Genomic DNA, 226722 nt, shown 5'->3' with positions numbered 1-226722 from the left:
GACGTGGAAGTAGTGGACGCGGTGGTCGCCGTACTCCGGGTGGCCGACCCGGCGCTCCGACTCGTAGTTCGCGGGGTCGGTGAGCGCGTCGACCGAGAGCACCGCCACCTCCGCGACCTCCGACTCGTCCGGAACGTACTCGCGGTCGGGCGCGACGCCGACGAAGGGCCGGACCGCGTACTGCGACGAGGTTCGGGTGTCGTCGAGCCGGCCGAGCACGTCGACCTCCGCCGCCCGCATGCCGACCTCCTCGTCGGCCTCGCGCAGCGCGGTGTCCGTCAGCGTCCGGTCTATCGGCTCGCGACCGCCGCCGGGGAAGCTCATCTGTCCGGGGTGTTCGCCGAGGTGCGCGGCGCGCTTGGTGAAGAGGAGGTGCGCGTCGCCGTCGCGCGCTATCACCGGCGCCAGCACCGCGGCCTCTCGCCGCCCGGCGAGCGACTGCGGCGCGTGTCGACGCAGCCCCGACAGGTCCATGGGCGTGGTAGGCGACGCGAAGCGGTTAACGTTTCCGTGGATTCCATCCGTGCGGGACGTGAGCGCCCGGCAAGAACACACGGACGGGGTCGGCCCGCCGGACGGGCCGCGCCGGTTCGGTCACACCGCCGCCTGCTGGATGACCGTCGCCGCGAGCGCCGACAGGGCGACGATCGCGGCCGCGAGCAGCAGAGTCCGCGCGATCTGAGACATCGACGTGTGCGACGGCGGGAACGGAAAAGTATCCCGGCGACCGTGGCCTCGAATTCGGGCCATTTTAGCCCGTTTCGAGCGAGAAATCGGTCGTTACCGCCCGACCGGCGGGGGGTCCCGCCTCCCGGCCGCGTTCGACGGACCGGCGGCGGGGCGGTCGGGTTCGGACCTTTTAAGCCCGCGACACCCGCTTTCGAGGATAATGAGCGACGACGATCAGGAGCTCGGGATCACCGAGTCCAAGACGCACAACACCGGCGAGTGGTACGCCGAGGTCGTACGGAAGGCCGGGCTGGCCGACTACGGTCCGGAGGGGATGAGCGGCTTCATCGTCACCCGGCCGCGGGCGTACGCGGTCTGGGAGCGGCTCCAGGGCTTCCTCGACGCGAAGTTCAAGGACACCGGGGTCCAGAACGCGTACTTCCCCCTCTTTATCCCCGAGTCGTACCTCGAGCGCGAGAAGGAGATCGTCGAGGGGTTCGACCCCGAGGTGGCGTGGGTCGACGAGGCGGGCAACAAGGAGCTCGAAGAGCGGCTCGCGGTCCGGCCGACCTCCGAGTCGATCATCACCCCGTACATCTCGCAGTGGGTCCGCAGCCACCGCGACCTCCCGCTGCGCGTGAACCAGTGGTGTTCCGTCGTCCGGTGGGAGGCGACCGAGACGAAGCCGTTCTTCCGCACGAAGGAGTTCCTCTGGCAGGAGGGCCACACCGCACACGCCACGAGCGAGGACGCGTGGGCGGAGACGATGACGCGGCTCGACCAGTACGAGTCCGTCTACGAGGACCTGCTGGCGCTCCCCGTTCTGAAGGGGCAGAAACCGGACCACGACAAGTTCCCCGGCGCGGACACGACGACGACCGTCGAGGCGCTGATGCCCGACGGGAAGTCGGTCCAGGCGGGCACCTCTCACCACCTCGGCCAGTCGTTCGCGGAGGCGTTCGACATCACCTACTCCGACGAGGACGAGGAGGAGCGCGTCGCCCACACCACCTCGTGGGGGCTCTCGTGGCGCGCGCTGGGCGCGCTGATCATGACGCACTCCGACGAGCAGGGCCTCGTCCTTCCCCACACGGTCGCGCCGACGCAGGTCGTCGTCGTCCCCATCTGGCAGGAGGACACGAAGGAGGACGTGCTGGAGTACGCCGAGGGCGTGGCCGACGACCTCGACGACGCCGGGATCCGGGTCGAACTCGACGACCGCGACGAGCGCAACCCCGGGTTCAAGTTCAACGAACACGAGCTGAACGGGATTCCGCTCCGGATCGAGATCGGTCCCCACGAGGTCGACGACGAGGAACTCACCCTCGTCCACCGCCCCGACGGCGAGAGCGTCGAGGTCGACCGCGACGGCGTCCCGGAGACCGTCCGCGAGCAGTTCGACGAGATATACGCCAAGCTGTACGCGACCGCCGAGGAGACCCTCGACGACGGCGTGCGCGAGGCCGACGACCGGGCCGACATCCTCGGCACGCTCGGCCAGCACGGCGGCTACGTGAAGGCGCCGTGGTGCGGCGACGAGGCCTGCGAGGAGCCGATCAAGGAGCCGCTGGCCGCCGAGATCGTGATGGTCCCGTTCGAGGACGACGACCCCCTCGCCGGCGGGGAACACGACGAGACGTGCGCGATGTGCGACGAGGCCGCCGAGCGGACCGCCTACTTCGCGAAGACGTACTGAGCCGCGACGAGGTCCCCGCCCGCCGACGCGGGAACGACGGGCGCTCTCGGTCGATCGATTCGTCCCCGTCGGGTCCGGCGATTAATCCGCGTTGATCCGGCTTAACGGAGTTCCGGATATATACGGAGGGAGCGCGTACGACACGGTAATGAACCGATGGATCGCGAGTCTCCTCGTCGCGGCCGTCGCCGCGGCGGTGATCGCCGGCGCCGCGGCGGCGGCGCCGGCGGGAGTGGCGACCGCACAGACCGACCCGACCACGAACGGGAGCGGCGCGGGCCCCGGGGGCGCCGACAACGCGAGCGGCGGGAACGCGACCGACCTCAGTCCCGGTGAGCGCCTCGCCGGGGTCGTCGGCGTTCAGGGCGCCGAGATAGAAGGAGAGGTCGAGTCGAGGGCGTTCGAGGTCGGGCTTCGGGAGGCCGAGACGAACGAGAGCCGCGCCGCCGTGGTCGCGGAGCGGCTGAACCGGACCGAGAAGCGCCTCGCGGAGTTAGAGCGGCGGCAGGAGGAACTCCGCGAGCGCCGCGCCGACGGGGAGTTGAGTCAGGGGGCGTACGCCGCGCGGATGGCGACGACGAGCGCACGGATCGAGTCGCTCGCCCGCGGACTGAACCGGAGCGCGAACGCGTCCGCCTCGCTCCCCGCCGCCGTCCGCGAGGACCGCGGGGTCGACGACGAGCGGCTGGCGACCCTCCGAGAGCGCGCGAACGACCTCCGCGGTCCCGAGGTCGCCGCCATTGCCCGCGGCGTGGCCGGCCCGGGCGTCGGCGGCCCGGTCGGTCCGGAGCGGCGCGGTCCGCCCGGGAACGGGACCGAGCGCGGTCCGCCGGCCGACGCCGGCCCCCCCGAGAACGGGTCCGCCGGAGCGCCGGGCGACGTCGGGCCGCCGGGAAACGGGTCCGCCGGGAGTCCCGGAAACGGGAGCGCGGGACCGCCGGAAGCGGGTCCCGGAAACGGGAGCGCGGGACCGTCAGAAGGAGGTCCCGAAAACGGCTCGACCGACGGTCCTGGAGCGGGCGGTGCCTCCGGAGCGGGGGGAGTGAACGGCTCGGAGACCGGCGCCGCGAACGGGTCGACCGCTTCCGGTCCGCCGGAGGGCGGGAACGCGACGGACGGTGACTCGGGTAGCGGGTCGACCGGCGACTCTGGTAACGGATCGGCCGGCACGCCGGCCGGCCCCGGAGACGGGTCCGGGGACGGAGGCGGTTCGAGCGGCGGCGACGCCGCGGGCGACGGCGGCGACCGCCCGTCCGTCGAACGCGCGGTCGCCGCGCTGACCGCGCGCGTCGGCGGTCTACTGGGCCTCGGTGCGTGAGCGGCGGCGAACAATGACCGCCGAGACGGATCCGCTCCGACTCGCAGCGGAGGACCGGGACGACCGCGGATGAGAAGGAACTTTACCGTCCCTCCTGTGAACTCCGCCGTGCAGCGAGCGTCGCTTCTCCTCGTCGTCGTCGCCCTCGTCGGAGCCGTCGGGCTCGCGTTCGGCGCCGGCGGCGCGGGCGCCGTCCCGTTCGAGGGCGGGTTCGCGCAGATGGACGTCGAGCCGGACGACGTCTCGATAGCGGTCGACGTCCGGCCGGACGGCGACGCGGAGTGGACAGTCGAGTACCGGATCCGGCTCGGCACCGACGAGGAGGAGCGGGCGTTCGAACAGCTCCGCGGGGACGTGGAGAACGACACCGAGGCGTACACGAGCCGGTTCCGCGAGCGGATGGTCTCGACCGCGGCGACCGCGGAGGAGACGACCGGCCGCGACATGACCGTCTCGAACGCGACGGTGACCGCCGAGCGGCGCGAGCTCCCGCAGTCGTACGGCGTGTTGACCTACCGGTTCGAGTGGACGAACTTCGCCGCCGTCGACGGCGACCGGCTGCGCGCCGGCGACGCGGTCGACGGGCTGTTCTTGGACGACTCCTCCTCGCTCATCGTCTCGTGGCCGGAGGGGTACCGCCTCGGGGAGACGGCGCCGGAGCCGAGCGAGGTCCGCGAGCGGTCGGTCGTCTGGAACGGCCCGGTCGACTTCTCGGCCGGCCAGCCGCGGGTCACGGCCGCTCCCGCGGGGCCGCTCTCCGGAGTCCCGGCCGCCGGGCTGGTCGCGCTCGTCGCCCTCCTCGTCGTCGCCGGGGGCGCCGTCGCCTATCGCCGCCGGGGCGTCGACGAGGGCGCGGGAGCCGTCACCGGAGGGGACGCCGCGGCGGCCGACGCGACGGCGGCAGCGGCCGGCGCGGGTGCGGACGACCCCGAGGCGGCGTCCACCGACACCGCCGCGGAGGGGTCCGAAACGGACGACGGGCGCGGCGAGTCGGCGGACGGGTCGGCGTCCGGCGCGGGCGGCGCGCCGGCCGTCGACGGCGACCTGCTGAGCAACGAAGAACAGGTCCTCCGGCTCGTCGAGTCGGAGGGCGGGCGGATGAAACAGAAGCGGGTGGCCGAGGAGCTGGACTGGACCGCCGCGAAGACGAGCCAAGTTGTGACCGGACTGCGCGACGAGGGCGACCTGGACGGTTTCCGACTGGGCCGCGAGAACGTCCTCTCGCTGCCCGACTACGATCCGGAGGGGGATTCAAACGGGGATGGCGGGGATGGCGAAGGCGACCCCGACGACGAGCGCGACGCTACCGGGGGCGACTGACCCGACCGACAGCGGTCCGGGACGGGCTCGACTCGGTCCCGGTCACAGGTCCCGCGAGCGCCCGATGTGTCGCAGTTCGCCGCCGCAGTCGCACTCGCCGGGCGAGTCGGTCCGTCGCCCGCATTCGAAACACTCGTACACTTCCTCGCCGTCGCAGTCGTACTTTGGTCGCATATACGCCGATACGCTCCCGTGGTAGATAATCACACACCTAATATTGTTTGAATAGTATAAATAAACCCGCGGAGAAGGGTGACCGAACGATCGAAATCCCGAAATCGGCGGGTCTCAGAGCGAGGGAGTCCCGGTGAGCGCCTACGCGTCCGGCGTGAGCTCTTCTAACACCAGTTCGAGGTTGCGCGTGTTGGCCTTCCAGATGACGTCGAAGAGGTCGCCGACGACCGGGACCGCTCCCGCGGCCACGTCCAGAGAGACGTTCGCGATCATTCTGAGCAGCGTCGTGTAGGACACGCCGAGACGGGCCGCTTCGACCACGATGTACAGTGAGATTCCGCCGGTGAGTACGTCTCCCGCCCCCGGGAGGATACCGAGCAGCGGATCGATGCCGACGCGATACCCGATTCCCGGAACGCGGACCCCTTCGTCGAGCACGTACGCGACGTACCGTATGCGCTTGACCGCCGCTCGGTCGACAGTGTTCGGGAGGCGGTCTATCCGCTCGTCGAACTCGTCCAGAAACTCGCTCTGCTGTGCTCTCGTCATAGACCGCGTACGGTCCCCCGCTGGATAACCCTGCTGCCGGTAATTCGTCGTTACAAGCCGTGAGAAATCGGTATGCGACACTTACGGCATACAGAGTCGTCGAAGACGGACCCAAAAGCACGCCGGCTGCGGCGCTGTGGCTACGCTTTGGGCCCGGAGGAGTGAGCCGGAGGAGGGGATCGTGAACCGCGGTTACAGCAGACTGCTCTTTGATTCAAATCCTCCGTGGCTTTCGCTGCTCGCGTTGTTCACAGCAGAAAGCCGGAGGAGGGATTTGAACCCTCGACCTATTCCTTACGAAGGAATCGCTCTGCCAGCTGAGCTACCCCGGCACGCATGCTTCAATTCCCGGACGGAAAAATAAGGGTTCCGAAACGGGGACGGGGCAGCGATCGGAGACGTGGTGTCCCGTCCCGAAACCGGCCAAATTCACCTATTATAAGCAGACGTTCGTCGTATTTCGTGTCGAACGACATCTTGATACACAAGGAGAATCGGGATACAATACAAGTGTATAAGGAAAAGGACTAAATACGTGTTCGGACTTCCAACTGAGTGTGATAACACCGCCCGCGTGCCGAGACGGCGGGGATCGACTCCCCCGGCGGTGCGTGCCCGGTCGAAGCCCGTACCGGGCGGCGATAGCCCCGTCGGTCGCCACCCCCACGGCGACTCGGCGCGGCCGTCATCCCCAGCAGCGTTCCGTCGCGGCGACCGTGTGAAACACGTCTCAGACGTGCCAAGCGCAGAATCGCCTCTGGTCCGACGACCGCAGCCGCGACCGCTTGTCATGTGACGGGCCCCCAGCCGCGCCGCCCCGGTCCCCCTCGGGGCGGCGCGGCGTTTTCGCTGTCTCGACGCGATCCGCGAGCGTCGCCGCCGATTCTCTCGCCGTAGCCCAGCGCTAAACGAACAGCCGCCGCGCTCGGCGGACCGCCGCGGAGAGGCCGCCGTAGCCGGCGCCGGCGACCCCCGCGAGCCGCAGTTCGGCCGGAGCGACGCCGAGGCGGTGCGAGAGTGGACCGGGGCGCGCGTCGGCTCCCGCGACCGCGACCGTTCGCCCGCGGACTCTGACCTCGGCGGTGAGACCCGCGCGGACCAACTCCGCGACTGCGCGGTTCGAGACGGACTCGTCCGGGAGGCGGCGGGCGACGCGGAGGGCGTCGCTGACCCGCTCGACCTCGACGAACAGCCGCCGGTCCGTCGCGTGGACCGCGGCGTCGACGCCGTCGACCGATAGCGTCAGATCCTCCGTCTCGACCGAGAGCCGCCGCCCGACTCACTCGGACTCACTCGTCGTGACCCGAACCCCGCCGTCGACGCGCCACTCGGCGTGCTCGGCGTCGTCGCCCGTGCCGCTCGGCACCTCGACGGTCAGGTCGTCGAACTGGTAGTGGATCTCGGCGTTCCGGCCGGTCAGTCGGTCGTACAGTCCGATCGCCAGATCCGGCCAGGTGGTCGTCTCGTCGATGCGCTCTTCGGGATCTGCGGCGTCGCTCATACGCCGTCGTGTTAGGTATCGACACACATAAGTGAACTCCCTAACACGTCCTCGCGGTCGGGGGGCTCAACTCCGTCTCGGCGGACTCAGCCGTCGGTTCGCGTCAGGCAAACGTCGAGGCAGACGTTGTACTCGTGGGGGGCGTACGACCGGACGACGCGCTCGGTCTCGACCGCGACCTCGTAGGCGTCGCCCGCGGCGGCCTCGACCGCGCGGCGACCCGGGCCGAACGGGTCGTCCTCGTGTTGGATGTCGTAGTAGTGGATCACGCACTCGTCGCCGGCGAGCGCGACGGCAGTCTCTAGGAACTCCTCGGCCGAGTGCGGGAGGTTCATCACCAGTCGGTCCGCGGTGTCCGCGTGCGAGTCCGCGAGGTCCCGAACGTCGCCGGATATCGCCGTCACGCGGTCCGTGACACCGTTGCGCTCGGCGTTCTCGCGGAGGTACTCGACCGCGCGCTCGTTGAGGTCGCAGGCGACCACGTCGGCGCCGCGGGAGGCCGATGGCACCGCGTACGGTCCCACGCCGGCGAACATGTCGACCGCCGACTCCCCGGATTCGACCTGCTCGACGACGCGGTGCCGCTCGGTCGCGAGCCGCGGCGAGAAGTACACCGCGGCGACGTCGAGCGCGAACTCGTGGCCGTACTCGCGGTGGACCGTTTCGGTGCCGTTCCCGGCCAGCACGTCCCACTTCCGGACCCGGAGTTCGCCCTCGATTGGCGACGCGCGGTTGAGGACGGTCTCGCAGGGGAGGTCGGCCGCCATCACGGCGTCGGCTATCTCGCGGGCGCGCTCGTCGTCGTCCTCGTCGACGATGACGATGTCGCCCAGCCGCTCCAGCGAGGGCTCGTAGCCGAGGATCTCCGCGGGCGTCGTGGGGCGGTCCCGGGCCGCGGCGTCGCGCTCGACGACCCGGTCCGCGAGGTCGGCGGGCACCCGGCCGCGGTCCGCGACGGGGATGTATATCGTGCCGTCCTCGACCGCGATCTGGTGGTCGCCGTCGAGGGCGTCGGCCGCGGCGAGCCGGCTCCGGACGGTCTCGCCGCGCTCGCGGGCGACGGCGACGCAGGGAACGCTCATCGTCGGGTGGAGGCGACCGACCGAATAAACGGTGACGCTTCGCGGGCCGGGCGGAGTGCGGGATCACTCCCGCTCGGCGGCGTCCGCGACCGCGTCGAGCAGTTCCGCGTCGCTCGCGTCGGAGGCGACCGGAACGACGCGGTCCGCGGCCGCGGCCACCTGGGCGTTCGGACCGTCGGCGGTCGCGGGGGCGCCCTCGGCGCTCCCGACCGCGAGCGTCGCGTCCGCGTCCGCGGCGAGGTCCCGCGCCGCCGCGAGCGCCTCCGGGGACGGGTCCTCGAAGGGGGGAACCGTCACGGCGATCGCGCCCGCGTCCGCAGCGGCGCCGGCGGCCGCGTCGCCCTCGGGGACCACGCCGACCGACGGCTCGTGGCCCGCGGCCGCCAACCGAGCGACGGCGCGCGCAGCCGGCCGCCCCGTCCCGATCACGTGAACCCGACGGGGTTCGGCGTCGCTGTGCGGGAACGCCGTCACCGCGGGCGTCCCGGTCGCCGGGTTGCGGCCGACGAACGCCTCCGCGTCGAAGGCGGCGCCGACGGCGGACGCGGACAGCACCGACTCCGGCGGGCCGGCGGCCCGAACCCCGCCGTTCGCGAGGACGACCACCTCGTCGCAGTACCGGGCGGCCGCGTCGAGGTCGTGGATCGCGGCGATCGCCCCGCGGTCGCCGTCGTCGACGAACGCGCGGACCAGTTCGAGCGTCTCGACCGCGTGGTTCACGTCGAGGCTGGCGGTCGGCTCGTCCAAGAGGAGGAGGGGAGCCGCCTGCGCGAGCGCCCGGGCGAGCAGCACGCGCTGGCGCTCGCCGCCCGAGACCTCAGTGATCGACCGGTCCGCGAAGCGCTCGACGTCCGCGGCCGCCATCGCCGCGTCGACCGCCTCGTCGTCCTCGACGCCGTGGGCGTCGAACCGGCCGAGGTGCGGCGTCCGCCCCATCTCGACGACGTGGCGCACGCGGAAGTCGAACGCGAGGTTCGTCGCCTGCGGGACGCTCGCGACGCGGCGCCCCACCTCCTTGACCGACAGCGACGCCGCCGGGTCGCCGCCGATTTCGACGGTCCCCGCGTCCGGTTCGACGGCGCCGGTCACCGCGCGCAACACGGTGGTCTTGCCCGCGCCGTTCGGCCCGACGAGGCCGACGAGCGAGCCGGGTTCGACCCGGAGGTCGACGCCGGAGACCACGTCGACGTCGCCGAAGGAGACGGCCACGTCCGAGGCCGACAGGAGCGACGCGTCGCCAAAGGAGAGCGCCGTGTCGGGAAGCGATTCGGGGTCGGGCGCGGACGCAGGAGCGCTGCCGTCGTCGGGACGGTCCGCGCTCAAAGCTCCGTCACCTCCCGGGTCACGAGCAGGTAGACGAAGAAGGGCGCGCCGACCGCGGCGGTGATGATCCCGACCGGGTACTCCGCGGCCGCGGAGCGGGCGACCGTGTCGGCCGCGACGAGGAACGTGCCGCCCGCGAGCGCGGCGGTCGGGAGCAGCACCCGGTGGTCGGGACCGACGACGAGCCGGAGCATGTGCGGGACGATCAGGCCGACGAACCCGATCACGCCGGCGAACGCGACGCCGGCGGCCGTGACGAGCGCCGAGGCCGCGAGCAGCACCCGCTTGGTGCGCTCGACCGCGATGCCCAGCCCGCGGGCCTCCTCCTCGCCCAGCAGGAGGACGTTGAGGTCGCGGGCGTACGCGAGCAGCACGGCGAAAAGCGGCGGGACGACGACGGCGGTGGCGGCGACCTCGCTCCACGCGGCGCCGGAGAGGTGGCCCATAAGCCACGCGACGACCTGCCGGAGCGACTCCCCGGCCTGTAGCTGGAGGTACGAGACGACCGCGCCGAGGAACGTCTGGACCGCGACGCCCGCGAGGAGGAGAGTGGCGACCGGCGTCCGACCGCTCGGGTCGCGATGGCGTACACGCCGAACGCGGCGACGAGCGCACCGACGAACGCGAAGAGGCTGGTGCCCGCGCCGCGCGAGAGCGCGACCTCGACGGGGCCGACGAACGGGAGGGCGACGGTCGTCGAGAGCGCGGCGGGGTAGACGATGAACGCGACCGCGCCGACCGCCGCCCCCGAGGAGACGCCGATGATCGACGGGTCCGCCATCGGGTTGCGGAAGAACCCCTGCATCACCGTGCCGGCGGCCGCGAGCGCGAAGCCGACGAGCGCGGCGAGCAGGATCCGCGGGAGCCGCACGCCCACGACGATCTGCTGGTGAACGGAGTCGACGGGGAACGCGAACGGCGAGGCGAACGCGAGGTCGACGCCCGGGAGCGTGAGCGGGCCGACGCCGGGTATCGCCAGCGGCCCGACGCCGCTCGCGCTCGTCTCGATCCCCGCCGGCACCGAGAGCGCGTTCAACACCGACTTGACGACGGTCTCGGGCGGAATCCTGACGGGACCGATCGCGGCGCTGACGACGACGACGACGGCTAAAAGCGCCGCTACCGCCGCCGACCAGACCGCCGACCGGACCCACGGTCGCATACGTTCCCCAACACAACTTGTAGTAGGTAAATACTTATTGGACGAAGCCGGTCGTCGATCCGATGCGAGACAGCTTCGCGATCGCGATGGCCGTGCTGGTGACGACCGCCCTGCTCGGCGGCGTCGCCGGGACCGCCGCGGGCGCACAGCCGACGATATCGACCGACGGCCCGACCGCGGGGGCGCACCCGGCGGTCGGGGCCGCGGGCGCGTCGGGGACCGCCCCGGCGCAGACCGACGACGCCTGCGGGTTCCCGGTCAACGCCACGGACGCCACCGGCGAGACGGTGACGCTGGAGGAGCGTCCGGAGCGGATCACGACGCTGAACCCGTCGGCCGCGCAGACGCTGTGGGAGCTGGGCGTACAGGACCGCGTCGTCGGCGTGAGCCAGTTCGCGTTCTACCTCGACGGCGCCGAGGAGCGCGCGAACGTCTCCGCCGAGTTCGGCGCGAGCGTCGAGCGCGTCGTCGACACCGACCCCGACCTCGTCCTCGCGCCGAACTCCTCGGCCGCCGACGTCGAGCCGCTCCGCGAGCAGGGGCTGACCGTCTACCACTTCGAGGCGGCGACCTCGGTCGAGGACATCGCGGAGAAGACGGAGACCATCGGCCGGCTCGTCGGCGCGTGCGACGCCGCCGCGGAGGCCAACGCGGAGATGAACGACGCGGTCGCGGCCGCGGAGGAGCGGACCGCTGACGTCGACCGCCCGGCGGCGCTGTACCCGCTCGGCGGCGGCTACGTCGCGGCGAACGACACGTTCATCGACGCGATCATGAACGCCGGCGGCACCGCCAACGTCGCCTCGGAGTACGAGGCGTACCCGCAGCTCTCCGACGAGGTCATCCTCGAAACGGACCCCGAACTACTCTTAGTCACCGACGCCGAGGCCGCCATCCTCGACTCGGAGCCGTACGCCAGCACGACCGCGGGCACCGAGGACAGCTACGTCGTGATGAACGAGAACTACCTCAACCAGCCGGCGCCGCGCAGCGTGATCGAGTCGACGACGACGCTGTCGAACGCGGTGGTCGAGATTCAGGCCGACGGGAGCGAGTCGACCGACGGCAACTCGACGGACGGTTCGGCTGACGGCGACTCCTCGGACGGCGATTCGTCGGGCGACGACGACTCGGCCGACGACTCGTCGACCGACGGCGAGGACGGGAACGAAAGCGACGAGGACGGGAACGAAAGCGACGAAGACGAAAGCGCCGGGGACACGGGCGCGGAGTCGCCCGGATTCGGCGTCGTCGCGGCCGCCCTCGCGCTGCTCGCGACCGGGCTGCTCGCGCGGCGCGACTGACGCGGAGCGGTTTCGGACCGGCGCTTCTTTTTAAATTCCCTGACCCATCAGGTGGCTGCGGAGGACGTCTGGCGTCTTCAAGCCGGCGTCGCTGTTGAGCAGTACGACGGTCTCGTCGCCGTCGAAGAAGCCGTCCTCCGCGAGCGCCCACGCGCCGGCGGGGGCCGCGCCGCCCGTGGCGCCCATCTCGACGACCTCGTTTTGCGCCACGGCGACCGCGCTCGCGAGGATGTCGTCGTCGTCGACGCCGACCGCGGTCCCGCCGCTTTCGGTGACCGCCTCGACCGCCGCGGCGCCGCCGGCGGGGTCCGGGATCTCAAGCTCGCCGCAGATGGTGTCCGGCGTGCCCCACGGCTCCGGCTCGTCGAGGCCGCGCTCGACGGCGGCCGCGATCGGGGCGCAGCCGGCGGCCTGCGCGGCGACGACCTTCGGAGTCCCGTCGATCGCGCCGACCCGGTCGAGCTCGTCGAACCCCTTATAAACGCCGGCGACGACCTCGCCGGAGCCGGTCGGGACGACGACGACGTCGGGGCGTCCCCGAGGTCCGCGACGAGTTCGAAGGCGACCGTCTTCGCGCCCTCGTGGCGGTACGGCGTGGCGAACTCCGCGAGGTCGGCGTACTCGGTCTCCAGCTGCTCGTCGACCGCCGCGGCGGCGTCCGGGAAGCGCCCGCCGACCACGCGCATCTCGCCGCCGTGGACGTTCGTCATCGACTTGTTCGAGAACGCGCACCGCGAGGGGACGAAGGAGTACGAGCGCAGGTCCGCCCGCCCCGCGTACGCCGCCATCGACTGCCCGGCGTTGCCGGGGCTGGCGCAGACGAGCGGCTCGACGTCCGCCCCCTCGGCCGCCCGTTTCGCCACCGCGGTCACGGCGAGCGAGAGGCCGCGGTCGAGGACGGTCCCCGTGGGGTTCCGCCCCTCGTCTTTGACGTACATGGCGTCGACGTCCAGCTCCTCCGCGAGCCGGTCGGTGGCGACGAGCGGCGTGCCGCCCTCGCCCGCGGTGAGCGCGTCCGCGGCCGGGAAGGGGAGGAGCGCGTCGAACCGCCAGTGGCCTCGTGCGGTCGCTGGCGCGGTCCGCGCGTCGCCGCTCGCGCCGCGGGCCGCGGGGTCGAACAGGTCGTCCGGGTCGACCGCGTCGTAGTCGTAGGCGGGGTCGAGTCCGCGCGCCCGCTCGTCGCCGTCGATTTCCGCCGCGTCGGCGGTCTCGTGAACGCGTCCCGACGCCCGGCTCTTTAACCCGCGAAACGCCGGCGTGGTCTCGAAGTCAGCCATACCGAACCTTGCGGCGGCGGCGACTAATCGCTTCGCACTCGGGACTGGACCGCCGGCAGACTGACACCACAACAACGCGGTGGCGCGCGCCTGCGAGCGGCCGCCCCTGGCGGCCGCGAGTAGCACGCGCGAGGGACGCGGTGAGTGAGGGGCGACCGCAGGGAGCCCCGAACGAGCCGCGAGGCTGGGGAGGCGTGAGGTGCAGTTGCGGTGCTGTGCGGGGCGGGACTCAAAGGGGCAGCCGCGAGGGCGAAGCCTGACGACGCAAGCACCACAGGGAGCGAACGGAGTGAGCGACCGAGGAGCGCAGCGAGTCACGCGAGTCCTCGCGGCTGGGGCTTTGGAATTGGTCACCGCGGAATTATCGATCACGTACTGACGAGCGGCTGGGGCTTTGGAAGTGGTCACCGCGGAATTATCGATCACGTACTGACGAGCGGCTGGGGCTTTGGAAGTGGTCACCGCGGAATTATCGATCACGTACTGACGAGCGGCTGGGGCTTTGTGGGTGTTCACCGTTGATCCGTCGTCGATTATTTATAAACTAGCGGCTGGGGCTTCGAGGGCGTTCGTGTTCGATCGGACTTATAAGTGACAATCCGATCCCGCGACACAATCGAATCCGAACCGTTCGCCCGCTCAAGAAACTCCCCACCGCGAGGAGGGTGGCAGTCGGAAGAGCGCGATCAGCCGACCGGTCGCGTACACGGCGGCGTACAGGAACGCCTACGAGGGCGCCGCGACGAGGAGCGCGAGGTGCGTCCCGAACGTGGCGGCGCCGCCGACCGCTCGGAACCAGATCGTCTGACTCACGGCGCGGAGCCGACCCCATCGGTACGTGAGAACCGACATTCCGCCGCCGAGAAACGCCCCGGCGACGACGGCGACGAGGGCGGGCGGTCCCGGAGACCGGATGGAAGCGATGACGACCGAGGCGGACTCGGACCGGCCCGAGGCGACGGTGAGAAGCCCGAAGACGAGGAGCGACGCGCCGAGTTGAACGAGGTCCGCGGCCCGCGCGTCGACGCCACCCTCCGACGAGGCGGCGTCCGGGTCGAACACTCGGTCCGACAGCCCGAATCCGGTCAGTCCGAGCAGGACGACCGGCACGCCGAGCGCGGCGCTCGCGGTCGGACCGCCGACGAACAGCCAGACGCCGAGCGGGACGAGGGCGAGGGAGAGCCACCGGCCGAGTTCGACCCGATCCACAGACCGAATGCGCCCGGTCCGAACAAAAGCGTGGTCACCGCGACGGACTCGTCCCGCAGGCGCTTATAAACCCGCGACCCGAAACGACGCGTATGAACGGAGACGCCACGGTCGTCGGCGGCGGACTGGCGGGGCTGGTCGCGGCGACGCGGCTGGCCGAGGCGGGCGCGGACGTGACGCTGTACGAGCGACGCCCCGAGGTCGGCGGCCGCGTGCGGACGGAGACGGTCGACGGCTTCACCCTCGACCGCGGCTTTCAGGTCCTCTTCTCCAGCTACCCCGCCGTCGAGCGCGAACTCGGCGCCGAGGGACTCGCGGCCCTCGACCTCCGGACGTTCGCCCCGGGCGCGACGATCTGTCGACCGGGATCGCGCTCGACGCTCGGTGACCCGCTCCGCGACCCGCTGTCCGCGCTCCCGTCGCTGTTGAACGACGAGGTCTCGTTCTCCGATAAGCTCCGGACGCTGGCGCTCCGGTATGACCTCGCGAACCGCGACGAGTCGGACTTTTTCGCCGGCCCCGACGCCTCGATCCGCGAGTACCTCCGCGACTGGGGGTTCGCGGACGACTACGTCGAAAACTTCGTGGAGCCGTTCTACGGGGGGATCACCTTGGACCGCACCCTCTCGACCTCGAAACAGGTGTTCGAGTACACGTTCCGCGCGATGGGCCGCGGGTCGATCGGGGTCCCCGCCGAGGGGATGGCCGCGCTCCCCGCCGCGCTCGCGGACCGCGCGCGCGAGGCGGGCGTCGAGATACGGACCGGCGAGGACGTGGAGGCGGTCCGCGTCGCCGGACAGGGTCGGATCCCCTTCCGAACCGGAAAGGCCGACGCCGAGGGCGCCACCGTCGAACTCGCGGACGGCTCGACCCGCGAGACCGACGCGGTCGTCGTCGCGGCCTCGCCGCCGGAGGCGCGCCGGCTCACCGGCGTCGAGTCGGTCCCGACCGAGGGCGTGCCGAACGTCACCGGCTGGTTCGCGCTCCCCGCGGGCGAGTCCTTCGAGACGGGCGGGCGCATCCTGCTCAACGCGGCCGACGAGTCCCCCAACGCCGTGGTGCCGATGTCGGAGGTCGCGCCCGAGTACGCCCCGGGCGACCGCGCGCTGCTCGCGGCGACGTTCCTCGGCGAAGACTCCTTGGACCGCGACGCCGAGGACCTCCGCGACGACGTCCGCGACGCGCTGGAGGCGTGGTTCCCCGAGCGCGGCTTCGGCGGGCTGGAGACCCTCGACGTCCACCGGATCCGCTTCGCGCAGTTCGCGCAGCCCCCGGGCGTCCACGCCGACCTCCCGGATCCCGACGACCCGGAGGGACCGGTCGTCCTCGCCGGCGACTACACGGAGTGGTCGTCGATTCAGGGCGCCTTGGAGAGCGGGCGGAACGCGGCCGAGACGGCGACAGAGTACGATAAATAGGTCGCACGCCCCCGCCGCCGCGACTCCTCGCGCTCCTACTCCTCCCGCAGGAACGCGTCCTCGCCGTGCTCCTCGACGGCCGCGAGCAGTTCGTCGCGCTGGCGCCGGATCTCCGGCGGGAGTTCGGCGTACGCGTCCCCGAACATGTCGCTCGGGCCGGCCTCGACGGACTCCGCGAAATCGATCGCGTCCGCGACGACGTCGTCCGCCTCCTCGCGGATCGCCGCGACCCCCTCGTCGTCGATCCGCCCCGTCTCGCGGAGGAACGCCTCCATCCGGTCGAGCGGGTCGAGCGCGCGCCACGGGTCCACGTCGTCGGGGTCGCGGTAGGCGGTCGGGTCGTCCGCGGTCGTGTGCGCGCCGAACCGGTACTCGACGAACTCGATGAGCGCGGGACGCGGTCCCTCTCCCTCGGTGCCGGCAGTATCGCCCCGCGCGCGCTCGGCCGCCTCCCGCGTGACCGCGTAGCTGGCGAGCGGGTCGGTCCCGTCGACGCGGACGCCGTCGAAGCCGTAGGCGGTCGCCTTCTGCGCGAAGGTGTCGCTCGCGGTCTGTCGCGACTCGGGGATCGAGATGGCCCAGCCGTTGTTGTGACAGCAGAATATCGTCGGCGTGTCGAACACGCCCGCGAAGTTCATCGCCTCGTGGAAGTCGCCCTCGCTCGTCGCGCCGTCCCCGAAGTGGCAGGCGACGACCCGGTCCTCGTCGCGGTAGTCGAACGCCCACGCGGCGCCGACCGCGTGCGGGAGATGCGCCGCGATACCGATGTTGAGAGGGAAGACGTTGCCGTCCTCGATCGCCTCGGTCCCCGACTCGTGACCCATCCAGTAGGGGAGGTACTCGGCCAGCAGGTCGCGGACGACGACCGCGCCGTGCTCGCGGTACTGGTAGCTGATCAGGTCCCGGTCCGCGAGCGCGTGCGTCGACCCGACCGCCGACCCTTCCTGACCCGCGCAGGGCGCGTACGTCCCGATCCGACCCTGTCGCTGGAGGCTCACGGCCCGCTCGTCGAACCGGCGCGTCACCACGAGGTCGCGGTAGATGGCGCGGAACTGCTCGTCCGACAGGTCCGGAACGGTTGCGCCCGGCAGCGGGCTTCCGTCCGGGCCGAGCACGCGGTAGAGGTCCTCGTCGGCAAGGGGGTCGGCCGCGGGGGCGGCGGGGTCAGCGGCGGGGTCAGCGTCGGGGTCGGCGCCGTCGGCGCCGTTCTCGTTCATGCGCGACTGGTGTGCGCCGAGATCACAAGGAACTAGCGGTCGCGGCCGTCCCTCACCGCCCCGCGTACCGCCGGCGGGCGAAGAGCATCGGGGGACCGATCAGCGCCCCGGCAGCCGCCGTCAGCGCCAGCACGAGGCCGACGAGGAGCGGGGTCGGACCGGCGGCGAGCAGGTCGACGCTCCAGACGACGAGGAACCACGCGGTCCAGACGAGGCCGGTCCCCAGCGCCGTGAACGCGCCGTACGCGACCGCGGCCGGGTAGGTGTACGCCGCTCGGCGTTCGACGACCGCCCACCAGAGCCCGCCGCCGACGAGCAGCGCCGGCGCGGCGAGGAGCGGCACCGGGAACGACTCGGAGAGGCCGATCACCTCGGTGAAGACGCGCAGGACGTCCGACAGCAGGCCGGCGGTGACCGCGCCGCAGCCGAGGGCGTGGACGCCGGCGAGGATGGACCACCGGCGCGAGAGCGCGGAGCCGGACGAGACGGAGCGTTCCATGCGGGGTGATCGCGGGGATGGTAGGAGAGCCTGTCCGTGAGTGAAGCGCCGGTTTTAGCCTCCGGCTCAGGGCGTGATGACCGCGCGCCCGTCGATCTCGCGGCGTTCGAGCTTCTCCGCGACGGCGTTGATCTCACCGAGGTCGTACCGGCTGGTGTGGAGGTCGACGTCGCCCTGCTCGACGAGCGCGACGAGCTCCTGCAGCTCGGCGTACCGCCCGACGATGTTGCCGACGAAGGAGAACTCGCCGTTCACCAGCGCCTGCGACGGCTCGTGGACGTGCCCGCCGTAGCCGATGATGTGGTGGTCGCCGCCCGCCGCGGTGATCTCCGGGGCGTACGAGGTCGTCACGTCCTCGCCCACGAAGTCGAGCACCTGCGCCGCGCCCGTCCCGTCCGTGATCCCCTCTATCTCGGCGGGCACGTCCGCCTCGCTCGGATTTATCAGGTGGTCCGCGCCGTAGCTGTCCGCCAGGTTCAGCGCCGACTCCTTCAGGTCGACCGCGGTGATCCGCGCCGCGCTCATCGCGTCGAGACACTGGAGACCGATGTGACCCAGGCCGCCGACGCCGACGACGACCGCGTGGTCGCCGGGGTTCAGCTCCGCGGCCGCCTTCTTGACGGCGTGGTACGCGGTGATGCCGGCGTCGGCGTGGGGAGCGATGTCGATCGGGTCGACCCCGCTCGGCAGCGGGATCACCGAGCGCTCGCTCGTGTGGAGGTACTCCGCGAAGCCGCCGTCCGTGGTGAGGCCGTTGAACGCGTCGTTCTCGCAGTGCATCGTCTCGCCCAGCCGACACGGGCGACACGTCCCGCAGGTCTGGACCGGGTGGCAGATGACCGGGTCGCCCGGCGAGACCAGATCGACGTTATCCCCCGTCTCAACGACGGTCCCGGCGTTCTCGTGGCCTAAGGTCAATGGGAGCTCCTGCGGGACGTACTCGGCCCACATCCCCTCGATGATGTGGTTGTCCGTCTGGCACCAGCCCGCCCCCTCGACCTCGACGATCACGTCGTCCGGGCCGGTCGCCTCGGGGCGGTCGACCTCGTCGATGGCGAGCCCCTCGCTCATGTCGTCCGTGTACTCGTGGAGTCTGGCTGCTTCCATGGGTGACACCGTCTCGGGGAGTTCACATAAACGTTCGTCGAGTACTCCGCGGGGGCGCTCGGCGGTCCGGCGGGACGCCGGCGGTCGCCTCCGGCCGCGGGTTCACAGCAGCCGGTCGAACTCCCCGAGCGGCGGGAACCGGAGCGGCTCCTCGCTGCCCGGATCGTACACCGTCGGGGCGAACGCCGCCGCGTCCTCGACGAGCGGCGAGTCCAGCCCCTCCCTCGCCGCGTCGTTGACCGGGACGCCGGCGGCGAGGCGGGTGAACGCGGGGAGGAGTAGCACGTCGGCGCCCCGGAAGGCCCCCTCGCCGCGGAGGACGCAGGGGCGGCGGTCGCCCTCGATCTCGATCGTCGGGTGGACGTGGCCGATCACGTACCGGTCCGCCGCCGCGGACGGCGCCTCGTGGCCGTGACAGACGACGGTTCGGGGTCCGTCACTCGCGGCGCGGTCCCCGGACCCACCGAGGACCAACTCCTCGCGGACCGGGCCCTCCCACGCCTCCGCGAGCGCGGCGTCGTGATTCCCCGCGACGAGTTCGAAGGCGGCACCGCGCGCCTCGCAGGTGTCGCGGAGCGCGCGGAGCGTCTCGGCCGCGCGGTCGCTCACCCGGTCGAAGGTGTGGACGACGTCGCCGGCGACGACGACCGTTTCGGGGTCGAACCGGTCAAGGAGGCTGCCGAGCCGGTCGACGAGGTCCGCCCGCTCGCCGAGCGGGAGCGAGACGGCGGAGGCCTCGCCGCGGCCGGCGTGGAGGTCGGAAACGACGAGCGCGTCGGATCCGGAGAGGTAGACGGCGCGCTCCGCGAACGCGACGTCGGAGAAGGGGGTCGCGGTCCCGATTTCGTCTCCGGCCCCGGCCTCGGCGTCCGTATCGCCCCCGATGTCGGCCTCGCCGTCTGCTTCCGTCACCGGCCGTACCCGGTCTGACGCTCGCGGCGGCGGTCCGCGTCGCGGTCGGCCGGACCGCCGTCGACGTGGTTGCGGGCGGTCGCGTACGCCTCGCGGACGCGCCGGAACGACTCCTCGTCGCCGCCCTGGTCGGGGTGCGTCTCCTTGACGCGCTCTCGGTAGGCGCCCTTCACCGCGTCGAGGTCCGCGTCTCGGGAGACGCCCAGCTCGTCGAAGGCGTCGCCCACGGGGTCGGCGCGGCCGGCGGAGCCGCGGGGCCGCGACGGGCCGGTGGCGGAGCGGCCGGTACCGAAGCGGTCGCCGCCGAAGCGTCCCGACCGCGCGGCCTCCGAACCCGCCGACTCGTCGGTCGCCCAGTCGGGCTCGTCGACGTCGAACGGGAGCCGACGGCCGAGCCCGCGGCCCGGCATCTCGTGCTCACAGAGGACGGTGTAGACGCCCTCGCCCTCTAGCCGGAAGTAGTCGTGCGCGTCGAAGGTGATGGCGACGCCGCGCTCGGGGAGGTAGAAGGGGACCGACACGTCGTCGAACGCGTGGTCCTCGTCGAAGCGCTCGCCGGCCGCGCTCAGGTACGTCCGGATCTCGCGGCGGCGGCGCTCGTCGCCGGCGGCGCCGCGGCGACCGGCCGCCGCGGCGGGGGCCGGAGCGAACCGGCCCCCGAGGTAAAAGGCGACCGCGACGAAGGCGGTGGCGACGGCCCCAAGGCCGATCCCCCAGAGGACCCACCGCGGCAGCAGCGTCGTGAGCTCGGCGAACACACCCGCCGTAGCGGCTCCCCGGTAATCAACCTCCCGCCGGCCCGCGGGCTACGTGGCCGAGGGCCCCGCGGGTCGTCGGACTGCGAATCAAGGGCAGAAAGTTCTCTTCGGACCGGGCGACTCAGTCTCCGCGGACCGACCGGCTCAGATCATCCCCTTCGCTTCCAGCCCGTCGAGGATGTCGTCGACGAGCGCCTCGGGGGTGTCGTAGGGGAACTCCTGTTCGCTGCCGAGCTTCGCCGCCATCTCCATGGCGGTGAAGCTCACGTCGCCGGCCTCGAACTTCGTGCCGGGGCCGTCCGGCAGCGCCGGAACGAGGTCCATCTGGTTCTCGACGGGGAAGTCTGCGCCGCCGAACGCGTCTAAGAACTGTTCGCGGAGTTCCGCTCTCACGTCGCTCATACACACTTCATCCCGCGAGCGCCCGCAAAAGGGTTGCGGAACAACGGTGAACTCATTTAGGGTTGAGAAGCGCGCGGCGAACCCCGACCCCCGTGCCGGATCCTGCGGAACTTTGTCGCTGGCGCGGACAGTTCCCGGTATGTCACGCGAGTTCGACTTCGAGTTCGACCTGCTCCGAGAGCTGACCGAGGCCCGCGGCGTCCCCGGCTACGAGGACGACGTCCGCGAGGTCGTCCGCCGCGAGTTCGCGGACAGCGTCGACCGCGTCCGGAGCGACGCGATGGGCAACGTCGTCGGGACGATCGGGGGCGACGCGGACTACTCGGTCGCCGTCGCGGCCCACATGGACGAGATCGGGTTCATGGTCCGCCACGTCACCGACGAGGGGTTCGTCCAGGTCGACCCGCTCGGCGGGTTCGACGCGCGGGTGCTGCGCGCGCAGCGCGTCACCGTCCACGGCGACGAGGACCTGACGGGCGTCATCGGCTCCGTCCCGCCGCACACGCTGACTGAGGAACAACAGGAGAAGGACGACGAGGTGAAAGACGTCTTCATCGACCTCGGCCGCGACGCGGAGGCGGTCGACGGGCTGGTGAGCGTGGGCGACCTCGTCACCCTCGACCAGACCACGACCCGGATGGGCGACCGGATCACGGGGAAGGCGCTCGACGACCGGATCTGCCTGTTCGCGATGCTCGAAGCCGCCCGCCGGATCGAGAATCCCGACGTCACGATCCACTTCGCGGCGACGGTCCAAGAGGAGGTCGGCCTCCGGGGCGCGCAGGCGCTCGGTGTGGACGTCGACCCCGACCTCGCCGTCGCCCTCGACGTCACCGTGGCCAACGACGTGCCGCAGATCGGCGACCCGGCCGACGCCGTCACCGAACTCGGCGAGGGAACGGCGGTGAAGCTGAAGGACTCCTCGGTGATCACCAGCCCGAAGGTCCACGGCCGGCTGACTGAGGTAGCCGAGGAGGAGGAAATCGCCCACCAGCACGAGGTGTTGCCCGCGGGCGGCACCGACACCGCGGGGTTCCAGAACGCGGCGGGCGCGAAGCCGGTCGGCGCCATCTCGGTCCCGACGCGGTACCTCCACACCGTCACCGAGACCGCGGACGGCGGCGACGTCGAGGCGACGATTGACCTGCTGACGGCCTTCCTAGAGTCGGAGACGGGCGAGCACGACTACACCCTTTAAAATGACTTCCCGCTGACCGCTATCAGTCGTCGCTCGGGACCGCCGCTCCCGGCTCCCGACCCGCGCGGTGGGCGCCCCGCGCCTGCCACGCGAAGCCGGTCGTCGCGAACGCGATGAACCCGGCCGCGAGCAGGAACCCCGTCTCCGTGGTCGTCCAGTCCATCGTCGTCCCGACCAGCACGGGACCGACGACCTGCCCGACCTTCCACGAGACGGAGCGCAGGCTCATCGCGCTCGCGACGGAGTCGTACGCCTCCCCCTCGTTAACGAACAGCGACATGCTCGCCGGGAGCCGGATCGAGTCGGCGATCCCCAGGAGCGAGTAGGCGGCGAACAGCGCGAAGAAGGCCCCGCCGAGCGTCTGGGAGTCCCCGAGGTACGAGACGGTGACCGGCGCGAGTGTCCCCTCGAAGTACGCCGCGAGCGGGACCATCGCGGTGCCGACGCCGTACAGGAGCGCGCCGACCGCGACGAACAGGTAGGTGCGCTCGTAGCGGTCGGTGAGGTCGCCCACGAACCCCTGCGTGAGCGCCTTCGTCAGCTTCCCGCCGGCCATGATCCAGCCGATGGCGAACGCGGAGATGCCGAACGTCGTCCGCGCGTAGATGGGGAGGAAGATGATCACCGCCATCTTCCCGACGCTGAAGGTGAACCGGAAGAAGACCAGCGCGCGCAACATCGGGAGGCCGAGCAGCGAGCGGAACGTCTCGATCCCGCCCGCGTCCTCGGGGTCCTTCCGCCCGCCCGGGTTGTCGCGGAGGAAGGCGAAGACGAGGGCGAACGCGGCGAGCGTGACGACGGTCAAGACGAGGTACGTCTCGGAGAACCCGTAGGCGTACAGGAGGTAGCCGCCGACGAGGTCGCCCGCGAGCGACGAGAAGGAGGCGAACTGGTTGTACGAGCCGAGCCACCGTCCCTGCTCGTCGTCCGGGCTGATCTCCCCGATCACAGTCGCGCCCGTGATCCAGAGGACGCTCGCGCCGAGCCCCTGGACCATCCGCACGAGGATGATGTGGACGGAGCTGTCGACCAAGGCGAAGCCGACGAAGACGGCGACGTTGATCAGGAAGCCGCCGAGCAGCCACCGCTTCGCGTTACCGGTGTCGACCTTTCGCCCCAGCGGCAGGACGATGACCAGTTGGACGATCGCGAACGCGGTGCCGAACAGGCCCTCGATGAATCCGGTGGTGCCGAAGAGGTCCGCGTACAGCGCGAGGGCGATGAGGATCGTCGAGTACGCCTGACTGCGCGCGAACGCGGTCCCGGCGAGCGCCGCGAACTCGCGGTCCCCGAGCAGCCGTACCGAGTTGCCGAACTTCGCCACGGTCGTCTCTGATCGGTGGCAACGACGCCCCGAGAAAAAAGGGCCTCAGATCCGGCGGTCCGGGTGGGGTTATCGTTTCAGTTGGTCGATGTTCGGCCGGGCGGCCACGTTGAGATCAGCAGGTATCGCGGGGAGCCGCCCGGCCGAGTGCGGCGATCGTACTCGGCGTACCGGCGGAGACGCATCAGTAACGGAGAACGTCCGAAACGCCGCGTAGACCTATTTAAATGATTCCGTCCAGTAATTTTATCTCGTTTGTCTCTAATCGTTGAAACATGAGTTCAGCAGGTCCCCAGGGGCTCCAAGCCGTTCCCGAAGAGCTACACGATCGCGAGGCGTGGCTCGACCCGTTCGACTGGTACGAGCGGATGCGTGAGGAGGCGCCGGTCCGCTACGACCCCGAGCGTCGCACGTGGGACGTCTTCCGGTACGAGGACGTGAAACGCGTCCTGGACGACGACGACGTGTTCTCGGCGGACCCGGAGGCGGCGGACGACTTCGTCGAACCCGAAGGGCCGGGAGAGGGGCTGATCCTCGATACGATGCTGTTCGAGGACCCGCCCCGTCACGACGAGCTGCGGAACGTCGTAGACGAGTGGTTCCAGCCCCGAACGCTCGCCGACCGCGAGCCTCACTTCCGAGACCTGGCGGGGGAGTTGCTCGACGACGCCGTCGGGACAGGCGGGCAGATGGACGTCGTCGAGGACCTCGCGTACCCGTTCCCGGTGGCGGTCATCGCCGAACTGCTCGGCGTCCCGGCGTCGGACCGCGACCGGTTCAAGACGTGGTCGAACACGCTCGTGGAGGCCGCGAGCGACGACGAGAGCGCGGACGCGTTCGCGGAGCGCCAGCAGCAGATCCAGATGGAGATGGCCCAGTACTTCCTGGAGATGATAGAAGACCGCCGCGAGAACCCCCAGGATGACCTCCTCTCCGTCATCGTCACCGCCGAGTCCGACGCGGGCGAGACGCTCTCTCGCGAGGAGGCGCTCGGGATGTGTATCCTGCTGCTCGTCGCGGGGAACATCACGACGACCAACCTCATCGCGAACGCGGTCCGGTGTTTCGCCGAGGCGGACGGGGACCTGTTCGACGAGCTACGCGGGGACGACCGCGCGCTCACGGGCGCCGTCGAGGAGGTGCTGCGATACCGGTCGCCGGTACAGGCCATGAGCCGGGTCGCCACCGAAGACGTGACGATGCGCGGCGAGACCATCGAAGCGGGCGACCGCGTCATCGTCTGGCTCGGCTCCGCGAACCGCGACGAGCGCCAGTTCGAAGCGGCGGACACGTTCCGACCGGAGCGATCGCCCACCCAGCATCTCGGATTCGGTCACGGGACGCACTACTGTCTTGGTGCGCCGCTCGCCCGACTCGAAGCCAAGGTCGGGCTGTCTGAGCTACTCGACCGCGTCGAGAACGTGCGGCTCGCGGAGACGTCCCTCCAGCCGACCCGAAGCTCGTTCATCTACGGCGTCGAGTCGCTCCCGATCCGATACGACGAGCGACAGTAGGATTACGGCGAAACCGCCCTGTGAGAGTTCGATTCTTTAGGCACGAAACGGAATGAAACGGCGGTTAGCTGAAAGGTGCGCCTCGATCGGTCGCGAGAGCAGATGGATCGGATCGGCGGAGAGGTCGTTTATAAGTCGAATTTGGGTGTCGGCCACGCATTTATAAATGACCGACGACGCAGAGGAGATCCGAGCCCCGCCCTGCTCCGCACCGCCGCCCACCGCACGCCTCCCCCAGCCTCGTCGCGGCCGCTTCGAGGCGACCGCGACGCCAGCGAGAATCGAAGATTCCCTGGCAGCCGGCGCTACGCGCCGGCGACGCCACCGCCCACGTTTATAAGTGATTGCCGCCGCTCACGACTTTTACATATCCTATCGCTACCGCCGATCTGACGCTCCGCTTTCGCTATCGGCCGCCGCTGGCCCTACTCGAGTGATTGAGGGAGCGCGGCAACGGAGCCGACCGAGCCTAGTCGTGCCGGAAGCAGCGCGACCCGGTGAACGCCATCGCCATGTCGCGCTCGTCGGCCGCGGCGATCACGTCCTCGTCGTTGACGGAGCCGCCGGGCTGGATTATCGCCTCGATGCCCGCGTCGGCCGCCTCCTCGACCGCGTCCGGGAACGGGAAGAAGGCGTCCGAGGCCATCACGGCGCCCTCGGCGGACTTCCCCTCGGCGTCCTTCTCGGCTTTCATCGCCGCGAGCGTCACGGCGTCGACGCGGGACACCTGCCCCATCCCGACGCCGACCGTCTCGGTGCCGGTCGCGAAGAGGATGCCGTTGGATTTCACGTGTTTCAGCGTCTGCCACGCGAACAGCATCGTCTCGACCTGCTCGTCGGTCGGCTCGCGCTCGGTGACGAACTCCAGGTCCTCCGCACTCGGGGACTGGCGGTCGCGCTCCTGAACGAGGCGGCCGCCGACCACCGGCTTCTCGGTGAACCGCTCGGAGAAGCGCTCGTCGCCCTCGCCCAGCGGGCCGACGTCGAGCACGCGGAGGTTCTTCTTCTCCGTGAGCACGTCGAGCGCGCTGTCGGTGTAGCCGGGGGCGACGACGACCTCCTTGAACGAGTCCGCCACCGCGGTCGCGGTGTCGGCGTCGCACTCGCGGTTCAGGGCGACGATGCCGCCGAACGCCGACTTCGCGTCCGTGCGCAGCGCGCGGTCGTACGCGTCCGCGAGGTCCGAGCCGACGGCGCAGCCAGCGGGGTTGGTGTGTTTGATCACCGCGGCCGCGGGGTCGTCGAACTCCTTGACTAACTCGAGGGCCGCGTCGGCGTCGTTGTAGTTGTTGTACCCCATCCCCTTCGCGCCGGGGTTCAGCTGGGCGGCGTCGACGACGCTCGCCTCCTCGGAGCCGTCGTCGACGTACAGCGCGGCGTCCTGGTGCGGGTTCTCGCCGTAGCGCAGCGAGGCGGCGCGCTCCTCGGAGACGAAGCGTCGCTCCGGGAAGTCGCCGCCCACGTCGCCCTCGACCGCGACCTCGACGGGGGCGCCGTCGGCGTCGCGCTCGACGGTCACGCGCCCCTCAGCGAACCAGCGGACGGCCCGCGGGTACGCCGTGAACTCGGCCTCGCGGAGGACGCGCGCCTTCAGCGAGTCGGCGTCGTCGTCCTCGTACACCGGGATCGGCTCCTGGGTGACGACCGGGCCGGCGTCGACCTCCTCGGTGACGACGTGGACCGTACAGCCGGTCGTGCGGACGCCGGCCTCTAACACCTGCTCGTAGGCGTCCGTGCCGGGGAACGACGGGAGCAACGAGGGGTGGACGTTCAGCGTCGTCGGGACGGCGGCGAGGAACGCGTCCGTCAGCACGCGCATGTAGCCGTCCAGACAGACGAGGTCGACGTCGTAGTCCGACAGCCGCTCGACGATCCGGCGCTCGTGTGCCTCCCGCGACTCCCCCTCGTCCCGCTCGACGACCTCGGTCGGCACGCGGCGCTCCGTCGCGGCCTCCAACACGGGCGCCTGCTCGCGGTTCGTCAGGACGACCGACAGCTCCGCCCCCCCGGGCGCGGCGTCGGCGATGTGTCTGAGGTTCCGTCCTCGGTTGCTCGCGAGTCCCGCGATCTTCATGTGTGAGCCTCCGACCGATCGGGTATATCGATTGCGGTCTGTTGCGCGGGTGTGTCCACGAACGCGGATCGTATCGCGCTCTCGAAGCGCGGAGAGCGCGTGACGGATCCACGTCCGTGCGTCGCCTCATCGACACGCTTTTGCCGGCTCCGGGGGCAGTCGCGGGCATGACCGACGACTCCGACCCGACGGCCGACAACGACGGATCGGCGGCCGACAACGACGGATCGGCGGCCGACAACGACGGATCGGCGGCCGACGACGCCATCGCCGGACTGTCGCGCTCGGACCCGCTCGCGGCGGTCTCGCCGCTCGACGGCCGCTACGCCGGCCGGACCGCGCCGCTGTCGCCGTACGCGAGCGAGGCCGCGCTGATGCGCGCCCGGACCCGCGTCGAGGTCGAGTACCTGCTCGCGCTGGGGGGACTCGACGTGACGCCGATAGAGTTCGACGAGGCGACCGAGGCGGCGCTCCGCGGGATCTACGAGGGGTTCTCGGCCGAGGACGCGCGACTGATAAAGGAGTTAGAGACCGAGGGGGCCGCGGGGTACGACGCGACCAACCACGACGTGAAGGCGGTCGAGTACTTCCTCCGCGTCCGGCTGTCGGAACTGGCCGAGGGCGGGACCGGCGGGGAGACCGACGCCGCGCTCGACGACGCCGAGTCGCTGTACCCGTGGATCCACTTCGGGCTGACGAGCGAGGACGTGAACAACCTCGCGCAGCGGCTCCTCGTCAAGCCCGCGGTGAGCGAGGTGATCGTCCCCGCGGTCCGCGAGGTGCGCGACGCCTTGGTCGAGTTGGCGCACGACTACCGCGACACGCCGATGCTGGCGCGCACGCACGGCCAGCCCGCGACGCCGACCACGTTCGGCAAGGAGATGGCGGTGTACGCCGCGCGGCTCGGCCGCGCGCTGGGGCGGGTCGTCGTCGCGAACGAGGACCTCTCCGGCAAGCTCGCGGGCGCCTCGGGCACCTTCGCCGCCCACCGCGTCGCCTACCCCGACGTCGACTGGCGGGGGTTCTCCGAGTCGTTCGTGCGCGGCCTCGATCTCGAACACACCGCGCTCGCGACGCAGGTGAACCCCTGCGACGACCTCGCCGCGCTGTTCGACGCGCTCCGGGGCGTCAACAACGTCCTGCTCGATCTGGACCTGGACGCGTGGCTGTACGTCTCCGACCGCTACCTCGGGCAGGAGGCCGTCGAGGGCGAGACGGGGTCGTCGACGATGCCCCACAAGGTGAACCCGATCGACTTCGAGAACAGCGAGGGGAACCTCTCGAAGGCGAACTCGGATCTCACCTTCCTCGCGGACTACGTGACGACCTCGCGGCTCCAGCGCGACCTCTCCGACTCCACCGTCAAGCGCAACGTCGGCGCCGCCCTCGCGCACTGCCTCATCGGCTACTCGAAGGCCGCCGACGGGATCGGCAAGGTCGTCCCGAACGAGGCGGTGATGCGCGAGGAGCTGGACGCGACCCCCGAGGTGATAGGCGAAGCGGTCCAGACGATCCTGCGCCGAGAGGGCGACACCGAGGCCTACGAGCGCGTGAAGGCGCTCTCGCGCGGCCGGTCGGTGACGCTGGACGACTTCCGCGAGCTGTTCGACGAACTCGACGTCGACGAGTCGGTCCGCGAGGAGCTGAAGGCGCTGACGCCGGCGGGCTACACCGGGTTCGCCGACGAGCTGGTAGACGAACCGGGCGAAGCGGACGGGTAACGTCCGCTCAGCGCTGTCGGAGGTCGAGTTCCCGCGTGGAGACGCCGGGGCGGTCGACGAGGCGGCGGTACTCCGCGGCGACGTCGTCGGCGTCGATCGCCGTCGGTCCGGCGTCGGGGCGGACGGCGGAGCCGATCCGGACGTACGTCACCGACACGTCGTCGAGGGCCGCGTCCAGCGAGACCGCGAGCCCCCGCGCGGCCGGCGCGACCGCGCCTCACTCGACCTGCGCCGTCACCGGCGGCTCCGCGTACGTCGTCCCGCTGAAAAGCACCGTCCCCTCGGTCTCGCGGAGGTCCGGCAGCGCGGCGCGGACGCACGCCATCGATCCGGCGACGCGCACGTCGAACAGCTCGCGGAGCCGGTCGGCGGTCGCGTCGTCGACCGGGTTACCCCCGCCGGCCGCCGCGTTCGACACGAGTACCTCGACCGGACCGAGCTCGTCGCGAACGCGCTCGACCGCCGAACGGACCGCCGCCTCGTCGGTCACGTCGGTCGGGATCGCGACGGCGTCGTCCCCGAGGTCGTCGGCGAGCGTCCGCACGCGCTCCTCGGTGCGCGCCAGCAGCGCGACCGCGAACCCGTCGTCGTGGAAGCGCCGCGCGACGGCGGTCCCGATCGTCGGGCCGACGCCGGCGATCACCGCGACTCGCGTCATGGACGATCGAGGCGCTCGGCGATCATATACGTTTGGCACCGGCGGGGCGCCCGCCGCCCCTCCGACCGTAACGCTCAATTCCGAGGGGGACGAGGCGCCGACGATGCCCTCCGACGACAGCGAGACGGAGTACTCCGTCTTTGACGACGAACCGGCCGAAAACGAGACCGACGACCGCGGTACCCCCGACGCACGGGCCGACGAGCGCCCCGCCTCCCTCGGCGGTGACGGCGGGGACGGCTGTCCGAAGTGCGGCGGCACCGAGACGGAGACCGACGAGATAGCCACCAGCGGGACGGGACTCACCAAGATGTTCGACGTCCAGAACCGGAAGTTCCTCGTCGTCTCCTGCGCGGACTGCGGCTACTCGGAGCTGTACAAGGGCCAGTCGTCCGGGAACGCGATCGACTTCTTCCTCGGCTGAGTCGGGGCGGGGGAGCGACCGGTCCCCGCTCCGCGAGCGACCGATTTTTGTCGGACGAGGAACCAGTCGCGGTATGGTCTCCCTCCGACCGCTCGCCGCTCTCCCAGTCGTCGGCGTGCTAGCCGACGGCCGCACGTATCGCCACCTGCTGTACCTGCTGATCGCGGTGCCGCTGGGATCCCTCTACTCGGGAATCGGATCGTTCGCTCTCGTGTTCGGGCTCCTCCTCTCGGTCGTCCTCGTCGGAGTTGGCCTCCTGATCGCGGCCGTCGTCGGCTCGCGGCTGGTCGCCGGGCTCGAACGGTGGCTCGCGAACCGACTGCTCGGCACCGATCTGGTCGCGGTGGACGACCTCCCGGCCGCCGCGGCCGACGGCGACGCGGGCGCGGTCGCGACGGTCCGGGCCTACCTGTCGGCGCCGTCGACGTGGCGCGGGCTCGGCTTCGTCTCGCTGAAGTTCTGGGTCACGGTGGCGGCGTTCGTGCCGCTCGCCGTCCTCGCGAGCGCGCTCCCGCTCGTGGCCGCGCCGGTCCGGTACCCGTACGAGACGACGCTCGGCGAGGTGAACGGCGAGCCCGCGGTGTGGGCAATCGATACGGCGCCCGAGGCCGCGCTCGCGGTCGGGGCGGGGGTCGTCGGCCTGCTCGTCGGACTCCACCTCACGAACCTGATCGCGGGCGGCGCCCGGCTGATGGCCGTCGCGCTGCTCGGTGACGAGGCCGGCTCGGAGGCGTGCGAAAAGCCTGACGGCCGCGGCTCTGACGACGCCGGATCGGCCCACAGCGACGGGGTCGACGGCGACAGCCGCGCCGATGACGACGCTCGCGGCGACCGCGACTGAGCCGCCCGGAGCGCTTATTCGCCTCCGAGCGTCAGGACCGGTATGGCACCGACGCTCGTGAGCGCCGCCGTGGGGGCGCTGCTCGCGGCCGCGCTGCTGGGGTTCGCGTTCGACCGGCGCGCGGTGGCGGTCGTCGTCGCGGCCGCGCTCGTCCCCTCGCTCGACGCGGCCGCGAGCCTCGTCGTCCCGGGCGCGACGAACGCTCTCCTCCACGCGGTCTGGGCGCCCCTCCTCGTCGGCGGGCTGCTGTACTGGGACACGGCGCTGCGCGCGTCGTCGACGCTGCGCGACCGGTACGGTCTCCGCGGGGTCCGGGTCGCGTGGGTCGCGCTCGCGTCGTTCGCCGTCGCCGGGGTCGGGTCGGCGCTGTTCGCCGGCGAGGGCGCTGCGCTCCTCTACCCGCTTGAAGACGCGCGCTACGTCGTCCGCGGACGACTCGTGTTCTCGACGCAGGAAGGGGTCGTCCAGACGTTCCTCTCGCTGGGCGGCGACGGGTCTGGCGCGCTGCCGCTCAGGCGCGCCGGCGGGGCGGTCGCGGACCCGGTCGCCTCGTGGATCAATCCGGACGGCCGGCCGGGGGTCGACCCGGGCGCCGACCGCGAGTTCCGGTTCGTCGACGGGGGGTGGCAGGCGGTCGTCGTCGCCGCCGCGGCCGCGACGCTCGCGGTCCGGTCCCGGCGGGACGGGGGCGCGACGGACGGCGACGGGGTGAGCCGCTGAATGCCCTCGACGGTCGTTCACGCCGGGTTCGCGCTGCTGCTCGCGGCGGGGCTGCTCGGGGCGTACTACGACCGGCGGGCGCTCGCGGTCCTGCTCGTCGTCCTCGTGCTCCCGGAGGCCGACAGCTTCCTCGGGGTGATCATGGAGGGCGCGCACCGCACGGTGGGACACAACTTCGTCCTCCCCGCGGCCGCCGCGCTGGCGCTGTACTACGACACCCGCGTCCGGGAGGAGTCGTGGATCCGCGAGCGGCTCTCCCCCCGGTGGATCGCGGTCGCGTGGGTCGCGCTCTTCGTCCACGTCTTCGCGCACGTCGCGCTGGACTGGACGCACCTCGACGGCGTGAACGCGTTCTGGCCCCTCCGCGACCGCTTTTTCGCCCTCGACGGAGAGGTACTGTACTCGACGGCCGACGGGTTCGTCCAGACGTTCGTCGACGTGCGGGTCGACCCGGAGACGGGGTCGCGGGCGGTCGACGCGGGCGCGGGCGGGACCAGCGAGTCGGTCCACGTCGACAACCCGGTCCAGCCGCGCGACCCCGACCTCAACGTCGAGGAGCCGGTCGACCGGCGGTTCCCGGTCGCGAACACCGGCTGGCGGCTCTACCTGATCGGCTTGGGGCTGTTCGCGCTCGGCGCGCGGCGGCTTCAGGGGGACGGCGTCGGGGAGGACGCCTGACGGCCGCGAGGGGATCGCACGACGGCGACGCGCCTGAAATCACACGACTGCGACGCCCCTAACATGGTATGACCGCAGGGTAAACCTCGGCGGACGCGTAGTCGGACGTAATGCCTACCAAACCGGACGCGGACCTGTCGGACGAGCCGCTCGCCGGGGAGTCGATCGCGGTCGTCGGCGCCGGCTTCGGCGGGCTCTCCGCGGCCAGTTACCTGGCCGACGCCGGAGCGGACGTGACGGTGTTCGAGCGGAACGAACACCCGGGCGGGTACGCCGGACGGATCGAGCGCGACGGGTTCCGGATCGACACCGGCCCGTCGTGGTACCTCATGCCGGAGGTGTTCGACCGCTTCTTCGAGACGTTCGGGCGCTCGACCGACGACTACTACGACCTGATCGAATTAGACCCGCTGTACGACGTGGTCTGGAAGGACGGCGACCGCGCGTCGATGCCGGCCGACCGCGCGGGGCAGAAGGCGCTGTTCGAGTCGTACGAGTCGGGCGCCGGCGACGTGCTCGACGAGTACCTCGCTGACGCGGCGGAGGCGTACGAACTCGGCATGGACCGGTTCGTCTACCCGAGCCGCTCGCGGCTGCGGGACATGGTCGACGCCGACGTGCTCCGGTCGGGCCGCGCGCTCCCGAAGCTCCGGGAGATGGACGACTACGTGAGCGACTACTTCGACAGCGAGAAGCTCCGCCAGATCGCGGAGTACAAACTCGTCTTCCTCGGCGGCTCGCCGTACAACACGCCCGCCATCTACACGCTGATGAGCCACGTCGACATGAACCTCGGCGTCTACCACCCGACCGGCGGGATCGCGAGCGTCGTCGACGCGATGGCCGACCTCGCGCGGGAGCTCGGAGTCTCGATCCGGACGAGCGAGCCGGTGACCGCGATCGAGCCGTCGGTGCCGGCCGCGACTCCGAAGTTCACCGTCGAGACGGAGCGGCGGGGGGGCGATGGCGACCCGGCCGCGACGGCGGGGTCGAGCACGCGCTTCGACCGCGTCGTGGCGAACGCGCCGCCGCCGCACGTCGAGCGCGACCTCCTCCCCGCGGGGACGGTCGACCGCGAGTCGTACTGGGAGTCCCGGACGTACGCGCCCTCGGCGTACCTCTCGTACATCGGCGTCGAGGGCGACGTCGACTTGGAGCACCACACGCTGGTGTTCCCGACGGACTGGCGGCCCCACTTCGACGACATCTTCGACGAGCCGGGGTGGCCGGACGACCCCGCCTACTACGTCCACGTCCCCTCGAAGACTGACCCCGAGGCGGCGCCCGACGGCCACGAGGCGGTCTTCCTGCTCGTCCCGCTCGCGGCCGGGTTGGAGGACGACCCGGAGACCCGCGAGCGGTTCCGCGAACTGGTGTTCGACGACCTGGCCGAACACGCCGGCGTCGACTTCCGCGACCGGATCGTCTTCGAGGAGACCGCCTGCGTCGACGACTTCCGGCAGCAGTTCAACGCGCCCCGGGGTACCGCGCTGGCGCTGTCGCACACGCTCGAACAGACGGGGCCGCTCCGCCCCGCGCACCGCGCGCCCGGCGTCGACGGGCTCTACTACGTCGGGGCGTACACCAACCCCGGCATCGGGATGCCGATGTGCCTGCTCAGCGGCGAGCACGTCGCGGAGGCCGTCGTCGAGGACGCGACCGGGAGCGGCGTGCTCCCGTCCGTCGTGCCGACGTCGACGCTGCGGTGAGCGGCGGTTCGTCGTTCGCCGCTCGGCTCGCGGGCCGTCACTCCACGGCCGTCACTCCACAGGGGTCCCGTCCTCGACTCCCGCCCGCGCGTCGATCGGTCTCGGCTCCTGCGCGGCGATCCAGTGCGTGATCGTCCCCGCGTCCCCGGACAGCGGTCGCAGCGAGACCCGGTTCGCGAACGGCGTCCCGTCCCGGCGCCGGTTGCGGAGTTCGACGGTGACCTCGGACCAGGTCGACAGGGCCTCACGGAAGTCCGCGCGGGCCGCCTCGCCGGCGGCGGGCCCCTGAAACAGTCTGGGGTTCCGGCCTCGCAGTTCGTCGAGCGCGTAGCCGGTCCGCTCGCGGAACCAGCGGTTGACGTAGACGATCGGGGTGTCGCGGTACGCCGGTCCGGTGAGGGTGAGCCCGATCGGGAGGTCGTCGAGCGCCCGGACGCGGTCGACGAGGAGCGCCTCGCGCTCCGATCGGTCGGCGGGGTGGTCGACCGGCGTCGGCGGTCGCCCGACCGCGAGGCCGTGGTCGTCGAGCAGCGCCGAGACGGCGGTCCGGAACGAGCCGCGGCCGGCGTCGACCGCCGCGAGGGCGTCGCGTCGAAGCGTCACGTGCGGATCGAGGGGGCGGAGCGCAAAGCCGGTGTCGTTCCGACGGACGCGGACGGCCGGGCGGGCGGGCGCAATCCGCGGCGCGCTCGGCGCGCGACGTTGTCGCTGACTGAAACGAAGGTTATGTGCGTCCGTCCCCGAGGTCCGGACGACAGATGCGAGACGTCACCGCCGCCGTGGCCGTCGCCCTGCTCGTCGCGCTCGCCGGCTGCGGCGGACTGGGAGGAGCGGGACCGCCCGGAGCGCCGCCACCGTCGATCGAGTCCGTCTCCGCGCCCGACTCGCTCGGCCACGACGAGCGGGCGACGGTCGAGGCCACGGTGCGGTGGGAGGGACTCGCCGGCGACGCGGACGGCTCGGCGGACGGCGACGGCGGCTCGGCTGACGAGGCGGGTGCGAACGCGACGCTCGACCCGGTCCGAGTCGGGGTCCGGGTCGGTAATCGGACGCTGCTCGCGGAGAACCGGTCCGTGCCGGCGAACGGATCGATGGCGGTGACGGCCGAGGTCGACGCCGCGGCGCTCGATCCGGGGGAACACGAGCTTTCGGTGACGGTCGGTGAGGCGGCCGCGACGCGGACGGTCATCGTCGAGGAGGCGCGGGCGGCGACGTTCGCCGTCTCCGAGGTCGACGCGCCGGAGCGCGTGGCGTACGGCGAGGACCTGTCGGTCGCCGCGACCGTGAGGAACGCCGGCGACCTGGCGGGCAACCAGACCGTCGCGGTCCGGTACGGTACCGGGGCGACAGCGAACCGAACGGTCGCGCTCGACGGCGGGGCGGAGGCGCGCGTGTCCGTCTCGCTGGCGGACGTACAGCTCGACGGCGGCGACCACCCGCTCGTCGTCGCGACCGCGAACCGGACGCGGGAGCGGACCGTGACCCTGGTCCACCCGAGCCCGTACGAGAAGACGACGCTCCGGCTCCACGTCGACGACGGCGCGGTCGACCGGAACGTCTCCGGCGTCGTCGCGGCCGCGACGGGCTACTGGGAGCGGACCGACGAGCGTTACCTCGGCTACCCGGTCGAATACGAGCGGACGGCGGACGCGGACCGGGCGGACGTCGTCCTGCGGTTCGACCGCGTGGAGCGGTGCGGCGTGGAGGAGACCAACGAGACGCGGTACTTCGGCTGCGCGGACCTCCTCGTCGACGAGCCGCGGACGCCGATGACCGCGACCGTCGACCCCCGAATCTCCGACGCGGAGATGAACGCGACGATCGTCCACGAACTCGGTCACGTTCAGGGACTCGAACACGGCGAGGAGCCCGTCGGGCTCATGAGCGCGACGAGCACGGTCGCGACGCACCGACCGGTGACGGTCCACCTGCGCGCCGACGACGGGAGCGTCCCGAGACGCGTCGAAGAGGAGGTGGCCGCCGCGCTCGACCACTTCGCGACGCGCGACGACCTCGCCGGGAGCGACGGGTTCGCGTGGGAGTTCGTCGACAGCGCGCGGGAGGCGCACGTCCAGATCACCTACGACGACCGCGGCGAGGTGTGCTTCGCGGACGGCGGCGGGTCCTGTACGGTCGACGGCGAGTACTACGGCCAGCAGGACGTGCGGCTGGAGAGGGTGGACGACGAGGTGGTCGCGTGGCACGTCGGCGCCTCGTTCGCGCCGGTACTGTTGGAAGAGGTGCCGCTGGAACTCACGCGCGAGACGGACCGGCGGGAGCGCGAGGCGTGGCCGGAGTGAGCGGCGGGCGTCGCGTCCGGCGGAGCCTCGCTGATCGTATCGGGTTAGACAATTACACCGCCCCAGTTATCGCTGCGTACAGGAGCACAGCCACCGAAACGACAACCACGATCTCTGTCAAGTTCTCCTTAACTAGCATTTTCACGCCAGCTAGTCTCGGCGTATCGGTGTCTTTCCGCTTCCCGCGGCGCCTGACTGCTTTCTCTGCCCCGACCGCAGCACCACCGACAGCTGCTCCAACATAGGAGATAGCGATCAGTTCCCAGAGAACCGAGATGATCGCGGCGCTACCTGCTATCAGAATGAATCCAAGCGCGAAGATGGTCCCAACTGACGCGACGCCGATGATCGGGATGCCACGAGTGAAGCTACCGAAGAACGATGAGCCCAGCCAAGCCGCACCTGCGATTAGGGCCCCAATAAGTAGCAACGAGGAGAGTTCTGGTTGGATATCGGTAAGAACGATTGCCAGTAGCGCAATCAGAAAGTACGCAGATCCCGCTGTAAGAGCGTTCGAGGTTGCGTTTTTGATGCCACGAGAGGATCCCTTATGACTCGTGTACACACCAGCAACGGCCGTTGCGACGACCGGAATAGCTCTAACAAAGCTGGGTTCTTCAGTCGCCAAGAGTGGACTCGAAACCTCAATTGAAGACTGTGTGTTGTACGCAGTTGAAAGCGGGATCCCGTGGTTAGTGAGGAAATACCAGAGAGTCGATTTCCATTGTGGCACGCTATTGATCGAACCTTCCTCGATGAGAATTATCGAGATCGCCCAACCAGCCGCAAACACAACTCCTGCCGAAAATAGGGCGTAGTATTCTGTTTTCGGACCTGTGTTCTGAACGCGCATTAGACTATTAACGGACTGTTACTTTCTGACCTGTGAAAAAGTCTGTTAAACAACACGTTCCGCAGGTGCCGGATCTGTCGAATGAACTTCAAAGATAGACGTTGTTCTGGCGTCAGACGAGATAGAACCGTTTCTGCGGGGTATTTGGAAACACCAGTTGGAATTGGGTTATCGGAGGGACTCGCGGGGGTCCCGCGAGCGACCGTAGGGAGCGAGTGGGACCACGCGAGGGAACGACTAAGCGAACAAAGTGAGCGCAGGAGTGGACTCGCGGGGATTTGAACCCCGGGCCTTCCCCGTGCCAGGGGGATGATCTACCACTGATCTACGAGCCCGCGAACGCATTCGTTCGTTCCCCGCTGGATATATTAAGGCCTTCGACTCGGGGACGGGACCGCGCGACGCCGCCGCGGGGCGTCAGATCCGGTCGGAGTCCACGTACACGTCGAGGTCGACGTCCCGCGTCGAGCCTTCGAGGTCGCGCACGGCGCGCTCGACGACGCGCTCGGCCTCGTCTTTGATCAGCGGGATCGCCTTCTTCAACACCCAGTCGAACGACACCAAGCGCGGGAGATCGAGGGCGTCGGAGCTGGCGGAGCCGGGGTCGAACTCGACTTCGAGCGCGACCTCGCAGGGGGCGTCGTCGGGCCGGTCGGATTCCGGAGGCGTCACCCGCCAGCAGCCGCCCGCGTCGATGTCCTTCGTGATCGCCCAGTCGATCCGCTCGGGCGGCTCGACGCCCGTCACCTCCGAGCGAGCGGTGTAGGATATCTTCCACCACGCGAACGTGAGCGCGTACTTGGTCCCGGGACCGCCGTCGCCGGTGACGGTCCGGACCTCCCGGAGGTACTCCGAGTAGTTCGCGTACCGCGGGAAATCGAGCAGGAACGTGTACACCTCCTCGGCGCCGGCGTACACCTTCGTGCTTACGACGAGTTCGTCCACGTGCTGAGGTTCGGGCGGCGCTTATTAAACGGACCGGCGCGATACGTGATCTGTGTTTCTGCGGTGATCGCTGTCGAATCCCCAGTCGTTCGTTTATAAATAGTCGATTGCGGATCGACGGCGAACACCTCCAAAGCCCCAGCCGCTCGCTTATAAATTGCTGCCAGCGGTCCCGCGACGAACACCTCCAAAGCCCCAGCCGCTCGCTTATAAATTGCTGCCAGCGGTCCCGCGACGAACACCTCCAAAGCCCCAGCCGCTCGCTTATAAATTGCTGCCAGCGGTCCCGCGACGAACACCTCCAAAGCCCCAGCCGCTCGCTTATAAATTGCTGCCAGCGGTCCCGCGACGAACACCTCCAAAGCCCCAGCCGCTCGCTTATAAATTGCTGCCAGCGGTCCCGCGACGAACACCTCCAAAGCCCCAGCCGCGAGGTCGCCGCACACTCGCTGCGCTCCTCGTTCGTTCGCTTCGCTCACTTACTGCGGTGCTTGCGTCGTCTGCGGCGACCTCGCGGCTGCCCCTTTGAGTCCCGCCCCGCACAGCACCACAGCCTCACGCCTCCCCAGCCTCGTCGGCCGGCCTCCGCGTTGCTCCGGCCGCCCGACTCCCTCGCGCGTGCTCCTCGCGGCCGCCGATGGCGGCCGCTCGTAGGCACGCGCCACCGCTCTTGTCTGGTTATTTATAACGGATCAACGGGTCGAGAACCGTGATCGTCGGAACCCGGAACGGGCCGCCGAAGCCGCCGGATACATGGGAGTCGCCGCGTTTCTACGCCCATGGCCGCCGACGACCGCAACGCCTTCGAAGTGTACCGCGACCGGGTCAACCGACCCCTGAGTCGGCTGTTCCGCGAGTACGGCGCGTCCGAAGCGCACTGGCTCGTGATCGGGATGGCCGCCAACGTGGTCGCCCGAGTCTCGGGGCTGATCCCGCCGGTGGTCCTCGGCGTCGCCATCGACGCCGTCTTCACCGGCACCGGCCCGTACACGCTCCCGATCGTGCCGGACGCGTGGCTCCCGGGCGCGGAAGACGCGCAGTTCCGGCTCTCGGTGCTGCTCATCTTCGGCTCGTTCATCGTGACGGGCGTGTTCACGTACGTCTACGGCATCGCCGCGAACAACTTCGCCCACCGCGTGATGCACGCGGTGCGCACCGACTCCTTCGACCGGATGCAGCGGCTCGACATGACCTTCTTCGACGACAAACAGACCGGCGAGGTCATGTCCGTCCTCAACAACGACGCCTCGAACCTGGAGGTGTTCCTCGATAACGCCCTCCAGAACTCCGCGCGTCTCGGCGTGATGCTCGTGGGTATCGCAGGCGTCCTCGTCTACTACAACTACGAGCTGGCGGTCGTCACCCTCGCCGCGATCCCGCTGATGGTCCTCTTCACGCTCTGGTTCATGCGCGCGGTCGAGCCGCGGTACGTCGCGCAGCGCTCGGTCGTCGGGGACCTCAACACCGCCCTCGAGAACGCGCTCTCCGGCGTCGAACTCGTGAAGACCTCCAACACGGAGGCCCACGAGAGCGAGCGCGTCGAGGACGCCTCCTTCTCGTACTTCCAGCGCACGATGTCGATCCTCCGGCTCAACTACGTCTACCGGCCCGGGATGGAGCTGCTCGCCGGGCTGGCGTTCGCCGCCACCTTCGCGGTCGGCGGCTACTGGCTGGAGAACGGCGCCCCGGGCCCGTTCACGACGGAGCTGACGGTGGGGACGTTCGTCACCTTCGTCCTCCTCACCCAGCAGTTCGTCGCCCCCCTCGCGGAGGTGTCGAACATCATCGACCAGTACGAGAACGCGAAGGCCTCCTGCGAGCGCGTGTTCGGCCTGCGCGACATCCCGGTCCGCATCGAGGACGCCGACGACGCGGTCGAACTCGGCGGCGAGACCCGGGGGGACGGCGGGAGCCGGGACGACAGCGGCCAGGGCGACCGCGGAACCGACGTGGACGACCGCGGAGCGGGCGGGGCCGGCGGCCACGGCGGCGTCGCGGGCGCCGTCGAATACGACGACGTCTCCTTCGCGTACCCCGAGAACGCCTTACAGGACCCCGCGGACGCCGACGAAGAGGTCCTCCGCGGCGTCTCCTTTTCGGCCGACCCGGGCGACACCGTCGCCCTCGTCGGCCCGACCGGCGCCGGTAAGTCGACGCTGCTCAAACTGCTCCTCCGGCTGTACGACGTCACCGACGGTGCCATCTACGTCGACGGCCACGACGTGCGCGACGTGACCGTCGAGAGCCTGCGCTCGTCGGTCGGCTACGTGGCCCAGGACACCACGCTGTTCGACGGCACCATCGCGGAGAACATCCGCTACGGGCGCTTTACCCGGATCGACGAGGGTGAGGACGGTGCCGGGGGAAGCGACGCGGGAGCCGGCAAGGAGGGCGACGACGCGGAGGCGATCCGCGAGCGCGTGGTCGAGGCCGCGAAGGCCGCGGAGGCCCACGAGTTCATCGACTCGCTGCCGAACGGCTACGAGACGCGGATCGGCGAGCGCGGCGTGAAGCTCTCCGGCGGCCAGCGACAGCGGCTCGCCATCGCCCGGGTCGTCCTCCAGGACCCCGCAATCTTAATCTTGGACGAGGCGACCTCGGCAGTCGACACCGAGACGGAGATGCTTATCCAGCGCTCGCTCGACCGCCTCGCGGCCGACCGCACCACCTTCGTCATCGCGCACCGCCTCTCGACGGTGACCGACGCCGACACCGCGCTCGTGTTGGAGGACGGCGCGGTCGTCGAGCGCGGGAGCCACGAGGAGCTGCTGGCCGAGGACGGGCTATACGCGAAGCTCTGGGGCGTTCAGGCCGGCGAAATCGACGAGCTCCCTGAGGAGTTCGTCGAGCGCGCCCGCGAGCGCCACGTCGACCGCGCGGTCGAGCGAGCGACCGCCGAGAGCGAGGTCGAGTCCGAGACGCTCGAATAAGGCGTTTCTCCGGGGTTCCCGCGACTCAGTCGTCGCCCGATACCTGTCCGGCCGCGTCGGCGCCGGCGTCCGGCACCGCGGCGGCGGGCGCGGGCGGTTCGTCGCGCACGTCGTCACCGATGCCCTCGGCGATGACGTCGGCGTACGCGTCGGGGAAGACGCGGACGAAGTCGTCGAGCGCGGCCTCCCAGTCGTCGAGTAAGTCGGCCGCGCGCTCGCTTTCGGTGTACGCGCGGTGGTTCTCGACGAGCCGCCGGAGCATCCGCTCGTCGGACTCCTCCAGCGTCTCGGAGACGGACACCATCCCGCGGTTCACGCGCTCGTCGAACCGGTCGTCAGGGTCGTACACGTACGCGATACCGCCCGACATCCCGGCCGCGAAGTTGCGGCCCGTGTCCCCGAGGACGGCGACGACGCCGCCGGTCATGTACTCGCAGCCGTGGTCGCCGACGCCCTCGACGACCGCGCTGACGCCCGAGTTGCGGACGCCGAACCGCTCGCCCGCGACGCCGTTGACGTACATCTCGCCCGCGGTGGCGCCGTACAGACAGACGTTGCCGGCGACGACGTTCTCGGTCGGGTCGTACGACGCCTCGGCGGGCGTGTCGATCACGAGCCGACCGCCGGAGAGGCCCTTACCCACGTAGTCGTTGGCGGCGCCCGACAGCTCCATCGTGATCCCGGACGCGAGGAACGCGCCGAAGCTCTGGCCCGCCTCGCCGTCGAACCGGCAGGAGACGGTGTCGTCCGGGAGCCCGTCGCCGCCGTGTTCGGAGACGACCCGGTTCGAGAGGGTCGCGCCGACCGCGCGGTCGACGTTGCGCACGTCGCGGGTGAGCGCGACCGGCGCGCCGTCCTCGATGGCCGGCGCGGCCTCGTCGATGAGGTCCCAGTCGAGCAGGTCGTCGACGCCGCCGTGCGCCTGCTCGCGGACCTTCGTGCGGGCTTCGCCCGCGGGCTCGGCGATGACCGCCGACAGGTCGAGGTGCTTCGCCTTCTCGTGGTCCGTGTCGCGCTGGGCGAGCAGTTCGGGGCGGCCGATGAACTCCTCCAGTTCGGTGTACCCCTGCTCGGCCATGATCTCCCGAAGCTCCTGCGCGATGAACGTCATGTAGTTGACCACGTGGTCCGGCTGGCCCGGGAAGCGCTGCCGGAGGTCCTCGCGCTGGGTGGCGACGCCGACCGGACAGGTGTTCTCGTGGCACTGGCGGGCCATCACGCAGCCAGAGGTGACGAGCGACGCGGTCCCGAAGATGTACTCCTCGGCGCCCAAGGCGGCCGCGACCGCGACGTCGCGGCCGGTCCGCAGCCCGCCGTCGGCCGAGACGCGGATGCGGTCGCGCAGGCCGGTGGCGCGGAGCATCTGGTTCGCCTCCGCGAGCCCCAGCTCCCATGGCAGGCCGGCGTTCTTGATCGAGGTCTTCGGTGAGGCGCCCGTGCCGCCGTCGTGGCCCGAGACGTGGACCACGTCGGCGTTCGCCTTCGCGACGCCGGCCGCGATGGTGCCGATGCCGGCCTCCGAGACCAGCTTCACGTTGACGTCGGCCTCGGGGCTCGCTGCCTTCAGGTCGAAGATCAGCTGTTTGAGGTCCTCGATCGAGTAGATGTCGTGTTGGGGCGGCGGCGAGATGAGGCCGACGCCGGGCGTGGAACACCGGACGTGCGCGATCATCTCGTTGACCTTCTCGCCGGGGAGGTGACCGCCCTCGCCCGGCTTCGACCCCTGCGCCATCTTGATCTGGAGCTCCTCCGCGTTCGCGAGGTACTCCGAGGTGACGCCGAAGCGACCCGAGGCGACCTGCTTGACGGTGCACTCCTTCTCCGTGTCGAACCGCTCCGGCGGCTCGCCGCCCTCGCCGGTGTTCGACTTCGCGCCCAGCCGGTTCATCGCGATGGCGTTGTTCTCGTGGGCCTCGGGGGAGATGCTCCCGAGGCTCATCGCGGCCGTCGAGAAGCGCTCGACGATCGACTCGACCGGCTCGACCTGCTCGACCGGGACCGGGTCGCGGTCGGAGTCGAACTCCAGGAGGCCACGAAGCGACTGCAGCTCCTCCGTCTGGTCGTTCACCAGCTCGGCGAACTCGCGGTACTGCCCGTAGTCGCCGCCGCGGACCGCCTGCTGGAGCGTGCCGACGGTCTGGGGGTTCCACCCGTGTTTCACGCCCGACGAGCGGTGCTCGTACTCGCCGGTGGTCTCCAGTTCGGGGTCGGCGCCGAACGCCATCGCGTGACGGGTGCGGAGGTCGTCTTCGATCTGCTCGATCCCGATCCCCTCGGTGCGGATCTCCGTCCCCTCGAAGTACTCGGCGACGAACTCGGAGTCGAGTCCGACCGCCTCGAAGATCTGGGCGCCCTGGTACGACTCCATCGTGGAGATGCCCATCTTCGCCATCGTCTTGAGGAGGCCGTCCTCCAGCGCGTGCCGGTACGCCGCGAGCGCCTCGTCCTCGTCGGCGCCGTCCGGGCCGGCGACCACGTCAGCGATGGAGGCGTACGCGAGGTACGGGTCGACCGCGTCGGCGCCGTAGCCGACGAGCGTCGCGAGGTGGTGGACCTCGTGTGGCTCGCCCGACTCGACGACGACGCCCGCGCGGTTGCGGAGCCCCTTGCGGACGAGGTGGTGGTGGACCGCACCGGTCGCGAGCAGGCTCGGCACCGCGAGGCGGTCCGGGCCGACGGCGCGGTCCGAGAGTACGACGACGTCGGCGCCGTCCTCGATGGCGGCCGCCGCGTCCTCGCGGACCCGGTTGACGGCGTCGACGAGCGACCCGTCGCGGTCGTAGGCGACGTCGACGGCCACGGAGGTGAACGAGGGGTCGTCGGCCGCGTCCGCGTCGCTGTCGCCGGGCGTCCGTTCGCCCGGCCCCGGGAGGTCGCGGAGGGCGGCCGTCTCGGCGTCGGTCAGGACCGGCGTGTCCGCGACGATCTGCTCGGCGTGTTCCGGCGTCTCGTCGAGGAGGTTGCGCTGGTTCCCGATCCGGGTCTCGAGGGAAGTGACCAGCTCCTCGCGGATGTAGTCGATCGGCGGGTTCGACACCTGCGCGAACAGCTGCTTGAAGTAGGTGAAGAGGGGGCGGTCGATGTCCGCGAGGACCGACAGCGGCGTGTCGTCGCCCATCGATCCGACCGGGTCCTTCCCCCCCTTCGCCATCGGCTCGACGAGGTGGTTCAGCGAGTCGGTCGTGTAGCCGAACGCGGCCTGATGGGCGCGGACGGCCGGTTCGGTCTCGTCGGGGTCGGTCGCCTCGGAATCGGTCGAGTCCGAATCGGTCGCTTCCGAGTCGACCGCGTCCGTCGCGTCGTCACCGGAGGCGTCGATTCCAGCCGCGACGCCGTCCTCGTCGGTGAGCTCGTCGAGGTCGACCTGTCCGCGGTCGACCCACTCGCCGTACTTCTCGTCGGTGAGGTCCTCGAACACCTCGTCGTCGGGGACGATACGGCCCGCCTCGGGGTCCGCGACGAATATCTCGCCGGGCTGGAGCCGGCCGCGACGCCGCACGTCTGCGGGGTCAGTCGGGAGCGCGCCGACCTCGCTGCCGACGACGAGGCGGTCGTCGGTCGTCACCTCGTAGCGGCACGGGCGGAGGCCGTTGCGGTCGAGGACGCCGGCGACGCGCTCGCCGTCGAAGCCGATGACGAGGGCGGGACCGTCCCACGGCTCGACGAGCGAGGCGTGGTAGTCGTAGAACTCCGCGCGGTCGTCGTCCATCAGGTCGTCGCCGCGGAACGCCTCGGGGATCAGCATCCGAAGCGCGTGCGGGAGGTCGCGGTCGGTCTGGAGCAGGAGTTCGAGCGCGTTGTCGACGCTCGCGGTGTCCGACTGGTTCGGGTCGTCGATCACCGGCTTGATCGTGTCGAGTTCGGCCCCGAACGCCGGGTGTTCGAGGTCGTTCTCGCGGGCGCGCATCCAGTTGACGTTCCCCCGGATCGTGTTGAACTCGCCGTTGTGGACGATGTTGCGGTACGGGTGCGCGAGGTGCCACGCGCCGAGCGTGTTCGTCGAGAAGCGCGCGTGGACCAGGGCGACGTGGCTCGCGAACCGCTCGTCGGTCAGGTCCGAGTAGTAGTCCGCGAGCTGCGACCCCTTCAGCAGGCCCTTGTAGACGACGCGCTGGCGGTCGAGCGAACAGACGTAGAAGCGACCGGCGCCGTCGACCTCGGACACCGCGTTCTCGATCTCGCGGCGGGCCGCGTACAGCGCGCGGTCGAACCCGAGCAGGTCGGGGTCGGCGTCGTCCGGCCGGTTCTCTTCGCTGGTGAACCGCCGGGCGAGCCCCGCGCCCTCGACGGGCGCGACGAACACCTGCGATACCTCCGGCTCGGAGTCGAGCGCGGTGGCGCCGAGGTCGGCGTTGTCGGTCGGGACCGAGCGCCACGCCAGCACCTCCAGCCCGTAAACCGAACACACCTCAGCGATGACGTCGTGGATCTCCGCCTGAACGCCCGGTTCCGGCGGCATGAACACGGAGCCGACCGCGTACTCTTCCGGCAGGTCGGCGTCGACGACTTCTCGAAAGAACCCGTCGGGGCGGGCCACCATGATCCCCGCGCCGTCTCCGGTGTTCTCCTCCGCGCCGGTCGTCCCTCGGTGTTCGAGGTTTTCGAGCAGCGTGATCGCGTCCGTGACGGCCTCGTGGGTCGGTTCGCCGTCGAGGTCGACGACGCCGCCGATACCGCAGTTCGACCGGTCGTCCGTCGGCGCCGCGAGTCCCCCCTCCCGGCCCGAGGAATCCGAGCCGCGTACGCCCCGGGTGGTACTACGTGACTTGGTCATATGCCTTCTCATGAACGAATAGTTAAAGATATGACCCTGATAGGGGTAGGATCCATCGTACACACATTAGGGAATATAAGGTAATTATTCATCACGGGTGGTGAACAAATCACACACCTTAGGTACGATCAGTAATTCGCGTTTTCAGGCGATTTTCCAACGGATATCTCGATGTGGATCTGAGAACGTTTCACGCATTCCGAAACGAGTGGCGAAACGTCCAGTAGAAACTCACTCGTCGAGGGGAACGAACGTCCCGTTGATGTCCCACTCGTGGATACAGTAGACGTTCCCGGGGTCGTCAGCGATCCGCCACCCGTCGGCCTCGCCGTCCCACCGCTCTCGGCGCCCGCACAGCTCACAGGTCCGGTTCTTCGGCGGTGTAATTGTCACGCCCATACGCTATCGAACCGTCGACGCCGAAAAAAGATATCGGCGTTCGGCGGCAGCGGGCGGAGCACAACGGTCCCTCCGGTGTCGTTTGGCCGGCCAAGATGCTCCGGCGGTGTCGGTCCGGCGCTCGGGACGCCCCGACGACTCACCGCAACCCTCTCACGTACGACGACGGACGAGCAGCAACACGCACGCGACCGCCGCGAGGGACCCGACGGGACCGAACCCGGGGAGGTCGTACGCGGTCGACCGGATCGGCGCGTCGTCGTACCCGAGGTCCCTCGCGGCGGCCTCGTCGGAGACGGAGTCGCCCGTCTCGGACGCGTCGCCCGACCCGGCCGGCCCGGTCGCCGGTTCGCCGTCGGTTCCGGACGCCCGGTCGCCGTTCGGTCGCCCGTCGCTCGGGCGGGACCCCGGAGTCGAGGTCCCGTCCGCGCCGCCGCCCGTTCGCTCGGTTGCGAAGGGTCTCGGGGGGCCCGCGGGCGGCGGAACCTCGGACGCGCCGGGATCGGCGGCGCCTCCGGCCCCCGGACGAGTCGTTCCGGGGTCGTCGCCCGAGCCGCGTGACCCGCCGGCCGCACCCCCACCACCCCCGCCCGGGGGATCGCCGCCGGCGGCCGAATCGCCCGAGCCGGGAGAGCGCCCGGCGCCGGGAGCGACGTCGGTCGCGGCCGACCCGCCGGAGCCGGTCGTACCACCGGAGCCGCCGGAACCGGCCGAGGCGCCGGCACCGCCCGACCCGCCCGACCCGGCGGTGGTTCCGGTCCCAGACGGTGCGCTCGTCCCCGTTGGTTCGGGTCCGGCGGACGGCGTCGCGGCGGACTCGCCTCCTCCCCCGGTTTGCGTCCGTTCGCCGGTCGGGTCGGGAGCGACGTGGGTCAGCCGCGTCGTCACCCGGTTCGCGTCTTCCCCGCGCCTGCGCAGTCGGTCGTCGTCGACCCTGAAGGCAGCCTCGAACGTCTCGCCGTCCGCGGGCGGCGACTCGGTGCCGAACGCCGTCTCGCCGTCCGCGACGAGGAACAGGCCGTCTCGGTCGAGGTGGACCGCGGACTCGTTCGGGACCGAGCCGAGCGCCCCGCCCCCGTCGGAGCCGTTGGCGCCGTCCGCGGTCGTTCGCGTCACGCCGAACGAGAGGCCGTCGAGGCGACCGAGGTCCGCGCCGCGGTCCAGCGACGCGTTCGCGGCCGCCGGGAGTCCCGTCAGTCCGGTCGCGTTCACGGCGTACGCGACCGTGTCGTTCGCGGTGGCGGTCGTCGCTTCCGTGAGCGTCCCGTCGGCGATCGCGCTCCGAATCGCGGACGCGTTCTCGAACTCCCCCGGAGCGGTCTCGGTGGTAGTGTACGCGGTCAGGTCGGCCGTCGACCGAGGCGCTATCGTGACCGAGACGGTTTCGTTCGCGACCGCGGTGCCGTGTTCGGACCGCAGCGTGAGGTTGTACGTCCCGGGCGAGATCGGGTCGGTGGTCCCGCTGATCGAATCGACGCTGACGCCGGACCCGGTCGTGATGAAGTCCGACGGAGAATCTGGAGAGGCGTACGTGTTGATCGTGATGGGTGTCGGGCCTGTTCCTGTGGTTGAGAGATTAACTGTGGTAGTACTATTAGATACATTGTTCAGATTTAGGCTTAAATATGGAACTCTATGAGATATTAAGATTCGAGTACTATCACCATTAGTGAATTTGTTCGGAACTTCCACTAGATTAATATTCTTATCGCCATCTCCGATAATTTTGAAACGTTCCGAATTTCCACCATTAGAGTGTATATAATATGTTCCAGATGAAAGATTAGACGTGTTGTATCCAATTTTGGAAGAATTGTTCAGCCTGGTTCCCACAGAGACAATACGCGAGTTATTGTTGCTCACTTTGTGTAGCTCAACATAGTGTTTATTCAGATTAGATTCAAAGTACAACTTTTGTCCAGAGTAAACGGGTCTATTTAATGATTTATCACGACTAATCAGAATTCCAGTATCTGAATTATTTTCATATACGTTGACAGAACTGTTTATAGAAACCACCCCAGAGTCCGCGACACCGTCTGTAACAAACTGATTATTCAGGTCTGAATTTCGCAGTAAGTCGGACTTCTCTGGGGATATTATTTCACCAGTCTGGGATCCATATGACAGTTGAATAACCGCTGCGTAACGGTTACTGCGGAAGATGCCTGATCCGTGAGCCGTGGTATTGAAATATAGACTTATATTGTCGCTCCATCCCGTTAATACTCTTGAGCTAGCTATCGGTTTATCTTGTAACAGATGTCCAGTGGAGTTGACGGGGTGTAATGAGATTATGTACGGCGTCTCATCATCAATTGTATCCGTGACTTTAGCATTAGGTATTTTTATCCGATCTGTTTGCGGGGAGTCATACGACATATTGGTCAAGTTTACATTAGCAGTAAGCATCCGGCCTTCACTTGTTGCGAGAGCAGAATTGGTTATATTGGACGGTAGTGTTCTTTTTATTTGATAACTGGCAGATCCGAGTGTAGAGTTAGCAATGAGAAACCCATTTACATCGCCTCCGAGGAGGCGCGTGCCGACAGAGACTGTCTGTTTTGTCCTGAGAACATTTTTAGATATATTTCGAACCCCGATGATTTTGTTTTCTTTTCCTTTAGTAATAAACAATGTTGAATTTGTGTTCCCACTAAGATTATTGACTGTTATTCCCGCAGTTGTATATCTATCTCGGTGTAATTGTGGTGAGAGTGTAGCTTGATCAGGAATGTGAACACTTCCGTTGATAATTTTAAACGGATCAGTTTTTGTGTATCTCACAGATTTAGCAGAGAACGACTGATTTCCACCGATAATACTAATATTATAGTGTATATCTCCCGATCGATGGGCGTTACCGGTGTTAATACCAGATATTTGAACCGAGCCTATTTGTACTGGATGATTTGATCCATCTACGCGAATCGTAGCCTTCAGTAGTGTGTTATTCCGTGATTCCAGTCGTTGAGTATCAATAACTCGGCCATTCTTAAGATCATTAACTGCTATGGAGGCTGAAGAGGTATTGGCCCCTTTCGATTCAATACTACCCAGATCAATATACAATTTGACTTCTTTATTTTTATCTGTTTTATTTGAAAATAATATTTCAATATCGGAGATATTCTGCTCAGATTGGCCGACACGAATCGGGTCTGGATTTCCAGTTTTATTTAAATACGGTGTGCTATCTGAACTTTGGCCAACAGCTGTGTTTGCCCCTAGTAGTAGCACAGCAGTACTAATCACAAGACAAACGACGATGCTGACCGACAGCCATCGAAGGGATCGCCTTCGGATCATAGCTAACGGGCCACGGGTGTCAGAGCGACCGCTCCCGGGGCAGCACGGCGTCGAAGATCGACCGCAACACCCACGAGGCGCCTCTCGTCACACCACGCGAGATATCACTCGGAGCGAATAGTTATAAATGGGTTCCGAATCTGAAAGCTTCCGATCGGGGAAATAACCGCAAGACTACGGCGGGGTAGCGGAATTCTGAGCGGAAGGATCGAGTCGTCTTGAAGTTCTGAGAGGTGGGAGGTAGCGACGGGGGCGCGAGAGTAGTCGACGCCGGTTAGTGCTCGACCGATCCCATCATCGAGAGCAACTGGTCGGACTGGTCGAGGTCCTCCGGGTGGATGCCGACCAGCATGACGACGTCTCCGTCGTGTCGGACGGTCGCGATGTAGACGAGGACGGGAACGTCTTCGACGGAACCCTCCTGGCCGTTCGGGCCCTCGACGTCCGCGTCGACCGTCGTCTTGAGCTTCGAGACGGTGACGTCGTCTTGACCGAGGATCGTCTGCGTCTCCTCGCCCGCCTCCTCGATGTCGTCCGTTTGGATTTCGGTCCCGTTACCGCCGATCCCCTGCTGGTCGATCTGGTCGAGGAGCCGCCGGATGAGGTCCGCGCCGCTGGCTCTGACGAGCGGGTTGACGGACTGTCCGGCGACCGACTCGTCCGGAGTGCTCACCACGAACAGCGCCGAGCCGATGGTCTCGTTGGTGTACCGGGCGACCCACGTCGTTGCCGACACCTCCACGTTCACGCCCGTGGCGTTGAACGCCTGGTCGATGGAGAACGACTGCGGGTCCTGACCGGAGTACCCTTCGGCGTAGGCGCTCTCCGGGACCCGCGCGGGATCCGCGTCGAGGTCGAAGCTCTGGTTTTCGCCGGTACACCCGGCGACGGCCACGGAAGTCGACGCGGCGAGTGCCACGAGCAGCCCACGTCGTTTCATACCATCACGTAGGCCAGTTCGCTTCTTTAAGCCTATCGGCGCGGATATCGGTCGCGAGAACGCCGCAGCCGAAGGCACAAAGTTCACGTCGGGGCGCGCGCGACGTGAGGCAAATGGAACGCCGAGGACAAACCGGGCTGGTGGAAGCGCTCTTCTTAGACGTGATTCGCCTCCACGAGACGTGGATGGAGGTCGTCTTCCCGCGACAGCTCGACCCGAGCGCCGTCTTGGGGAAATGGAAGCCCGAGACGACCGTCCAGTCGGTCGGGTACTACCTCTGGGCGGTGCTGGGCGCGCCGCTCGTCGCGGTCGCGTACCCGCTCTTGCTCGTCGGGTTCGCCACGCGCTACTACGCGGCGAAGCTCGACTCGGCGGTCACCCGTATCGGCGTCGCCGGGGCCGTGGTCGTCGCCGCCGTCGTCTGGGGGACGCTGACGGTGATCACGCACCTCCAACTCCCGTTCGACGCGGTGATCGCGGTCGGCGCCGCCAGCGCGGTGGCGGTCGTCTCGGCCGCGCTCGCGGCCGGCTTCTCGAAGCTCGGCGGGCGGTTCGTCAGCGTGCTGCTCGCGTACCCGTTCGCGATGAGCGCGCTGTTTTTACCCCCGGTCGTCGCCGCGCTCGTCACGCCGACGCTAGAGGAGCTGATCTTACCGCCGAGCTACGAGCTGGCGCGGTGGATCCTCGACACGTTCCTCTCGGTGGGCGGGATCAACGAGACGCTCCGCGGCGCGTTCGACTTAGAGACCTTCGGCGAGCAGTGGGGGCTGCCGGGACTGGGATACGTGCTGATGTGGATCGGTATCTCGGTGCCGCTCGGGTGGTTCCTCGGGCTGCTCGTCGCGCTGGCGAACCTGATCCGGCCGGCGCCCGACGCCTGACTCCGCCGACCTACTTCTCGGCGTCGTACTTCTCGCCCGCCGTTTCGAACGCCGACGCCGAGCGCTGCGCCTCGCGCCGTCGCTCGCGTTCCGCGGTCGCCTCGGGGTCCGGACTCGCGTCGTCGTCGATCCGGGCGATCGACTCGTGGACCTTGGCGTGACACCAGCGACACAGGCCGACCGTGATCTCGTGTGAGTCGTCGCCGCCGTACGAGAGGTGGTGTTCCTCCACGAGCGGCCGGGAGTCGTCGTGGGCCAGTCGAACGTCATCCAGTCCGCATCTGACGCAGGTCTTCGCGTCGGTCGTCGACCGGTAGTGCGGACACGCGCGCCACTCGCCGTCGGCGCCGACGTGACAGTCGTAGCCGTCGGCCCGCCGGCCGGCCGCGAACTCGGGGTCGTCACCCGCGCGGGTCAGCGCGAAGCGACACCGACCGTCGTCGGTGAGGTGGTCGCAGACGCCGGCGGCCGCGTACGGGTCGTCGACGCCGACGGGGGTCCCGTCGGGGGTACGCTCCATACCGGTCGGTGGCGACGGACGCACTTCAATTCGGTCGGCCGGAGCGGGGGTGCGGGAGGCGCGAGGGGCTCAGACGAGGCTGGCGCCGTCGAAGTCGGTGCGGCCGTAGTCGACGTCGAGCAGGCGGAGGAGGGTGGGCGTGACGTCGAGGAGGTCGGCGTCGTCGACCGTCGCGTCCGGGTGGTCGACGAACAGCGCGGCGTCGTCGAAGGCGTGCATCCCGGTCCGCGGTCCGTCGGCGTCGAACACGCCGTCGTGCGGGCGGAACCCGGACTTGAGGTCGAAGCCGTCGTTCGGGACGACGACGAGGTCGGGCGCGATGGCGGCGTGGTCGCCGCGGAACACGGTCTCGCTGTCGACGACGCGGTCCGCGACGAGGTTCCCGTCGGGGCCGGTCCACGACTCCAGCGCCTCGCGCAGCTCCGCGCGCGTCTCCTCGTACTCGGACTCGGGGACGACGCCGTCCGGCTCGCGGCCCTCGACGTTGAGGTAGAAGCGGCCGGGGACGAGCGAGTACGCGCGGGCGTCGTCGTCGATGTCGGACAGCGAGTCGTGGTCGTCGCCCTCGTAGGAGAGCCAGCCCTCGCGTTCGAGCCACTCGTTACAGTAGACGTCGTAGCGGAGGCGTCTGAACCCGTGCGTGGAGCCGACGACGAGCGTCACGTCGTCCGGGAGCGCCTCGCGGATCGATCCGATGTGCTCGTCGAGGGCGGCGTGGAAGGACAGCAGTTCGTCGCGGTACTCCCCGCCGTCCTCGTAGTCGCCCCACAGGAAGTGGTCGACGCGGTCGGGGGCGGTGAAGACGCCGACGAAGAGGTCCCAGTCGTCGCGCTCGACGTACCGCTCGAACGCCGCGGCGCGGGCGTCGACGGTTTCGCGGGCGTGCTCTAAGAACGCCGTCTTGTCCGCCTTGTGGCCGAGCTTCGCGTTGACCGACAGGCGGTAGTCGCCGTCGGTGAGGTACTCGCGCAGCTCCTCGGGGTGGGCGGCCGCGTCGAGGTCGGGCGAGAGGTAGCCCGAGACCATCCGCTGGACGGTGCGCTGCGGCGGGAAGGTGACGGGGACGTTCATCACCGTCGCGTCGAGCCCCGCGTCGGTCGCGCGGTCCCACACCCGGGGGACCTGGACGTCCCGCCCCATCGGCACGTACGTGTCGTAGGTGCCGACCTCGCGGTCCTGGAACCCGTACACGCCCGTCTCTCCGGGGTTCTTGCCCGTCGTGAGGCTCGGCCAGCACGCGCTCGACTCCGGCGGCACGATGCTGTCGATCCGTCCGCCCTCGCCGTCGGCCGCGATCGCCGACAGCGTCGGGAACGTCTCCGGGTTGTCGGCGACCAGCCGATACGAGAGGCCGTCGATCCCGATGAACGCCACGCGGGGGGTGTCGCTCCCTCGCAGCCGGTCGAAGAGACCCATACACACCCATCCGCGGTCGGAGGCAAAAGGATTGACATCGGCGCGCGCCGGGACCGGGAAGCCCCCGGTCCGACCGCGGTCGGACCGGCGATCCGTGCGGGCGACGGCCGTAGACGGCGGCGGCGCGGCCCGTCGAACGCGGTCCGACCCCGCCGGCCCGCTCGGGAGGCTTTTTGTCCGTGACCCGTCGAGGGGTTCGACATGGAGACCCGACGCGCGCTGCTCGTCGACGCGTTCGCCGCGGAGCCGCTGGCCGGGAACGCCGCCGGCGTCGTCCCCGACGCGGAGGGACTGAGCGACGACCAGATGGCCGCCGTGGCCGCCGAACTCGGCGCCTCGGAGACGGCGTTCCTGACCGCGGGCGACGGCGCGGCCGACGACCGGCTCCGCTACTTCTCGCCGGCCACGGAGGTCGACCTCTGCGGGCACGCCACGATAGCGACCTACGCCGCCCTGTCCGCCGAGGGGGCGCTCGACGGGGGCGAGCGCACGCTCCGCACGAACGTCGGGGACGTCACGGTCGCGGTCGACGACGACGGCACCGTCTGGATGCGCCAGCAGGCGCCGAGCGTCGAGGTCGTCGACGTCGACCTCGGCCGGGTCGCGACCGCGCTCGGAATCGACCCGGCGGCGCTGCGCGACGTGGGCGCGGACCTCCCCGTCGCGGTCGCGTCGACCGGGCTGCCGTTCCTCGTCGTCCCCGTGAACTTCCTCGAGCGACTCGGGGAGGCCGACCCGGACGACGAGGCGGTCGAGCGCCTCTCCGAGGAGTTCGACGCCGCGGGCGTGTACGCGTTCACATTCGACGCGCTCGACGCCGACTCGACGCTCCACGGCCGGGCGTTCGTCCCGTCGCTCGGCATCTCGGAGGACCCCGTGACCGGGACCGCGAGCGGAGCCGTCGGCGGGTACCTCCGGCACGTCGACGCGTTCGACGGCGACGATCCGGACGAACTCCGCTTCGAGCAGGGGCACTTCGTCGACCGCTCCGGACACGTCCGCGTGCGCGTCGAGGCCGAGGGAGTCCGCGTCGGCGGGCGGGCGACGGTCGCGCTCGACGGCGAGATCCGGATCCCAGACGACGAGGACGACGAGATCATCGAGGCCTGAGCCCGGTTTCCGAGCCGGGGACCGTCTCTCCGCAGCGGACGCCCGAGACCGAACGTTTAGCATCGCTCGCGACGTACCGCGTCTATGGAGTTCGACCTTCCACGCGCGGCAGCGATCCTCGTACTGATCGTCGCGGTCGGCGCCGGCGGCCTCATCGGCGCGGGGATGATGCCCCTCCAGACGACGCTGATGATGGTCGTCCCGTCGATGCTCGTCTTCGGGGCGCTCGCGTTCGCGATCGGCGTGAAACACGGCGAGTTCCGGTCGGCGCACGCCTGACCGCGGAGCGGTATCCGGGCGTCGCACCGAGCGGCGGGGGATCACGACCCTTTTGAGACGGCGCCGTGAACCCGGAGCCGTGCTGCCCGGGTCGCCACTCGTCGAACTGCTGTTGATCGCCGGCGGCGTCGCCCTCCTCTACGCCGGCGCCGAACTCCTCGTGTCGGGCGCGAGCGACCTCGCGCTCGCCGTGGGGCTGAAGGCGTCGACCGTCGGCGTCACCGTCGTCGCGTTCGCGACGACCGCCCCGGAACTGTTCGTCTCCCTCCTCGGCGCGGTCACCGTGTCGACCGACATCGGGTTGGGCGCCATCGTCGGATCGAACATCGCGAACATCGGACTGGTGTTGGGTATCTCCGCGCTCATCCGACCGCTCGACCTCTCCGACACCGTGTTCCGCCGGCACGTCCCGTTCATGGTGATCGCCGCGCTGCTGCTCGTCGGCCTCGGCTGGGACGGCCGGATCGGGCTCTTCGACGGTGCGGTGCTGCTCGCGGCGCTCGCCGCGTTCACCGCCGCGGTCCTCCGGAACGTCCAGCGGAACCAGTCGGCGATCACCGACGAACAGCGTGACGAGATGCCCGACGCGAGGGGACGCGACGCCGCGATGGTGGTCGGGGGCATCGTCGCGCTCGTCCTCGGCTCCCGGTGGCTGATCGACGGCGGCGAGTCGCTCCTGTCGGCCGCCGGCTTCTCCGACATCTTCATCGGGCTCACGGTGCTGGCGCTCGGCACGTCGCTGCCGGAACTGGCCGCGAGCGTCGTCGCCGCGGCCCGCGGCGAGGCCGAGTTCAGCGTCGGCAACGTCGTCGGCTCGAACATCTACAACGTCCTCGCGGTCATCGGTATCGTCGCGGTGGTGACCCCCATCGGCGTCGCCCCGGGCGTCCGCGGGTTCGAGTTCCCCGCGCTGCTCGCGTTCACGGCGGTCGCCGTCGGGATGATGGCGTACGGCGAGCGGATCGGCCGCGTCGACGGCGCGGTCCTCACGGTCGGCTACGGCGTCTTCGTGTACCTGCTGCTCCCGTAACGAGAGCGGTCGGCGCGAGCGCGGCGGGGCGGTCTCGGACACCGGAACCGACGGGTATTCGGTCCCGGGCGGCGGAGCCGGTGGCGTGATAGCGATCGTCGTCAGCCGGGCCGACAGCGCCTCGGCGCACATCGGCGAGCGGCTCTTGGAGGTCGGTGACTGGGAGACCCGCGAGGACGACTCGCTGCCGGACGCCGACGGGGGCGGGACCTACTACCGGACGGCGGGGTTCGAACTCCGCGAGTTCGACGACCTCCACATCCGCCTGTCGGACCCGGTCGCCGCGTTCGACTGCGACCCGGAGTTCCTCGCGTTCGTCTCGCGACACTCGGGCGAGACCGGCGAACTCCTCACCGCGCACGTCACCGGGAACTTCGGCGGCGCCGAGTACGGCGGCGACCCCGAGTCGCTGGCGCGGGCCGCGCCCGGCGCCGAGAAGCGGGTCGTCGCGGCGCTCGCGCGACACGCGCCCGACGGCTACGAGGTCGGCATCGAGTGCACCCACCACGGACCGACCGACGTGGCCGTCCCGTCGCTGTTCGTCGAACTCGGCTCCGACGAGCCGCAGTGGGCGGACCCGGAGGCGGCCCGGGCGGTCGCGCGCGCGGTCCTCGACCTCCGGGGGACCGGCGCGGACTTACCCGATGACTCCGAGAGCCACCCCCGACACGTCGTCGGCTTCGGCGGGGGCCACTACGCGCCGCGGTTCACGCGGATCGTCCGCGAGACCGAGTGGGCGGTGGGCCACGTCGGCGCCGACTGGGCGCTCGCGGACCTCGGCGCGCCGGGGGCGAACCGCGACGTGATCGAGGCCGCCTTCGAGCGGAGCCGCGCCGAGCGCGCCGTGATCGACGGGGACCGCCCCGACCTCGCCGCGGTCGTCGAGGATCTCGGCCATCGGGTGGTGAGCGAGACGTGGGTCCGCGAGGTCGGGGACGCGCCGCTCCCGCTCGTCGCGGAGTTGGAGGCGGCGATCGGTCCCGTCGACGAGGGGCTTCGGTTCGGCGCGGTCGTCGACGAGGCGGCCGAGACCGCGGTCACGGCCGAGGAGACCGAAGGCAGCGAATCCGCGCCCGACGCCGTCGGCGGGGCGGTCCGCGTCCGCGACCTCCCGGCCGACCTGCTCGCTCGGGCGCAGGGGCTCGACGCCGACGCGGCGCGGGAGGCGGTCGAGTCCGTCGCCGTCGCGTTCGACACGGAGCAGGGCGGCACCCGCGCGGCCGGTCGCGTCGCGTTCGCGACGGACCCCGAGTCGCCGGGGTACGCCGACCTCGTCGACGGGTTGGCGGACGTACTGGAGACGGGCTACGAGGCGGTCGAGGTGGCGCCCGAAGAGAGCGCGGTCGTCGCCCGCGAGACGGCGTTCGACCCGTCGCTGGCGGCCGAGCGAGGCGTGCCGGAAGGGCCGGCGTTCGGCCGACTGGCCGACGGGGAGCCCGTCGAGGTCGACGGCGAGACCGTGGAGCCGGGGGACGTGTCGCGGACGCGGACGGAGAGGTTCCCGGTCGACGCCGACGCGCTGGACTGACTGATTTATATACGTCGTCGAGCCGGCCGATCGCGGGTGTGGTACCCGTACTCTCGGTGGTCGGCGGCGAACGCCGGTGATTTCGGCGTCCGACCCGCGTCAGACATTCGGGTAAAAATAAATACGTCCGGTCGCAACGACACGATATAATGGACTCCATCGTAGAGGACGCCATCGACGAAGCCGAAGAGGCCCCCGCAGACGACGCCGGGGGAGCCGGCGAGAGCGCCGCCGGAGGGAGCGCCGGCGCGCCGCCACAGACGGGGACGATGACCGACGACGAGCTACAGGACGTCCTCCAGGACCTGCAGACGAACATCACCGTCGTCGGCTGCGGGGGCGCCGGCGGGAACACGGTGAACCGAATGCGAGAGGAGGGGATCCACGGCGCGAAGCTGGTCGCCGCCAACACCGACGTCCAGCACCTCGTCAACATCGACGCCGACACGAAGATCCTCATGGGCCAGCAGAAGACGCAGGGCCGCGGCGCGGGCTCGCTCCCGCAGGTGGGCGAGGAGGCCGCCATCGAGTCCCAAGAGGAGATCCAAGACGCCATCGACGGCTCCGACATGGTGTTCGTCACCGCGGGGCTGGGCGGGGGGACCGGGACCGGCTCCGCGCCGGTCGTCGCGAAGGCCGCCCGCGAGTCGGGGGCCCTGACCATCGCCATCGTCACGACCCCCTTCACGGCCGAGGGCGAGGTCCGCCGGACGAACGCCGAGGCCGGCCTCGAACGGCTCCGCGACGTGAGCGACACCGTCATCGTCGTTCCGAACGACCGCCTGCTCGACGCGGTCGGCAAGCTCCCCGTCCGGCAGGCGTTCAAGGTGTCCGACGAGGTGCTGATGCGCTCGGTGAAGGGGATCACGGAGCTCATCACGATGCCCGGGCTCGTCAACCTCGACTTCGCCGACGTCCGCACCGTGATGGAGAAGGGCGGCGTCGCGATGATCGGTCTCGGAGAGTCTGACTCCGACTCGAAGGCGCAGGACTCGGTGAAGTCGGCGCTCCGCTCGCCGCTCCTGGACGTCGACATCTCCGGCGCGAACTCCGCGCTGGTCAACGTCACGGGCGGTACCGACATGTCCATCGAGGAGGCCGAGGGGGTCGTCGAGGAGATATACGACCGGATCGACCCGGACGCGCGGATCATCTGGGGGACCTCCGTCGACGACGACCTCGAGGGCGAGATGCGGACGATGATCGTCGTGACCGGCGTCGAGTCGCCGCAGATCTACGGGAACAACGGCGAGCCGCCGGAGGGCGGCGCGCCCAGCGACGTCGAGGACATCGACTACGTCGAGTGACGGAGCTCCGGGGGCGGGCGCCGGGCCCGCGGACGGGGGGTCGCGTCGCGCCGCTCCGGCGCCGCATCAAAAGGTAAAAACCGTCTCGTCTCGAATCTGCTGACAACATGGACGTTCCGTACGATCTCAACAGTTACATTCGGGTGCTGAAGCTGGCGAGCACGCCGAGCACCGACGAGTTCCTCCAGGTGTCGAAGATCGCCGGCGCCGGGGTCCTGCTGATCGGGTTCATCGGCTTCCTGATCTTCGCGGTCATGAGCCTCATCCCGGGGGTCGGCGCGTAATGCCGATCTACTCGGTCAAGACGACGGCGAGCCAGGAGCGCACCGTCGCCGACATGCTCGCCGAGAAGGAGATGCCCGAGATCCAGGCCGTCATCGCCCCCGACCAGCTCACGAGCTACGTGATGGTCGAGGCGACGGACGGGACGGTGTTCGAGCGGATCCTCGGCGAGATTCCGCACGCCAACGGCGTCATTCAGGGCGGCGACGGTCCCGCCGAGAGCCCCTTCTCCGAGGTCGAACACTTCCTCTCTCCGACCCCGGACGTGGAGGGGATAGCCGAAGGGGACATCGTCGAGCTGATCGCCGGCCCGTTCAAAGGCGAGAAGGCGCGCGTCCAGCGGATCGACGAGGGCAAAGACCAGGTGACCGTCGAGCTGTACGAGGCGACCGTCCCGATTCCGGTGACGGTCCGCGGCGACCAGATCCGCGTGCTCGACAGCGAAGAGCGGTAGCTCCTCGTATCGTGCGAGCGGCGCGACGCGCGGCGGAGTCGCAGCCGCTCGGCCCGGCGCTCTGACGCCGGGCTCGAACGCAACGACAAGGGCTTTATTCGACGACGACGGAGCGTACGGATATGTTCGGCCACGGCGTGCCGGCGGTGTTGAGCGTGATCCCCGACACGTTCACGTTCGCGTGGGTCGTCGCGGTGCTCTTCGCCGCGGCGTGGCTGCTGGACAGCCGCGGGCTGTCCGCGGGCCGCACGCTCGCGGCCGCGACGTGGGCGCTGTTCGGCCTCTTCTGGCTATCGACGGTGCCGTACTTCGCGTTCGAACACCAGAGCTACGTGGAGTCGATCCTCGCCTTGGTCGGGTTCCCCGCCAGCGTGTACGCGGGCTACCTCCTGTACGACGGCCGCGCGTCGCTTTTCACCCTCACCCGGGCCATCGCGATCATGCTCCTCATCTATCTCCCGTTCGAGACGATTCCGGCGTTCACCGTCGCCGGGGTTACGGTCCCGGAGCCGCGCCGGGTCCTCATCGAGGTCGTCGCGACCCAGACCGGGATGCTCATCGACCTCCTCGGGTACGCCCCGGAGGCGGTGGCGAGCAGCGAGGGGTACGACGCGGCGTACGCGTGGACGCTCGCGGACGGCCACACCGTCATCATTCACATCGTGTTGGCGTGTACGGGACTGGGGAGCATGGCCATCTTCGGCGGTCTCGTCGCCGCCGTCGACGCGCCGCTCTCCCGGAAGCTCCGCGCGCTCGCGGTGTCGATCCCGCTCATCTACGTCCTGAACATCCTCCGGACGACGTTCATCTCGGTGGTGTCGGGCAACCAGTACATGCACTGGTACCCGGACCTCGTGTTGACGATGTTCGGCGCGAACGACCCGTATCGGGTCTCGTTCCTCGTCTCCGACCGGATCATGAGCCAGCTGCTGGCCGTCGTGGCGCTCATCGCGATCACCTTCCTCGCGGTGCGCGAGCTGCCCGAGCTGGCGGTCATCTTAGAGGACGTCCTCTACCTCCTCACCGGCGAGGAACACGACCTGACGGAGGCGCTCGACCTCCCGCGCGAGCCGACGAACCGGTAGCCCGGGGGCGACCGACGGCCCGCGGAGGCGGTCGTGTCCCGAGTCACTCCGGAAATACATAGCAATATATAGCAAGCTATAGACGTGGCCGACGGGTACGGACGAGCATGACTGCGAGGGCGCGATTCGGGTCGGCGGGCTCTCCGCCGGGGGCGCGGACGCGGCGAGGTGGTCGGCGGTGATGGGCGCGGTCGACCCGTTCGTGTATCTGGAGACGAACGTCGCCAAGCTGGTGTTGGCGACCGCGCTCGGCATGTTCCTCGGGCTGGAGCGGGAGTGGTCACAGAAGTCGGCGGGGATCCGGACCTTCGCGCTCGTCAGCCTCGCGGCGGCGGTGTTCTCGATACTCGGCGAGCCCGGACTCCTCGTCGTCGGCGGCGTGCTGGTGGTCGCCAGCGCGGTGCTTCTGGCCGTCCGGAGCTTCGTCGAGGAGGACGCCGGCGGGCTCTCGCTGACGACGTCGGCGTCGATGCTCGTCGCCTACGGGGTCGGGGTCCTCGTCGCGGAGGGGCTCTTCATCGAGTCGGTGACGGTGGCGGTGCTGTCGTCGCTGCTCTTGGTGTTGAAGCGGGAGCTCCACGAGTTCGCGTGGGGGCTCTCCCGCGAGGAGGTCCGCAGCGCGGTGGAGTTCACCATCCTCGCGTTCGTCGTCTTCCCGCTGTTGCCGGCCGAGACCGTCGACCCGTGGAACGCGGTCCAGCCGCGGCTCGTCTGGTCGCTCGTGGTCGCGGTCAGCGCCATCGGCTTCGTCAACTACGTGCTTGTGAAGCGCTATCAGGGGCGCGGCTACGCCGTCACGGGCTTTTTCGGCGGGCTGGTGAACTCGACGGCGGTGGTCGCGGAGATGGCGAAGCGCGCGAAGGGGCGGGCGGACCTCGGGGAGATAGCCGTGGGGTCGATCCTCCTCGCGAACGCGGCGATGGCGTTCCGGAACGCCGCGGTGGTGGCCGCCTTCGTCCCGGAGGCGGCGCTCGTCGTCGGGGCGCCGCTGGGCGCGATCACCGTCGCGGGGATCGGCGTCGCCGTGTGGCGCAGCGACTGGCGGACAAACGTGGAGGCGGAGCTGACCTCGCCGTTCAGCCTCGGCAACGCGCTCACCTTCGGCGCGCTCTTTATCGTCGTGCTGCTCGTCTCCGCGGCCGCGGAGCGGGCGTTCGGCGCGGGCGGGTTCGTCGCCACCTCCTTCCTCGCCGGGCTGGTGTCCTCGGGGACCTCCACGACCACGGCGGTCTCGCTGCTCGGGACCGGACAGATCGGGGTCGACACCGCGGTCGCGGGCGTGGTCGCCGGCACGGCCGCCAGCATCCTGATCAAGACCGCCTTCGCGGCCAGCATCGCGCGGGAACTGGTCCGGCCGGTGTTCATCTGGAACCTCCTGTTGATCGCCGTGGGGGTCGCGGCCGGGCTGCCGCTGCTGCTGTTGTGAGGGGGCGGACCGCCGTCGAGTCGGGGTTGCGCGCCGGGTCGGGCCTCAAGAGAGGTGTTCCGCGACGTCCGTCGACGACACCATCCCCACGTAGTCGTCGTCGACAACCGGGAGGTGTTTCACGTCGTACATCGTCATCATCGCGGCGACCTCCTGCATCATGAGGTCGGGCGTCACCGTCTCGACGGCCTCGGTCATCACGTCCCGGACCGTCGTCTCCGCGAGGTCGCGGTCGTCTGCGACCGCTCCGACGACGTCGCTCTGGGTCACGATACAGCCGCCGCCGGTCGTCACGACGAGCGCGCTGATGTCCTGATCGCGCATGCGACGGGCGACCTCCCGAAGGGGCGCGTCCGCTCCGACGGTCTCCAGCGGCGTCGACATGACGTCCGCGACGCGCGTTCTGTCTTCGAGGTCCATATCACGGCGTGTGTTACCACGTATGATTACTCTTCCGGAACGCGCAACCAGGCGGACGCGGCTCGGTTCCGGTCCGACCGGAACGGGGCCGGAGGCGAGGTTCGACCCGAACACGTCCCGGACGGCCGTCACTTCCCCTTCGAGAGGTGCGCCGTGAGGTCCGTCGTGGACACCATCCCGATCGGTCTGCCGTCGCCGTCGGTCACCGGGAGGTGCGTGTATCCGCGCGCGGTCGGCTCCGCCAGTTCCGCGACGGTGTCCTCGCGGCCCACGGTGACGACGTCGGTCGTCATGAACGCCTCGACCGAGGTCCGGTCTTTCGGGTCGTTGTCACGGACGAGCGCGACGAAGTCCGTGGCGGTGATCAGCCCGGCGAGGGTCCCGTCCGGTTCGACGACGAGGATCGAGCTGACCCCGGTCTCGCGCATCTCCCTCGCCGCGTCGGCGGCGGCGGCACCGCATTCGATGGTCGTGAGGTCGGTCGACATGAGCCGGTCGACGGGAACGTCGTTCATGTATTGTGGTAACGCTCACCAAGATAATCAAACGTCCGGTCGGTCCGGAACTCGGCGGGAGCCGACCGAGACGCGGCTCACTCCTCGACGAGCGACTCGGGAGCGCCCGCGAGTCCGACGAGGGCGTCCGCCTCGACGTGATGGAGGTCGCCGGGGATCACGAGCAGGTGGAGCGGGGCTCCGAACTCGCGGTCCGCGATCGCGCGCAGTCGGTCGGCGGCGACGACCGCGTTGGGGGAGCCGGCGCGCGCGACGACGACGGCGAGTTCGTCCGCCCACTCGTCCGCGAGGAGGCCGGCGGCGACGTCCGCGGTCATGTACTCCTCGTGGTCGGGGTCCGGGCCGGTCGGCCCGGTCCCCACCTTGATGTCGAGGTAGACGACGGTGTGGAGGCCGCGCTCCCGGTTCGCCTCGATCGTCTCGAGCACGCTCGCAGGCACGTCGTCCCCGCCGTGCGCGTACGGGAACGGGAGCGTCGTCGCCTTCCCGAACCGGTAGTTCTGGAGACCGGTGAGGCTCGACGCCGCCGACTGCGCGGTCACCCCGTGGATCACCCGCGTGTCGATCCCGCGCTCCTCGGCGCGGAGTCGGAGGTCGGTGTGGGTGGTCGAGATCAGGGTGTCGCCCGCGGTGAGGAACGCGGCGTCGCCGGACTCGGCCGCGTCGAGGACCGGCCCCGGATCCTGCTCCACGCCGGCGCGGTCGCGGACCTCGACGTCGACGTCGTGGTACGCCTCTAGGTCCGCGACGTCGGCGCCGACCAGCCGGCTGGTGTAGAACTCCGCGAAGACGCGGTCGGCCTGCCGGAGCGCCTCCCGACCCTCGACGGTGATAGAACGCTCGTCGTAGAGACCGAGCCCGATGAACGTGAGCATGCGAGCGCTCCGCGCGCGGCGCAGTAAAAGGACGCGGAACACGGGGGACGCAGACCACGGGTCGACGGCGTGTGACGGAGTGGCACCCTAATAGACCTTCATGATTGTTCCTTGTGATTCCATAGCAAGCCCTAAGAGGGAACCAATGTAACATCGACCCACGAGGCCCGTACGGGCTCACACACCACTATGACTGACGACGAACTCATCTGGCGGATATCGGGGGGATCCGGTGACGGGATCGCTTCGACCAGCCAGAACTTCGCGAAGGCCTTGATGCGATCGGGGCTCAACGTCTTCACGCATCGGCACTACCCGTCGCGGATCCGCGGCGGTCACACGTACACCGAGGTCCGCGCGGCGGCGGACTCGGTCGAATCCCGCGGTGACGGCTACAACTTCCTGCTGGCGCTGGGCGACTCGTTCGCGCGCAACCCGCAGGAGGGGGCCGTCTACGGGAACGAAGAGATCAAGCCGCTCTCGGAGAACTTGGACGAACTCCGCGAGGGCGGCGTCATCGTCTACGACGAGGGGCTCCTCGACACCTCGGAGATTCCGAACTTCGAGGAGCGCGTCGAGGAGAACGGCTGGCACGTCTACCCCCTCGACCTCCGTGGGCTCGCCCGCGATATGGGTCGCGAGGTCATGCGCAACACGGCCGGCGTCGGCGCGACCTGTGCGCTGACCGGCATGGAACTCGACCACGTCGAGGACCTGATGCGCGACGCGATGCCGGACAAGATCCTCGAACCGAACCTCGAGATCTTAGAGACCGCCTACGACCAGGTCCGCGAGGAGTACGACGTGGACGCGCCCGACGTGTCGGTACCGACGGGCGAACACGACGAGACCCAGCTGCTCATGTCCGGGTCGGACGCCATCGCCTACGGCGCCATCGACGAGGGGTGCCGCTTCATCGCCGGCTACCCGATGACGCCGTGGACCGAGGTGTTCACCATCATGAGCCAGAACCTGCCGAAGCTCGACGGGATCTCCGAGCAGGTCGAAGACGAGATCGCCGCGGCCGCGCTCGCCGTCGGCGCCTCGCACGCCGGCGTCAAGGCGATGTCCGGCTCCTCCGGCGGCGGGTTCGCGCTGATGTCCGAGCCGCTCGGGCTGGCGGAGATGACGGAGACGCCCGTCGTCCTCGTCGAGGCCATGCGCGCCGGTCCCTCGACCGGGATGCCGACGAAGCCGGAGCAGTCCGACCTCGAACACGTCCTCTACACCTCGCAGGGTGACTCCCAGCGCGTCGTGCTGGCGCCCGGCACCGTCGAGGAGGCGTACGAGCAGTCGCGGCTCGCCTTCCGGCTCGCCTACGAGTACCAGATCCCGACGATCCTGCTGTACGACCAGAAGCTCGGCGGCGAGCTGAAGAACGTCCCGAAGAGCCACTTCGACCGCGATCCGAACCCGACGCTCGGGAAGACGCTCTCGGAGGACGCGCTGTCCGAGCAGCCCCACAGCGAGGACGGGAAGTTCCACCGCTTCCAGCACGACGTCGACGACGGCGTCTCCCCGCGGTCGGTTCCCGGCCAGAAGGGCGGTCGCTTCCTCGCGACCGGCAACGAGCACGACCCGACCGGCCACATCAGCGAGTCCCCGGACAACCGTGTCGCGCAGATCGACCGGCGGGCCCAGAAGCTGGAGGCGATCCGTGACGACCTCGATGGGGAGGACACCGGCTCGTACGCCGGTCCCGACGACGCGCAGTACGGCATCCTCACGTTCGGCAGCCAGCAGGGCACCGTCGAGGAGGCGGTCGGTCGGCTCAACGACGCCGGCGTCTCGGTGAAGTCGTACGGCGTCTCCGACATGCTCCCGTTCCCGACCGAGCAGGTCGCGGAGTTCATCGAGAGCGTCGACGAGGTCCTCGTCGTCGAGATGACCGCCTCGGGACAGTTCCGCGGGCTCGTCCAGAAGAACCTCGGCCGCTACGGCGAGAAGCTGTCGAGCCTGCTGAAGTACAACGGGAACCCGTTCGAGCCGGCGGAGGTCGTCGACGGGTTCGAGTCCGCGATCGTCGAGGGCGACGGCGACGCGCCCGACCACCAGACTACCTTCGTCCCAGCCGCAGGTGACTAACCAATGAGCACGTTTTCAGCGATCGGAGAGGAGCGAGAGATCGACCGCGACGAGTACACCCCCGGCGTGGAGCCGCAGCCGACCTGGTGTCCGGGCTGCGGTGACTTCAGCGTCCTGAAGGCGCTCAAGCAGGCGCTCCCGGAGGTCGGGCGTACGCCCGAGGAGACCCTGCTGTGTACCGGGATCGGCTGTTCGGGCAAGCTGAACAGCTACCTCGACACGTACGGGTTCCACACGATCCACGGGCGCTCGCTGCCCGTGGCCCGCGCCGCGAAGCTCGCGAACCACGACCTCGAGGTCATTGCCGCCGGCGGCGACGGCGACGGCTACGGGATCGGCGGGAACCACTTCATCCACACGGCCCGGGAGAACCACGACATGACGTACATCGTGTTCAACAACGAGATCTTCGGGCTGACGAAGGGGCAGACCTCCCCGACGAGCCCGAAGGGCCACAAGTCGAAGACGCAGCCCTCGGGCAGCGCTAAGGAGCCGCTCAAGCCGCTCTCGATGTCGCTCAACGCCGGCGCCTCCTACGTCGCCCGCACGGCCGCGGTGAATCCGAACCAAGCGAAAGAGATCATCGCCGAGGCGATCGAACACGACGGGTTCGCGCACGTCGACTTCCTCACCCAGTGCCCGACCTGGAACAAGGACGCGCGCCAGTACGTTCCGTACATCGACGTACAGGAGTCGGAAGACTACGACTTCGACACGACGGATAAGGTCGAGGCCGCGGAGATGATGCGCGAGACGGAGGAGGCGCTCCACGAAGGGAAAGTCCTCACCGGTCGTTACTACGTCGACGACGACCGCCCGTCCTACGGCGCGGAGAAACAGGCGATCGGCGAGATGCCCGACGAACCGCTGGCCGAGCGCTACTGGGACGACGACTACGAGTGGGAGCGCTCCCACGACATGTTCCTCGACAAACACGCCTGAGCGGGGCCGAGAGTCGTTCACGGCGCGGGGAGTTCGTTTTTTGATTCGGAAGGTATTTTTTCATTGGTGACAAACCCAGTCGTATGAGTACCGTATCGACGGAGGAACGGATCCTCTCTGTGTTAGAAGAGGACGCACAAGCGTCCTGCGGAGAGATCGCGGAGCGAGCGGACGTCTCGAAACCCACGGTGCGGAAGTACATCGACCGGCTCGAAGATCGGGGCGTGATCGTCGGCTACTCCGCGGAGGTCGACCCGAAGAAGCTCTCCTCGCAGTCGATCGCCATGGTGGGGATGGACGTCGACTCCGGCCAGTACGTGGAGGCCACCCGAGAGCTGAAGTCGCTCGACGAGGTTCAGGCGCTGTACACCTCCTCGGGCGACCACATGCTGATGGCGGAGGTGCGCGCCGGCGACGGCGACGAACTGGGCGACGTCATCTCCGAGAAGCTGCTTGGCGTCGAGGGCGTCACGGCGGCGCACCCCTCGTTCCTCCAGGAACGGCTGAAGTAGACCGGTCGGCGGCTCTGTTCTGTTCCTCGTCGCGCTCGCCTCAGCCGAGCACGCGCGGGTCCGCGACGACGACCGACTCGTCGCCCGCCGGGCTTCGGCGGGTCCCGCGCGGCGCGAACCCGTGCGCGCTGAAGAACTCCTCCGCGCTGGGGCGGTCCGGCGGGACCGTCGCGCGGAGCACCTCGATCCCGCAGTCGGCCAGCGCGCCGCCGACGCGAGCGAGGAGTTCGTCGGCCACGCCTTCGCCGGTGCGGTTCGGGTGGACCCACAGCGCCAACAGCTCGGCCTCCGTCCCGTCGGGATCCGGATGCGCGATCGCCAGCCCGACGGGCCCCTCTTGATCGTGTTCCATCAGGAACGACCACTCCGCCTCGGCGGCGGCCTCGCGGACGCCGGCGGCGGACACGTCGAGCAAGGGCGCGCCGATGTCGTCGAACACCGTCTCCTCGCGGGCTCGCGACACCGCGGTCCGCAAGGCCTCCGCGTCGTCGGGGCGAGCCGCCCGGACATACATAATTGACCGTGAGTAAAGAACGCACGTATAGGTTTCGGCATGACAATGGTACTCACAGAATTCGCGGGCGGCGCGGTGGTGGCCGCGGCTGTGGCCGCGCCGGCGGAGTCCCTTACGCGACCGGCTCGACGCCTATCGTGACCGCGACGCCTTCGACCTCCCACTCCTCGACGAGGCCGGCGTCGGCGTCCGCGGCGTCGCTCGGGTCGTCGAGCCACGCGTCGGCGCGTACCTCCCCGGCGATCAGGTCGGCGTGGTCGTCGACGAACGCCGCGATGCGCTCGTCGTCGACCGCGACGCCGACGCGGACCCGCGCCTCGACATCCAAGTCGAGCTCCTTTCGCATCTCCTGGATCCGGCGGATCACGTCGCGGGCGTACCCCTCGGACTCGATGTCCGGGGTCAGGGAGGTGTCGACGTAGACCGTGCCGCCCTCGAAGTCGACGCCGGTGACGTTCTCCGGCGGCTCCGCGACGTACTCGACCATCTCGTCGTCGAGGTCGACCGGCTCGCCGTCGACGGTCACCTCGCCGCCCTCGACCGCGGCGCGGGCGGCGCCCTGAACCGCCTCCATCACCTGCTGGGCGTCGCCGCCGAACGCCGGGCCGATGGCGGCCATCTGCGGCTCCGCGGTCTCGACCAGCTCGTCGAAGGCGTCGGTGACGACCACCTCTCGGGCGTTGACGCGGTCGGCTATCAGCGCTTCGAGCCGGTCGACCGCGCCCGCGACCGCCTCGTCGTCGGTCTCGACGACGACCCGCGGCACGGGCCACCGGAGCTTGCGGCCGGCCTGCTGACGCGCGTTCGCGGCCGCCTCCTCCACGTCGCGGAAGGCAGCCACGTCGCGTTCGAGGTCCGGGTCGCGCAGGTCGGCGTCCGGCTCGGGGTACGACAGCGCGTGGACCGTCGCCGCCTCGCCGTCGAGCCGCTGGTACATCCGCTCGGTGAGGTACGGGGCGATCGGCGCGAGCAGCCGGATCACCTCGTCGAGGACGGTCGCGAGCGTGGCGTAGGCGCCGCGCTTCGAGGCGGAGTCGGCCTCCTCCCACATCCGGTCGCGGACCGCCTTCACGTAGAACCGCGAGACGTCCTGGGTGACGAACTCGATGACGGCGTTGACCGCGTCGCTGACCCGGTAGTCGTCCCAGGCGTCCGCGACCTCGGTCTCGACGGACTGGAGCCGCGAGAGCACCCACTCGTCGACGAGTTCGAGGTCGCCGTCGGAGAGGTCGGCGGCGGCGGGGTCGTAGCCGTCGAGGTCCATGTACTCCAGCGGGAACCGGAACACGTTCCAGAGGATGTTGAGCTTGCCCTGGATCTCGCCCAGCCCGTCCCACTCGAACGCGAGGTCGACCCCCTGCTGGTCGTGGGAGAGGAGGTAGGTGCGGAGCGGGTCGCGGCCGGCGCGGTCGATCGCCTCCTCGGGCGTGACGATGTTGCCGACCGACTTCGACATCTTCCGGCCGTCCTCGTCGTTGGCGAAGCCGTGCATCAACACCTCCTCGTAGGGGATCTGGTCCACCGCGGCGGTCCCCATGCCGAGCTGCGACCAGAACCAGCCGCGCGTCTGGTCGTGCGCCTCGATGATGAGGTCCGCGGGCCACAGCTCCTCGTGTGCGGCCTCGTCGCTCGGGTAGCCGAGCGTCGCCCACGACGCCACCGAGGAGTCGATCCACACGTCGAACACGTCGTCGATCCGCCGGTAGGTCGTCCCCCCCTCGACGATCGTGAGGTCGTCGACGGAGGGCCGGTGAAGGTCGATCGACTCGGGGTCGACGTCCTCCTCGACGCGGTCGGCCAACTCCTCGCGGGTGCCGATCACGATCATGTCGTCGTCGAGGGCGCCTGATTCGGCGTCCTCGGGGACCCAGATCGGGATCGGGATCCCCCAGTAGCGCTGGCGGGAGACGTTCCAGTCGGGGGCGTCCTCGATGAAGTCGCGGAAGCGGTTGTCCCGCGCCCACTCCGGGTGCCACTCCGAGTCTTCCATGTTGTCGAGGAGGTCGTCTTTCACGTCCGTGATCGAGATGAACCACTGGTCTGTGACCAGCTGGATGATCCCGGTGTCACAGCGCCAGCAGTGGCCGTAGCTGTGGTCGACGGTGCCGTGCGCGAGCATGTGGCCGTCGGCCACGAGGTCGTCGATGATGTCGTCGTTGGCGTCGCGCACGAACTGGCCGGCGTACTCGCCGGCGGCCTCGGTGAACTCGCCGTTCGGCTCGACGGGACAGTAGACGTCAAGTCCGAGTTCCGTGCCGCGGTGGAAGTCCTCCTCCCCGTGGCCGGGGGCGGAGTGGACGAGCCCGGTGCGGTCCGCCTCGACGTAGTCGGCGCCGTACACCTGCCCGGCGCCCCCGAAGTCCGCGTACTCCGCGAGGCGGTCCGCGAGCGGGTGGTCGTACGCCCAGCCGACGAGCTCCTCGCCCGTCAGCTCCGCCTCGACCTCGTAGTCCTCGTAGCGGCCCTCCCCGAGCACGTCCTCGACGCACTCCGCGGCGACGTACAGCAGCTCCTCCTCGCCGTCCCGCTCCGCCCGGACCGCGTTGTAGGTCAGGTTCTCGTCGACGGCGACGAAGGTGTTCGCCGGGACGGTCCACGGCGTCGTCGTCCAGATGACGAGGCTCCCCTCCCGGTCCGCGAGCGGGAACTTCACGTAGATGGAGGGGTCCTCGACGTCCTCGTACTCGACCTCGTTGTTCGCGAGGCCGGTCTCGCAGCGCGGGCACTGCGAGATGGACCGTTTCCCCTGCTCGACGAGCCCGTTGTCGGCCACCTCGGAGAACGCCCACCAGGCGGCCTCCATGTACTCGGGGTCGATCGTCTCGTAGGGGTCCTCGAAGTCCATCCAGACGCCGATGGACTTGAAGTCCTCGTCCATCGCCGCGCGGTTCTCGACGGCGAACTGCTTGCACTTCTCGATGAACGACTCCATCCCGTACTCCTCGATGTCCCGCTTGTTCTCGAAGCCGAGCTCCTCCTCGACTTTCACCTCGATCGGGAGGCCGTGCATGTCGTAGCCGGGGCGGTCGGTGACGCGGTGGCCGGTCATCCGCTTGTACCGGATGACCGCGTCCTTCAGCGTCTTGTTCCAGGCCGTCCCGAGGTGCATCTGTCCGGAGGTGTACGGCGGGCCGTCCACGAAGAAGAACGGCGGGTCGTCGGCGTGCGCCTCCTTCGCCGCCTCGTAGGCGTCGTGGTCGTCCCAGTACTCGTCGACCGCCGACTCGACGTCCGCGGGCGCGTACTGGTCGTCGATCTGCTCCATACGCGTTGGTCTGCGCGCGCGTATTTGAATACGGCGGAGTCGTGGGAACGGTTCTGTCGCGGCGGACCGGCTCTGCGTCAGAACACCGGGTAATCGGCGCATACCAATACCCACGGCCGCCGTGGCGCCTCGCATGAAAGTCGCACGTTCGACGCTCGTCGGCGCGGCGGTACTGGTCGTCGCGGTCGCCGCGACCGGCGGCGCGGTCGCCGCGGACCCGGTGACGCTCACCGTCTCGGTGACGGATCAGGACGGCAACACCGTCGGGGGCGTGACCGTCGAGGCGACGTGGGAGACCGAGTCGGGCGAGACGGAGACCGCGTCGGGGACGACGGCGAGCAACGGGAACGTGCTCCTCGACGTCCCCGAGGGGGCGAGCGTCGAGTTGGACGTCGACGACGACGACTACGTCCGGAACCGACCGCTTCGGGTCGCCAACGCGAGCGCGACGGCCGTCGCGCTCGGCGTCGCCCGGAGCGGGACCGCGACGGTGACCGTCCTCGACGGGGAGAACCGGTCGCAGGCGAACGCGACCGTCCGGGTCCGCGAGGACGGGCGGACGGTCGACCGCGGCGAGACCGGCGCCGACGGCGCCTACGAGACGGCGCGGCTCGAACGCGGCGCGTACGAGGTCGCGGTCGTGAAGCCGGGGTACTTCGAGGCGGAGGGGGAGGTCGAGGTGACGGGTGAGGCCGCGGCGACGACGGTCGCGATCGAACGGGGAACCACGACGCTCGACGTGCGCGCCTACGACGACCACTTCGACCCGCCCGTCGCCATCGAGACGGGATCGGTTCAGGTGTCCTCGTCGGTGTACGACGGGCAGGTGAGCGTGACCGATGGGACGGCCTCGCTCAACGTCCCCGTGAACGCTGCCTACAGCATCGAGGTGATCAAGGAGGGGTACGAGGCCGACGCCGAGCGCGTCAGGGTTCGGGAGTCGCCCGCGAGCGCGAACGCCACGGCCCGGCGGACCGCGGCGCTGACCGTCGCGCCGGCGAACGAGCGCGTCCTCGTCGGGGAGACCACCCGCGTGACGGTGCGGAACGCCTACGACGAGCCGGTCGCGGGCGCGACGGTCGAGGTCGACGGCGAGGCAGTCGGGGAGACCGACGACCGCGGGGAGGTCGACGTGCCGGTGTCCGCGGCCGGGAACCTGACGGTCGTCGCCCGGGACGGCTCCGTGGCGTCCGAGCCGGTGACGATCGAGGGCGTCGACAGCGCGGCGGAGGCGGACGGGAACGACTCGGACGGGGCCGGAAGCGGCAGCGGAGACGGCGGCTCCGGGACCACCGACGACGACAGCCCCGGCCTCGGCGTCGTCCCGGCCGTGCTCGCCCTCCTCGCGGTCGGCCTCGCGAGCCGCGTTCACGGTCGATGAGGTGACCGACCGAGGTGACTGGAGGGGTCGCCGGGAACGTCGCCGCTCACCGCGGGTCGAGCGCGCCGTCGGAGAAGTGGTCCGCGAGCCGCTCGGCGGCCTCGGTCGCGCGCGGCGTCACGAGGGCGAACCGGATCCACTCGTCGCGGGCGGTGCCGAACGCCTCGCCCGGCATGCCGGCGACGCCCGCCTCGTCGACCAGCCGCTTGACGTTCGCCATCGTGCCGGGGAACCCCTCGAAGCGCGCGAGGACGTAGAACGCCCCCTCGGGGCGTGTGTACTCCGCGCCGGCCGCGTCGAGCGCGTCGGTGAACGCGTCGACGCGGTCCGCGAGCAGGTCCCGCGACTCGGCGTAGTACTCGGGCGGCGTCTCCGCCAGCGCGTGGTAGACCGCGTACTGGGAGGGGCGCGCCCCGGCGACGTTCACCAGCATGTGTCGAGTCTTCGCCTCGTCGACGTGCGCCTCGGAGAATATCCCGTACCCGACGCGGAAACCCGTGATCGCCATCGACTTCGAGAAGCCGCTCGTGACGATGACGCGGTCCGAGTCGAGCGCCAGCGCCGACTCGAAGGAGCCGGTCAGGTCGAACCGGTCGTACACCTCGTCGACGACGACCACGGCGTCGACCGCCTCCGCGACCGCGACGACCTCCCGGATCGCGTCGAGGTCGTAGACGGCGCCGGTCGGGTTGTTCGGCGTGTTTAAGACTATCAGAGCGGTGTCCTCGCTCGCCGCCTCGCGCATCGCGTCGAGGTCGAGGCCCCCGTCGCGGGCGGTCGGGACGAGCGTCGGCTCCCCGCCGAGCAGGTGCGTCTTCCCGGGGTAGTACGGGTACACCGGGTCGGTGAGCAGCGCCTCGTCGCCGGCGCCGCGGTCGAGCGCCCGGGCCATCGCGAGGTAGTTCGCCTCGCCGGTGCCGTTGGTGACGACCACGCGCTCGGGGGCGACGCCCTCGCGGGCCGCGATCGCCTCCCGCAGCTCGCGGAGCCCCTCGCTCGGCGGGTACTGGAAGTCGGCCGGCGGCAGGTCGGCGTACTCGCGGAGCGCCTCGCGGAGCGCGGCGGGCGGCTCCCAGTCCGGGTTGCCGCTCACCATGTCGATGACATCGCCGTCGGCGGCCGCGGCGTACCGCATGACGTGGAAGAACTTCGGCTCCTCGTACTCCATACGGTCCGGGTCGGCCGCGGTCGCCGTGGCTCTTTCGACCGCCCCGGCGCGGCGGGGCGGCGGGGCGGCGGAGCGCGGTAAGCCCGCCTTACGGGCGTCGCCGCGATCCGGTGGTTTGACCTACCGACGCGCGAAGCGGGGGGCATGAACAAACGCGGCCACGTCCTCAACGGCCTGCTGCTCGCCTTGGGACTCGGCTTCATCGTCGAACCCGGTCTCGACGCGGCGACCGCCACCACCGTCGCGGAGATCACCGTCCCGGTCGTGCTGGGAGCGCTGTTCCCCGACGTCGACACCGCCTTCGGGCGCCACCGCAAGACGCTTCACAGCCTCCCCGTGCTGGCGGTGTTCCTCGCGTACCCGATCTTCTTCGGGAACCTCCAGTACGTGTGGATCGGCGTGTTGACGCACTACGTCCTCGACGTGGTCGGCAGCCGGCGCGGCATCGCGCTGTTCCACCCGCTCTCGGACCGGGAGTTCGGGATGCCGACGGGCGTGACGACGAGCAGCAAGTACGCCGACCTCGTCACGGTGATCGTCACGGCGGTCGAACTGGCGGCGTTCTGGGCGATCCACACCTACGTCGTTAATCTTGACTTGGACCTGTCCGCGGCTTCGGAGGCCGCTGCCGGATTCGGGTTATAAGTGAGTCGGCGTCGGGGCGGGCCTGTCGGGGTTAGAAACTGCGATAATGTCGTCAACGTCCCGGCCGTTCACTTATAAACAGTTGACGACGAATTTTCGTCTAACACGTCCGAAATCACAGGCGCTCGCTTATAAATCGTTGATTGCGGATCGACGGCGAACACCGCCAAAGCCCCAGCCGGGAAGCGGGCGCACGCTCGCTGCGGTCCTCGGTCGCTCGTTTCACTCGCTCCCTGTGGTCCTTACGTCGCCTGCGCCCGCTTCCCGGCTGCCCCTTTGAGTCCCGCCCCGCACAGCACCGCAACCGCCGGAAGACGTTCCTGCTCGCGTCGCTGCGCGGGCTGCGGCTTCCGTTCTCCCGCTCGCTCCCTCCGGTCGCTCGCGGGACCGCACCTCACGCCTCCCCAGCCTCGTCGATGGTCCTCCGCTTCGCTCCGGACCATCGACTCCCTCGCGCGTGCGACATCGCGCCCTTCGGGCGCTCGTCGGCACGCGCCACCGCAGTTTCTCTACTCGTAGACGCTCACGTCGTCGAACCGGCCCTCGTATGCGACGTTCGACGGGAGGGTCGGCTCGTTGCCGGAGAGGAACATCCGGTCGAGCTTCACCCACGTGTTCTCGTATGCGAGGTGTGCGAACTCCACGAGGCCGCGCAGCCGGTGGCCGGCCCCGCTGCGGTGGATCACCGTCCGGGGGTGGCGCTCGCGGAAGGCGTCCGCGACCGCCTCCGCGTCGTCGAGCTCGCCCTCGAAGGCGGTCCACGCCTCGCCCACCGTCCCGGGGAGGTGCGCGTACGACGAGCCGAAGCCGGCGCAGCCGGTGGTCTCGGCCGTCCGACGCGCCCGGGCGTTCTGGTGGGGGAGCAGCTTCGTGTTGTACGTCTCGACGGCGTCGATCCGGTCGGCGTGGGCGTCGACCTCGGGGCCGGTGAGCGAGATGGTGGCGAAGCCGGGGTGGGGGACGAGCACGGCGGCGTCCTGCCGCTCGAACTCGGCCATGGCGCCCTCGAAGGTGATGTAGTCGGGGACCGGATCGGAGAGACCGACGACGAGGAGGTGGCGCCGGTTGCCCCAGTCGCCGGTGAACACCTCGCGGGCGGGGACGACCGTCAGGTCGTCGTCGGAGTAGCGGGCGGCGCGCTCGCGGATCGTCGGGAGGCGCGTGAAGTGCGGCGCGTACACGAGCGCGTCGATCCCGCGGGCCTTCGCGCGGGTGACGACCTCGTCGTCGAGCACCTTGACGTGGGCGTCGACGCGCGTTTGCGATCGGGTCACGGTCGGACGGTGGTCGCGCCCGCGCAAAGGCGTATCGTTCGACGACGAGGGTGCCGCGACCGCGGGCCGGTGGGCCGGTGGGCGGGCGTCGCCGGGCGAGGGGTCGCCGGCGTGGGAAACCGTTAATCCCCCTCGGACGAGAGTCCGGGTATGGCCCCTCGCTGGACGTGCGGCATTGGCGACTGCGACGCCGCCTTCGACGACGTTGAGGCGGCGATCGTCCACCAGACGAACGACCACCAGCGCCACGAGTGCAAGGTGTGCGGCACCATCGTCCCCGACGGCTACTTCGCGATCCGCCACGCGTTCGACGAGCACACCCGCGCCGAGTTCGTCCGCGCGTACGACGCCGACTCGGCGGCCGTCCGCCGCCGCGAGGAGATCAAAGGCGAGGTCGAGTCCGCGGCGGACCTCCAGCGCGTCGTCGAGGAGCTGGACCGCGGCGTCTGACCGGAGCGTCCCCGACCCGAGTTACAGCACGCGCTTTCCGAGCGCGCTCGCCGCCAGTTCCGTCGCCAGCTCGGCCGTCTCGTTGTGCTGGTCGAGCGTCGGATTCACCTCGACCAGCTCCATCGACCGGAGCGCGTCCGTCCGGTCGACTATCTCCATCGCGCTGTGCGCCTCCCGGTAGGTGGCCCCGCCGCGGACCGGCGTGCCGACCCCGGGCGCCGCGTTCGGATCGAGGAAGTCCAGGTCGAGGCTGACGTGGATCCCGTCGACGCCGGCCGAGGCGACGGAGAGCGCCTCCTCCGTGACCTCCGTGATCCCCCGCTCGTCGATGTCCGACATCGTGTACGCCGCGAAGCCGCGATCGTTGATTAGCTCCGCCTCCGCGCCGTCGACCGAGCGGAGGCCGACGAGGGCGACGTTCTCCGGCGAGAGCCCCGGCGCGTTCGCCCACTCGGCGTCCGCGAACTCCCCGATCCCGAGCGCGGCCGCGAGCGGCATCCCGTGGACGTTGCCCGAGGGCGTCGTGGCGGGCGTGTTGAGGTCGGCGTGCGCGTCGAACCACACCGCCCCGATGTCCGCGTCGCGCGCGGACCCGACGAGGCTCCCGATGGCGATGGAGTGGTCGCCGCCGAGCGCGAGCGGCACCGCGCCGTCCGCGAGCGTCCCGGCGACCTCGTCGCCGAGGCGTCGGCAGACGTCGGCCGTCTCGCGGAGGAACTTGGCCTTCCCCTCGCTGGGGGCGTCCGCGTCCGGGTCGCGCTCCTCGGCCCGCGGGACGGGGAGATCGCCCGCGTCGGCCGTCTCGACGCCCGCGTCCGCGAGCTGGTCCGCGAGCCCGCCGTACCGGATCGCTGACGGCCCCATGTCGACCCCGCGTCGGTTCGCCCCGTAGTCGGTCGGCGCGCCGATGATCCTGACCGTGGTCATACCGGCTACGCGGCGCGCCACCGCTTGAATGATGGGGATCGGTGCGCGGGGGGACCCCGGGCGGACGCGACGCGCGGCCCGGCGGTTTCGACTCGGGCGTCCCGGTTCGGTTTCGGCTCGGCGGTCTCGGCCCGGCGGTCTCGGCTCGGCGGTCTCGGCCCGGCGGTCTCGGCTCGGCGGTCCCGGCTCGGCGGATCGGACACCGTTTTGCGCCCGGCCCGTCACGGGACGACTATGAGCAGTTCCGACCCCTACTCGGTCGACCCCGCCGACATCGAGCCGATCGGCGCGACCATCGCAGTCGCGTTCACCGGCGCGGCGATCGGGCTCGTCGGCGCCGCGGTGTCGTTCGTCGCCGTCGACTTCGGCGTCGCGCTGATCGGCGTCGGCGTCGTCGTCGCGCTCTCCAGTCCGCTCGCCTACGTCCGGATGAAACGGTTGCGCGGCGAGTAGGCCGGCGCGGCCGGAACGGCCGGAGCCGACCGCACCCGGCCGTCGAGCGGATTTCGCACGATCGTTTATAACTGGGTTCCATCGCATTTAAGCGGGGGCGCTCTGTATTTACCTCCATGTCATCGATCGAGCTCACATCGAGCCAGAAAAGCATCCTCTCGGCCCTGATCAACCTGTACGGGGAACAGGAGGACGCCGTGAAAGGCGAGGCGATCGCGGAGGAGGTCGACCGTAACCCCGGGACGATCCGCAACCAGATGCAGAGCCTCAAGGCCCTCCAACTGGTGGAGGGCGTACCGGGTCCGAAGGGCGGCTACAAGCCCACCTCGAACGCCTACGAGGCGCTCGACATCCAGCGCATGGACGAGCCGGCCGACGTCCCGATCTACCACGAGAGCGAGGAGGTAGAGGGGGTCAACGTCGACGGGATCGACCTCTCCAGCGTCCACCACCCCGAGCTGTGTCGCGCCGAGATCCACGTCCAGGGGTCGGTCCGCGACTTCCACGAGGGCGACAGCGTCACCGTCGGCCCGACGCCGCTCTCGAAGCTCGTCATCGACGGCACCGTCGACGGCAAAGACGACACCGCGAACGTTCTCATCCTGCGGATCGACGACATGCGGGCGCCCGACGAGCCGGCAGAACACTGACTGCGGAACGGATTTCTTCGGCCGCCTGTCTGCCGCGGTTCTGCCCGTTTCTCGTCGAAAATAGTCGGTTATCCGAACCGGGAGAAGCGTCGCTACCGCGAGTCGCCCGCGCTCACATGTCGCCGAACGCGCTGACGCCGCGGCTCGCGGAGGAGACCTTGGCGATCCAGCGCGTGGCGATGGCCTTCTTCAGCAGCTTGGCGGGCTTGCCGCCGAACGTCTTGATCGGCATCCCCACCACGTCGTGTGCGACCGCCTCCTCGCCCACGGAGATGACGGTACCCTTGTCATCGTGGGTCCACGAGCGGAGCGGCGCGCCGCGGGCCGCGCGGGCGAGGTTCGCGCCCGCGACCTCGGCGGCCTGCCAGGCGGCCTGCGCGGTCGGCGGCGCCACGTCGTCGTCGCCCTGCTCGACGAGGGCGGTGTCCCCGATGGCGAACACGCGGTCGTCGCTGGTGGCGAAGTCGGAGCCGGCGTGGACGCGGTTCGAGCGCTCGTCCTTCTCGATCTCGACGTTTTCGATCTCCGGCTGGCCCGTGATGCCGCCGGTCCAGATCAGCACGTCGTAGGCGAGCTCCTCCGGCTCTTCGTCCTCGCCGCCGCCGAGGTAGACGGCGTCCTCGTCGGCCTTCGAGATGAAGTCGCCGGTGAGGATCTCCACGTCGGCGTCCTCCAGCCGCTGGCGGAGCGCCCCCTGGATCTGCGGGTCGTTGCCAGGGAAGACCTCGTCGAGCCCCTCGACCAGTTTGATCTCTATCGGCGCGCGGTGCTTGTCGCGGTACTCCGCTATCTCGCCGGCGGTCTGGATGCCGGAGAGCCCGGCGCCGCCGACGATGACCTCGACGGGGTCGGAGCGGGTCGCCTCCGCGGCCGCCTCGCGGACCTCCTCGTGGATCGCCTTCGCGTCGTCGAGTCCCTTCAGCTGGTGGGCGTTCTCTTTCAGCCCCTCGATGCCGAAGAAGGCCGTCGTGGAGCCGACGCCGAGGAGGAGGTAGTCGTAGTCCACGGTCGTCCCGTCGTCGGTCTCGACGACCCGGGCGTCGGTGTCGACGTCGACGACCCGACCCTGAACGAAGTCGGACTCGGGCGACTTGATCTCGTCGACGGGGATCGTGATCTTGTCCTCGACCGCGGGGTTGCGGATCGCGCGGTGGACCTCGTGCAAGACGAGGTGGTAGTCGTGTTCGGAGATCCACGTGAGCTCCGCCTCGCCCTCGCCTACCTCGTCTTCGAACGCCTTCACCGCCCCGGCGCCGGCGTAGCCGGAGCCGACGACGACGACCTGTGTACTCATGCGTGTCGCTCCGCGGCCCGCGGGTAAAGTCGCTTTGGAACGCTCGCAGGCAAATATCGCCGTCGCGGCGGGGTAACGCGGGGCGACTACAGCGAGAGGCCCGCGTGCCAGCGGTCGGCGCCCGCCTCTCGTTTGACCTCGTCCATGCGCGCGAGCAGCTTCACCGCGAGGCTCGCGGTCTCGGCCGCCCGCGACTCGCCCTCCGTCCGGAACTCACCGGTCACGCGGTTGGCGTAGACGGAGCAGACCGCCCCCGCCCGGAGCCCGTACACGCTCGCGATCGTGAGGATGGCCGACGCCTCCATCTCGATGTTCTTCACGTTGGCGTCCCGAAGCTCCGCGACGAGCTCGTCTGACCCGGCGGCCTCGAACCCCTCAAACCCGGGGCGGCCCTGCCCGGCGTAGAAGGAGTCGGCGCTCATCGTGACGCCGGTGTGGTAGTCGTGGCCGAGCCGCTCGGCGGCGGCGACCAGCGCGGACACCACCTCGCCGTCCGCGGTCGCGGGGTAGTCCCCGCGGACGTACTCGTCGCTCGTCCCCTCCTGGCGGACGCCCCCGGTCGTGATCACCAGGTCGCCCACGTCCATCTCCGGCTGGATCGCGCCGCAGGAGCCGACCCGGATGAACGTGTCCACGCCGACACGCGCGAGTTCCTCGACGGCGATTGCGGCGGAGGGGGAGCCGATCCCGGTGGAGGTGACGGATATCGGGGCGCCGTCGTACGTGCCGGTCGCGGTGCGGTACTCGCGGTGGCGCGCGACCTCCTCGTGGCCGTCCCACAGCGCCGTGATCTTGTCGACGCGCTCGGGGTTACCCGGGAGGAGGACCGCGTCAGCGACGTCCTCGGGCGCGGCCTCGACGTGGTAGCCGGCCTCGTCGTTGGGGTCCTCGCTCTCGGCGTCGGCGTCGGGGGCCTTGGTGTCGTCGGTCATGTCCCCGCGGTTGGGGGAGCCGTCCCAAACCAGTTCCGGCTCGCGGCGGCTCTCGTAGCCACGGCTGAAATACGTGGCCGCGGCCGCGTCAGTCCGGTCCCGAGTCGCCGTCTCCGGCGGCCCCTCTCGCGGTCGCTTCCGCGTCGTCGAGCGTCCCCTCGGAGATGGTGTTCGGGAGCAGTTCGCCCAGCGTGTACTCCGTGACCGCGTCCCCGCCCTCGTCGCAGGCGACGACGAGGTCGTCGGCCGCGAACTCCGCGAGCGACTGTCGGCACATCCCGCAGGGGGTGACGCCGTCGCGGACGCCGGAGGAGACCGCGATCCGGTCGAACTCGCGGTGGCCGTTCTTCACCGCTTCCGCGAGCGCGACCTCCTCGGCGTGGAGGCTGTTGGAGTAGTTCGCGTTCTCGATGTTACAGCCGGTGTAGACGGTGCCGTCGGCGGTCCGGAGCGCGGCGCCGACGCGGTACTCGGAGTACGGGACGTGGGCCGCTTCGAGGGCGTCGCGCGCCGCGGCGATCAGCTCGTCCATACGGGCGGGAGAGGCGGCGGGCCGATAACTGTACTGTGTCGCGGTCGGGCGGGAGAAGGGGGCGGTCCCGGGACGGTCGGCGGGTCAGGACCCGTCCGTCCACGCCGAGAAGCCGCCGTCGATGAGCGTGTCGGCCTGCTGGCGGATGTACTCGCGCTGGGTGTCGACCACGGCCGTCTCGAAGTCGTCGCCGTCGAGGCGGGCGCGGACGCGGTCGCGCTTCCAGCCCGCCGGGGTCGTGCGGTTCGCGACGCGCCAGCGGAGCGGCGCGATCCACTCGGCGGCCTCGTCGTCGGCGCAGCCGGCGGTACGGAGTCCCGCCTCCGCGTGGTCGAGGAGGTCGGCGTACAGCGCGTCGGTGTCGGTCGTGCGCTCCCCGTCGGGACCGATCCACTCCATGTCGGCGTCCAGCCCGTCCGCGACCGCGGCGTAGAAGTTGTCGCGGGCGGTCTCCCAGTCTAACCCGATGACGGGGTGTTCGCGCTGCGCGAGCGCCTGCATCAGCCCGGCGAACGCGCCCTGGAACGCGATGGAGTCGCGGACGGTGGGCTGGCCCGGAATCGGCCGGAACTCGATCCGGGCGTTGGCGGCCGAGCGGCTCGACCCCTCGAAGACGGGGCGGACCCAGCGCCAGTAGCTGCCGTGTTTCGTCCGGAACGTCGCGAACGCGTCGTCGAAGCGGTCGCTGCCGCCCGGGTCGGGCATCGGGATCAGCGTCTCGTCGGCCGCGATGCGGTCGACCGCCGTCTCGACGTCGTGGAAGTCGCGCGGGAACCGGACCTTGTCCGCGTCGGTGCGGGCGTTGAGGACCGACTCGAAGACGTGGATCCGGTTCGCCGTCGCGCCCTCGTCGAGGACGCGCTCGCCCTCCCAACCGTCGTCGTACAGCTCCGGCGGGAAGAACGGGGAGTTGGCGCCGAGCGCGAGGAGGGGGCCGGCGATCCGGAGCGCGTACCGGAAGTGACGGGGAAGCGTCTCTGCGTGTGCCACCTGATAGTGCGGCTGAATCGAGGTGATGAGGCTCTCGGGCATCACCGTCTCCGCCGCCAGCGACACCCCGGGCGCGTCGAGGCGGACGGCCGGGTCCCCGTTCCCGGTGTTCGGGTCGGCGTCCGCCGAGTTCTCCGGACGGTCGTTGGCCATCGCGTGGTACCGGACCGCGTCGCTCATGTTGACCGCGACGACGACGCCGTCGACCTCCACGCTGTCGGTGAGGTACCCGTCAGCGGTCTCGCCCGCCGGCGGGATGGTCCAGAGCCCGTCGGAGACGAGCCGCATCCCCTCCACGCCAGCGGTGTTCTCCGCGGCCTCCAGCCGCGCGCGGACCTCGGCGAGCTGCGCGCGGAGCCCGTGGTCGGAGAGGGGTTGCGGACTCGTCGACATCTCGGCGTTGTGGAGCCCCAGCTCCTTCTCGAACCCCATCAGCTCCAGCAGCCGGCGAGGCACGCGCATCAGCGCGTACTCGCCCGCCCGCGACTCCTCGCTCCAGCGGCCGTCACCGACCGCGTAGAACTCGTACTCGAAGCCGACGATCGACTGGTGGTTGTCGAAGGAGCCGTCGCGGAGCTCCTGTTTGACGATCTCGGCCTCCTCGGCCGCGCGCTCGGCGAACGCCTCGGCGTCGACCGAAAGCGCCTCCCGGACCCCGTCGGCGAGCGCGGACTCGGTGGTCATGCGACCGGGGAAGGACGCGGGGAAGTAAAAAGGCCTCCGGCCGCGAGACGCCCCGCGCGCCCGACTCGAACCGCCCGGCCGCGCGGCCCGCCGCGCCGTCGCTCCGCCGCGCCGCCGACCCGCCGACCCGCCGACCCGCCGACCCGCCGACCCGCCGGACTACTGGTTCGCCGAGCGGGCGTCGAGCGCGACGGGGATCGACCGGCTCGCCACGTCGCCGGCGAACGCCTCGCCGTCGGCTTCGAGCAGGTCGAACGTGTCGTAGTGGATCGGGACGACGAGGTCGGGACCCATCGCATCGGCCAGGTCGGCGGCCTCGCGCCGGTCGGAGACGATGCCGCCCCCGCCGATGTTCGCGAGGAAGACGGAGACGTCGAGCTCCGCGAACCCGTCGAGCGCGTCCGAGTCGCCGGGCCAGAAGACGGTGCGTCCGCCGAGCGACAACAGGTAGCCGCAGCCGAAACCCGGGGGATGTGCCACGGAGCCGTCGGCGTCCGCGTTCGGTCCATCGGGGTCGTTGTGGGCGGGGACGGACCACACCCGGACCTCGCCGGCCGGCGTCTCGACGTCGACGCGCTCCTCCTCGCCGACGCGGATCACGTCGTAGTCGGCCGCGAGCGCGTCGATCGGCTCCACGTCGCGGTCGATGCCGGCGGGGTCGACCGCCTCGTAGATCACGAGCGTCGCGTCCTCGGTCGCGACCGACCGGATCCCGTCGCTGTCGTAGTGGTGGTCGTGGGTGACGACGACGAGGTCGCCGTCGCGCGCCCAGTAGTCGTCGAGGACGCCGTACCGGCCGGGGTCGGTGTAGACAACCGGCCCGTCGTCGGTCTCCAACCGCGCCGTCGCGTAGCCGAGCCACTCCACCGCGAGCTCCTCGTAGCGGACCGTCATGTCGGTTCCTGCGGCCGCGGCCGTCTTGAGGGTGGCTATCGGTCTCCCTCGCCGATCACGGACAGCTCCCACGCCGCCGCGAGCGCGTCGTCGTCGATCGGCCGCCCCAGCGCGTGCTCCGGGACGAGCGGCATCGGGACCGGGACGTACCCGGCCTCGCGCAGCGCGGCGAACCCGCCGAGCGTCTCCACGACCGTCCCGTCGTCGCCCCGCCGGACGCGGAACCGCTTGTCGGCCGGATCGCGGCGGTACGCGAACGGGAAGACCTCGTCGGCCGGCGTCCGGAGGCTCTCGACACCCGCGAGGACCGCGACGGGGGTTCCGTCGACCTCACAGACCAGCCGGGGGACCGCCGGCCGGCCGTCGTCGTCGATCGTCGCGGCGTCGACGTCCGCGCCGGCCGCGACCGGCCCGGCGGGGGTGTCGGTCTCGCGCCACGCGAACGTCGGGTCTCCGAGGCCCTCGGCGCGGACGCAGGCGTAGCCGCCGCCGGACACCGGGATCCGGTCCGGGCCGAGGTGGAACGTCCGGCGGCCGTCGCGCCGCGCGGCGAGCAGCGGCGGGTCGTCGAGGAGGTCGCGTACGGCGGCCGCGGTGTCGGCGTCACGGGCGACGAACAGGACGCGGCGGTCGCGGTCGAGCGCGTGACCCAGCCGCGAGACGACGACGGTGGGCGTGGCGTCGCCCGCCGCGAGCGGCTCCACGGCGACGCGGTCGTCGCCGCGGGTCGCGATCGCCGGCGGCTCGGCCCCGGTCTCGGGCCGGGCGACCGCGAACCCCTCGGCCGCGAGCCGGTCGGCGGCCGCGTCGGTGAGGTCGCGCCGCGTCGCGTCTCCGAGCGGGCCTGGCATATCCATCCGTACGTGCCGGACCGTGAAGGAGTTTCGCGTGGCGGAACGGCGTCGGCGCCCGCGGTGACGAGGGTGTCCCCTCGCGCGGGCCCCGCTCAGTCGTCGCCGGCGAGCCGGCGGACGCGGGCGAGCGAGTCGGCGTCGTCGACGCCCTTGTCCTCGCGGACGCCGACGAACCGGGGGAATCGGAGGGCGTACCCGGCCGAGTACGTCGGGGAGCGCTGGATCTCCTCGTAGCCGACCTCGACCACCAGTTCGGGGTCGAACGCGACCGTCGTACCGGACTCGTCGACGACCAGCGGCTCCAGCCGCTCCGTGAGGTCCGCCAGCGCCTCGTCGGTGATCCCCGTGGCCACCTTCCCGACCGTGGCGTACCCCGCTGGGACGAGGTCGGCGGCGTCGGGGTCGGACACGTCGTGGTCCGGGGTGTCGCCCGCGTCGCCCCCTTCCCGGACGGCGAGCAGGAACGTCCCGAAAAGCTCCGCGCGGCGCCCCTCGCCCCACTCGGCGCCGACGACGACGGCGTCGAGCGTCTCCACGTCCGGCTTGCGTTTCAGCCAGTCGCGGCCGCGGTCGCCGGGAGTGTACGCCGCCTCGGGGTTCTTCAGCATGACGCCCTCGTGGCCCGCGTTGAGGGCGGCCCGCTCCTCGGCCGCGACCGCGTCCGGATCGGCGGCGAGCGTGAGGTCCGCGGCCGCGTCCGGCAGGACCTCCCGGAGCCGCTCGTGGCGGACGCGGAGCGGCTCGTCGAGCAGGTCGTCGCCGTCGGCGTGGAGGCAGTCGAAGGCGTGGAGCCGCAACGAGACGGTCTCGCGCATGCGCTCGACGTCGTGTTTCCGCCGGAACCGCCGGAGCACCTCCTGAAACGGGAGCGGGTCGCCGTCGTCGTCGACCGCGACGACCTCGCCGTCGAGGATGACGGGCACGTCGACGCGGTCCGCGACGTACTCGACTATCTCCGGGAGCGCCTCGGTCACGTCGTCCATGTTCCGCGAGTAGAGCCGCGGGCCGAGCGCGTCGCCGTCCGTCGAGTGGCCGTCCGTCGCGTCTGTCGCGTCCGTCGCCGCTCCGCCCGGCGCGTAGTGCACCTGAACGCGGGCGCCGTCGAACTTCGTCTCGACGGTGACCTCGTCGAACGCGTCGACCGCGTCGGTCGCGGTGCCCGCCTGCGCGAGCATCGCCTGAACCGGCCGGCCGACGCGCAGCGACTCCTCGCGGAGCCCCTCGATCCCCTCGTCGCGGGCGCGGACCGCGACCCGCCCGTAGTCGTTGGTCACCTGAAGCGCGCGCTCGACGGCCGCGACCGCGGTCTCGGGCGCGACGAGTTCGAGTTCCGCGTCTCCGCCCGCATCGTCATCGTCGTCCGCGCCGTCGGATTCGGGCCTCCCCTCCGACGCGAGGAACGCCTCCGCGGTCGCGTCCCGGACCGTCCCCTCACCGACGCCGAGCCGCATCTCCCCGAGGACGAGCCGGGCGAGGAACGCCGCCTCGGTTGGCGAGCAGCGGGTGAACAGTCCGAACAGCGCGTCCCGCTTGCGCGACTCGCTGCCGTCGCCGGTCTCGGCCGCCAGCCCCCGAAGCCCCTCGTCGACCGCGGCGACGGTGAGCGCGTCGCGCCCGCCTCCGAACGACGCGAGCCCCCGCTGGCCGCCGAAGTCGTACGCGGCCGCGACGGCGCCGATCTCGCCGCGCTCCGCGAGGCGGTCCTCGACGTCGGCCGCGGAGACGTTCGGGCCGGCGGCGCGAGCGATCGCCTCGCGACAGAGCGCGGGCCCGACGTCGAGGGTTCGGGTGTCGTGGGCGGGAAAGACGCGTCCGAGGAGGAACCGGGCGACGACCGGGAGGTCGTCGTTCGGACCGCCGTTCTCGCCGTTCTCGCCGTTCTCGGCGCTCTCGACGGCGCCGGCGTCCGCGAGCAGGTCGGCCACCGCGAGGGTCGTCTCGATGTCGCCGTCGTTCGCGGCCACCCCCTCCGCCCGTTCCGCCAGCGCGGCGAATTCCATACGCGTCGGGTCGGCGGTCGGCGGTCAAAAGCGACGCGATGCGGACTCGGCCGGAGGCGACCGCGCGCGAGCCCACCGGCTTCGGCGGGCGGTCTCGGCGCCGAGAGGGGCGGGGACGCCCGCCGGGGAACGGTTTTTCACCCCCGCCCTCGTACGGCTTGCCATGTACGTCCGCGACGCCAAAAACCGTGACGAGGCGTGGTTGTTGGACGCGATCGAGCAGTTGGGGCTCGACGACGTCGCCTTCCGGTCGCGGGACTACGTGATCGCGGTCGACGAGGAGTCCGGCGACCGGGCCGGTTTCGGCCGACTCCGGCTCCATCGCGGCGACGAGGACGAGGAAAACCGGATCGAGCTCACCGGGATCGGCGTCCTCCCCGAGTGGCGCGACCGCGGGGTCGGGGCGCACGTCGTCGAGCGCCTCGTCGACACCGCGACCGCGGACGGGTTCGAGACGGTGTACGTGCTCACCGACCAGCCGGAGTACCTGACGCAGTTCGGCTTCGAGCGCGTCGACACCGACGACCTCCCGCCCGCGCTCTCCGACCGCCTCACCGAGAAGCGGGAGTTCCTCGGCGGCGGCGTCGTCGGCCTCGAACTCGCCGTCGACGAGTTCGAGATGCCGAGCCGCTTCCGGCAGGCGTTCAAAGACGCCGAGCCGACCGGCGGCGACGAGCCGGAGGAGTCGGCCGAGGACTTCGGCATCGACCCGGACTCGGCGACGTATAAATACGATACCGGTCGCTGAGCCGCGGGACCGACTCATTTTGCTGGGCGGTGGCGCGTGCCGACGAGCGCCCGGAGGGCGCGAGTCGCACGCGCGAGGTCGCCGGCGGCTTCGCCGCCGGCTGCCAGAGAATCTTCGATTCTCGCTGGACGCGGCAACCGGAGAAGCGGAGGGAGCCGCGAGGCTGGGGCTTCGTGGCGGTTGGCAGGAGTGGTGTCGAGCACGTACCGCCGAGCGGCTGGGGCTTCGGAGTGGTTGGCGGCAGGAGTGGTGTCGAGCACGTGCCGCCGAGCGGCTGGGACTTCGTGGCGGTTCGGTACCGCCTCGTGATGATCTACTTGTGAAAGAACGGTCGCAACGTCGCTGCTCCTGACAACAGGATCACAGCGCGACCGTTCTCCGAACGAGAATCGGTATGAATGGCGGACAGGCGGGGGAGCCCGGCGTTCCGGCACGGGGTATCCCGATTGCCTCCTCCACCCCGCGACCCGACGAGCGACGGGCGTCCGGCGGTGGGCTGCTCGCTTCCGCGCCTGACCCGGTGTCGCCGACGAACCGCGACGGACCGCTCCTGCGAGCGGGCGCCACGGACCGCTGTCCCCGGCGGACGAGGCTTCCACGTTGGCTCTCGGGGCCCGTGCCGGTCTGACCGGACGTGCCCGCTGTTCGGTCCCCGCTAAAGACTACCTCGCGGGTGACGAGCGGGGCCTAACCGCCCGACCTAGTCCGTTTTGCGCTACTCGGGTGCCGCATAAGGGCCTTTCGTTCCGCGGACGGTTCCCCTACGACAACATGGCCCGGGCGTACACCGCGGCGGAGAGCGGCAGGGGGACCGAGAGCGCGACGACGGCCGGCGCGTGCCACACGAGCCAGAGGTTGTCGCGGAACACCGGACTGGGCTCGACCGCCGCCGCCCAACTCGCCGCGCTCAGGGTGGTCGCGAACGCGAGGACGAGCGCGACGCCGGCGAGCGTGCCCGGGTCGACGTTCCCCTGCTCCACGGAGGCGATGACGACCGCGGTCAACAGCGCGAACAGCGCGATACCGCCCCAGCCGACGACCCCGGAGGCGTAGTAGGTCGCCAGCTGGCTCGCGTACTCCGGTCCCGAGATGACCGCGTACGGCGCGACGAGCGCGATCACGGTGGCGACGGCGGCGGCGATCCCGACCCGACGCGAGACGGCACGGAGGTCCATACCCGGTGTCGGAACGGAACCGCGGTAAAAGGACCGGATCGGACGCGCCGGAAGGGAACCGGACGAACGGCCGCCGGAGCGCGCGGGCGAGCGGGCGCCCCGCGGGGACGCGGCCGTTCCCGTAGCGTTTTGCCTCGGCGGCCCCCAGACCGGGACATGTCACTCGACGTCGACCCACCGGAACCCCCCGAACTCGCCGCCGTCGACCCGAACGAGTACGAGGACGCCGAGGTGGCGGGCGGCGAGTACCGCCGCGACGACATCGAGGAACTCCTCCGCGGGGGCGCGTGGGAGGAAGCGTTCGGCCAGTGGGCCGCCGGGAGCGACATGGACGAGGACGACTGGCGGATCGCCGTCGACCTCGGACTCGTCTCCCGGTTCGACTTCTTCTGGGACGACTTCGCGGACCGCGTCGGCTACCACGCGCCGGGGCTGCCGGAGGACTGGAAGGAGCGCGACCTCCACCCCGAACTCGACTCGTGGGGCACCGTCTCCGCGATCAACGCCGGGCTCACGGAGCTGGGGCAGATCGTCTGCGAGACGCTCAAGGAGGAGTACATCGACTGGGAGGCCGACTTCGACGCGCCCGACGACCTGCCGGACTTCGAGACGTAGCGGGCTACGGAGGCGACCGCAACGCGGGCCGCGCCGCCGACGCGGACCCCGCCGCTAACCCGTTCAGTGACCCCAGAGGTTGCCGTCCGGGTCGTACCGCGCGTCCATGATCCGGTCCCACTGCGCGTCGGAGAGAGAGAGGTCGGCCGCGGCGACGTTCTCGTCGAGCTGGTCGACCGTCCGCGCGCCGACGATGGGGACGCAGGTGAACTCGTCCCACTCGGTGAGCCACGCGAGCGCGACCTGCGCGGGCGTCGCGTCGAGTTCGTCGGCCACCTCGCGGACCGCGTCGAGCACCTTCCAGCCGCGCTCGGAGAGGTAGAAGCGCTCGAACCGGTCGTCGAAGCTCGCGCGCGAGCCGTCGGGCGCGATCACCTGCTCGGGGTCGTCGGGGTCTGCGCGCTCGTACTTCCCCGTGAGGAACCCGCCGGCGAGCGGGGAGTACGGGCAGACCGCGAGGTCCTGGTCGATACAGACGTCGAGGTACTCGCTCACGTCCTCGTAGTAGCCCGCGTGGTGGAGCGGCTGGACCACGTCGAAGCTCGCGTAACCGTTGACGTCGGCGGTCCATTGCGCCTTCGTCAGCTGCCAGGCCGCCATCGTCGACGCGCCGAGGTGGTGTACTTTCCCCTCGGAGACGAGTTCGTCGAGCGCGCGCATCGTCTCCTCGATGGGCGTCTCCTCGTCCCAGCGGTGGATGTAGTACACGTCGAGGTAGTCGGTGTCGAGCCGGTCGAGGCTACCCTCGACCTGCGCGCGGATGTGCTTCCGCCCCAGCCCGGAGTCGTTGGGGCCCGGCTCGCCGCGACCGTCGAACGGGAAGTACACCTTCGAGGCGACCACGTAGTCCTCGCGGTCGCGGTCAGCGAGCCACTCCCCGACGTACTCCTCGCTCGTCCCGTGCGGCGACCCGTACACGTTCGCGGTGTCGATGAAGTTGATCCCGCGGTCCGCGGCCGCGTCGAGCAGTTCGTGCGACTCCTCGCGGCCCGTCTCCACGACGCCGTTCGTCTCGCGGCCGAACCGCCACGTCCCGAAGCAGAGCTCCGAGACGCTGAGTCCCGTGCCGCCCAGTCGTCGGTAGTCCATGCCCGCCCCTCTCGGGCGCGGTACGTAAAGCGTGGCGGCACCGGCGGCGGCGGCCGCGACGACAAAAGTCCGTCGGGCGGCCGCGACTACCCGAAGTTCTCGACCTTCGCGGCGTCCGCGTCGCCGCCGGCCGCGTCGACGGCGGCCTCCGCGTCCGCGACGAGGTCCGCGAACCCGTAGACGAAGACCGTCTCGCCGTCGGCGCCCGTGAGGACGTCGGCAACCGCGTCGGTGAGGGGGTCGTCCGCGTCGATGAGGCGGACCGCGGCGCCGCGCTCGCGGAGCGCGTCGATCCGGTCGGCGTGCGCGACGTCGTCGTCGCGGTAGACGACGGCGGCCTCGGCGCCCTCGTCGAGCGCGCGCTCCGCGATGGCGACCGCGGGACCGACCCCGGGGCCGCCCGCGATCACGACCGCGCGGGACTGCCCGTCGTAGTGTTGGTCGCCGTAGGGACCGGAGAGGGTCATCTCGGTGCCCGCCTCGGCGTCGGAGAGGAACGCCGAGAAGTCGCCGCCCTCGTCGGGGTCGATGCCGACCGTGACCTCGAAGCTGTCGTCGACGCGCGGCGACGAGAGCGTGTAGAACCGCGCGACCGACTCGCCGCCTATCTCGGTGCCGAGCTTCACGAACTGCCCCGGCTCGGCCGCGAACCCGTCGGGCGCGCGGAAGCGGAGGGCGTACGTGTCGGGGCCGACCGTCTCGACCGACTCGACCGTCGCTGTCGTGTCCATACGTCGCATCCGTGGGGGAGACACAAACGCCTTCCCGTCGGCGTCGGTCCTGCCCGTGTCGAAACCCACTCGCGCGGGGCGCCCGTCATCCGGGTTACCCGCACCCCGTCGTCTCGGTTACCCGAACCCCGTCGGCGCGGCCGTTTCGCCGCATCGGACTCGGCCGGTCCCGACCGAAGTACTTCGACGAACGTCGAAAACCGGTCCGACGCGAGGGGTCGATCGTGAGGAATTTGGTGAATATACGTCCAATTATTGTCTTGTATTAGTCGATGATGGCGCTTAGAGGCGACAATATTCGCGAGAACGCGAATGTTCGTCCAAAAATGCCTCGGTATCTCCTTCCAGAAGCCTTTTGATGAGTCCGCCGGAATCGTGCCTATAGTACATGGCCGCGGATTTCAACTGGGCTGTCGGCGGAGAGGCCGGCGACGGCATCGACTCGACGGGGAAGATCTTCGCACAGGCGCTTTCCCGCGCGGGTCGACACGTGTTCACGTCGAAGGACTTCGCATCGCGGATCCGGGGCGGCTACACCGCCTACAAGGTGCGGACCTCCGTCGACAAGGTACAGAGCGTGGTGGACCGACTCGACGTGCTCATCGCGTTGACTCCCCGGACGATCGAGGAGAACCTCGACGAGCTCCACGAGGGCTCGGTTATAATCTACGACGGCGAGCGGACGACGATGCAAGACGTCGAGATCCCCGAGGAGATGATCGGGCTTGACGTGCCGCTCAAGAGCTTAGCCGAGGACGCCGGCGGGGCGATCATGCGGAACGTCGTCGCGCTCGGCGCCGCCTGCGAGGTGGCGGAGTTCCCCATCGAGAACCTCGACTCGGCGCTGGAGAAGCGCTTCAAGGACAAGGGCCAGAAGCTGGTCGACAACAACAAGGAGGCCGCGCGGGCGGGGCAGTCGTACGTCGCGGACGAGTACGACCACGAGTTCGACTACGACCTAGAGACCACCGAGGAGGACTACGTCCTCCTCAACGGCGACGAGGCGATCGGCATGGGCGCCATCGCGGCCGGCTGCCGCTTCTACGCCGGCTACCCGATCACGCCCGCGACGGACGTGATGACCTACCTCACGGGCCGCATCGAGCGGTACGGGGGTCACGTCGTTCAGGCGGAAGACGAGCTGTCCGCGATCAACATGGCGCTGGGCGCGGCCCGCGGCGGCGCCCGCGCGATGACGGCGACCTCCGGGCCGGGGATCGACCTGATGACGGAGACGTTCGGGCTCATCGCCACCTCCGAGACGCCGCTCGTCATCTGTAACGTGATGCGCTCGGGCCCCTCTACGGGGATGCCGACGAAACAGGAGCAGGGCGATTTAAACCAGATGCTGTACGGCGGCCACGGCGAGGTGCCGCGGTTCGTCCTCGCGCCCACCACCATCGACGAGTGCTTCTGGAAGACGGTCGAGGCGTTCAACCTGGCCGAGAAGTACCAGCTCCCCGTCTACCTCACCGCCGACCTCTCGATGGCGGTCACGGAACAGACGTTCTCCCCGGAGACGTTCGACATGGACGAGGTCGAGATCGACCGGGGCAAGGTCGTCGACGAGACGACGATCGACGACCACATGAGCGAGTCGGGCGGCTTCCAGCCACACGAGATCACCGACGACGGGGTCTCGCCCCGGGCGTTCCCCGGCACGGCCGACGGCGCGCACATGTCCACCGGCCTCGAACACGACGAGCAGGGCCGCCGGACGGAGGACACCGAGATGCGCGTCGAGCAGGTCGACAAGCGCAACCGGAAGGTGGAGACGGCCCGCGAGCGCGAGGACTGGAGTCCGCGCGAGTTCGGTGACAAAGACGCCGACACCCTCGTGATCACGTGGGGGTCGAACGAGGGCGCGCTCGCGGAGGCGGTTGAGTTCCTCGACGACGAGGGTATCGACGTGCGGGTCCTCTCGGTCCCGTACGTCTTCCCGCGGCCGGACCTCTCGGAAGACGTCGAAGCGGCCGAGACGACGGTCGTCGTCGAGTGCAACGAGCGGGGGCAGTTCGCGGACCTCGTCGAGCACGACGTGCTCGAACGGGTCGACCGGATAAACAAGTACAACGGCGTGCGGTTCAAGGCCGACGAACTCGCAGACGACATCAAGGCGACCCTCGCGGAGGGGGTGGAGGCGTAACCAATGAGCTCAGACATTCGATTCACCGACTTCAAGTCCGACAAGCAGCCGACGTGGTGCCCGGGGTGCGGCGACTTCGGCACGATGAACGGGATGATGAAGGGTCTCGCGGAGACGGGCAACGACCCCGACAACACCTTCGTCGTCGCCGGCATCGGCTGTTCCGGGAAGATCGGCACGTACATGCACAGCTACGCGCTCCACGGGGTTCACGGGCGCGCGCTCCCGGTCGGGACCGGTGTCAAGATGGCGCGGCCCGACATCGAAGTGATGGTCGCCGGCGGCGACGGCGACGGCTACTCCATCGGCGCGGGCCACTTCGTCCACGCCGTCCGGCGCAACGTCGACATGACGTACGTCGTGATGGACAACCGCATCTACGGGCTGACGAAGGGGCAGGCCTCCCCGACCTCCCGGGAGGACTTCGAGACGTCGACCAGCCCCGACGGCCCGAAACAGCCCCCGGTCAACCCGCACGCGCTGGCGCTCGCCTCGGGCGCGACGTTCATCGCGCAGTCGTTCTCCTCGGACGCGCTCCGCCACCAGGAGATCATCCAGGAGGCCATCGAGCACGACGGGTTCGGCTTCGTGAACGTCTACTCGCCGTGCGTCACGTTCAACGACGTCGACACGTACGACTACTTCCGCGACTCGCTGGTCGACCTGAAGGAAGAGGACCACGACCCGACCGACCGCGAGGACGCGAAAGACGTCATCCTCGACAACGAGAAGGAACATCAGGGCGTCATGTATAAAGACGAGTCGTCGGTGCCGTACCACGAGCAGCACGGCGTCGACGAGGACATGTCCGTCCTCCCGGACGGCGCTCCCGAGAGCGCGACCGACCTCGTCCGCGAGTTCTACTGAGACCGCCGGACGAGGCGGGTGGAATTCCGTCCTCTCGGAACGGCCAAAACCGGCCGAAAGAGGGCGTTCGCACGGATTTTTCGTCGGGTTTCAGCAAGCCTAATTAGGTGGGTCCGCAACTAACGTGTATGGTTGATCGCTACGACGTCGCTATCGCCGGTGCCGGTCCGGCGGGCGCGCAGTGCGCCCGCGACCTGGCGACGCGCGACTACGACGTCGTCGTCTTAGAGACGGAGTCGGAAGACGAGTTCCCGCGACAGAGCAACAAGTCGACGGCCGGCACGTTCCCGTCGATGATGTCCTCGTTCGGAATCCCCGACGACGTCGTGATGTCGTACACCGACGACGTCGTGTTGGAGTCGCCAAACGAGTACTACGAGAGCTACCAGCCGGGGGCGGTGTTGGAGTTCGCGGAGTTCAAGCGGTTCCTCGTGGAAGACGGCCGCGAGAACGGCGCGGAGTACCGCTTCGACGCGCGGGTGTCGCGGCCGATCCTCGACGGCGACGGCGTCATCGAGGGCGTTCGGTACAACGGCGACGAGGAGGTGTACGCCGACGTGGTGATCGACGCTACGGGGCCGGCCGCGCCGATCGCGAGCGCGCTCGACGTGGTCGACCTCGAACGCGAGAACCAGGCGATCGGCATCGAGTACGAGATGGAGGGCGTCGAAATGAACCACCCCGACTACGCGGACCTCCGGCGCGCGATGATGCTCCGCTTAGACCACGACATCGCGCCCGGCGGCTACTCGTGGATCTTCGCGACCGGCGAGGACACCGCGAAGGTCGGGATCTGTTACATCCAGAACGACCGCCACCGCGAGTTCGCGGAGGCGGGCAAGACGGTCGACGGCTACCTCGACGACTGGGTGAGCCGCGACCCCCGCTTTGCCGACGCCGAGAAGATCGACGAGAAGGTCCACCGCGGCTCCGCGCACATCCAGATGCCCGACGAGATGCACACCGACCGATTCCTCGCGATCGGTGACACGGTCCCCTCGATCGACCCGCTGTGGGGAGAGGGGATCCACAAGGGGATGAAGTCGGCCCGCGCCGCGGCGGCCACCGTCGACCGCTGTCTCACCGACTCGAAGCGCCGCCTCGACGCGGAGAGCCTCGAGGTGTACGAGCGGCTCTGGCACCGGGACGTGGCCCCGCGGATGAAGGCGCGGCTGATGCTCACACGGCTGCTGTATCTCGCGCCCAATGAGCGGTACGACCGGTTCATGCGTGACCTCAGCCGGACGGACGACAACACCCTCGAAAAGGCTAATCAGGGCGACAAGAGCGCGATGGCGAAGCTCCTCCACCTCGACGACGCCCCGCTGCTCGCGAAGTTCGGCCGCGAGTGGTTCGGTCTCTGAGGAGTCGAGAGCGCGGCGACGTCGGGCGAACCGCTTTTGCCGGTCCGACGCGCACGAACGATCATGCTCGACTACGTCGGACTGGAGGAGGACCTCGACGAGGAGGCCCGACTGATCCGCGACACCGCCCGGCAGTTCGTCGACGAACGGGTCCGCCCCGACATCGGTGACCACTTTCAGGCGGGGACGTTCCCGACGGACCTGATAGAGGAGATGGGCGAGTTGGGATTCTACGGCTCGAACCTCGACGGCTACGGTCTGCCGAACGTCTCCGAGACCGCCTACGGCGTGTTGATGCAGGAGCTGGAGGCGTGCGACTCCGGGCTTCGGTCGATGGCCAGCGTCCAGGGGGCGCTCGTGATGTACCCCATCCACGCGTACGGGAGCGACGAACAGAAGGAGCGGTGGCTCCCGAAGCTGGGCACCGGCGAGGCGGTGGGCTGTTTCGGGCTGACGGAGCCGGACCACGGCTCTGACCCCTCCGCGATGGAGACGCGGGCGGAGCGCGAGCCGGGGACCGACTCGGAGCGGAGCGGCACGGCCGCGGAGCGCGACGGCGACGGCTACGTGCTCAACGGCTCGAAGACGTGGATCACGAACGCCCCCATCGCGGACGTGGCGGTCGTCTGGGCGCGCGACACTTCGGCCGAGGGGACGCCGGTCCGCGGGTTCCTCGTCGAGACCGACCGCGACGGCGTCACCACGAACGAGATCGACGACAAGCTCTCGCTGCGGGCGTCGATCACCGGCGAGATCAGCCTTCAGAACGTCTTCGTTCCCGAGGAGAACGTCCTCCCCGGCGTGAGCGGCATGAAGGGGCCGCTGTCGTGTCTCACGCAGGCGCGGTACGGGATCGCATGGGGTGCGGTCGGCGCGGCGCGCGACTGCTTCGAGCAGGCCCGCGAGTACGCGCTCGACCGCGACCAGTTCGGCGGCCCGATCGCGCGGTTCCAGCTCCAACAAGAGAAGCTCGCGGAGATGGCGACCCAGATCACGACGAGCCAGCTGCTCGCCCACCGGCTCGCGGAGCTGAAAGAGCGCGGCGACCTCACGCCGCAACACGTCTCGATGGCGAAGCGCAACAACGTCCGGATGGCCCGCGACCAGTCGCGGGTCGCCCGCGAGATGCTCGGCGGCAACGGGATCACGACCGACTACTCGCCGATGCGACACATGGCGAACTTCGAGACCGTCTACACCTACGAGGGGACCCACGACATCCACACGCTGGTGTTGGGCGAGGACCTGACCGGGATCGCGGCGTTCGAGTGAGAAAGGTGGCCGAGGGCGGTCCCGGATTCGAGACGCGCGAACGCGGAGCTACCGCCCGTCGAGGGGGACGAACTCGGCGTCCTCGGGACCGGTGTACCGGGCGCGCGGGCGGATGAGGCGGTTGTCCTCCTGGTACTCCGCGACGTGGGCGATCCAGCCGCCGACGCGGCTCATCGCGAAGATGGGCGTGTACATGTCGACGGGGATGCCGAGCGAGTCGTAGACGGAGCCGGAGTAGAAGTCGACGTTCGGGGCGATCCCCTTCTCTATGAGCCCCTGATCGGTGAGGTACTCCTCGATTGCGGTGGTGTAGTCGAGCCACTTGGTGTCGCCCGACGACGCCGCGAGGTCGTGGAGCTTCTCTTCGAGGATCTTCGCGCGCGGGTCTTTCACCTTGTAGACGCGGTGGCCGAACCCGGGGATGCGGCCGCCGTCGTCGCGGGTGTCTTTCACCCACTGAACGGGGTCCTTCGAGGAGGCGTCGATGTCGTGGAGCACCTCCATCACGTCCTGGTTCGCGCCGCCGTGAAGGGGCCCGGAGAGCGCGCCGATGCCGCCGGTGACGCCGGAGTAGACGTCGGCCATCGTCGACCCGATCACCATCGCGGTGAACGTGGAGGCGTTGAGTCCGTGGTCGGCGTGGAGCGTGAGCGCCATGTCGAACGTCTCCTCGCTCACGGCGTCCGGCTCGGTCCCGGTCAGCATGTAGAGGAAGTTCCCGGCGTGCGAGAGGTCCGGGTCGGGGGCGATCGGCTCCTCGCCCTGTCGGACGCGCTCGAACGCGGCGAGGACCGTCGGGATCTTCGCCGTGATCCGGCGGCCCTGGCGGAGGGTGGCCTCGCCGTCGTCGTTCTCGCCGGCTTCCGGGTCGTACGCGGACAGCATCGACGTCGCGGTGCGGAGCGCGGCCATCGGCCGCTCGCCCGCGTCAGCGAGCGCGCGGACCGTCTCGATGACGTCGTCGTCCACCGCGCGTTCGGCCGCGAGGTCGGCGGCGAACGCGTCAAGCTCCGCGGCGGTGGGGAGCGAACCGTGCCACAGCAGGTACAGCACCTCCTCGTAACTCGCGCCGCGCGCGAGGTCCTCGATGTCGTACCCGCGATACACGAGCTTCCCGACCTCGCCGTCGACGTAGCTCAGATCCGACTCCGCGACGAGGACGCCTTCAAGCCCGCGTTTTAACTCATCGGCCATACCACGTCGTTCCGACCACCGGCAAAAAAGCGTTATCTTTCAGGAGGGATACGATACGTCGATCGTGGTACGCCACCGCGTCGAACGACGACGTGACAGCGTTCGGAAACGTCCGGGCGGCGGGATCGGTCCCGGGAATCCTCAGCGCGCCGGGACGACCGTCACCGTCCGGCTCCGGTCGATCGCGTCCTCCAACTCCTCGGCGATGGCGGAGCCGCGGGAGACTTGTACCTCGCCGCCGCGGCCGACGGTGGCGGTAAAGAGGTACTCGCCGTCGGCGCGCACCTCGACCGTCTCGCCCACCCCGTCGTCGACGTCGATGACGACGTGCCGCGAGGTGATCTCCGGTGCGACGACCGTGCCGCGCTCGGTCCCGACCTGCCCGTCGCCGCTGCCGTTCCCGGCGGCGCCGCCGGCGGGACCCGCTCCGGAGCCGCCGGGCTTCTCGTCGTGGGTGCGGACGTCGATGTCGATGCCGAGGCGGTTCTCGATGTCGGCGATCCGGCCGCCGCCCTTCCCGATCACCGTGCCGATGTCGCCCTCGGTGACGTAGACGACCGCCTCGTCGTCGCCGTTCAGCGTCACGTCGACGTGCCCGTGCGCGACCGACTTGATCTCGCGTTCGATCTCCTTTTTGGCGATGCGGCCGACGCCGGACTCGCTTTCGGCCTCGCCGCCCTCCTCGTCGAGCGGCACCGTGACGACCTGTCGGTTGAACGTGTATATCTCGTACTCCGGCCGGCCCGTCTCGAAGTTCGACACCTGAATGACCGGCCGGGCGAGGTCCTCCGCCGTCAGCCCGGCGGGCACTTTCACCTCGGTGGTCACGTCGTAGACCGTGTGGACCTCCCCGGCCTCGATGTAGACGACGGTGTCGACGATCTGCGGGATCATCCCGAGTTCGACGCGGCCGACGAGCCGCTGGAGCGCGTCGATGGCGCGGGAGGCGTGGACGACGCCGACCATGCCGACGCCGGCCATCCGCATGTCCGAGAACACCTCGAAGTCGTTCGTCTTCCGGACCTCGTCGTAGATGGTGTAGTCGGGCCGAACTAAGAGGAGGGAGTCGGCGGTGTTCTCCATCTCGCCGCCGAGCGCGCCGTACTGGGTGATCTCCGGGCCCACCTGGAGGTCCCGGGGCTTCTCCATCGTCTTCACGGCGTAGTCGCTGTCGTTTAAGAACTCCGCGACCGCCTGCGCGAACGTCGACTTCCCGGCGCCGGGCGACCCCGAGATGAGCACGCCGCGCTTCCGCTCCGTGAACCGGTCGCGCAGCTCGTCGGCGAACTCGTAGTCGTCGAGCGTCGTCTTCGCGATGGGGCGGACGGCGGTGATCTCGATCCCGTCCGCGAACGGGGGTCGCGCCACCGCGATCCGGTAGTCGCGGAACTGGACGATGTCCATCCCGTCGTCCGACAGCTCGATGAACCCCTCGCTCGACTGGCGGGCCAGATCGACGATCGAGTTGGCCCACTCGCGCATCTGTTCCTCGTCGGTCGGCTCGTCGTCGATTTCGACGTACCGCATCTCCCCCAGCGTCCCGCGTTTCGCCTTCGGGACGGTGTCCGACTTGAGGTGGACGGACATCGTCTCCTCGGTGAAAAAGTCCTGAATCGGGAGGTCGTCGACGACGCCGCGAGCGACCGGCTCGACGTACTCGACGTTGAGTCCCTTCGCGCGGGCGACCTCGGCCTGGACCACGTCGCTGGAGAGCAGCGTCGCGTCGTGGTCGGCGGCGAGGTCGCGGATTAGCGCGTCCACGTCGCCCTCGTGGGCGTTCGAGCGGGCGTCGCCGCTGGCGCGTTCCCCGACGTACCGCAGTTCGATCGTCCCCTCGTCTGCGTGGTCGGCCAGTCGCTTGAGTTCGCTCAGTCCGTCCCAGCCGGACTCGAGCCCGTCGTTCGCCTGCGACTCCAGTTCGCCCACGACCGCCTCCGGGACGAACACGGTGACCGACTCGTAGGTCCCGTCCGCGACGCGTTCGGACACGCGGCCGTCGACGACCGCGCTCGTGTCCGGTACTACGTTCATACCGAAGTTCGGTACGGGAACCGTATAAGCGTGTTCGACCGGGGGCCGAACGCGGAACCGCGGCGACCGAGGGATCCGGCCGCGACCGGGGGCCGGTTCCGGTCAGCCGTCTACTCCGGGCGACCCCGGTCAGTCGTCCGCCGCGGCCGGCTCCGCCCCGTCGGTCGCCAGCCGCTCGGCGTAGGCAGTGAAGTTGTCGAACAGCGCCTTCGCCTCGCAGGCGGCGTCGTACGCCTCCGGCGTGATCGATTCGAGCACCGCGTCGACGCGTGCGTCACCGATCCGGTCGCGCTTCCCGTCGGTCACCTCGCGGGCGGTCTCGATGTCGTACTCGGGGTGGAACTGGACGCCCCAGCAGTGGCCGTCGCGGAACGCGTGGACGCCGCGGTCGTTCTCGGCCAGAAGCGTCGCGGACGGCGGTAGTTCGACCACCGCGTCGCCGTGGGTCGTGAAGGCGGTGAAGTCGTCGTCGATCCCGTCGAACAGCGGGTCGTCGCGCACCGCGCGGATCTCGTTGTAGCCGATCTCGAAGCCGTCCATCCCGGCGACGCGGCCGCCGAGCGCCTCCGCGAGCACCTGATGGCCGTAACAGACGCCGAGGACCGGCACGCCGGCCTCGGCGGCCTCGGAGACGTAGTCGACGAGCGGCGGGATCCACGCCTCGTCCCAGTAGACCGAGGAGCGGGACCCCGTCACCACGACGCCGTCGAACTCGGTGTGGTCGGGGAGGTCTCCCTCGACCGCGTCGAACTCGACGAGGTCGGCGTCGATCTCCCGGCGGAAGTTCCGACGGGTGTTCGCGCCGTCGTGGGCGGCGTTCAACAGGGCGAACCGGAGGCGAGTCATTGAACCAACGGAGAGGCGAGAGCGACAAAACGGTTGCGGCGTCGGACACGCCGGCCGACGACGCGGAGGCGTGGCGCCGCCTGCGGACCGCCGAGCCTACTCGAAGCTCGCGCTCGAGTGTTCCGCCAGCCAGCCGACGAGCAGGTCGTTGACCGCGGCGGACGCCTCAACGCCGACGAGGTGCCGGGCCCCCTCGACGTCGTGGAACTCGCCGCGCGGCAGCCCCTCCGCGAGCGTCTCGCCCGCCGTGACCGGACAGACCGTGTCGTCGCTCCCGTGGACGACGAGGGCCGGCGTGGTGACCTCGAAGAGGTCGTCGCTCAGATCGAACCCCTCGACTGCGGCGCGGTGCGCCTCGTACGCCTCCCGGTCGGCGTCCTCCGCGAGGCGCCACTCCGCGATCCGCGAGAGCGCGTCCGGGTGTGCCTCGCGGAAACCCGTCGAGAGCAGCCCGTTCAACGACCCCTCGACCGCCGCGGGGTCGGCCGGGTCGGCCCAGACGCCGTCGGGGTTGTACGCGTCGCCCGCGGGCGGCGTCCCTACGAGGGCGAGACTCGTCGGCCGCGAGGAGGCCAGCGCGGCCGTCAGCGCGACGGCGCCGCCGAGCCCGTAGCCGACGAGGTGGGCGTTCCGGATCCCCTCGGCCGCGCAGACCGCCTCGATGTCGGCCGCGAGGTCCGCGACGGCGTACGGCCCGGGCGGCGCGTCCGAGCGCCCGACGCCTCGCGTCTCCGGCGTGACGACCGTGTGCGGTCCCGCCAGCGCGGCGTGTTGCCAGCCGAACTGCCACGCTCCCAGTCCCGCGTCGCCGCAAAAGACGACCGCCTCGTCGGGGTCGCCCGCGTCGGGGGCGTCCACTTCGTATCTGATCTCGACGCCGGCGTTTGTCGCGTGGGGCATGGGTGAGGTGGTGGAGGGCAGATCGGGGACCGTCAGGCCTCCTGAAGGCTGCGGAGGACGTCCGGCGCCGCGTCGAGCGCGTTGTCGAGCGCGTCGGCGTCCGGCCCGCCGCCCTGCGCGAAGTCCGGCGGACCGCCGCCGCCGCCGCCGACGCGACCGGCGAGCTCAGAGACGACCTGCCCGGCGTTCACGTCGACGCCGTCGGGGACGCCGACGACGAAGCTCGCGGAGCCGTCCGCGCCGCTGCCGATCACCGCGACCTTCCCGTCGTCGACGTGGGCGTTGGCGGTCGCGCGCAGCTCGTCGGCGTCGCCGTCGAGCCGCTGGATCACCGCGGTCGTCCCGGCGACCTCGACCTCCTCGGCGTCGGCGCCGCCGGAGGCACGGGCGGTCGCCAGCTCCTGCTTGAGCGACTCGATCTCCTTGCCTCGCGCCTTCCACTCCTCGAAGAAGCGCTCGGCCGTCTCGGGCACGTCGAGCGGGTCGACGTCCAAGGCGTCCGCCGCGTCGTACAGCGCGTCCTCCGTGCGCTGGGTCGCCTCGACCGCCGCGGCGCCGGCGGCGAAGGCGATCCGCTCGACGCCGTCCTGAACCGGCTCCGTCTTCAGCACCTTCACGGCGCCTATCTCGCCGGTCCGGTCGACGTGCGTGCCCGCACACGCCTGAACGTCGGCGTCGCCCACGTGGATCAGCCGGACGTTCGTTCCCGGCGGGACGCCGCCCTGATACAGGTCGAAGCCGTGTTCGGCCTCCGCCTCGTTGCGGTCGGGCCACTCCTGTCGGACGGGGACGTCGTCGCGGACCAGCTCGTTCGCGACGCGCTCGATGGCCTTCACGTCCTCGCGGGTGATGCGCTCGAAGTGGCGCACGTCGAGCCGCGCGGAGTCGGTCCCCTTCTGTGCGCCCGCCTGTCGGACGTGGTCGCCCAGCACCTCGCGGGCGGCGTGGCCGATCAGGTGGGTCGCGGTGTGGTGCGCGCGGAGCCGATCGCGGCGGTCGCCGTCGACCTGCCCCGTGACGAACTCGCCTTTCCCGGGGTCTTCGTCCGTGCGGTGGAGGACGACCCCGTCGGCCTCCTGCACGTCGGTGACGTCGACGGTGGTCTCCCCGACGGTGAGCTGGCCCCTGTCGGCCGGCTGGCCGCCCCCCTCCGGGTAGAACATCGTCTGGTCCAAGACCACGTCGTACCCCTCCTCGGCCGCCAACACGTCGAGGACGACCGCCTCGAACTCCGTGCGCCCCTGGTCGTCGTAGAACAGCTTCTCCGTCTCCGGGAGGTCCGCGAGGCGCTCGTCGCGCTCGTCGTCCGCCGTCGCCGCGTCGCCCTCCTCGTGTCTGTCCGCGACGAGCGCGTAGAAGTCGTCGGGCACGTCGACGGTCGCGCCGCGCTCGTCCGCGATGTCGGCGACCATGTCGGGCTGGATCCCGTGGGAGTCGTACAGCTCCAGCAGCTCCGCGGTCGGGATCGGCTCGCCGGTGCCGGCGTACTCGTCGGCCAGCTGCTCGACCTTGCGAGCGCCGCGCTCTAACGTCTCCTCGTACTTCCGCTCCTCGCTGCGGACGATCTCGCGGACCGTGTCGCGGTTCTCGTAGCCGAGCCGCTCTGCCTGTATGTCGACCAGCTCGTCGAGCGGGGCGTCGACGCCCACCTCGTCGACGAGCCGCTTCATCCGGCGCAACACCATCCGGGCGAGGTAGCCCGTGCCGACGTTCGACGGGACGATCTCGTCGCCGAACATGTACGCGAGCGTCCGCGAGTGGTCGGCGATCGCGTAGATCGACTCCAGGGGTTCGACCAGTTCGCGCAGCCGGCCGACGTCGACGTCGAGCCGGTCGGCTATCTCGCCGCGCGCGGCCTCCACGTCGTCGACGTCGTCGATGTCGAGCCGGCCGGAGAGCTTCGCGGCGCGGTGGACGATCTCGCGTTCCGCCTCCGTGTGCTCTATCCCCGCGTTCTCCTTCAGGAAGTCGATCGCGTCGGGGTAGATCGCCTCGTACACCGTCGCGGTCCCCTGGCTCATCCAGGTCCACCGTTCGAGCCCGTACCCGGTGTCGACGATGTACGTGTCCATGAACGAGTACGTGTGCCCGTCTTTCATCTCGTAGTCGCCGTCGGGGTCCCGCTCCATGCACATGAAGACGAGCGTCGCCAGCTCCGCGCCCTTGTAGATGACCTCGATGGCGGGACCGGCGTTACCGCCGCCGACCCACGGGTCCTCGATGTAGGTGATCTCCTCGAGGTCGGCGCCGAGGCTCTCGAACAGTTCGTCGCAGTACTGGACCGTCTCGTCTTTCCAGTACACCTCGCCGTGGTAGGCGTACTCGTCCTCCTCCACCTCCTCGCGCGTGTTGAACGCGTGGTGGGCCATCATCTCGAACGCCATCGTGTGGCGGCCGGTCTTGCCGACGTTGTCGATGTCCTGCATCCGGATACAGGGCTGTGAGACGGTCAGCGGGTTCGCCGGCGGGGGCGTCTGTCCCGAGGTGACGAGCGGCTGGAAGTCGTAGATGGACGCCTGCGTCAGGAGGACGTCGTCGCGCCAGCGGTTCGCGGCGACCGGGTACGGGTCGATCCGCTCATGGCCGTGCTCCTCGAAGAAGGAGAGGAACGCCTCCCGCATCTCCGACAGCGAATGGGCCTCCGGGAAGCCGGGGTCGTCGATGAAGCTGTAGTCCGCACACGGCGGCTCGCCGCACAGTTCGCGGTCGGCGTCGCGGGTCCAGAAGTGCGCGCCACAGGAGGTGCACTCCTTCCGCTCGAACCCCTCCTCCTCGAAGTAGTCGAGACGGTACTCCGCTTCGAGATCGCTCATTACACGAACGTGGCCCGTGTTGCTCCAAAAGGGTTCCGGGGTCGGTCGTCGCCGGTTCTCGCGAGAGCGCGAACGCGACGCGAACGGCGACGACGGGTCGCGAGCGGTGCGGTACGGCCGAGGGTTCGGTGATCGGTAAGAAGGCTTATACTCTCGGCGCGGACTACGATACACCATCGTGACTTCTGCGTTGGGCGAGCACGCGTCGGTTCTCGTGCTCAGCGGTGACCCCGAGCTCTCCGAGGACCTCGAGGCGCGGCTCGAACCCCGCGTGGACGACGGCGACGGGACGTTCGCGGTCAAGGCGCACGCCGTTACCTCGGACGCGGCCGACGAGGCGCAGATCACCGACGTCGACGTGACCGTCGTCGTCGACGAGGCGGGGCTCGAACGCGTCCGGTCGGTCGACCGCGACGGCGCCGTGGTCGCGTACGTCGATGACCCGGCTGGCGAGACCGCGACCGACCCGGTCGTGGACGCGACCGCCGGGACGCCCGAGGCGCTTTCGGACACCGTGGCGTGGCTCCTCGCCCGCGACCGGCGGTCGGTCGTCCGGTCGGAACCGACGCGGACTCCCTCGCGGATCGAACAGCTCAACGCTGGGATGGCGGAGCTGGCCGCCGTCAGATCGGTCGACGAGGCGTACCGTGCCGTCACCGCCGTCGCGGAGCAGGTGTTCCCGGAGTACCAGTCCGTGGTCGCCGTCCGCGACGGGGAGTGGGTCGAGCCGGTGGTCGCCTCCAGCGGGACGCCGGTCGAGGACTGTAACCGAGTCCGCGTCGGCGGCGGAGTGGCCGGGCGTGCCGTCCGGACCGGGAACGCGTCTATCGCGCCGAACCCGAACCCCGAGAGCCGGTTCGACACGCTGCTCACCGTCCCGGTCGGAGACGACGTCGTCTTTCAGCTCGCCGCCGGGGCGGACGGGTTCGACGACGACGACCGGCGACTGGCGGAGCTGCTCGGCTCCCACCTCGAAGAGACGCTCGATCGGATCGCCGTTACCGAGACTCTTCGGACGGAACGCGACAGGCTGCTCGCGCTGTTCACGAACGTCCCGGACCCCGCCATCGCCTACGACTACGTCGACGGCGACCCAATCGTCCGGCAGGTGAACGACGCGTTCGAGGAGACGTTCGGATACGACGCGGAGACGGTGACCGGAGAGTCGATCGACGATTACATCGTGCCCGCCGGCTCCGGACCGGAGGCCGACGACCTCAACGAGCGGTTACAGCGCGGCGAGAACGTCCGCCGGGAGGTGGCCCGGACGACCGCCGACGGGACCCGTCACTTCATCCTCCACGTCATCCCGATCCGCCTCGACGCGGAGAACGCCGCCGGCTACGCCATCTACACCGACGTCACCGACCGGCGAGAGCGCGAGGAGACGCTCAGACGGCAGAACGAGCGGCTCGACGAGTTCGCGTCCATCGTGTCACACGACCTCCGAAACCCGCTGTCGGTCGCGGAGGGGTACGTCGACCTCGCTCGCGAGACCGGCGACATGGACCACCTCGACAGGGCCGCGGACGCGATCGGTCGGATGGACGAACTCGTCGAGGACCTCCTGTCGCTGGCCAGACAGGGGCGGTCGGTCGGAGAGACGGAGTCCGTCTCGCTGGCCGATATCGCCCGCGAGGCGTGGGAGGGCGTCGACACCGACGGCGCGACCCTGACCGTCGACTCGGACACGACGCTGGAGGCGAACCGCACGCGGCTTCGCGAACTGTTCGAGAACGTCTTTCGGAACAGTGTGGAACACGGTTCCACGAGCAGTCGGGCGGAGCCCGACGACAGCGTGGAACACGGCGACAGCCCTCCGGACGCGCCACTCTCGGTCCGCGTGGGCGTTGCGGCCCTCCGTGAGGACGACGGCACCGTCGTGGACGGCTTCTACGTCGAAGACGACGGGCGGGGGCTCCCGGAGGACGACATCGACCGGGTGTTCGAGAGCGGGTTCACGACCGAGGAGTCGGGCACGGGACTCGGGCTGGCGATCAGCGAGCGAATTGCCGAGGCGCACGGCTGGACCGTCGCCGCGTGTCCCGCCGAGAGCGGCGGAGCGCGGTTCGAGTTCCGGACGGAGTGACCGGCGCCCGGGCGGCGCCGGTCCGAAACGACCTTACGCCGCGCGCGAGGGTATCCGATATGGTCGAGAACGTCGTCTACCCCGCCTACTTCGACGCCGAGCTGTCGCGCTCGGAGGGACGCCGCGTCCCGATGGACATGGCGGTCGAAGCGCCGACCGTCGACGAGATCGCGAAGGCCGTCCAGCAGGTCGGCTACGACGCCGTCGTCGAGCGCGATGCGACCTACCCCCGAGAGTTCGACGCCCGCGGTTCCGTGGCGGTCAGAGGCACCGAGGACACCGCGAAAAACGACCTCGTTCAGGCGATCGCCGCGTACCTCGGCGTTCTCCGGGAGTAACCGTGCGGCGCGTCGGCACCGTCGTCCGCACCGCCGGCGGACTCGCGATCGCTCGCGGCGACCCGGGCGCCGACCCGCCGCGGATCGGCGCGAGCGTCGTCGACGAGTCGCTCTCCACGGTCGGCCGCGTCGTCGACGTGTTCGGGCCGGTCGGTCACCCTTACGTGGCCGTCACGCCCGGCGACGGCGTCGGACTCCCCGACCTCGTCGGCGGGAAACTGTACGCGCGGTAGGCGTCTGGCGGCGTTACGCCTCGGTCGCGGCGACGCCGTCGCCCGCGTCGTCGTCCTCGTTGCCGACCACCTCGAAGTCCGCGAGCGTCTTCTCCGTGCGGGCGAGCCGTTCCGCGACGAGCAGCTTCTCCCGACGCTCCAGCCGCTCCCAGTCGAGTTCCGTCGGCGGCGACGCCTCCAGCGACTCGAACCGGTCGATCACGGCCTCGTTGGCGAAGCGCTCGAACGAACCGCAGTTCGGGCATGTCCGCGACAGGTGCGAGGTGTCGAACGACCGCGTGACGGCGTGGTCAAGGCAGTTCAGACACCGGTAGGTGTGGGTCCGAGACACGACCGTACTGAGGGACCGAACGGACGAGTATCTGTGGTCGCCGGCGCGCGGCTCGGCGTCCGAAACCCACCGAACCCGGAGCGGGCGCTCGGGCGCGGCGAGAGCGGAATCGAAAAGGGATCGACTGGAGGCGCCGCTCAGAACAGCGCGGACGCCGCCGCCTCGGCCGTCTCGATGACGGGACCGAAGCCGGGGAGCAGCAGCAACGTCGCGACCGCCGCGAAGACGACCGCGGCGTACAGCGCCGTCGGCCGCACGTCGACCGCGTCGAGCGCGCTCTGCGTCTCGGGGTCGTCGAGCCACAGCGCCTTCACGACCCTGCTGTAGTAGTACAGCGACACGACGCTGTTTATCGCGCCGAGTCCGGCGAGCCACAGGAAGCCGTTGTCGATGGCCGCCTGAAACAGGAAGTACTTCGAGAAGAACCCGGCGAACGGCGGGAGCCCGGCGAGCGAGAACATGAACACGGCCATCGCCGTCGAGGCGACGGGCGCGCGCCGCGCGAGCCCCGCGTAGTCCGCGAAGGTCTTGCCGACGCCCCACCGCTCCGCCATCGCGACGAAGAGGAACGCGCCGGTGTTCATGAACCCGTAGACGAGCAGGTGGGTCATCGCGGTGGCCATGACGGTGCCGTTCGCCGGCCCGTCGACCGTGAGCGCGGCGACGCCGATGAGCGCGTAGCCGGCGTGGCCGATGGAGGAGTACGCCAGCATCCGCTTGACCTCCTCTTGGACCGCGGCCGCGAAGTTCCCGACCGTCATCGTGACGGCCGCGAGGACCGCGAACGCGAGCATCCAGTCGATGTTCGCGGAGACCGCCATCTCGAGCGGGAACGCCTCGGTGAACACGCGGAACGCGACGACGAACCCGGCGGCCTTCGACGCCGACGAGAGGAACGCGCTCACCGGCGCGGGCGCGCCCTCGTACGCCTCCGGCGCCCAGAAGTGGAACGGGACGGAGGCCGTCTTGAACGCGACGCCGCCGATCATCATCACGATACCGACGCCGAGGACGCCCGTGAGTCCCTCTATCGACGCCGACGCGATGTCGCTCAGGATGAGCGACCCCGTCGCCGCGTACACCAGCGAGATGCCGAACAGGAAGATGGCGGACGAGAGCGCGCCGACGAGGAAGTACTTCATCCCCGCTTCGACGCTCCCGCGGTTCCGCTTGAGGTACGCGACGAGCACGTACGACGGCAGCGACACCATCTCCAAGGCGACGAACACGACCGCGAGCGAGTTCGCGACCGCGAGCAGCGCCATCCCCGTCGCGGCGAAGGTCACGAGCGAGTAGAACGCCGCCGGGTTGGCGTGGTCGTGGAAGTAGTCGTGGCCGGCGACGACGACGAGCGCCGTCACGGACGCGAAGATGGCGGTGAAGAACAGCGCCATGGTGTCGACCTTGATCGCGTCTGCGAACAGCGTGATCGCGCCGCCGGTGTCGACGCTACCGGTCCCCGAGGCGACGAACCAGACCGTCGCCGCGAGCGAGGCGAGCGCGCCGAGCGTGCTCACGGCCGCCATCGAGGTGTTCGACCGCTCGTCGGGGCTGATCGTGTCGACGAGCAGCAGGGCCAGCCCGGTGAATCCGAGCAGCAGCACCGGGAGTAGCGCAGCGACCTGCGGGAGCGCGTTAACCATCGATCGTCACCCCCTCGACGACGGGAACGGCGGCGTCACGGATCATCTCGAAGAAGATGTCGGGCGCGACGCCCAGCACGATGATCGCCACCAGAAGCACCGCGAGCGGGGCGACGTCGTGGAACGCCGCGGGCCCGACCTCGTAGTCGGTCTCCAGTTCGAACGGGCCGAACAGCGTGCTCTGCATCGCCGACAGCAGGTAGCCGGCGACGATCACGATACCGAACATGGCGAGCGCCGTGAACACCGGCGCGTACGGGAGCGCCGGCGCGGACAGCGAGCCGACGAAGATGAAGAACTCGCCGGCGAAGCCGGCCATCAGCGGCAGCCCCATGTAGCCGAAGGCGCCGGCGACGAGGATGCCGACGGTGACCGGCATCCGGTCGGCCATCCCGGCCATGTCTCCGACCATCCGGGTGTGGGTCGTGTTGTAGATGACGCCGACCGCCATGAACATCAGTCCCGAGATGAGGCCGTGCGCGACCATCTGGAACGTCGCGCCGCCGACCCCGTACTCGGTGAAGACGATGAGCCCGAGGATGACGTAGCCCATCGACGAGACGGACGAGTAGGCGACGATCCGCTTGAGGTCCTTCTGTGCCAGCGCTAACATTGCGCCGTAGATGACGCTGGTGACGGCGATAGCCGCGATCGGGACCGCGAGCATCGACGCCTGTTCGGGCAGCATCGTGAAGTTGAACCGCAGCAGCGCATACGTCCCCATCTTCAGGAGGACGCCCGCCAGAAGCACCGACGCGGGGGTCGGCGCCTGAACGTGCGCGTCCGGGAGCCACGTGTGGAAGGGGACGATCGGGACCTTCACCGCGAACCCGAGGAACATCGCGAGGAACGCGAACATCGCGACCCGGTCCGGGGCGATGCCGAACCACTCGGTCAGCCCGCCCGCGGCGACCGCCTGTGCGATCTCGGGCAGCGCGAACGACGACACCGAGTCGCCGAGCGCGAACACGAGGCTCATGAAGCCGATGAACATCAAAAGCGACGCCGCGTTCGTGTACACGAAGAACTTGATCGCGGCGTACTTGCGGCGCGGGCCGCCCCAGATCCCGATGAGGAAGTACATCGGGACCAGCACGGCCTCCCAGAAGACGAACCACAGGAAGAAGTCGAGCGCGGCGAACACGCCGAGCAGGTTCGCCTCCATGAACAGCATGAGCCCGTAGAACTGGCTCTGCCGCGTGTCGACGGGCGTCCACGCGCTGAGGATCGCCAGCGGCACGAGGAACGTCGTGAGCACGAACAGCGGGAGGCTGATCCCGTCGAGCCCGACGAACCACGAGACGCCCCGACCGCCGACTTCGAGCCACTCGATCTGCGTCGCGTACGCGACCTCGCCGCCGAGCAGCGCGTTGCCGCCGGCCTCGAAGCCGGACCACAGGTAGAGGCTGCCGACGAAGGGGACCAGGCTGATCGCGAACGCCAGCCGACCCGCCCACTCGTCGGGCGCGAGGAACACCGTCAACGCGCCGACGAAGGCGGCCGCCATGAGCGCTTCGAGTATCACTGGAACCACCCCCCGGTCGCGCCGAGCACGAGCAGCAGCGCGACGAGCCCGAAGGTGAGCAGCGCGGCGTACTGCGAGACGACGCCGGACTGGAGCTTCCGGACCCGACCGCCGCCGGTCAGGCTCACCGAGGAGACGCCGTTGACGACGCCGTCGATGATTCCCTGATCGAAGACGTCCGCGCCGCCCGCGACGTCTTCCGTTCGATACGCGAGCCAGACCTGTACTTCGTCGAGATAGTAGTTGTTGTACAGCACGTCTTTGACCCCGCCGAGCTTGGCGGTGTGTTCCGTCGGCGACGCAACGTTGTAGAGCCGCCAGGCGAGTCCGAGTCCGAGCAGCGCGAAGCCGAGCGAGACGGCCGCGCCGACGAGGACGGTCCCGGCCTCGCCGCCGACGAGGGTGCCGCTACTGTACGGACTCAGGTTCGCGTAGTGGTGCGAGGAAAGGCCCTCGATACCGCCCCACTCGTTGTCGAGCCAGCGGTGGAGCAGGTCGATGCCCTCCAGTCCGAGGACCTTCTGGACCGGCACCATATTGATGAGGCCGGTGACGACCGCAAGCGACCCGAGGACCGTCAGCGGTCCCTTCACGTTCCACCCGACGGGTTCGGGGTCGCGGGCGGTGTCGCTCCGCGGCTCCCCGTGGAAGGTCAGGAACACCATCCGGAAGGTGTAGAAGGCGGTGACGGGCACCGCGAGCAGCCCCATCAGGTAGCCGCCGAGCAGCAGCGGGTCGTTGAGGCCGTGGACGAGCGCCTCGTAGAGGATCTCGTCTTTCGACCAGAAGCCGGCGAACGGGAAGATGCCCGCGAGCGCCAGCGACCCGGCCAGGAAGGTGTAGTAGGTGACGGGCATCTTCGACCGCAGCCCACCCATGTCCCACATGTCCTCGTTGTGGTGCATCGCGATGATGACCGACCCGGCGCCTAAGAACAGCAGCGCCTTGAAGAACGCGTGGGTGGTCAGGTGGAAGACCGCGGCCACGTACCCGCCCGCGCCGAGCGCGAGCATCATGTAGCCGTACTGCGAGATGGTGGAGTACGCGAGCACCTGCTTCAGTTCGTCTTTCACCAGTCCCATCGTCGCCGCGAACAGGGCGGTGAAGCCGCCGATGAACGCGATGACCGCCATCGTCGTCGGCGTCAGCACGTAGAACCCGTACATCCGCGCGACGAGGTAGACGCCGGCCGCGACCATCGTCGCGGCGTGGATGAGCGCCGAGACCGGCGTTGGGCCCTCCATCGCGTCGGGGAGCCACGTGTGAAGCGGGAACTGCGCGGACTTGCCGACGACGCCGCCTAAGACGAGCAGGCCGACGACGGTCAGCCACGTCCCGAGTTCGAGGCCGCCGGGCGTCCACGCGACCGACCCGGAGCCGTTGAGCGCCGCGTCAGCGAGCGCCGGGAACGACTCGGGACCGGCGAACTGCGCCGTGCCGAACGTCGCGAACACCGCGACGACGCCGACGAGGAAGAAGTAGTCACCGAAGCGGGTGACGAGGAACGCCTTCTTCGCCGCCGACGGCGGGCCCGGCTCCCGGAAGTGGAAGCCGATGAGCAGGTACGAGCAGAGCCCGACCAGCTCGAAGAACATGAACGCCATCAGCAGGTTGTCAGCGACGACGAATCCGAGCATCGACGCCGTGAACAGGCCGAGGCCGGCGTAGTAACGCGGCAGGCCAGTCTCGCCCTCGTCGTTCATGTAGCCGAGCGAGAACACGTGGACGAGGAGTGCCACGAGCGTCACGATGACGAGCATGAGCGCCGACAGCGGGTCGATCAGGACGCCGAACGTGAGTTCGATGTCCGTCGGACCGATCCCCGCGCCGCCCTCGCTCGCCCAGTAGTACAGCGTCTCGTTGTACGCGCGGCCGCCGGCGACGGTCGCCGCGACCCAGATAGACAGCAGGAACGACCCCGCGGTCGCCGCGATACCGCCGAAGGCGCCCCCCTTCGGGAGATACCTGCCCGCGCCGAGCGCGACCAGGAACGAGAAGAACGGGAGGAGTACGATCGCCGGAACGTATGCGAATGCGTTCACCATCTTACCACCTCATCTCCGCTGGAACGGTCACGTCTGTCGTACCGAAGTTGCGGTATAACACGAGTATGATGCCGATTCCGATGGCGACCTCCGCGGCGGCGAGCGCGATGACGAACAGCGCGAACACCTGCCCGGTGAGGTTGCCGTAGTACCACGCGAACGCGACGAAGTTGATGTTGGCCGCGTTCATCATGAGCTCGACGCTCATGAGGAAGTACAGCGCGTTCCGCCGCGTCAGCACGCCGAACAGTCCGATACAGAACACTGCCGACGCCAACAGCAGGTACCACGTCGGAGGGATAGAGGACACGACGGCGCTCACTACCGGTCACCTCCGTCGCGGCCGCCGTCGGTAAACGCCCCTCCGACCGCGGAGACGACGGACCCGTCCTCCTCGCGTTTCGCGAGGTAGACGGCGCCGTCGACCGCGACGTCGAGCGCGACCGCGGCGATCAGGAAGGCCGCGAGGAACCCCTCCGCGGGGATGGTCGCGACGTCGTACGCGCCGAGGTCGAACAGGGCGTACCCGATGTTGTGAACGACCGAGGCGTCGGCCGGGAAGCCGGCCTCCTCGAATCCGAACGTCGCCGCGTTGACCGTCGCGGCCAACAGGGCGAACAATGCGCCCACGGCGACCGCAGGTGCGATCCGTGACCCGCGGCTCTCGTCGTTGCTCACGCGCTACTCACCTCCGTTTCGGAATCCGACCGCGTGAGCATCACGGCGAACGTGACCAAGATGAGGACCCCGCCCACGTAGACGAGGATCTGCATGGCGGCGATAAACTCCGCCCGCAGCATCACGTAGTGCACCGCGACGCTCGTGAGGGCTCCGCCCAGAAGCAGCGCGGCGTGGAACACGTCGCGCGCCAGGACGACCCCGAGGGCGAACGCCAGCGTGACCGCGGCGAACAGCCCAAACGCGATGGTGGCATAAACCATTGTGTTTGTCTCCTATGAGAACCCCTTTGAAGATTTCGAGACGCGCCCGCTACTGGTAGTCGACTTCGCCGTCGCCCTCCCCGATCCACGCGCCGCGATCGGGATTGCGGGACTCCAGCGGGTCGATTCCCTTGTACCACGGGACGTTTTTGAGCTGTTCTTTGTTGAACACGAAGTCGTCCTTCGTGTCCGCCGTGAACTCGAAGTTCTGCGTCAACAGGATAGCGTCGACGGGACAGACCTCCTCGCAGAGCCGGCAGTAGATGCACTGCCCGATGTGGAGGTTGTACTGCTCGCCGTTGCGCTGGTCGTCCTGAACGATCTGGATCGTGTCGTTCGGGCAGACGTTCTCGCATTGCCGACACCAGATACACCGCTCCTGGCTGAACTTGTGGACCCCGCGGAACCGGGGGCTGACCTCCGGCGCGTCCTCCGGGTATTCCACGGTGAACGTCTTGCCGTCCAGCGCGTGCTTCATCGTCGTCGCCATGGATTTCATGAGTCCGATCATGTTACGCGATCACCCCCACGATTACGGCCGTGAGCACCAGGTTCGCGAACGACAGCACCAGCATACCTTTCCAGCCGATCTCGATCAGCTGATCGATCCGGACGCGGGGTATCGCCGCGCGGGCCCACTGCGTGAACAGGAAGAAGCCCCAGATCTTCACCACGAACCAAATGAAGCCGATGCTCTCCGGGCCGGGCCCGGAGGCGCCGCCGAGGAACGTCACGGCGAGGATCGCCCCGCCGAGGAAGATGTGGACGAACTCTCCGAGGTAGAAGAGGACGAAGTACGCCGAGGAGTACTCCGTCTGGTACCCGCCGACAATCTCCGTCGGCGCCTCGGGGATGTCGAACGGGTTCCGTCCGATCTCCGCCATGTTCGCCGTGAGGAACAGCACGAACGCGAACGGGTTCACGAACGCGTACCACGACGGAATGGCGATGCCGCCGATCGTCGCGAGCGTCTCCGTCTGCGCGCCGACGATACCGCTCATCTGGAGCGTGCCGGCGAAGATGACGGCCGACATCGCCGTGACGATGAGCGGGATCTCGTACGCGAGGTTCTGCGCGACGGCGCGGAGGCCGCCGAGGAGCGAGTACTTGTTGTTCGACGCGTAGCCGGCCATCACCAGCGAGACGGACGCGATGGAGGCGAACGCGAACACCAACGCGAAGCCGACCTCCGGGTCCGCGAGGTGGAGGTTGATCGGGCCGAGCTGTCCCATCGGGATGACGGAGAAGCCCAGAAGCGCCGACGCCGGGAGGAGGATCGGCGCGATGTCCCACGAGGGGCGGTCGACGCCCTCGGGGATGATCAGCTCCTTCGCGAGCAGCTGGACCGCGGCCGCCGGGATGATTAACAGCCCGTAGGGGCCGATCCGGTCGACCGCGATCCGGTCGGTGAACGCGGCCGTGATCTTCCGTTTCGCCCACGGGCCCGCGACGCCCGTGAACGCGAGGATGATGTTCCCGACGACGAACGCGGCGACGAGCGAGGCCGCGACCTCGCCGATCACGCTGTCGAGCCCGAGCGTGTCGACGATGAACTCGGGGAACAGCTGCGCGGGCGCCGTGCCCATCAGCGGTCCACCTCCCCGAGGACGATGTCGAGGCTACCGAGCGCGGCGATGACGTCGGGGATGTACTCCCCGTTCGCCATCTCCGGTAGCGTCTGGAGGTTCGAGAAGCACGGCGAGCGGATCTTGAACCGAGCCGGCTTGTCAGTCCCGTCGGCGCGGATATAGATCCCGAGTTCGCCCTTCGCGCCCTCGACGGCGCGGTAGATCTCCGTGTCGTCGTCCGGGCGCAGCGTGCGCGGCACGTTCGCCTGAATCGTCCGCTCGTCTTCGGGCCACTCCTCGAGCAGGTCGACGCACTGCTCGATGATCTTCGCGGACTCCTCGACCTCGCGCATCCGGACGAGCAGCCGGCTGAAGTTGTCGCAGCCGTCTTCGGTGACGACGTCCCAGTCGAGCTCGTCGTAGTAGCCGTACGGGTCGTCGCGACGCAGGTCGTAGTCGACGCCCGAGGCGCGGGCGACCGGGCCGGTCGCGCCGTAGTTCTTCGCGACCTCCGGCGGGAGGACCCCGGTGTCGACCGTCCGCATCTGGAAGATCTCGTTGGACGTGATCAGGTTGTGGTACTCCTCGACGGACTCCGGGAGCTGGTCGAGGAAGTCCCGGGTCTTCGAGAAGAACTCGTCGCGGGGTTCCGGCAGGTCCCAGACGACCCCGCCGAGCCGGAAGTAGTTGAACATCAGCCGCTGACCCGTCAGATCCTCGAGGAGGTTCTGGACGCGCTCGCGGTCGTTGATGGCGTACATGAACGTCGCCGTGAAGTCGCCGTTGATGTCGAGCGCGAACGTGGCGAGCGCGAGCATGTGCGCGGCGATCCGGCACATCTCCGCGCCCATCGTCCGGATGACCTGCGCGTACTCCGGCACCTCGATGTCCGCGAGGTCCTCGGCCGCGCGGGCGTACGCCCACTCGTTGAGCAGCCCCGCCGAGATGTAGTCCCAGCGGTCCGGGTACGGCATGATCTGGTGGCGGTACGTCCCGGACTGCGCCATCTGCTCCTCGCTGCGGTGGAGGTAGCCGATGTCCGGCTCGACGTCGGCCACCTGCTCGCCGTCGAGGACCGTCTTCAGGTGGAGCACGCCGTGGGTCGCCGGGTGGTGCGGCCCGATGTTGAGGAACATCGTGTCGGACTCGGCGTCCTTGTGGTGGTCCTCCAGCGGGTTCGCGTGCTCCGGCAGCGTGGCGATCTGCGGCCGGTCCTTGTCGTAGTCCATCGACAGGGGGTGGCCCTGCCACGTCTCGGGCAGCAGGATCCGACGCAGGTCGGGGTGGTCGTCGTACTCGATCCCGATCAGGTCGTACGCCTCCCGCTCGTGCCAGTCGGCGGTGCGGAAGACCGGCTCGGCCGACTCCGAGACCGGGTTATCCTTGTCCGCGGGGACGACGATGCTGACCTCCTGAGTGGGGTCGTCGTACTTCTTCAGGTGGTAGATCGACTCGTAGCGGTTCTCGTACTCCTGTGCGGAGACGACGGAGAGGTGGTCGTACCCCGCCTGCTCTTTCAGGGTCCGAAGCGTCTCCTGAACGGTGTCCGGGCGGATGACGAAGCCGGGCGCGTTCAGGTGGTCGTCGCGGTCGACGACGAGGTCGCCCAGCAGCGCCTCCAGCTCGTCGGGCGTCCGCTCGACGGCGCCGTCGTCGACGGTGTCTGGTCGTTCGAGGCTCATGGCGAATCAGCGAAGTTGTACCGCATGACGAGCTCGTCGTCGTCGATCTGGTCGGACAGCTTGTCGACGAGTTCGTCGCGTTCGAGGTCCGAGAACTCCTCCAGCTCGTACGGCTTGACGGTGACGGGCGCGGCCTCGCCGTTTGCGACGCGCTCCTGCAGCTTCACGACGCCGTACACGAGCGCCTCGGGGCGGGGCGGGCAGCCGGGGACGTGGATGTCGATCGGGATGACCTCCTCGGCGCCCTTGATCACGTTGTACCCCTCCTGGAACGGGCCGCCGGAGATGGTGCACGAGCCCATGCCGACGACGAACTTCGGCTCGGGCATCTGGTCGTACACGCGCTTCATCCGCGGGGCGAACTTCGAGACGATCGTCCCGGGGACGATCATCACGTCGGCCTGCCGCGGCGAGGCGCGAGGGACGCCCGACCCGAAGCGGTCGAGGTCGTGTTTCACCGCGTAGGTGTGCATCATCTCGATGCTACAGCAGGCGATGCCGAACTGCAGCATGAACATCGAGGAGCCCCGACACCAGTTCAGGAACTTGTCGAACTTGGTGAGGATGAACGGCGACGAGCCGAACGCCTCGCGGAGCCGGGAGTTGAATCGGTCGCCCTGCCCGGTCATCCGGGCGTCTCTGGTCTCGGTGACGACCTGCGATTCGTCGGTGATAAACGGTTGATCGCTGCTCATTAGTTGATGTCCTCCGTCGTCTTTCTGTTGGTCGCGCGGGGGCTGCGGGCCCAGCTGATCACACCCGACCGCCACGCCCAGACGAGTCCGACCGCGAGAACGCCGACGAACGCCAACATCGGCCACAGCAGGTCGGCCATCGGAACGCCGGCCTGAACGGCCGGGCGGTAGATGACCGCCCACGGGAACAGCAACACGGTCTCGATGTCGAACACGACGAACAACAGCGCGACCATGTAGTACTGGATGTTGAACCGGATCCGCGTCCCGCCAGTCGGGGTCTCGCCGGACTCGTAGGTGGTACTTTTACCGGTCTCAGGCACGCTCGGACGGAGCAACGCCGACACTGTCATCATCGCTATCGGGATGAGCAGGCCGACGACCGCCAAGGCGCCAATCGCTATCCAATCGCTCATATAGGTCTCCGTAACGTGCTGGGGTTTGGACCGCCCCCTCATAAGCGTTGAGTCTTGTGCGTCCGCGGGCGTGCGGGCCGGTATCGCCCGTTCGCGGTGGAAGCGCCTGCGAACCGAGTGAGAGTCCTCGATCCGAATCGGTGTGCGAGTCGACGGAAGCGCGGCAGCTGGCCGGCGGACGAGCTGATCTCCATTTATAAGTGAACACCGTGCGGTGGCGCGTGCCTCCGAGTGGCCGACAGGCCACGAGGAGCACGCGCGAGGGAGTCGGTGGTCCGGAGCAACGCGGAGGACCACCGACGAGGCTGGGGAGGTGTGAGGTGCGGGGCTGTGCGGTGCGGGGTGGGACTCAAAGGGGCAGTCGCGAGGACGAAGCACGGCGACGGAAGCACCGCAGCGAGTGAGCGGAGCGAACGAGCGAGGAGCGCACCGAGCCGCGCGAGTCCTCGCGGCTGGGGCTTTGGCGGCGTTTGCCGTTGATCTGTTGAGGACTACTTATAAACGATCGGCTGGGGCTTTGGCGGCGTTTGCCGTCGATACGTCAGCGGTTATTTATAAGCAAGCGACCGGGATTTGGAAAGGTTCACCGCGCCGCAGACACCTCCCGTACGCGTTTATAAAGAGAGTCACCTTCACCGATCGCGGAACCCGTCGATGCCGAGGTCGTGGAGGGCGGCGGAGACGTCCGCGACGTCCGCCTTCTGCTCGTCGTGGAGGTCGACCAGCCGCTCTTCGATCTCGTCGTGTTCGCGCGCGAGCACCTGCGCCGCCGACAGCGCCGCGTTGTACGACTTCCCGGCGTCAACGGCGACGATGGGCGCGCCCGTCGGCATCCCGATGACGGAGTCGACGGACTTCTCTTGGACCGGCACGCCGATCACGGGCACCGGGTACGCGATCGACGCGGTCATGTTCGGCAGGTCGGCGGACTTCCCGCCCGCGCCCGCGACGATCACGTCGAGCCCGCGGTCCGTCGCCGTCTCCCCGTACGCGTACATGAGCTCCGGCGTCCGGTGCGCCGAGACGACGTAGCTCTCGTAGGTGAACCGGGCGTCCGGCGCGTCGTCGAAGTCGGTCTGCTCCGCGAACCCGAGGTCGTCGAGCGCCTCGTAGGCGTCCGCCATGACGGGGAGGTCCGAGTCCGACCCCATGATGATCCCCACGTCGGGGGTCGCTCCGGAGTCGACGTCCGCGTCCGCTTCCGCTTCGAGCCGGTCGATCAGGTCTTGTACCGTGGTCACGGCGGAGGGTTCGGCGGAAGACCGTAAGGAACTGCCGGATGCGGCGACCGGGCGGGCGAGAAGGAGAGCGAGACCGGCGAGCGCCGGCGGCCCGGTGAGGCTCAGTCGCCGTCGGCGGGGTTCCCGTCTCGGGTCTTCACGGCGACGCCGGACCCCAGTTCCTCCGCCTCCGTCCCGGAGAGTTCGGCGCGGCCGACCGCGAATATCGCGTCCGACTCGTCGACGACGAGCACCTCGTCGCCCGGCCGGATCCCGTCGTCGGCCGCGGCGACGAACTTCGCGAACGCGTTGCGTCCCTCGCGCACGAACGGCTCGCTCTCCTCGCCCACGACCATCCGGTGGCGGGGTTCGGTGAACGCCTCGTGGATCCGTCGGCCGCCCGCGAGCCCGAGCGTGAACCGGCCGTCGGTGCCGTACGAGACGAGGCGGCTCCCCTCGCTGCTGCCCGGGGTGTCGTCGACGTCGCCGTCGATCACCTGCCGCGGGCGGCCGCCGCTCGACCGGCGCACGGTGAGGGGGTCGTCCGGCGGGAACAGGGCCTCGCCCGCGCCGCTCCCGAACTGGTAGTCGGCGGCGGTTCGAAGGTCCGCGAGCGTCGCTGCGTCGGTCATGCCAGCGATACCGACCGCGCGCTGAAAGCGATTGCGACACCGGCCCGCGTCGCTGATCGCCCCCTCAGCCGAGCGCGGGGTACGTCGCGGCGACCCCGTCGCCGTCGACGCGCCACCGGTCAGCGACCTCGCGATACGCGACCGGGTCCGCGGCCCTGCTCGCCGGGACCGACTCCGGCGGCGACGCCCGGAGCGCCTCGGCCAGTTCCTCGCGGTTGAGTCCGTCGGCCTCGCTCGCTCCGTCTGGCTCCCGGGCGAGCAGGGCCGCGAGCCGGTCGGCCGCCGCGACGGTCGCGCGGGCGCCCTCGATCCGACTGGCGAGGTCGAGCGCCGCGGTCAGCCGGTCTGCCGCCGCGACGGCGTCGCCGCGCTCGGCCTCGGCGGCGCCCAGCGCCGCGAGCGCCTGCGCCTCGGCCTGCGTGAACCCGCCCGCCCTCGCGGCGTCGACCGCGTCCGTCAGCGCCGTCGCCGCCGCGTCGCCGTCTCCCCGCGCGAGCGCCAGCCGACCCCTGATCCGGTTCAGCTCGGCCAACCGCTTGTGGCCGGCGTGGCCGTCGAGCAGCGACCCGGTCCGCTCCGCCCGCCGCTCGGCCTCCGACAGGTCGCCGCGCTCGACAGCCACCTCCGCCAGGACCGCGGTCACCATCGCGCACCGGGTCTCGGCGTCGAGCGCGTCGAGGCGGTCGAGCGCGGCCGTCAGGAACCGCTCCGCCCGGTCGAGGTCGCCGGCGAGGTGGGCCGCGCTGCCGAGGTGGCTCAGCGCGAACGCCTCGTACATCTCCGAGCCGAGCCGCCGGGCGATGGCTCGCGCCTCGGACGCGCGGTCGACCGCCTCCGCGACCGCGCCGCGCTGCTCGGCCACCGCCGCGAGGTTCAGGAGGGAGATGGCCTCCCGGTGCTCGTCACCGACCGTCCGGTAGCCGTCGAGCGCGCGGCTCGCGGTCCGCTCGGCCGCGTCGAGGTCCCCCCGCCGCCGCAGCGCGACCGCGAGGTTCGTCCGGACGTTCGCCTCCCCGTGGGTGTCGTCGTGCGCGCGGAACAGGTCGCCGGCGACCCGGTAGTGGTCGAGGACCGCGTCGGTCCCGTCGAGCGCATCGAGCGCGTTCCCGGCGTCCATCAGCGCCTTCGCCCTCCCGATCGGGTCGCCGGCCGCCGCGGCGATGGCGTACGCCCGCGAGGCCGCCTCGTAGGCGACCTCGTAGTCGCCGTCGAAGTGGGCCGCCTGCGCGCGCCCCCTGACAGCCGCCGCCAACCCGGCGCGGTCGCCCGCGGCCGTGAACAGCTCCTCGGCCCGCTCGAACCGCTCGCGCGCGGCGTCGTACTCGCCGCGGCGCCGCGCGACGTCGCCGTACCCGCGCTGGCGCTCGGCCGCCGCGGTCCCGTCGGTCGGTCGCCACGCGTCCAGGGCGGCCGTCGCGCCGTCGAGGTCCCCGGCGTCGACGTACATCCGCGCCACCCACTCCGGCGGACGGTCGCGCAGGCCGTCCGGACACGCGTCCGGGAGGTCGATCCAAGCGTAGCGGACGCGACCGTACAGCGCCGCGAGCCGGGGGTAGCGGCGACCGGCCCCGTACGCCGCGCGGACCGTCTCGGCGGCCCACGCGCCCGGGTGGCGCTCGATCCGGTCCACCGTCGGCGCGTCCCCGCCGACGGCCCGCCGCACGCGGGATCGACGCGCGGGGTCGTCAGCGAGCGCGAGCACCCGGGAGACGACCCGGCCCACGCGCCTGGCGACGACCGGCGCCGGTTCCCGCTCGACGAACCGTTCCAGGAACAGCACCGACCACTCGTCGTGGACGGTCCGGTACCCCCCGTCTCCGGACTCGACGAGGGCGGTTCCGACCAGTCGTTCGAGCGCCCGGCGGACCTCGTCGACGGTCGGTGACGAGGCCCCGCTCCCCCCCGCGTCGGCGTCCCGCTCCGGCCCGTCGACGAGCGCGTACGCCAGAGTCCGGACGTCACCGACGCCGGCGACGTTGAGGAGGTTCACCAGCACCGCCACGTCCGCCGGCGGCGGCGGCCGGTTCCGGGCATCGCGGACCGACTCGGCGACCGCCCCCCGTAGTCCGGACGCCGTCTCGGGGCCGCTCCCGCCGGCGCCGTCGGCCCGGCCCTCGGTCGCGCGGACGAGGTGGTGGACGAGACACAGCAGCTCTCCGACGCGCTCGTCGTCGGCGCGCCGCACGTCGGTGAGGAGGGACCCCGCGTCGGCGGTCGGGGCGGAGCCGGTGCGCTCGGTGAGGTGGCCGACGAACCGCTCGACCTCGCGCTCGTCGAGCCGGGGCATCCGCACGGTCGCTATCGCTCGGCGGTAGCGGAGGTCCGCCGGCGAGAGGGGGAGCCCGTCGGGGTCGTCGTACGGCTCCTCCCGGGCGTCGAAGAGGAAGGACACGTCGTCGCGGTCGGCCAGTTCGCGGGCGACGCCGATCGCCTCGGCCGCCCCGGGGTCGACGGCGTCCTCGACCACCACGAGGTGGTGCCCGTCGCTCTCGGTGACGCGCTCCCGCAGGCGCTCGGTCGCGGTGAACGCCTCGCCGCCGGCGCCCGGCCGGTAGGTGACCGGACCGCGCCCCGACCGGTACCACGCGACCGCGACGGACCGGCAGACGGTGCTCTTCCCGCTGCCCGGCGGGCCGACCAGCGCGTGGTCGGTCCCGGCCGCGAGCCCCTCGATCAACAGCCCGGCGATCGACCGCCGCTCGTCGCCGCGGACCGTCGTCCTGTCGAGGACGTACCCCGCGTCGACCTCCGGGAACGACGCCGTGGCGCGGAGCGGTCCGTACGGGTCCGGGTCCCCCGCGAGCCGGTCCTCGTCGACCGGGTGGAACCCCTGCCCCGAGAGCGCGTCGCGCCCCGGTCGGTCCGGACTCGACCGCCCGAAGAGCGCGTCGCCGTCGCTCCGTCCCGACTCCGCTGTCCCGTCGCCGTCCCCTCCCGAGTCCGCGACCCCGTCGCCGCGTCCTTCCGCGCCCGAGGAGTCGGCCGGGGAACCGCTCGGCCGGCTGTCGGCTTCGGATTCGCCCGACCGCCCCTCGTGTGAGTCCGCCCCGGCTTGACCCATCGCCGCGAGCGTCTCGCCGCCGTCGCTTCCCCCGTCGATCAGCTCGCTGACCCGCGCCTCCGCCCACGCGACCGCCTCGGGGTCGGTCGAGACCGCCGCGCCGTGGAGCGCGCCGTCGTCGAAGGTGAGGAGCAGCGCGACCCCGTCCGCCGCGACCGCCCCCACGTCGACGTCGTCGACCGTCGCGATCCGGCACCCCTCCCGGCGCGCGACGGCTCCGAGGTCGTCCGCGAACCGGTCGGCGGCGTGTCCGTACGCCCGCTCCGCCAGCGCGAGCTCGACGGTCCCGCCGCCGGCGGCCGCGCGCCGGAGCCGCTCCGCGACCCGGGGGTAGGGGAACGCCGGCAGCGCGGCGGCGACCGCGTCGGCGTCGGCCAGCGCGTCGTCGAGGACCTCCAGCGGCCGGTACGGGTCCGGGGCCGCGGCCCGGTACGTCTCGGCTCCGCGCAGGATCGCGGCGGAGACGTCGGCGTCGGCGCCGAGCGGGTCGAGCACGTCGCCCGCGGCCGAGAGGTCGTCCGCGACCGTCAGGAACTCGCGGTACGCGTTCGCGAGCAGCCGCCCGGAGAGGGTCGTCCGGTAGCCGTCCGTCTCGCCGGCGACGAGCCCCGCCGCCTCCAGCTCGTCTATCGCGCGGTTCACCGTCGACCGGGAGTGGCCGAGCGCGTCGACGAGCTCGTGTTTCCGCAGCGGTTCCGCGGCGAGCCGTTCGAGGAAGTCGAGGCGCCGTTCGACGACGCCCACGAGCTCCGACGGCTCAGTCATACGTCCTTCGCACCGACCGCACCGATATAACTGTTTCCTCAGTGACGGCTCGCCGCACGCGGTGACACAGTGTTTCACGGGGTGAGAATAAGGCGGATACCGCCGCAGCCGGACCCATGGGACGGGAGCGAAGCGGCGAGGGCGACGGACCGGGAACGGCGAACCGACTCGACGAAACGGAAGCGAGCACCCGGAACGAACCGGGGGGACCCACCGCGGACTCGCTGGGGCGCGCGGGGCGGGCCGTCGCGGCGGCGCGGACGGCGGCCGGCGAACTGGCCGCGTGGGAGCCCGACGCCGTCGACGGCCTCGTGCGGGCGGTCGGCGAGCGGCTGGCGGACGGGGAGGCGGTCAGTCGCCTCGCGCGGTCGGCGGCGAACGAGACGGGGCGAGGCCACCCGGGGACGAAGGCCGAGAAGGTCGCGACCGAACTCGACGCCGCCCGGCGGACGCTCCGGAGCGCGCCGACCGCGGGCGCGGTCGACCGCGACGGCGCGGCGGGCACGGTGACCGTCGCCGGTCCGATGGGCGTCGTCGGGGCGTCCGTCCCCGCGGCGCACCCGGTCGTAGTCCCCGCCGTCCTCTCGCTGTACGGGCTCGCGACCCGGAACGCGGTCGTCTTGGCGCCCTCGCCGTCGACCGTCGAGACCTGCGACGTCGTCGTCGAGACCGTCCGCCGCGCGCTCTCCGACGCGGGGGCGCCGACCGGCGCGGTCTCGATGCTGCCCGCGCCGGCCTCGAAGCCCGAGACGGACGCGCTGTTCGAGCGCGCCGACTTCGTCGTCGCGGCGGGGTCCGAGGCGACGGTCGCGGCGGGGCAGCGCTGCGGGACGCCGAACGTCGCCGCCGGCGCGGACGGCGTCGTCTCCGTCGCGGACGGGTCGGTTCCCCCCGAGGCCGTGGCGACGCGGGTGGCGGTGGGGGCGACCTACGACTTCGGGGCCCACCCCGCGGGCGACGCCGCGGTCGTCACGGTCTCGCCGGCCGTCGGCCCGCTGTGTACCGCCTTAGAGGAGGAGGGCGGGTACGTCCTCAACGCCGCCGAGCGCGACCGCTTCCGGGCGCTGCTCGACGGCTCGCGGGGAGGCGACGAGGCGGTGGGCGGAGCGGTCGACGGCGAGGCGGGAGCGGTCGACGGCGAGACGGATCCGCGCGGCAACTCTCCCCGCTGGCTGGCGGCCGCGCTCGACCTCCCGAGTCCGGCCAGAGAGGCGGCCTTTTTCGTTGCCGAACCCGACGGCGCCGACGACCCGCTCGCGACGCTGTCCGGGGTCCCCGCGATAGCCGTCCACGGCCGCGACGGGTTCGACGCCGCGACGGCGCTCGCGGCCGAGATCGGTACCCCCCACGCCGCGGCGGTCCACACCACCCAGCAGCGCCGCGCGCGACGCGTCGCGGAGCGGCTCTCTCCCGGGCGCCTCGTCGTCAACCAGCCGGGGATCGCCGCGACGGGCGCGCGCTCGAACGGGTTCGAGGCGGCGCCGGTGCTGGGCGGCGGGGCCGTCGAGGGGAGCCAGCTCTGCGGCGGACTCACGCCCGAGCGCCTCACGCGGACGACGACCGTCGCCGCGACGAGCGTGACGGACGAGGCGTCACACCGGAACGGCGCGGGGGAGACGCTTCGCGGGCCCTGACTCGGGAGAGTTCGAGGGGTCAGCGGGACCGATCGGAACCGAGACCGGTCCGATCCGGGACCGGTCAGGGACGGAGACCGGTCAGAGCTCGACCCGGTCGACGATCGGGCCGTTCCCGTCGTTCCCGTCGCTGTGCGTGTTGATCGCGACCGTCCGGATCCGGTCTTCGAGCAACGACCCGTCGATCTTCGCCTTCAACAGGGAGTCAACCTGATAGACGCCGGCGGCGTTGTTCATCCGGATCACGACCTGAACGGGCGTCTCGTCGCCTTCGCGCAGCGAGACGCGCTCGATCGCCTGCGAGGAGACGGTGTTGATCCCGCGGCCGCCCTCCTCGTAGGGGACGCGCGAGCGCCCGCGCTCCATGTCGAGACCGTCCGCGATCCGGACGACGCCCGCCTCCAGCGTGAGCGGCTGCTCCTCCGTGTGGTGACACAGGATCGCGTGGAGCACCTCCGCCTTCACGCGGACCTGATCGGCCACGCCGTAGAAGTCTGCGAGGAGGTCGTCCAGTAAGTCCGCCGCCAGCGGGATCGAGTAGTACGGGTGGTCGTGACGGTGGACGACGTGGCCGATGTCGTGGAGCGTCGCCGCAAGCGCGACGATCACCGGCTCGTCGGCCTCGTCTAACCCCTGCTGGCGCGCGCCGTTGAACTCGACCCCGCCGGACTTGAGCAGGTCGTACAGCCGCAGCGCGCGGTCGCGGACGATCTCGACGTGTTTGGCGCCGTGGTCGTTGTATCCCTTCCGCGCGACCGGGTTGACGTTCTGCGCCTCCAGGTACGCGAGGACCTCCTCGTCCGACGTGAGCCACGACATGACCTCGTTGAGCCGGTCGTCGGGGAACGCGTGGTCGGCGTCCGGGTCGTACTCGTGGCGGTCGGCGTCGGGGTCCGCGCCGATCCCCTCGCGCGCGCCGTCCGTCGGATCCGGGGCGTCTTCCGTCGGGTCGGGCGTGTCGTCGGCAGGGTCGCTCATGCGTCTCCCAGAGTCGCCGGCCCGGGATAAATGTGCGAGGCGCGCGGATCCGTCGTTCGGACCGCCGCGCGGCTTCGCCGGTCGAACCGCTGGGATCCTGCCGGCGCCCCGACCGCTTATGCCGTCGCCCGCTGTGGCCTCGCGTATGTCGTTCGATCCCGGCCGCGTCTCGACGGTGACGTTCGACTCGTACAGCACGCTCGTGGACGTCGAGGCCGCCGAGGCGGCGCTCGCGGACCGAGTCGCGGACCCCGAGCCGGTGTCGCGGCTGTGGCGGTCGCGGTCGCTGGCGTACACGTTCGTCGCGAACTACGTAGACGCCTACCAGCCGTTCTACGAGATGAACCGCGACGCGCTGACGCACGCGCTTGAGGCGCACGGCGTCGACCTCCCCGCCGCGGAGCGCGACGAGGTCCTCGCGGTGTACCACGAACTGGAGGTGTTCGACGACGTGCGCGACGCCATCGGACGGCTGCGCGACGCCGGCTACGACTGCTACGTCCTCTCGAACGGCGACCCCGAGATGCTCGCGTCGCTCGTCGACCACGCCGACATCGCGGACCTGATCGAGGACGCGATCAGCGCCGACGAGGTGGAGACGTTCAAGCCGGCCGCCGAGCTGTACCGCCACGGCGCCGCCCGGACCGGGACCCCGATCGACGAGGTGGTCCACGCGACCGCCGGCTGGTTCGACGTGCTGGGCGCGCGCCACGCCGGGATGGGGGCGGCGTGGGTCGACCGGAAGGGGACGCCGTGGGAGCCGTTCGGCGGCGAGCCGGACGTCACCGTCGAGACGCTCCACGAGCTGGCGGACCTGCTCGGGGCCTGACCCCGCGACGCGAGCGCTGGACCCGCGACCGGCCCCGGCGGCAGTTTCCACCCGAGACACAACGCATAAGCGCGCGACCGATCCATACACCGGTGTGACCCGACCCGCGTCCGCACGCGGTCCGCAGTCGACGCCAGCGACGCGGCTCTTCTCGAAGAAACGGGCGTGAACCGTCCGCCGGCGGGAGTGGCGACCCCGTCCCGGACGACCCCCGACGCGCGCACAGGTCCGTTCACCGACCCGGACTCGCGACAGCACCCATGACAGACACGACCACCACGACACCCTACGCGACGCAAGACGAGACGAACAGCGAGCGAACCGACGCGCCCTTCGAGGGCGTCTACCCGGCGATGACGACGCCGTTCATCGACGACGGCGCGGTCGACCACGACCAGCTGGCCGAGAACGCCCGATACCTCGAACGCGCGGGCGTCGACGGCGTCGTCCCGGTCGGCTCGACCGGCGAGTCAGCGACGATGAGCCACGACGAGCACGTGGCGGTGATCGAGACGGTCCGCGACGCCGTAGACGACATCCCCGTGATCGCGGGCACCGGCTCGAACAACACCGCGGAGGCGCTCTCGCTGTCGGAGCGCGCGGCCGACGCGGGCGCCGACGGCCTGCTCCTCATCTCGCCGTACTACAACAGGCCCGAGCCGGCCGGCTTCCTCGAACACTACCGGACGGTCGCGGACGCGGTCGACCTCCCGCAGATCGTGTACAACGTGCCGAGCCGCACGGGACAGTCGATCCCGGTCGACGTCACCGCCGAGCTCGCGGAACACCCGAACATCCGGGGGTACAAGGCCGCCTCCGGCGACCTCAACCTCATCAGCGAGGTGATAGAGCGGACCCGAAACGAGGAGTTCGCGGTGCTGTCGGGCGACGACGGGCTCACGCTTCCCGTCCTCTCTATCGGCGGCACGGGCACGATCAGCGTCGTCGCCAACGTCGAGCCGGAGCGCGCCTGCGCGATGGTCGGCGCCGCGCTCTCGGGCGACTACGGCCGGGCGCGGGCGCTCCACCACGAGCTGTCGCCGCTCGTCCGCGAGCTGTTCGCCGAGACGAACCCGATCCCGGTGAAAGAGGCGATGCACGTCCGCGGGCGCGGCGGGCCGCGCGTCCGGTCGCCGCTCTCGCGGCTCTCCGAGGAGCGGCGCGAGTCGCTCCGCGAACTGCTGGCCGCGTACGACGAGCACGCGCCGGGGACGCTCGACCTGACGGCCGCCGAGCCCGCGGTCGCGGGGGACGCGGAATGAGCGGCGAAGGCCTGGCAATCGCCGTCACCGGCGCGGGCGGTCGCATGGGCCGCGAGGTGATCGAGGCGGCCGCCGACCGCGAGGGCGTCGCGGTCGCGGTCGCGGTCAACCGCACGCCGACCGACCCGGTGGCGGGCGTCGCGGTCGGGGACGCCGCCGACCTCGACGACCTGCTCGCGAGCGAAGATCCGGACGTCCTCGTCGACTTCACCGGGCCGGCCTCGGCGGTCGCGTACGCCGAGACCTGCGCCGACGCGGGCGTCCCCCTCGTGACGGGGACGACCGGGTTTTCTGACGCGCAGATCGACGGTCTCCGGGCCGCGAGCGAGGCGGTGCCCGTCCTCAAGGCGTCGAACTTCGCTCGCGGCGTGGCCGCGCTGCGCCGGGCGGTCCGGGAGGCCGCCGCCGCGCTCCCCGGCTACGACGTGGAGCTGACCGAGACGCACCACAACGCGAAGCGCGACGCCCCCTCTGGCACCGCAAAGTCGATCCTCGACGACGTCGAGGACGTGCGCTCCGACCTCGACGAGCGCGTCCACGGCCGCGAGGGCGACGCCCCCCGGAGCGCCGGCGAGGTGGGCGTCCACGCCCGCCGCGCGGGCGACGTGACCGGGGAACACGAGGTCCTGCTTGCCGGGAACCGCGAGACGCTCGAACTCACGCACCGCGCCGGCGACCGCGGGGTGTTCGCGGAGGGCGCGCTCGACGCCGCCGCGTGGCTCTCCGACCGCGACGCGGGGTGGTACGGGTTCGGGGACGTGCTGGACGCCGGTGCGGGCGGCGACGGCAGCGAGGGCAGCGACGCCGGGGACGCCGATGAATAACTCTCAGACATACGTGTATCGACAGTTCAATACCGACACTCATCCATACACCATCCAATGAGCCTCGAAGCCGACGTAGCCGACCTCTGGAACCGGTATCAGGACGGGCTGACCGCCGCGGACGCGACCGACGCGGACGCGGCCGTGATCGACGAGTTCCTCGCCGCCTTGGAGGCGGGCGAGGTCCGAGCGGCCGAGAAGACCGGCGACGACGTGACCTCGTGGGAGGCCAACGAGTGGGTGAAGCGGGGAATTCTGCTCAACTTCGGCCTGCGCGAGACCGAGCCACGCGAATACGGCGGCGTCACCTACCACGACGTGTTGCCGCTCCGCGACACCGACGACCTCGCGGAGCGCGGCACGCGCAACACGCCGGACGGGACCGCGATCCGCCGCGGGGCGTACCTCGGCGGCGACTGCATCATGATGAGCCCCTCGTTCGTCAACATGGGCGCGTACGTCGGTGACGGCACCCTCGTCGACTCCTGTGACACCGTCGGCTCCTGCGCGCAGTTGGGCGAGAACGTCAAGCTCGGCGCCAACACGCTGATCGGCGGCGTCCTCGAACCGGTCGAGGACGCGCCGGTAGTGATCGAAGACGGCGTCTCGCTGGGCGCGGGCTGCCGGGTCACCTCGGGATTCCGGGTCGGGGAGGACTCGATCGTCGGGGAGAACACGCTTCTCACGCCTCGCATCCCGGTCTACGACCTCGTCGAGGAGGAAGTGATCTACGGGCACCTCCCGGCCGAGCGCCGCGCGTTCACCCGGATGGTGGAGTCGTCCGTCGGGGACCACGACCTCTTCGACGGCGGCGCGTACAAGCCCGCGGTCGTCGCGACCCACGTCGAGGAGGACACCCTCGAAGCGACGCGGCGGGAGGACGCGCTCCGCGAATGAGCGACCGCGACGCGGGCGGCACGGGCGACGCGGGCGGCACGGGCGACGCAGGTACGGAGGTAGCGGCCGAACTCCCCGCCGACAACCCGCCGGTCCGCCGCGTGAGCGACTGGGACGCCGACCGCCTGCGCGACCTCGCGACCGAGCACGGGACCCCCCTGTACGTTCAGGACCTCGACCGCGTCCGGGAGAACTGCGAGCGCTTGCTCGCGGCGTTCCCCGACGCGGACGTGCGGTACGCCGTCAAGGCGCACACCGGCCGCGCCGTCCTGGAGGCGGTCCGCGACGCCGGCCTCGACGCCGAGTGCGCCTCGGCCGGAGAGGTCGACCGCGCGCTCGCGGCCGGCTTCGACGGCTCGCGGCTCCACTACACCGCGGTCAACCCGCCGGCCCGCGACCTCGACTACGTCGTCGGCGTCGCGGCGGCGGAGCCGGACCTCACGGTTACCGTCGGCGCGGTCGACACCCTCGACCGCCTCGCGGAGCGCGGCTACGACGGCCGGGTCTGCGTCCGGGTGAACCCCGGCGTCGGCGCGGGCCACCACGAGAAGGTCACCACCGGCGGCGCCGCGAAGTTCGGGATCCCCTACGACCGCGCCGCGGAAGCGACCCGAGCGGCGGCCGAGCGGTTCGACGTCGTCGGGATCCACGCGCACCCCGGCTCCGGCATCGACCCGGACCAGCTGGACAGCCACCGCGAACTGGTCGCGCGGATGGGCGAACTGGCGCGCGACCTCTCCGAACCGAGCGACGGCGGCGCCGCCCCCGTCGACCTCGACTACGTCGACGTCGGCGGCGGCTTCGGCGTCCCCTACGAGGAGGACGCCCCGGCGCTCGACCTGCCGGCGGTGGCGGCGGCGACCCGGGAGGCGGTCGGGCCGCTCCCCGATGGCGTCGACCTCGCGATAGAGCCCGGACGCTACGTCGTCGCGGACGCCGGGGTCCTCCTGACCCGGGTGAACGCCGTGAAGCCGACGCCGGACGAGACGGTCGTCGGCGTCGACGCGGGGATGACGGACCTCCTGCGGCCGGCGATGTACGACGCGTACCACCCGATCCGCAATCTGGGGGGCGGGCTGGGGCGCGATGGAGGCGACGCGCCCCCCGTCGCGGAGCGGGAGGCAACCCCTGTCACGGTCGCCGGACCTATCTGTGAGACCGGCGATACGCTCGGTAGAAACCGAGCGCTCGCCGACCCGACCCGAGGAGACCTCCTCGCGGTCGGGGTCGCGGGCGCGTACGGATACGAGATGGCGAGCCAATACAACTCACGACCGCGGCCCGCGGAGGTCGCGCTCGACAACGGAGCCGCGACGATCGCCCGACGCCGAGAGACGCTCGGAGACCTGACGACGGTCGAACGAGAGGGAACCGCCGAGGAGGGCCGACGGGAAGCGACCTCGGGAGCCGACCGACCGGAGGGGGACCGATGAGCGTCTACGCCGTCCCGGTCGAGAAGTACCACGGCACGGGCAACGACTTCCTCGTCGTCGACGCGGCCGCCGAGAACGTCGGGGACCGCGCGGCGTTCGCGCGAGCGTACTGCGACCGCGAGACGGGCGTCGACGGGGGAGATTTCGACGCCGAGCCGCCGCGCGACGCCGGCGCGGACCGCGACGGGGAAACGGGTCGACGCGGCGCCGACGGCGTCCTCTTTTTGAGCATCGAGGAGCGGTTCAACCCCACCCGCGTCGTGATGACGCTGGTCCAGCCCGACGGTTCGACGGCGACGATGTGCGGCAACGGGGCCCGCGTCGTCGCGCGGTGGGCCCACGACCGGACCGGCGACCGCGAGTTCATGATCGACACGCAGGCCGGCACCCGGCGCGCCACCGTGAACGCGGACGCGACCGCGGCCACCATCGAGATGGGCCAGCCGACGTTCGGCCCCCGGCGGGTCCCGGTCGCTCGCGAGGGACCCCTCGCCGGCGAGCCGCTGGTCGACGAGTCCGTCGAAGGGCTGACCGTCACCGCCGCCAACACCGGCGTCCCGCACGCGGTCGCGTTCGTCGACGGCGGCCGCAACGACCCCGACGGAATCGACGCGGTCGACCTCGACGACGTGGCCCCGCCGGTCCGCCACGCCGACGTCTTCCCGGAGGGCGCGAACGTGAACCTCGCGGCGGTCGTCGACGACGGGAGCGGCGGGGGCCCGGCGGTCCTCGATCAGCGCACCTTCGAGCGCGGCGTCGAGGGCGAGACGCGCTCCTGCGGCACCGGCGCGGTCGCGGTCGTCGCGGCCGCCCGCCGGCTGGGACTGATAGACGGCGACTCGGCGGTGAGCCGACCCCCGGGCGGCGAACTGGAGATCACCGTCCCCGACGCGGGCCACGCCACGCTGACCGGCCCCGTCGCCCACGAGTTCTCGGGGGCGCTCCCCGCCGACCCGCGATGAGCGGCGGAAGCGACGCCGACGCGGACGCCGACACGGACACCGGGTCCGGCTTCGACCCGGTCTCGTTCCTCGAAGACGCGGTCCGGATTCCCTCTCACGAGTCCCCCGACGAGACCCGCGAGTTCGTCGTTGACCTGCTGGACGCCCGTGGCGCCGACCCCGCGGTCGTCGCGGACGGCTGCGTCCTCGCGGAGAAGCGCTCGCCGGCCCCCGAGGCCGGCCCGCACCTCGTATTGAACACCCACCTCGACACGGTGACGCCGAACGTCCCGTTCGAGCGGAGCGCGGCGCGAGAGGACGAGCGCAGCGGTTCCGCGCCGACCGAAGGGGAGCCCGAAGAAGTGATTCGCGGCCGGGGCGCCTGCGACGCGAAGGGACCGCTCGCGGCGCTCGTAGCTGGATTCCTCGCCGCCGACCCCGACCGCGGCCGGGTCACGCTCGCGCTCACGCCCGACGAGGAGGCGCTGTCGCTCGGCGCGGCGGCGCTGACCGGCCGGCTCCCGGGGACCGACGACCGGCTCGACGGCGACCTGTTCCTGGTCGGGGAGCCGACCGGCCTCGACGCGTGCACCGCCGCGAAGGGGAGATTTCAGGCGACCGTCGAGCTGTCCGGGACCGCCGCGCACGCCGCGGAGTTCGCCGGCGCGAACGCGGTCGCGGCCGCGGAGGACGCGCTCGCCGCGGTCCGGACGTTCGACGACGGCGCGGACGCCCACCCGCAACTGGGGCCGCCGAAGCTCACGCCAACGGTCATCGAGGGCGGCGCGGCAACCAATCAGGTGCCGGCGGACTGCGAGATAACGGTCGACCGGCGGAGCGTCCCGCCGGAGACGGCCGAGGAGTTCCGGTCCTCCCTCGCGGACGCGGTCCGGTCGTCCATCCCCGACGGCACGGGGGAGGGCGGCGACGCCGACGCCGAGCGCGGCGGCGTCGACGCCGCGGTCGCGCTCACCGACCGCGGGTCGCCGTTCCTTGAGGCGTTCGCGACGGACCCGGACCGCGAACTCGTCCGAGCGGTCGCGGGCGCGGCGCGCGAGGCGGGCGACGCGGTCGGCCTTCCGAGCGAGCGCGGCGGGAGCGTGCGACCCTTCGGCGCCGCGACGGAGGCCTCCTACTTCGCGCCGGCGCCGACGGTGGTGTTCGGGCCGGGCGACCTCGCGGACGACGCGGGCGCGGTCGCGCACGCCGAGCGGGAGTACGTCCGGGTGCGCGAGGTGGAGGCGGCCGCGGCGACGGTGGAGGCCGCGGTGGCGGCGCTGTTGGAGTGACGAGCAGGGAACGTCGCAAGCCCGCGGCCGACTACAGCAGGAACGTCTCCTCTTCTTCCGCGAGGTCGACGAAGTCGTCGGCGGCCTCGATCAGCTCGTCGGCGGCCGAGTTGCCGAACCCCATCGCCTCCACCCGGACGCCCTCGTGGCGGAGGTGCGAGCAGAGCCGCGCGAAGTCGCCGTCGCCGGTACAGAGGACGACGGTGTCGACGTGGCTCGCCAAGGAGACGGCGTCGAGGCTCATGCCGAGGTCCCAGTCGGCCTTCTTCGAGCCGTCCGCGAACGTCTTGATCTCCTTGATCTTGGTCTCGAAGCCGATGTCGCGAAGCGCCTCGAAGAAGCTCTCCTCCTCGGGCGAGTCGGCGCGGATCACGTACGCGATGGCGCGGACGAGCGACCGGTCCGCGACTGCCTCGTCGAGCAGGCCGGAGTAGTCGATGTTCCGCGAGTAGACGCTCTGTGCCGAGTGGTACAGGTTCTGGGAGTCGGCCAGCACGGCGACGCGTTGGTCCGGGTGAATCTCGCTCATGCGTCCCCCTTCACCGCCCGCCGTTAGGGGCTTTGGGATCGGCGCGACCGCGATTCCCGGGCGCCGCCGGGGCCGCGGCGACCACCATGGTTTATGTCAGGCGCTGGCGACCGTGGCCCATGGACGAAAAGCGGTTCGTCGTGGCCCTCTTCGGTCTCGCGGTCGCGCTCGTCGCCGGCTACGTGGCCTATCGGTTCGTTGCCCCCCTCACCGTCGCCGTCTTCCTCTACTACTCGACGCGGCGGTTCTACCACCGGCTCGAACGCTTCCGGCTGCCGGCCCGGGTCCGCGCGGTCGTGTCGCTGTCGGTCATCGGCCTCCCGCTCATCGGGCTGGTGAGCTACACGCTGGTGCTTCTGGTCTTGGAGGCGCGGCGGTTCATCGAGCAGTACCCGGTGGCCGACACCATCGGCGCGGAGAACTCGGTGATAGCCGACCTCGCGGAGCTTTCGAACCCGACGATGGACGAACTGCTCGTGGCGTACCGCTCCGGGCAGTTCGACCCCCTCATCGACCTCGTCTCCGAGCAGGCGTCGCTGCTGGCGAGCACGCTCTCGGGGCTCGCCCTGAACCTGATCATCACCGTCATCGTCACCTACTACCTGCTCATCGACGGCTCCCGGTTCCACGACTGGCTGCTCAGCTTCGACGACGACGCGATCGTCCGCGAGTACCTAGAGACCGCCGACGCCGAACTGGAGGCGGTGCTGTACGGGAACCTGCTCAACGTCATCGCCATCTCGATCATCGCCGTCGCGACGTACCTCGGGTTCAACGCGGTCGCCTCCGCCGCGGTCGAGATCCCGTACCCGACGCTCGCCGGCGCGATCACGGGGATCGCCAGCCTGATCCCCGTGATCGGGATGAAGATCGTCTACATCCCGCTGGCGGCGGCGATGTCGGTCCCGGCCGCGCTCGACGGCGAGGTCGCGCTGCTCGCGTACGTCGCCGGCTTCCTCGCCGTCGCGGTCGTGGTCGTCGACACCATCCCGGACATCGTCCTCCGGCCGTACTTCAGCGGCGAGACGACCCACGTCGGCCTGCTCATGCTCGCGTACATCTTCGGCCCGGTCGTGTTCGGCTTCCACGGGCTGTTCCTGGCGCCGATCATCCTCGTGTTGGCGCTGACGTTCGTGGACACCGCGCTGTTGCGCCTGCTCGGCGTGGAGCCGGATCCGGGACCGGAGATCCCAGAGGGCCAGCGCCGGCTCAACGAGTTCTGAGGCGGCCGGGGGCCGCCGCCGCGCCCGGTCTCCGCGCGGCGCGAGCGACCGCGCGGTCGGCCGACCGGTCACCGCCCGCCGGCGCCGAGCCGAAGTCATATATCCCCGCTCGACGACCGGGGGCGTATGCGAGTACACGTCATCGGTCTCGGCGGGGCCGGGGGGCGGACCGCCGACCGGCTCGCCGCCGAGCACGGCGCCGATCCGTTCCTCGCGGGCGTCAACGCCTTCGACACCGACATGGACGCGCTCGGGGCGCTCGACGCGCTCGGCGAGGAGCGCCGGTACCGGTTCGGAGACGCGGCGGGCGGGGACGGGCTCGGCGGCGACCTCCACGCGGGGCGCCGCCTCGGGGACGCGCACGCGGGCGAACTCGGCAGGGCGATGGACGACCAGCGGCCGTCGCGCGCAGAGGCGTTCCTGATCGTCGTCGGTCTCGGCGGCGCGGCCGGGGCGGGCGCGGCGCCAGCGCTGGCCGAGGAGCTGACTCGGCTCTACGACGCGCCCGTCTACGCGTTCGGGTTCCTTCCGACTCCGGGCGAGACGGAGGAGCCGGACGGGGACGGCGGCCCGTCGAGCGCGGCGTCCGGGACCGCCGCGGCGTCCGGGAACGACCCGACGCCGACGACCCCGCACCGCCCGCTGGCCGAGCGGAACGCGGCGCGGACCCTCGACGCGCTGTCGGACCGCTGCGCGGCGGTCTTCCCGTTCGACAACGCGGCGTGGCTCCGCCCGAGCGAGGCGCTCGGCGGGGGCCGCGACCGGCTCAACGGGGCCGCCGCCGAGCGGATCGGGGCGCTGTTCGGCGCCGGCGAGACGCCCGAGGGGACGGAGACGCCCCAGCAGGTGCTCGACGCGAGCGACGTCGCCCGGGCGGCCGGCGGCGACGGCGAGATCGCGGCGATCGGCCACGCGACCCAGCGGGTGGAGTCGCCCGACGAGGGGTCCCGGTTCGGGCTGGGGCTGTTCGGCTCCTCCGGGCCGGCGGAAGTCGACACGAGCGAGGCGGTGTCGGCCGTCGAGACCGTCATCCGGAAGGCGGCCCGCGGGAAGAACACGGTCGAGGTCCCCGAGGGACGGGCCGACCGGACCCTGCTCGTGGTCGGCGGGCCGCCCGCGTGGCTCAACCGGGAGGCGATAGCCGACGGGCGGCGCTGGCTCGCGGAGGAGACCGGCTCGGACGCCATCCTGAGCGGCGACGCGCCGATTCCGGACGGCGACGCCGTCTCCGCCGTCGTGGTCCGGTCCGGGATCGACGAGCCGGAGCGGATCCGCGAGATCCGCGAGACGATCGCGTGACGGCGGCTCGCACCGCTTCCGCCTCCGCTCCGACGGCCGCGCTCCGACTCCGGCGGCGGACCCGAACCGATTAACCGCGTGGCGCGCTCACGGAGACCGTGACGACGCAGGCAGACCTCGGCATCGACCTCGACGTCCGCGACGCCGCGGCGGTGGCGGAGCGCCGCGACGAACTCGTCGCCGCCGTGCGCGACCACGCGGGGCGGATCGCCTACCAGCTCGCGCGGCTTCGGGGGGGCGACTACGGTCGAGAGACCCTCTCGACGCCGGGCGGCGAGTGGACGGTGAAGTACGAGGCGGGCGAACTGGAGTTCCTGCTGTTCTCGCCGGACTCCGGCTCGGACACGTACGTCATCTCGACGAAGCAGCCCCCGGAGCCGGCCGCGCTGGCGGCCGCGCTCGACGACTACGCGGCGTTCGTGGCGGCGTGGAACGAGCGCGTCGACTCGCTTTCGGGCGTCCTCGACGGCGTGAGCGCGGAGTTCCCCGAGCCGGCGACCACGGACGGCGTGGTGGCCGAGCGCGACCGCGTCCTCGACCGGATCCGCGAGACCTGCGCGGTCATCGCCGGCGAGGTCCACCGGTACGAGAGCGACGACTACGGGACGTTTACGGCCCGCGTCGAGGGGGACCGCTGGGAGTTGAAGTACGACGAGGGGGCGGTCTCGTACCTCCGGGTCGGCGGCTCCGGCGGCCTCTACCTCATCTCGCAGTACGAGGCCCCCTCCGCGGCCGACGTCCGCGAGTACGCCGACCGGTTCCGCGGGTTCGTCGAGGCGTACAACGAGTTCGTCGACGGGCTGGAGGCCGACCTCCGGCGCGTCTCCGTCTGAGCCGCGACCCGCCGCCGTCCGAGCGGACCCGACGGCGGTGCGAGACCCCGGCGCGTCGGGCACCGAAACGACTCGTTACCCCGCGTCTCGGTCCGGTAATCCGTCGTAGCAATCGGACAATAACTACCCTCACCGGCGGCTTGGTCTCGGCCGTCCCTCCCCCGCGACGGCCGGGCGCCTCCGGGCCGCTCCGTTTCGGGTCGCCCTGATCGAACCGGTGTGGGACGTTCCCCCATGTCACGAAAACGCTCGACACCGATCACGGTCGCTATCGCCTCCCTACTGGTGCTCTCCGCGGTCGCCGGCGCGCCCGCGGCCGTCGCGCAGGACGGGCCGCCGCCGACGCCCGCGGCCTACTTCGGTGACGTCACGATCGACGGGGAGCCGGCGCCGGAGGGCGTGGAGGTCACCGCATACGTCGGCGGCGAACAGCGCGGGAGCCTCACCACCACCCAGTCCGGCGCGTACGGCGGGTCGTCGGCGTTCGACCAGAAGCTCGTCGTCGAGGGGACGAGCGACGACGCGGGGGCGACCGTCGAGTTCCGCGTCAACGGCGAGGTCGCCGGGACCGAGGAGACGGTCGAGTGGGAGCCGGGCGAGGTCCGCCGCGTCGACCTCGCGGTCGGTGACGGAGCCGACGGCGGCGACGGCTCAGGCGGCGGTTCGGGCGGCGGCGGTTCAGGCGGTAGCGGTGGCGACGGGAGCGGCGACGGCGGTTCAGGCGGTAGCGGTGGCGACGGGAGCGGCGACGGCGGGAGCGGCGGCGGCGCAAGCACCGGTGGCGGCGGCGGCGGCGCGGTCGCGCCCCCGCCGAGCGGAGACGCCGTCGAGACGACGACGGCGTCCGTCGAGATGACGAACGCCACCGCGACCCTCTCCGCGAGAAGCGTCGACGCGGGCGAGGTCGTCGAGGCGGAGCTACCGGCGGAGCTGTCGGCGTCGAACGCGACGCTCTCCGCGTTGACCGTCTCCCCCTCGTCCGACATCCTCTCGTTCGACCTCGACGTGACGCCGATGGAACCCGCCGCGATCCCCGACGACGTGCGCGACCACGAGGACGCCGAGACCGTATCGGCGTTCGAGATCGCGTCGGACACGTTCGACTCCGGCGACGTCGACAGCGCTGAGATCCGCTTCGAGACGGAGATGTCGGCGTTCTCCGACGCCGAGTCGCCCGAGGAGGTCGCGCTGTACCGCTACGTCAACAACCAGTGGCGCGAGCTACCGACGACCTACGAGGGCGACGGCGTCTACGTCGCGGAGACGCCCGGCTTCTCCTACTTCGCCGTCGGCGGCCCGCAGTCCGACGTGACGGTCGCGGAGGCGTCGCTCGACGCCGAGGAGGTGGCTCCCGAGAGCGCGACGGAGGTGGCCGTCGAACTGCGGAACGACGGCGGCGCTGAGGGGACGACGAACGTCGGCCTCCGGATAGACGGCGAACTGGTGGACGACCGGACGATAACCGTCCCCGCCGACGCGACGCGGCGCGTCACGTTCACGCCGCAGTTCCCCGAGACCGGCGAGTACGAGGTCGCCGTCGGCCCGACGGAGGTGGGAACCGTCTCGGTCGTCGAGTCGACGTCCTCCGACGCCGGCGCGAGCGACGGCGAGGGCACCGGCGGGACGGCCGACGGCGCGACCGGCGGTCCCGGGGACGACGGCTCGCCGCTCGAAGGGTTCGGCGTCGGTCTCACGCAGGTCGTCGGCCTCGTGAGCCTGCTGCTCGTCGTCGCCGGCGGGTTCCTGCTGCTGCGCCGGGAGTAGGTCGGCCATCCCGGCGAGCGCGGGGCGGTCGAGCGGTCCCGGGCCGCTCCCGGAAGCCCCGTCCGTCGGACCCCTTTTTCGGCGTGCTGATCCGTATCCGTGTGTATATCTCGCCGGTTTTGGTAATACTTATTCACCTCTGTTCAGTACCGACCGCGTATGTCTATCACCCTGCCGGGACCGACGCTCGGCGTCGTCGGCGGCGGACAGCTGGGCCGGATGCTGGCCGAGGCCGCCGCACCGCTCGGCGTCGACCTCGTCGTGTTGGACCCGACGCCGGACTGTCCGGCGGCGCCCGTCGCGGCCGACCAGGTCGTGGGCGAGTTCGACGACGCGGACGCGATCGACGAACTGGCCGCCCGCGTCGACGCCCTGACGTTCGAAATCGAGCTCGCGGACCCGGAGACCCTCGCGGCCGCGAGCGAGGAACACGGGGTGCCGGTCCACCCCGATCCGGCCAGCTTAGAGATGATCCAAGACAAACTGGTACAGAAGGAGGCGCTCGCGGAGGCCGGGATCCCCGTCCCCGAGTTCGTCGCGGTCGCGACCGCGGAGGGCCTCGAACGCGTCGTCGAGGAGTTCGGCGGCGTCATGCTGAAGGCCCGCGAGGGCGGCTACGACGGCCGCGGGAACGTCCCCGTCGAGGCGCCCGACGAGGCCGCCGCCGCGCTCGACGCGGTCGGCGGCGCCGCGATGGCCGAGGAGTTCCTCGATTTCGAGCGCGAGATCGCCGTGATGGGGCTGAAGGGCGCCGACGGCGAGACGCGGACCTACCCCGTCACGGAGACGGTCCACCGCGAGGAGATCCTCCGCGAGAGCGTCAGCCCGGCCCGCGCCGACGACGCGATCGTCGAGGAGGCCGAGTCGGTGGCCCGCGACGTGCTGGCGGCCCTCGACGGCCGCGGGGTCTACGGGATCGAGCTGTTCGAGACCCGCGAGGGCGAGGTGCTGGTCAACGAGATCGCGCCGCGCCCGCACAACTCCGGCCACTGGACGATCGAGGGCGCGCGCACCTCGCAGTTCGAGAACCACGTCCGCGCCGTCCTCGGCTGGCCGCTCGGCCCGACCGACCTCGTCGCGCCCGCGGTCACCGCGAACGTCCTCGGCAACGTTCACGAGAGCAGAGCTCTCGTGAGCCAACCGGAATCACAGCGTGATTCCGGTGACGTCGACGAGACCCGACCCGCCGCGCTCCGGAACGTCGAGACGGTCCTCGACGCGCCCGACGCCGACCTCCACTGGTACGGGAAAGACGACGTGTACCCGCTCCGGAAGATGGGGCACCTCACGGTGACGGCCCGAGACTCCGGTGCGCCCGGCGACGGCGAGGTCGACCGCGGGGACCTGCTCTCCCGGGCGCGGGACCTCCGCGACGGACTGACGTTCCGCGACGCGTAGCCGCCCCAATCTACAGGACCCCGGCGAGTCCCAGCGCCTCGATCAGCGGGACCCCGGCGATCACCGAGCCGATCAGGTAGCCGCCGATCGCGCCGCCGTTCAGGAGGGGAAGCCCCGCGTGCGGCCGCCCCCGTATCACCCACCGCATGAGCACCACCAGCCCCGCGAGGGTCCCGACCATCGCCAGCAGCGCGGGGAGGTTGACGCCGACGAGGGGGACCGCGAGGTCCGCCGCCGGCGAGAACGTCGCCGCGCTCGCGATCAACACCGTCGGAATGACGGCGTCTCCGAGACCGATGAAGAAGGCGTCGCGGTCGCCGGCCTCGGCGGGTCCGGCGTCGCGGTCGCCGCCGTCGCCGGCGGCGGACGCGGGGTCGGTCTCCGCGTCCGAGCCAGCCTCCTGAGCGCCCGATTCGACCTCCGATCCGACCCCCGCGGCCTCCTCGCTTGCGGCCTGCGCGTCGAGCAGCGAGTACGACAGCGACAGCGGGATCACCAGCACCACCGGGATGTTCAGGTCCATGATCCCCTCCGCGAGCGACAGCATGTGCTCGGTGCCGTACACCGATATCGCGTCGTAGACGGCGAGCGCGGCGAGCAGTATCAGCGCGGGCAACAGCCCGAAGGAGATGCCGAACAGCCCCGCCGCGCCCGCGCCCATCAACACCCCGGCGGTGTCGATCACGTACCACTCGGGGTGGATGAGCAGGCCGGCCGCGACGGTGAGCGCCGGGACCGCCGCCGCGAGCGGCGACACGAGCGCCGAGAAGACGTACCACGAGAGCCACGCCGAGACGCCGATGATCAGAAGCCGGATCGCCCCGTCGAGGTCGTACCGGAACGCCGCGAGCATCAGCCCGGTCATCGCGAGGATGGCGACGACGTACAACACGCTGTTCGTGGGGTTCTCGGGGTTCTCGACCGCCTGATATCCGCTCTCGGAGAACTCGGGGACCAGCGCTAAGGCGCCGACCTGAACGATCACGAACAGCCCGACGACGAAGGCGACGCCGCGGTACTCGCGGGGGAACATTCGACCGCCGGTTCGGCGGCCGAGGGTTTCGTCCTTGCGCTTCCGCTCCGAGAGTGCCGACCGAACCGGTCGCTGTCGCGACGGGAGCGGCGCACAGAAAGGGGTTCGGGCTCGGTGTGGGAGCGGGTGGACCCGAACCCAAGCCGACGGACGACGGACGGTGGAAGCGAGTGGCCGGCCGGCCCGCCCGAAGCGGGATGGGGCCGACCGGATTCGTCCGCGGCGTTTACTCACTCTGGCGACCGACGTAAGAACTTACCGGCCGAGTTATCAACATAGATACCCTCGGCGCGGCGGCCGGTTCCGGATCCCCGTCGCCGCCGGATCGAGAGTCGATTCGTCGGGGATGTCCGGGCGGTAGCGGCGGGGACCGGAGGGGCAGAGGGTAGCGACTAGACCGGGACCGAAGGTAGCGACCGGAAAGGGGTGAAGGTGGGAAGTGGCGGACGAAAGGCGAGGGAAGCGGCGGGCGAACGGGCGGCGGCCGGACAGCGGACCCCCAGGCTGTCGGCGGCGATGCCGCCCGAGTGGTCGGGACGGGCGCGCGGATCGTTAGCGCCGAACTCCAACGAGAAAAGCGTCGGACTTCGGCATCGATACGTACGCGCCTCACGGGTATAAATATGTGAGATCCGGAGCCGACGGCACCGCGCTCACGGAGCGGGGGCCACCACCCTCGTCCCGCGGGCGCTCACCGGCGGTCGCGGAGCGCGGGGAACTTCTCCCGGACCGCGGCGACCCGCTCGGGGTCGACCGTCGCGGCGACGACGCCGGCGTCGTCACCGAGCGACGCGAGCGTGGTTCCCCAGGGGTCGTACACCGCGCTCCGTCCGCAGAGCGCGTCGTCTCCGAACCGGCCGCTCCCGTTGACGGCGGCGACGTACGCGAGGTTCTCGATCGCCCGCGCGCGGCCCAGCGTCCGCCAGTGTTCGATCCGGGGGTACGGCCACGCGCTCGGCACCAGCACGCACTCGACGCCCGCGTCGACCATCGCGCGGAACTGCTCCGGAAACCGGAGGTCGTAGCAGGTCGTCACGCCGACCGCGACGCCGCCAAGTTCGACCACGGGCGTGCGCTCGCCGGGCACCATCCGATCGGTCTCCTCGGAGCCGTACCCGAACAGGTGCCGCTTCCGGTAGACGAGGCGCCGCTCGCCGTCGGCGTCGAACAGCACCGCGGCGTTCGCCAAGCCGGACTCGGCGGGCACGTCGAGGCCGTCCGCGGCCGACGCCGCCAGGTCCTCGACGACCGTCCCGGCCAGCACCGCCACGTCGTGGTCGTCGGCCGCGGCCGCGAACCGGGCGAGGCGGTCGCCGGCGAGGCTCTCGGCGGCGCGGCCGTACGAGTCGAACGCGAAGTAGCCCACGTCGAACAGTTCGGGGAGGACGACGAGGTCGGCGCCCTCCTCGGCGGCCGCCCGGACGCGGTCGAGCGCGCGCTCGACGTTCGCGTCGACGGCGCCGCCCTCGACCGCCAGTTGGACGCCGGCGAGCCTCATGCCGGCGAGGCCAGCGAGGCGCGGAGCGCGTCCTCCAAGTTGTCCAGTTCGGCGTCGAAGTTTCGCTTGAAGAAGGACTCGACGCCCGGGAGCCGCCCGTCGACGACGAACTCGTTGGCGAGTCGGCACCCTCCGTCGTCGCTCTCGGTGATCTCGTGTTCGCCGGTGACGCGGAAGGCGCGCGACTTCCCGACGAACTTCACCCGGTTCGGGGGTCGCGCTCGACTTCCTCCGTCTCGACGTCGATCGTCGACCGGATCATCGGCACCGGGAGCGCGACGTGCCAGGTCGCGGTCCCGTCATCGTGGACCTCGAAGGAATCGACCACGCTGATGGCGCCCGCGCGCTGCTCCGCGTCCGAGATGAACGCCCACACGTCGGCCGGCGGCGCGTCGAACTCGAACGTTCGGGAGACTCGAACGGTCATACGTTCCCGTTTGGGGCTACGGGGGTTAAAAATGCGCGTCGACAGAGTCAGGCATGGGGAACGCGGCGGAGAAGTAATCGGAGAACGCGATAGGGAAGTAACCAGAGAACGCGGCGGGCCGGCGACCGGAGGGTGCGGCCGGGCGGGACCGTCACCCGTCCGGCGTCACGCGCCAGGTCGTCGACTTGGCGCGGCCCCACTTCTCGATGTCGACGTCGTCCGACTTCTCGGCCAGACGGGGGAGCCGCGACCCCACCTGCTTCGCGGTGAGACCGATTGCGTCGGCGATCGTCTTCGAGCGAACGTACCGCTCGCCACGGGTGACGCTGTCCGTGAGGTACGCGAGGATCCGCTGTTCCTCCTCGGTGTACTCGCTCATTGGCGGTTGTACGGGTCTGACGTTCTTAACGGTTTCTCGTATTCCGGACGAAGCCGAAGCCGGCGGCGGAGCGGCGTCGAAGCCGATACCGAAGAGGGACCGAATCCGGCGGCGGAGCGGCCGGTCAGTCGAACAGCTGAACCGCGCCGACGGCGAGCGTCGCGAAGACGAAGGCGGCCGCGAACCCCCACGCCTTCCCGATCTGTCCCGGATACGCTAGCATCACCGCGGCGCCGACGACCGCGACGGCGCCGAGCGCGAGCGCGACGCCGACCTCCTTGTCCGATTCGATGGAACCCTCGCTCATACGAACCGCTTCGCGGGGGACCACTTAGTTCATGCGAACCGCGCGACGCGGTCGGCGTGGCGAGCGAGGACCCGCCGCGACTCCGCGATCAGAGGATCTCGACGTGCTCGGACGCCTCGTTGAGCGCGAGGTTCGCCGCGATCTCGGCGTTCCGCATGGCGTACTCCGCGGTGTGCTGGAGGCTGACGAGCACTTCGCGAGTCATGAGCAGCGTCTCGTTGTCGAGGTCGTCCGGCAGCTCGGAGAGGATCTCCTGCTCGCGGTCCTCCAGCCGCGAGAACAGGTCGCGACACTCGACGGTGAGGTCGTAGTCGCGCTCGACGACGGCCCGGACCGCGAGCGCGGTCAGGTCGTCCACCTGGTCGGTGAACTCGCGGATCTGCCGCATCGTCGCGCTGTCGACGTCGAGAGTGTGGCCGTCGGCCTCCATCACGATCTCCGCGATGTCTTCCGCGTTGTCGGCGGTGAGTTCGAGGTTCTTCGCGACGGAGCGGTAGCCGATCAGCGGGAAGCCCTCTTCGAGACCGACCGCGCGGGCGAGGTTCGGGTTCTGGTAGGCGGTGAAGATGAGCCGGAGCAGGAGGACGAAGATCTTGTTCGCCTGCCGCTCGCGGTTGAGCGCGCGCTGCGCGAGGTCGGGGTTGCCGTGCGCGAGCGCCTTCACGCCCTCGCCCCGCATCGTCGAGCCGGTGTTCTCCAGCCGTTCGAGCAGGTTGTCGAGGGTGAAATCCTCCGGGTCGACCGAACAGCGGATCGAGATGTCCTCCGGCGTCTCCTCGATGACGCCGAGCCCCATCAGCTGGGTCTCGGCCTTGTACACCGCGTTGATGTGTTCGCTGTCGAGCGCGCCCTCGCTGCGGACGTGGATCACGCGCCGTCCCAACACGTACTGCGCGACGATCGCCCGTTCGAGCGAGCGCGCGTCGAGCGCGTCGGCGTTGATCACCGCCTCCGACTCCTCGCTGCTCACCGACTCGGGGAGCACCGTGAGCGTTCCCTTGCCGCCCATGCGGAGCGACACCTCGTCGCCTTTGTTCACGCCGTGTTCCTGCGCCCACTCGGCCGGGAGCGTCATCGCCAGCGTCGACGGCCCCAACCGTTGGACCTTCCGCGTTTCCATACGCGACCGTATCGTGGGATAGACCTTAACGTTGTTCCCATGTTCATTATATGCTTCATCGGATATGCAAGGGAACCCCGCCGGCGACGGCGTCGCGCTCGGTGCGGGGAGAGGCGGAGGCACCCACCGCGGGGCCGGGACCGCGGCCCGACCGCTCATTGACGCCGGCGTCGCGCCGAGCGATCCGCGCGCTTATGTCGGTCAGGCGGGGATATTAGGTATGACCGAGCGGGTACTCGTCGTCGACGACTCCTCGTTCCAGCGGACCGTCGTCCGCGACGCGTTAGAAGAGCGGTTCGAGGTCGTCGACGAGGCGGAAAACGGCGCGGAGGCGGTCGAGCTCTTCGAGGCGTACGAGCCGGACGCGGTGTCGATGGACGTCGTGATGCCGGAGATGACCGGGATCGAGGCGACCGCCGCGATCAAGGACCGCTGGCCCGACGCGGTGATCGTGATGTGCACGAGCGTCGACCAGCAGGAGAAGATGATGGAGGCGGTGAAGGCGGGCGCCGACGGCTACGTGACGAAGCCCGTCGACGCCGAGGAGCTGGTCGGGGAGTTCGAGAGCCACCTCGGGTGACCCCCCCGCGGGCCGGGCTCCCGTCGAGTCAGGCGGGGTCGAACGACCGGAGGATCGACGCGAGCGCGCTCGCAAGCTCCTCGAACCGGTCCATCTCCATCGAGTCGGTGGTCACCCACACCCCGTGGTCGTTCGCGATGACGCGCGTGAGGTACCCGTTCTCGAACACGCGGACGGTGAACCGGTAGTCACCGAGCTGGGTGTCGGCGTACATCGACTGCGCGTGGAACCCCTGTCGCTCGTTCTCCGCGAAGCCGACGAGGTCGGCCGTCCGGCTCAGGTCGCTGCGGAGGTATAACTGCTCGACGTCCGCCTTCGTGAAGTAGGTGAGGCTCCGCAGTTCGTCGCCCGTGGCCGTGCGGGCGGCGCTGAGCAGTTCGTCGCCGTGTTTCTCCGGTGAATGTGACATACACCCATGATCGATATTCGCATACATGAGCGTGTGGGTGGCCACCGCGTGCGCGGTCGCCGGGTGCGGGGGATATCCGCCGGCGCGAGGGACCGCCGCGGGCGTGAGGGGCTCCGCCGGCGCGAGCGACCGCCGCTGACGCGGGGGTCGTCCGAGCCGCCGCCGAGACGGCGGCGACCCGGAGGGACAGAGTTTACCGACTCCCCCGTGATCGCTCGTCTGATGAGCGAGTACGACGACGTCTGCGTCCTGTTGCCGACGATGAACGAGGCCGAGACGGTCGCACGCGTCGTCACGGACTTCCGCGACGCCGGGTTCGAAGAGGTGCTGGTGATCGACGGCGGCTCGACGGACGAGACGCGGTCGATCGCCCGCGAGGCCGGCGCGCGCGTCGTCGAGCAGTCGGGTCGCGGGAAGGGACAGGCGGTCCGGGAGGCGGTCCGCGACCACGTGGCCGCGTCGTACGTCCTGATGGCGGACGCCGACGCCACCTACGACGCGGCGGACGCGGACGCAATGCTCGAACCCCTCCTCGCCGGCGACGCCGACCACGTGATCGGGAACCGCTTCGCGGACATGCGACCGGGCGCGATGACTCGGCTCAACCAGATCGGGAACCGCCTGATCAACGTCGCGTTCCGGGCGATCCACCGCGAGGGCTACCGCGACATCCTCTCGGGGTACCGCGCGTTCACCCGCGAGTCGTTCCTTCGGCTCCACCTCACCGCGGACGGGTTCGGCATCGAGACTGAGATGGCCGTCGAGTGCGTGAAGAACCGCGTCTCGGTCGCCGTGGTGCCGATCACCTACCGGGAGCGACCCGGCGGCTCCGCGACGAACCTCCACCCGATCCGGGACGGCGGGGTGATCTTCTTGGAGCTGTACCGCAAGGCGAAGACGAACAACCCGCTGTTCTACTTCGGCAGCGCCGGCGTGGCGTCGACGGCGGCGGGAGCCGCGATGGGAGCGTTCGTGCTGTACCGGTACCTCGCGTTCGGGATCAGCCACGAAGTGATCGCCGTCGGTGCGGTCGGCGCGGTCATCCTCGGGATCCAACTGCTCGTGTTCGGCGTCCTCGCGGACATGATCCACTCGCTCCACCGCGAACAGATCGAGCGGTACGAGCGAGCGGTCGACGCCGCGACGCCCGGACATCCCTCCGAGACCGGGAGACGCGACGCCGTCGATGACCGCGGCCCCGAGGGCCGCGACCGCGACTCGACGCCGCGCGAGGAGACCCGAGAGGCCGACGACTGATCGGGACCCCGGCGTCCTCGCCGGCCGGTTTCGCGGCGGCGTGATCCGGGACACCGTCTGTTTTTATCGCTGCGGAGACACCTGCGAACATGAGCTCCCGTGGCACGTCGTTGCGAGACAGGATCCGCGAGCCGGAGTACACCGGGGAGAACCGCTGCGTTCCGTGCACCGTTCTCAACGTGGTTCTCGCCGTCGCGCTGACCGCGGCGACCGCGGTGTTCGGCCCGGTGGTCGCGGCTGTCGTCCTCGTCGCGTCGCTGGGAAGCATCTACTACCGGGGGTATCTGGTCCCCGGCACGCCCGAACTCACGAAGCGGTACCTCCCCGACCGCGTGCTCCGCCTGTTCGGGAAGGCCCCCGAGGGCCCCCGAGACGGCTGGGAGGAGGCGTCGACCGGGCGGTCCGACGAGGTGACGGTGACCACGTTCGAGCCTGACGGGACGGTCGACGAGACCACCGGCCGGGCCGCCGACGACGCGGACACCGACGACGCCGAGACCGCGGATCAGGCCGACGCCGACGAGCCGGAGTTCGAGACGGTCGAGCGGATCCGGGACCAGCGCGAGAACGCCGTGGACCCGATCGAGTTCCTCCTCGATGTGGGCGTCGTGGAGCCGACGGACGACGGCGAGGACCTGGTCTTCGAGGACGAGTTCGCCGCGGCGGTCGGGTCGCGCGTCTCGTCGCTCGAACGCGAGGCCGTCGGAGCGGAGACGCTCGCAGAGATGTTCGGCGTGGACCCGGACGACGTCGCCTTCGAGGACCGGGAGTACCCCGCCGTGACCGTCCTGCGACGCGTCCGGAAATGGCCGGGCGACGGCGCGTACCTCGCGGACGTGGCGTCGCACCTCGCGCTCGTCGAGCGCACCGACCGGTGGCTCGACGTGCCGGCCGAACAGCGGCTCTCGATCCTCCAGTCGCTCCGCTCGTTCCTCTCCTCGTGTCCGGTGTGCGGCGGCGACGTCGCCGCGACCGCGGACACCGTCGAGTCCTGTTGTATGGCGCACGAAGTGGTCGCGGTCCGCTGTGAGGACTGCGGCGAACACATCCTCGAACTGGAACCGGAGAAGGTCGCGACGCCGGGCGAGGACACGGGCGTCACGCCCTGAGCCCGGTCGGGGCGGTTTCTACCCCATCTCGACCCGCGGGTCGAGGTAGCCGTACGCAATGTCCTGAACGATGTTCCCGAGCACCCCGACCGCGATCACCACGACGGTCCCGCCGAGGAGCACGGGGAGGTCGCGGTCAGCGACCGCCCGCAACAACAGGAGGCCGAACCCCTCGATGCCGAACAGCACCTCGATCACGAAGGTCGCGAGGACGAGCAGCCCGAGCGCCTCGGTGAACAGCATCGAGAAGAACGGGATCGCGGCGTTCCGGAGGACGTGGGAGGCGACCCGGTACCCCGACGCGCCCTTGGCCCTGACGAGCGAGACGAACTCCGCGGTGGCGTACTCCCGCGAGTGAGCGCGCGAGTAGCTGACGTACCCGCCGAGCAGCGCGGTGAACGTCAGCCCGATCGGGAGCAGGTGGTCGAAGACGAGGGGCGTGCGGTCGATCCGGCCGTCGAGTGTGAACGACAGGAGCATCCCGCCGAGCCAGAAGGTCGGCACGGCGAACAGCAGGTACGCCGCCGCGACGCCGCCGGACCCGAGACGGCTCTTCGGGTATAACGCGGCGAACATCCCGATCGAGACCCCGCAGACCACGGCCAAGACGAGCGCGGGGACGACGTACGCGGCCGTCCGGGCCGCGGCGTCCGCGACGAGCGGGAACACCGGTTCGCCGGTGGCCATCGAACTCCCCCAGTCAAGCGTCACCATGTTCCCGAGCCAGTCGACGTACGCGTCGGTCAGCGACCTGTCGAGTCCGCGCGCCGCGAAGTACTCCGCTCGGATCGCCGCGAGCGCTTCCGGGTCGTTCTCGCCGGCGAACCTGGCGGCGCCGATCTGTCCGGACAGCACCCAGTCTTCGGTGAGCGTGAACAGCGCGAATATCGTCGTGAGGACGGCCCAAGAGGTCACGAGACCCATCGCGACCCGCTTCGCGAGGATCCGCAGCGGGGTCACCGGTGCTCACCCGGGTTCGGCGCCTGTGCCGTCGCGTCGGCGGCCCCCGGGAAGTGCGAGGGCTTCGAGGGCGGTTCGGAGGACACGTTTGCGGGCACCACGAGCGGAGGGATATTAAATCACGGGCGGGGCCCGGCGCTCTCCGGTTGATTCACCCGAAACGCCGGATGATATTTGTCGCGGCGTCGCGGATCCGTCAGGTGGTTTTAACCACCGTGCGTCGATACTACGGTCACCCTCCGCATGCCGCCGACAGAAGACGACCCGCAGTTCGAGGACCTCGACTGGGACGAGATTCACCGCTCGAAGCGAACGGTCACGGCCGAGCGGGCGACGCTGGCGGTCGGCGTGCTGCTCCTCGCGCTCGGTCGCGTCTACCAGGCGCGGTCGGCGGGACTACACCTGGTCGGTGGCTGGCGTCCCGTCACCCTCGACTGGGTGTTCCTCCTCGCCGTGACGGTCGTCGCGGCGTACGGCGCGGTCCCGCTCGCGAGGCGGCTCCGTCGGCGGCGCGCCTCGCTCCGAGCGGCGGTTCGACGACGGCCCGTCGTGTTCCTCTCGGGCGCGTTCGTCGCCGGGGTCGTCGCCGTCGGCGTCGCCGGCCCGGCGCTGGGCGACGCTCCCCCGCTCCGGTTCCAGCACGCCTACCACCCGCCCGTCGGATTCGCCAGCACGGTTCCCCCGCAGGAGTGTCTCGGCGTCGAGACGGGCGGCGCGTTCGATCGGGTGTGTCACGGCGCATGGGAGTACCCGCTGGGGACTAACGAGCGCGGCCACCCGCTCGGGTACCTCCTCGTCGAGGGCGCGCGCACGGCGGCGTACGTGACCGTCATCTCGGCGGCGTTCATCGTTCCGCTGGCCGCGGCGGTCGGCGTCGTCGCGGGGATCCGCGGCGGCGTCGTCGACGACCTGCTGTCGTCGTACGTCGACGTTCAGCTGTGTATCCCGGCGCTCCTGTTGTACTTCATCGGCTACGCCTACTACGGTCCCTCCCTCCTGCTGCTGCTCGCGACGTTCGGACTGCTCAGCTGGGGCGGGATCGCACGATTAGTCCGCAGCGAGGTGATCCAGCGCCGCGAGGAGGGGTACGTCCTCGTCGCACGGAGCCTCGGAGCGTCGGGCGCGTACATCGCTCGGCGGCACATCCTCCCCAACAGCACGAACACGCTCGTTCCGGCCGTGTTCCAGCTGCTCGCGCTGTTCGTCCTCATCGAGGCCGGCGTCGCGTTCCTCGGGTTCCACGAGATCGGCACCTACTCGTGGGGGTCGACGATCAGCGAGTCGACCAACGCGGCGGTCGCCGGACAGCTACAGGAACGGGCCGACCAGCCCGCCTACAGGATCTGGTGGGTGTCGTCGCTCCCGGCCGCCGCGCTGACGGCGACGCTCGTCGCGTTCAAGACGCTCGGAGACGGCGTTCGCGACGCCCTCGACCCGCGGGGTGACCGGTCGTGACTCGCTCTCGCGGCGGATCCCCCCAGACCCCGCTCCTCTCCGTGCGCGACCTCCGGACGCGGATCCGGACCGACGACGGCTGGCTCCACGCGGTCGACGGGGTGAGCTTCGACGTCGAGCGCGGCGAGACGGTGTGTCTGGTCGGGGAGTCCGGTAGCGGGAAAAGCGTCACCTGCGAGTCGCTCACCGGTCTCGTCCCCCAGCCCCCGGCGGAGGTGTCGTCGGACGCCGTCGAGTTCGACGGCGAGTCCGTCGCCGGCCGGTCGGCGGCGGCGCTGCGGTCGGTCCGGGGGCGTCGGATCGCGCACGTGTTCCAGAACCCGCAGAGCGCGCTCGACCCGGTGTACACCGTCGGGAAACAGGTGACGGAGCCGATACGGATCCACGAGGACGTGAGCCGGTCGGCGGCGCGGGACCGGGCCGTCGACCTGCTGCGCCGGGTAGGTATCCCCCGGGCGGACGAGCGCCTCGACAGCCACCCGCACGAGTTCTCGGGCGGGATGCAACAGCGGATCGCCATCGCGGTCGCGCTGGCGGGGGACCCGGACCTGCTGATAGCCGACGAGCCGACGACCGCGGTGGACGTGACCGTCCAGGCGCGGCTGCTCGACCTGTTCCGGTCGATCGCCGGCGACGGGACGAGCATCCTGCTCGTGACCCACGACCTGCGGGTCGTCGCCGCCGTCGCGGACCGCGTGCTGGTCATGTACGGCGGGACGATCGTCGAGCGCGGCCCGGTCGAGTCGGTGTTCTCGACCCCTTCGCACCCGTACACGCAGGCGCTGTTCGACAGCTACGGCGAGCGCGCGGGCGCGTCCGTCGCGGAGCGGACCGCCCGCGCCGAGATACCGACCGACGGCTGCCGGTTCCGAGCGGAGTGCCCGCACGCGGTCGACGAGTGCGCGGGCGGCGGACAGCCGGCGTTCCGCTCGGTCGCCGGGGACCCGGACCACGCGGCGTCGTGCGTCCACTACGGGCCGGACGGGGACGCCTCGCGGATCCGCGAGAACGCGACCTCGCCGGTTGACAGCCGAGACGGGAGGGGCCCGGAGCGCGCGCCCGCGGAGTCGGCCGCGACGCGGCCCTCGGACGCGGAGGGCGAGTCGCGATGACCGACGACCCGATCTGCTCGGTCCGCGGCCTGGAGAAGCACTACCCGATCACCCGCGGCCTGCTCCGGCGCGAGGTCGGGCGGGTCCGCGCCGTCGACGGGGTGAGCTTCGACGTCGAGCGCGGGGAGGCGCTCGGAATAGTGGGCGAGTCGGGCAGCGGCAAGACGACGACGGCCCACACCCTCTTGGGGATCGAAGAGCCGACGGCGGGCGAGGTCCGCTTCGACGGGGATCCGGTCTCGGAGCTTTCCGGAGGCGACCTGCGGGAGTTCCGTCGGCGCACCCAGCTGATCGTTCAGGACCCCAACGACGCCCTCGACCCGCGGATGACCGTCGGGGAGGCGGTGGCCGAACCCCTCCGGATCCACGGGCTCGACGACGCCGACCGGCGACGCGCGGTCGTCGCGGACATCCTCGAACGCGTCGGCCTCTCGAGTGACGACGTAGACCGGTACCCGCACGAGTTCTCCGGGGGCGAGAAACAGCGCATCTCGATCGCCCGGGCGCTCGTCGTCAGCCCCGACCTCATCGTCGCGGACGAGCCGACGAGCGCGCTGGACGCGCGGGTCCGCTCCGAGATACTCGACCTGTTGGACCGGATCCGGCGCGAGTTCGACATCGCCGTCCTGTTCGTCAGTCACGACCTCGACGTCATCCGGCGGAGCTGCGACCGGGTCGCGGTCATGTACCTCGGTGAGATCGTCGAGCGGGGCGCGACCGAGACCGTGCTGGCGGAGCCGGCGCACCCGTACACCCAGGTGTTGCTCTCCTCGGTCCCCTCGCTCGACCCGACGGACCGGGAGCTCGGGCGGCCGCTCACGGACACGGTGCCGGACCCGAGCGACCCGCCGTCCGGCTGTCGGTTCCACCCTCGGTGTCCCGACGTGATACCGCCCGAGGACCTCTCGGTGTCCGCGGAGACCTGGCGGGCGATCGCTGAGCTCCGGTTCTCGGTCCAGGCGAGAGAGCTCCCGGAGCGCGCGGTCGGTGACCCCGGAAGCGAGACGGCGACGGGCGCCGACGGCGACCCCGGGGGACGTACCGCCGCGGCGGTCCGACGCGCCGTCGGTCTCGAAGGGGAGATCCCCGACCCGGACGCAGAGGCCGCGGTCGACGACGCGGCCGCGGCCCTGGCAGACGGCGACGTCGACGCCGCGGACGAGAGACTGGCCGCGGCGTTCCCCAGCGTCTGCGAACGCGAGACGCCGACGGCCGTCGCCCGCCCGACCGGGAGCGAAACGGAGAAGGAAGCGACCGGAACCGTCAGCTGTCTCCGACACGGTCGGGGGGAGAGCGTAGAGGCGGGTCTCTCGGGCGGAGACGCGGAGACCGGGCGGTAGCGCGGGCAGCGGCACCGACTCGGGATTCGGACGACCCCCTCAGCGGACGATCCGTACCGTCGTCTCGTCTGTCAGGCCGCGGCTCTCGGCGTCCGTCGCGTTGACCGCGACGCCGATCGTGTGGTCCCCGACCGCCGCCGGCTCCCACTCCCGCTCGGAGACCCTGAACAGCTGGTCCCACCGCTTCCGGAACTCCTTGCGTTCGCCGCGGTCGAACGACAGCTGTCCCCCCTCGTCCGGCGGGTCCCGAATCGGGACCTCGGCCGCCTCGACGTTGCCGTCGACGCTCCACTCCCAGAGGAGCGGCGAGACCGTCGGGATCGACACCGGGACCGGCAGGCGGTTGCGGATGGTCACGGTAAAGGGGACGGGGTCGCCGGCCTCGTACTCGTCGTCGGGCGTTTCGACGGTGACCGATACCGGTAGGTGGCGCAGCCGTCGCGGGATCAGGAGGTCGCTCAGCGTCGACGACGGGACCGAGCGCAGCGACTGAAGCTTGGTCTTCCGCTCTTTCTTCGACGGGGCGTGCGCCTCCTCGTCGTCGCGGTGGAGAGCGTTCGACTCGTAGATCCGACGCATTGGGGTAGCTACGTGGGTCGAAGGATAAAGCGTTACGCCGGAGTCGGACAGGCGGAAAGCGGGGTTGAACCGGCGAAAACGGGGGAATTCGGGGTGAACGGCGAAACGCGGAACACCGGACGAGAAAGGCGGGGCGCCGACTACGCCGCGTTACCGAACAGTTCCCGCTCGGAGTCGAACCGGTCGTCGAACCGGAGACACGAGATGTGGTGGTTGTCGCTCACCTCGTAGGCGTCCGGTTCGTGCGTCGAACACGGCGAGGTGAACGCGTCCTCCAACGCCGTCGCCGCCGCGGAGAGCTCCTCGTCGCGGAGCAGGTCGATCGCCTCCGCGACCGCGGTCTCCGCGTCGTCGTCCGACAGGGTCTCCGGGAGGTCGAACTCGGTGCGGACCATCTCACCAAACTGCTCGCGCGATGCGTCGGTCGGGGACGTCCGGGATCCTGTCACCTCGGCTTCGAGCTCCGCGGTCACCGATCCGACGGAGTCCGCCTCTCGCGTCCGGAGCTTCATGTCCATGACCGACCGCCACGTCTCCTGTGAGAGGTCGTAGTCGGCGTCGCGGATCACCTTCGGACACCGGGTGTGGAACCGGCAGCCAGACGGCGGGTTCAGCGGAGAGGGGACGGTGCCGGAGAGGAAGATCTGTTCCCCCTCCCAGAGCGGGTCCGGTTCGGGGATTGCCGAGAGGAGCGCCTCCGAGTACGGGTGGTACGGCGGTTCGAACACCTCCTCCGTCGGCGCTATCTCGGCCACTTCCCCGAGGTACATGACCGCTATCCGGTCGGAGATGTGCTCGACGACGCTAAGGTCGTGCGCGATGAACACGTACGAGAGCCCGAACTCCTCTTGGAGGTTCTCCATGAGGTTGAGGATCTGCGCCTGGACGCTCACATCGAGCGCGGAGACCGGCTCGTCACAGACGATGACCTCGGGGTCGACAGCGAGCGCGCGGGCGATGCCGATCCGCTGCCGCTGGCCGCCGGAGAACTCGTGCGGGTACCGGTTCGCGTGGCTCGGGTTCAACCCCACGGTATCCAGCAGCTCGTAGATCCGTTCGGTCCGTTCCTCCCCCTCCGCGATGCCGTGGATGTCGAGCGGTTCCCCGATGATGTCGCCGACGGTCAGCCGCGGGTTCAGGCTGGAGAACGGGTCCTGGAAGATGTACTGGATGTCTTTCCGGAGGTTCCGGAGGTCCGAGCTGGACAGGTCGGTGATGTCTTCGCCCTTGTAGTAGACGGAGCCGCCCGTGGGTTCGATCAGGCGGAGCATGCTGCGGCCGAGCGTCGTCTTCCCGCAGCCGGACTCGCCGACGACGCCGAGCGTCTCGCCCTCGTGGAGCGTCAGGTCGACGCCGTCGACCGCCTTCACCGGCTGGGACCGTCCGAGCAGGTTGTCGACGAACCCGCTGGCCGACTCGTAGTACTTCTCTAACCCCTCGACGCGGAGGATCGGCTCGGACTTACTCATCGGATCCACCCCCGACGTACCGCTCGACGGTGTCGCTCGTCGGACCGTCGACGTCGACGGAGTAGGTGAGCCCCTGGGAAAGCCCCTCCGTGTACTCGAGGCAGGCGGCGGAGTGTTCGGTGTCGAGCGTGGCCTCCTCGCCCGATTCCACGTCGGTGAGGGGCGGCTCCGTGCGCGTACACTTTTCCTCCGCGAACGGACACCGCGGGTGGAAACTACAGCCGGACGGGAGCTCGACGAGGTCGGGCATCGTACCGGGGATCGTCTGGAGCCGGTCGCGCTCGTCGCCGACCCGCGGGATCGAACTCATCAGCCCGACGGTGTACGGATGTTTCGGGTCGTAGTAGAGTTCCTCGACAGAGGCCTTCTCGACCGCCTTGCCGGCGTACATCACCATCACGCGGTCACAGACCTCGGCGATGACGCCCAAGTCATGGGTGATGAGCTGTACCGCCGTGTCGAACTCGTCGGCGAGCTCGCGGAGCTCGTCGAGGATCTGCGCCTCGATGGTGACGTCGAGCGCGGTCGTGGGCTCGTCGGCGACGATCAGGTCCGGATCACACGACAGCGCCATCGCGATGATCGCGCGCTGTTGCATCCCGCCGGAGAACTCGTGGGGGTAGTCCGAAAACCGCGTCTCGGCCTCCGGAATCCCCACGCGGTCGAGCAGCTGGATCGTTCGCTCGCGCGCCTCCTCGGAGTTGTAGTCGAGGTGGTGTTCGATCGCCTCGGCGATCTGTCCGCCCACCGTGTACACCGGGTTGAGTGCGGTCTGGGCGTCCTGGAAGATCATCGCGATCTCGTTGCCGCGGATCGAGCGGATCTCCGACTCCGACATCTCGAGGAGGTTCTCGCCTTTGAACAGGATCTCCCCGCTCTCGATCCGGCCGGGACTCTCGATGAGGCGGAGCACGGAGAGCGCGGTGACGCTTTTTCCGGCCCCGCTCTCGCCGACGACGCCGAACTTCTCGCCGCTCTCGATGCGGTACGAGAGGTTGTCGACGGCGGTGACGACTCCCTCCTGCGTGTAAAATCGGACCGTCAGATCCTTTATTTCGAGGAGGGCCATTACTCTTCACCCCCGCGACCGACGCCAGTCTGCTGGGCGTCGAGCGCGTCGTTGATCCCGTCGCCGATCATGTTCATCGCCATCACGAAGGTGAAGATGGCCACGCCGGGATACACGGTCGCCCACCAGGGGATCCGTCCGCCGGGGCCCTGAATGAGCGTCTCGCGGGTCGCATCGAGCATCGTCCCCCACTCGGCGGTGCTCGGCTCCAAGCCGAGCCCGAGGAACCCGAGCGCGGCGACGCCGATCACGACGCTACCGATGTTGAGCGACGCCAGCACGACGAGCGGCGGCATCGCGTTCGGCGCGATGTGTCTGAACACGACCGACCGGTCGCGCGCGCCCAGCGCCTTTGCCGCCATCACGTACTCGTTCTCCTTGATCTGTAACACCTCGCCGCGGACTAGTCGTCCGTAGCCCGCCCAGCCGAACAGGCTGAACGCTAACACGAGCTGCCAGTAGCCGCCGCCGAGGATGGCGATGATGATCAGCGCCAACACCAGACCGGGGAACGCGTAGATGGTGTCGACGATCCGCATCATGAGCTCGTCGACGTTGCCGCCGTAGTAACCGGAGACGGCGCCGTATATTAGCCCGATCGAGGCCGTCAGCCCGACGACGATGAACCCGATCGAGATGCTGTACCGGCCGCCGACGAGCATCCGGGAGAAGAGGTCTCGCCCGGAGCCGTCGATGCCCATCGGGTACTGCCACGACGGCGGGTCGTAGACGTCCACGGCGGGGTCCTGAAGGTAGAGGATCGTCGTCGGGTCGTACGGGGCCAGCGAGAACGGCTGGACGACGACACCGCCGACCTCGATCGGACGCGCGAGGAACGCGGCCAGCGCCATGAGGACGACGATCACCAGCGCGCCCATCGCCGCCCGGTTTCGGATGAATCGGCGGAGACCGCGCCGCCAGCGGCCGACGGTTTCGCCGCCGGCGTCCTCGGTCCAGTCTGAGAGCGGTTCGCGCTGCGTCACGCGTTCGGAGTCGAACCCGGAGACCCGGATGCGACCGCGTTCGCTGTGGTGCTGTCGTTCGTCAGTCATATCGAATTCTTGGGTCGAGCGCCGCGTACACGACGTCCGCGACGAAGTTTGCGAGGATCACGAAGAAGCCCGTGAACAGCGTGATCGCCATCACGACGTTGATCTCGCGTTGGTTGATCGCGTTGATGAACTCCCGGCCGAGTCCCGGCCAGTTGAAGACGACCTCCACGACGACGGAGCCGGCGACGATCGAGGCCGTAAGCGTCGCCGCCAGGGTGACGACCGAGATGAGCGAGTTCCGCAACACGTGTTTCAGGATGACCGTGCGCTCCGGGAGCCCCTTCGCGCGGGCGGCAGTCACATACTCCTTGTTCAGCTCCTCGGTCATCGAGGTCCGCATGACGCGCATGATGCTCGCGGCCGACGCGGTCCCGATCGTGATCCCCGGTAGGAGCAGGTACCACAGCATATCCGGGTGGTACAGGGGCTCGGACGGCGCAAGCACCGGGAACAGCCCGAGGTACAGCGAGAAAATCAGGATCAGCATCAGCCCGAGCCAGAAGTTCGGAATCGAGATGCCAGACAGCGCGAGGAAGCGGCTGACCGTGTCGCCGAACTTCCCTTTGTTGACGGCGGCGTAAATGCCGGCGGGGATCGCGATGATCAGCGCGAAGGCCCAGCCGAACAGGCCGAGCGCGATCGTCTCGGGGAGGCGTCGCCACACGATGGCGGACACCTCGCGGCCGGTCTGTAGCTCCACCCCGAAGTCGCCGACGATCACGTTCGAGATCCACTCGAGGTACTGCTGCCAGACGGGACCGTCGAGCCCCCACCGCTCCCGAAGTGCCGCCTCCTCGGCGGCGCTGACGTCCGGGTTCAACGCAACCAGCTGCGAGACTGGATCGCCGGGCGTGAGGTGAAACATCCCGAACGTGATCACCGAGACGCCGAACATGATCGGGATTATCGACAGTGCGCGCTTCAAGATGAACCGTTGGAGACTCATCGTCGTGTGGGTAGGGTGGTAGCCATCAGTTGTCAGTGGTTGGGTGTGCGTGTAGACTCTGAAAGGCGGTCCGTGGCCGGACCGTCAGTTCTCCGCGGCGACTTCCTCGAGCAGCTCGATGGCGCGCTCCTGATCGAACTCGTTGGTCGGACGCACGTTCTCTTCGAGCGCGTCGTAGTCTGCTGTCCCGGAGCCGCGGGCGAGCGACGGGATGTCGGTGTACGCCGGGCTCCCGAAGCCGTTCAGGATGTTTTCGACGATCTGCTCGCGCGGCACGAGATGGTTGATCGCCTGCCGGATCCGGCGGTCGTCGAACGGCTCGACGTTCACCGGGTACTGGATGTAGGTGTAGCCGCCGGCCTCGGTGCTGTACAGGATGAAGTCCTCGGAGGAGTCGAAGTCGTCGAGGGTCCCCGTGTTGAGCCCGTAGGTCAGGTCGATCTCGCCCTCCTGAAGCGCGGCCGATCGCGTGGAGTTGTCCGGCACGATCTCGAGCTCGAAGGAGTCGATGACGGGGCCGTCGGGGAACTCCGACGGGCCGTCGAACCAGTCGAACGCCTCGGAGACGCCGGCGCTCTCGACCCAGTAATCGTCGAACTTGGTGACTTCGAAGTACTGCTCGTCCTCGAACTCGGAGAACTCGTACGGACCGGTGCCGACGGGCTCGTTGCCCTCGCGCGGGTCGAGGCTCCCCTTCTCGATATCGGAGATCTGGTTCTCGTTGAGGATCAGCAGCCCCGGAAGGTTGCGCTCGGCCTCCGCGTCGGCAATCTGCGCGTAGATGTCGACGGTATACTCGTCCTCTTCGACGACGGCGAGGACGGAGTCGAACGTCTGGGGCGCCAGTTGGGAGTTCTCGGCGTACTCGTAGGTCGCGACGACGTCCGACGCGGTGAGCTCGTCGCCGTTGTGGAACTGAACCCCCTCGTGGAGGTCGTACCGGTAGTGCATCCCGTAGGTACCGTCCTCGGCCGCCTCGACGGCGTCCTCGGGCAGCAGAACGCGGACTTCGTCGTCCTCGGCCGGGTTGTCCTCCGGGTGCCGGATGATGACCTGCTCGTCGGTGTCGACGGCGTCTTCATCGGTGGTGCCGACCGTACTCATGTAATCGGCGTAGTCGGCCTCGGTGACGTCAGTCGCGTCCAGCAACTCGTAGCTCTCCGCGAGCCACGGGTAGACGTTCCCCTGCCGGTCGTTGGTCGTGAGCGCCTCGAAGATGAAGTTCTGGGCCATCGTCGAGGTGGTGTCGCTGCTGTGGGGCGGGTCGAACGACTCGATGTTGGCGCCGAGCCCACCGGCGAGCGCGCCGCCCTCGACGAGATCCGCGAGGTCCTCTTCTTCCTCGGACGCCTCGTTCTCGCGGTCGATCCACATGACCTGCTCGTCCTGCGGGGCGTACATGGCGTAGCTCATCACGCTCTCGTTGAACGGGTACACCGAGTAGCCGTGGATGTCGGTACTGGTCACCGCGGTCTCGAGCCCGAAGTGCGTGATCGAGCTGTACCGCTCCTCGGCGAGGTAGTTCCAGACCTCGTCGTAGCGCTCGCCGCGGAGCTCGTTGTCGGCGGCGACCTCCGGCCCGTACCGAGCGGCGTCGATCATGTCGTCGAGTTCGGCGTCGTCGATCCCGTTGAGATTACAGCACGCGCCGATGTTCTCGGAGTAGTGGAGCGCGTTACAGAAGCTCCCGGGGTTGAACGTGCCGGAAAGGCCGATACACGGGACGTAGCCGTTCTCCTGGTACTCGGGGTCGAGCACGCGGCCGGTGTACGTGTTCCACTCGAACGTCTCGACCGAAGTGTTGAAGTACTCGGTCTGTCCCATCGACTCGGCGATGAGTTCGACCAGCTGAACGCGGTCGTCGTTGTCCGCGTTCGTCTCCAGCCGGACGTCGAGCGGGAACAGCCCCTCCGAGTCTCCGCCGTCGTCGCCATCGGAGCCGTCGCCGCCGTCACCGCCGTCGTCGCCGTCGGATTGGCCACTACAGCCGGCCAGACCGGCCGCTCCAGCCGTCCCGATGGAGACGATGACGTTCCGTCGATTGATCGTTTGATTAGAGTTAGGTTCGTTGTGCCGACTTGGCATACAACAAGCTACAACTGACTACTATAATATGTTGCGATACGTCGGTGAAACGGATTCAGCACCGATAATTAGATAATATAAATTTATAGGCCCAAAAAAAAATTTTGAAATATGAATAGACAGGCTCAACAGGTGACAATCAGACATGAATAATGATTATGGAACAAACCAATATTTGCGATTTGAAATGAGACTGTTTCAGAATACGTCAGCTTCGGAACAACAATGTCGTCGTGTATCGGGTCGGGAGACGCGGCGCGCCGGACGGAGTTCGTATTGGCAGCACCCCGTAAACGGCGACCGCGTCGACGCGTTCTCACAGAAGGTCTCGGGGGCACTCAGATAAGAGATATTCTACTTTATCTAACCTCGAAATATCGAACGAAGGTGAGAGATATCTCATATCTGAGTAAACCAACACATCTATTGGAGAGATGATAGTGAGTCTGAAGTTTTTTGTATACTCGTTCATAGCATGGTGTATGTCATCTCGAGACATGGATGATGGCGACGACCCCAGACACGTCAACCGGCGACAATGGCTCTCCGCGCTCGGCCTCGCCGGCGCGGTAACGCTCGCGGGGTGCTCCGGAAACGGCGGCGACGGCGGCGACAGCGGCGGCGAGGGCAACAGCTCCGACGGCGGCTCCGGTTCGAGCGATCTCAGCCAAGAGGAGATATACGCGACGGCCGCGGCGTCTTCCTTCTCGACGCTCAATCCGATATACAACGACGAGAACGGCGCCGGGAACGCGATCGCCCGAGCGCTCGATCTCGGGTACACGTTCGACGAGGAGAACGAGTACGTTCCGCTCCTCTACGACATGTCCACCGAGGACGGCGAGGTGTGGACCTTCGAGGTACGCGAGGGGCTCGAGTTCAGCGACCCGTACGGCGAGGTGACCGCGAGCGACTTCGTCTACCTCATTCAGGAGGTCCATCAGAGCAGCTGGGCGAGCTCGGTCGCGTCGGCGGATTGGGACGGGGTCACGGTCGAAGAGACCGGAGAGTACGAGTTCCAGGCGACGCTGAACACGCCGCAGCTCCTGTGGCCCGAGAGCTATGAGCCGCAGCTGTACCCGATTCCGCAGGGGCTTCTCGAGCCGTACGTCGAAGAGGAAGACACCGAGGGGCTTCGACAGGACGAGGAGCTGCTCGAACTCCAGTTCTCGGGGAACCTCGGTCCGTACGTCCTCGACGAGTGGCAGCGAGACGGCGGAACCCGATACAGCCGGAACGACGACTACTACCTCCAAGACGCGGAGGACCTGCCGGACGTGTTCGGCGAGGCCCCGTACTTCGAGGAGGCCGAGATCCGCGTGATAGGCGAGCAGGCCTCGCGGCTCGGTGCGCTGGAGACGGGAGAGGTCGACTCGGCGGCGATCCCGCCCAACCAGGTCGAATCGTACCAGAACAACGACGAGATATACGTCAACCGGATCCCGCAGCCGTACAACGAGAAAATTTCGCTCAACATGCGAGACAACGGGTGGACGACCGGGCCGGGGAACATGTTCCGGCACGTGCCGTTCCGCCAGGCGATGGCCTCCGCGATCGACAAGGAGGGACTGATCCAGGGCGTCTTCCGAGACTTCGCCGAGACCCACTTCACGTGGCAGCCGCGGTTCAGTAACTTCTACCCGCCGGAGGAGGACATCCCGACGTTCGGCGTCGGAGACAACTACGGGAGCGAGGTGGCTCGCGGACTGGCCGAAGACGCGTTCGAGCAGTCCGAGTACGACTACCGGTTCGACGGGGAGACGATGGTCGACCCCGACGGAAACCAAGTCCAGCTCAGTCTCTACCACAGCGCCGGGCAGAACACCGAGCAGTTGATGGCCGACTTCATCGCGCAGGAACTCGGCGAGAACCTCGGGATGGACGTGACCGTCGAGGCCATCGACGGGACCCGGTTCAACAACGAGTACTGGACGCAGACCGACTACCCCACCCCCGAGACGAACGAGGAGGGCGAGGTCACCAGCGTGCCGGAGGAGCTCGTCGACACGGTGAACGGCGAGGAGGTGGAGTGGACCCAGCCAACCTCGACCAACCCCGGCCCGCGCAACGTCACGTCCAACGAGTCGTGGGACATGGAGGTCGTGTTCGGCCTGAACACGTATCCCCGGAACCCGCTCACTAACAGCGTCTTCTTCGAGGGCGCGAACCCGCTGTACAACCCCGTCGGCTACTACCCGGGGTTCAACGCTGAGGAGCTGTTCCAGAGCGCGCGAGAGGCGACGTCTCAAGAGGAGCTGGCGGACGCGCTCATCGAGCTGTTCGCCAACCTCGCCGAGGAGCAGCCGTACATCATGCTCACGTTCCCCGACGACACGGTCGGGTACCGCGAGGGGCTCGAAGGTCCCATCGAGAACTTCTCCAACGGCTGGAACCTCCCGGCGTGGAGATACGGGGAGTAGCTCGGCTCGCCTCCACCACACGTCCTCTACGATATCAACATGGGATTTGGAAGATACGTTACCGCTCGCGTCCTCTGGGCAGGAGTCGTATCGCTGATCATCACGACGATCACGTTCCTGCTCCTGTCGGCCGCTCCGAACCCGGACGTACAGCAGGCCGCCACGCAGGCCGCCCTCCAAGGGGGCGACCCGGCGGAGGCCACACAGCGGGCGAGAGAGCTCAGGGGGCTCGACGAACCGCTCTACGTCAGGTACTTCGATTTCGTTCAGGGAGTGTACACCCTCGACTGGGGCTGGTCGAGCAGTCGGAGCCAGCCGGTCATCGAGGCGGTCGGCAACGCGCTGTACTACACCGCGCAGTACTCGATTCCGTGGACGATCCTCACGGTCATCCTCGGCCCCCTCATCGGCGTGTACTCCGCCGCGAACATGTACAGCTGGCGGGACCACGCGGCGACCGGGTTCGCCTTCTTCGGCTACGCCATCCCGAACTTCTTCTTCGGCATCATCCTGCTTCTGGTCTTCGGGGTGTGGCTGGAGGTGATACCGATCGTGTACGACACGGACGTCGCGGTCTTCAGCCTCGAAAACGCGATTCAACTGACGATTCCGGTGTTCGTGCTGGTGACCGGATCGATCGGCGCGGTCATGCGCGTCTCCCGGAACGAGTCCGCCGAGTTCCAGAACGCGGACTTCATGAAGACGGCGAAGGCCAAGGGGGTATCGCCGCTCCGGGCGTACGCGTACCACGTCATGCGGCCGACGCTCGTCCCCCTCTCGACGACGCTCGTCGGACAGCTCCTCGCGCTGTTCCTCGGGTCGTCGCTGCTCGTCGAGGTCGTGTTCGGGATACCCGGACTCGGCCGGCTCACCTTCGAGGCGCTCCGCTCACAGGACACGAACCTCGTGTTGGGAACGACGCTGTTCTTCACGTTCGTCGCCGTCGTGGGGAACCTCATCGAGGACCTCGTGTTCACCGTGCTCGACCCGCGTATCAGCTACGATGACAGGTAACTCAACAGAGAACAATGGCAACTGAAGGCTCGGAACGATTCGATCAAGTCGACTGGAACGACCTCTCGCGGTCCGGACGGTTCGATCTGTCGGTCAACTCGATCGGGATGCTGCTGACGACGCTCCCGCTCGCGCTGCTGGCCGTGTACGACTGGCAGTTCACCGGCCGGCGGACCCCGACCTTCGAGTTCGTCGGGCTCGATCGGACGCTGGAGGCCGTCGACTTCTTCTTCATCTTCACGCTACTCCTCGCGTTCTGGTACCTCGTCCTGCCGCTGTACCAGAACCCGCGGATGACGCGGTACTACTGGAAGGAGTTCAGGCGCAACCGCCCGGCGGTGGTGAGCATGGGCTGGCTCGGGGTCGTGTTCGTCGGGGGGATCGTCGGGCCGCTCGTGATGAGCGCACCGCAACAGGAGCTGCTCATCGCCTACCAGCCGCCGGTGTTCACCTCCGTCGTCGACACGACGCCGGCGACCTGCGTCGGAGAGGTGATGAACGGGCGCTGCCACGGGACCTGGGAACACCCGCTCGGAACGACGAACGCCGGCAAGGACGTGTTCACGATGATCGTCTACGGGATGACGATCAGCATGCAGATCGCCTTCATCACGACGACCATCGTCGCGACGATCGGTATCACGTTCGGCACGCTGAGCGCGTACTCCGGCGGGTGGGTAGACGAGATCATGATGCGGTTCGTCGACATCATCCTCTCGTTCCCGACGTTCCTGATGTTCCTGCTCATCCTGTACATCTACGGCGGCGGGTTGGGGATGTTCATCGTCGTCTTCTCGCTGTTCGCGTGGGGCGGAACGGCCAGATACGTCCGCAGCAAATCGCTGTCGATCTCCGAAGACGAGTTCATCAAGGCGAGCCGGATCAGCGGCGCGAGCACGTATCAGGTGATCCGCGGCCACGTGGTCCCGAACGTGGCGAGCAGCATCATCACCCAGCTCACGCTACTCATTCCCGGCTTCCTGCTGTTCGAGGCGCAGTTGGCGTTCCTCGGGATCGGGGACTCGACGGTCCCCTCGTGGGGACAGCTCATCTCGGCCGGCCGGAGCGACCTCTCGTACGCCCCGTGGATCGTGTTGGCGCCCGGTATCGTGCTGTTCCTGACCATCCTCGCGTTCAACTTCCTCGGTGACGCGCTGTTGGACGCGTTGAACCCAGAAGCGGAGGCCGAGAGCGAATAATGTCCGACGATCAGCCACTACTCGAGGTCGAAGACCTCACGACGACGTTCGGCACCGACGACGGAACGCTCACCGCGGTCGGCGGGATCGACTTCACCGTCGAGGCCGGCGAGACGGTCTGTATCGTCGGTGAGTCGGGCTCCGGCAAGACGGTCGCGACGGAGTCGGTCACCAACATCATCGACACCCCGCCGGGGAAGATCGGGGGGACCGTCCGGTACAAGGGGCGCGACCTGCTGTCGATGCCCGGATCGGAGCTCCGGGGGATCCGGGGCAACGAGATCGCGCACATCTTCCAGAACCCGCAGGAGGCGATGAACCACTGTTACACCGTCGGGTGGCAGATCACTGAGGCGCTCCAGATCCACCGGGACGTCTCCGACGAGGAGGCGCGCACCAAGGCGGTCGACCTCATGGACCGCGTCGGGATCGCGAACGCGAGTTCGCGGTTCGACGACTACCCGCACGAGTTCTCCGGCGGGCAGAAACAGCGCGTGATGATCGCGATGGCGCTCGTGGGCGACCCAGACCTGCTGATCGCCGACGAGCCGACGACCGCGCTCGACGTCACGGTCCAAGCGCAGATCCTCGAACTGCTCGACGAGCTACAAGACGAGTTCGGGATGGGGGTGCTGTTCGTGACGCACGACCTCGGCGTCGTCGCGCAGATCGCCGACCGGATCGTGGTGATGTACGCCGGGAAGGTGATGGAGCGCGGCGGCGTGCTCGACATCTTCGACGACCCGGCGCATCCGTACACCCGGCAGCTGTTGGAGTGCCTGCCGGAGTTCGGCGGCACGGGCGGTGGGATACCGGGGACGCTCCCGGATCCGCACGACCCACCGGACGGCTGTCGGTTCGCGCCCCGCTGCGAGTACGCCGAGGGAGCGTGTCGCACCGGCGAACAGCCCGACGAAGTCGAGGTCGCACCGGACCAGCGGGTCTCCTGTGTCCACTACGGCCCGGGCGGCGACCCCTCGATAGTCGGCAGCGAGGAGTTCGGACCCGGCGACGGAGCGGGGACGGCCGACGGCGACGAGGAGGTGGGTCCCGCCGATGACTGAGCCGCTGCTGTCGGTCCGCGACCTGAAGAAGCACTACCCGATCCGGAAGGGAATATTCAACCGACAGGTCGGCGCCGCCCGCGCCGTCGACGGGATCAGCTTCGACATCGCGCAGGGCGAGACGCTGGGGCTCGTCGGCGAGTCCGGCTGCGGGAAGTCGACCGCGGCGAGTTCGGTGATTCACCTGGAGGAGCCGACCTCCGGGGAGGTGATCTTCAACGGGAACGGGCGCGAGGGCGCGACCCGGGATCGGGACGGGACCCACCCCAACGACGTGACGCGGTTCGACGACGACGAGCTGATGGAGTTCCGTCGGGGGGCACAGATGATCTTCCAGGACCCGTCTTCGAGCTTCGACCCGCGGATGTCGGTCGGGAACGCGGTGGGCGAGCTGCTCAAGGTTCACGGGATGAGCGACCGCCACCGGCGCCGCGCGATCGTCGAGGACCTGCTCGAACGCGTCGGGCTCTCCGCGACCGACTTCGACCGGTACCCGCACGAGTTCTCCGGCGGGCAGAAACAGCGGATCGCGCTCGCCCGGGCGCTCGTGTTGAACCCGGACCTCATCATCGCGGACGAACCGGTGAGCGCGCTTGACGTCTCGATTCAGGCGGAGATCCTCTCGCTCATCGACGACCTGCAAGAGGAGTTCGGGCTGTCGCTGCTGTTCATCAGCCACGACATGTCCGTCATCCAGCAGATCTGCGACCGCGTCGCCGTCATGTACCTCGGTGAGATAGTCGAGATCGGGCCGGTCGAGGAGATATTCACCGACCCACAACACCCTTACACCGAGGCGCTGCTGTCGTCGATCCCGACCCCGGACCCGCGGGCGAGCGTCGGCGGTATCGAGCTGAAAGGCACCGTTCCGAGCCCGACGAACCCGCCGAGCGGCTGTCGGTTCCACACCCGGTGTCACAGGGTGATCCAGCCCGACGGGGTCGACGTCGACCAAGGCGACTGGCGCGGGCTGTTGAACTTCCGCGAGAAGGTCGACACGGACCAAATCGACGTCGAACAGGTACGGGAGAACGTCGACGCCGGCGGAACCGAGTCGACCGACTCGGCGGTTCGGGCCGAGATCCGGCGCGAGTTCGACATCAGCGAGACGGTCGACGACCCCGGCCTCGAGGAGACGCTCTCGGAGGCGATGACCCTCCTGCTGGAGGACAACACCGAACTGGCCGGAGAGCTCCTCGCGGAGGAGGTCACGACGCCGTGTGCGAAGAGCGACCCCGACCTGACCGTCCGCGGCGCCGACCACGAGTCCGCCTGCCTCCGGCACGAGGAGCGGGCGGCCGCGGAACCGAACCCCGCGGACGACTGACGGAACCGCGGGCGCGCGGCCGTCCTCGGGCGGACGTCACTCGGGTGGCAGTCGGACGCCGGGGCCGTTCACTCGACCGACCCGACGGACGCCGGGTCGATCCGGCGCGGTTCCGGTACGTCCGCGCCCGCGCGGGCCACCGCTACGTCCCCGCGGGGTTCGTCGGCCGCGTCGTCCGTTCCGACCTCTACGCCCAGCGGAGCGAGCACCGCGGTCCCGCCGACCGACAGGGGGGCGACGAGACCGGCCGCGACGGCCGGCGGGTCGGAGAACGGGCGACGGAGGACGACTCGCGTCTCCGCGTCCATCTCCGCCTCCTCGACCGCGGCCGCCGCGATCGAACACAGGTCGCGGTGACTGAACGCCCGGTCCGGGCCGACGATCGCGGCGTCGTCGGGACCGACGTCGCTCGGCGGGGTTCCCGGGTTCTCGCTCCACAGCTCCTGCTCCCAGTGGGTGGTGTCGGGCCGCTCCGGCGGCCCGCCGAACGCGGCGAGGTTGGTCCCGGCCGCCGGAGTGAGACCGGCCGCGGTCGCGACCGGCGCGAGCACGACGCGGTCGCCCGCCTCGATGCCCGCCTCCGGGTCGAACCGGACCGGGGCGCCGACGGCGGCGGCGCCGAGGAACGCGAGCGTCGTGTGGAACCCCGGCGTCGGGTCGACCGCGACGGTCGCGCCCGCGCGGACGCCGAGGTATCGGAGCACGTTCGCCGACTTGTACCCGTTCGTGATCAGGTCGTGATGGGTCCGCTCCCGGCCGTCCGGCGTGACGAGCGCCGTGTCGCGGGTGCGCCGATCGCGCGCGAGCAGGTCCCCGACGAGGTCCATGCGCGGCCCTCGGGGCGCGCGAGCCTTAACGCTGCGGCGTCGATCAAAAGATTCGCGTTCGGTCAGTCGGCTCGGGTCGAGCCGGCGTCAGGGCGCGCCGGCGATAACCATCTTCGAGCCGTCGGCCGAGAAGGCGAGGTCGCGCGTGGATCCGGGGTCGACGCGGACCGCGTCGCCGGGAGCGAGGTCGACGGCGTCGCCGTCGACGGTGAGCGTCGCCTCGCCGTGGAGGAGCACGTACACCTCCTCGTGGTCGCCGTCGCCGTGGTCGTGTTCCATTCCCTCCCACCCGTCGTCGGCCTCGACGACGGTCACGCCGAGGTGTTCGCAGTCGAGCGCGTCACGGAGGAAGTACATCCCGGGCGCGCGCGGTTCGACGTCGTCGTAGGCCGTCGTGTCGTAGCCCATACCTCGGGGGACGGTGCGGAGGGCGGAAAAGCTACGGGCCGCGGAAGGACGTCGGCGGTCCGGGCGGGATCCGCGCGCGGGACCGCGACCGCCGGTCAAAACGAGCTTTTCAGCTTCTCGAAGAAGCCGCCGCCGACGTCGATGTCCTCGCCGCCGGCCTCCGCGAACGCCTCCAGCGCCTCTCGCTGTTCGTCGTTCAGCGAGTCGGGGACGACGACCCCGACCTGCACGTAGAGGTCGCCGCGCCCCCGGCGGCGGAGGCGGGGCATTCCCTTCCCCTTGAGGCGGAACGTCTCGCCGCTCTGCGTGCCGGCGGGCACGTCCATCTCGACGCTGCCGTCGAGCGTCTCCACCTCGACGGTGTCACCGAAGACCGCCTGCGGGAAGGAGATGGCCTCGTTGACGCGGAGGTCGTCGCCGTCGCGCTCGAACCGCTCGCCGGCGTCGACGTCGACCTCGATGAGGAGGTCGCCCTTCGGCCCGCCGTTCTCGCCGGGCGCGCCCTCGCGCTCCATCCGGAGGCTCTGTCCGGAGCGGATCCCCGCCGGAATCTCGACGGAGAGCGTCGCCTCCTCGCGGACGACGCCGTCGCCGCCGCAGTCGGAACAGTCCTCGCTGTACAGTTCGCCTTCCCCCTCGCAGCGGGGACAGGTGGAGGTCTGCTGAACGCGGCCGAGCGGCGTCTGCTGGACCTGCTGGACCTGCCCGCGACCGTTACACTGCGGGCAGGTCTCCACGTCGGCGTCAGGGGGGTGACCCGCGCCGTCGCAGGTGGCGCAGGTCGTCGGCCGCGTGAGCGTGACCTCCTTGGTCGCGCCCTCGAACGCCTCCTCGAGGTTGATCGTCAGCCCGGTCTTGAGGTCGCGGCCCTGCCGCGGTCGGTTACCGCCGCCACCGCCGCCGCGGCCGCGACCGCCGCCACCGCCGCCGAAGAACTGGTTGAAGATGTCCTCGAACCCGCCGGCGCCCCCGGCGCCGCCCGCGCCGCCGAAGGGACCGCCGGCGCCGCCCGGGCCGCCGCCACCGCCGGTCGCGCCGCGCTTGTCGGCCTCGGTGAACCGGTCGTGACCCATCTGGTCGTACTGCTTCCGCTTCTGCTCGTCGGTGAGCACCTCCTTGGCCTTCTGGATCTTCTTGAACCGCTCCTCGGCGTTCTCGTCGTCGCTGACGTCGGGGTGGTGTTCGGCGGCCTGCTTGCGGTACGCCTTCTTTATCTCCTCCTCGCTGGCGTCCCGCGACACGCCGAGGACGTCGTAGAAATCTTCGCTCATGCGTTACGTTCGTTGATTAGTGTTGATCGACGGGTCGATTTAAGCGGCGGGGTCGAGGATCCGGTCGGCGGGGGTTACTCCTCGTCGTCGTCCACGTCACCAGAACTGCGAAGCAGTTCTGGTTGGCTGATGAGAACGACTACTCGTCGTCGTTCTCATCAACGTCCTCGAAGTCGGCGTCGACGTACTCCTCGTCGTCCGCGTCGCCGCCGGGACCGGCGCCGCCGGGGCCCGCTGCTCCTCCGGGACCGCCCGCGCCGCCCATCCCGCCCATACCGCCGGGACCGGCGCCGCCCGGACCGGCCTGCGCGGCCTGCCCCTCGTACATCTGCTTGCCGATCTCCTGGAGTTCCTCGGTGAGCGCCTCGGTGGCGGACTCGATCTCGTCGGTGTCGGCGTCCTCGTCTTCGAGGACTTCCTCAACGTCCTCGATGGCCGCCTCGATGTCCTCGACGAGCGCGTCGTCGTCCAGTTCCTCCTCGTTCTCTTCGAGGAGCGTCTCGGCGCGCTGGATCGTCGTCTCGGCCTCGTTGCGGGCCTCGATCCGCTCGCGGCGGGCCTCGTCCTCCTCGGCGTGCTGCTCCGCCTCCGCTTGCATCTCATCTATCTCCTCGTCGGAGAGACCGACGCCGCCCTCGATGGTGATCGACTCGGCGTTGCCCGAGCCCTGATCCTCGGCCTCGACGTTGACGATGCCGTTCTCGTCGATGTTAAACGATACCTCGATCTGGGGGGTTCCGGCCGGCGCCGGCGGGATGCCCGAGAGCTGGAACGCGCCCAACAGTTCGTTCTCCTCGGCTATCTCGCGCTCGCCCTGGAAGACGCGGACGTTGACGGAGGTCTGGTTGTCCGCGGCCGTGGTGAACACCTTCGACTCCTCGGTCGGGATCGTGGTGTTCTTCTCGATGAGCCGCTCGAAGAGGCCGCCCTTCACCTCGATACCGAGCGAGAGCGGGGTCACGTCCAGCAGGACGATGTCGTCGACGTCGCCGGAGAGGACGCCGCCCTGGACCGCCGCGCCGAGCGCGACCGCCTCGTCGGGGTTGACGTTCTTCTTCGGCTCCTGCCCGACCAGCTCTTCGACCTGCTCTTGGACCTGCGGCATCCGGGTCGAACCGCCGACGAGAATGACCTCGTCGATGTCCGACTTCGAGTAGCCGGCGTCGGAGAGCGCCTGCTCGGTCGGCTCGACGGTGCGCTCGATGAGGTCGCTCGTGAGCTTCTCGAACGTCGCGCGGGTGACGGACTGTTCGAGGTGGACCGGGCCGCTGTCGGTCGCGGTGATGAAGGGGAGGTTGACCGTGGTCTCCTTCTTGTTCGACAGCTCGATCTTCGCCTCCTCCGCGGCGTCTTTCAGCCGCTGGAGCGCCTGCCGGTCCTCGCGGAGGTCGATCCCGTGGTCGTTTTCGAACTCGTCGGCGAGGTGGTCGATGAGCGCCTCGTCCCAGTCGTCGCCGCCGAGGTCGTTGTCCCCGTTCGTGGCGACGACCTCGTAGACGCCGCCGCCCAAATCGAGGACCGAGACGTCGAACGTGCCGCCGCCGAGGTCGTACACGAGGACGGTCTGGTCGGACTCGTCGTCGAGGCCGTACGCCATGGAGGCCGCGGTCGGCTCGTTGACGATGCGCTCGACCTCGAAGCCGGCGATCTCGCCGGCGTCTTTGGTCGCCTGCCGCTGCTTGTCGTTGAAGTACGCGGGGACGGTGATGACCGCCTTCTCGACGTCGTCGCCGAGATACTCCTCGGCGTCGCGTTTGATCTTCTGGAGGATCATCGCCGAGACCTGCTCCGGCGTGTACTCGTCGTCGCCGATCTCGACGGTGTAGTCGTCCTCGCCCATGTGCCGCTTGATCGACTGGATCGTGCGGTCGGGGTTCTGGACGGCCTGGTTCTTCGCCGGCTTGCCGACGAGCCGCTCGTCGTCGTCGGCGAAGGCGACGACCGACGGGGTGGTTCGGTCGCCTTCCGCGTTGGCGATGATCTCGGGCTCGTCGCCCTCCATCACCGCGAACGCGGAGTTGGTGGTACCGAGGTCGATACCGAGAATTTTGTTGCTCGCCATCTTGCTCACAGATAGCGGCTTGTTTCGGTTAAAGGTTACTAGACGCCGCCATTTGGCCCCAAGATGGAACCCGCCGCTGTCATGCGATTTCTGGATCGTGTGAGTCGGTCACATCGATGTCTTTATACAGATCCGCAAACGCAGCGAGCGTTCGCGGCCGGTCGGAAGGCCACAGTTACCGAACCGGCCCGCGTCCGCCGGCTCAGATCCCGCTCACGAGGTCTTCGAGCACGGCCTCGGGGTCGTCTGCCTTCGCGACGCCGGAGGCCAGCAGGACGCCGGCGGCGCCGAGGTCGCCCGCCGTCGACACGTCCTCGCCGGTCGAGACGCCGGCGCCGCAGAACACGTCGACCGCGGGGTCGACGGCCTCGGCGGCCGCGACCGCGTCCTCGACGATCCCGGGGTCCGCCGTGGCGACGGAGACGTCGCCGCCGATGAGCTCCGGCGGCTCGACGGCGACCGCGTCGGGACCGAGCGCGGCGGCGGCGCCGACCTGTGCGGGGTTGTTCGCGCAGACGATCGTCTCCAGATCGGCGCGCTCGGCGGCGCCCACGGACCCGTCGACGTCCGCGAGCTTCAGCCGCTTCTCGGAGTGGTTGATGAGCGTCCCCTCGGCGCCGTTGTCGGCGGCCGCCTCCGCGAGCGTCGACCCCGTGTGCGAGCCGTGCGCGTTCGGTGAGGCGTGCTGGGCCCACGTCTCGACGCCGGTGTCCGCGACGCGGGCGATGTCGGCGGCCTGCGGCGAGACCGCGATCCGCGCGCCGGACGCCTCGGCCACGTCGCGGGCCGCGGTCGCGACTTCGATCGGATCGCACGGGTACGCCTTGAGGTTCACCAAGATGAACATACGCTCACTCGGAGGGCGCGGCGCAAATAGCTTCATGCTTCGCGGCGCTCCCCGCGTCTCTCCCACGTCCCTCTCGCCGCTCCCGCGACCCGCCGCGAGCGCCGGGTCCGGGTGGCGCTCGCGGCCCCGAGAGCAGAAACGACCTTATACCCCGACGCTGTGGGTCCGACAAGAGATGTCCCTCATCGAGCTCATCGCGGGCGTGGAAGCTCACGAGGCCACGCTGACCGTGTTCAACGCCGATCCGGCGGTTACGGAGGAACTCCGGGAGTACTTCGCCGACCGCAACGTCCGGATCGTCGACGACCAGACGGCCTCCGGGCCGAAGGAGTTCGCCGTCTTGGCGCGGGACGGCGAGTTCGTCACCGCCGTGACCGTCGACGACCTGCTCCCGGACCCGGAGGGAGACGGAGCGACCGCGTCGGCGGGCGGAAGCGACGGACCAGAGGGCGAAGGGGAAGACGACGGACGCGTCGGGAGGCCGGTGTTGGACCACCTCGACGAGACGATGTTCACCTCCTACTCCCGCGACGACATGGTCGCCGCCTCCAGAGAGATCGAGGACCGCGCCTGGCGGGTGGGGGACGGTGAGCTCCACGCGGGGTTCCAGACGCTCGACGTCCTCACCGGCGAGACGGACACCTACGACCTGCTCGGTGAGAAGGAGCGGCTCGACGTCCACGCGTACGCCGCCGACGAGGGCGACGCGCCCGACGTCGAACACTACACCGTCCACGTCGGAAAGACCGCCGAGATCCGGGAGACGTGGTTCGTCGCGTACGACGGGGGCGGGTACGAGGACGCCAAGTGCGCGCTGCTCGCGGAGGAGCGCGCCCCCGGCGAGTTCTACGGCTTCTGGAGCTACGACCCCGAGACGGTCGATTACATCATCGACTACCTGACCGAACGGTACGGCGGCTCGGAGCAGACGGACGACGGCGGCGCGACGGTGTGACGGCCCGCGGCACGGGAGCGACCGCGTGGCTGTCGGCCGCGACGGTCGTGGCGACGGTCGCCACCGCCGGGAGCCTCTGGTTCAGCCTCGGACTCGGCCTCACGCCCTGCGACCTGTGCTGGTACCAGCGGATCGCCATGTACCCGCTCACCGTGGTCCTCGGCGGCCCGTGCGCGGCCGTGCTGTGGGAGAGCCCGGTGTTCGGGCTCACGATCCCGAACCTCTCGCTCGTCGCGTTCGCGCTGCTCGGGGGGCTGCTCGTCGGAGCGCGGCGACGCGCCTGAGAGAAAACGAGCGGGGCGGCCGCCGGTCGCGACGGGGCCGCCCGACGATTCCGGTTTAGTCCTTCCGCTTGACGACATCGCCGAGCGTCATCGTGCCGGCGTCGTCGGTCTCCCACTCGGCGTCGTCTGACGACTGCCCCTCGACCAGCGAGATGTCGAGCGCGCGTTCGAGCTTGCGCTGGACCTCGTCGGTCGGGAGCGTGTCGCCGCGTTCGAGCTTGCGGATGAGGCTCGCCTTCTCGTTGAGCTGGTCGGCCAGCTCCTCCTGACTCAGCCCGCGAGACTCTCGCGCGTCGCGGATCTGGTCGTCGTAGTCGGTGGCGATCTCGTCCATGTCGTCGAACATGTCGCGGGGGCGGGTCGAGCCACCCGACGAGCCGCCGGAGCCCCCGGACGACCCGGACGATCCGGACGACGAGGACGACTTCCCGGTGCTGGAGCTGGTGGAGTACTTGCCGCCGCCGGAGCTCGTCGACTCGTCGCGGACCTCGGTGCCGAAGTCCGTACACGAGCTGCAAAGCTCCAGTTCGGCGCCTTCGACCTTCGTCGTCGTCAGCGAGGCCTCCTCGGCGCCGCACATCTCACACTGGGGCATACGCGACGCTAACGCTCCCGTTGGTATAAAGGGTGTGCCGCGGCCTCGCGGCGGGGCGCCAGCGGTCGCGTTCCGGCACGGGACGCGAGTCGACGCGTGCCGACCGCGTCCCGGTCGCAATCGTGCCGCGGTCGGTACCGACTTGTCGCCGCGGCCGGCAGAGTGGGTATGGACGTCCACGTCACGCGCTCAGACCTCCGAGGGACCGCGCGCGCCCCGCCGTCGAAGAGCTACACCCACCGCGCGCTGCTCGCGGCCGGCTACAGCGACGGCGCGACCGTCGAGTCGCCGCTAATCTCCGCCGACACGCGAGCCACCGCCCGCGCCGTCGCCGCGTTCGGCGGCTCGGTCGCGCCCGCGGGCACCGACGCGTCGACCGGCGGCGCCGAGTCCGACCTCGCCGGCGCCGACGCGCTCGCGGTCGACGGGTTCGGCGGCCGCCCCGCAGTCCCCGACGACGTGATCGACTGCGCGAACTCGGGGACGACGATGCGGCTCGTCACCGCCGCGGCCGCGCTCGCGGACGGCGCCACCGTCCTCACTGGCGACGGCTCGCTGCGCTCGCGTCCGCAGGGACCGCTCCTCGACGCGCTGGCCGACCTCGGGGTCCGCGCGGAGTCGACCCGGTCGAACGGGCAGGCCCCGCTCGTCGTCGCCGGCCCGCTCGCGGGCGGCGAGGTCGCCATCCCGGGCGACGTCTCCTCGCAGTACGTCACCGCGCTGCTGATGGCCGGCGCGGTGACCGACGAGGGGGTCGAAATCGACCTCACGACCGACCTCAAGTCGGCGCCGTACGTCGACATCACGCTCGAACTGCTCGCCGACTTCGGCGTCGAGGCGACCCCGGTCGACGGGGCCGGCGACCCCCTCGACGGCGCCGCGGGCGCCGCGGGATTCACCGTCCCGGGCGGACAGACGTACGAGCCCGCGGGCGGCAGCTACGCCGTGCCGGGCGACTTCTCGTCCATCTCGTACCTGCTCGGCGCGGGCGCGGTCGCGGCCGCGCCCGACGAGGCGGTTCGGATCGAGGGCGCGCGGCCGAGCGCGCAGGGCGACGCCGCCATCGTCGAAATCGTCGAGGAGATGGGCGCGCCCGTCGACTGGGACCGCGAGGCCGGCGAGATTGCCGTCGAGCGCGCCGACCTCTCCGGCGTCACCGTCGACGTGGGGGACACCCCCGACCTCCTCCCCACTATCGCCGCGCTCGGCGCGGTCGCGGACGGGGAGACCCGGATCGAGAACTGCGAGCACGTCCGGTACAAGGAGACCGACCGCGTCGCCGCGATGGCCGAGGAACTCGAAAAGATGGGGGCAGAGACGACCGAGGAACGGGACGTCCTCACGATCCACGGCGGCGAGAGCGACCTCCGCGGCGCGACCGTCGACGGCCGCCACGACCACCGGATCGTGATGGCGCTGTCCGTCGCTGCGCTCGCCGCCGAGGGGACGACGACCGTCCGCGGCGCCGAACACGTCGACGTCTCCTTCCCCGGCTTCTTCGGGACCATGGCCGACCTCGGGATGACCGTCGATCGCGACTGACGCGCGGAGAAGCCAATGGTTATAGCCGTTCGCAATATACACAATATCAAATGGTGGCAGACAGCAGATGAGCGGCGAACCGTCGCCGAACGAAGAGGCGGGCGGACCGAACGCGGCGCTCGTCGTCGGCGTCGTGTTCTCGACGATCGTCGCGCTCACCGTTATCGCGTACACCGTGACGGTGAGCGCGGTCAACGCGTTGGCCGTCGACCTGCTCGCGTACCCGATCGCCGGGGTCGCGCCGTTCGTCGTGATCACCGGCGCCATCCTCACGATCCCGATCATGATCCCGACGGCGCTGATCTCGATGAAGCGGCTGGGCTGACGCCGACGGCGGCGCCGAACACGTCGGCGTCCCCTTCCCCGACTTCTTCGACGCGCTGACCGACCTCGGGATGGCCGTCGAGCGCGACTGCGCGACCGAATAACCATTTATAAACAACCGGCTGTGCGGTGGCGCGTGCCTGCGAGCGGCCGCCCCCGGCGGCCGCGAGGAGCACGCGCGAGGGAGTCGAGCGCTTCGAGGGCGACCGAAGGGAGCCCGAAGGATGCGCCCGACGAGGCTGGGGAGGCGTGAGGTGGTGCGGTCGCTGTGCGGGGCGGGACTCAAAGGGGCAGTCGCGAGGCGGCCGCAGGCGACGTAAGCACCGCAACGAGAGAGCGAACGAAGTGAGTGACCGAGTGAGGAGCGCAGCGAGCGTGCGGCCGCCTCGCGACTGGGGCTTTGGCGGTGTTCTTCGCCGATCCGCGATCGGTTATTTATAAGTAATCGGTCGGGGCTTTGGAGGTATTCACCGTCGACCTGCCAGTTCCTTTTTATAATCGAGTGGCAGGGACTCTGGCGGCAGTCACCGCCACTCCGCGATCGACTATTTATAAATGAGCGGTCGGGAGTTCGAGGAGCTTCGCAGTAGGAACGACGTCGATTGCTTATCTGGACCGACGGGTACACAAGCCCGCCGGAACGAGGGGTCGATATGGACGACATCGACGTCGAACCCGTCGACCGGGTCGACGAGCCCGAAGACGAAGGTCCCGTTGAGCCGGCCGACGGCGACGAATCCCTCACCGTCGACGACGACCTCGCCGACCTCCCGGCGGGCGTCGACGCGCCCGACTACGTGCTGTACGGCGGGAAAGGCGGCGTCGGGAAGACGACGATGGCGGCCGCGACGGGGCTCGCCTCGGCCGCGGGCGGCGTCCGGACGCTCGTCGTCTCCACCGACCCCGCGCACTCGCTGTCGGACACCTACGAGACGGAGATCCCCGCCGAGCCGTCGCGCATCCGCGAGGAGATACCCCTGTACGCCGCCGAGATCGACCCCGACGCCGCGATGGAGGAGGGGATGTTCGGCGCCGACGCCGACCCCCTCGGCGGGCTGGGCGAGATGGGCGACGCGATGGGCGGGATGGGCGGCGAGGGGCCGATGGGCGGCGCGGGCGGCGGCGCCGGAGCGGCGGGCGAGGACGGCGAGGGGCTCGGCGGCCTCCTCGGCGGCACGATGCCCGGCGCCGACGAGGCCGCGGCGATGCGCCAACTGCTGGAGTACCTCGACGACCCGCGGTTCGACCGCGTCGTCGTCGACACCGCGCCGACCGGGCACACCCTCCGGCTGCTCCAGCTACCCGAGATCATGGACTCGATGCTCGGCCGCGTGATGAAGCTCCGCCAGCGCTTCTCCGGGATGATGGACGGGATCAAGGGGATGTTCGGCGGGGGCGACGACGATCCCGACCCGTCGGCCGACCTCGAGGAACTCCGCGAGCGCATCGAGCGCCTGCGGGCCGTGCTCCGCGACCCCGCGAAGACGGACTTCCGCGCCGTGATGATCCCCGAGGAGATGAGCGTCGTCGAGTCCGAGCGGCTCGTCGCGCGCCTCGATGAGTTCGGCATTCCGGTGAACACGCTCGTCGTCAACCGGGTGATGGAGGGCGTCGGCGACGTGACCGGCGGGGACGGACCGAGCATCGACCCCGACTGGGTGGTCGAGCCGAACCCGGACACCTGCGAGTTCTGCGCGCGCCGCTGGGAGGTCCAGCAGAACGCGCTCCGCGAGGCGACGGACCTGTTCCGCGGCCGCGACGTGAAGCGCGTGCCACTCCTCGCGAACGAGGTGCGGGGCGAGGCCGCGCTGCGGGTCGTGGCGGCCTGTCTGGCGTAGACGCGCCGGAACTCAGCCCTGCGTGCGAGTCAGCAGCTGATCGCGGACTCGCTCCGCGAGCCCCGAGAGGTGCGCCTGCCCGAACAGCCCCACGAGGATCGCGCCGACGGTGTTGTACGTGAGATCGGAGATCGTGTCTTCGAGCCCGTGTTGGGCGAGCGGCATGTCGATCCCGGTCTCGGTGGCGACGATGTCGAGCCCGAACTCGAACAGCTCCCAGAGCACGCCGAACGCCAGCACGACGACGACGATGAAGACGAACGCGAACCGCGACGGGATCCGGATCCCGTCGCTGTGGAGGTCGACCCCGCGGAGCGCCGTGTAGCCGGCGGCCGCGACGACCGAGGCCGAAAGCGAGTGCGTGACGTGATCCCACCACTCTATCCGGGCGTAGAATCCCGCGGACCCGACGGTGTGGAGGAAGACGGCGGAGGTGATCCACAGCGCGAGCCACGGGTCGAGCGGGAGGTCGTACCGCCGCTCCGAGGCGGCGGGGATCAGCGTGACGAAGAACCCGATTATTCCGTTGCTTATCGCCTTCTGCTCGCCCGCGAGGAAACCGTATGCGACGATGCCGACGAGGAGGACCTGCATCGCGCCCGTGAGCCGCCGCTGCGACGCGATCGAGGGACGGGGAAGCAGCGTCATCGCCGCATCACCCGACGGATGGCACGCCGGAGCACGAGCCCGCGTTGCCGGAAGTAGCCGTCGAAGAGGACCCCGGCCGCGAGCCCGGCCAGCGTGACGTAGATCCACTCGATCATCAGCGCGTCGTTCGTCGTCAGGAACTCGGTGCCGACGCGCTGGTCGAGGTTCCAGCGCAGCACCGTCCACACCGCCGCCGTCGCCAGCGTCGCCAGCACGACGAAGGCGACCGCGAACCAATGGGTGAGCCGCAGCGTCGTGAACATGTGGAGGTCGACGGCGATCACGAGCGCCAGCGCCGCGATGGCGACGTACGTCGCGAACGTGCCCAGTTCTCCGCCGAGAATCACCCGAACCAGAACCGGCAGCAGCGCCAGCCCGACAAGCTCCGCCGGCAACATCGCTCGCCAGTCCCGGGCCGCGGCCGTCGGCGCGAGCACGACCGCGCCGAGACCGACGACGATCGCCGCCGACAACAGGTCGTAGTCGAGCGCGCTCTCGACGAGCACGCCGACGAGAACCGTGATCATCGCCCACGCGGCGAGCGCGTTGAGCCGACCGTCACGGACCAACCGCGCGAGCCTGTCCTCGACGGTCTCCGGCTCGTCTGGTTCCGGCTCGCCGGGTTCGGTCCCGTGTGCCCCCGAGTCGTCGGCGTCCGCCCCCGCGCCGCCGTCGACGTCGCGGCGTCGGTCTCCGTCCATGTCCGACACGGAGGCCGGGGAACGTAATAAGAAGTCGCTCCCGGACGCGGGCGGGGGCGGCTCGCCCGTCGGGCGCGCTTGACGCGAAGGGAGACGAACCACCGAGCCGAACGGCGAACGGACGCCCTTTTACCCCGTACGACCGTGCGATCGGTATGAACTGTCGGCGGTGTGGCACCCCGATCAAGAAGCCGGGGGACTACTGTCTGACCTGTAACACCGCCAACGCGGACGCGGTCGTGGTCGAGTTCGAGGCGGACCGCGCACGGCTCACGATGCTCGACGAGGACGAGGTCGTCGGCCGGACGACCGTGACGACCCGTCCGGAGAGCGACGAACAGCTGACCGAGATTCAGCTCCGGAACTTCGCCGGCCGCGTCGCGGACGAGATCCGGCGGAAGCGCCCCGACACCGTCTACGCCGCCGGGAAGCGCGAGCCCCTCCGCGAGACGCGCGCGCAGGTCCACCACGAGTTCTACCGCGTTCCCGACGGCGGCGGACGCGACGGCGGCGGGGCGACAGCGGACGGCGAGCGCGACGAGGGCGTGAGCCCGGTCGTCGCGTGGGTCTTAGAGCGCCGGGGCGACCGGTCGCTGGCGGTCGTCGAGACGCCGCCCCGCGAGAAGATCGGTGGGTCGCACTCCACCCTCATCGGGGACCGGAAGGGGCGGAAGGCCGTTCAGACGGTGGCGGAACACCCGCACGTCAAGAAGATCGTCCCCGGCCCTATCGACGCCGGCGGAACGGGGTCGCGGACCGGCCTCCGCGCGAAGGCGACGCGCGCGGGGACGAACGGGAACGTCCGGCTCCTCTTACGCGACGGCTCAAGCGTCCAAGAGAACCGGATCGTCACCACGGCGATGGACCGCGAGACCGGCGAGCGGGTCCGCGAGGACCTCAACGAGGCGCTCCGCGAGGCGGAGCTTCAGGATCCGTAGCCGTTCGTCCGAGTTCCGACACCCGTGTCCGGATCCGTCCGTCGATGCGTCGATCCCGGGCACGCGGCCCGGAACCGGCCGCTACTGAGCGCCTCTCTGTCGCGGGCTTTTTCACGAAACCGAGCGTTTCGCGCGGTGTGAGTACCCTCGTCACGCTCGGTGCGGGCGTCGTCTTCGGCCTGGCGCTCGCGGCGCCGCCGGGTCCGATGAACGCGGTGATCGCGGAGGAGTCCGTCCTTCGCGGTCGCCTCGCCGGCTTCCGGGCTGGGCTCGGCGCCGCGACCGCCGACGCGATCTTCTTCGTCCTCGCGTACGTCGGCGTCGTCGCGGTCGTGGAGTCGTTCCCGCTGTTACAGGGCGTCATGGTCGCTGTCGGCGGCGTCCTCATGCTGTACTTCGCCGTCGGCGCGGCCCGGGGAGCCAGAGAGTCCTTCCGCCCGACCTCGGGCGAGGAGCCGATCGCCGCGGAGGGGAAGGGGTTCCGCAAGGCGCTGGTGCTCGCCTTAACGAACCCGTATCAGGTGCTGTTCTGGCTGACGATCGGCGTCGGCCTGCTTCGGCCTGGCCGACTCGACGTGCTCTCCCGACTGCCCGTCGTCGGCGCCGACCTCGCCGGGACGCTCGTGGTCGCCACCGGCTCGCCGGCGCTCATCGGCGGGTTCTTCCTCGGCGTGCTGACGTGGATCGTGGGGTTCCCCACAGGGCTCGTCGCCGCCGAGCGCCGGATCGAGACGTTCGCGCCGCTCGTCGCCGTCGGCTCCGCGGTCGTGCTCGCCGGCTTCGGGGTCTACTTCCTCTACGACGCGGCGACGACGCTGGCGGCGCTCGGCGCGTAGCGGGGGCGACCGATCGAGCAAGGGAACCGCTCGACCGCCTGCCCCCGCCGAGCCGCTTTCCGGCCGGTCAGCGACCCGCATGGACAACGGCTTTGACCCGTCGGCGCGACCGACCCGTATGTTCGAGAAGACGACGTGGATCAAGCTCCCGCGGAACGTCCTCGTGGGACACGACGTGGTCGACGACCTCGGGGAGGCGGTCGGGGACCTCTACCTGACGGGGCGGCCGCTGATCGTGACCAGCCCCACGCCGAACGAGATCGCCGGCGACCGCGTCCGGGCGCAGTTCGACGACCCCGCGACCGCCGTCGTCGAGGACGCCTCCTTCGATGCGGTCGAGAAGCTCACGGAGACCGCCGAGGCGGTCGACCCCGGCTACCTGATCGCCCTCGGCGGCGGGAAGCCGATCGACATCGCGAAGATGGCCGCCGACCACCTCGACGTCGGGTTCGTCTCCGTTCCGACGGTCGCCTCCCACGACGGCATCGTCTCCGGGCGCTCCTCGATCCCCGAGGGCGACACGCGTCACTCGGTCGCGGCCGACCCGCCGCTCGCGGTCGTCGCGGACACGACGCTGATCGCGGACGCGCCGTGGCGGCTCACCACCGCGGGCTGTGCGGACATCATCTCGAACTACACCGCGGTGAAAGACTGGCGGCTCGCGCGCCGCCTGCGCAACGTCGAGTACAGCGAGTACGCGGGCGCGCTCTCGGAGATGACGGCGGAGCTGCTCGTCGAGAACGCCGACATGATCCGGCCCGGCTTAGAGGAGTCGGCGTGGGTCGTCGTGAAGGCGCTCGTCTCCTCCGGCGTCGCGATGTCGATCGCCGGCTCCTCCCGGCCCGCGTCCGGCGCGGAACACCTCATCTCCCACCAGCTCGACCGGATCGCTCCGGGGAAGGCGCTCCACGGCCACCAGGTGGGCGTCGCGTCGATCATGACCGAGTACCTCCACAGCGGCGAGAACGGGCGGTGGAGCGCCATCCGCGACGCGCTCGCGGAGCTTGACGCCCCGACGACCGCGAGCGAGCTCGGGATCGACGACGCGGAGCTGCTCGCCGCACTAACGAGCGCCCACGAGATCCGCGACCGCTACACAATCCTCCAGGGCGGGATCAACGAGGAGGCGGCGGTCGAGGTCGCGACCGCGACCGGGGTCATCGACCGGTAGTCGCGGCGACGCGCCCGAGATCACCGACCGGTAGTCGCGGCGACGCGCCCGGGGCGAAACCTCCCGGCCCGCGGGAGCACCCGAAGCCGACTTATCGCTCCGTTCCCTCCGTCCGATATGTCCACCGCCAGCGCTCGCGACAGGGCGAAAGAACATCCCGGCGCGATAACCCTCCTCCTCACCGTCGTCGGTTACGGCGCCGTCGGCGGGGTGTTCCTCGTGCCCGAGTTCCAGGCGCTGTTCCCAACGCTCACGCAGGGGACCGTCGACCTGCTCGCAGACGCCATCGCCGCCGTCAACACGGTCACCGTGATCACACTCTCGCTCGGGTGGTACTGGATCCGCAACGACGAGGTGAAGAAACACGCCGCGGCGATGACGACGTCGTTCGGTCTCATCCTCCTGTTCCTCGCGATGTACCTCCCGAAGGTCGCCGGCGGCGGCACCAAGGAGTTCGTGCTTGACTCGGCGTACGCGTGGGTCCCACTGTGGGACTGGGTGTACCCCGCGTACCTGGTCATGCTCGCGATCCATATCGTCCTCTCCGTGGTTTCGGTCCCCGTCGTCCTCTACGCAATCGTCCTCGGGCTCACGCACACGGAGCGGGAGCTCCGGAACGAGACGCCCCACCGGCGCGTCGGGCGGATCGCGGCGAGCGCGTGGATCCTCTCGCTCGTCCTCGGGGTCGTCACCTACCTCCTCTTGAACCACCTGTACGACTCGACGTTCGCGGCCGCCGAGGCCGCGACGGCCCTCCTGCCGGCCGTTCCGGTCTGAGCGTTCTGCGCTTTCGGCCGGCTTCCCGGTCCTCCCGCCACTCCCGGCCGCGCCCGCCGCCACCGAAACGCTTGACAGGCGGCCGCGACACCCTTACCCATGACACAGTGGATCGGTGAGACGTTCACGAGCGACACGGGCTGGAACCACCTCCTCGACCTCGTCGACGTCGGCGATCGGATGGCCGGCTCGGCGGGCGAGCGCGAGGCCCTAGAGCTGACCCGCGACGCGTTCGACGACGCCGGCGCGCAGAACGCGACGATAGCGGAGTTCGAGATTCAGGGCTGGGAGCGGGGCGACAGCGCGGTCCGAGACGCCGCGACCGAGGAGCCGCTCGCGGTCGGTCCGAACGCCTGTATCGCGCTGCCGCGGAGCCCGAGCGGCGAGGTGACCGGGGAGTTCGTCGACCTCGGCTACGGGGTCCCGGAGGACTTCGAGGCCGACCTCGACGGCAAGGTCGTGATGGTCTCGTCGGACACGCCGGACTCGGTCGACCGGTTCCTCCACCGCCGCGAGAAGTACTACCGCGCGGTCGACGCCGGCGCCGCGGCGTTCGTCTTCGCGAACCACGTCGAGGGGACGCTCCCGCCGACCGGTAGCGTCGGGACCGCGGACGCCCCGATCGGGGAGGTTCCGGCGGTGGGCGTCTCGAGGGAGACCGGCGCCCGGCTCTCGCGGCGTAACGAGGGCGACGAGGTGACCGTCGCGGTCGACTGCGAGACGCCCACGGCGACGAGCGGGAACGCCGTCGCAGAACTGGGGCCCGACACCGACGAGCACCTGCTCGTCTCCTCGCACGTCGACGCCCACGACCTCGCGGAGGGCGCGATGGACAACGGCGCGGGGACGGCTACCATCGTCGAGGTCGCGCGGGCGCTCGCGACGCGCGAGGACGAACTCGGTATCAAGGTGCGGTTCGCCGCGTTCGGCGCCGAGGAGGTCGGGCTCGTCGGCTCCTCGACGGCCGCGGAGGCGGCCGACCGGGAAGCCGTCCGCGCCGTCGTCAACGTCGACAGCAACGTGTACGGCCGGACGCTCCGGCTCGATCACCACGGCTTCGACGCGCTCGCGGCGGCCGCCGAGCGCGTGAGCGATAAGTTCGGCCACCCGGTTTCGACCGGCGGGAAGCTGGTGCCCCACAGCGACCACTGGCCGTTCGTGAAGCGGGGCATTCCGGGGTACATGGTCTCGGGAGAGACCGAGGGGCGCGGCCGCGGCTGGGGACACACTCACGCCGACACGCTGGACAAGCTGGAGTCGCGGAACCTCAGGGAGCAGGCGATCCTCCTGACCGAACTGGTCGTCTACCTCGCCGAGGCGGACGCGTCGATCCCCCGCGGCGACACCGACGAGATCGCCGCGGCGCTCGAAGCCGAGGGGAAGGCGACGGGGATGAAGCTCACCGGCGACTGGACGTTCGGAACCGAAGCGGACGGCGAGTAGGTGAAAAGCGGGAGTCGGTCGCGCCCGGCGAGGTTCGGTCCGCGGTCCGTCAGGCGACGACGAACTGGTTCCAGATCCCTTCGATGACGAAGAACAGCGCGTAGTACGACGACCACACCAGCACGACCAGCGAGGCGGCGATCGAGCTCTTCGGCGCCTCGATATCCAGGTCGTTGCGCGCCTCGACGTTGCGCGCCTCCAGTTCGAAGAAGTCCGCGATGAACATCGCGAGCACGAGCACCGACAGGATCGTCCCGCTCACCGGCGAGTCGAGGATGAAGAGGAAGCTCAGGAGGACGAGCCCGACGTTGGTGAACACGTGTGGCGTGTACGCCTCCACGCTGTCGGCCGCCTCTCCCTGATCGACGTGCCGCCTGTGCGCGAGGTGCCGCGTCGCGAGGTTCGCGACGGTCATCACGAAGATCGCGTACGGCAGCACCGGCCCGACGGCCGCCAGCCAGCCGAGGGGAACGAGGAACTGCAGTGGGTCCATATCCACCACTTCCGGTCAGGACGTATTAGAGCCTTTCCGATCGCCGCGCCCGAGACGAGGTCGCGGGCGGAGAGCGGCGGCCCCCCTCACTCCGACGTCGGCGCGAGGAGGTCGACCGTCGCCGCGGTCTCGACGCGGACCGCGCGGTGTGGCGCAACGGTCCCCCGCCGCGTCCCGTCGACGACCAGCGCCACCGGTTCCTCCTCGCGCTCGACGGTAACGCGGACCCCGTCCGGCGCGACCCACCTGCCGGGCCGGGTCGTGAACGGCGCGACGGGGACGACCGAGAGGCCGCCGCCGGGCGACACCGCCGGCCCGCCGGCCGCGGCCGCGTAGCCGTCGCTCCCGAGCGGCGTCGCGACCACGGCGCCGTCGGCGCGCACCGAGACCGACTCGCCGTCGGAGAACGCGATCTCGTACTCCGAGATCCGGGCGGGCGCCGCCGTTACGAACGCGGCGTCCGCGGCCGCGAACCGGCGCCGGTCGACCCCCGCTCCGTCGACCGCGAGGACCGGATGCGCGACGCGCGAGAACCCGTCGAACGACGCCGCAGACCCGCCGAGACCGTCGACGACGGCGCCGAGCCGGTCGGTCGCGAAGTCGTGTTCGACCGCGTGACGGCCGCCGCCGACCGGGAGGACCGGCACCGGACGCGCGTCCCCGTCCGCGACCGCGCGCATCGCGTCCCGCAGCGCGGCGTCCCCGACGGCGACGATCCCGTCCGCCTCTGAGCGGTCGGTGAGGCGGGCGTCCGCGGCTGTCGCCGCCGATCGCACCGCCGCCGCCGGCTCGCCGTCGCCGAGAACCGCGAGGCTACGCGTCCGCTCGCTCATGCGCAGGGGTGAGACCAGCGGGGGTGAAAAGCTCCCGGTTCGTCGGCGGCCGCAGCCGCATCGGCCGAGGGTGAGACCGAACCGAGGAGAGGCGAGGCGGCGGGCAGCGCGTTCAGTTCGCGGCCGCGTCGTCGTCGCCGCCGAGCGCGTCGCGGAGCTGTCGGCTGGTCGGGATGAGCACCCAGAACGTCAGCGCGCCAAGGACCATCAGCCAGAAGAACATGTCGCCCGCGAGCAGGCCGATCTCGCCGTACGCCGTGTTCACGCCCTCCGGCGGGTTAACGAGTTGCACGATCTCGTAGTACGACGGCGTGCGGTACCAGCCGCCGAAGGTGATCCACCCGAGACCGCCGATCGTAAACAGGGCGAAGCCCTTCATGAACTCGTCTGCCATTATCTTACGTTTCGCTGGAGTCGTCTTGAGACTTTCCCATCCCCTGTCCGCGGAACCGCGTCCCGAGCACGTACACGGCGGTTCCGAGGACGATGAACCCCACGCCGGTTATCGCCATCACCGCCACCAAGACGTCTTCCGGCGGCAGGATTCCGGCGTTGTCGAGCAGGTAGACGATGGTCGTTCGGACGAAGCTGATCTGGAGCGTCGCGGCGTCGATGAGGGTGAACCCGACGAAGTAGGTGACGACCGCGGCGAGCGTCGAGAAGACGGTCACGGCCTTGTACAGCCGGAAGGGAACGACGACCTCCCGACCGCTCGGACCGTCTCGCGGCCCCGTCTGCTCGTTGCGCGGGTCGGCGTCGTCGTCGCTCGCGATCGGGTCGCCGGTCTCGTCGAACGCCTGCGAGGAGTCGCCGTCTGTTGAGGATGACATGGGTGATACGGAGCGTCGGAACGGGGGGCAACCGCGTCTCCGCCGGGGGACCGAGGAGGGGGTCGCTTACTTCGGCGGCCGCAGCATGAAGTACCGACGGTTGAGGTCGTACATGTACCCCTCGCGCATCGTCTTCAACACCGCGTAGGTGATTACCCCGCCCGCGATGGGGAGCATGAACACGAGCGAGAACAGCAGATCGAGCTGGATCGGGAAGAAGTTCTGGATAGCGAGCACCGCCAGCGTGAACGCCAGGATGACCCCGGCCACGCCGAGCGCTGCCCAGCCCGGTTCCTCGACGGGGCGCCGCGCGTTCCCCTTGTTGAGGAAGGGAACGAGCGTGATGACGCCGAAGATGCCCCCGTGGGCGACGAGTCCGTACAGCTCGTTGGACATCACGATGTTGCCGCCCAGCACGGCGAGCTCGGGGTTGATCGGGCTGAGCTTCAGCAGGCCGAACGACCAGTAGAGGTACCAGTCGGGCAGGATGATCGCCGGCGTGGAACCGGGGTTCGCCGGATCGCCGAAGTGGGACGGCAGGATCGAGGACACGAGCAGGATGACTCCGATGAAAAACGACGTGATCGCGAGGTTGCGGATCGTCTCGTGGGGCCACGTCGGGAAGCCGAGCACGTCGCGCTCGACGTACGTCGACTCCGCGCGCAGGTCCTCGTCCTCGCGGCGGGAGCGCTCGAAGTACTGGTAGGTGAGCTGTGCGAGCCCCTGGCTGCGCTCCTTCCGCTCGGACCAGGTGGGCGTCTCGTCGTCCGGCGGGACCGTCGCCGGCGGGCCGCCGTCGGTGCGCGCCTCGTCGTCGGTGCCTCCGTCGGTCATGGGGGTGGTGTCGTCGGTCATTGGATTAGTGCGGTTCCGCGATGCCCTGCACCCAGACGATGCCGACGTGGACCGCGATGAGCGCGGTGACCACGAACGGTAACACGAACACGTGCAGGATGTACATTCTCACGAGCGTCGCCTGCCCGAGCGTGAAGCCGCCGAACAGTAACTGAGCCGCCCACTCGCCCACGATGGGGGTCGCGAGGGCCAGTTCGACGCCGATCTGCGCCGCCCAGAAGGACAGCTGCTTCCACGGGAGGACGTACCCGGAGAAGCCGAACAGTAGCGTCAGGGCGATGAGCACGACGCCGAGGATCCAGTTGACCTCGCGCGGCTCCTTGTACGCTCCGGTGAAGTAGACCCGCAGCATGTGGAGGAACACCGCCGCCACCATGAACTGCGCCGCCCAGCGGTGGATGGAGCGGAGCATGAAGCCGAACTGGACGTCCTTCATGATCATCACCATCGAGTCGTACGCGGCGGTGGGGTCGCCCTGCGCCGCCGCCCCCGCGGTCGACGGTGCGTAGTAGAACCCGAGCATCGCGCCCGACACCGCCGCGAGCAGGTACGCGATGATCGAGAGGGACCCGAGCGAGTACAGCGGGTACCAGTACCAGAACTTGTTGTCGAGGTCGTACTGTTCGGTGTGGCTCTTCGGCATCTGGAGGTTGGCGCGGTAGTACATCGTCTCCAGCAGTTCGAGGTAGTCGACGATGCGGAGCCGCTTGTCCAGCCAGATGAGCGTGGTCAGGAACGCCGTCTCGATGGTCGTGAGGTCCTGACTCTTGAGCCACGCGTTGTGGTCCATGTCGTCTTGTTTTTTCAGACTCATTGTCGAATCACTTCTTGTAGTACGGGTACACTGCCCGCTTCAGGGTGTCCGCGAGGTTGCCGGTGTCGATTCCCTTGCCGTCTTTGTCCTCCTCGCGGACGTACAGGTCCTCCCACTTGCGACGGCGTTTCTTCACGATCATCACGTCCGGGAGGAACTCCTTTCGGTACAGCAGCAGGATGAACGCGAGGTCGATGAAGATGAGCGCCAGCAGCGCTCCGACGTACATGTTCCCGGCCTCCGTCGACGCCCACGCGGACATCAGCCCGTAGGTGAACAGCGCGACGAAGACGACCTCGATGACGGTGAGGAGGACGATCGCGATCGCGGCCGCCGTGCTCTCGCGGGCCGGCTCGTACCGATGGATGTCGCCGTACGAGGAGTTGCCGGAGCTCATCTGGCACCCCCGTGACCGGTGTGAGCCGACTCGCCGTACTTGAGCATGTAGAACGTGAACACGAACGTCATCCCGATGCCGAGGATCGCGGAGATGCCGACCCAGTGGGCGTGGAGCGGGACGCCCACCTTCGCGATGTCCTCTGGCCACCCGGTGCTAGCGCCGCCGCCGACCTCGACGGTGGCGACGTCTTCACCGACGGCGATGCCGCCGTGCATGCCGACCGCGGTGTGAGGCACGCAGTGGTAGTGGGTGATGCCGGCGTCCTCGCCGGATGTCTCGTACTCGTAGGTGTACCCCTCCTCTCCGACGGGATTGCCGCTGTCGAGGGCGGCCGGACCGCCGTCGTCGACCGTCTGGACGTTGTGGTCCCCGCCGTTTCCGGTCCACTCCCAGACGACGGTCGTCCCCTCGTCGACCCACACGAGGGTCGGGTCGAACGCGAGGCCGTCGCTGCCGGCGCCGACCGAGATGGTCACCTCGTCCTGGCCGCGGGCGTCGGTGTACGACCCGACGTTCCCGTCGGCCGCCCCGCTCGGCCAGTCGGGCTGTACCTCCTGTGCAGCCGCCGTTCCGGTCGCCCCGGCGGAGGCCGCGACGGCGGCGGTCGCGCCGCCGGCCGTCCGCACGAAGTCCCGCCTTTTCATACAGTTTCCCTCAGGACGGGGTCCGCTTAAACCCACCGACTGAAACCGCCGACGGGGAGGGAGTATCGGGGGCTGAGACCCGTGAAATCGGAGGAATTACTCGTCGCGGCCGCGGGCCGTTTCGGCGGCGTCGCCGTCCGTCACGACGCCGTCTTCGACCGGGACGAACTCGGGCCGCTCCTTGGCCTCGCGGAGCGCGCGCAGTCGGTCCCGGTACTCCTCCGAGCGGAACCGGTCGGAGAGCCGCGCGTTCGCCACCATCGCGAACAGGAAGGCGCCGACGAGGAGGAAGACGACCCCCATCGCCGGCGCGACGATGGTGCCGAGGTCGGCCACGGCGCTCGCGACGAGGAGGGCGGCCCCGGCGAGCACCTGAACCGCCGCGACGGCCTGTATCACGAGGTTGCCGAACTCGCCGGACCCGTTCGGGACGTCGTCCGGGTGCGGGAGCGACCAGTCGTCCGGCGGCTCGGGCACCTCGTACGAGTCCATCGCCGCGAGCGCGACGACGGGTTCGATGTCCCGGAGCACCGTCCCCTCGCCGCGGACCTCGCCGGAGGGGCGGATGATCGCGTACCCCTCGTCCGAGTAGACGAGGATGCGCTCCTCGCCGTCCTCGCGGACGCGCTCTAAGACGCCGAACACGTCGCGGGTCGCGATCCGCGACTTCAGTTCGGCGTCGACGCGGTCTAAGAGTCGGTCGCCGGTGATCCACGTGTCGGGATCGAAGGCGGCGTCCCACTCCTCCGCGCTCATCTGCGCCATGTCGGAGGGCCCGAAGTCGTCGAAGTCGTACTCCGCCTCGACGCGCTCGCGGAGGGCCTCGATGTCGGTCTCGTCGTCGGAAGCGCCCTCGCCGTCAGTCACCCCCGACCCGTCGCCGTCGGTCTCCGGATCCGGGTCTCTCGGCCCGTCGGACGCCGGATCGGCCGGCTCCTCCGGCGGCGACTCCGACTCCGACCGCGTCGAGGTGTCCTCCATCATCTCGGCGGTACGTGCTCCTGACGCTAACTGTTTTCGTCCGCGCCCGGCGACCGAGAAGGGGAACCGGACGGATCGAGACCGCGTCGCCGGACGCGGATCGCGGGGCTTTACGCGTCCGAGCACGTACCGGCCGCATGGTCGACGAGTCGGTCATCGCGGCGCTCGCCGGGGTGTCCGTGACGACGAGTCTCCCGTTCCTCCTGTACGGCGCCTGGATCATGATCGACGCCGAGACGGTGTCGTGGAACGTGCTGATGCGGCACCTCCGGTACATCGTCGCGGGGCTGGTGCTCACGACGGTCCCCATCGTCGGGTGGATGATCCCGCGCGTCCTCGACCAGCTGACGGGGATGGCGATCCTCCACGCCTTCTTCGGGGTCCAGGCGTACGCCCTCTTGGCGTTCGCGCTCACCGGGATCGTCCGGATCTTCCAGGCGAAGCGCAACGCCGACGCGTACGAGGACCCGGACGTCGACATCGACGAGATCCACGAGGACATGAGCCACTGGCGCAAGCGGCTCCGCGCCGGCGTCGCCGGCTTCATGGTGCTGTGGCTGTGCGCGTGGGTGACCGGTCTCTACCGCCTCTTTACGCTCCACTTCGGCTCGCTGTTCTGACCCGACGCGGCGCCCCGCGCGTGACCGTCCTCGGGGGCTTCCTCGCGACCGACAGCTTCAATCCGGGTTTGTCCCTAACTGGGGTATCGTGGCAGTCACCTTCGATCTCTTCGGGACCCTCGTCGACGTCGAGTACCCGTCCGACCCGGCGGAAGCGGTCGCGCGCGAACTGGAGTCCCGCGACGTGGCGGTCCCCGACGACTGGCACGTCGCGTACGGGGAACGACACGTCGAGGCACCCGCCGGCGCGGAGGTCCCCCTCCCGGCGCACGTCTCGCGCGCGCTCGACTCCCGCGGCGTCGACGCGGACCAGAACGTCGCCAGACACGCCGTGATCGCGGCGTTCGACCCCGACGTCACCCGGCGCGACGGCGCGCTGGAGGCGGTCCGCGGCGCGGGCGAGCGCGGGGCGGTCGGGCTGCTCTCGAACTGCGCCGTCCCCGAACTCGTCCCGCGGACCCTGATCCGCGCGGGGCTCCGCGGCGAGTTCGACGCGGTCACGACGAGCGTCGGCTGCGGCTGGCGCAAGCCGCACCCCTCCGCGTTCGAGGCCGCGGCGGAGGCGCTCGACACGTCCACGCCGGCGCTCGTCCACGTCGGGGACGACCCGGAGACTGACGGCGGGATCGTCGCCGCGGGCGGGCGCTTCGTCGACGTGACGGAGACGCCGCTGTCCGAGGTCGTCTCGGAGCTAGAGGCTGAGCCGTAGACGCGGTCGACGGGCGGCCGGCGCGGTGGTAGAGCGGCGGAAGCGACGACCGCGGCGGAACGGCGGTAGCGCGAGCGCGACGCGGTCAGTCGAAGCCGCGCTCCGCCAGCCGCGCGCGCCACGCCCCCTCGACCCGCCCCTCCCCGACCAGCTTCTCGACGTGGGCGGCGACCGTCGCCCGCGCGAGGTCCCGCACCCCGGAGAGGTCCTTCTCGTAGGCGCCGTCGACGACCGCGTCGAGGTCGGCCGCGCCGCCGTCGATCGCGGCGATCACGCCGCGCTCGCGGGCGAGCCGGTGTTCGATCAGCCGGTCGCACGTCGCCGCCGGGTCGTCAATCGCGGGGCCGTGCCCGGGGAGGAATCGGTCGTAGCCGGCGTCGCGGACGCGTTCGAGGCTCGCGAGGTACGCGGTCAGGTCCCCCTCCGGCGCGGCGACCGCGACGCTCCCCGCCGCGACGGCGAGGTCGCCGCAGCACAGCGCGGCCCGCGTCGGCTCGGCCCCCGGAGTTCCGGCCGCGAACGCGACGTGGTCGGGCGCGTGCCCCGGGGTGTCGACGACGCGGACCGCGGTGTCACCGACCGTCTCGCCCGGCGCGACCGTCTCGTCGGGGTCGATCCCGGCCGCCGCGGCGAAGCGGTCGGCGTGGCCCTCGCGGGCGACGACGGTCGCGTCGGTCAGGGCGGCGTAGTCCGCGACCGCACCGACGTGGTCCGGGTGGGCGTGGGTGACCGCGATCGCCTCGACCGCGGGAGCCGCCGCGTCGGCCGACCCCCGCTCCGCGATCGCGGCGTCGAGCGCGTCGGTCCGGGCCGCCGGGTCGACGAGGAGGCCGTCGAGGAGGTACGCGTTCGTGGTCCCGTCGGGGGCGCGGGTGTCGACGGGGACCTCGACCCGGGTGACCGCGGGGTCCGCGTCGTCGCCGCGCGGGGAGTCACCCGGCGGCGGGTCGGCGCCCGACACCGTTCAGTCCCCGCGTCCGAGCGACGAGCGCGCGGCCGGTCCGGGCCCCGAACCGGCCCGGTCGCGGCCGGGGATCGGCACGTCGGTGTCGCCCGCGACCGCGTACGCCGCGAGGTCGGCCACGCCGGCGTCGACCCCGTCGACCGACTCGTACGGGCGGCCGACCACGACGTCGCCGGCCCTGCTCCGGTTGATCCCGGGGATCGCGGTCAGCTCGTCCATCGAGGCCGCGTTGACGTCGAGCGGGTACGGGACGCCCGTCACGGAGCGGTAGCCGTGGTCGGTGATCGCCACGTCGATGGTCGTGCCGAGTTCGCGCTCGCCCGGGACCGCGACGAGGAGCGCGTAGGTGCCCAGCTGGCGCCCGAACGTCTTGCCGTCCTGGTGGTATTCGAGGTGGAGGTCGGGCAGCACGGTCCCGGGCGGGACCACGCGGTCGAGCATCGGGTTGTCGATGGTCTCGCGCACCTCGCGCTTGTACGCCTGGAACTGGTCTTTGTGCTCCTGAGCGACGTCCGCCCCCGTCTCGGCCATCTCCGTGCCGGCGAACGCCATCACCTGCCGGATGTTGATCCGGCGGAGCATCAGCCCCTCGTCGTAGACGGTCTGGAGGAACTCCTTGTTGTGCTCGTACGTCTCCGGACGCTCGCCCGTCAGCCCGTGGACGAGGTTGATCCCGGGGAGCAGCTTCGGCAGCCGCGGCGAGGCGTCCGGGCCGGTGGAGGGACCGGTGACGCGGGTCGCGTCGCCGGGGGTCGTCTCGGGACCGTCGCCCGGGCGCCAGCCGCCCTCCTCGTTGACGACGCGGACGGCCTCTAAGCACTCCTCGGCGGTGACGAGCAGGTTGTTCTCCTCCTGAACCACGGGGTCGGCGGATTCGAGGCCGAACGCCGCCGTGTCGCCCGGCGTGTTGTGCTCCGCGATGACGCGGATCGCCTCGCGGGAGGCCTCGGGGTAGTCCGTGATCGTCACGGGGTTCATGTTGTCGAGGTGGAGCGTCCGGAGGTCGGGCGCGACCTCGCGGATCCCGCCGTACAGCTCCCGGAGCGCGTCGGGATTCGGCGCCTCGCCGTCGCCGCCGAACGCGAGGATGTCGGCCTGCCGGCCGAGCCGGAAGTGTCTGACCCCCCGATTCGAGAGCGCGTCGACCTCGCCCACGACGGAGTCGGGAGTCCGGAACGCCGGGTCGCCGTACAGCGGCTCCGTACAGAACGAGCAGCGGTACGCGCAGCCGCGGGAGGTCTCCATCTCGCAGATGAGGTAGTCGGGGTGGTTCGGGTGCTGCTCGACGACGAACGCCCCCCGCCGCGCCCAGCGGTCGACCTCCTCGTTCGTCCGCATCCGGTTGCCGTACCCCTCTAACCCCTCGCGGACGAGGTCGTGGGCCGCGGCCTCGACGTCGCCCATCGCGACGAAGTCGTAGTCGAGGTCGTCCCGCTGCGTCTCCTGTGCGCCCGCGTTCTCCTCCCCGACCCCGAAGCGAACCGGGCCGCCGAGCAGCGTCACGCCGTCGGCGGTCCAGCCCAGTTCGCGCACCTCGTCCGGCTCCGCGGGGGTTCCGCCGACGTACTTCCCGGGCACCGTCATCCCGCCGACGTACACCATGAGGTCGGCGTCCGCGACGTCGGCGTGCTTGCTCCGGTCGTCGCGGAGTTCGTCGATCGTGTGGTAGGTTATCTGCGACTCCGGGACGCCCGCGTCGACGAGCGCGCCCGCCGTGTACCGCGGGTACGTCGAGAGGTACGGCGGGACGCCGAAGTGGGCCGGCTCGTCGACGTACCCGTCGACGATCGTGACGGAGAGGTCGTTCGGGTCGGCCGGGAGCGATCCCCGGGCCGACGCGGGCGAATCGGTCATGTTACCCTCCGTAGTCGGCCGAGAGGGGAAAAGCGTGCGGAACGTCGGGAACTCCGGCCGATCGCTTATATCGGATGGCTCGAAAACGCGATTCGTGCCCTCCAACAGGCCTATCGGCCGGCAGCGGCTCGGACAGTACCTCGCGATCGGCCTCGTCTGCGCCTCCGGCGCGGCGCAGTTCTACGGCGCCGACCCGCGCCCGTGGGGAGCCGCGGCCGCGTGGGCGGTCGTCACCGCTTTACTCGTCGGACCGCTCGCGTGGCTGGCGCGGGACCGGCTCCCGCCGGACCGGTACGAGACGCTCGCGTACGCCGCCGCGGGTGCCGCGATCCTCGTCGCGATCGTCTGGCTCGGCGTCTCGCTCGCGTTCGCGCCGCGCCTGTTCCCGTACGGCCCGGGGTTCGCCGCCGGCATCGCGTTCGGGACCCTCGTCGTCCTGTTCGCGGAGCGAACGGTCGTTCCGGAACGCATGCGGGGTTCGGGGTTCTGACCGCCGCGCGTTCGCGCCCCCGGGTCGCCGCCGCCACGCCGTTTAAGCCCTCGCCGGCACTACGACCGGACATGCCATCGACGATGGAGGTCAAGTGCGTCAGCGACGACTGCGAGCTGGACATGTTCGAGAACCACTACACGTACGATGTGCCCGAGGACCACGCGGTCGGGGACCTCTCCTGTCCGTACTGCGGCGGGAGCGACCTCGTCGAAATCGAGGTGTGAGACGTGGGCGGACTCGTCGAAACCGGTCGGTCAGCGCTCCGGAGCGCCCTCGAACGCGTCGGCCGCGGGTGGGGTCGCGTCCAGGAGCGCCGCCCGCTCTCCACCGACCTCCTCGAGAGCGACGACGCCTACCTCGTCGTCTTCGACGCCCCCGGCGTCCGGGGCGAAGACGTCGACGTCACCTTCCTCGATCACACCGTCGAGGTGAACTTAGAGCGCTTCCGCGACTTCTACGACGGCTACGACCTCGTGTTCCCGGGCCGCGGCGTCTCGCTGTCCGGGAGCGTCGACCTCCCCCGAGACGCCGACGTGACGCCCGAGGGCGCGAACGCGACGCTCACGCGCAACGGCACGCTCCGCGTCGAGATCCCCAAACGCGAGGGGTCCGGCGACGTCGACGTGGTCGAGGAGGACGACTGACAGCCCTTTTATCCTTTAGGTCCCGTCCGCCCGGTTCGACAGCGACATCCCCTCCGCGATCTCGAACTCCTCGTCGCCGTCGAACCGCGCCGGGTCGAACGCCCCGATCCACGGCGAGTCCGGCGCGTCGAAGTCGACGCCCGCGAGCGACGCGAGCACGCCCTCCGCGACCGTCTCGCCCATCGCCGGTGCGCGCATGAACCCGTGGCCCTGCCAGCCGGCGGCGACGAACAGCGCGGGGTCGCCCGCCACCGGGTCCCCCGCCGCCGAGTCCACCGGTCCGACGACCGGGTCGCCGTCGGGCGTCGCGGTACAGAGCCCGGCCCACGACCGCGAGACGTCGGACTGGGGGTCGAACCGCTCCGCGGAATCACCGCTGGCGAGGCGCTCGTCGAGGACGGCGGAAACGCCCTCGCGGAACCAGTCGTCCGCCTCGCGTCGGTAGTCGTCGGGGTCGGCGGGGACCGGCTCCGTGCCGTCGCCCGCGAGCAGGCCGTCCGGATGCGGGCGGAGGTACGCGTCCGCGGTCGCGTCGTAGGCCATCGGGCCGGTGTACTCCGCCCGAGCGACGAGCGCCTGAACGCGGTAGGGGACGACCGGGACCGTGACGCCCGCGTCCGCGAGCAGCGACCGGGTGTGCGCGCCGGCGGCGACGACGACGGCGTCGAAATCGCGCGTCTCGACGGCTGATTCTCCCGTCTCTCCGGCGTCACGAACCCGGATCTCTCGGCCCGCGTCGGTTCGCGGGCCGAGCGCGACCGCGGTTCCCGTCTCGACCGCGACGCCCTCGCGGGCGGCCCGCTCGCCCAGCGCGCGGACGTAGCTCGCGGGGTCGGTCCAGCCGGCCCCCTCGGCCACCGCCGCGACCGCGAGGTCGTCGGTCCGGAGGGCGGGGAAGCGCCGGCCGAGCGCGTCGGGGTCGACGACGGACACCTCGCGGCCGTGGTCGCGCATGCGCTCGACCATCGCCGGGACGGCGTCGGCGTCGGGGTCCCCCTCGCGGACCGCGATGACGTACGGGCAGGAGGTAAACGAGAACCCGGGCAGCGTCCGGTCGAACGCGCGGAAGCGCTCCAGCGCGCGGGCGCCGACCGCGGTGTCGACGTCCTCGGCGTAGGCGTCGTAGAGGACCCCCGCCGCGAGTCCGGAGCTCTCGGCCGCCAGTTCGCCGCGCTCGTAGAGCGTCACGTCGGCGCCGCGGGCCGCGAGGTCGGCGGCCGTCGTGACGCCGACCGCGCCGCCGCCGACGACCGCGACCGACGGCGCGGGCTCGACTTCCTCGGTCATGGGTCGGGACACGCGAGCGACGAGCAAAAGCCACCGGGACGACGACGTTTGTATATAAACAGATGCGGTGGCGCGTGCCGATGAGCGCCGCAACGCGGCGCGAATCGCACGCGCGAGGGAGTCGCTGGCGGCTAGTGCCGCCAGCGACGAGGCTGGGGAGGCGTGAGGTTCGGTTGCGGTGCTGTGCGGGGCGGGACTCAAAGGGGCAGTCGCGAGGGCGAAGGCGCGCGACGCAAGGACCGCAGACCACGAACGAAGTGAGTGGTCGAGGACCGCAGCGAGCGCACCGAGCCCTCGCGGCTGGGGCTTTGGAGGTGTCCTCCGTCGATCCAGTATCGATTGTTTATAAGCGAACGAATTGAGCTACGGAATCTCAGCCTACGTTCGACGGGTGACACGCGTGTCCCCGCCCACGTTATAGGGGTCGAAGCCCAACTGTCGGATATGAACCAGCTCGTGAACGGCGAGTGGCGGACGGACACCTACGAGGCGACCGACGAGGAGGGGGCCTTCCAGCGCGGCGAGACCACCTTCCGGAACTGGATCGCGGGCAGCGACGTGCCCGACCACGTCGACGCGGAACCGGACGAGCGCTTCCAGCCGGAGGCCGGCCGGTATCACCTGTACGTCTCGTACGCCTGCCCGTGGGCGCACCGGACGCTGCTCGCGCGGTCGCTGCTCGGCCTCGAAGACACGATCAGCGTCTCGGTCGTCGACCCGTGGCGCGGCGAGGGCGGCTGGCAGTTCAGCCCGGAGAAGGACGGCTGTACGCCCGACCACCTCCACGACAACGACTACCTCCGAGAGCTATACGTCGAGGCCGACCCCGACGCCACCTGTCGGGTAACCGTCCCCGTGCTCTGGGACAAAGAGGAGGAGACCATCGTCAACAACGAGTCCCGGGAGATCCTCCGCACCCTCTCGACCGCGTTCGCGGACCTCGGAAACAACGTTTCGCTGCTGCCCGACGAGAGCGACGACGCGACCGTCGCGGAGGTCGACGAGGTGATCACCGACATCTACGAGCCGATCAACAACGGCGTCTACCGCGCCGGATTCGCCACCTCGCAGAGCGCCTACGACGAGGCGATAGACGACCTCTTCGACGCGCTCGACCGCTACGACGAACACCTCGCGGATCAGCGCTACCTCGTCGGTGACTCGCTCACCGAGGCGGACATCTGTATGTTCACCACCCTGATCCGCTTCGATCAGGTGTACCACACCCACTTCATGTGCAACCGGAAGTTCATCCACCAGTACGAGAACCTCTGGCCGTACCTGCGCGACCTCTACCAGACCGAGGGCGTCGCAGAGACCGTGAACATGGCACACATCAAGGAGCACTACTACACCACGCACCCGGACGTGACACCCTCGGGAATCGTCGCGCGCGGGCCCGACCTCGACTTCGAGGCCGCCCACGGCCGCGACCGGCTCGCGGGGGCGCCGCCGACGCCGACCGCCGACGACTGAGCGGCGACCGGTTTCGGGCGATGTGACTTTTAGATAGTACTTCGCGGTGGCGTCGCCGGCGGCAGAGCAGCCGGCTGTAAGAAGTGCGTCGCGCCTCCCTGCGTGCCGACGAGCAGCCGCGAGGCTGCGAGTCGCCCGCGCGAGGGAGGCGGCGGTCCAGCGCGGCTCCGCCCGCGCCGGGCCGCCCGCCGAGGCTGGAGAGGCGTGAGGTGTCGTGCGGGGCGGGGCGGTACGGACGATCGAATGCGAGTCGGACCGCTCTGGCAAAAACGGACCGCAAAGACGAGAAAGCAGAGAGGCGAACGACGGACCGCGAGGTCCGTCTACCCTTCCATCCCGCCGAACGAGAGGCCGTCCTCGACGGAACGCTGCGCCGCGAAGTAGACGATCGCGACCGGCAGCGCGAACAGGTTCGCGAACGCCGCGAAGCGCGTCCACGGCGTCGAGAACCGCCCCTCGGTCGCGATGTTGTACAGCTCCACCGAGAGCGGGTAGTTCTCGGGGCGCAACAGCGTCTGCGCGATGATGAACTCGTTCCAGCCGGCGAGCCAGACGAAGATGAGGACGACGGCGAGCCCCGGTTTCGTCAGCGGGAGGATCACTTCCCGGATCGTGTCGAGGAAGCTCGCGCCGTCGACCATCGCCGCCTCCTCGTAGGAGACGGGGATGTTGTCCATGTACGTCTTCAGCAGCCACGTGTTGAACGGGATCGCCCCCCCGGCGTAGAACAGCCCGAGCACGAACAGGTTGTTCGTGAGCCCGTAGCTGCTGAAAAGCGAGTACAGCGCCACGAGCGTCGCGATCGACAGCCCGGCACCGATCTGCGTGAAGAGGACGTAGCCGTAGAGGATCCGCTTGCGGCCGACGAACTTCCGGCGCGAGAACGCGTACGCCGCCGGGACGATCATCCCGAACCCGGCCGCGAGCGTCACGCTGACGATGTAGAGGCTGTTGAACAGCGCGCCGGGACCGGTCTCGGTGCCGGCCCACCGGAAGCTCACAAGCCCGCCGCTCCCGCCGAGGACGAGCTGGGGATACCCCCAGTCGCCGTCGACGAAGAAGAAGTCGGACTCGAAGACCACCCACCGGTACGCGCCGAGGTTGTACGTCGACGGGTCCGGGAAGATGCCGCTGGTGGTGAACAGCCGCGTCCCCTCCGCCAGCGACGCGGCGAAGATCCAGAACAGCGGGAACAGAAGCACCAACACCATCGCGAATCCGAACAGCGTCATCAGGACGCTCTTCGAGACGTCCCACAGGGTGCGCTTGCCCGTGCGGAGATCGTAGGTCGCCCGCTGGACGGTGACGACGAACCGCTTCGGCGCGGTCGCGAACGCGACCAGCTTGGCGGCGACGAGCGCCGCGAACGAGCGGAGCAGGCTCATTCCTCACCCACCCCCTCTGCGAGGCCGCCGTAGCGCACGGCGACGAGCATGAAGAGTCCGACGAAGGCGATGGCGACGATGAGGATCGCCGCGGAGAGCCCGAACTCGTTGAAGCTGATCGCTTCGCGGTAGCCGTACACGATTATCAGCTCGTTCTGTCTGGCCGGTCCGCCCTGGTTGAACACCCACGGGATCAGGAACTGCTGGAACGACGTCGCGGCCGTGAGGATGGAGGCGAAAAGCACCGGCCCTTTGATCGCCGGGAGGGTGACCGTCCGGAACCGCTGGAGCCACCCGGCGCCGTCGACCATCGCCGCCTCGTGGAGCGACCGGGGAACGTCCTGTAAGGCGCTCACGATGATGATCACCATGAACGGGTACGCGAGCCACACCTCCGTGGTGACGTACGCGAAGAACGCCTCCCAGCGACCGCTGAGGAAGCCGATCGGCACGTCGAACAGCAGGGCCTGCGGCGCCGACAGCGACGACATGACGTCGTTGTAGCGGCCGAGCAGCGTGTTGAACACGCCGAACCGGGCGTCGCTGAACATCCCGCGCCAGACCGTGATCGTGAAGATGCCGGGGAACCCCAGCGGGACGATCACCGCGGCGCGCATGTAGCGTTTGCCGACGACCCGCGCGTGGTTCAAGAGGAGCGCGATGCCGACGGCGACGAACACCTTGACCACGAGCGAGACGGCGACGAACAGCCACGTCGTCGACATCGACGTCCAGAACTGCGAGTCTCCGAGCAGCTGGACGTAGTTCTCGAGTCCGATCAGCTCGGCGCCGCCGCCGATCACCGATCCGGCGAAGGTCGCGTCGGTCAGGGAGATGTAAAACAGGTAGACGATCGGGTACAGCATGAAACTCGAGAAGAGGACCACGCCGGGGATGACGAGCAGCAGCCCCCAGTCGCGGCCGGTGAACGGCAGCGCTGACCGGAGCCTCGAGAGCCCGTCTCTGCCGGCGTCGAGTTGTGAAGAGGCCATGGTGGCTGGTGGGGACGGCGCTTACTGGTTCTCCCGGATCTCCGATGCGGCCTGATCGAGGGCCGGGCCGCTCTCCTGATCGCCGTTGAAGATGCGGGTCAGCGCCTCGGTCAGCGGCGTCCAGACGGCGTTCATGTTCGGGTGAGTCGGGATGGGGACGCCGTGGTCGACCTGCTGGGCGAACGCCTGAACGTCGGCGGAGAGGTCGCCGTCCTCCACGACGGAGGAGAGGACGGGGATGTACCCCTGCTCCTCGGCGTTGGTCTCGACGATGTCCTCGTTCGTGGTGTACCACTCCGCGAGCCCCGTCGCGGCGTCGACGTTCGACTGGTCGGCGTCAGACAGCATCGCGCTGAAGTAGAACGTCTGGATCCCCGAGTACGTCCGAGGGTTGTTGCCGTCGACGGTCGGCAGCGTCGTGACGCCGAGGTTCTCGATCTCGCCCTGAAGGTTCGCGATCTCCCACGGGCCGTTGATCGCGAAGGGTGCGGCGCCGTCGGCGAACGCGACGATCTGCGACTCGTAGCCGGGGTCGGCCGGCACGTAGTCGAACAGCCGTTCGAGCGCGTCCATCCCCTGCTTACACGCGTCGCTGTCGATGGCGGTCTCGAGGCTCTCCGTGTCGAAGATGTCGCCGCCGTACGCCTGGATGAACCCGCTGGCGAAGTAGGGGTCCGTCACGGGGTACGAGAGGCCGTACTCGCCGTTCTCGGGGTTGTGATACTCGTCCATCACCGAGAGCATCTCCTCGAACGTCTCGGGCGGCTCGTCGACCATGTCCTCGTTGTAGAACAGCGTGACCGTCTCCGAGGCGAACGGGAGCCCGTGGAGCGCGCCGTCGAACTGGACCGCCTCCTGGGCGGTCTCGGTGAACACGTCGAGCGAGGCGTCGACGTCGTCGCTCGCGTCGTAGAGGAACGGCGGCTCCTCGCGGACCGCGAACCGGCCGATCCAGTCGTGCGCCCAGATCCACGAGTCGGGACCCTCTCCCGACGGGATGGCGGTCTCGAGCTGCTGGTCGAGCTCGCCGCCCGGCTCGTTCTTCTCGATCGTGTTGGAGCTCTCGGACTCGTACTCGTCGATGTACGAGGACATGGCCTCGTCCTCGCCGTCGGAGAGGTCGGTCCACAGCGTCGCGGTTCCACCGCTTTCGCCGTCGCCGCCGTCGGAACCGTCGGAACCGTCGGAACCGTCGGAACCGTCGGAACCGTCGGAACCGTCGGAACCGTCGCCGCCGGTGCTGATACAGCCCGCGAGCCCCGCGAGCGCAGTCGATCCCCCCATCGCCTTGAGCAGCGTTCTACGTTTCTCGTTCATGTGGCTAGAACAAGTGAAGAACTATATTTTCACATATTTAGTGTTTGGGGTACATCTTGATCGATCCGGATGGATACGAAACGACCCTAAAGGACTCCAACCGGTCGAGCCGTCCGACGCCCGACTCGGGTCGCTACCGGCGCAGCCGGATATTTGAGAAGAGATAGTTCACCATATATCAGGAAAACAGCAAAGAACTCATATGCCACCGGGCTCGTCTTCAGGGAAATGGCACGCGTCACGCTCGATACGCTCCGGAAGGAGTTCGACAGGGGGACCATCGTCGCCGTCGACGACCTGGATCTGGAGATCGACGACGGGGAGTTCGTGACCGTGGTCGGGCCGTCGGGGTGCGGGAAGACGACCACCCTCCGGATGGTGGCGGGGCTCGAAGAGCCGACCTCCGGGACCGTCAGCTTCGACGACGAGGACGTCACCGACATCCACGCGAAGGAGCGCCCGGTCGCGATGGTGTTCCAGAACTACGCGTTGTACCCGCACAAGACGGTCCGGCAGAACATGGCGTTCGGGCTCAAGATGAGCACCGAGATGACGACGGAGGAGCGCCACGAGCGCGTCCGCGAGATGGCGGAGATGATGGGCATCGAGGACCTCCTCGACGACAAGCCCGACGAGCTCTCCGGCGGCCAGAAGCAGCGCGTCGCGCTCGGGCGGGCCATCGCGCGGGAGCCGGAGGTGTTCCTCTTCGACGAGCCGCTCTCGAACCTCGACGCGAAGCTCCGCACGGAGATGCGCGCGGAGATCCAGAAGCTGCAAAAAGAGTTCGGCGTCACCGCGATGTACGTCACCCACGATCAGGAGGAGGCGATGACGATGGGCGACCGCCTCGCCATCCTGAACGACGGGGAGCTCCAGCAGGTCGGGGAGCCGACCGAGGTGTACCAGAACCCCGTCAACGAGTTCGTCGCCGGCTTCATCGGCTCGCCGTCGATGAACTTCCTCGACGTCGACGTCGAGACCGACGGGACGACGGCGACGATCCGCGACGAGTCGTCGGGGCTCGCGCTCTCGCTCAGCCGCGAGTACGTCGGCGGGCACGACCTCGAAAGCGGCCCGTACACACTCGGGATCCGGCCCGAGAACATCGAGATCGTCGAGGAGCCGACCGGCGAGGAGACGCTGACCGCGACCGTCGAGGTCGTCGAGCCGATCGGCTCCGACAACTACGTCCACCTCGGCGTGAACGACGACTTCCTCGCGCGGGCGCCCGCGAACATCAAGCCCGAGGCCGGCGACGAGGTCGGCGTCGTCTTCGCGGAGGAAGACCTCCACCTGTTCGACGCCGAGACGGGCGAGGACGTGTTCCTCACCGACGAGGAGATCGCGGCCGCGGTCGCGTAATCGGGGTCGGATCTCGGAGACAGCCCCGACGTGTGAACCGATCGTTCGTACTTTCTCACCGGTCGAAGATAGACTTCCATTGCGGGCGTCAATCGACCTGTGACTGCTGCCACCGCGGTGAACACCGCCAAAGCCCTAGCCGCGAGGACTCGCGCGGCTTGCTGTGCTCCTCGCTCGTTCGCTCCGCTCACTCGATGCGGTGCTTCCGTCGCCGTGCTTCGTCCTCGCGACTGCCCCTTTGAGTCCCACCCCGCACCGCAACCGCAGCCTCACACCTCCCCAACCTCGCCGCTCACGCCCTCCGGGCGTTCGCGGCGTCCCTCGCGCGTGCTCCTCGCGCCCGCTGGGCGCTCGGAGGCACGCGCCACCGCAGTTTTGTTTATAAATGGCACATTAGCTGGGCTTCAGTCCCTCTCACGTCGCCGCGGGCGACAACGGCTTGAAGTGCGCGCTCGTCAGACGGAGCGTACGAATGGAGCCGCCAGACATCGAGCGGTTGGACGAGCGGACCGTCCAGCGGATCGCGGCCGGCGAGGTCGTCGAGCGTCCCGCGAGCGTCGTGAAGGAGTTGGTCGAGAACAGCCTCGACGCGGGCGCGAGCCGCGTGGCGGTGTCGGTCGAGTCGGGTGGCACCGAGGGGATCCGCGTCCGCGACGACGGCGTCGGCATCCCCGCGGACCAGTTGGAGGCGGCCGTCGCGGAACACGCCACCTCGAAGATCGGCGACATCGAGGACCTCGACCGCGGCGTCGGAACCCTCGGCTTCCGCGGCGAGGCGCTGTACACCGTCGGCGCCGTCTCCCGACTGACGGTGCGGTCACGGCCCCCGGACGCCGAGGCCGGCGCGGAGATCACCGTCGAGGGCGGCGACGTGCGCGAGGTCCGCCCGGCGGGCTGCCCGGCGGGGACGACCGTCGAGGTCGACGACCTCTTCTTCAACACCCCCGCCCGCGAGAAGTTCCTCAAGCGGACCGCCACCGAGTTCGACCACGTCAACACGGTCGTGACCGGCTACGCGCTCGCGAACCCGGACGTGGCTGTCTCCCTGGAACACGACGGTCGCGAGACGTTCGCCACCGAGGGCAACGGCGACCTCCGGTCCGCCGTCCTCGCCGTCTACGGCCGCGAGGTGGCCGAGTCGATGATCGACGTCGACTGGGCGCCCGACGACGGGGCGAGCGCCGACGAACCGGCGGCCGACGCCGGCGACACCGACGCCGCCGACGACACCCCCGTCCAGCGGGTCACGGGCCTGATATCGCACCCCGAGACCGCCCGGTCGACCCGCGACTACCTCTCGACGTACGTCAACGGGCGGTACGTCACCGCGAGCGCGCTCCACGAGGCGACCCTCGACGCCTACGGCGGCCAGCTGGCGCCCGACCGCTACCCGTTCGCCGTCCTCTTCGTCGAGGTCCCGGCCGGCGACGTCGACGTGAACGTCCACCCGCGCAAGCTGGAGGTCCGCTTCGACGAGGAGCCGGCGGTCCGGGCGGCCGTGGAGGCGGCCGTCGAGGACGCCCTGCTCGATCACGGCCTGATCCGGTCGACGGCGCCCCGCGGCCAGTCGGCGCCCGACGAGACCCCCGTCAACCCGGAGGCGCCCGACGACGCGGCGGTCGGCGGCGCGGACACGGACCACGAGCGCGCCGCGCGCGAGGGGGACGACCGCGGGACGACCGCCCGGCCGACCGGGTCGTCGGACCCCGACCGAGCGCCCGACGGAAGGCCCGAAAACGGCGCGGCCTCGGCGGAGACCGAGGACCCGGCGAGTCCGACCGAACTGGACCCCGACGACGACGCGGCGTGGGCGGTCGAGGGGCTCGGCGGCGGCGCGGGCGGCGAGGCGACCGACGCCGACTCGGCGGACGCGACCGCGTCGGTCGGAGACCTCTCGATCGGCGCCGAATCGGGCCGGGAGGAGGCGCCCGCTGACACGGAGGCGCCGGCGGACCGCGGGAGGCCGACCGCGGACGAAACGCGGCCCGCCGGCGACGCGACGGGAGTCACCGACGATGCGACGGTCGAGGACGAGGGGCGAGCGGCCCGGTCGGAGGCGGCGGACTCGACGCGCCGAGCGCGCCCCGCGACGCGACAGCGGACCCTCGACGGGGAGGCGACGGAGAGCGAACGCGAGTTCGACTCCCTGCCCTCGCTGCGGGTACTCGGCCAACTTCACGAGACGTACGTCGTCGCGGAGGCGCCGGACGGCCTCGTGTTGATCGACCAGCACGCCGCCGACGAGCGCGTGAACTACGAGCGGCTGAAGGCCGTCTTCGCGGACGGCGCGGACGCGCAGGCGCTCGCGAAGCCCGTCCGCATCGAGCTGACCGCGCGCGAGGCGGCGCTGTTCGAGGAGTTCGTCGACGACCTAGCCGAGGTCGGGTTCCGCGCCGAGCGCGCTGGCGACCGCGAGGTCGCGGTGACGGCGGTCCCGGCCGTCTTCGACGCCGCGCTCGACCCCGACCTCCTGCGGGACGCCCTGTCCGCGCTCGTCGACGACGCCGCGGCGGGCGACGAGCCGGTGGCGGACGCCGTCGACGAACTGCTCGCGGACCTCGCGTGTTACCCTTCCGTCACGGGGAACACCTCGCTCACGGAGGGGCGCGTCGTCGACCTCCTCGACCGGCTCGACGCCTGCGAGAACCCCTACGCCTGCCCGCACGGGCGCCCGGTCGTGATCCGACTGGACCGCGAGGAGATCGGGTCGCGCTTCGAGCGCGACTACCCGGGACACGGCGGGCGGCGGACCGAGTAGCGGAGCCGCGACGGCTTCGGTCGCCCGTGCGGCGGTCGGGACGCACGTCCGAACTCGGAGTATCACGATTGATAGCGTCGGGGCGCCGTTTAACACGGTGGTCCACCTGACGTATCGTATGCTGGTAGAAGCGGTGAAAAACAGCTACGGGGCGAAGTTAGGGGCCGGATACGTCGCGACGGGGGCGTTCATCGTCGCCGTCGGCGTGGTCACTGACGACGCGAACGCGACGGTCGTCGCGGCCGTCGCCGGACTTCTAACCTTGGGATCCATCAACGCGGCCGAGACGATCGCCAGCGTCAGCGAGATCGGAGCGCAGACGCGGCGCGTCGCCAACGGCGACATCGACCGGGAGGTCCGGTCGACTCGAACCGACGAGTTCGGCCAGCTGGCGGGGTCGATCGAGGAGATGCGCCTCTCGCTGAAGGACCGGCTGGCGGAGATGGAACGGACCCAAGAGGAACTGGAGGACGCGCGAACGGAGGCGACCGAGATGGCCGACCGGTACCGACGGACCGCCGACCGCTACGCCGAGGTGATGGAGGAGGCGGCGACCGGGGACCTCACGCGTCGACGTCGACGAGACCGACGAGAGCCTCGCGACCGTCGGGAAGTCGTTCAACCGGATGATGGACGACCTTCAGGGGACCGTCGAGACGGTACGCGAGATGGCCGACCGGATCGAGGCCGACGCGGGCGAGATGGCCGAGATGAGCAACGAGGTCGAGCAGCGCGTCGCCAGCGCGACCGGAAGCGCGACGACGATCCGCGGGCAGGCGAGCGACCAGCGCGCGGAGCTCGAGTCCATCGCGGCCGACATCGAGACCGTCAGCGCGTCCGCCGAGGAGATCGCGGCCACCGTCGACGACGTGTCGGAGCGGAGCGAGACGGTCGCGGCGACGAGCGACGACGCCCGGAGCTCCTCCGAGAGCGCGCTGAACGAGATGGCCGAGGTCGAGTCCGAGGCGGAACGGGCCGTCGACCGGGTCGAACAGCTTCAGGAGGGGATGGACGAGATCACGGAGATCGTCGACATCATCGGTGAGATCGCGGAGCAGACGAACATGCTCGCGCTGAACGCCTCCATCGAGGCGGCCCGCGCGGACGGCTCCGGCGACGGGTTCAGCGTCGTCGCGGAGGAGGTGAAGGGGCTCGCCGAGGAGACGCAGTCGCGCGCGAACGAGATCGCCAAGATGATAGACGACATCGCCGACAAGACCGAGGAGGTGACGGTGTCGATCCGGTCGACGCAGGAGCGCGTCCAGACCGGGACCGACACCGTCGAATCGACGCTGTCCGACATCGAGGCGATCGCCGACTCCGTCGACGAGATCAGCCGCTCGCTCGGGGAGATCCGTCGGACGACGGCCGACCAGGCCGACACGGTACAGGACACCGCCGGCTCCGTCGACGAGATCACGGAGCTCAGCACGGAGACCGCCGAGACGGCGGAGCAGACGGCGACGGAGATACAGGAGGGGCAGTCGGTCGTCGAGGACGTGTCCGACTCGCTGCGCGAGTTCCAGACCGACGCCGTGACGACGCTTCAGGACCGGGTCGCCGCGTTCACCGTCGAGGAGGGCGACTCCGTCTCGAACGGGCCTAGCCCCGAGGCCGGGACCGGCCGTCCGCAGGCGACGACCGACGGGGGTGCGCGATGACCGACCCCATCACCGTCGCCTACTGGATGGCCGCGGTCGCCTTCCTCGGCGGGGTCGGGATCACCGCGGCGCTGTACGCGAAGCTGGAGGGATCGAGGGCGCGCGTCCGACTGGCCGCGCTGGCGGTCATTCCCGGCTTCGCTGGCCTCAGTTACGTCGGGATGGCCCTCGGAATCGGGACCGTCACGATCAACGGGTCCGAACTCGTCGGCCTTCGGTACGTCGACTGGATCGTCACCACGCCGCTGCTGGTCGGCTTCATCGGCTACGCCGCCGGCGCGTCGCGTCGCGCCATCGGCGGCGTGATGGTCGCGGACGCGCTGATGATCGCGTTCGGCGCCGGCGCGGTCGTGAGCGGTGGGACGCTCAAGTGGGTGCTGTTCGGCGTCTCCTCGCTGTTCCACGTCTCGCTTTTCGCGTACCTGTACGTGATCTTCCCGCGGGGAATCCCCGACGACCCGATGCAGAAGGGGCTGTTCAGCCTGCTGAAGAACCACGTCGGGCTGCTGTGGCTCGCGTACCCGTTCGTCTGGCTGATGGGCCCGGCGGGAATCGGATTCACCGGCGCCGTGGGCGCGGCGCTGACGTACGCCTTCCTCGACGTGTTGGCGAAGGTGCCGTACGTCTACTTCTTCTACGCCCGGCGGCAGGCGTTCACGGACGTGACGGACTCGCGGGCGGCAGATAAAAACGACGGAGACGCGTTCCGCGACGAGACACCCGCCGCGGCCGACTGAGCCGACGAATCCCTTCGCAGCGACCGGCGGAGGGACTCGTCGGGGACGGCGAGAGGTATTCGATGGGCACCGGCAGAGAGGTACGTTTTAGGCGACCGCGGTGGACCGACGCGTATGGAACGCGTAGCGATCGTCGGCGCGTCGATGACTCGGTTCGGGCAGCGCGACGCCTGGGTGCGGGAGCTGCTGGCGGAGGCGGGCGCGGCCGCGCTCGACGACGCCGGCGTCGACGGCGACGACCTCGATCACCTGTACGTCTCGAACATGGCCAGCGGCGAGTTCGAGGGCCAGACCGGCGTCCCGAACGCGCTCGCCCACGACTTGGCGGCCCAGCCGGCCTACACCGCCCGGATCGACCAGACCTCGTCGTCGGGCGGCGCGGGCGTGTACGCCGCGTGGCAGTCGGTCGCCTCCGGCGCGAGCGACCTCACCATGCTCGTCGGCGGCGAGAAGATGACCCACCGGACCACGTCGGAGGCGACCGACGTGATCGCGTCGCTCACGCACCCGGTCGAGTACAAACACGGCGTGACGCTCCCCTCGTTCGCGGGGCTCACGGCGCGCCTCTACCTCGACGAGTACGACGCGCCCCGCGAGAGCCTCGGGAAGGTCGCGGTGAAGAACCACGAGAACGGCGTTGACAACCCCCACGCGCAGTTCCGGAAGGAGGTCGACCTCGACACCGTCCTCGACTCTCCGATCGTTGCCGACCCCCTCCGGCTGTACGACTTCTGTCCGATCACGGACGGCTCCGCCGCGCTCGTGTTCTGCCCGGAGTCCGTGGCCGAGGAGTACGCGCCCGACGGTAACTACGCCGTGATATCGGGTATCGGCGGCGCGACCGACACCCACGTCGTCCACGAGCGCGCGGACCCGACGACGATGGGCGGCGTCGTCGACTCCTCCGATATCGCCTACGAGATGGCCGGCATCGGCCCGGACGACGTCGACGTGGCGGAGCTCCACGACATGTTCACCATCCTCGAGTTCCTCCAGAGCGAGGACCTCGGCTTCTTCGAGAAGGGCGAGGGGTGGAAGGCGGTCGAGGAGGGCGTCACCGACCGCGACGGCGACCTCCCGATCAACACCTCCGGGGGGCTCAAGTCGAAGGGCCACCCGTTGGGGGCAAGCGGCGTCGCGCAGGTGTACGAGATATTCAAGCAGGTCACCGGCGACGCCGGGCCGCGACAGGTGGAGGCCGACACGGGCCTCGCCTGTAACGTCGGCGGGTTCGGGAACTGCGTGACCACGACGATTCTGGAGGGAAGCCAATGAGCGACAACGATAGCGGCGAGACGGAACAGGGCGGCGAACCGACCTTCGAGGCGGCGGAGTACGTCGACGAGACGGTCTCGTATCCCCCGCACACGGTGGGACCGAGCGGGGCCGAACGCGTCGGGACCGTCGACCTCCGCGAGCGCGAGGGCCGCGTCGTCACGTGGACGACCTCGACCGCAACGCCGCCCGGTGTCCGCGAGCCGAACACGCTCGCTATCGTCGAGTTCGACATGGGCGAGGGGTACGACGGGCCGCCGGTCCGCGCGCTCGGGCAGGTAGCCGAGCGAGACGGCGCGGACGACGAGCAGTACGGCGTCGGCATCGGTGACCGCGTCGAACCGGTCTACGCCGACGAACTGCGCGAGCCGGGCGCCGGCATCCGCGAGCCGGAGAGTCAGGACTGGGACGGGTTCCGGTTCCGGCCGGTCGAGGAGTAGGTCGAAGAGTAGTCGGACTCGTTTTTCCCGCGGTTCACACCCGCCGGTAGTTCCCGAGCCGCGTCCCGTCGAGCAGGTACGCGTCCGCGGCCGGCAGCGCGGCGGGGAGGTACGGCGCGAGGAACGACTGCCCCTCGACGTTCACCCACGTCCCGCCGGAGCGCTCGTTGAACGCGGGGAAGACGACGAGTTCGGGCGGGTCGCCCGGAAGGTCGCTCTCCGTCCCCGTCTCGGTGAACGCCGCGGGGTCGAGTTCGCCGCGGAGCCACGCGCGCTCGACACGGGAGCCGCCGACCGCGTCCTCCAGCCGCACCTGCGGATGTTCGTGGCCGGTACAGACCACGTCGGCGTCGAGCAGCGCGGGGTCGGGCCAGGTGTGGCCGTGACAGACCGCGACGCCGCCGCGGCGCTCGTCGGCGGCGGACGGTCCGCCGCCGAGGAACCCGCGCTCGGGACCGACGACGTCGAGGTCGTTCGCGAACGTCTCCGCGACGCCCGCGTCGTGGTTCCCCTCGACGAGCGTCATCGAGGCGCGGTCGGTGACGGCAGAGATTAGCGCCTCCAGCTCCTCGCGCTCGTCGCCGTCGGGCGCCCCGATCCGGTGCGCGAGGTCGCCGAGGACGACGAGCCGGTCGGCGTCCGTCTCCGCGAGGAGGTCACAGAGGCGCTCGCGTCGCGCGTCGGCGCGGGAGTCGAGTTCGACCCCGCGCTCGTAGCGCAAGCCGACCTCGATGCCGGCGTGGACGTCCGCCACGAGCAGCGCACGCTCCCGGTCGAGGTCGGCCACGGCCGCCGGCTCGCCGACGACCGGCTCGACCCGCGCCATCAGATCGGCTTGAGCAGCCCGTCGCCCGGCTCGTAACACTGCCCGCTCATCAGCGCGTCCTGAATGGCGTCCTCGACCGCGCCCGCCTCGACGCCGCGCTCGTCCGCCACGCGCTCGACGACCGCCTCGCGGGGCGCCCCGTCGCCGTCGTCGAGGTCGCCCATCGCCGCGACCGCCGCGGCCTCGAGGTCGACGTCCTCGGCGTCGTCGCCGTCGGAGCCGGCGTCCGCCGCCGCATCGTCGTCAGCGGTCGCGGAGTCGGCCGTCGCTCCCTCGTCGCTCTCGGGAGCGGGAGCGGGAGCGGCGTCGACCGGTGCGGAGTCGTCGTCCGCCGCCGCGGGGTCGTCGATCGGCTCCTCGGCCAGCTCTTCCGGGTCGGGCACGTCGATGTCGGCCTCGCCCGGCTCGTCGACCTCGGTCCCGGTCGCGAAGTCCGTGCCGAACTCGGACTCGATTTCCTCGCGCTCCTCGTCGTCGAGCTGGTACATGTCGTCGGCGTCCGCGTCGGGGTCCGCGGTCGCGCTCGCGTCGTCGTCCACGGTCGCTCCGTCGTCCGCGCCGGCGTCGAACCCACCGACATCGCCCTCGCTACCGCCGGCGTCGAACCCACCGACATCGCCCTCGCTACCGCCGGCGTCGAACTCACCGAGTCCGCCGTCGTCGGTCGCGGTACCGTCGTCGGTCGTCTCGGTCGCGCCGTCGTCGGTCGTCTCGGTCGCGCCGCCGGCGGCCGTCTCGGTGTCACCGGCCGGGTCGGTCTCAGCGGCCGACGTCGATCCCGCCTCGGACGCTTCCTCTGTCTCGGGGTCTGCGGGTTCTTCGGTCGCCGTCCCGGTCGATTCGTCGAGAACCGGGTCGGTCTCGGCGGTCGTAGAGGCAGTCTCGGCGTCGGCGGTCGATCCGGCGTCAGCAGTCGACCCCGTCTCGATGGCCGATTCCGACTCCGCGGTCGGTTCGGCGTCGCTCTCGGCGGCGGTCGGCTCCGGTTCGGAGCCGGCGTCCTCGTCAGCGACCGCTTCGCCGTCGGCCGTCGCCGCGGCCGGTTCCTCGATCGTCACGTCGGTCTCCGGGAGCGGCCCGATCGCGGTCGCGTCCCCCTCGTCGGGGGAGCGGTCGAGGGCGCGCACCTCGTCGCGGTCGCCCGCGATCATCCCGAGGGCGTCGACCGCGAGCCGGCGGACCGCCTCGACGTACGCCGCGGTGGTCCCGTAGTGGTCGAGCGCCTTCGGGATCCCGGCCGCGAGGGGGGCCGGCGCGCCGCCCGCCTCCAGCCCGGCACGGAGGTCGTCGCCGCGCAGGTCGGCGTCGAGCGCCTTCGCGAACACCGCGAGCCGGTCGAGCGTCGCCTCGGCCGCGGAGACGACCCACCGGTCGCGGGTGTCGGCGTCGACCTCGTTGAGGCTCTCCGGGCGCACGGAGGTGAACACGCGGTCGGAGTCCTCCGGCTCGAAGGTGCGCGCCTTCCCCGTGAGCGCGACGAACGCCGGCGGCTCGGCGCGCTCGAGGAAGGTCTGCGCCTCCGGCTGGTACTGGCCTGCGTAGGTGACGAACGCGCCCGAGGGGTCGACGACGCGGCCGCGACGCGTCTCGTCGTTGACGCGCTCGACCTCGGTGAGCACGCCCGCGGTGAACAGGCGGTTCACCCGCGCGCCGGTCGGGGTGACGACGTAGTTCGGGGCGCGCTCCTCGTCGCTCTCGGAGTAGGAGAGGGAGGCGTCCTCGAACTCGGCGGCGAACACCCGGTAGGCGACCTCGCGGGCGCCCGGCCCGTCGTCGCTCATTCGCCCACCTCCGCGAGCGTGGCGCGAGCGTGGTCGGCCGGGTCGTCGTCCGCCAACTCGAACTCGTCCGCGTCGAGGGTGGCGCCGTAGTCGTCCACCGAGAGGTTCCCGCGGACGCGGTAGGCGCGCCCCACCAGCGAGTCGGCAATGGCGTCGGCCACGACCGCCTTGTCCATCGCGTCCTTCGCGGCGTCGAGGGCGTCGTCGAGGCCGCCGCCGTACACCTCCGCGGTGAGTTCGTCGTCCAAGACGACGGTGACCGTCTCGGTGCCGTCGTCGAGGATGGCCTTCACGCGCAGGTCGTCCTCGCCGTCGACGTCGCCGTGGCTCCGGCACTGGCCGTTCTGGACGACGCGGCCGCACTCCGGACAGCGCTCGATGAGGCCGGACCCGTCCCGGACTTCGAGGACGTTCCCGACGACCTCGACGTCGAACATCCCGCCGGAGCCGACCGCGTCCGCGACCGAGAGGCGCGGGGCGTCCTCCGCGACCTCGACGGGGTCGGGCAGCGGCGTCACCGTCGAGAACTCGGTGAGGTTGATCGAGGGGACGCCGCGGAACTCCCGGACGTACACGTCCTCGATCCGGAGGTCGGCGCCGACCTCGATCTCCGAGCGGGGCTGCCAGTCGGTGAATGGGAGCTTCGCGGTCTCGTCGCCCACGACGCCCTCCAGTATCTCCGTCTCGCCGTCGCGTCCGGAGATGGTCTTCTCGTCGACCTCCAGCACCCGGACCTCCACGTTGCGCCCGCGGTCGCCCGCGGCGATGTCGACGAGGCTGCGGTCGCCGCCCACCTCGCGGTCCACCTCGACCGCCTCGTCCGCGATGGCGACGGTGGTCGAGTCGTTGAGGTTCAGCTCCGGCGCCCCCTCCCACTCGCGGACGCCGGCGTTGCCGATCGTCAGCGAGTCGCCCGGCTCGAAGCCGAAGTCCTGCCAGGCGGTGTAAGAGATGGCGCCGGTCTCGTCCGCGATTTCGCCCTCGCGGATCGTGAGGTCGTCGCCCTGATAGCGGATCGTGCGCGTCCCCTGCGTGAGCACGCGGACCGTCACCGTCACGCCGTCGTGGTCGGTGGTTATCTCGCCCACGTCGACCGCGTCGGGCGTCGGCGTCGAGCCGCCGCCAGCGCCGCCGTGTTTCCGGCGCACGCTCTGTTTCGCCTCGTCGATGGGCACGCTGTACTCCAGTAGGTTCTGTAGGTCGGCTTTGACCTCCTCTTTGTCGACGCCGAGGTCGGAGGCGAGCTCCTCGGCATGGCTGTTGACGTCCATCGAAGCGAGGTTCGGCGCCGCCGCACAAAAGGATTCACCACCGCTGCGAGCCGGTGCGTTGCGGGGTCGGCGCCTCGCGACCGGTCCCTCCCGCGCCCCGGCGGATCCCCGCGACCGGTCTCTCCCGCGCCCCGGCGGATCCCCGCGACCGGTCTCTACCACCGGCCGATCCGGCCGGGGCGTCGGTACACCTCGCCGGCACAGCTAAACCGCTCCCGGTCACAGGGGGTCACATGGACGACACCGACATCGAGATCGACTCGCGGATCACGGCGGACCGCACGGTCATCGACGTGAGCGGGACGAGGGACATGGCCGTCGTCGTGCGGTCGGAGAGCGGTGAGCGGATCTACCTCCCGCCGGAGGGGTTCGACGACCCGGTCGGCGGGTCGCCGTACACCTCGCCGTATCAGGGCGCCGGCGCGGGCGGCGAGGAGAGCCCGTACGGCGGGGGAAGCGGCAGCACGCGCGGCGTGATAGAGACCGCCGACGGCTTCCGGGTGACGCACCCGGAGCCGGTGACCGAGTTCGACGTGTACCGCGGCGAAGGGGACTGAGATCGGCGGGGAGGCTGAGCTCGGCGGAGAGAGTTGAGCGCGTCGCGTTCGGGGAGGGACGCTACGGGGAGGGCTAGGCGACGTCTTCGTACACGGCGAGCGTGTCCTCGACCACCCCGGACCACTCGCGGCGCTCGTACGCCGGCGGCTCCTCCCGGTCGAGCGCCTCGATCACCCCCTCGACGATCGATTCCGAGTCCGTCTCGACCTCGACGAGGCAGTCGTCGGGGAGCACCTCCGCGACGCCGGAGCGGGTCGCGACGACCTGCGTCCCCGCCTCCAGCGCCTCGGTGATGGTGATCCCGAACGGCTCCGCGTACGAGGGCGAGACGAACGCGTCCGAGGCGGCGTAGTAGTCGCCAAGTTCTCCCTCGGGGACGTAGCCGACGAACTCGACGCGGTCCTCGATGCCGAGCAGCTCGACGAAGCGCTTCAGCTGCTCGGTCTGGTGGCCCGACCCGCCGACGACGAGGGTCGCGTCGCGGCCGCGGAGCTTCTTGATCGCGTACAGGAGGTGGGATATCCCCTTCTGGTCGGTGTGGCGGCCGACGAAGAACAGCATCTCGCCGTCGATGCCGAGGTCCGCCCGCACGTCCTTCCCGGAGAACTTCGGCGTCGAGAAGCCGTTGTACACGACCCGCGAGTCTGCGTCGTACAGCTCGCGGATGTCCTCGCGGACGAGTTCGCTGACCGCGATGTTCGTGTCGGCCGCGTTCGCGAGCCGGCGCTCGGTCTCGACCTCGCGGCTCGGCGGGTCGATGTTGCGGTCGCTCGCCAGCGAGTGGAACGACGATATCCAGGTGGCGTCCGACTCGCGGGCGGCGGCGCGGCCGGGACCGTACCCGAACCAGTCGTGCGTGTGGATCACATCGTGGTCGGGCGCGAGCGCGGCGAAGCGGTCCGAGAGTTGGCCCACGCGCGCGGCCACGTCTCCCTCGCCGGTCTCGACGGGTTCGATCCCCGGCTCGTCGTCGGGGGCGAACTCCGCGGGCAACACCAGCGTGACGTCGACGCCGAGGTCGTCGCGCAGCCCGGTGAACAGTTCTCCGACGTGGACGTCGAGTCCGCCGGTGATGTTCGGCGGGAACCCCCATCCCAGCATGAGTACGCTCGGCGGCATACCCCCTCGTTTCGGGAGTCGGCACTTAGGTATGCCCCTCGCCGCGACGACCGCGCGGCGAGGGGGCGGCCGGTTCGAGGGGAGGTAGCCGCTCGGGATGGGAATCGACGGCGACTGCTCGCGAAGAAAGGACGGCGACTGCTCGGGAAGGAGGGACGATGACCGCTTGCGAAGAAAGGACGGCAGCCGCTCGGGGCGAAACGGGAGACCGGGTCAGGCCGCGCGGACCGCGTCGCGCAGCGCGTCCGTGCGCTCGGTGATCGACTCGGCGGCGTCCCCGAGCACGTCGAGGGGGTCGCCCTCCTCTGACTTGACCGTGAGGACGGGCTCGGTCTGGCCGCCGGACTGCTCGGGGTTCACGTCGTAGGTCGCGGCCGCGACGTCCTCCGACTCCAGCAGGGCGCCCTTCAGCACGTTCATGAACGTGTGGTCCTCGCCCGCGATCTCGATGTTGAGCTCCGTGTCGGTCTTCTCGATGACCCGCAGTTCCATACCCGAGAGGTCGGGCGAGCGGCGTTTCAAGCTTTCGTCTCCCGAATATCGACGGATGCGGACGGGTCGCACGCGACCCGAAAGCGTATGCCGCCCGCTCCGGTGGCCGTCGTATGGAGATCCGACGGCTACCCGCCACGGCGGCGGCCGCGGAGCGCTACGCGAGGGCGCTGTGGCTCCCCTACCACCGCGACCTCGCGGCCGCTGTGGAGGCTCACGCGCTGGCCGACCGGCCCGACGAGGAACTGATCGCCGCGGAGGCCGAGTTCCGGCTCGACCTGCTCCGCGAGGACGCGGACCGCCGCCTGTGGGTCGTCGCGGTCGACCCGGAGGTCGCTCCGGCCGACGTCGATTCCGAGGCTCTCGACCCCGAGAGTCCCGACCCCGAGGCCCCCGCGCCGGTCGGCGTTCCCGACCCGGACCGCGGCCTCGTGGCGTTCGTCTCGACGAGCGTCGACGCGTGTCCCGAGGTGTTCGACCGCCTGGACCGGCTCGTGGTCGGCGACATCTACGTGGACGAGTCGTACCGAGGGACCGGGCTCGCGGACCAGTTGCTGGAGCGGGCGGCCGCCGACGCGCGCGAGCAGGGCTGCGACGAACTCCGCCTCGACGTGGACGTCGACAACGAGCGCGCGACGGCGTTCTACGAGAAGCGGGGGTTCGAGCCGTACCGGAAGCAGCTGACGCGAGAGGTGGAGTGAGTGGACGGTTTATAAGTCGTTGTGAGCGGATCGGCGATGGACTCCGCCAAATACGTAATCGATTTCTTATAAATAGCGGCCGGTGGATCGGTGGAGAACGCTGCCAACGTCCCAGCTGCTCATTCATAAATAACCGATTGCGGATCGACCGCGAACATCGCCAAAGCCCCAGCCGGGAGGGCGGCGCACGCTCGCTGCGCTCCTCAGTCGCTCGCGCTGCTCGCTCCTTACGGTGCTTACGTCGCCTGCGCCGCCCTCCCGGCTGCCCCTTTGAGCCCCACCCCCCACCGCACAGCACCGCACCTCTCACCTCCCCAGCCTCGTCGGCGGCCCTCCGCTTCGCTCCGGACCGCCGACTCCCTCGCGCGTGCTCCTCGCGGCCGCCGGTGGCGGCCGCTCGCAGGCACGCGCCACCGCATTACCGCACAGGCTCAGGATTCTATTTATAAATAGAATCACCGCACCACGCCCTTGTTCACGACGACCTGCGCATGCCGGCGCGGCCGCTATGCGGTCGATAAACGCAAAACGGGTCGCGTCGGTCGGCCGAGTCGTTACTCGTCGGCGTCGACCGCGACTTCGTCGGCGTCGACGTCGACGGCGGCCTCCTCCTCGGCGGCGACCTCGCGCGGGCGCGCTTCGAGGGTCAGCTTCTGGACCTCGACGCGGCGCAGCGGGTAGATCTCCTTGGCGTCGCCGTAGATGGCCGACGAGAGGTTCCCGTCGACGATGGCGTCGACGAACGCCTCGAAGGTGCGCTCCTCGGCGGCGGCGTGGACCTTGTCGATCATCACGCGACGGATCGCCTTCTCCTGCGAGCGGTCCGCCTTCTTCGTGGTCAGCGCGACGGGCTGGACGCGGACGCGGTAGTCGTCCGTCGTCAGCACCGTGATCGACGCCTCGACCTTCGAGGCGCCGCGGCGGACGAGCGAGCGCAGGTAGTCGCGCGTCAGCTCGTACTTGATGAACTCGGTGTACGCCGAGTCGCTGCCGACGTCGGTGATCTTGAACGTCAGCTTCGTGTTGTTCGCGTTGGAGTCGCCCGTCAGCTCGTCGAGCGTCGTCGTGATCGTGCGGCCGACGACCTGCTGGGGCTCCTCGGCGAGAGTCTCACCGAGCTCCTGTCGGTCGAACTGTTCGGGCGCCAGCACGTTGTACCAGCGCTTCTGTTCTCTGCTCTTGGATACGGATCGTTCGCTCATGTGTCGGGTTGTGTGTCGGTGTCGGTCGTCTGCGGTTCGTCTGCGGAGTCGAGGGTGTCTGCGGCGGCAGCAGCGTCGGCGTCGGCGTCTGGGGCGTCGGCGGCATCGGCGGCGGTCCGCGGCGCGTCCGCGGCGAGATGGGTCCGAGCGCGCTCGGTAACGCGGTCCGCGACCCGGAGGTTCACGAGGTGGTCGTCCAGCGTCGACTGGAGCCCCCCGGTGGTCGGTCGCGCGACGGTACAGGCGACGACGTCGCCGTCGACGCGCGTGCGCATCGAGTCGGTCTCGTCCGGCTCGAGCGCGGCCGCGACCGTCGCGGCGTCGGCGTGCTCGGTCCGGACCGTCGCGGTCCGGTCGGCGTCGGTCGCGGGCGCGGCGTCGTCGGTCATCTCAGATTGCCTCCCTGAGCGCGGCCAGCGCCGCCGTGGCGTCGGCTTCGTCGACGGATATCCCGCCGCGGGCGGGGGTCCCCCAGCCGTCGCCGCCGACCTCGCCGGCGGCGGTCCGGCAGGCGTCACCGAGTCCGACCGGGCCGGTGGCCGCGTCGTCCGCTGCGCGGCTCCCGCCGGTCGCGGCGGCCGCGAGCCGGCCCGCGCCCTCGTCGAGCGCGACCGCGACCGGCTCCGGCGACCGGAAGTCCCGGACGAGCCGGGCGACCGTCGGCAGGACCGCCGGGGCGGCGTCGACGCGGGCGACGACGCAGCCGTCGTACCGGCCGACCGTCGCGGCGTCGAGCGCGCGGTGGGCCGCCAGCCCGTGGCGGCGCCACGCGTCGAGCGCGGCCGTCCGGAGCGACGCCCCCGGGTCGCCCGCGAGCGCGAGCGCGACGCCCGTCCCGGGCGCCTCCCGGGCCAGCGCGTCGAGCACGTCGGCGTAGCCGCCGACCGTCTCGAACGGGCCGTCCGTGGCGTACGGGCGGAGCGCGCGCTCGACCGCCGAGGCCGCGCGGTCGCTGGCGTCGTCGCCGTCCACCGCGTCGACCGCGACCAGCGACGCGAGGCGCCGGCGGTCGTCGGCGTCGGGGTCGGCCGGCAGCCCGAGGGGGGCGAGCGCGTCGCGCGCCGCCTCGGGGTCGCCGGAGTACCGCGTCGCCGCGAGCGTCGAGGCCGCGAGGGCCTCCGCTCGGGACGGCGACTCCTCGGTCGCACCCCAAGCCGGGAGCGCGACGCCGGGCCGCCGCTCGACGCGGCCGGCCCGCTCGGCGGCGTCGAGCGCGTCGCCGGAGCCGTCGGCGCCGGGGATCGACCCGGCCGCGACGACGCCGGCCAGCGCGACCACGGGGTCGGGCTCGACGCCGAGCGCGCGGGCGACCGCGAAGGCCCCCGTGCTGGTCGGCTTCCCCCCGCCGTCGAGCGCGTGCGGGCCGCGGTCGACGCCGACGGTCACCGCGACGCCGTCGTCGACGTCGTCGGGGACCGGATCGGGATCGACCCGCGCCTGAAACGGCGTGCCCGTCGCTCGGAGCGCTCGCGCGAGCAGCCCCGCGGCCGCCAGCGCGTCGCCGTCGTCGGTCGCGACGAGCCGGACGAACGGCGCGTCTGCGAGGACGCCGGCGAGCGCGTCGGGGGCGGGCGTGGCGGACGTCGCTTCGGTCATGTGGTGGGGTTAGTGGTCGGCTGTCGCCGCGTCGGGCCGCTTACTCCTCGAGGTACTCGACGGCGTTCTCGTAGGTGTACGTGAACTCCTCGTCGATCTCGTCGCCGCGGTAGTAGTTCGCGAGGCGACGGATCTTCGACTCCGTGTTCTGGAGCGCGCGCTTGTTCTGGTGGTCCTGCCCGTTCTCCTCCATGTGCTCGCGCAGGCGGATCGCCTGCGACATGAGGTTACGGAGGTCCTCGGGGATGTCGGCGTCGGCGTCGTGCTCTTCTAAGATCTCGGTGACCTTCTTGCCGGTCGCCAGCTTCACGTCCGGGATCGGGACGCCCTTGACGCCCTCGTCGCGCAGCTTGAGGCCGATGACGCTGGGGTCGTGGCCCTGCTCCGCCAGTTCGACGACGCGGGACTCGATGTCCTCGGCGTCGACGTCGCTCCACTCCGGGGTCTCGTCCGTCGCCGGTTTGTCCGAACCGGACGAACCGCGACGGCGCGTGTGCATTCGTGCCATTGTCTGTCTGGTTGGAACGGCACAACCGCAACGTGACCGCGACTCCGCGCGGCGCGGCTACGGACCGCTCGCGGACCGAGCGTGTCCGACCGGACGGCCCGCGCGAGCGGACCGCCCGACCGCGACGCCGGAGGCGTCAGCGCACTGCTACATTCCCAAGCCGCGGGCGAAGAGGCCCTCGGCACGTCGGATCTGCAGCTGTGCTGTTCCCGTATGCGAAGTCGCCGTCGGGGTTCTTAAGCGTGTTCTTGTGTGTCGGAACGGACGACGTGTCGCACTCCGATCCGACGCGGGTTCCGCCGCGTCGCCCGGCTTTGTTCCGCGCGAACGCTCCGCGGAAGGGAGGATTTAGGTGGGTAGTCGATGTTCGGAGGCGTGTGACCGACAAATGACCGATACGAGAGACGCGGTCCCGCCCGCGACCGACGGCGGGGAACCGCCCGACGGCAGCGATTTCGGCGTCGACGACGGGGGAGACGAGGAGCCGCGGATCGAGTTCCGCGGCGGGAAGTGGGCGAGCACGGTCCCGCTCGCCTTCTTCATCGGCTGGGCGATCCTCCAGAGCGGCGTCCTCGGGATCGGTGACACCAACGGCCTCGTCGTGGGCGCGCTGATCGGGACGACGCTCGGGATGTTCCTCGTGCGCGGCGACTGGAAGGCGTACGCCGACACCATCTTCGAGGGGATGACCCAGCGCGTGGCCGCGACCGCGATCGTCGCGTGGCTGTGGGCCGGGATGTTCGCGGAGACGCTTCAGGTCGGCGGCTTCGTCGAGGGACTCATCTTCGCGGCCGACGCCCTGAACGTCGGCGCAGCGACGTTCCCGGCGGCCGCGTTCGTCCTCTGCGGCCTCCTCGCGACCGGCATCGGCACGGGGTACGGCGCGACCGTCGCGTTCGTCACCCTGTTTTTCCCGGCCGGCGTCCTCATCGGCGCGAACCCGGTGCTGCTTTTCGCCGCGATCCTCTCGGGCGCTGTCTTCGGCGACAACCTCGCGCCCGTCAGCGACACGACGATCGTGAGCGCGGTGACCCAAGACGCCGACATCGGCGGCGTCGTCGCCTCGCGGTTCAAATACGCCATCGCGGCGGCGGTCCCGGCGTTCGCCGCGTATCTGATCGCCGGCTCCGCCATGTCCGGCGTGGAGCTGGAGGGCGCCGTCGCGCTGCGCGAGTCCGCGAACGCCCTCGGTCTCGTCCACCTGCTCTCGATGGGGATCGTCATCCTCACCGCGGTCGCCGGCCGGCACATCGTCGAGGCGATATCGTGGGGCCTCCTCGTCGCGGTCGTCTTCAACCTCCTGTTCGACCTGTCGAGCGCGAGCGACATCGTCGTCTTCACGGTCACGGAGGCCGGCGCGCTCTCCGGGTTGCCGGTCGTCGAGGTGGGCGAGACCGCCGGCGTCGGCGGGAGCCTCTACTCCGGCGCGGTCGGCTTCTTCCCGCTCATCGTCCTCACGCTGCTCATCGTCGCGATGGCGCAGATCATGATCCGCGGCGGCGGCTTCGAGGCGATCCAGACGTTCCTCCTCGACCGCGTCGCGACCACCGTCCGCCGGGCGGAGCTGACGATGGTGCTCGGCACCGCGACGATCAACGGGATGATCACCATCAACACCGCGGCGGAGATCGCGATCGCCCCGTACGTCGCCCGCATCGGGGAGAAGTTCAACATCAACGGCTACCGGCGCGCGAACATTCTCGACGCCAACACCTCCGCGCTCGGCTACATCTTCCCGTGGGCGGGCGGCGTGCTGGTCGGGTACCAGGTGATGGTCGGGCCCGACGGGCTCGGCGCCCAGTACGGCCCCGAGATGGTCGTTAATCCCATCGAGGTCGTGCCGTACGTGTTCCACGGCTGGTTCCTCGTGGCCATCTTCGTCCTCGCCGCGATCACCGGCTTCGGGCGGGAGTACATCCCCGACCGCGTCTCCGAGGAGGTGTCGCGCGCGTGAGCGTCTTCGACAAGTTCCTCGCCGGCTGGTCGTTCCGGGGGTCGAAGCCGAACTACGCGGCCGGCGACGCCATCGAGGTAATGGTGACCGGCGAGGAAGGCGGCGGCCACGTCGCCCGCATCGGTGACTCGACGCTCCGGATCGAGGACGCGCCGGCGGACGCGGTCAACACCCGCGTGATCGTCGACGTGGAGTCGTGGGACGACTCGGCGCACGCCGGGCGGGCGACCTACCGGAAGACGGTGGGCGAGAGCGCGTTCTAATCGGCTGTCGGCGGTTCGGTTTCGGTTTTTGTCGGTCCCGTCGTTTGTTTATAAATGACCGATCCCGGATCGGTGGCGACCACCGCCAAATTCCCAGCCGCTCTCTTATAAATAGTCGACTGCGGATCGACGACGAACACCGCCAAAGCCCCAGCCCCGACGGCTCGCGCGGCTTGCTGCGTTCCTCGCTCGGTCGCTAGCGCTCCCTCGCTGCGGTACTTGCTGCGCCGTGCTTCGCCCTCGCGGCTGCCCCTTTGAGTCCCACCCGACCGCGACCGCACAGCACCTCACGCCTCCCCAGCCTCGTCGGGCGCATCCTGCGGGCTCCCTCCGGTCGCCCTCGGAGCGCCCGACTCCCTCGCGCGTGCTCCTCGCGGCCGCCGGTGGCGGCCACTCGGAGGCACGCGCCACCGCAGTTGTTTTTAAATATCACACTGTCGGAGCGGGGTTCAGCCGCCGCGAATCGGCGGGGAGCGGCGCGGACCGGGGCGCTTTTTATGACCACGCTCGAATCGGAAGGTGTGCTATCGGTCGAGCTACACGCGCACTCCGCGCTGTCGTACGACGGGCGCGACCCGGTCGACCTCCTCTTGGAGCAGGCGGCCGCGGTCGGGCTCGACGCGCTCGCCGTCACCGACCACGACGAGATCGACGCCAGCATCGAGGCGGCCGAGAAGGCCCCCGAGTACGGGCTGGTCGGCGTCGTCGGCATGGAAGTGACCTCCGCGGTCGGCCACGTCCTCGCGTTCGGCATCGAAGAGGAGATAGAGACCGGCCTCCCCTTCGACGAGACGCTCGACCGGATCCGCGATCAGGGCGGGATCGCGGTCGTCCCTCACCCCTTCCAGAAGTCCCGCCACGGCGTCGCCGCGCACATCACCGACGAGCAGCTGGCGAGCGCCGACGCCATCGAGGTGTACAACTCCCGGCTGTTCACCGGGCGCTCGAACCGGCAGGCCGAGAAGTTCGCCGTGCGCAACGGCCTCCCGATGACCGCCGGCAGCGACGCCCACATCTCCGAGATGGTCGGGCAGGCGGTGACGGAGGTCGGCGCCGACGAGCGCTCCGCGGCCGCGATCCTCGACGGCATTGCGGACGGCCGGACGAGCGTCGTCGGCAAGCGCACCCCGTGGCGGGTCTCGCTCAGGCAGTTCGGCGGCGGCGCCAAGCGCCGCGCGCTCCGCGCGCTCGACTCGCTCCGGTGACCGAGATGCCCGCCTCTCCTCTCGCCGACCTCCGCGGCGCCCCCGCGGACCGCGTCCGCGACGCCCTCCGCGACGGCGACCCCCTTCCCGGCGGCCGCGGCTTCGCCGGTTTGCTGGCCGACCCGACGAGTTCGGACCCGACGAACCGCGAGGGACCGGTCCTCGTTCGGGACGTCCTCGGCCGCCAACCCCTGTTCGTCGAGGAGGAGGCGCTCGACCCCGGGACAGAGCGCCGGCCGACGGACCCGCAGGCGTGGGACTTCGACCGCGGCGCGCTCGACGACCCGAAATCGGTCCCGGCCGGGAGCATCGCCTCGACGGGCGGGACCGAGCGCGTCTGGCGGCTTCCCGCCCCCGGCCCGACCGCGGACCGGGAGGCCGCGCTGTCGGCGGTCGACGACGCGGTGAGCGGTGCCCTCGACGACCTCGCGTCCTCGGTTCGGTCCGCGGACCGGGAAGCGGAGGGCGACGGCGGCCTCGCGGTCGCCTTCTCCGGCGGCGTCGACTCCGGGCTCGTCGCCGCCGCGGTCCCCGAGGCCCCCTGTTACGTCGCCGGCTTCGAGGGGAGCCACGATGTCGCCGCCGCGCGCAAGGCGGCGGACGCGATGGGCCGCGACCTTCGGGTCGTCGATATCACGCACGACGACCTCAGGCGCGCCGTCCGCGCGGTCGCGGCCGCGACGGGCCGCCGGAACCCGATGGACGTCGCCATCGCGGTGCCGCTGTTCCTGACGGCCGAGGCGGCCGCGGCCGACGGGGTCGACCGGCTCGCGGTCGGACAGGGGGCCGACGAGCTGTTCGGCGGCTACAGCAAGGTCGTCGACCCCGCCGAGGACTCTCGGGTCGACGCCGACACCGTCCGCGGGGCGCGGACCGAGACCGTGCGCACGCTCCCCGGCCAACTGGAGCGGGACGTGCTCGCGCTCCGCGCCGCCGGCGTCGAGCCGGCGACGCCGCTGCTCGACGACCGGGTCGTCGCCGCCGCGCTGGCGCTCCCGGACGACCTCCTCGTCGACGGCGACGAGCGGAAGGTCGCGCTGCGACGGGTCGCCGCCGGGCGCGTGCCGGAGTCGGTCCGCGCCGCGGACAAGAAGGCGGTCCAGTACGGCACGTACGTCTCCCGCGAACTCGACCGGCTCGCGCGGCGGGCGGGCTACAAGCGGCGGATGGACGACCACGTCGGGAAGTACGTTGAGGCGCTGTGCGCCGAGGAAAAACCGGCCGGTGAGGGCCGGGACTGACCAAGTCGCCGCGTGGAGTACCAGTCCGGCGGCCGACGCCCGATCGGTCGGGCGTCTACTCGGGGATCGGCGGGACGGATATAAAATCCGGGCAGTAGCGACAAATATGACGGTCTTTCGACCCGAATAGAAAACGATCGTTTCCTCATTCATGCTTTCGCTTCCGAACAACCACATTAGAAGCGTGCTTTGCCGGAGAAAGTTCACGTCTATCGGGAGAAAACCGGCCGGTCCCACCGATTCCGGGGCGGTCCGGACGTCAGCGGACCAGATACGGATCGCTGCCGGCGACGAACCGGCCGAGGTCGCTCTCGCGGCGGAAGTCGGTCGACCGGAGCCCCCCCAGCGAGTCGACGAGCCGGTCGGCGTCCCCGTCGGTCCAGTCTGCGGGGTCTTTGACCGGCACGACGAGCCAGCCGGCGCCGAGCAGTTCCTCGCCGTGGAGCGCGTCCATGTCGACCTCGGTCTTCCAGGCCCGCGCGGTGTACGTCTCGAGGACGTGTTCGGTCGCGCGGGCGCCCACGGGAAGCAGGACGTGGGCCGCGATGGCGCGGAGCTCCGCGTCCAAGAACCGCTCCATGTCGGCGTAGGCGTCCTCGTCCGGCGCCGCCTCGCTCGCGCACATGTGGAGGTACGAGAGGAACGTTCGGTCGGTTCGGATCGGGTCGACCGCGGTCGGGTCGCCGTCGCGCGCGACGCCGTCGGGACCGACCCCCGCCGCGAGGCCCGCGATCAGTCCGGCCGCCGAGAGCGCCGACAGGAACGCGGGCGACCACGGCTCGCCGGTGAAGGGGACGCCGGCCGCGCTCCCGCCGTGGACGCCCGGCCGGTCCCCGACGACGTGGAAGTCGGCGTTGGCGTCGCCGTAGCCGGGGACGAACGACTGGCAGTCGGGGCGCATCCCGAAGGGGTTCCGGACCTGGTCCGTGACGTTCTGCACGCCGCACGGTAGGCGCGCACTCGGTTATATTCCGTTCGGTCCGGCGCGGCGGGGATGCGAGGCGCACGAGCCGCCGTGGATTCTCATAAGTTATGCTGATAAATCGAGTCCGACCGGCTTGGGATACGCGTCGTTCGCCGCCGCGGCCGAGAAGTTTCATAATCGTTAATTTAGAAACAGAAACCGCACGACAGCATCGGGGTACTCTCGGATCCACGCACGGAAGGTATATATACGTCGCCGCGTTCGGCTCGGGCAGAAGTCCAATGTTCGACCGCATCCGCACGGCGGCCCTCTTCGGGCTGCATCAAGCGACCGTCGCCGCCGGAATCTCGCTGTTCCCGGTGGCCGTCTTCGCGCGTCAGCGCCTCGGTGTCAACGTCCCGATCGGCCGGCTCGTCGAGACCACCACCGAGGCGTTCGAGAGCGACGACGAGGAGTGACCCACCGGCCGAGATAGCTCGTTTTGCGCGACCGCCCGCTCACCCCGAGCGACCGCGCCGCCCCGACCGATCGCTCCCGTTCCGTCCCGTGCGTGGCCGCCGTCGAGACCAGACGTCTCACCGCGGTCGGCCGGTCGCGGCCCGGCGACGGATAGGCTCGTCGGAACCGGTCGGCGGCCCCCGAAGGGTTGCCTTTATCAGCGCGCCGAGCCAACAAGCGTGTAATGCGAA

Annotated in this window: 211 protein-coding genes, 2 tRNA genes, 1 other RNA gene and 4 pseudogenes (2 of these 218 cut by a window edge); 98 read left to right on the top strand and 120 right to left on the bottom strand. The window is 70.0% G+C overall.

Annotated elements, in window-relative coordinates; translation table 11 throughout:
• On the bottom strand, positions 1-474 hold the 5' portion of the coding sequence (locus KI388_RS02745) for a CoA pyrophosphatase (protein ID WP_215087867.1). The gene continues 126 nt to the left of window position 1, outside the view; the window shows 474 of its 600 coding nt (coding positions 1-474); the start codon lies at positions 472-474; its stop codon lies off the left edge, out of view.
• A gap of 415 nt (positions 475-889) precedes the next feature.
• On the opposite strand from KI388_RS02745, the gene proS reads away from it, so the two are divergent.
• The 3 genes from proS (at position 890) to KI388_RS02730 (ending at position 5003) form a co-directional block, all read left to right on the top strand.
• Positions 890-2365, top strand: coding sequence for a proline--tRNA ligase (proS, locus tag KI388_RS02740; protein WP_215087866.1), 1476 nt, complete (start codon positions 890-892; stop codon positions 2363-2365).
• Between the two features lie 148 nt (positions 2366-2513).
• Positions 2514-3683 (top strand): hypothetical protein, encoded by a 1170-nt coding sequence (locus KI388_RS02735; protein ID WP_215087865.1) that lies wholly within the window; start codon positions 2514-2516, stop codon positions 3681-3683.
• 108 nt (positions 3684-3791) lie between these two features.
• Complete coding sequence (locus tag KI388_RS02730; RefSeq protein WP_215087864.1) at positions 3792-5003, top strand: hypothetical protein; 1212 nt, start codon at positions 3792-3794, stop codon at positions 5001-5003.
• Between the two features lie 42 nt (positions 5004-5045).
• Here the strand turns inward: KI388_RS02730 and KI388_RS02725 are convergent, their stop codons facing one another.
• From KI388_RS02725 to btuC, 8 genes and pseudogenes are all read right to left on the bottom strand, one after another.
• Entirely contained in the window at positions 5046-5177 is a 132-nt protein-coding gene (locus KI388_RS02725) for a rubrerythrin-like domain-containing protein (RefSeq protein ID WP_215087863.1), read from the bottom strand.
• A gap of 141 nt (positions 5178-5318) precedes the next feature.
• Entirely contained in the window at positions 5319-5726 is a 408-nt protein-coding gene (locus KI388_RS02720; protein ID WP_215087862.1) for a DUF4112 domain-containing protein, read from the bottom strand.
• 259 nt (positions 5727-5985) lie between these two features.
• Positions 5986-6058, bottom strand: a tRNA-Thr gene (locus KI388_RS02715).
• Positions 6059-6630: 572 nt separating this feature from the next.
• Positions 6631-6972: a peptide ABC transporter ATP-binding protein gene (locus KI388_RS15200; protein WP_251133245.1), complete on the bottom strand. Its 342-nt coding sequence runs from the start codon at positions 6970-6972 to the stop codon at positions 6631-6633.
• A gap of 33 nt (positions 6973-7005) precedes the next feature.
• Positions 7006-7227 (bottom strand): hypothetical protein, encoded by a 222-nt coding sequence (locus tag KI388_RS02705; RefSeq protein ID WP_007346196.1) that lies wholly within the window; start codon positions 7225-7227, stop codon positions 7006-7008.
• Between the two features lie 86 nt (positions 7228-7313).
• Positions 7314-8309, bottom strand: coding sequence for a class I SAM-dependent methyltransferase family protein (locus KI388_RS02700; protein ID WP_215087860.1), 996 nt, complete (start codon positions 8307-8309; stop codon positions 7314-7316).
• Between the two features lie 63 nt (positions 8310-8372).
• Complete coding sequence (locus KI388_RS02695; RefSeq protein ID WP_215087859.1) at positions 8373-9632, bottom strand: ATP-binding cassette domain-containing protein; 1260 nt, start codon at positions 9630-9632, stop codon at positions 8373-8375.
• Positions 9629-10794 (bottom strand): annotated as a pseudogene (gene btuC, locus KI388_RS02690) (vitamin B12 ABC transporter permease BtuC). Before btuC ends, KI388_RS02695 begins: the two are co-directional and overlap by 4 nt.
• A 62-nt stretch (positions 10795-10856) precedes the next feature.
• Between btuC and KI388_RS02685 the strand changes: the two are divergent.
• Positions 10857-12098: a PGF-CTERM-anchored ABC transporter substrate-binding protein gene (locus KI388_RS02685; RefSeq protein ID WP_215087858.1), complete on the top strand. Its 1242-nt coding sequence runs from the start codon at positions 10857-10859 to the stop codon at positions 12096-12098.
• A 30-nt stretch (positions 12099-12128) separates the two neighbouring features.
• On the opposite strand, the pseudogene KI388_RS02680 reads toward KI388_RS02685, so the two are convergent.
• Both KI388_RS02680 and KI388_RS02675 read right to left on the bottom strand, forming a co-directional pair.
• A pseudogene (locus KI388_RS02680) lies at positions 12129-13375 on the bottom strand (pyridoxal-phosphate dependent enzyme).
• Between the two features lie 726 nt (positions 13376-14101).
• Positions 14102-14584, bottom strand: a complete 483-nt coding sequence (locus KI388_RS02675) for a hypothetical protein (RefSeq protein WP_251133190.1) — start codon at positions 14582-14584, stop codon at positions 14102-14104.
• 92 nt (positions 14585-14676) lie between these two features.
• Here KI388_RS02675 and KI388_RS02670 point away from each other — a divergent pair, with 92 nt between their 5' ends.
• Positions 14677-16002 carry an NAD(P)/FAD-dependent oxidoreductase gene (locus KI388_RS02670; protein ID WP_215087857.1) on the top strand — a complete coding sequence of 442 codons (1326 nt, stop codon included), beginning with the start codon at positions 14677-14679 and terminating at the stop codon, positions 16000-16002.
• 35 nt (positions 16003-16037) lie between these two features.
• Here the strand turns inward: KI388_RS02670 and KI388_RS02665 are convergent, their stop codons facing one another.
• The 6 genes from KI388_RS02665 to KI388_RS02640 form a co-directional block, all read right to left on the bottom strand.
• The gene (locus KI388_RS02665; protein ID WP_215087856.1) at positions 16038-17219 is read right to left on the bottom strand and encodes a thiamine pyrophosphate-dependent dehydrogenase E1 component subunit alpha; all 1182 of its coding nucleotides are present in this window, start codon (positions 17217-17219) and stop codon (positions 16038-16040) included.
• Positions 17220-17271: 52 nt separating this feature from the next.
• The gene (locus KI388_RS02660) at positions 17272-17718 is read right to left on the bottom strand and encodes a hypothetical protein (protein ID WP_215087855.1); all 447 of its coding nucleotides are present in this window, start codon (positions 17716-17718) and stop codon (positions 17272-17274) included.
• A gap of 66 nt (positions 17719-17784) precedes the next feature.
• The gene (locus KI388_RS02655) at positions 17785-18825 is read right to left on the bottom strand and encodes an NAD(P)-dependent alcohol dehydrogenase (protein WP_215087854.1); all 1041 of its coding nucleotides are present in this window, start codon (positions 18823-18825) and stop codon (positions 17785-17787) included.
• Between the two features lie 102 nt (positions 18826-18927).
• Positions 18928-19668: a metallophosphoesterase gene (locus tag KI388_RS02650; RefSeq protein WP_251133244.1), complete on the bottom strand. Its 741-nt coding sequence runs from the start codon at positions 19666-19668 to the stop codon at positions 18928-18930.
• A 65-nt stretch (positions 19669-19733) separates the two neighbouring features.
• Entirely contained in the window at positions 19734-20495 is a 762-nt protein-coding gene (locus tag KI388_RS02645) for a J domain-containing protein (RefSeq protein ID WP_215087853.1), read from the bottom strand.
• A gap of 144 nt (positions 20496-20639) precedes the next feature.
• A complete protein-coding gene (locus KI388_RS02640) occupies positions 20640-20897 on the bottom strand; it encodes an MTH865 family protein (RefSeq protein ID WP_215087852.1) in 258 nt (85 codons plus the stop codon).
• Positions 20898-21036: 139 nt separating this feature from the next.
• Here KI388_RS02640 and KI388_RS02635 point away from each other — a divergent pair, with 139 nt between their 5' ends.
• On the top strand, positions 21037-22095 hold the full coding sequence (locus KI388_RS02635) for a M42 family metallopeptidase (RefSeq protein WP_215087851.1): 1059 nt from the start codon (positions 21037-21039) through the stop codon (positions 22093-22095).
• A gap of 22 nt (positions 22096-22117) precedes the next feature.
• On the opposite strand, the gene KI388_RS02630 is transcribed toward KI388_RS02635, so the two are convergent.
• The gene (locus KI388_RS02630) at positions 22118-23419 is read right to left on the bottom strand and encodes an MFS transporter (protein ID WP_215087850.1); all 1302 of its coding nucleotides are present in this window, start codon (positions 23417-23419) and stop codon (positions 22118-22120) included.
• 275 nt (positions 23420-23694) lie between these two features.
• On the opposite strand from KI388_RS02630, the gene KI388_RS02625 reads away from it, so the two are divergent.
• Complete coding sequence (locus KI388_RS02625) at positions 23695-24933, top strand: cytochrome P450 (protein WP_215087849.1); 1239 nt, start codon at positions 23695-23697, stop codon at positions 24931-24933.
• A 469-nt stretch (positions 24934-25402) separates the two neighbouring features.
• On the opposite strand, the gene purH is transcribed toward KI388_RS02625, so the two are convergent.
• Positions 25403-27007 carry a bifunctional phosphoribosylaminoimidazolecarboxamide formyltransferase/IMP cyclohydrolase gene (gene purH / locus KI388_RS02620; RefSeq protein WP_215087848.1) on the bottom strand — a complete coding sequence of 535 codons (1605 nt, stop codon included), beginning with the start codon at positions 27005-27007 and terminating at the stop codon, positions 25403-25405.
• Positions 27008-27174: 167 nt separating this feature from the next.
• Here purH and purB point away from each other — a divergent pair, with 167 nt between their 5' ends.
• Positions 27175-28728: an adenylosuccinate lyase gene (gene purB, locus KI388_RS02615; RefSeq protein ID WP_251133189.1), complete on the top strand. Its 1554-nt coding sequence runs from the start codon at positions 27175-27177 to the stop codon at positions 28726-28728.
• A 7-nt stretch (positions 28729-28735) separates the two neighbouring features.
• On the opposite strand, the gene KI388_RS15195 is transcribed toward purB, so the two are convergent.
• Together KI388_RS15195 and KI388_RS02610 are read right to left on the bottom strand one after the other, a co-directional pair.
• The gene (locus KI388_RS15195) at positions 28736-28885 is read right to left on the bottom strand and encodes a hypothetical protein (RefSeq protein WP_251133188.1); all 150 of its coding nucleotides are present in this window, start codon (positions 28883-28885) and stop codon (positions 28736-28738) included.
• A gap of 60 nt (positions 28886-28945) precedes the next feature.
• Positions 28946-29386, bottom strand: a complete 441-nt coding sequence (locus tag KI388_RS02610; protein WP_251133187.1) for an SDR family NAD(P)-dependent oxidoreductase — start codon at positions 29384-29386, stop codon at positions 28946-28948.
• A gap of 103 nt (positions 29387-29489) precedes the next feature.
• On the opposite strand from KI388_RS02610, the gene KI388_RS02605 reads away from it, so the two are divergent.
• The 5 genes from KI388_RS02605 to crtI all read left to right on the top strand — a co-directional run bounded on the left by KI388_RS02605 (position 29490) and on the right by crtI (position 33758).
• Complete coding sequence (locus tag KI388_RS02605) at positions 29490-29810, top strand: zinc ribbon domain-containing protein (RefSeq protein ID WP_215087847.1); 321 nt, start codon at positions 29490-29492, stop codon at positions 29808-29810.
• A 73-nt stretch (positions 29811-29883) separates the two neighbouring features.
• Positions 29884-30651 carry a sensor domain-containing protein gene (locus tag KI388_RS02600; RefSeq protein ID WP_215087846.1) on the top strand — a complete coding sequence of 256 codons (768 nt, stop codon included), beginning with the start codon at positions 29884-29886 and terminating at the stop codon, positions 30649-30651.
• 42 nt (positions 30652-30693) lie between these two features.
• Positions 30694-31371: a hypothetical protein gene (locus KI388_RS02595; protein WP_215087845.1), complete on the top strand. Its 678-nt coding sequence runs from the start codon at positions 30694-30696 to the stop codon at positions 31369-31371.
• Positions 31372-32049, top strand: a complete 678-nt coding sequence (locus KI388_RS02590; RefSeq protein ID WP_215087844.1) for a metal-dependent hydrolase — start codon at positions 31372-31374, stop codon at positions 32047-32049.
• Positions 32050-32159: 110 nt separating this feature from the next.
• Positions 32160-33758 (top strand): phytoene desaturase family protein, encoded by a 1599-nt coding sequence (crtI, locus tag KI388_RS02585; protein WP_215087843.1) that lies wholly within the window; start codon positions 32160-32162, stop codon positions 33756-33758.
• Positions 33759-33809: 51 nt separating this feature from the next.
• Here the strand turns inward: crtI and KI388_RS02580 are convergent, their stop codons facing one another.
• A complete protein-coding gene (locus KI388_RS02580) occupies positions 33810-34361 on the bottom strand; it encodes a PAS domain-containing protein (protein WP_215087842.1) in 552 nt (183 codons plus the stop codon).
• A gap of 155 nt (positions 34362-34516) precedes the next feature.
• Between KI388_RS02580 and KI388_RS02575 the strand changes: the two genes are divergently transcribed.
• A complete protein-coding gene (locus KI388_RS02575; RefSeq protein WP_215087841.1) occupies positions 34517-36058 on the top strand; it encodes an Ig-like domain repeat protein in 1542 nt (513 codons plus the stop codon).
• A 52-nt stretch (positions 36059-36110) separates the two neighbouring features.
• Here KI388_RS02575 and KI388_RS02570 read toward each other — a convergent pair whose 3' ends face one another.
• The 4 genes from KI388_RS02570 to KI388_RS02555 all read right to left on the bottom strand — a co-directional run bounded on the left by KI388_RS02570 (position 36111) and on the right by KI388_RS02555 (position 38302).
• The gene (locus tag KI388_RS02570) at positions 36111-36911 is read right to left on the bottom strand and encodes a hypothetical protein (protein WP_215087840.1); all 801 of its coding nucleotides are present in this window, start codon (positions 36909-36911) and stop codon (positions 36111-36113) included.
• A 263-nt stretch (positions 36912-37174) separates the two neighbouring features.
• Positions 37175-37246: transfer RNA gene (locus KI388_RS02565), tRNA-Ala, on the bottom strand.
• Between the two features lie 82 nt (positions 37247-37328).
• Positions 37329-37856: an SRPBCC family protein gene (locus KI388_RS02560; protein WP_215087839.1), complete on the bottom strand. Its 528-nt coding sequence runs from the start codon at positions 37854-37856 to the stop codon at positions 37329-37331.
• On the bottom strand, positions 37838-38302 hold the full coding sequence (locus KI388_RS02555) for a hypothetical protein (protein WP_215088812.1): 465 nt from the start codon (positions 38300-38302) through the stop codon (positions 37838-37840). Before KI388_RS02555 ends, KI388_RS02560 begins: the two co-directional genes overlap by 19 nt.
• A gap of 333 nt (positions 38303-38635) precedes the next feature.
• On the opposite strand from KI388_RS02555, the gene KI388_RS02550 reads away from it, so the two are divergent.
• Positions 38636-40786 (top strand): ABC transporter ATP-binding protein, encoded by a 2151-nt coding sequence (locus KI388_RS02550; RefSeq protein WP_215087838.1) that lies wholly within the window; start codon positions 38636-38638, stop codon positions 40784-40786.
• A 25-nt stretch (positions 40787-40811) separates the two neighbouring features.
• Here KI388_RS02550 and gltB read toward each other — a convergent pair whose 3' ends face one another.
• The 3 genes from gltB to KI388_RS02535 form a co-directional block, all read right to left on the bottom strand.
• On the bottom strand, positions 40812-45560 hold the full coding sequence (gene gltB, locus KI388_RS02545; protein WP_215087837.1) for a glutamate synthase large subunit: 4749 nt from the start codon (positions 45558-45560) through the stop codon (positions 40812-40814).
• A 231-nt stretch (positions 45561-45791) separates the two neighbouring features.
• Positions 45792-45959, bottom strand: a complete 168-nt coding sequence (locus KI388_RS02540) for an HEWD family protein (protein ID WP_215087836.1) — start codon at positions 45957-45959, stop codon at positions 45792-45794.
• 153 nt (positions 45960-46112) lie between these two features.
• A complete protein-coding gene (locus tag KI388_RS02535) occupies positions 46113-47171 on the bottom strand; it encodes a hypothetical protein (protein ID WP_321169308.1) in 1059 nt (352 codons plus the stop codon).
• A gap of 43 nt (positions 47172-47214) precedes the next feature.
• Between KI388_RS02535 and KI388_RS15190 the strand changes: the two genes are divergently transcribed.
• Positions 47215-47598 (top strand): hypothetical protein, encoded by a 384-nt coding sequence (locus KI388_RS15190; RefSeq protein ID WP_251133272.1) that lies wholly within the window; start codon positions 47215-47217, stop codon positions 47596-47598.
• Between the two features lie 1944 nt (positions 47599-49542).
• Here KI388_RS15190 and KI388_RS02530 read toward each other — a convergent pair.
• Complete coding sequence (locus KI388_RS02530; protein WP_215087835.1) at positions 49543-50208, bottom strand: DUF6517 family protein; 666 nt, start codon at positions 50206-50208, stop codon at positions 49543-49545.
• Between the two features lie 140 nt (positions 50209-50348).
• On the opposite strand from KI388_RS02530, the gene KI388_RS02525 reads away from it, so the two are divergent.
• Positions 50349-51089, top strand: coding sequence for a hypothetical protein (locus tag KI388_RS02525; RefSeq protein WP_215088719.1), 741 nt, complete (start codon positions 50349-50351; stop codon positions 51087-51089).
• A gap of 10 nt (positions 51090-51099) precedes the next feature.
• Here the strand turns inward: KI388_RS02525 and KI388_RS02520 are convergent, their stop codons facing one another.
• Together KI388_RS02520 and KI388_RS02515 are read right to left on the bottom strand one after the other, a co-directional pair.
• Complete coding sequence (locus tag KI388_RS02520; RefSeq protein ID WP_215087834.1) at positions 51100-51609, bottom strand: hypothetical protein; 510 nt, start codon at positions 51607-51609, stop codon at positions 51100-51102.
• A gap of 69 nt (positions 51610-51678) precedes the next feature.
• Positions 51679-53025 (bottom strand): alkaline phosphatase family protein, encoded by a 1347-nt coding sequence (locus tag KI388_RS02515; RefSeq protein ID WP_215087833.1) that lies wholly within the window; start codon positions 53023-53025, stop codon positions 51679-51681.
• 201 nt (positions 53026-53226) lie between these two features.
• Between KI388_RS02515 and KI388_RS02510 the strand changes: the two genes are divergently transcribed.
• The 9 genes from KI388_RS02510 (at position 53227) to KI388_RS02470 (ending at position 61526) form a co-directional block, all read left to right on the top strand.
• The gene (locus KI388_RS02510; protein WP_215087832.1) at positions 53227-54135 is read left to right on the top strand and encodes a PhzF family phenazine biosynthesis protein; all 909 of its coding nucleotides are present in this window, start codon (positions 53227-53229) and stop codon (positions 54133-54135) included.
• 84 nt (positions 54136-54219) lie between these two features.
• Positions 54220-54414 carry a hypothetical protein gene (locus KI388_RS02505; RefSeq protein ID WP_215087831.1) on the top strand — a complete coding sequence of 65 codons (195 nt, stop codon included), beginning with the start codon at positions 54220-54222 and terminating at the stop codon, positions 54412-54414.
• 79 nt (positions 54415-54493) lie between these two features.
• Positions 54494-55444, top strand: a complete 951-nt coding sequence (locus KI388_RS02500) for a calcium/sodium antiporter (RefSeq protein ID WP_215087830.1) — start codon at positions 54494-54496, stop codon at positions 55442-55444.
• 85 nt (positions 55445-55529) lie between these two features.
• On the top strand, positions 55530-56972 hold the full coding sequence (locus KI388_RS02495; protein ID WP_215087829.1) for a D-aminoacyl-tRNA deacylase: 1443 nt from the start codon (positions 55530-55532) through the stop codon (positions 56970-56972).
• 149 nt (positions 56973-57121) lie between these two features.
• Positions 57122-58279: a cell division protein FtsZ gene (gene ftsZ / locus KI388_RS02490; RefSeq protein WP_215087828.1), complete on the top strand. Its 1158-nt coding sequence runs from the start codon at positions 57122-57124 to the stop codon at positions 58277-58279.
• Positions 58280-58386: 107 nt separating this feature from the next.
• Positions 58387-58563 (top strand): protein translocase SEC61 complex subunit gamma, encoded by a 177-nt coding sequence (locus tag KI388_RS02485; RefSeq protein ID WP_215087827.1) that lies wholly within the window; start codon positions 58387-58389, stop codon positions 58561-58563.
• Complete coding sequence (locus tag KI388_RS02480) at positions 58563-59015, top strand: transcription elongation factor Spt5 (protein ID WP_215087826.1); 453 nt, start codon at positions 58563-58565, stop codon at positions 59013-59015. The genes KI388_RS02485 and KI388_RS02480 overlap by 1 nt, the downstream gene beginning before the upstream one ends.
• Positions 59016-59137: 122 nt before the next feature.
• A complete protein-coding gene (gene artA, locus KI388_RS02475; protein WP_215087825.1) occupies positions 59138-60100 on the top strand; it encodes an archaeosortase A in 963 nt (320 codons plus the stop codon).
• A gap of 178 nt (positions 60101-60278) precedes the next feature.
• Positions 60279-61526, top strand: a complete 1248-nt coding sequence (locus KI388_RS02470) for an MgtC/SapB family protein (RefSeq protein WP_215087824.1) — start codon at positions 60279-60281, stop codon at positions 61524-61526.
• Between the two features lie 45 nt (positions 61527-61571).
• Here the strand turns inward: KI388_RS02470 and KI388_RS02465 are convergent, their stop codons facing one another.
• The 3 genes from KI388_RS02465 to dph5 form a co-directional block, all read right to left on the bottom strand.
• Entirely contained in the window at positions 61572-61946 is a 375-nt protein-coding gene (locus KI388_RS02465; RefSeq protein WP_215087823.1) for a CBS domain-containing protein, read from the bottom strand.
• Positions 61947-62074: 128 nt separating this feature from the next.
• Positions 62075-62461 (bottom strand): CBS domain-containing protein, encoded by a 387-nt coding sequence (locus KI388_RS02460; RefSeq protein WP_215087822.1) that lies wholly within the window; start codon positions 62459-62461, stop codon positions 62075-62077.
• Positions 62462-62538: 77 nt separating this feature from the next.
• Positions 62539-63336 (bottom strand): diphthine synthase, encoded by a 798-nt coding sequence (dph5, locus tag KI388_RS02455; protein ID WP_215087821.1) that lies wholly within the window; start codon positions 63334-63336, stop codon positions 62539-62541.
• Positions 63337-63525: 189 nt separating this feature from the next.
• Here dph5 and KI388_RS02450 point away from each other — a divergent pair, with 189 nt between their 5' ends.
• The 3 genes from KI388_RS02450 to lrpA1 all read left to right on the top strand — a co-directional run bounded on the left by KI388_RS02450 (position 63526) and on the right by lrpA1 (position 66875).
• Positions 63526-65421 (top strand): 2-oxoacid:acceptor oxidoreductase subunit alpha, encoded by a 1896-nt coding sequence (locus tag KI388_RS02450; RefSeq protein ID WP_215087820.1) that lies wholly within the window; start codon positions 63526-63528, stop codon positions 65419-65421.
• A 3-nt stretch (positions 65422-65424) separates the two neighbouring features.
• Positions 65425-66363, top strand: coding sequence for a thiamine pyrophosphate-dependent enzyme (locus KI388_RS02445; protein WP_215087819.1), 939 nt, complete (start codon positions 65425-65427; stop codon positions 66361-66363).
• Positions 66364-66446: 83 nt separating this feature from the next.
• A complete protein-coding gene (gene lrpA1, locus KI388_RS02440) occupies positions 66447-66875 on the top strand; it encodes an HTH-type transcriptional regulator LrpA1 (protein ID WP_006628872.1) in 429 nt (142 codons plus the stop codon).
• A 40-nt stretch (positions 66876-66915) separates the two neighbouring features.
• Here lrpA1 and KI388_RS02435 read toward each other — a convergent pair whose 3' ends face one another.
• Both KI388_RS02435 and ileS read right to left on the bottom strand, forming a co-directional pair.
• The gene (locus tag KI388_RS02435; RefSeq protein ID WP_215087818.1) at positions 66916-67389 is read right to left on the bottom strand and encodes a GNAT family N-acetyltransferase; all 474 of its coding nucleotides are present in this window, start codon (positions 67387-67389) and stop codon (positions 66916-66918) included.
• A gap of 112 nt (positions 67390-67501) precedes the next feature.
• Positions 67502-70654, bottom strand: coding sequence for an isoleucine--tRNA ligase (gene ileS / locus KI388_RS02430; protein ID WP_215087817.1), 3153 nt, complete (start codon positions 70652-70654; stop codon positions 67502-67504).
• 133 nt (positions 70655-70787) lie between these two features.
• Between ileS and KI388_RS02425 the strand changes: the two genes are divergently transcribed.
• A complete protein-coding gene (locus tag KI388_RS02425; RefSeq protein WP_215087816.1) occupies positions 70788-72035 on the top strand; it encodes a carboxypeptidase regulatory-like domain-containing protein in 1248 nt (415 codons plus the stop codon).
• Between the two features lie 46 nt (positions 72036-72081).
• Here the strand turns inward: KI388_RS02425 and KI388_RS02420 are convergent, their stop codons facing one another.
• Positions 72082-73203: a pyridoxal phosphate-dependent aminotransferase gene (locus KI388_RS02420; protein ID WP_215087815.1), complete on the bottom strand. Its 1122-nt coding sequence runs from the start codon at positions 73201-73203 to the stop codon at positions 72082-72084.
• Between the two features lie 144 nt (positions 73204-73347).
• On the opposite strand from KI388_RS02420, the gene KI388_RS02415 reads away from it, so the two are divergent.
• Entirely contained in the window at positions 73348-73848 is a 501-nt protein-coding gene (locus KI388_RS02415) for a metal-dependent hydrolase (RefSeq protein WP_215087814.1), read from the top strand.
• Between the two features lie 509 nt (positions 73849-74357).
• Here KI388_RS02415 and KI388_RS02410 read toward each other — a convergent pair.
• Positions 74358-75149: a PHP-associated domain-containing protein gene (locus KI388_RS02410; protein WP_215087813.1), complete on the bottom strand. Its 792-nt coding sequence runs from the start codon at positions 75147-75149 to the stop codon at positions 74358-74360.
• 123 nt (positions 75150-75272) lie between these two features.
• Here KI388_RS02410 and KI388_RS02405 point away from each other — a divergent pair, with 123 nt between their 5' ends.
• Positions 75273-75572, top strand: coding sequence for a hypothetical protein (locus KI388_RS02405; protein WP_215087812.1), 300 nt, complete (start codon positions 75273-75275; stop codon positions 75570-75572).
• A gap of 21 nt (positions 75573-75593) precedes the next feature.
• On the opposite strand, the gene rocF is transcribed toward KI388_RS02405, so the two are convergent.
• Positions 75594-76499 carry an arginase gene (rocF, locus tag KI388_RS02400; RefSeq protein WP_215087811.1) on the bottom strand — a complete coding sequence of 302 codons (906 nt, stop codon included), beginning with the start codon at positions 76497-76499 and terminating at the stop codon, positions 75594-75596.
• A 234-nt stretch (positions 76500-76733) separates the two neighbouring features.
• Between rocF and KI388_RS02395 the strand changes: the two genes are divergently transcribed.
• Positions 76734-76952, top strand: a complete 219-nt coding sequence (locus KI388_RS02395; RefSeq protein WP_215087810.1) for a hypothetical protein — start codon at positions 76734-76736, stop codon at positions 76950-76952.
• Positions 76953-77068: 116 nt separating this feature from the next.
• The gene (locus KI388_RS02390) at positions 77069-77602 is read left to right on the top strand and encodes an Rrf2 family transcriptional regulator (protein WP_215087809.1); all 534 of its coding nucleotides are present in this window, start codon (positions 77069-77071) and stop codon (positions 77600-77602) included.
• 112 nt (positions 77603-77714) lie between these two features.
• Here KI388_RS02390 and KI388_RS02385 read toward each other — a convergent pair whose 3' ends face one another.
• The 7 genes from KI388_RS02385 to KI388_RS02355 form a co-directional block, all read right to left on the bottom strand.
• Positions 77715-78896, bottom strand: coding sequence for an FAD-dependent oxidoreductase (locus KI388_RS02385; protein WP_215087808.1), 1182 nt, complete (start codon positions 78894-78896; stop codon positions 77715-77717).
• Between the two features lie 86 nt (positions 78897-78982).
• Complete coding sequence (locus KI388_RS02380) at positions 78983-79828, bottom strand: nucleoside phosphorylase (protein ID WP_215087807.1); 846 nt, start codon at positions 79826-79828, stop codon at positions 78983-78985.
• Between the two features lie 88 nt (positions 79829-79916).
• Positions 79917-80360, bottom strand: a complete 444-nt coding sequence (gene cdd / locus KI388_RS02375) for a cytidine deaminase (protein WP_215087806.1) — start codon at positions 80358-80360, stop codon at positions 79917-79919.
• An 84-nt stretch (positions 80361-80444) separates the two neighbouring features.
• On the bottom strand, positions 80445-82034 hold the full coding sequence (locus KI388_RS02370) for a hypothetical protein (RefSeq protein ID WP_215087805.1): 1590 nt from the start codon (positions 82032-82034) through the stop codon (positions 80445-80447).
• 159 nt (positions 82035-82193) lie between these two features.
• Positions 82194-82928, bottom strand: coding sequence for an MBL fold metallo-hydrolase (locus KI388_RS02365; protein ID WP_215087804.1), 735 nt, complete (start codon positions 82926-82928; stop codon positions 82194-82196).
• 35 nt (positions 82929-82963) lie between these two features.
• A complete protein-coding gene (locus tag KI388_RS02360) occupies positions 82964-83779 on the bottom strand; it encodes a hypothetical protein (protein WP_215087803.1) in 816 nt (271 codons plus the stop codon).
• Positions 83780-83874: 95 nt separating this feature from the next.
• Positions 83875-85782, bottom strand: a complete 1908-nt coding sequence (locus tag KI388_RS02355; RefSeq protein WP_215087802.1) for an ATP-dependent DNA ligase — start codon at positions 85780-85782, stop codon at positions 83875-83877.
• A 163-nt stretch (positions 85783-85945) separates the two neighbouring features.
• Here KI388_RS02355 and KI388_RS02350 point away from each other — a divergent pair, with 163 nt between their 5' ends.
• Positions 85946-86530 carry a GNAT family N-acetyltransferase gene (locus KI388_RS02350; protein ID WP_215087801.1) on the top strand — a complete coding sequence of 195 codons (585 nt, stop codon included), beginning with the start codon at positions 85946-85948 and terminating at the stop codon, positions 86528-86530.
• 399 nt (positions 86531-86929) lie between these two features.
• On the opposite strand, the gene ffs is transcribed toward KI388_RS02350, so the two are convergent.
• Together ffs and KI388_RS02340 are read right to left on the bottom strand one after the other, a co-directional pair.
• Positions 86930-87241: signal recognition particle sRNA (ffs, locus tag KI388_RS02345), an RNA gene on the bottom strand.
• Positions 87242-87291: 50 nt separating this feature from the next.
• Positions 87292-87705: a hypothetical protein gene (locus KI388_RS02340; RefSeq protein ID WP_215087800.1), complete on the bottom strand. Its 414-nt coding sequence runs from the start codon at positions 87703-87705 to the stop codon at positions 87292-87294.
• A 156-nt stretch (positions 87706-87861) separates the two neighbouring features.
• Here KI388_RS02340 and KI388_RS02335 point away from each other — a divergent pair, with 156 nt between their 5' ends.
• Positions 87862-88320 (top strand): hypothetical protein, encoded by a 459-nt coding sequence (locus KI388_RS02335; protein ID WP_215087799.1) that lies wholly within the window; start codon positions 87862-87864, stop codon positions 88318-88320.
• A 63-nt stretch (positions 88321-88383) separates the two neighbouring features.
• On the opposite strand, the gene KI388_RS02330 is transcribed toward KI388_RS02335, so the two are convergent.
• Together KI388_RS02330 and KI388_RS02325 are read right to left on the bottom strand one after the other, a co-directional pair.
• The gene (locus KI388_RS02330) at positions 88384-89409 is read right to left on the bottom strand and encodes an aldo/keto reductase (RefSeq protein WP_215087798.1); all 1026 of its coding nucleotides are present in this window, start codon (positions 89407-89409) and stop codon (positions 88384-88386) included.
• Between the two features lie 86 nt (positions 89410-89495).
• A complete protein-coding gene (locus tag KI388_RS02325) occupies positions 89496-90140 on the bottom strand; it encodes an FAD-dependent oxidoreductase (protein ID WP_215087797.1) in 645 nt (214 codons plus the stop codon).
• A 388-nt stretch (positions 90141-90528) separates the two neighbouring features.
• Here KI388_RS02325 and KI388_RS02320 point away from each other — a divergent pair, with 388 nt between their 5' ends.
• The 4 genes from KI388_RS02320 to KI388_RS02305 all read left to right on the top strand — a co-directional run bounded on the left by KI388_RS02320 (position 90529) and on the right by KI388_RS02305 (position 95789).
• Entirely contained in the window at positions 90529-92286 is a 1758-nt protein-coding gene (locus KI388_RS02320) for a 2-oxoacid:acceptor oxidoreductase subunit alpha (RefSeq protein WP_215087796.1), read from the top strand.
• A gap of 3 nt (positions 92287-92289) precedes the next feature.
• Complete coding sequence (locus KI388_RS02315) at positions 92290-93153, top strand: 2-oxoacid:ferredoxin oxidoreductase subunit beta (protein WP_215087795.1); 864 nt, start codon at positions 92290-92292, stop codon at positions 93151-93153.
• A gap of 128 nt (positions 93154-93281) precedes the next feature.
• The gene (locus KI388_RS02310; RefSeq protein ID WP_215087794.1) at positions 93282-94517 is read left to right on the top strand and encodes a digeranylgeranylglycerophospholipid reductase; all 1236 of its coding nucleotides are present in this window, start codon (positions 93282-93284) and stop codon (positions 94515-94517) included.
• Between the two features lie 63 nt (positions 94518-94580).
• Positions 94581-95789 carry an acyl-CoA dehydrogenase family protein gene (locus KI388_RS02305; RefSeq protein ID WP_215087793.1) on the top strand — a complete coding sequence of 403 codons (1209 nt, stop codon included), beginning with the start codon at positions 94581-94583 and terminating at the stop codon, positions 95787-95789.
• A 48-nt stretch (positions 95790-95837) separates the two neighbouring features.
• Here KI388_RS02305 and citZ read toward each other — a convergent pair whose 3' ends face one another.
• The 5 genes from citZ to alaS form a co-directional block, all read right to left on the bottom strand.
• A complete protein-coding gene (gene citZ, locus KI388_RS02300; RefSeq protein ID WP_215087792.1) occupies positions 95838-96983 on the bottom strand; it encodes a citrate synthase in 1146 nt (381 codons plus the stop codon).
• 141 nt (positions 96984-97124) lie between these two features.
• On the bottom strand, positions 97125-99014 hold the full coding sequence (locus tag KI388_RS02295) for a PINc/VapC family ATPase (RefSeq protein WP_215087791.1): 1890 nt from the start codon (positions 99012-99014) through the stop codon (positions 97125-97127).
• A gap of 129 nt (positions 99015-99143) precedes the next feature.
• Complete coding sequence (locus KI388_RS02290) at positions 99144-99860, bottom strand: type 1 glutamine amidotransferase (RefSeq protein ID WP_215087790.1); 717 nt, start codon at positions 99858-99860, stop codon at positions 99144-99146.
• Between the two features lie 96 nt (positions 99861-99956).
• Positions 99957-100760 carry an alpha/beta hydrolase gene (locus tag KI388_RS02285; RefSeq protein ID WP_215087789.1) on the bottom strand — a complete coding sequence of 268 codons (804 nt, stop codon included), beginning with the start codon at positions 100758-100760 and terminating at the stop codon, positions 99957-99959.
• 32 nt (positions 100761-100792) lie between these two features.
• Positions 100793-103573, bottom strand: coding sequence for an alanine--tRNA ligase (gene alaS, locus KI388_RS02280; protein WP_215087788.1), 2781 nt, complete (start codon positions 103571-103573; stop codon positions 100793-100795).
• A 178-nt stretch (positions 103574-103751) separates the two neighbouring features.
• On the opposite strand from alaS, the gene KI388_RS02275 reads away from it, so the two are divergent.
• From KI388_RS02275 to KI388_RS02265, 3 genes are read left to right on the top strand one after another with little or no spacing between them, the layout of a single operon-like run.
• Positions 103752-105662 (top strand): PAS domain-containing sensor histidine kinase, encoded by a 1911-nt coding sequence (locus tag KI388_RS02275; protein ID WP_215087787.1) that lies wholly within the window; start codon positions 103752-103754, stop codon positions 105660-105662.
• A gap of 59 nt (positions 105663-105721) precedes the next feature.
• Positions 105722-106000, top strand: a complete 279-nt coding sequence (gene srp19, locus KI388_RS02270) for a signal recognition particle subunit SRP19 (protein ID WP_215087786.1) — start codon at positions 105722-105724, stop codon at positions 105998-106000.
• Positions 106001-106002: 2 nt separating this feature from the next.
• On the top strand, positions 106003-106233 hold the full coding sequence (locus KI388_RS02265) for a Gar1/Naf1 family protein (protein WP_215087785.1): 231 nt from the start codon (positions 106003-106005) through the stop codon (positions 106231-106233).
• Between the two features lie 13 nt (positions 106234-106246).
• Here the strand turns inward: KI388_RS02265 and KI388_RS02260 are convergent, their stop codons facing one another.
• The 15 genes from KI388_RS02260 to KI388_RS02190 all read right to left on the bottom strand — a co-directional run bounded on the left by KI388_RS02260 (position 106247) and on the right by KI388_RS02190 (position 122757).
• Positions 106247-106564 carry a hypothetical protein gene (locus KI388_RS02260; protein WP_215087784.1) on the bottom strand — a complete coding sequence of 106 codons (318 nt, stop codon included), beginning with the start codon at positions 106562-106564 and terminating at the stop codon, positions 106247-106249.
• A 137-nt stretch (positions 106565-106701) separates the two neighbouring features.
• Positions 106702-108207: an NADH-quinone oxidoreductase subunit N gene (locus KI388_RS02255; protein WP_215087783.1), complete on the bottom strand. Its 1506-nt coding sequence runs from the start codon at positions 108205-108207 to the stop codon at positions 106702-106704.
• Positions 108200-109714, bottom strand: a complete 1515-nt coding sequence (locus tag KI388_RS02250) for a NuoM family protein (RefSeq protein ID WP_215088718.1) — start codon at positions 109712-109714, stop codon at positions 108200-108202. Before KI388_RS02250 ends, KI388_RS02255 begins: the two co-directional genes overlap by 8 nt.
• A gap of 14 nt (positions 109715-109728) precedes the next feature.
• Positions 109729-111777, bottom strand: a complete 2049-nt coding sequence (gene nuoL / locus KI388_RS02245) for an NADH-quinone oxidoreductase subunit L (protein ID WP_215087782.1) — start codon at positions 111775-111777, stop codon at positions 109729-109731.
• Position 111778: 1 nt separating this feature from the next.
• Positions 111779-112099 carry an NADH-quinone oxidoreductase subunit NuoK gene (nuoK, locus tag KI388_RS02240; RefSeq protein ID WP_215087781.1) on the bottom strand — a complete coding sequence of 107 codons (321 nt, stop codon included), beginning with the start codon at positions 112097-112099 and terminating at the stop codon, positions 111779-111781.
• The gene (locus KI388_RS02235) at positions 112099-112455 is read right to left on the bottom strand and encodes a hypothetical protein (protein WP_215087780.1); all 357 of its coding nucleotides are present in this window, start codon (positions 112453-112455) and stop codon (positions 112099-112101) included. Before KI388_RS02235 ends, nuoK begins: the two co-directional genes overlap by 1 nt.
• A complete protein-coding gene (locus KI388_RS02230) occupies positions 112452-112718 on the bottom strand; it encodes an NADH-quinone oxidoreductase subunit J (protein WP_017342604.1) in 267 nt (88 codons plus the stop codon). Before KI388_RS02230 ends, KI388_RS02235 begins: the two co-directional genes overlap by 4 nt.
• A 49-nt stretch (positions 112719-112767) precedes the next feature.
• Positions 112768-113229, bottom strand: coding sequence for an NADH-quinone oxidoreductase subunit I (locus KI388_RS02225; RefSeq protein WP_006629674.1), 462 nt, complete (start codon positions 113227-113229; stop codon positions 112768-112770).
• Position 113230: 1 nt separating this feature from the next.
• Positions 113231-114304, bottom strand: coding sequence for a complex I subunit 1 family protein (locus tag KI388_RS02220; RefSeq protein ID WP_215087779.1), 1074 nt, complete (start codon positions 114302-114304; stop codon positions 113231-113233).
• A complete protein-coding gene (locus tag KI388_RS02215; protein WP_215087778.1) occupies positions 114304-115968 on the bottom strand; it encodes an NADH-quinone oxidoreductase subunit D in 1665 nt (554 codons plus the stop codon). Before KI388_RS02215 ends, KI388_RS02220 begins: the two co-directional genes overlap by 1 nt.
• A complete protein-coding gene (locus KI388_RS02210; RefSeq protein ID WP_215087777.1) occupies positions 115965-116663 on the bottom strand; it encodes an NADH-quinone oxidoreductase subunit B in 699 nt (232 codons plus the stop codon). Before KI388_RS02210 ends, KI388_RS02215 begins: the two co-directional genes overlap by 4 nt.
• Positions 116663-117079 carry an NADH-quinone oxidoreductase subunit A gene (locus KI388_RS02205; RefSeq protein WP_215087776.1) on the bottom strand — a complete coding sequence of 139 codons (417 nt, stop codon included), beginning with the start codon at positions 117077-117079 and terminating at the stop codon, positions 116663-116665. The genes KI388_RS02210 and KI388_RS02205 overlap by 1 nt, the downstream gene beginning before the upstream one ends.
• Before the next feature lie 632 nt (positions 117080-117711).
• Entirely contained in the window at positions 117712-118320 is a 609-nt protein-coding gene (gene purE, locus KI388_RS02200) for a 5-(carboxyamino)imidazole ribonucleotide mutase (protein WP_215087775.1), read from the bottom strand.
• Positions 118321-118421: 101 nt separating this feature from the next.
• Positions 118422-118931 (bottom strand): PUA domain-containing protein, encoded by a 510-nt coding sequence (locus tag KI388_RS02195; RefSeq protein ID WP_215087774.1) that lies wholly within the window; start codon positions 118929-118931, stop codon positions 118422-118424.
• A 64-nt stretch (positions 118932-118995) separates the two neighbouring features.
• A complete protein-coding gene (locus KI388_RS02190; RefSeq protein WP_215087773.1) occupies positions 118996-122757 on the bottom strand; it encodes a tetratricopeptide repeat protein in 3762 nt (1253 codons plus the stop codon).
• Positions 122758-122873: 116 nt separating this feature from the next.
• Here KI388_RS02190 and KI388_RS02185 point away from each other — a divergent pair, with 116 nt between their 5' ends.
• On the top strand, positions 122874-124391 hold the full coding sequence (locus KI388_RS02185) for an aldehyde dehydrogenase family protein (protein WP_215087772.1): 1518 nt from the start codon (positions 122874-122876) through the stop codon (positions 124389-124391).
• Between the two features lie 81 nt (positions 124392-124472).
• Here the strand turns inward: KI388_RS02185 and KI388_RS02180 are convergent, their stop codons facing one another.
• A complete protein-coding gene (locus KI388_RS02180; RefSeq protein WP_215087771.1) occupies positions 124473-125369 on the bottom strand; it encodes an HD domain-containing protein in 897 nt (298 codons plus the stop codon).
• Between the two features lie 145 nt (positions 125370-125514).
• Here KI388_RS02180 and KI388_RS02175 point away from each other — a divergent pair, with 145 nt between their 5' ends.
• The 7 genes from KI388_RS02175 to KI388_RS02145 all read left to right on the top strand — a co-directional run bounded on the left by KI388_RS02175 (position 125515) and on the right by KI388_RS02145 (position 132844).
• Complete coding sequence (locus KI388_RS02175) at positions 125515-126198, top strand: haloacid dehalogenase type II (RefSeq protein WP_215087770.1); 684 nt, start codon at positions 125515-125517, stop codon at positions 126196-126198.
• Positions 126199-126458: 260 nt separating this feature from the next.
• Positions 126459-127460: a 4-hydroxy-tetrahydrodipicolinate synthase gene (gene dapA / locus KI388_RS02170; protein WP_215087769.1), complete on the top strand. Its 1002-nt coding sequence runs from the start codon at positions 126459-126461 to the stop codon at positions 127458-127460.
• A complete protein-coding gene (dapB, locus tag KI388_RS02165; RefSeq protein WP_215087768.1) occupies positions 127457-128284 on the top strand; it encodes a 4-hydroxy-tetrahydrodipicolinate reductase in 828 nt (275 codons plus the stop codon). Before dapA ends, dapB begins: the two co-directional genes overlap by 4 nt.
• A gap of 57 nt (positions 128285-128341) precedes the next feature.
• Complete coding sequence (locus KI388_RS02160; protein WP_215087767.1) at positions 128342-129181, top strand: 2,3,4,5-tetrahydropyridine-2,6-dicarboxylate N-succinyltransferase; 840 nt, start codon at positions 128342-128344, stop codon at positions 129179-129181.
• Positions 129178-130614: a diaminopimelate decarboxylase gene (gene lysA, locus KI388_RS02155; RefSeq protein ID WP_251133186.1), complete on the top strand. Its 1437-nt coding sequence runs from the start codon at positions 129178-129180 to the stop codon at positions 130612-130614. The genes KI388_RS02160 and lysA overlap by 4 nt, the downstream gene beginning before the upstream one ends.
• Positions 130611-131576 (top strand): diaminopimelate epimerase, encoded by a 966-nt coding sequence (gene dapF / locus KI388_RS02150; protein ID WP_215087766.1) that lies wholly within the window; start codon positions 130611-130613, stop codon positions 131574-131576. Before lysA ends, dapF begins: the two co-directional genes overlap by 4 nt.
• Positions 131573-132844, top strand: a complete 1272-nt coding sequence (locus KI388_RS02145) for a M20/M25/M40 family metallo-hydrolase (RefSeq protein WP_215087765.1) — start codon at positions 131573-131575, stop codon at positions 132842-132844. Before dapF ends, KI388_RS02145 begins: the two co-directional genes overlap by 4 nt.
• 31 nt (positions 132845-132875) lie before the next feature.
• Here the strand turns inward: KI388_RS02145 and KI388_RS02140 are convergent, their stop codons facing one another.
• Entirely contained in the window at positions 132876-133373 is a 498-nt protein-coding gene (locus KI388_RS02140; RefSeq protein ID WP_215087764.1) for an NYN domain-containing protein, read from the bottom strand.
• A 119-nt stretch (positions 133374-133492) separates the two neighbouring features.
• Here KI388_RS02140 and KI388_RS02135 point away from each other — a divergent pair, with 119 nt between their 5' ends.
• The 5 genes from KI388_RS02135 (at position 133493) to KI388_RS02115 (ending at position 139890) form a co-directional block, all read left to right on the top strand.
• On the top strand, positions 133493-134596 hold the full coding sequence (locus tag KI388_RS02135) for an AI-2E family transporter (RefSeq protein ID WP_215087763.1): 1104 nt from the start codon (positions 133493-133495) through the stop codon (positions 134594-134596).
• A 126-nt stretch (positions 134597-134722) separates the two neighbouring features.
• A complete protein-coding gene (locus KI388_RS02130; protein WP_215087762.1) occupies positions 134723-135895 on the top strand; it encodes a cell division protein FtsZ in 1173 nt (390 codons plus the stop codon).
• 98 nt (positions 135896-135993) lie between these two features.
• The gene (locus tag KI388_RS02125) at positions 135994-136728 is read left to right on the top strand and encodes a hypothetical protein (RefSeq protein WP_215087761.1); all 735 of its coding nucleotides are present in this window, start codon (positions 135994-135996) and stop codon (positions 136726-136728) included.
• A 234-nt stretch (positions 136729-136962) separates the two neighbouring features.
• Positions 136963-138492, top strand: coding sequence for a PGF-pre-PGF domain-containing protein (locus KI388_RS02120; protein ID WP_215087760.1), 1530 nt, complete (start codon positions 136963-136965; stop codon positions 138490-138492).
• 159 nt (positions 138493-138651) lie between these two features.
• Entirely contained in the window at positions 138652-139890 is a 1239-nt protein-coding gene (locus KI388_RS02115) for a 5-(carboxyamino)imidazole ribonucleotide synthase (RefSeq protein WP_215087759.1), read from the top strand.
• A 10-nt stretch (positions 139891-139900) separates the two neighbouring features.
• Here the strand turns inward: KI388_RS02115 and KI388_RS02110 are convergent, their stop codons facing one another.
• From KI388_RS02110 to KI388_RS02085, 6 genes and pseudogenes are all read right to left on the bottom strand, one after another.
• On the bottom strand, positions 139901-140923 hold the full coding sequence (locus tag KI388_RS02110; RefSeq protein WP_215087758.1) for a presenilin family intramembrane aspartyl protease PSH: 1023 nt from the start codon (positions 140921-140923) through the stop codon (positions 139901-139903).
• 691 nt (positions 140924-141614) lie between these two features.
• Positions 141615-142421, bottom strand: a complete 807-nt coding sequence (locus KI388_RS02105; RefSeq protein ID WP_215087757.1) for a nitrilase-related carbon-nitrogen hydrolase — start codon at positions 142419-142421, stop codon at positions 141615-141617.
• Positions 142418-142848: pseudogene (locus KI388_RS02100) on the bottom strand (SRPBCC family protein). The gene KI388_RS02105 and the pseudogene KI388_RS02100 overlap by 4 nt, the downstream one beginning before the upstream one ends.
• 151 nt (positions 142849-142999) lie before the next feature.
• Complete coding sequence (locus KI388_RS02095) at positions 143000-143227, bottom strand: hypothetical protein (RefSeq protein ID WP_004598402.1); 228 nt, start codon at positions 143225-143227, stop codon at positions 143000-143002.
• 124 nt (positions 143228-143351) lie between these two features.
• The gene (locus tag KI388_RS02090) at positions 143352-143534 is read right to left on the bottom strand and encodes a hypothetical protein (protein WP_215087756.1); all 183 of its coding nucleotides are present in this window, start codon (positions 143532-143534) and stop codon (positions 143352-143354) included.
• A gap of 88 nt (positions 143535-143622) precedes the next feature.
• A complete protein-coding gene (locus KI388_RS02085) occupies positions 143623-144654 on the bottom strand; it encodes a phosphate uptake regulator PhoU (RefSeq protein ID WP_215087755.1) in 1032 nt (343 codons plus the stop codon).
• A gap of 220 nt (positions 144655-144874) precedes the next feature.
• On the opposite strand from KI388_RS02085, the gene KI388_RS02080 reads away from it, so the two are divergent.
• Positions 144875-145234 (top strand): response regulator, encoded by a 360-nt coding sequence (locus KI388_RS02080; RefSeq protein ID WP_215087754.1) that lies wholly within the window; start codon positions 144875-144877, stop codon positions 145232-145234.
• Between the two features lie 28 nt (positions 145235-145262).
• Here KI388_RS02080 and KI388_RS02075 read toward each other — a convergent pair whose 3' ends face one another.
• Positions 145263-145643, bottom strand: a complete 381-nt coding sequence (locus KI388_RS02075) for a hypothetical protein (protein ID WP_215087753.1) — start codon at positions 145641-145643, stop codon at positions 145263-145265.
• A 222-nt stretch (positions 145644-145865) separates the two neighbouring features.
• Here KI388_RS02075 and aglJ point away from each other — a divergent pair, with 222 nt between their 5' ends.
• Positions 145866-146900 carry an S-layer glycoprotein N-glycosyltransferase AglJ gene (gene aglJ, locus KI388_RS02070; RefSeq protein ID WP_215087752.1) on the top strand — a complete coding sequence of 345 codons (1035 nt, stop codon included), beginning with the start codon at positions 145866-145868 and terminating at the stop codon, positions 146898-146900.
• An 89-nt stretch (positions 146901-146989) separates the two neighbouring features.
• Entirely contained in the window at positions 146990-148009 is a 1020-nt protein-coding gene (locus tag KI388_RS02065; RefSeq protein WP_215087751.1) for a hypothetical protein, read from the top strand.
• Between the two features lie 18 nt (positions 148010-148027).
• On the opposite strand, the gene KI388_RS02060 is transcribed toward KI388_RS02065, so the two are convergent.
• Positions 148028-148969, bottom strand: a complete 942-nt coding sequence (locus tag KI388_RS02060; protein WP_215087750.1) for an ABC transporter permease — start codon at positions 148967-148969, stop codon at positions 148028-148030.
• Positions 148970-149212: 243 nt separating this feature from the next.
• On the opposite strand from KI388_RS02060, the gene KI388_RS02055 reads away from it, so the two are divergent.
• Genes KI388_RS02055 through KI388_RS02045 form a run of 3 tightly spaced genes read left to right on the top strand, consistent with a single transcriptional unit; the run spans position 149213 to position 152876 of the window.
• Positions 149213-150424: an ABC transporter permease gene (locus KI388_RS02055; RefSeq protein WP_215087749.1), complete on the top strand. Its 1212-nt coding sequence runs from the start codon at positions 149213-149215 to the stop codon at positions 150422-150424.
• Positions 150421-151536: an ABC transporter ATP-binding protein gene (locus KI388_RS02050; protein ID WP_215087748.1), complete on the top strand. Its 1116-nt coding sequence runs from the start codon at positions 150421-150423 to the stop codon at positions 151534-151536. Before KI388_RS02055 ends, KI388_RS02050 begins: the two co-directional genes overlap by 4 nt.
• Positions 151533-152876 (top strand): oligopeptide/dipeptide ABC transporter ATP-binding protein, encoded by a 1344-nt coding sequence (locus tag KI388_RS02045; RefSeq protein WP_215087747.1) that lies wholly within the window; start codon positions 151533-151535, stop codon positions 152874-152876. Before KI388_RS02050 ends, KI388_RS02045 begins: the two co-directional genes overlap by 4 nt.
• Positions 152877-152915: 39 nt before the next feature.
• Here the strand turns inward: KI388_RS02045 and KI388_RS02040 are convergent, their stop codons facing one another.
• The 6 genes from KI388_RS02040 to KI388_RS02015 all read right to left on the bottom strand — a co-directional run bounded on the left by KI388_RS02040 (position 152916) and on the right by KI388_RS02015 (position 159839).
• On the bottom strand, positions 152916-153455 hold the full coding sequence (locus KI388_RS02040; RefSeq protein ID WP_215087746.1) for a hypothetical protein: 540 nt from the start codon (positions 153453-153455) through the stop codon (positions 152916-152918).
• Positions 153456-153595: 140 nt separating this feature from the next.
• On the bottom strand, positions 153596-154924 hold the full coding sequence (locus KI388_RS15530; RefSeq protein ID WP_303646319.1) for an oligopeptide/dipeptide ABC transporter ATP-binding protein: 1329 nt from the start codon (positions 154922-154924) through the stop codon (positions 153596-153598).
• On the bottom strand, positions 154917-155993 hold the full coding sequence (locus KI388_RS02030) for an ABC transporter ATP-binding protein (protein WP_215087744.1): 1077 nt from the start codon (positions 155991-155993) through the stop codon (positions 154917-154919). Before KI388_RS02030 ends, KI388_RS15530 begins: the two co-directional genes overlap by 8 nt.
• Positions 155993-157045 carry an ABC transporter permease gene (locus tag KI388_RS02025; RefSeq protein ID WP_215087743.1) on the bottom strand — a complete coding sequence of 351 codons (1053 nt, stop codon included), beginning with the start codon at positions 157043-157045 and terminating at the stop codon, positions 155993-155995. Before KI388_RS02025 ends, KI388_RS02030 begins: the two co-directional genes overlap by 1 nt.
• Complete coding sequence (locus tag KI388_RS02020) at positions 157038-157991, bottom strand: ABC transporter permease (protein WP_251133185.1); 954 nt, start codon at positions 157989-157991, stop codon at positions 157038-157040. Before KI388_RS02020 ends, KI388_RS02025 begins: the two co-directional genes overlap by 8 nt.
• An 84-nt stretch (positions 157992-158075) precedes the next feature.
• Positions 158076-159839, bottom strand: a complete 1764-nt coding sequence (locus KI388_RS02015) for an ABC transporter substrate-binding protein (RefSeq protein WP_215088715.1) — start codon at positions 159837-159839, stop codon at positions 158076-158078.
• A gap of 719 nt (positions 159840-160558) precedes the next feature.
• On the opposite strand from KI388_RS02015, the gene KI388_RS02010 reads away from it, so the two are divergent.
• The 5 genes from KI388_RS02010 to KI388_RS01990 are packed head-to-tail and all read left to right on the top strand — an operon-like array spanning position 160559 to position 167100.
• On the top strand, positions 160559-162496 hold the full coding sequence (locus KI388_RS02010) for an ABC transporter substrate-binding protein (protein WP_215087742.1): 1938 nt from the start codon (positions 160559-160561) through the stop codon (positions 162494-162496).
• A 39-nt stretch (positions 162497-162535) separates the two neighbouring features.
• Positions 162536-163510: an ABC transporter permease gene (locus KI388_RS02005; RefSeq protein ID WP_251133183.1), complete on the top strand. Its 975-nt coding sequence runs from the start codon at positions 162536-162538 to the stop codon at positions 163508-163510.
• Between the two features lie 14 nt (positions 163511-163524).
• Positions 163525-164709 carry an ABC transporter permease gene (locus KI388_RS02000; RefSeq protein ID WP_215087741.1) on the top strand — a complete coding sequence of 395 codons (1185 nt, stop codon included), beginning with the start codon at positions 163525-163527 and terminating at the stop codon, positions 164707-164709.
• A complete protein-coding gene (locus KI388_RS01995; protein ID WP_215087740.1) occupies positions 164709-165773 on the top strand; it encodes an ABC transporter ATP-binding protein in 1065 nt (354 codons plus the stop codon). The genes KI388_RS02000 and KI388_RS01995 overlap by 1 nt, the downstream gene beginning before the upstream one ends.
• A complete protein-coding gene (locus KI388_RS01990) occupies positions 165766-167100 on the top strand; it encodes an ABC transporter ATP-binding protein (RefSeq protein ID WP_215087739.1) in 1335 nt (444 codons plus the stop codon). Before KI388_RS01995 ends, KI388_RS01990 begins: the two co-directional genes overlap by 8 nt.
• A 68-nt stretch (positions 167101-167168) precedes the next feature.
• Here the strand turns inward: KI388_RS01990 and KI388_RS01985 are convergent, their stop codons facing one another.
• From KI388_RS01985 to tpiA, 5 genes are all read right to left on the bottom strand, one after another.
• Positions 167169-167927, bottom strand: coding sequence for a hypothetical protein (locus KI388_RS01985; RefSeq protein WP_215087738.1), 759 nt, complete (start codon positions 167925-167927; stop codon positions 167169-167171).
• 87 nt (positions 167928-168014) lie between these two features.
• Complete coding sequence (locus tag KI388_RS01980; RefSeq protein WP_215087737.1) at positions 168015-168335, bottom strand: cupin domain-containing protein; 321 nt, start codon at positions 168333-168335, stop codon at positions 168015-168017.
• Positions 168336-168430: 95 nt separating this feature from the next.
• On the bottom strand, positions 168431-169606 hold the full coding sequence (gene dnaJ / locus KI388_RS01975; RefSeq protein ID WP_215087736.1) for a molecular chaperone DnaJ: 1176 nt from the start codon (positions 169604-169606) through the stop codon (positions 168431-168433).
• A gap of 139 nt (positions 169607-169745) precedes the next feature.
• A complete protein-coding gene (gene dnaK, locus KI388_RS01970; RefSeq protein WP_215087735.1) occupies positions 169746-171668 on the bottom strand; it encodes a molecular chaperone DnaK in 1923 nt (640 codons plus the stop codon).
• Positions 171669-171870: 202 nt separating this feature from the next.
• Positions 171871-172515, bottom strand: coding sequence for a triose-phosphate isomerase (gene tpiA / locus KI388_RS01965; protein WP_215087734.1), 645 nt, complete (start codon positions 172513-172515; stop codon positions 171871-171873).
• A 175-nt stretch (positions 172516-172690) separates the two neighbouring features.
• On the opposite strand from tpiA, the gene KI388_RS01960 reads away from it, so the two are divergent.
• Together KI388_RS01960 and KI388_RS01955 are read left to right on the top strand one after the other, a co-directional pair.
• Complete coding sequence (locus KI388_RS01960; RefSeq protein WP_215087733.1) at positions 172691-173470, top strand: DICT sensory domain-containing protein; 780 nt, start codon at positions 172691-172693, stop codon at positions 173468-173470.
• Positions 173467-173754 carry a disulfide bond formation protein B gene (locus KI388_RS01955; protein ID WP_215087732.1) on the top strand — a complete coding sequence of 96 codons (288 nt, stop codon included), beginning with the start codon at positions 173467-173469 and terminating at the stop codon, positions 173752-173754. Before KI388_RS01960 ends, KI388_RS01955 begins: the two co-directional genes overlap by 4 nt.
• Positions 173755-173809: 55 nt before the next feature.
• Here KI388_RS01955 and KI388_RS01950 read toward each other — a convergent pair whose 3' ends face one another.
• Positions 173810-174349, bottom strand: a complete 540-nt coding sequence (locus KI388_RS01950; RefSeq protein WP_215087731.1) for a multiprotein bridging factor aMBF1 — start codon at positions 174347-174349, stop codon at positions 173810-173812.
• A gap of 168 nt (positions 174350-174517) precedes the next feature.
• Here KI388_RS01950 and aroA point away from each other — a divergent pair, with 168 nt between their 5' ends.
• The 3 genes from aroA to KI388_RS01935 all read left to right on the top strand — a co-directional run bounded on the left by aroA (position 174518) and on the right by KI388_RS01935 (position 178053).
• Positions 174518-175891, top strand: a complete 1374-nt coding sequence (gene aroA, locus KI388_RS01945) for a 3-phosphoshikimate 1-carboxyvinyltransferase (RefSeq protein ID WP_215087730.1) — start codon at positions 174518-174520, stop codon at positions 175889-175891.
• 67 nt (positions 175892-175958) lie between these two features.
• Positions 175959-176216: a hypothetical protein gene (locus tag KI388_RS01940; protein ID WP_215087729.1), complete on the top strand. Its 258-nt coding sequence runs from the start codon at positions 175959-175961 to the stop codon at positions 176214-176216.
• Positions 176217-176868: 652 nt separating this feature from the next.
• Complete coding sequence (locus KI388_RS01935; RefSeq protein ID WP_215087728.1) at positions 176869-178053, top strand: TRC40/GET3/ArsA family transport-energizing ATPase; 1185 nt, start codon at positions 176869-176871, stop codon at positions 178051-178053.
• 12 nt (positions 178054-178065) lie between these two features.
• On the opposite strand, the gene KI388_RS01930 is transcribed toward KI388_RS01935, so the two are convergent.
• Together KI388_RS01930 and KI388_RS01925 are read right to left on the bottom strand one after the other, a co-directional pair.
• Positions 178066-178701 (bottom strand): hypothetical protein, encoded by a 636-nt coding sequence (locus KI388_RS01930; RefSeq protein ID WP_215087727.1) that lies wholly within the window; start codon positions 178699-178701, stop codon positions 178066-178068.
• Complete coding sequence (locus KI388_RS01925; RefSeq protein WP_215087726.1) at positions 178698-179402, bottom strand: hypothetical protein; 705 nt, start codon at positions 179400-179402, stop codon at positions 178698-178700. The genes KI388_RS01930 and KI388_RS01925 overlap by 4 nt, the downstream gene beginning before the upstream one ends.
• A gap of 155 nt (positions 179403-179557) precedes the next feature.
• On the opposite strand from KI388_RS01925, the gene KI388_RS01920 reads away from it, so the two are divergent.
• The 5 genes from KI388_RS01920 (at position 179558) to KI388_RS01900 (ending at position 184567) form a co-directional block, all read left to right on the top strand.
• Complete coding sequence (locus KI388_RS01920; RefSeq protein ID WP_215087725.1) at positions 179558-180340, top strand: DUF2103 domain-containing protein; 783 nt, start codon at positions 179558-179560, stop codon at positions 180338-180340.
• Positions 180341-180477: 137 nt separating this feature from the next.
• Entirely contained in the window at positions 180478-181176 is a 699-nt protein-coding gene (locus KI388_RS01915; protein WP_215087724.1) for a LysE family translocator, read from the top strand.
• Between the two features lie 118 nt (positions 181177-181294).
• A complete protein-coding gene (locus KI388_RS01910; RefSeq protein ID WP_215087723.1) occupies positions 181295-182347 on the top strand; it encodes an NAD(P)-dependent glycerol-1-phosphate dehydrogenase in 1053 nt (350 codons plus the stop codon).
• A gap of 117 nt (positions 182348-182464) precedes the next feature.
• Positions 182465-183124: a DUF420 domain-containing protein gene (locus tag KI388_RS01905; RefSeq protein ID WP_215087722.1), complete on the top strand. Its 660-nt coding sequence runs from the start codon at positions 182465-182467 to the stop codon at positions 183122-183124.
• A 99-nt stretch (positions 183125-183223) separates the two neighbouring features.
• Positions 183224-184567, top strand: coding sequence for a M28 family peptidase (locus tag KI388_RS01900; protein ID WP_215087721.1), 1344 nt, complete (start codon positions 183224-183226; stop codon positions 184565-184567).
• Positions 184568-184616: 49 nt separating this feature from the next.
• Here KI388_RS01900 and KI388_RS01895 read toward each other — a convergent pair whose 3' ends face one another.
• The 9 genes from KI388_RS01895 to KI388_RS01855 form a co-directional block, all read right to left on the bottom strand.
• Entirely contained in the window at positions 184617-185060 is a 444-nt protein-coding gene (locus tag KI388_RS01895; RefSeq protein WP_215087720.1) for a hypothetical protein, read from the bottom strand.
• Positions 185061-185146: 86 nt separating this feature from the next.
• A complete protein-coding gene (locus KI388_RS01890) occupies positions 185147-185893 on the bottom strand; it encodes an NAD(+)/NADH kinase (RefSeq protein ID WP_215087719.1) in 747 nt (248 codons plus the stop codon).
• Positions 185894-186005: 112 nt separating this feature from the next.
• On the bottom strand, positions 186006-186287 hold the full coding sequence (locus KI388_RS01885; protein WP_215087718.1) for a hypothetical protein: 282 nt from the start codon (positions 186285-186287) through the stop codon (positions 186006-186008).
• A 4-nt stretch (positions 186288-186291) separates the two neighbouring features.
• Positions 186292-186723, bottom strand: coding sequence for a hypothetical protein (locus KI388_RS01880; protein WP_215087717.1), 432 nt, complete (start codon positions 186721-186723; stop codon positions 186292-186294).
• A 66-nt stretch (positions 186724-186789) separates the two neighbouring features.
• The gene (locus KI388_RS01875) at positions 186790-187578 is read right to left on the bottom strand and encodes a cytochrome bc complex cytochrome b subunit (protein ID WP_215087716.1); all 789 of its coding nucleotides are present in this window, start codon (positions 187576-187578) and stop codon (positions 186790-186792) included.
• 4 nt (positions 187579-187582) lie between these two features.
• Positions 187583-188392 (bottom strand): cytochrome bc complex cytochrome b subunit, encoded by an 810-nt coding sequence (locus KI388_RS01870; protein ID WP_215087715.1) that lies wholly within the window; start codon positions 188390-188392, stop codon positions 187583-187585.
• Between the two features lie 7 nt (positions 188393-188399).
• Positions 188400-188789: a hypothetical protein gene (locus KI388_RS01865; RefSeq protein ID WP_215087714.1), complete on the bottom strand. Its 390-nt coding sequence runs from the start codon at positions 188787-188789 to the stop codon at positions 188400-188402.
• Positions 188786-189436, bottom strand: a complete 651-nt coding sequence (locus KI388_RS01860) for a halocyanin domain-containing protein (protein ID WP_215087713.1) — start codon at positions 189434-189436, stop codon at positions 188786-188788. Before KI388_RS01860 ends, KI388_RS01865 begins: the two co-directional genes overlap by 4 nt.
• A gap of 96 nt (positions 189437-189532) precedes the next feature.
• Positions 189533-190417, bottom strand: a complete 885-nt coding sequence (locus KI388_RS01855; RefSeq protein ID WP_215088713.1) for a hypothetical protein — start codon at positions 190415-190417, stop codon at positions 189533-189535.
• Between the two features lie 137 nt (positions 190418-190554).
• Between KI388_RS01855 and KI388_RS01850 the strand changes: the two genes are divergently transcribed.
• Entirely contained in the window at positions 190555-191037 is a 483-nt protein-coding gene (locus KI388_RS01850) for a hypothetical protein (protein ID WP_215087712.1), read from the top strand.
• An 88-nt stretch (positions 191038-191125) separates the two neighbouring features.
• Positions 191126-191746, top strand: a complete 621-nt coding sequence (locus tag KI388_RS01845; protein ID WP_215087711.1) for an HAD family hydrolase — start codon at positions 191126-191128, stop codon at positions 191744-191746.
• An 85-nt stretch (positions 191747-191831) separates the two neighbouring features.
• Here KI388_RS01845 and KI388_RS01840 read toward each other — a convergent pair whose 3' ends face one another.
• Together KI388_RS01840 and KI388_RS01835 are read right to left on the bottom strand one after the other, a co-directional pair.
• Entirely contained in the window at positions 191832-192707 is an 876-nt protein-coding gene (locus KI388_RS01840) for an MBL fold metallo-hydrolase (protein ID WP_215087710.1), read from the bottom strand.
• Positions 192708-192710: 3 nt separating this feature from the next.
• Complete coding sequence (locus KI388_RS01835; protein ID WP_215087709.1) at positions 192711-194564, bottom strand: radical SAM protein; 1854 nt, start codon at positions 194562-194564, stop codon at positions 192711-192713.
• Positions 194565-194658: 94 nt separating this feature from the next.
• Here KI388_RS01835 and KI388_RS01830 point away from each other — a divergent pair, with 94 nt between their 5' ends.
• The 3 genes from KI388_RS01830 (at position 194659) to KI388_RS01820 (ending at position 195701) form a co-directional block, all read left to right on the top strand.
• On the top strand, positions 194659-195054 hold the full coding sequence (locus KI388_RS01830) for a hypothetical protein (RefSeq protein WP_215087708.1): 396 nt from the start codon (positions 194659-194661) through the stop codon (positions 195052-195054).
• Between the two features lie 71 nt (positions 195055-195125).
• Positions 195126-195281: a hypothetical protein gene (locus KI388_RS01825; RefSeq protein ID WP_215087707.1), complete on the top strand. Its 156-nt coding sequence runs from the start codon at positions 195126-195128 to the stop codon at positions 195279-195281.
• Positions 195282-195284: 3 nt separating this feature from the next.
• Positions 195285-195701: an Hsp20/alpha crystallin family protein gene (locus KI388_RS01820; protein ID WP_215087706.1), complete on the top strand. Its 417-nt coding sequence runs from the start codon at positions 195285-195287 to the stop codon at positions 195699-195701.
• Between the two features lie 15 nt (positions 195702-195716).
• On the opposite strand, the gene KI388_RS01815 is transcribed toward KI388_RS01820, so the two are convergent.
• Positions 195717-196988: an FAD-dependent oxidoreductase gene (locus tag KI388_RS01815; RefSeq protein WP_215087705.1), complete on the bottom strand. Its 1272-nt coding sequence runs from the start codon at positions 196986-196988 to the stop codon at positions 195717-195719.
• 444 nt (positions 196989-197432) lie between these two features.
• On the opposite strand from KI388_RS01815, the gene KI388_RS01810 reads away from it, so the two are divergent.
• Complete coding sequence (locus KI388_RS01810) at positions 197433-198464, top strand: glutathione S-transferase family protein (RefSeq protein WP_215087704.1); 1032 nt, start codon at positions 197433-197435, stop codon at positions 198462-198464.
• A 323-nt stretch (positions 198465-198787) separates the two neighbouring features.
• Here the strand turns inward: KI388_RS01810 and KI388_RS01805 are convergent, their stop codons facing one another.
• The 3 genes from KI388_RS01805 to KI388_RS01795 are packed head-to-tail and all read right to left on the bottom strand — an operon-like array spanning position 198788 to position 202158.
• The gene (locus KI388_RS01805; protein WP_215087703.1) at positions 198788-199849 is read right to left on the bottom strand and encodes an ABC transporter permease subunit; all 1062 of its coding nucleotides are present in this window, start codon (positions 199847-199849) and stop codon (positions 198788-198790) included.
• Positions 199846-200841, bottom strand: a complete 996-nt coding sequence (locus tag KI388_RS01800; protein WP_215087702.1) for a sugar ABC transporter permease — start codon at positions 200839-200841, stop codon at positions 199846-199848. The genes KI388_RS01805 and KI388_RS01800 overlap by 4 nt, the downstream gene beginning before the upstream one ends.
• 21 nt (positions 200842-200862) lie before the next feature.
• On the bottom strand, positions 200863-202158 hold the full coding sequence (locus tag KI388_RS01795) for an extracellular solute-binding protein (RefSeq protein WP_215087701.1): 1296 nt from the start codon (positions 202156-202158) through the stop codon (positions 200863-200865).
• A gap of 228 nt (positions 202159-202386) precedes the next feature.
• Here KI388_RS01795 and KI388_RS01790 point away from each other — a divergent pair, with 228 nt between their 5' ends.
• The 7 genes and pseudogenes from KI388_RS01790 (at position 202387) to KI388_RS01765 (ending at position 210391) form a co-directional block, all read left to right on the top strand.
• On the top strand, positions 202387-203520 hold the full coding sequence (locus KI388_RS01790; RefSeq protein WP_215087700.1) for an ABC transporter ATP-binding protein: 1134 nt from the start codon (positions 202387-202389) through the stop codon (positions 203518-203520).
• Positions 203521-203992: 472 nt separating this feature from the next.
• A complete protein-coding gene (gene mutL, locus KI388_RS01785) occupies positions 203993-206278 on the top strand; it encodes a DNA mismatch repair endonuclease MutL (RefSeq protein WP_215087699.1) in 2286 nt (761 codons plus the stop codon).
• Between the two features lie 118 nt (positions 206279-206396).
• Positions 206397-206645, top strand: a pseudogene (locus KI388_RS15175) (chemotaxis protein); the annotation flags it as partial.
• Positions 206646-206907: 262 nt separating this feature from the next.
• Positions 206908-207939, top strand: a complete 1032-nt coding sequence (locus tag KI388_RS01780; protein WP_251133182.1) for a methyl-accepting chemotaxis protein — start codon at positions 206908-206910, stop codon at positions 207937-207939.
• Between the two features lie 26 nt (positions 207940-207965).
• The gene (locus KI388_RS01775) at positions 207966-208676 is read left to right on the top strand and encodes a bacteriorhodopsin (protein ID WP_251133271.1); all 711 of its coding nucleotides are present in this window, start codon (positions 207966-207968) and stop codon (positions 208674-208676) included.
• A gap of 114 nt (positions 208677-208790) precedes the next feature.
• Positions 208791-209951, top strand: a complete 1161-nt coding sequence (locus KI388_RS01770; RefSeq protein ID WP_215087697.1) for a thiolase family protein — start codon at positions 208791-208793, stop codon at positions 209949-209951.
• Positions 209948-210391 (top strand): OB-fold domain-containing protein, encoded by a 444-nt coding sequence (locus KI388_RS01765; RefSeq protein WP_215087696.1) that lies wholly within the window; start codon positions 209948-209950, stop codon positions 210389-210391. The genes KI388_RS01770 and KI388_RS01765 overlap by 4 nt, the downstream gene beginning before the upstream one ends.
• Before the next feature lie 34 nt (positions 210392-210425).
• Here the strand turns inward: KI388_RS01765 and KI388_RS01760 are convergent, their stop codons facing one another.
• Genes KI388_RS01760 through KI388_RS01750 form a run of 3 tightly spaced genes read right to left on the bottom strand, consistent with a single transcriptional unit; the run spans position 210426 to position 214269 of the window.
• The gene (locus tag KI388_RS01760) at positions 210426-211217 is read right to left on the bottom strand and encodes a metallophosphoesterase (protein WP_215087695.1); all 792 of its coding nucleotides are present in this window, start codon (positions 211215-211217) and stop codon (positions 210426-210428) included.
• Positions 211217-212998, bottom strand: a complete 1782-nt coding sequence (locus KI388_RS01755; RefSeq protein WP_215087694.1) for a hypothetical protein — start codon at positions 212996-212998, stop codon at positions 211217-211219. Before KI388_RS01755 ends, KI388_RS01760 begins: the two co-directional genes overlap by 1 nt.
• Positions 212995-214269, bottom strand: coding sequence for a Single-stranded DNA binding protein (locus tag KI388_RS01750; protein WP_215087693.1), 1275 nt, complete (start codon positions 214267-214269; stop codon positions 212995-212997). The genes KI388_RS01755 and KI388_RS01750 overlap by 4 nt, the downstream gene beginning before the upstream one ends.
• Positions 214270-214502: 233 nt before the next feature.
• Between KI388_RS01750 and KI388_RS01745 the strand changes: the two genes are divergently transcribed.
• Positions 214503-214826, top strand: a complete 324-nt coding sequence (locus tag KI388_RS01745; RefSeq protein WP_215087692.1) for a hypothetical protein — start codon at positions 214503-214505, stop codon at positions 214824-214826.
• Between the two features lie 73 nt (positions 214827-214899).
• Here the strand turns inward: KI388_RS01745 and KI388_RS01740 are convergent, their stop codons facing one another.
• The gene (locus KI388_RS01740; protein WP_215088712.1) at positions 214900-215928 is read right to left on the bottom strand and encodes a glycosyltransferase family 4 protein; all 1029 of its coding nucleotides are present in this window, start codon (positions 215926-215928) and stop codon (positions 214900-214902) included.
• Positions 215929-216159: 231 nt separating this feature from the next.
• The gene (locus KI388_RS01735) at positions 216160-216438 is read right to left on the bottom strand and encodes a DNA-directed RNA polymerase subunit L (RefSeq protein ID WP_215087691.1); all 279 of its coding nucleotides are present in this window, start codon (positions 216436-216438) and stop codon (positions 216160-216162) included.
• A gap of 113 nt (positions 216439-216551) precedes the next feature.
• Here KI388_RS01735 and KI388_RS01730 point away from each other — a divergent pair, with 113 nt between their 5' ends.
• Positions 216552-217139 (top strand): GNAT family N-acetyltransferase, encoded by a 588-nt coding sequence (locus tag KI388_RS01730; protein ID WP_215087690.1) that lies wholly within the window; start codon positions 216552-216554, stop codon positions 217137-217139.
• Between the two features lie 554 nt (positions 217140-217693).
• Here KI388_RS01730 and KI388_RS01725 read toward each other — a convergent pair.
• Genes KI388_RS01725 through KI388_RS01710 form a run of 4 tightly spaced genes read right to left on the bottom strand, consistent with a single transcriptional unit; the run spans position 217694 to position 220445 of the window.
• Complete coding sequence (locus KI388_RS01725; RefSeq protein WP_215087689.1) at positions 217694-218341, bottom strand: 30S ribosomal protein S3ae; 648 nt, start codon at positions 218339-218341, stop codon at positions 217694-217696.
• Positions 218338-218730, bottom strand: a complete 393-nt coding sequence (locus KI388_RS01720; RefSeq protein WP_215087688.1) for a KEOPS complex subunit Pcc1 — start codon at positions 218728-218730, stop codon at positions 218338-218340. The genes KI388_RS01725 and KI388_RS01720 overlap by 4 nt, the downstream gene beginning before the upstream one ends.
• A gap of 1 nt (position 218731) precedes the next feature.
• Entirely contained in the window at positions 218732-219937 is a 1206-nt protein-coding gene (locus tag KI388_RS01715) for an exonuclease RecJ (RefSeq protein ID WP_215087687.1), read from the bottom strand.
• Between the two features lie 40 nt (positions 219938-219977).
• Entirely contained in the window at positions 219978-220445 is a 468-nt protein-coding gene (locus KI388_RS01710; RefSeq protein ID WP_209546857.1) for a 30S ribosomal protein S15, read from the bottom strand.
• Between the two features lie 388 nt (positions 220446-220833).
• Between KI388_RS01710 and KI388_RS01705 the strand changes: the two genes are divergently transcribed.
• From KI388_RS01705 to KI388_RS01690, 4 genes are all read left to right on the top strand, one after another.
• Complete coding sequence (locus tag KI388_RS01705; RefSeq protein ID WP_215087686.1) at positions 220834-222399, top strand: Na+/H+ antiporter NhaC family protein; 1566 nt, start codon at positions 220834-220836, stop codon at positions 222397-222399.
• Positions 222396-222662: a hypothetical protein gene (locus KI388_RS01700; RefSeq protein ID WP_215087685.1), complete on the top strand. Its 267-nt coding sequence runs from the start codon at positions 222396-222398 to the stop codon at positions 222660-222662. The genes KI388_RS01705 and KI388_RS01700 overlap by 4 nt, the downstream gene beginning before the upstream one ends.
• A gap of 521 nt (positions 222663-223183) precedes the next feature.
• Entirely contained in the window at positions 223184-223867 is a 684-nt protein-coding gene (locus KI388_RS01695; RefSeq protein ID WP_215087684.1) for a PHP domain-containing protein, read from the top strand.
• 5 nt (positions 223868-223872) lie between these two features.
• A complete protein-coding gene (locus KI388_RS01690) occupies positions 223873-225108 on the top strand; it encodes an asparagine synthase-related protein (RefSeq protein ID WP_215087683.1) in 1236 nt (411 codons plus the stop codon).
• A 259-nt stretch (positions 225109-225367) separates the two neighbouring features.
• Here the strand turns inward: KI388_RS01690 and KI388_RS01685 are convergent, their stop codons facing one another.
• Entirely contained in the window at positions 225368-226048 is a 681-nt protein-coding gene (locus KI388_RS01685; protein ID WP_215087682.1) for a uracil-DNA glycosylase family protein, read from the bottom strand.
• A 266-nt stretch (positions 226049-226314) separates the two neighbouring features.
• Here KI388_RS01685 and KI388_RS01680 point away from each other — a divergent pair, with 266 nt between their 5' ends.
• The gene (locus tag KI388_RS01680; protein WP_215087681.1) at positions 226315-226491 is read left to right on the top strand and encodes a hypothetical protein; all 177 of its coding nucleotides are present in this window, start codon (positions 226315-226317) and stop codon (positions 226489-226491) included.
• A gap of 224 nt (positions 226492-226715) precedes the next feature.
• Positions 226716-226722, top strand: the 5' portion of a protein-coding gene (gene psmB, locus KI388_RS01675; RefSeq protein ID WP_215087680.1) for an archaeal proteasome endopeptidase complex subunit beta. It continues 725 nt past the right edge of the window; 7 of the gene's 732 nt are visible here — the first part of the coding sequence; the start codon lies at positions 226716-226718; its stop codon lies off the right edge, out of view.

The sequence above is a fragment of the Halorubrum sp. 2020YC2 genome (assembly GCF_018623055.1).
GTDB lineage: Archaea > Halobacteriota > Halobacteria > Halobacteriales > Haloferacaceae > Halorubrum.
This window is presented reverse-complemented; position numbering and strand designations above follow the sequence as displayed.

Coding starts and splice junctions, on each gene's coding strand:
- proS (WP_215087866.1), top strand. CDS start 890: ATGAGCGACGACGATCAGGAGCTCGGGATCACCGAGTCCAAGACGCAC.
- KI388_RS02735 (WP_215087865.1), top strand. CDS start 2,514: ATGAACCGATGGATCGCGAGTCTCCTCGTCGCGGCCGTCGCCGCGGCG.
- KI388_RS02725 (WP_215087863.1), bottom strand. CDS start 5,177: ATGCGACCAAAGTACGACTGCGACGGCGAGGAAGTGTACGAGTGTTTC.
- KI388_RS02720 (WP_215087862.1), bottom strand. CDS start 5,726: ATGACGAGAGCACAGCAGAGCGAGTTTCTGGACGAGTTCGACGAGCGG.
- KI388_RS02705 (WP_007346196.1), bottom strand. CDS start 7,227: ATGAGCGACGCCGCAGATCCCGAAGAGCGCATCGACGAGACGACCACC.
- KI388_RS02700 (WP_215087860.1), bottom strand. CDS start 8,309: ATGAGCGTTCCCTGCGTCGCCGTCGCCCGCGAGCGCGGCGAGACCGTC.
- KI388_RS02685 (WP_215087858.1), top strand. CDS start 10,857: ATGCGAGACAGCTTCGCGATCGCGATGGCCGTGCTGGTGACGACCGCC.
- KI388_RS02670 (WP_215087857.1), top strand. CDS start 14,677: ATGAACGGAGACGCCACGGTCGTCGGCGGCGGACTGGCGGGGCTGGTC.
- KI388_RS02665 (WP_215087856.1), bottom strand. CDS start 17,219: ATGAACGAGAACGGCGCCGACGGCGCCGACCCCGACGCTGACCCCGCC.
- KI388_RS02660 (WP_215087855.1), bottom strand. CDS start 17,718: ATGGAACGCTCCGTCTCGTCCGGCTCCGCGCTCTCGCGCCGGTGGTCC.
- KI388_RS02655 (WP_215087854.1), bottom strand. CDS start 18,825: ATGGAAGCAGCCAGACTCCACGAGTACACGGACGACATGAGCGAGGGG.
- KI388_RS02640 (WP_215087852.1), bottom strand. CDS start 20,897: ATGAGCGACGTGAGAGCGGAACTCCGCGAACAGTTCTTAGACGCGTTC.
- KI388_RS02635 (WP_215087851.1), top strand. CDS start 21,037: ATGTCACGCGAGTTCGACTTCGAGTTCGACCTGCTCCGAGAGCTGACC.
- KI388_RS02625 (WP_215087849.1), top strand. CDS start 23,695: ATGAGTTCAGCAGGTCCCCAGGGGCTCCAAGCCGTTCCCGAAGAGCTA.
- purH (WP_215087848.1), bottom strand. CDS start 27,007: ATGAAGATCGCGGGACTCGCGAGCAACCGAGGACGGAACCTCAGACAC.
- purB (WP_251133189.1), top strand. CDS start 27,175: ATGACCGACGACTCCGACCCGACGGCCGACAACGACGGATCGGCGGCC.
- KI388_RS02610 (WP_251133187.1), bottom strand. CDS start 29,386: ATGACGCGAGTCGCGGTGATCGCCGGCGTCGGCCCGACGATCGGGACC.
- KI388_RS02605 (WP_215087847.1), top strand. CDS start 29,490: ATGCCCTCCGACGACAGCGAGACGGAGTACTCCGTCTTTGACGACGAA.
- KI388_RS02600 (WP_215087846.1), top strand. CDS start 29,884: ATGGTCTCCCTCCGACCGCTCGCCGCTCTCCCAGTCGTCGGCGTGCTA.
- KI388_RS02595 (WP_215087845.1), top strand. CDS start 30,694: ATGGCACCGACGCTCGTGAGCGCCGCCGTGGGGGCGCTGCTCGCGGCC.
- KI388_RS02590 (WP_215087844.1), top strand. CDS start 31,372: ATGCCCTCGACGGTCGTTCACGCCGGGTTCGCGCTGCTGCTCGCGGCG.
- crtI (WP_215087843.1), top strand. CDS start 32,160: ATGCCTACCAAACCGGACGCGGACCTGTCGGACGAGCCGCTCGCCGGG.
- KI388_RS02575 (WP_215087841.1), top strand. CDS start 34,517: ATGCGAGACGTCACCGCCGCCGTGGCCGTCGCCCTGCTCGTCGCGCTC.
- KI388_RS02570 (WP_215087840.1), bottom strand. CDS start 36,911: ATGCGCGTTCAGAACACAGGTCCGAAAACAGAATACTACGCCCTATTT.
- KI388_RS02550 (WP_215087838.1), top strand. CDS start 38,636: ATGGCCGCCGACGACCGCAACGCCTTCGAAGTGTACCGCGACCGGGTC.
- gltB (WP_215087837.1), bottom strand. CDS start 45,560: ATGACCAAGTCACGTAGTACCACCCGGGGCGTACGCGGCTCGGATTCC.
- KI388_RS02540 (WP_215087836.1), bottom strand. CDS start 45,959: ATGGGCGTGACAATTACACCGCCGAAGAACCGGACCTGTGAGCTGTGC.
- KI388_RS02530 (WP_215087835.1), bottom strand. CDS start 50,208: ATGAAACGACGTGGGCTGCTCGTGGCACTCGCCGCGTCGACTTCCGTG.
- KI388_RS02520 (WP_215087834.1), bottom strand. CDS start 51,609: ATGGAGCGTACCCCCGACGGGACCCCCGTCGGCGTCGACGACCCGTAC.
- KI388_RS02515 (WP_215087833.1), bottom strand. CDS start 53,025: ATGGGTCTCTTCGACCGGCTGCGAGGGAGCGACACCCCCCGCGTGGCG.
- KI388_RS02510 (WP_215087832.1), top strand. CDS start 53,227: ATGGAGACCCGACGCGCGCTGCTCGTCGACGCGTTCGCCGCGGAGCCG.
- KI388_RS02505 (WP_215087831.1), top strand. CDS start 54,220: ATGGAGTTCGACCTTCCACGCGCGGCAGCGATCCTCGTACTGATCGTC.
- ftsZ (WP_215087828.1), top strand. CDS start 57,122: ATGGACTCCATCGTAGAGGACGCCATCGACGAAGCCGAAGAGGCCCCC.
- KI388_RS02485 (WP_215087827.1), top strand. CDS start 58,387: ATGGACGTTCCGTACGATCTCAACAGTTACATTCGGGTGCTGAAGCTG.
- KI388_RS02480 (WP_215087826.1), top strand. CDS start 58,563: ATGCCGATCTACTCGGTCAAGACGACGGCGAGCCAGGAGCGCACCGTC.
- artA (WP_215087825.1), top strand. CDS start 59,138: ATGTTCGGCCACGGCGTGCCGGCGGTGTTGAGCGTGATCCCCGACACG.
- KI388_RS02465 (WP_215087823.1), bottom strand. CDS start 61,946: ATGGACCTCGAAGACAGAACGCGCGTCGCGGACGTCATGTCGACGCCG.
- KI388_RS02460 (WP_215087822.1), bottom strand. CDS start 62,461: ATGAACGACGTTCCCGTCGACCGGCTCATGTCGACCGACCTCACGACC.
- dph5 (WP_215087821.1), bottom strand. CDS start 63,336: ATGCTCACGTTCATCGGGCTCGGTCTCTACGACGAGCGTTCTATCACC.
- KI388_RS02450 (WP_215087820.1), top strand. CDS start 63,526: ATGACTGACGACGAACTCATCTGGCGGATATCGGGGGGATCCGGTGAC.
- KI388_RS02445 (WP_215087819.1), top strand. CDS start 65,425: ATGAGCACGTTTTCAGCGATCGGAGAGGAGCGAGAGATCGACCGCGAC.
- lrpA1 (WP_006628872.1), top strand. CDS start 66,447: ATGAGTACCGTATCGACGGAGGAACGGATCCTCTCTGTGTTAGAAGAG.
- KI388_RS02435 (WP_215087818.1), bottom strand. CDS start 67,389: ATGTATGTCCGGGCGGCTCGCCCCGACGACGCGGAGGCCTTGCGGACC.
- ileS (WP_215087817.1), bottom strand. CDS start 70,654: ATGGAGCAGATCGACGACCAGTACGCGCCCGCGGACGTCGAGTCGGCG.
- KI388_RS02425 (WP_215087816.1), top strand. CDS start 70,788: ATGAAAGTCGCACGTTCGACGCTCGTCGGCGCGGCGGTACTGGTCGTC.
- KI388_RS02420 (WP_215087815.1), bottom strand. CDS start 73,203: ATGGAGTACGAGGAGCCGAAGTTCTTCCACGTCATGCGGTACGCCGCG.
- KI388_RS02415 (WP_215087814.1), top strand. CDS start 73,348: ATGAACAAACGCGGCCACGTCCTCAACGGCCTGCTGCTCGCCTTGGGA.
- KI388_RS02405 (WP_215087812.1), top strand. CDS start 75,273: ATGGCCCCTCGCTGGACGTGCGGCATTGGCGACTGCGACGCCGCCTTC.
- rocF (WP_215087811.1), bottom strand. CDS start 76,499: ATGACCACGGTCAGGATCATCGGCGCGCCGACCGACTACGGGGCGAAC.
- KI388_RS02395 (WP_215087810.1), top strand. CDS start 76,734: ATGAGCAGTTCCGACCCCTACTCGGTCGACCCCGCCGACATCGAGCCG.
- KI388_RS02390 (WP_215087809.1), top strand. CDS start 77,069: ATGTCATCGATCGAGCTCACATCGAGCCAGAAAAGCATCCTCTCGGCC.
- KI388_RS02385 (WP_215087808.1), bottom strand. CDS start 78,896: ATGAGTACACAGGTCGTCGTCGTCGGCTCCGGCTACGCCGGCGCCGGG.
- KI388_RS02380 (WP_215087807.1), bottom strand. CDS start 79,828: ATGACCGACGACACCAAGGCCCCCGACGCCGACGCCGAGAGCGAGGAC.
- cdd (WP_215087806.1), bottom strand. CDS start 80,360: ATGGACGAGCTGATCGCCGCGGCGCGCGACGCCCTCGAAGCGGCCCAC.
- KI388_RS02370 (WP_215087805.1), bottom strand. CDS start 82,034: ATGACCACCGAGTCCGCGCTCGCCGACGGGGTCCGGGAGGCGCTTTCG.
- KI388_RS02365 (WP_215087804.1), bottom strand. CDS start 82,928: ATGACGGTCCGCTACGAGGAGCTCGCGGTGGAGTGGCTCGGCTACGCG.
- KI388_RS02360 (WP_215087803.1), bottom strand. CDS start 83,779: ATGCCAGGCCCGCTCGGAGACGCGACGCGGCGCGACCTCACCGACGCG.
- KI388_RS02355 (WP_215087802.1), bottom strand. CDS start 85,782: ATGGAATTCGCCGCGCTGGCGGAACGGGCGGAGGGGGTGGCCGCGAAC.
- KI388_RS02350 (WP_215087801.1), top strand. CDS start 85,946: ATGTACGTCCGCGACGCCAAAAACCGTGACGAGGCGTGGTTGTTGGAC.
- KI388_RS02340 (WP_215087800.1), bottom strand. CDS start 87,705: ATGGACCTCCGTGCCGTCTCGCGTCGGGTCGGGATCGCCGCCGCCGTC.
- KI388_RS02335 (WP_215087799.1), top strand. CDS start 87,862: ATGTCACTCGACGTCGACCCACCGGAACCCCCCGAACTCGCCGCCGTC.
- KI388_RS02330 (WP_215087798.1), bottom strand. CDS start 89,409: ATGGACTACCGACGACTGGGCGGCACGGGACTCAGCGTCTCGGAGCTC.
- KI388_RS02325 (WP_215087797.1), bottom strand. CDS start 90,140: ATGGACACGACAGCGACGGTCGAGTCGGTCGAGACGGTCGGCCCCGAC.
- KI388_RS02320 (WP_215087796.1), top strand. CDS start 90,529: ATGGCCGCGGATTTCAACTGGGCTGTCGGCGGAGAGGCCGGCGACGGC.
- KI388_RS02315 (WP_215087795.1), top strand. CDS start 92,290: ATGAGCTCAGACATTCGATTCACCGACTTCAAGTCCGACAAGCAGCCG.
- KI388_RS02310 (WP_215087794.1), top strand. CDS start 93,282: ATGGTTGATCGCTACGACGTCGCTATCGCCGGTGCCGGTCCGGCGGGC.
- KI388_RS02305 (WP_215087793.1), top strand. CDS start 94,581: ATGCTCGACTACGTCGGACTGGAGGAGGACCTCGACGAGGAGGCCCGA.
- citZ (WP_215087792.1), bottom strand. CDS start 96,983: ATGGCCGATGAGTTAAAACGCGGGCTTGAAGGCGTCCTCGTCGCGGAG.
- KI388_RS02295 (WP_215087791.1), bottom strand. CDS start 99,014: ATGAACGTAGTACCGGACACGAGCGCGGTCGTCGACGGCCGCGTGTCC.
- KI388_RS02290 (WP_215087790.1), bottom strand. CDS start 99,860: ATGACTCGCCTCCGGTTCGCCCTGTTGAACGCCGCCCACGACGGCGCG.
- KI388_RS02285 (WP_215087789.1), bottom strand. CDS start 100,760: ATGCCCCACGCGACAAACGCCGGCGTCGAGATCAGATACGAAGTGGAC.
- alaS (WP_215087788.1), bottom strand. CDS start 103,573: ATGAGCGATCTCGAAGCGGAGTACCGTCTCGACTACTTCGAGGAGGAG.
- srp19 (WP_215087786.1), top strand. CDS start 105,722: ATGGTCGAGAACGTCGTCTACCCCGCCTACTTCGACGCCGAGCTGTCG.
- KI388_RS02255 (WP_215087783.1), bottom strand. CDS start 108,207: ATGGTTAACGCGCTCCCGCAGGTCGCTGCGCTACTCCCGGTGCTGCTG.
- KI388_RS02250 (WP_215088718.1), bottom strand. CDS start 109,714: ATGGCGGCCGCCTTCGTCGGCGCGTTGACGGTGTTCCTCGCGCCCGAC.
- nuoL (WP_215087782.1), bottom strand. CDS start 111,777: ATGGTGAACGCATTCGCATACGTTCCGGCGATCGTACTCCTCCCGTTC.
- KI388_RS02230 (WP_017342604.1), bottom strand. CDS start 112,718: ATGGTTTATGCCACCATCGCGTTTGGGCTGTTCGCCGCGGTCACGCTG.
- KI388_RS02225 (WP_006629674.1), bottom strand. CDS start 113,229: ATGATCGGACTCATGAAATCCATGGCGACGACGATGAAGCACGCGCTG.
- KI388_RS02220 (WP_215087779.1), bottom strand. CDS start 114,304: ATGGGCACGGCGCCCGCGCAGCTGTTCCCCGAGTTCATCGTCGACACG.
- KI388_RS02215 (WP_215087778.1), bottom strand. CDS start 115,968: ATGAGCCTCGAACGACCAGACACCGTCGACGACGGCGCCGTCGAGCGG.
- KI388_RS02210 (WP_215087777.1), bottom strand. CDS start 116,663: ATGAGCAGCGATCAACCGTTTATCACCGACGAATCGCAGGTCGTCACC.
- KI388_RS02205 (WP_215087776.1), bottom strand. CDS start 117,079: ATGAGCGATTGGATAGCGATTGGCGCCTTGGCGGTCGTCGGCCTGCTC.
- KI388_RS02195 (WP_215087774.1), bottom strand. CDS start 118,931: ATGACCGACGCAGCGACGCTCGCGGACCTTCGAACCGCCGCCGACTAC.
- KI388_RS02190 (WP_215087773.1), bottom strand. CDS start 122,757: ATGACTGAGCCGTCGGAGCTCGTGGGCGTCGTCGAACGGCGCCTCGAC.
- KI388_RS02185 (WP_215087772.1), top strand. CDS start 122,874: ATGGGACGGGAGCGAAGCGGCGAGGGCGACGGACCGGGAACGGCGAAC.
- KI388_RS02180 (WP_215087771.1), bottom strand. CDS start 125,369: ATGAGCGACCCTGCCGACGACACGCCCGACCCGACGGAAGACGCCCCG.
- KI388_RS02175 (WP_215087770.1), top strand. CDS start 125,515: ATGTCGTTCGATCCCGGCCGCGTCTCGACGGTGACGTTCGACTCGTAC.
- dapA (WP_215087769.1), top strand. CDS start 126,459: ATGACAGACACGACCACCACGACACCCTACGCGACGCAAGACGAGACG.
- dapB (WP_215087768.1), top strand. CDS start 127,457: ATGAGCGGCGAAGGCCTGGCAATCGCCGTCACCGGCGCGGGCGGTCGC.
- KI388_RS02160 (WP_215087767.1), top strand. CDS start 128,342: ATGAGCCTCGAAGCCGACGTAGCCGACCTCTGGAACCGGTATCAGGAC.
- lysA (WP_251133186.1), top strand. CDS start 129,178: ATGAGCGACCGCGACGCGGGCGGCACGGGCGACGCGGGCGGCACGGGC.
- dapF (WP_215087766.1), top strand. CDS start 130,611: ATGAGCGTCTACGCCGTCCCGGTCGAGAAGTACCACGGCACGGGCAAC.
- KI388_RS02145 (WP_215087765.1), top strand. CDS start 131,573: ATGAGCGGCGGAAGCGACGCCGACGCGGACGCCGACACGGACACCGGG.
- KI388_RS02140 (WP_215087764.1), bottom strand. CDS start 133,373: ATGAGCGAGATTCACCCGGACCAACGCGTCGCCGTGCTGGCCGACTCC.
- KI388_RS02135 (WP_215087763.1), top strand. CDS start 133,493: ATGGACGAAAAGCGGTTCGTCGTGGCCCTCTTCGGTCTCGCGGTCGCG.
- KI388_RS02130 (WP_215087762.1), top strand. CDS start 134,723: ATGCGAGTACACGTCATCGGTCTCGGCGGGGCCGGGGGGCGGACCGCC.
- KI388_RS02120 (WP_215087760.1), top strand. CDS start 136,963: ATGTCACGAAAACGCTCGACACCGATCACGGTCGCTATCGCCTCCCTA.
- KI388_RS02115 (WP_215087759.1), top strand. CDS start 138,652: ATGTCTATCACCCTGCCGGGACCGACGCTCGGCGTCGTCGGCGGCGGA.
- KI388_RS02110 (WP_215087758.1), bottom strand. CDS start 140,923: ATGTTCCCCCGCGAGTACCGCGGCGTCGCCTTCGTCGTCGGGCTGTTC.
- KI388_RS02105 (WP_215087757.1), bottom strand. CDS start 142,421: ATGAGGCTCGCCGGCGTCCAACTGGCGGTCGAGGGCGGCGCCGTCGAC.
- KI388_RS02095 (WP_004598402.1), bottom strand. CDS start 143,227: ATGAGCGAGTACACCGAGGAGGAACAGCGGATCCTCGCGTACCTCACG.
- KI388_RS02090 (WP_215087756.1), bottom strand. CDS start 143,534: ATGAGCGAGGGTTCCATCGAATCGGACAAGGAGGTCGGCGTCGCGCTC.
- KI388_RS02085 (WP_215087755.1), bottom strand. CDS start 144,654: ATGGAAACGCGGAAGGTCCAACGGTTGGGGCCGTCGACGCTGGCGATG.
- KI388_RS02080 (WP_215087754.1), top strand. CDS start 144,875: ATGACCGAGCGGGTACTCGTCGTCGACGACTCCTCGTTCCAGCGGACC.
- KI388_RS02075 (WP_215087753.1), bottom strand. CDS start 145,643: ATGTCACATTCACCGGAGAAACACGGCGACGAACTGCTCAGCGCCGCC.
- aglJ (WP_215087752.1), top strand. CDS start 145,866: ATGAGCGAGTACGACGACGTCTGCGTCCTGTTGCCGACGATGAACGAG.
- KI388_RS02065 (WP_215087751.1), top strand. CDS start 146,990: ATGAGCTCCCGTGGCACGTCGTTGCGAGACAGGATCCGCGAGCCGGAG.
- KI388_RS02055 (WP_215087749.1), top strand. CDS start 149,213: ATGCCGCCGACAGAAGACGACCCGCAGTTCGAGGACCTCGACTGGGAC.
- KI388_RS02045 (WP_215087747.1), top strand. CDS start 151,533: ATGACCGACGACCCGATCTGCTCGGTCCGCGGCCTGGAGAAGCACTAC.
- KI388_RS02040 (WP_215087746.1), bottom strand. CDS start 153,455: ATGCGTCGGATCTACGAGTCGAACGCTCTCCACCGCGACGACGAGGAG.
- KI388_RS15530 (WP_303646319.1), bottom strand. CDS start 154,924: ATGAGTAAGTCCGAGCCGATCCTCCGCGTCGAGGGGTTAGAGAAGTAC.
- KI388_RS02030 (WP_215087744.1), bottom strand. CDS start 155,993: ATGGCCCTCCTCGAAATAAAGGATCTGACGGTCCGATTTTACACGCAG.
- KI388_RS02025 (WP_215087743.1), bottom strand. CDS start 157,045: ATGACTGACGAACGACAGCACCACAGCGAACGCGGTCGCATCCGGGTC.
- KI388_RS02020 (WP_251133185.1), bottom strand. CDS start 157,991: ATGAGTCTCCAACGGTTCATCTTGAAGCGCGCACTGTCGATAATCCCG.
- KI388_RS02010 (WP_215087742.1), top strand. CDS start 160,559: ATGTCATCTCGAGACATGGATGATGGCGACGACCCCAGACACGTCAAC.
- KI388_RS02005 (WP_251133183.1), top strand. CDS start 162,536: ATGGGATTTGGAAGATACGTTACCGCTCGCGTCCTCTGGGCAGGAGTC.
- KI388_RS02000 (WP_215087741.1), top strand. CDS start 163,525: ATGGCAACTGAAGGCTCGGAACGATTCGATCAAGTCGACTGGAACGAC.
- KI388_RS01995 (WP_215087740.1), top strand. CDS start 164,709: ATGTCCGACGATCAGCCACTACTCGAGGTCGAAGACCTCACGACGACG.
- KI388_RS01990 (WP_215087739.1), top strand. CDS start 165,766: ATGACTGAGCCGCTGCTGTCGGTCCGCGACCTGAAGAAGCACTACCCG.
- KI388_RS01985 (WP_215087738.1), bottom strand. CDS start 167,927: ATGGACCTCGTCGGGGACCTGCTCGCGCGCGATCGGCGCACCCGCGAC.
- KI388_RS01980 (WP_215087737.1), bottom strand. CDS start 168,335: ATGGGCTACGACACGACGGCCTACGACGACGTCGAACCGCGCGCGCCC.
- dnaJ (WP_215087736.1), bottom strand. CDS start 169,606: ATGAGCGAAGATTTCTACGACGTCCTCGGCGTGTCGCGGGACGCCAGC.
- dnaK (WP_215087735.1), bottom strand. CDS start 171,668: ATGGCGAGCAACAAAATTCTCGGTATCGACCTCGGTACCACCAACTCC.
- tpiA (WP_215087734.1), bottom strand. CDS start 172,515: ATGTTCATCTTGGTGAACCTCAAGGCGTACCCGTGCGATCCGATCGAA.
- KI388_RS01960 (WP_215087733.1), top strand. CDS start 172,691: ATGTCCCTCATCGAGCTCATCGCGGGCGTGGAAGCTCACGAGGCCACG.
- KI388_RS01950 (WP_215087731.1), bottom strand. CDS start 174,349: ATGCCCCAGTGTGAGATGTGCGGCGCCGAGGAGGCCTCGCTGACGACG.
- aroA (WP_215087730.1), top strand. CDS start 174,518: ATGGACGTCCACGTCACGCGCTCAGACCTCCGAGGGACCGCGCGCGCC.
- KI388_RS01940 (WP_215087729.1), top strand. CDS start 175,959: ATGAGCGGCGAACCGTCGCCGAACGAAGAGGCGGGCGGACCGAACGCG.
- KI388_RS01935 (WP_215087728.1), top strand. CDS start 176,869: ATGGACGACATCGACGTCGAACCCGTCGACCGGGTCGACGAGCCCGAA.
- KI388_RS01930 (WP_215087727.1), bottom strand. CDS start 178,701: ATGACGCTGCTTCCCCGTCCCTCGATCGCGTCGCAGCGGCGGCTCACG.
- KI388_RS01925 (WP_215087726.1), bottom strand. CDS start 179,402: ATGGACGGAGACCGACGCCGCGACGTCGACGGCGGCGCGGGGGCGGAC.
- KI388_RS01920 (WP_215087725.1), top strand. CDS start 179,558: ATGAACTGTCGGCGGTGTGGCACCCCGATCAAGAAGCCGGGGGACTAC.
- KI388_RS01910 (WP_215087723.1), top strand. CDS start 181,295: ATGTTCGAGAAGACGACGTGGATCAAGCTCCCGCGGAACGTCCTCGTG.
- KI388_RS01905 (WP_215087722.1), top strand. CDS start 182,465: ATGTCCACCGCCAGCGCTCGCGACAGGGCGAAAGAACATCCCGGCGCG.
- KI388_RS01900 (WP_215087721.1), top strand. CDS start 183,224: ATGACACAGTGGATCGGTGAGACGTTCACGAGCGACACGGGCTGGAAC.
- KI388_RS01895 (WP_215087720.1), bottom strand. CDS start 185,060: ATGGACCCACTGCAGTTCCTCGTTCCCCTCGGCTGGCTGGCGGCCGTC.
- KI388_RS01890 (WP_215087719.1), bottom strand. CDS start 185,893: ATGAGCGAGCGGACGCGTAGCCTCGCGGTTCTCGGCGACGGCGAGCCG.
- KI388_RS01885 (WP_215087718.1), bottom strand. CDS start 186,287: ATGGCAGACGAGTTCATGAAGGGCTTCGCCCTGTTTACGATCGGCGGT.
- KI388_RS01880 (WP_215087717.1), bottom strand. CDS start 186,723: ATGTCATCCTCAACAGACGGCGACTCCTCGCAGGCGTTCGACGAGACC.
- KI388_RS01875 (WP_215087716.1), bottom strand. CDS start 187,578: ATGACCGACGACACCACCCCCATGACCGACGGAGGCACCGACGACGAG.
- KI388_RS01870 (WP_215087715.1), bottom strand. CDS start 188,392: ATGAGTCTGAAAAAACAAGACGACATGGACCACAACGCGTGGCTCAAG.
- KI388_RS01865 (WP_215087714.1), bottom strand. CDS start 188,789: ATGAGCTCCGGCAACTCCTCGTACGGCGACATCCATCGGTACGAGCCG.
- KI388_RS01860 (WP_215087713.1), bottom strand. CDS start 189,436: ATGAAAAGGCGGGACTTCGTGCGGACGGCCGGCGGCGCGACCGCCGCC.
- KI388_RS01855 (WP_215088713.1), bottom strand. CDS start 190,417: ATGGAGGACACCTCGACGCGGTCGGAGTCGGAGTCGCCGCCGGAGGAG.
- KI388_RS01850 (WP_215087712.1), top strand. CDS start 190,555: ATGGTCGACGAGTCGGTCATCGCGGCGCTCGCCGGGGTGTCCGTGACG.
- KI388_RS01835 (WP_215087709.1), bottom strand. CDS start 194,564: ATGACCGATTCGCCCGCGTCGGCCCGGGGATCGCTCCCGGCCGACCCG.
- KI388_RS01825 (WP_215087707.1), top strand. CDS start 195,126: ATGCCATCGACGATGGAGGTCAAGTGCGTCAGCGACGACTGCGAGCTG.
- KI388_RS01815 (WP_215087705.1), bottom strand. CDS start 196,988: ATGACCGAGGAAGTCGAGCCCGCGCCGTCGGTCGCGGTCGTCGGCGGC.
- KI388_RS01810 (WP_215087704.1), top strand. CDS start 197,433: ATGAACCAGCTCGTGAACGGCGAGTGGCGGACGGACACCTACGAGGCG.
- KI388_RS01805 (WP_215087703.1), bottom strand. CDS start 199,849: ATGAGCCTGCTCCGCTCGTTCGCGGCGCTCGTCGCCGCCAAGCTGGTC.
- KI388_RS01800 (WP_215087702.1), bottom strand. CDS start 200,841: ATGGCCTCTTCACAACTCGACGCCGGCAGAGACGGGCTCTCGAGGCTC.
- KI388_RS01795 (WP_215087701.1), bottom strand. CDS start 202,158: ATGAACGAGAAACGTAGAACGCTGCTCAAGGCGATGGGGGGATCGACT.
- KI388_RS01790 (WP_215087700.1), top strand. CDS start 202,387: ATGGCACGCGTCACGCTCGATACGCTCCGGAAGGAGTTCGACAGGGGG.
- mutL (WP_215087699.1), top strand. CDS start 203,993: ATGGAGCCGCCAGACATCGAGCGGTTGGACGAGCGGACCGTCCAGCGG.
- KI388_RS01780 (WP_251133182.1), top strand. CDS start 206,908: ATGGACGACCTTCAGGGGACCGTCGAGACGGTACGCGAGATGGCCGAC.
- KI388_RS01775 (WP_251133271.1), top strand. CDS start 207,966: ATGGCCGCGGTCGCCTTCCTCGGCGGGGTCGGGATCACCGCGGCGCTG.
- KI388_RS01770 (WP_215087697.1), top strand. CDS start 208,791: ATGGAACGCGTAGCGATCGTCGGCGCGTCGATGACTCGGTTCGGGCAG.
- KI388_RS01765 (WP_215087696.1), top strand. CDS start 209,948: ATGAGCGACAACGATAGCGGCGAGACGGAACAGGGCGGCGAACCGACC.
- KI388_RS01760 (WP_215087695.1), bottom strand. CDS start 211,217: ATGGCGCGGGTCGAGCCGGTCGTCGGCGAGCCGGCGGCCGTGGCCGAC.
- KI388_RS01755 (WP_215087694.1), bottom strand. CDS start 212,998: ATGAGCGACGACGGGCCGGGCGCCCGCGAGGTCGCCTACCGGGTGTTC.
- KI388_RS01750 (WP_215087693.1), bottom strand. CDS start 214,269: ATGGACGTCAACAGCCATGCCGAGGAGCTCGCCTCCGACCTCGGCGTC.
- KI388_RS01745 (WP_215087692.1), top strand. CDS start 214,503: ATGGACGACACCGACATCGAGATCGACTCGCGGATCACGGCGGACCGC.
- KI388_RS01740 (WP_215088712.1), bottom strand. CDS start 215,928: ATGCTGGGATGGGGGTTCCCGCCGAACATCACCGGCGGACTCGACGTC.
- KI388_RS01735 (WP_215087691.1), bottom strand. CDS start 216,438: ATGGAACTGCGGGTCATCGAGAAGACCGACACGGAGCTCAACATCGAG.
- KI388_RS01730 (WP_215087690.1), top strand. CDS start 216,552: ATGGAGATCCGACGGCTACCCGCCACGGCGGCGGCCGCGGAGCGCTAC.
- KI388_RS01725 (WP_215087689.1), bottom strand. CDS start 218,341: ATGAGCGAACGATCCGTATCCAAGAGCAGAGAACAGAAGCGCTGGTAC.
- KI388_RS01720 (WP_215087688.1), bottom strand. CDS start 218,730: ATGACCGACGACGCCGCGCCCGCGACCGACGCCGACCGGACCGCGACG.
- KI388_RS01715 (WP_215087687.1), bottom strand. CDS start 219,937: ATGACCGAAGCGACGTCCGCCACGCCCGCCCCCGACGCGCTCGCCGGC.
- KI388_RS01710 (WP_209546857.1), bottom strand. CDS start 220,445: ATGGCACGAATGCACACGCGCCGTCGCGGTTCGTCCGGTTCGGACAAA.
- KI388_RS01705 (WP_215087686.1), top strand. CDS start 220,834: ATGACCGATACGAGAGACGCGGTCCCGCCCGCGACCGACGGCGGGGAA.
- KI388_RS01690 (WP_215087683.1), top strand. CDS start 223,873: ATGCCCGCCTCTCCTCTCGCCGACCTCCGCGGCGCCCCCGCGGACCGC.
- KI388_RS01680 (WP_215087681.1), top strand. CDS start 226,315: ATGTTCGACCGCATCCGCACGGCGGCCCTCTTCGGGCTGCATCAAGCG.